Here is a 230,686-nt window from a genome sequence, read left to right on the forward strand (position 1 = left end):
CAGGATTTTACAATGAATTAAAAAATACTGGTTACAACAATTGTTAATACAAGACCATTAGCACCAATTTAAAATCACAAAAAATGAAAGTTACAACTAAAAAAAATGAACAAGTTGCTAATATGGTTTTTGCATCTATTTATCCCCATTACTGGAATAGATTGGAAAAACATGGTAGAACAAAAGAAGAATTTCATCAAGTAATAGAATGGTTTACTGGTTTTGATGAAACTAAATTACAGTCACTTATTGATGAAAAAGCAACGTTTAGAACGTTTTTTGAGGAAGCTAAAATCCATCCTAATGCACACCTAATTAAAGGTGTTGTTTGTGGGTATCGCATTGAAGAAATTGAAGATGAATTCGAATTGTATAAACAATGCAGACAAATGGAAAAGCTTATTGATGAATTGGCAAGAGGTCGTAAAATGGAGAAAATAGTAAGAGAAGCTTAGTCAATTAAAAAATCACTCACAAACCTCAGTAGTGTTAGTAACTTGTAATTTGACATCAGAAGGTGAAACGTAAGGGATTCCTAAGCCTAAACCTCGAAGAATAAATAACAAACCAATAATAACGACAAATACAGGAATTGCTTTTTGAATTTTAGTTCTAAGCGTTCCTTTTAAAAAATTTCCCGTCAATACAGCCGCACTCATCATGGGTACGGTACCCAGTCCGAACAAAGACATATAGATTGCCCCTTCAAATGCTCCTGAAGCGGCAATAGAACCCACCAAAGCCATATAAACCAGTCCACAAGGTAAAAAACCGTTAAAAAAACCAATAGTAAAAAAAGTACTATTGGTACGCTTTTTTAAATAATATCCCAATTTAGATTTTACATAAGATATGCCCTTATATATTGGTTTAGAAAAATTGTGTTTGTTAAAAACATGTACGGGAATCAATACCATAGCAATCATTAACACACCTATTAGGATAGATAAACGTTGCTGAAAACCCGCTAAATACAAACCTCTACCAACCAAACCAAAGACAAGACCAATCAGCGAGTAAGTAAATAATCGTCCAAAATGATAGAGCATGGTCTGGAATACCATTTTAGATTTACTGGTTCTATCCACGGGTAAAGCAAATGCAATTGGCCCGCACATACCTATGCAATGAAAACTACCTAATAAGCCAAGTATAAATGCAGTATAAAGCATATTTAAACCTAATAAAATATATCCTTTTTAAATAAATATTCCTCATCCTCAAATTTCCAATCAATTTTAATATTCCATCTACCGTTAATTAGTTTATCATCTTCAATCAACATCGTATTTTCATTTAAAACAATTTCTCTTTTAAAATCAATTCTTTTATCGGATGGTCTTTGAAAATAAATGGTTCCTTTTATTTTTTCAAGATCCATAGTGTCGGGAAAAGTAACTAACATGCCCCTACCCGCCTTCTCAACTTTTACATTTTGAGAAAGCTTACTGGCATTGTTCATTTTATCAATTTCTTGTTGATAGTATAATTCATCTTTATAATAATCTTCTGAAACCAAATGATGTTCTAATGTATCGTCTGCTAAACTTCTATAGACAAACTGTAATATAAAAATCATAAATGCCGCCATAACGATTACCATTGCCCATCCCCAGTTTATTTTAATTCGCATAATTTCTAATTTATTTTCATTGGTCCCATAAAATTGGTCGATGTAGTCTCAATCAATTCTCCATCTGCATAAATACCTATTTTTAGCTTTTCCTTAGCTGATTCTAAATCTTTTTTATCGATGTCAATGAATAAGGTTCCTTCTGTTAAATCGCCTTTAGGTACATGGCTTGTACCACCGACAATTCTGACTTCTCCAGCATGTGAAATCAGTTTAATCTCAACGTTATCCAGATTTTTCACGGTTTTGTTTATCAACTTAAAAGTGTAAATGTTACTAACCGCTGTTTCAGTACTGGTAAACGTTTGCCCCGGCAACCTCAAAATTGTGGCTTCAATATCTGATCTTAAAAACAGTAATGTTATCAATACTGCAACTAAGATAGTCAAAACGGCAGAATAGGCTTTTATTCTTGCATTGAATTTAAACTTTTCTCCTTGCGTAATGTTATCTTCTGAAGCATAACGAATTAAGCCTGGCTCAAAGCCTGTTTTGGTCATAATCTCATCACAAGCATCAATACATGCCGTGCAGTTTACACATTCTAATTGTGTACCGTTTCTAATATCAATTCCTGTGGGACAAACCACTACACATTGATTACAATCTATGCAATCACCATGACCCATTTCCGTTCTATCTTCATTTTTTCTGAATTTCTTTCTACCATTTTCATTTTCGCCTCTTTTATGGTCATAAGCAACCACTATTGATTTTCTGTCTAATAAAACCCCTTGTAACCTACCATAAGGGCAAACAATAATGCATACCTGCTCTCTAAACCAAGCAAACACAAAGAAAAATACCAAGGTAAAAACCAATAGTTTAATCAACGTTCCAATATGATCCAATGGATTGCCTGTAATATATTCCAGCAGCACATCACTACCTATAAAATAGGCCAAGAAAACATTGGCGATAATAAAAGAAATCAAGAAAAAGATAGTCCATTTAATCGCTTTCTTACGTATTTTCTCAGCTGTCCAAGGTTGTTTGTTTAGTCTTATCTGTTTACCTCTGTCTCCTTCTATCCAATATTCAATTTTACGAAATACCATTTCCATAAAAATAGTTTGTGGGCAAACCCAGCCACAAAATATTCTACCAAAAATTACAGTAAATAAAATAACAAAGACAATACCCACTAACATGGATAGTACTAGTAAATAAAAATCTTGAGGCCAAAAGGGTTGTCCAAATATATTGTATTTACCTTCTAATATGTTAAATAATAAAAACTGATTTCCGTTAATTTTAATAAATGGAGAAATTATCAATACAGCAAGTAAAAACCAACTTAAATAAGTTCTGTAATTAGTAAACTTACCTGATGGCTTTTTAGGAAAAATATAGTTACGCTTACCATCTTTAGTAATTGTGCCTATGGAATCTCTAAAATTTTCTTGTTCTTCTACTGCCATTGAAATAACTATAAAAAATACTTCTATTTAAACTACAAAGTTAAATTTAATAAATGAACATGAACGAAACATTTATCACATAACTATTAGCGTAAATAGAAGTATTAAAGCCGAACTAAAAAGTTCTAAAAAATTGAGTTAGCATTTTTTACTTATCTCCTTCTTTCCAAATTTCTCCTTCTGGATCTTTAGGATTAGCTGGTGTTGTACCTTGCATAGACAAAATATAACTTGCCAGTTGTTGTCTCTCCTCTAAACTAATCGTTGACTCCCAAGCAATCATACCTTTACCGGGTCTACCCCCTTTTGCAAGCGTATTCATAATACCTTGAAAATCGCCATCTAAAATCCAATACTCATCCGTTAAATTTGGACCTATACTACCACCAAGATCATCTAAATGACATGCTGTACATGTTTTTGAAGCAAACAATTCTTTTCCTTTTTGAATACTAGCAGCATCAGTCAATGCCACTAAATTGGCAGCATCATATAATTCGGGATTATCTTTTTTATACTGAGCAACGGCAGCATCACCTTCAGCAACAGCACGTTCAAACTCGGCATGCTGATCATATCTGTCGGTAAAAAATACCATAATATAATAGAATATACCTACTGCAATGGTAATATAAAAACCGGCCAACCACCAAGGTGGCAATACATTATCTAATTCTTTAATACCGTCATAATCATGATCGGTCATAATATCTTCCTCATTTTCAATTGGCCTAGCTCCTGTTAATTTGCTCCAAAAAGATTTTTCTTTATTACTCATAATCGTTTATGTTTTCGTCCTCTTCAAGAGGTAAATTACTAATGTTTTCGATACTCTTTTTTGGAATTCTCATCACATGAATTAACATGGTAATAAAAACCGCAAAAAATAATAGTAATGATATGATGGGATATATTTCCACATCGTTCATTGAATCTAAATGGTGTTTAATATATTTTAACATCTTAATTAGTTTTGAGCGGTTTCACCTTTTTTAATATCCGTACCTAAACGCTGTAAATAAGCAATTAAGGCCACAATCTCTTTATCCTGCATATTACTATCACCATAGTTTTTAACATACTCAGGGTCTTGTCTTAAGTTCTTTTCAACTTGTTCTGCCTGATTTCTCAATAAAAACAATCCTTTATCCACTTCAGATTGTGTATACGGCACACCTAATTTAACCATAGCTTCCATTTTACCTTGAGTATTTGAAGTATTCAAGTCATTTGTAAATAACCAAGTATATTTAGGCATAATTGAACCCGGAGATGTTGAACTAGGATCTAACATATGATTGAAATGCCAGTTATCATTATACTTACCTCCTATTCTATGCACATCAGGACCCGTTCTACGTGAACCCCAAAGGAATGGAAAGTCATAAACAAACTCACCCGCCTTAGAATATTCTCCATAACGTTCTACTTCTGAACGAAATGGCCTAATCATCTGCGAATGACAGTTATTACAACCTTCTCTAATATAAATATCTCTACCTTCCAACTCTAATGGAGTATAAGGTTTGACACTCGTAATTTTTGGGATATTTGAGTCTACAGTTAATAAAGGTACTATCTCTACAGCTCCACCAATAACAATAGCTACTGTTGTTAACACTGTAAATAAAATTGTTTTTCTTTCTAACCAAGAATGTACTTTTTCACCAGCCATTCTTCTACCAGTTATTTTTTTCAATGGTACTGCTTCGGCTAATTCATCTTCTACTTTAGAGCCTGCTTTAGCCGTTTTTATAATGTTATATGCTAACAAAATAAAACCAACTAAATACAATGTACCTCCAAAAGCACGCATGGCATACATTGGCAAAATCTGTGTTACAGTCTCTAAGAAGTTACCATAAACCAACGTTCCATCGGGGTTAAATTGTTTCCACATAGAGGCTTGCGTAAACCCTGCTACGTATAAAGGTATGGCATAAAACAAAATACCTAAGGTTCCAATCCAAAAATGGATGTTAGCCAGTTTTTTTGAGTAGAGTTCAGTTTTCCACAAACGTCCAGCCAACCAATAAATAATACCAGCAGCCATAAATCCGTTCCAAGCTAATGCACCAACGTGTACGTGAGCTACAATCCAATCCGTATAATGCCCAATGGCGTTTAAGTTTTTAAAGGATAACAATGGTCCTTCAAAAGTAGCCATACCATAACCTGTAATTGCAACAACAAAAAACTTCAACACTGGACTTTCTCTAACTTTATCCCAAGCACCGCGTAAGGTTAATAAACCGTTTATCATACCACCCCATGATGGGAAAATTAGCATAACAGAAAACACAGTACCTAAATTTTGAGCCCAACCAGGTAATGCTGTATACAATAAATGGTGAGGGCCTGCCCAGATATAGATAAAAATTAATGACCAAAAGTGAACTATAGATAGTCTGTAAGAATAGACAGGTCTATTTGCCGCCTTAGGCACAAAATAATACATAAGACCCAATACTGGTGTTGTTAAGAAGAAGGCAACCGCATTATGTCCATACCACCATTGTACTAATGCATCTTGCACTCCTGCATAAATCGAATAGCTCTTAAAAGCACTTACCGGTAATTCTAAGTTATTAAAAATATGCAACACGGCAATTGTAACCAAAGATGCTAAATAGAACCAAATGGCAACATAGATATGGCGTTGGCGTCTTTTGAGAATGGTACCAATCATATTAATACCCATTATTACCCAAACAATAGTTATGGCAATATCTATAGGCCATTCTAACTCAGCATATTCTTTTGAAGAAGTTATACCTAATGGCAAGGTAATGGCGGCAGCGACGATTATTAATTGCCATCCCCAAAAATGTATTTTGCTTAATGCATCGCTGAACATACGTGTTTTTAACAAACGCTGCATAGAATAATACATACCCATAAAAATACTATTTCCCACAAAAGCAAAAATCACGGCGTTTGTGTGTAACGGTCTTAAACGACCAAAACTAAGCCATGAAATGCCTTCCATATAATTTGGGAAGATAAAAAGAAGAGCAACCAGCAAACCTACCAGCATACCCACAATTCCCCAAAGTACTGTTGCGATGAGGAACATCTTTACAATTTTGTTGTCGTAATAAAATTGTTCTTTTTCCATTGTTACTTATTGATTTTGATTAATTGATTTTGATTTTTTAGTTTTTGAAGCTTTGTCTACAAATTCATCTTCAAACAACATTCTAACTGAAGGTGTATATACATCGTCATACTGTCCTGATTTAACGGATTTAATAAAAAGTATAAAAAAAACTACAGCGATAACAATACTAACTGCAATCATTAAAAAGATAATATCCATAGAAAAAAATTACACACAAAGAAAGTGAGATTTGTAAATTAAAAATATGACATTTATCATATTTGTAATAAAAAGTAAAGTTATAAAATTATCTTTTACTTGACAATAAATTTGTGCTAATTGTAACAAAAATAACTATACTAATTGAGCTTAAAGGCATTAAAATAGCAGCTACTATAGGCGATAAATTGCCTGAAACAGCAAATAACATCCCAATAAAATTGTAGAGTATTGAAATTACAAAGCTCATTTTTATTACCTTAAGTGTTTGTTTAGATAGCTTTAAAAGTTTAGGCAGAAAGTTAAATTTTGAAGCATCAAGAATACCATCAGAAGCTGGTGAAAAAACATTAATATCTTCAGCTACAACCAAACCAACATTACTCTGTGCTAAAGCCCCTGCATCATTTAAACCGTCGCCAATCATTAAAACATTTTTGCCTGAATCTTGTAAGTGTTTTATGTATTCTAATTTATCTGCTGGTTTTTTATTGAATATTAAGTCCGTATTTTTTGGAAGCATTGTTTCTAATTGCATTTTTTCGCCATCATTGTCTCCAGATAAAATTCCCAGCTGATAGTCGTTTTTTAATTCATCAAAAATAGTAGTCAGTCCGCTTCGATACGAATTTTCAAAGATATATTTTCCTTTAACTGCTTCGTTTATATTGATGTAAGACTGTGTTTGTAAAATATGTTCAGTCTTGGCATTTACAAATTGAGCCGAACCGATTTTAATAATTAAATCATTAACTTTTCCTTCAATTCCTTTTCCCAACACTTCTTTAAAGTCCGATACTTCTAAAATGTTTTCTTCATCAATTTTATCATATAACATTCTGCTTAATGGATGATTTGAAGCTCTTAATACACTTTTAATAGCAATAGTTTCATCAACCAAAAGTGGCGTACCTTGATAAGAAATTTTGGATTTGTTATTGGTAATTGTTCCTGTTTTATCAAAAATTAGGGTATCTACTTTAGAGAGATTCTCAATAACATCCGTATTTTTTAAGTACACTTTCTTTCTTCCTAAAATTCGTAGCATATTTCCCAAAGCAAATGGTGCAGATAGTGCCAATGCACACGGACAAGCAACTATTAATACCGCTGTAACTACATTAGCAACCATTTTTACATCTACAAAATACCAATACAAGCCTGCTAAAAAGGCAATCATTAGAACAATGATAGTAAATCGTTTGCTTATAGAATCTGTTACATTTTTTATACCACTGATTTTGGTATTGTTAAACACATCATTGCTCCAAAGCTGAGTCAAATAACTTTGTGAAACCGTTTGTAAAATTTCCATTTCAATAGCCCCTGAAAGTTGTTTGCCACCAGCAAAAAGTTTATCACCTGATTTTTTTGTGACGGGCAAAGACTCACCAGTAACAAAACTATAGTCAATTTGAGCATTACCAGCAATTAAAATCCCATCAGCGGGTATTAATTCTTTATCTCTAATCAATAGCCTATCCCCTTTTTTAACATCGTAAATAGCAATATTTTTTTCAGTTTTATCATTGTTTATTTTTGTAACCGCTACAGGAAAATACGATTTGTAATCACGTTCAAAAGATAAAAAACTATACGTTTGTTGTTGAAATATTTTACCGAGCAGCAGAAAGAAAACAAATCCAGCCAAGCTATCAAAATAGCCTTGACCCAAATTAAAAAATATTTCATAAGAACTACGTAAAAACAGCACAATAATACCTAAAACAATAGGTACATCTATATTCAGGATTTTGTGCTTTAGCCCTTTGTAGGCTGAAATAAAATATTCTGTGGCTGAATAAAATACCACAGGCAAAATCATTATAAAAATTAACAATCTGAAAAGTGGTTTGTAACGCTCTAGCCAATACTCATCAGATTGAAAGTACTCTGGAAAGGATAATAACATGATATTACCAAAAGCAAAACCGGTAACGCCTAATTTGTAGATTAACGAGCGGTCAATTTTACGTTTACTCACTGTTGCATCTTCAAGGCTAATCAATGGTTCATAACCAATAGAACTTAATAATTCTACTATTTGTCTCAAAGAGGTAGTTGAATTATTAAAAGTAATTCTAACTTCTTTTTTAGGAAAATTAACCTGTGAAGAATTAATTGATGGAAGCAACTTATTCAAATTTTCTAATATCCAAATACAAGAACTACAATGTACATGTGGTATATAAAAGGTTATGACACTTGTTTCACCATCTTTAAAATCATACAATTTTTCTATAATGTTGTCATCATCCAGATAATTGTATTTACCTTTTATATCTTCAGGTATTTTACCTGGTGCGTTTTCTAGATCGTAATAGCAGGTTAAATCATTATCGCTAAAAATCTCGTAAACTGTTTTACATCCGTTACAGCAAAAACTCTTAGCATCGTAAACTACTGGTTTAGAGCCATTATCATTACCACAGTGAAAACACTTTTCTTTTGGCATTTCTAATTCTGTTAACTTACAAATATCAAGTGCAAACTTAGACAAGTCTATGATAAATGTCACAAAATTTCGGTATATTTGTTTTCAAATTCTACTATATCTAAATGAGTAAGTGCCAACAATGTCTTATTAGAGAATTTAACTCACTAAAGTCGTTATCTGCAGATGAGCTGAAAACAATGTCTGAAGAAAAGGACGTTTTAGCTTTTAAAAAAGGTGATGTTATTTTTGAAGAAGGCAATACTATAAATGGTGTGTATTGTGTAAAACATGGTATTTGTAAGTTATCTAAATTAAATGCTAACGGGAAAGAACAAATAGTCAGATTTATAAAGGGTGGCGATATGCTGGGCTACCGTTCGGTTTTAAGTGAAGAGCCTGTAACCCTAACAGTTACCGCATTAAAAGATATGGAAGCTTGTTTTATACCTAAAAGAGAGATATTAGATGCCATCAAAGAAAATCCAAAATTTTCATTAGACATGATGAAAACAGTTTGTCACGACTTACGTGATGCAAATATGTCTCTTTCTAATATGGCTCAAAAAAACGTAAAGGAACGATTGGCGGATATGCTTATTTTCTTAAAAGAAACTTTTGATGAGGACGAAGATGGTTATTTGGATATTATATTGACTAGAGAAGAAATATCAAGTGTTATAGGTACTGCAACAGAATCTGCCATCAGATTACTCTCCGAATTTAAAAAGAAAGGATTTATCGCTTTAGATGGTAAAAAAGTAAAAATTTTAGATGAAGTCGGATTGTTAAGATTGTCTCAGGGGTTTTAATTAGTGGTTAGTGGAAAATAAATATTTTCAACTTTTAATGGATTCGATTAACAGAAAATTAAAATTATGAATGAGGTAAGGTTTACATTTGAAGAATGATGATCAGACTTAAAAAATAGTTGTTGTAAAAACCAATCACTAAACTCTACCCTCTAATTACTCATTTTCCACCTCTCAATAATTTCCTCCACATGATTAATTGTCTTTTTTGTCCAATCCAATCTTTTTTCATCTTTTTCTTCTTCCGATAATTGCCAATCTATTTCAGACACTCTTAATCGTTGTGTTATTGATTGTAGTATAATGGCAGCAGCCACCGAAATATTAAGGCTTTCCGTAAAACCGTACATTGGAATTTTTAAATAGCCATCAGCTTCATCTAAAATATAATCTGAAACTCCCTCTTTTTCTACCCCAAAAACAAAAGCAGATTTTTTAGAAATATCAAAATCGGGCAATAGGCAGTCCCGATAGCCATCCAGATCGCTATGCGGTGTTGTTGCAATAATCTGATAACCATTTTTTCGCAGTGTTTTTATACAGTTTTCCGTATTGTTTTCCTGTTGATTATACTCATGAAAATCTATCCATTTTTGAGCTCCTTTTGCCACTTGGTTAGATACATAACTGTTGTATTTATTTTCAATAATATGGATATCTTGAATACCAAAAATATCACAACTACGCACAACGGCACTTGTATTATGCTTTTGGTAAATATCTTCTAAAACCACTGTAAAATGACGGGTTCTATCTTTTAAAATTTTCTCAAAGAGGGTTTTTCGGTTATCCGTAATCAAGTCTTGTAAATAAGCTAACAATTGTTTATCAACCATATTTTTTTGTTCTTGTAAATAAGTTTTAAATTTAAGGCAAATTATCAAAATAGTATAAAAGCAGAACATAAATAAATCTGGAGGTAGCGATTAAAAAATTCCTCGTACCTCAGAATGACAATTTTAAAAATGAAGAAAATAGTTGTGTTGACCGGAGCGGGAATGAGTGCTGAAAGTGGAATTAATACTTTTAGGGATGCAGATGGTCTTTGGGAAGGACATGATGTTATAGAAGTGGCATCTCCTGAAGGTTTTAGAAAAAATCCTGAATTGGTATTGGATTTTTACAACCAACGAAGACGGCAACTGTTTACGGTAAAACCTAACGCTGCACACAATGCTTTGGCTGATTTAGAACAGCAATATAATGTTACCATTATAACTCAAAATGTGGATGATTTACATGAGCGTGCAGGTAGTACTGATATAATTCATTTACATGGAGAATTACTAAAAGCTAGAAGTATAGAAAATGACACTATAGTTTATGACTGTACGGATGATATTTACATTGGTGATTTATGTCCAAAAGGCACACAGTTAAGACCCCATATTGTTTGGTTTGGCGAAGCTGTACCTATGTTAGAAAAAGCTGCGGAAATTACTATACTAGCCGATGTTTTAATTATTATTGGCACTTCCATGCAGGTATATCCCGCAGCGAGTTTAATTAATTATGCAAAGCCAGGAATTCCAATCTATTTTATTGACCCAAAACCTGCTGTAAATGCTAATGATTTTGAGAACCTAACAGTTATTGCAAAAAAAGCTACCGTGGGCGTTCAACACCTTATTGAAAATTATTTGTAAATGAACCTATCTACTTTCACATCTGTTCTAGAAAACGACAAAGAAAGATTAAAGTATCGTGATGAACTTGTATTGGCTACGTTAAATAATCCACAATATATTGAAGTTCTTTTAACAAACATGGAAGCTATTGAAGATGAAAATTCGAATTTTTCGTCACGCACTTTAGAATTGGCTTGTAAAGAAAAATTAGGGCTTATTATTCCTTATTTGGATAAATTCTGTGAATTATTGCCCAAGGTAAAGCAAGGTGCGGTAATTAGAGCTTGTGCTAAAATATGTGAATTATTAATTGTTAATTATTTTAATAATCATCCCACCGTATTGAAGGAAAACCATCTCGAAAAAATTATAGAAGCAGGTTTTGATTGGATGATTACCAATCAAAAAACAGCTGTAAAAGCATATACAATGCAGATCCTCTATTTATTAGGCACAAAATACGATTGGATTCACCCAGAGTTGGTATTGAATATAGAAAAGGATATTCCCACAGCAACAATTGGTTACGTAAACCGAGGTAGAAAAGTGATTAAAGCCATTGAGACCAAAACAAAATTGAAACTATGATTGCTAGGATATCAATTTATATAGCCCATCATATAATTTACCATCTGCAATTACACTTCCTTTTTGTATTAAATCAAAAATTTCGGCATTTCTATCCTTCTCATACTTTTTTACCCCTTTATAAAAAGTAATTGATCCGTCTCTGGTATTATCGATAAACCATTTATAATCATCATCATTAAAAAAACTAAAATCCGTTTTATTTATTTGAACCACAATTCTAGAAATCTCTTTTTCCTCACACCTAAATAAATTGATACTTTTTTCAGAAAAGTGCTCTAAATAATTCGTTTTGTTCAAAACATCGTCCCAAACCATATCACTAAACAAATTCAATTCTTGTTCGGCAACTTTAGGTTTATCTTTTTTTATGGCATTCCATTCTTTTACATCAATCTGCTGACTTGCTAAAAACTGAGCAAATTCTTTATGCAATGCTTCAAATTGTTCTCTTGTTAATTGTTTGTACTTCATTCTTAATCATTATTCAATCTAACTAACCTACAAAATTAAAAAAACCGCTCATAAAAATGAGCGGTTTTAACTTTAAGTTGAGTTTGTATTATTTTGCTTCCGCAACTACGTCAAAAGGAAAATCTACAATTACCTCTCTATGTAAACGAATTTTAGCATTATAAGTACCTAATCTTTTTACTAAACCACCAAGTACAGTAATGTATTTTCTATCTATTTCTACACCAGCTTTGTTAATTGCATCAGCAACATCAGCATTACTTACAGAACCAAAAAGCTTATCGCCAGCACCTACTTTTGCAGGTATCTTAATTTCCAGTTCTTGTAATTTTTTAGCTGAAGACTCAGCATCTTTTATAACACTAGCTTCTTTGTAAGCTCTTTGTTTTAATGTTTCAGCTAATACTTTCTTAGCAGAAGGCGTAGCTAACATTGCATATCCTTGTGGAATTAAAAAATTGCGACCATAACCGTTCTTTACAGTTACCACATCGTCTGTAAATCCTAAATTAGCTACGTCTTGTTTTAATATAAGTTCCATAATAGTTCTTAATTTAGATTATTTTAACATATCACCTACATAAGGCAATAATGCCAAATGACGTGCTCTTTTAATTGCTTGCGATACTTTACGTTGGTATTTTAACGAAGTACCTGTTAAACGACGTGGTAAAATTTTACCTTGTTCATTTACCAAATACATTAAAAAATCTGCATCCTTATAATCTATATATTTAATACCGTTTTTCTTAAAACGACAATATTTTACCTTCTGTTTCGTATCAATATCTAACGGTGTTAAATATCTGATTTCGGCTTTGTTTCCGCCTTTTGCTTGTTGTTCTATTGTTGATGACATAACTTAGTTTTTAGCAGCTTTATTACGTTCTTTTCTTTTTACAGCCCATTCAGCAGCATGCTTATCTAACTTAACGGTTAAATAACGCATAATACTATCGTCTCTTCTAAACTCTAGTTCAAAAGGGCTAATAATCTCCCCGGCAACCTTATACTCAAATAAGTGATAAAATCCGGTTTTTTTCTTTTGGATTGGGTATGCTAATTTCTTTAAGCCCCAATCTTCTTTGTGGATCATTTCGGCACCTTTAGAAACCAAGTAGTCGTCAAACTTCTTTACTGTTTCCTTTACCTGAACATCAGATAAAACGGGATTCAAAATGAAAACAGTTTCGTAATGATTCATAATTAATTGTTTTGTGTTTATTTTTAAGCGTGCAAATATACGTATTTTCATTAGAATCAAAAGCTTAAAACAATTAAAAATTAAATAATTTAATTACTTTTGAGAATGACATTTGTACAATCTATGGAAATTCCAGAAATACCCAACTTAATCCATTACGCTATTCCGTTTTTTGCAATTACCTTGTTTATAGAAGTTATTGTTGATGCTCGTGAAAAATCAAATAGCTATGAAACTAAAGATGCCATCACTTCCATTACTATGGGATTGGGAAATGTTTTTTTAGGACTGTTCAGTAAAGTGTTAGTTTTTGCTGCCTTTATATTTATTTACAACAATTTTAGATTATTTACCATTCCGTTTACATGGTGGGCGTGGGTATTAATTTTATTTACCGAGGATTTTTCCTATTATTGGATGCACCGTGTAAGTCATACCAATCGTTTCTTTTGGGCAAGCCACGTGATACACCATTCCTCTCAACGCTATAATTTAAGTACAGCACTAAGACAATCTTGGACAGGCGGATTTATGACCTTTGTTTTTTGGATGTGGTTACCCTTACTCGGGTTTCATCCCGTGATGATCTTAGCTCAAATGTCTATTAGCCTAATTTATCAATATTGGATACATACCGAACTCATTAAAAAAATGCCCAATTGGTTTGAGGCTGTTTTTAATACACCTTCGCACCATAGGGTACACCATGCTACCAATCCACAATATTTGGATAGAAACCATGCTGGAATTTTTATTATTTGGGATAAATTATTTGGTACTTACGAGCCCGAAATTGAAAAACCAATTTACGGATTGGTAAAAAATATCAGCTCCTTTAACCCATTATATGTAGCATTTCACGAATGGATCAGTCTATTTAAAGATGTGTTTACTTCTAAGACTTCGTTAAGAAAGCGAATTAATTACTTAATAAAGCCACCAGGATGGAGGCATGATGATGAAGGTGTTATTTCATCTGATTTGAGGAAGGAGTGGGAAAAATCAAATTCTAAAAGTTAAAATTTGACTTTCTCGATAAAAAAGATAACCTTTGAGTGGATGGTTACACTATCAAACATTATTTATCTTGTAACAAGATAAAATTAGTAAAACAAAAATCATTTATACATGGAAAGAAGACAGTTTATCGGAGTAATAGGTAGCTCAAGCCTATTCATCCTAGCTGGAGGAGTAACTTCGTGCAATACTACAAAAACAGAAGAGTTTGTTTTTTTAGAAGCTGAACAGTTTGCTGAACATGGCGGATGGGATTTAGACCAACAAGTAATGGATCAAATGGGCTCTCCTTATTTACTTGCACATGGCTTGGGTATTCCTGTTAAAGATGCAAAAACTGAAGTAGAATTTCCTTCACCTGGAAAGTATCGTGTTTGGGTTCGCACACGTGATTGGGTAGCTCCGTGGAAAGCTCCTGGTGCACCTGGAAAATTTCAAGTCCTAATAAATGATAAACCCTTAAATGAAACATTTGGCACCAAAGGAGCTGAATGGCATTGGCATAAAGGTGATGTAATTGAAGTGGATAAACAGACAAGTGTTGCCTTGCACGATTTAACCGGATTTGAGGGAAGATGTGATTCCATCCTCTTTTGTAAAGACTTAGATTTTGAACCCACAAATGATATTGAAGCTTTAACTAAATTCAGAAGGAATTTATTAGGGTTAAATGAAGAACCCAAAGATGGGGGTAGTTTTGACTTTGCAGTTATAGGTGGTGGTTTTGCAGGTACATGTGCGGCATTATCGGCTGCACGAAATGGATTAAATGTTGTATTAATACAAGACCGACCTGTATTGGGAGGTAATGGCAGTTCTGAGGTTCGTGTTTGGCCAGAAGGGAAAACAAAACAAGAGCCTTTCCCTCATATAGGAGATATTGTTGAAGAAATAGCTCCCAAATTCGCAGAACCAAAATACGGATCAAGAAATGCAATAAATGGAGCATCATACAACGATGCTTTAAAACTAAAAATAGTAAATGAAGAACCCCGAATAACGTTGTTATTAGAAGAACGTAGCATAAAAACAGAACATGATAATGGAAAAATTAACGCGGTAATCATTCAGAATACTAGAACAGGAATACGAAAACGTATAAAAGCAAATTACTTTGCAGATTGTACTGGAGATGCTGTGATAGGTCATTTAGCTGGTGCTGATTATGAAATTGCCAGTTCAGGAATTATGGGAATGTCTAATTTGTGGAACGTTCTTGATGCTTCAGATAAAGAAGAAGTGCTTAAATGTGAGTGTAAAGACAAGGCGGCTCTTACACTGTCTTGTGAAATTGGAGAAGTTGAACAACCATTTCCTCGCTGTCCTTGGGCAATTGATTTAAGTGATAAACCATTCCCTGGTAGAAAAAATTATAAAGGGCAATGGGGTTCAGAAGATCCTTTAGGTAATTTAGGCGGATGGTTTTGGGAAAGTGGTTTTGATAAAAATCCAATTACCGATATAGAAAAAATAAGAGACCTTAACTTTAGAGCAATGTATGGTGCATGGGACGCATTAAAAAATGTGGACAAACTTTATCCAAATCACCGATTGGGTTGGTGTGCTTTTATTGCAGGGAAACGAGAATCACGAAGACTTTTAGGTGATGTTATACTTGATGCCGACGACTTTAGAGAGCAGAAAGAATATGATGACCCAGCATTTCCTTGTTCTTGGCATATCGACATTCACAATCCACATGAAAGTTTTGATGATGATTTGAAAGGACAAGAATTTATTTCTAAAGCAACTACTGGAAAAGAATATATATATGAAGGTACGTATTGGGCTCCATATAGAACCTTATATAGTAGAAATATAAGCAACTTGTTTATGGCTGGTAGAGATATTAGCGTCACAAAGGAAGGTCTAGGGCCTATCCGTGTAATGCGTACCTGTGGCATGATGGGTGAGGTAGTAGGTAAAGCTGCTTCAATATGTGTTAAACACAAAGCTTCTCCAAGAGAGGTTTATGATAAACATCTCGACAAATTAAAAACACTGATGCATAAACCGGGTAGGGAACGTGTATGAATTGATAACTATTAAATTAAAACTTGATTTTATCAATAAAAAAGATAACCTTGCAATTACTTTTTTTAAAAATCAAAGTGCTATAAATAAAGTTGGAAACCAAATTAGAATGACCAAAAAAAGCACATATAAAGAATTAAAACCTTCATCTGAATTGCAGGAATTTGTTCATTCCTTCTGGATGCACAAAAATAACTCTGATAAATATGTACCTGCAACTATATCTCCTGATAGTTTTTTTAAGATAATTTTTATTGTTAGCAATTCCGAAATTATAAATTATTTTATGACGGGGCTTTGGACAGAACAAAAAGATTTTTCCTTTCCTCCAAATGCAACCGTGTACGGATGTAGATTGAAGCTGTTAGCTCCTGAATTTTTATTGGGAAATGAGATTGCATCTATCCGAAATAAGTTGAAACAACTTAATTTGTCTTACCTAAATATTGAAAATTTTAATCTTTCAGAATTCGAAACCGCAGTAAAACAATGGGAGGTTGAACTACTAAAAACAAAACCTGAAAAAGCGATTCCGGGAAATAAAATAAGGTTGTCTCAATTACTTTACAAAGTAAATGGTGGCATTTCCGTATCTGAAGTTTCCGAACAAATATATTGGGCAAGTCGTCAAATAAACAGGTATCTTAACAAGTACCTTGGGGTATCATTAAAAACTTACCTTAGTATACAAAGGTGTTATGATTCTTACATTCATATAAGAGAGGGAAGGCTTTACCCCGAAAAAAATTATTATGATCAAGCACATTTTATCAGAGAGGTGAAAAAACATACTGGAAAAACTCCTAGAGTTCTAAACGAACTTCAAAACGACCAATTTATACAATTAAAAAATATACAGAAGAAATAGTTTTGTCAAAAAATTATTTCTAATGAAACAATCAATACTTTATTTAGCATTATGTTTTCTTATCATAAGTTGTGGGAAAGAAACCAAAAAAGAACAAACTGAAGAAAAATCTAAATCAGAAACAACCTCAATTAAATCTTCTGAATTTGGTAAAACCAATTATGCCATTGTTTGGAATTGGGCAACAAAAGATACTCAATTGGTGTCTGATAATTCGGTTCAGATATCAAGTGAACTTACAGATTTATGGAAAAAAGACGTAGTAGAAAATATCTATTACAATAGTGAAGGAACTTCTGACAAACTAGCCAATTTCCCTAATATTTCATTCCTCTTAAATGCACAATCCGAACAAGAAGCCAAAACAATTTTAAACAAATTGACGGTAGTGGAAAAAGGGATTGCCAAATATACTGTTCATAAAGTTGGCACCAAATGGTTAGGTAGAAACAAAGAAGCCATAGACAAAAATGGATTAAAAAAATCATGGGCGGCGGTTTGGTCAACACGTGTTGATCATAATTCTGAATCTAGTAAAGAAGAAGTAAGACAAAATGCAAAAGAGCAATCAGATGCGGTTATAAGTCTGTGGAATAAGGGATTGGTAGAGAATGTATATTTTGATATAACCGGCATAGAAAAAAGAAACGATATTACAGATTTTGTGCTTTACGTTAATGCGGACACCGAGCGAGAAGCCCAAGAAATCCTTAACAACCTACCCTTCTCTAAGAAAAATATTGCACACTACCAACTATTTCCTGTTGGTATATTTTGGATGGGTAATGCTACTGAAAATTAATCTATAAATAATCCAACCTTATGAGAATTTTAAAGCAGGAAATCTACTTTCCTATTATTATTTTAATACACTTTCTTTTCTGGGGTATAGACTTATACTTTTATAAAGGTTCATTTATGGAGGTTTCTTCTGATACTTTATTATTTGGAGAAATGAACAACCAATCATGGAAAAACGTTCATCGCATTTTAGGTGAAGTATTTTCGTCCTGGGTTGTCACCGTTTTTGCTTTTAATTTTTTAATGGCAACACGGGCCAAATGGGTTGAAAAAATATTTGGTGGTTTAGATAAAATGTACCTTATCCATAGAAGATCAGGAGTAATCGCTGTAGTATTACTTCTACTCCATTTTATTGTTGTGCCAAGAGATTTAGTTGAATTTAACCCGGGAAAACCATTAGGTTTTTATGCCTTAGTACTTATTTTATTGGGTGTTATTATTTCAGCAGCACCGCCATTAAAAAAGAAAATTCCATATCACAAATGGATAAACATTCATAAACTTATGGGTATTTTCTATGTAATGGCTGTACTTCATGGTTTAATGGTAAAAAGTTTAATAAAAGAATTGCCCATTACACGAATATACGTATTTGGAATGGCATTTTTAGGCGTTGCAGCTTGGTTCTACAGAGCTTTTTTATTCAGGTTTTTTAATAAAAAATTAGAATATGAAATTACCGAAGTAAAAGATAAAAATTTCGGAATTACAGAAATCAGCATGAAACCAATCTCTAAAAGTTTAAATTATTTAGCAGGTCAATTCGCGTTTTTCAATTTTCCTAATATAAGTAAAAAGGAACAACATCCTTTCACGCTAAGCAGTCATCCGTACAGTAAAAATTTGCGAATTACCGTCAAAGGTTTAGGAGATCATACAAACAACCTAAACACAAAACTAAATGTTGGTGAAACTGCATTTGTTGAAGGTCCTTATGGGCATTTTTCATCAAGTTATATCAAAGAAAAAGAACAAATTTGGATTGCCGGTGGAATAGGAATAACGCCATTTCTTTCACTGGCTAAAGATATGTACGCAAATAAAGTAAATTTATTTTGGTGTGTAAATGATACTCATGAAGCGGTTTATGCTGATGAATTACATTCCTTATCAAATGACAATCCCAATTTTAATGTCACTATCTGGCCATCGAAAAAAATGGGACACTTAACCATTGAACAATTAGGGATTTCTGACTTTAAAGACAAAGGCTACCTGATATGTGGACCAAGCAACCTAAAGAAAAGTATGATAAAACAATTAAACAAAAAAGGAGTGGGCAACGAAGCCATTTATGATGAAGAATTTGCATTCAGATAAACAATAACTTTAAAACAAATAAAAAATGACAACATTTAATCCAAAACTACAAGCAGTTATTTCAATCAGAAATTTAGTAAAAGGAATCTCCAGCGAATGGATCCAATTGACAAAAGCCGGTGCTGAAGTTGATAGTTTGGTAGATAACACATTAGAAATAATTTCAACAGTTAATAACGAAGAACTAGCGAATAAATGGGAATTAGAATTAGATCGATATTCCAGAAATGTTAACTCTTTACAAGGCATTATGTCTAAAGTACGCAATAAAATAAAGGCCAAAGACCCTAGTGCATTAACAGAAATATGGAATGACCATAAACAATATGCCACTGCCTTACAAAATAATTTAAACACACTCTATAACCTTGGAATAAAATTTTTACCCGAAACAAAAATATCAGAATGGAATACTGTTTGGGACGACATATTCTCACAGTTCAATGGTGTAAGAGATGTTGCAGGGGGTTGCAGTTTACAATTAGAAATGATCGAAAACTATGCTCCAGATGAGATAGATGAATTAACCGATACTATACTTAAACATATACCAACTAAGTATTCAAGTGAAGAAGCAGCACAATATGAAAAAGAGTACGTGGAAGCCTATGAGCAGTTAAAAAAAGAAGCATCCCAAAAGAAAAATTTATGGGATAAGTTTCTGGATATTTTAGCTGGTGGAAATCAACAAACACCAGCTCAAATGGTCATGATGCAAAGGTGGGTAAATGGTGAAAAAGGAGATTAATAATATTAATTAAAAACGAAAAATAATGAATAAATCAATCAACTTAACTCTGAGTGGAATCTGCTTACTAATAGCAGGGGTATTAATAATAGCTTCTAAAAGTATAGGCGTATCACTAACAAAAATATTAGTTCCACTTTCCTTTATAGCCTGTGGGGTATTTTCATATTTGTTTTCGCAAGCAAATAAACAACATAAAATAGCCTACTCTTATCATTTAATGCAAAGTATTGGTTTAGTACTTTTTGGTCTTTTAATTGCTTTTTCACCAAATTCTTTACAAAGTTTTTTAATGTACATATGCTTTTTTCTTATGCTCTATGGTCTTCTTGAAATATTATTTGGTTTTTCAGCACTTAATACTCGTTTCAAAATAAATTGGAGTATGCTTATCACGAGGTTTATAACAGGTTTTTTAAGTATGATAGGTAGTGTTTATCTTCTTTTAACCATGATGGATGATGAAATAAAAGGGGTGAAAATTGCTGGAGTTTTGACCATTCTAGGAGGCTTATCATTCGTTTGGTTTGCTCAAAAAGTAAAAAATTTACAACAGGAATCTTAAAGCTCTAAATGATGAATGACCTAACCAAAAAATTCAGTACAGGAACAATTATCATCCACTGGCTGACTGCCATATTAATTCTATTATTATTCCCACTCGGCAAATATATGGCAGGACTTAACCCTTCTGAAAAAATGGGAATGATAAAAGTCCATGCTGTCCTTGGGATTGTAGTGTTTGTTCTTACAATAATTAGAAGCTATTTATTCTTTAAATCTCCTCGTCCAAAAGATTTAAAAACAGGATCAAAATTTAATGATAAATTAGCTGTTTGGATACACAATGCCTTTTATTTTTTATTATTTGGAATCGCTATATCAGGAATCGCCACTATGATTTTAGGAGGGTATGGAGAAGCCCTGAGTCAAGGGAATAGTGATTTGATAAAAACACTTGAAGAAATCCCTCCTCTAAAAGGACATGGAGTAATGGCTTTAGTAATGATGATTTTATTGGTTTTACATGTAATTGGTGTGTTAAAACATTACATTTTAACTAAAGAGAATACATTAAAAAGAATCTTTTAGCTTTTTAAATTTTTAAAACTAGATTAAAACAATGTCTACGAAGAAAATACTAGGTTTTGTTCAAGAAGTAGGTACTATTATGTATGTGGGTGGTATACTCTCACATATTGTTATTGGCATATTGTTTACTGAATCAAGCCCAGAAACTACCTATACCGTTTATCAATACAAAGAGCAAAGTGCTTACATATTGATTTTACCCGGACTGGCATTAAAGATTATTTCCGATATCATTTTATACTTCACAAATAAGGTGAAACCCAATTGGCTAAAATGGAAATTTTTAATGATGCTTATTTTATCTATAAATGCATTTGTTTTTTTGGTTCCAATGATGCCAGATTTGGTAAAATTAGCACAAGAGTCTATTTCTAATGGAGTTTTAAGTCAAGAATTTATTGATAAAGAACATACCGAACAACTAGTTGGCCAATCAAATATCATACCCTTACTCGCCGAAATATTCTTAGGTTCCTTTAAACCAAAATTGGGTAAAGAAAGAAGAAGCTAGCCAACCTAATATTACTAATAAAGCAATTAGTGTACTATTCTTCCAATTTATGAAAAAAATAGGCAAATAAATTCCCAAAAAGTAAAATTTGACTTTCTTATAAATTTTAACGACCTTGGGCTAGGTATAAGTTTTCTTATCATACATCACCAAAATTAAACACTATATACCCAATAACATATGTACACTAAAAAAGTTTTTAAAGCTACAGACATGCTTAAATGGACTCGTTATGAGACCATTTTATTTTTTATTATTATTACCGTTATAGTAGGATTATACTATTTTTTTGAGTTAAATTGGTTAAAATTTCCGTGGACACCTTTGGCGTTAATTGGTACCGCTGTTGCTTTTGTAATCGGATTTCAAAATAATTCGGCTTATGGCCGAATTTGGGAAGCAAGAAAAATTTGGGGAGGTATTGTCAATACTTCTAGAACATTCGGTATGTTTTTGCAAGACATGGTAACTAATGAATATGCTTCTGTAAAATTGACAAAGGAAGAATTACATCACGAAATTAAAACATTAACCTATAGGCATATTGCATGGATGACCGCATTACGCCATTCCATGAGAGTTTCACAACCTTGGGAAACAGTAATGCACGAAAAAACCAATAAAGAATGGAGCAAAATGATACATCCTCCGGAATGGGATACAACAATTGAAGAAGATTTAAAACCCTATCTTTCAGAACAAGATATGGAGTACGTTTTAGATAAAAATAATAAGCAAACTGCTTTATTGTATTTGCAATCTCATCATCTTAAGAGGTTAAAAGAGAGTGGAGTTGTTTGGGAATTTTCCTTTTTGCAACTAGAAGGTGTGTTGGAAGAATTATTTACGCTACAAGGTAAATCAGAACGAATTAAAAACTTTCCTTACCCTCGAAGTTTTGCTACTCTTAACCACTATTTTATGTGGATATTTATTTTGCTTTTACCATTGGCAATTGTTCCTCAATTTGCCGAAATTGGTAAAGAAATAGTACAAAACCACCCAATAACTGGAGGTTTATTTGTTTGGCTGTCTATTCCTTTTTATATGGCAGTAGCATGGATTTTTCATACAATGGAAAGAATTGGCAGGACAGGCGAAAATCCATTTGAAGGTTCTGCAAACGATGTTCCAATTTCAACTATTGCAAGGGGAATTGAGATTGATTTACGACAAAATTTAGGTGAATTAAAAGATGAAATCCCCGAACAGTTTCCTGTTATCTATGATACTCAGATGTAAAATTAAACCCTTCAAGAAAAAAGATAATGGTTAAAAGAAATTTTAGTTACGTACTTGTTTTAATACTGAGCACTATAACTTTTTTATCTTGCGAGTCCAGTTCTAATTTAACAAAATCAACAATAACTAGAAATTCAAAAGCTTCCCTAGAGAAACCGTATGTAATATTAATCTCACTTGATGGTTTCCGTTGGGATTATGTTAGCAACTACAAGCCTCCGCACCTCAATAATTTTATAGAAAATGGCGTACAAGCTGCATCGTTAATTTCAGCGTTTCCCTCTAAAACATTTCCAAATCATTATACCATTGCCACAGGAATGTATCCTGATAAGCACGGCATAATTGGCAATTCCTTTTATAGTCACAAAAAGGACAAAATCTATAAATTAGGAAATCGTGAAACGGTTGAAGATGGCTCTTTTTATGGAGGAAATCCCATTTGGATTCAAGCAGACAAAGCTAGCATGGTATCGGCCAGTTATTTCTTTGTGGGTTCAGAAGCCAACATTCAAGGCTTATATCCAACATATTATCATAGATATGATGGAAGCGTTAAAAATGAGGTTCGTGTTGCCGAAGCCCTTAAATGGCTAGATTTACCTGAAAAAGAAAGACCACATATAATTACCATGTATTTTTCCGATATGGATGATGTCGGACATCGTTACGGTCCAAATAACGATACCGAATTAAAAAAAGTATTGTTCGATTTAGACAAAAATCTAGGAACGTTGTTTAAAGGTGTGGCTGCAACAGCATTGCCCGTAAACATTATAATCGTCTCAGATCATGGCATGACAGAACTATCAACCAAAAATTATATTCCTATTGAAGACATTCGAAATGACGACTTATTTACGGCAATAGATAATGGTGCAATTATAAACTTACACCCTAAAGAAGGTGTTAAAACAGAAACTATACTAGAATACTTAAAACCTAAAGAAGATAATTTTAAAGTTTATAAAACCGAAAATACACCAGGTTTTGAATATACTCCCCAAAACCAAGATTGGGGTGCTGTCCAAATACTGCCAGATTATGGATATTATTTTTCGTCGCGTCAACGCATAGACAATATATTAAACAGTCCTGTTAAAACCGTTGGTGTACATGGCTATAACCCTAAACATAAAGACATGGATGGTATATTTTATGCAAACGGCCCCGCTTTCAAGAAAGGGTATGTTACGGCATCCTTAAAAAATATTCATATTTATCCTTTAATCTGTACTATTTTAGGTCTTGAAATCCCCAATAATATTGATGGAGATTTAAATAAAATAAAAAGTGTGCTAAAAACTAATAATTAACAATTACTTGAAACTATTTACGCACATGCAAAAAAGATTGATTCTAGTTCTAACAGTACTTTTTTTTAATCAATATATCTCTTTTGGACAAAGTGAAGAAAAATTGATTGACAAAATAAATACCATTTTGCAAAATGAGATTGACCAAGGTCATATTCCTGGAGCGGTAATCTTTATAAAACAAGGCGACAATGAGCTATACAAAAATGCCTTTGGTTATGCCCATCTGTACAAGTACGGAAACCAACGATTGCAAAAACCTGAAAAAACTACGGTAAATTATTTGTACGATATTGCCTCGTTAACCAAAGTTATTGGTACCACAACCGCAATAATGCTTTTGGTGGACAAGGGTTTAATAACTGCAGATGATAAGGTATCCAACTACATCAAAGCATTTGATACTCCAGAAAAAAAAGACATTACCATCAGGCATTTACTAACACATACTTCAGGACTTTACGAATGGTATCCGTTCTATTATTATTCCGACAATAGAGAAGACACCTATAAAATTATAGGGAAACTTCCTTTAAAATATGTTATTGGTAGTGGCAGACATTATAGTGATTTGGGTTTTATGCTCTTGGGGCAAATTATTGAAACGGTATCCGAACATCCGTTGGATGAATTTATGCAACAGCATATTTTTAAACAGTTGGAAATGGAACATACCCTATTTAATCCGTTGGAAAAGAAAAAAGATTATAAAATTGCCGCTACCTCTCACGGAAATCCCTTTGAAACGCGAATGGTAACCGATGCTTCGCTTGGGTTTAAACCGGACAGTCTTAATCCGACCCAATGGAATGGCTGGCGGCACTATACCCTAAAAGGCGAGGTAAACGACGGAAATACATGGTATGCCAATGAAGGTGTTTCAGGTCATGCAGGTCTGTTTTCTAGCGTTGGCGATTTACAAAAACTTATTGATGTGTTAAAACACAATGGAAAAACACAGTATGGACAATTTATAACCAAAAAAACCATAAACCAATTTTTAACCCAAGATGAATTCAAAAACGGATTGGGTTGGGTAATGAATAACAACAGTGCCATACTAAAAAGTGCACCCAAAGGCAGTTTCGGACATACAGGCTTTACTGGAACTAGCATTGCGGTAGTGCCTAAATACAATATTTCCGTAATTTTATTGATTAATAGGCAGAATATGGGATTGTTAAAAACCAAAAGCTATTATAATTTGAATCCAGTAAGAGAAAAGGTTTTTAGGGCGGTGATGAAGTATTGTGAAACTGAACATTTGGATAAAAGAATCACTAAGTTTGAAGAGGTTCTAGGTAAAACAAATAGTAAAACTCTAACCTTTTTAGTGCGTGATTTTGAGAATAATTATTTGAAAAGCAATTACCCAAATTCTTCAATCCAAGAAGCATATAAAGAATACCTGTCCGATATTAAACAAGGAAACTCAAATTATGCTCACAACACCACTAAAGAGGCTCAAGTAAAATTCAAAAATAGTCAATTAAGAAAAGACCTTTATTATGTCCCAGATTCTATATGGATTGAAGGAGATGTAGTAAAAGAAAAAGTTTTGTTTTGGAATAATGTAGACAAACCCTATTACAGTGTTAACGAAAGTTATATTATGAAAACAAGAATGCATTTAACAAATGATTCCATTATAAAATATCGACTTAAAAATTTAAATAGATTTAGAATATATGGAAAATATATGAATGCACTAAGGGCTATCAAAAATAAAGACCAAATGGTTAAACATTATGTGCAAGATAAAGAAGCGTTTGGTTTTATTTCCCATAAAATATTGGCAGAATGGTTTTTAGAATTAAAACTTGATTATAATGATTATATATATAAACGGATCATTATTTTGGAATTTGCTTATTAGATTTCATTTGATTTTAACATTGCTTATCAATTACGATATCCAATGTTAAGTTCTAAATAGCTTATTCAAATTAAACCATATTGTTCAAAACCAATTCATAATACAAGCGAAGAAGATAATGCTAAAATCTAAGGCTATAAAGATAAAATATTGTAATTTTCCTATCGATACACCAAGACTTCAATTTGATACAACTTCTTTTGATAAAATCTGAACTAACTTCTTTTAGCGTGCCTTACATACCAATTGTTTACAGAAATAAAATAGGAGTCAAAATGTTTGTTATTAATATAGTGCTGTTCTTATTTTTGAGTATACAAGGACTAATAGCTCAAGATACTTGGGCTAAAGTTTTACCTGGTATCGGTTCGTTTTCTTCACCCAGAATTACCGATTTGAATAACGACAAGGTTGGTGACATTATTCTTGGTGCGGGTCGTAAAGAATTTCAAGCCTGTGATTCTGCCGTGGTTGCTCTTGATGGCAAAACAGGCGAACTGTTATGGAAAGTTACTGCAAAAGATCAAATTTTTGGGTCAGCTGCACTTCACGATATTACCAACGATGGAGTTTTAGATGTATTAATAAATGGGCGTTCCGCGGAACTGATTGCCATTAATGGACAAACAGGAAAGGTAATATGGCGGTTTGTTAAACCCAAAGGTGAAGAAAAAAAATGGTTCAATTTTTACAATCCACAATTTATTGCAGATCAAAATAACGACGGACAAAAAGATATTTTGATTTCCAACGGAGGCGATGTACTTGCCGAACCAAACGACCCCAACAGACCGACTGGACATTTGGTAATTTTAAATAGTAAAACAGGAGCGGTTATCAGTAAGGCACCAATGCCCGATGGTGGCGAAACCTATATGTCTGTTTCTGTGCTTCCACACAAATCTGAAACCTTTAAAAATGTAATATTTGGAACTGGAGGCGAAACCATCGGAGGAAACCTTTATGTAGCCTCAATAGCTGAAATTAAATCTGGTGATCTATCTAAATCCGTTAAACTAGCAACTAGTGAAAAGAAAGGGTTTGTTGGTCCTGGTGCTTGGGTAGATATTAATGAAGATGGCCATCACGACATTGTTGCCAATTCGGTAAATGGGCGATTATTAGCATTTGACGGTATTACACATGAATCCATTTGGACGGTTACCGTAACTGATACAGAAGCCTATGGATCTGTTGCCATAGGTTATTTTAATGGAGATAACATTCCCGATTTTTTTGTTTCGTATGCTCAAGGCGTTTGGCCAGAACTGGGGTGGTCTAAACAGATAATGGTAAACGGTAAAAATGGAAAAATAGAGTTTGAAGATACCTTGGGTTTTTATCAAATGAGCTCTCCAGTAGCTATAGATTTAACTGGAGATGGAAAAGATGAAGCCCTATTGCCAATGAACTATCAAGTGAAAAACGAATATCATATGAAATTTTTTCATAATAATATTATGGCAATAGAATTTACCGAAAAAGTAACCGCCCCACTAGATTTGCAATACGAAGGCAATAACCTATCGTCAACTCCTTGGATTGGTGACTTAGACGGTAACGGTTTTCTAGATATTGTTTACCTACACGGTACTAACGTAAAAAAGACCTATACCTTCGATGGCATACGAATAAACAGGATTGACACCAAATTTCCAGTAACAGGAAAAATTCGATGGGGTTCTTATATGGGTAGTGATTATAATGGGGTGTTTACGAAGTAAATAAAACTTGACTTTCTTAATTTTTTTAACGACCTTCGATTAACATTATATATAAATCATTAAAACGAATTCATATACATTCGTTAGTGCCAATAATAGATAAAATTCAAAATCAGAGATAATGACACAACAATCAGAGATTACTCTTAACCAAAGAATATAAGAACTTCCAATCTTTGTAAGAAATTAATCTATTAAAATAAACAGAAATCATGAGTAAAATAGTATTTATCACAGGAGCAAGCTCGGGAATTGGTTATGCCACAGCAGCGTATTTATTAGGCAAAGGCTTTAAAGTGTATGCGGGAGCCAGAAGAGTAGAAAAAATGAAGCCCTTAGAAGAAAAAGGTGCAACCATTTTTGAATTGGACGTGAGAAAACAAGAAAGTATTGACCAAGCATTTAATACCATTATGGAGAATGAAGGGCACATTGATGTCGTTTTTGCCAATGCAGGTTATGGTGTGCAAGGCTGTTTCGAAACAGTGGATATTGAAGATGCTAAAGCAGAATTTGAAACCAACGTATTTGGGCTAGCACGTACTTTTAAAACCGTATTACCACAGATGCGAAAGCAAAAATCTGGTAAACTAATCGCCTGTTCTTCTATTGTGGGTACGGTCTCTGTACCAGGAATGCCATGGTATCCTGCATCAAAACATGCCGTAGAAGGTTTGTGCGATGGTTTAAGAATGGAGGTAAAAGATTTTGGAATTGATGTGGTAAAAATTCAACCTGGGTATATCAAAACAGAATTTGCTGATATTGCTTTTACCTATTTAGATAAAGCCATTGCCTCTGACCCAGATGGTGCTTATCACGAAAATATGGAGAATTTTAAGTATAATTTTGACAAAGCATTAAATGAATCTGGAGCAGACCCAATAACGATTGCCAAAGCGGTTTATGATGCCATTGAAAGCAAAAAACCAAAAAGAGCTTATCGAGTAAATAGCGATGCCAAGCAAACTCACCTCTTGCATTCTACTTTTGGAGATGCAGCTATTGATAAAATTATGCCGATGATGTTTTTCAAAAAACATTAAACCTTTGACTATGATTAGTGCATTTGAAACTTATATATCAGCCCAAAAAACAGTAGGACTACATTTTATTTTGTTAGGAATTAGCTTGCTTCTTACAGCAATTATTGCGCAAATTATTGGAAGTTCTGCACTTGCAAATGGAATAAAAACAGGTACATTGATTTGTGGTTTTATGATGATTGCTTCTGGTATTGGGTATCGGATAACGGAAAGTAAATTACTTGAAAAACAGACCCAGTTATTTCAAAAAGAAGAAGTTAGTTTTCAGAAAATAGAAACCGAAAGAATGGCAAAAGTCATCAAGGAATATCCTATTTACCAAATGGTTTCTATAGCTTTTATTATTGCTACATTACTATTTATTTATTTCATCAAAAATCCATATTGGCAAGGCATTTCCTATGCCATCATTATTATGTTTGTTGGTTTTATGATTATAGAAGCCTTCTCTCAGCATTCCATTAATGCTTATTTTGAAAACTTGAAGAATTAGTATGATGACAGCTGGAAATATCTTATCGATTGATGACATTAGCCAATTAAACAGCATACTTAATCAAGGAAAACCAAAACACCCTTTGATAAGTGTGGTTGATTTTTCTAAAGTAGATTTTCATCAACCAGACATACCTGAAAAGATAAAATGTAAAACTGCATTTTACTGCATTTTATCCAAAACACTTAAAGCAGATAGCCTGCAATATGGCAGGCAACATTATGATTTTCACGAAGGAAGTTTGTTTTTCATTGCACCCAATCAGATTACAAGCCTTGAAAAAGCAGATTATGCATTGGGCTGGGGATTGTATTTTCATCCTGACTTGATTAAAGGAACCTCTCTTGACCAGCGGATAAAAAATTATACATACTTTAAATATGATCTAAATGAAGCGTTGCATATATCCGAAGAAGAAAAAACAACCCTTACTCGAGTTGTCCATGAAATCGAATCAGAAATCAACCGACCTGTTGACAAGCACAGCAAGCCGGTAATTGTTTCCGGAATAGAACTTATGCTTAACCATTGTATGCGTTTTTACGACCGACAGTTCATTACCCGATCAGCAGCTAGCAAAGATGCCATAGCTGCAGTAGAGGACTTTTTATTGTCTTACATTGATTCTGACCAATGTCGCGAAAATGGATTGCCAACTGTTGTACAATGTGCCGAAGTTGCTAACCTTTCTAAAAATTATCTTTCCGATTTATTAAAAAAAGAAACAGGAAAAAGTACACAGGATCATATCCATTATTTTTTAATAGAACAAGCCAAATCAAAGTTATTGGGTTGCAATCACTCAGTTAGTGAAATAGCTTATGAATTGGGCTTTGAATATCCTCAGTATTTCAGCAAACTGTTTAAGAGGAAAGTAGGTATGAGTCCATTAGAGTATAGAGATTTGAATTAAGTAAAAATACTGGCACTAACAATGTTTATGAAAAAATAGGCGAAACAGCAATAAAATCAAAGACTTTAGTTCGTGTCAAACTTTGTGCTTAACTGAAAGTCAAGACATCAAAATCGCCTACTTTTCATATACTAAGCGTTAATCGAATTCTCTAATAACAATCCACATCCACATTAAAACGTATCGATCTAAAATCCGCTATGGACTGAAAGCTGTTTTTAATTTTTTGAATGACCGCTTTTGATAAGTTTATGGATTTATCTTGTGGCAATTTTATTAAAATGGTTTTGATATGCTGGTTTCGGATTCTTGAAACTGCGGGACTTGTAGGTCCTAAAATATTGGTTCCAAAAGTATTGTATAGTGATTTATACAACCAATCTGCACCTGAATTTACTTTTATATAATCTTTGTGCTTTAAGGTTATTTTTATCATTCGCAACAACGGTGGATAGTTGTATTGATGGCGTTCGTACAACTGTTCTTTATACATTGTTGCATAATCATTGGTCGTAACTTGTTGCAATATCTGATGGTACGGATTAAAGGTTTGTATGGCTACTTTCCCTCTTTTTTTGGCACGCCCAGCCCTACCTGATACTTGTACCAATAATTGAAAACTTTTTTCATGTGCTCTAAAATCAGGAAAGTTGAGCAAATTATCTGCATTTAGTACACCAACTAATGATACGTTATCGAAATCTAAACCTTTGGATAACATTTGCGTACCGACCAAAATATCAATTTCACGAGACTGGAAAGCATCGATAATTTTATGATAACCGTATTTGCCACGTGTGGTGTCCAAATCCATTCTGCCTATTGTATGATTTGGAAATAGTTCTTGTAATTCCAATTCAATCTGCTCAGTACCAAACCCTTTAGTATCTAAAGTTGGACTACCACAAGCCTGGCAGGTGCTAGGCATATTTCGATTATAACCACAGTAGTGGCATTGTAATTCGCCCTTAAATTTGTGATAGGTTAAACTCACATCACAATTAGGGCATTGTGGCGAGACACCGCAGGTTTTACATTCCACTATGGGTGAATAGCCACGTCGATTTTGGAAAAGAATGACTTGTTCTTTTTCGTCTAAGGCTTCATTGATCAATAGCATGAGTTGCTCTGAAAAATGACCCGTCATTCGCTTTTTACGGTAGCCTTCTTTGATGTCAACCAACTCAATTTCGGGCAAGAGGACATTACCAAAACGTCTATCAAGCGTTACCAATCCGTACTTTTTTTGTTGGGCGTTATAATAACTCTCTAAAGACGGCGTGGCACTTCCTAACAATACTTTTGAATTGTGCAAATTTGCCAATACAATAGCGGCATCTCTTGCATGGTAACGTGGTGCGGGGTCAAATTGTTTGTACGAGGTTTCGTGTTCTTCATCAACAATAATTAATTCTAACTCAGAAAACGGCAAAAAAACTGATGATCTGGCTCCTAAAATCAGTTGTGCTTTATTGGAATTGTTTAAAATATTGTTCCACACCTCTACCCTTTCGTTTAAGGAATATTTGGAATGAAACACCGCAATCTTGTTCCCAAAATATTTTTGAAGTCGGCTGATGAGTTGTGTAGTCAATGCAATTTCAGGAACCAAATACAGTACTTGTTTCCCTTTTTTCAGCACCTCATCAATTAGCTTTACATAGATTTCCGTTTTGCCGCTAGACGTGATACCATGTAATAACACTACATCATTTATCTTGAAATTAGCAGTTAAGTCATTGTACGCATCTTCTTGAAAATCAGATAGTCTTTTAAATTTTTCGGTAGCTTCCTTAAAATTGACCCGATCCGTTTGAATAGTATAAATTTCAAAAATATTCTTCTCAACTAACCCTTTTATAACTGCTGATGATACATTGCTAACTTCTTTGAGTTGTTTCTGTTTTATTGGCTTTTTGGTAGCACCATATAACGAAAAATAAGCCATTACCGCATTACGTTGTTGCTTGGCACGGCTTAATTCCTCCAATAATTTACTTAGTTCTTCCTGATTGTTAAACCGTTCATTTAAACGAATGTATTTTATTAGTTTTGGTTTATACTGTTCAATTATTTCCTCACGCAAAACAATAGCATTCTTCTTTAATAAATCGTTTAAAATGGGTAAAACTCGCTTTTTATCTAAAATTGAACTGATTTTCTGAATAGGCAATACCTTTTGATGCTCTAGGGCTTCAAGAATTAAAAACTCATCATCTGATAAAAGTTCGTTTTCAATAAATTTTTTATTTTTTAGAACCTGTGTTTCACTTTCCAATAAAAATGTAGAAGGTATTGCCGAACGCAATACTTCGCCCAATGAGCACATATAATAATTGGCCAGCCATTGCCAATGCTTTAACTGTATTTTAGTGATAATTGGCCTCTCATCCAAAATTTGAAATATATCCTTGGCTTCATAAGCGGTCGGCGTAACTTGATGAATTTCAGCCACAATAGCAGTATATATTTTGGACTTCCCGAAAGGTACTGCAACACGCATACCCTCTTGTAAAAAATTTTTTTCAGCTTCTGTAATTCGATACGTGAATAATTGCTGTAAAGGAATGGGTAATATAACGTTGATAAAATAGTTCAAATGTTTTTACTGTAAAGTTTAAAAAATATTATGCTTCTTAAGCCCTTATTTTAAAGGAGTTTCGAAGGAATACACAAATATATAAAATTAGTAATTCGGTTTTTGGCACGTCGTTTGTAAAAGTAACAATAATAGTGTTAACCAAAACCTATTTATTAATAACCTTTAACACTTTTAATTATGAAAAAAATAGCATTAGTACTCGTAACCATCATCTCACTCGGCCTTAGTCCGCAACTTTTTGCCAATGTTGATAATCATCAACCGGTAAAAAAATATAGATATGACAATAATAAAACATTCACTTTTGTTGAAGACGGTATTACATTTTCTATATTTAAAAACGGAGAATTTGATTTTTATATCAATCCCAGACGTGGCATGCACGTTGGTGTTGATTTAGATGAGGTAAGTATTAGCTATAATTCAGGTTATAATTATGACCCATATGTACAGTATGACGATTATGGTGCTATCATTCAAATTGAAAACACGCCCATCTATTACGATTCTTATGGAAGAATAATCAGAGCCGGTGATGTTAAAATAAGATACCGTTCTAATAGAGTAAACCGTATTGGAAGTTTAAACATTTATTATAACAATTACGGTCATTATTCATACCATAGAGGTTATGTAAACATTTATAACAGACACCATGTGTTTCACCCATACCATAACTTTTTTGTACTACCTATTTTTAACAGATGTATAGTAAGTTATAGACCTTACAGAAATAGATATAGACCAACACGTTACAACTATTATTATGGAAAAAAATTCCACAAAAGGAATTCCCGTAGAAACTATGCTAAAAAAAGGAGCTTTAAAAGCATTGATAAAAGGGTAAGAACGCGTAGTAGTGTTGCTAGATCAAATAAAGGAGTTAGCAGAAGAAACACAAGTGCAAACAATACAAGAAGAAAAGCAATTCAACGTAATACTTCTGCAAGAAATAATAGAAATATTACAAGTACAAAAAGAGTAGTTGGTAAAACACCTAAGAGAACAGTACAAAGAAGAACGGTTTCTACAAACTCTCGTATAAAGCAACCTAGAAAAGTTGTTAAAAGAAGAACTGTAAAGTCGCCTTCAAATAAAGTTATAAAAACGAGAACAAGAAGTACTGTGCAAAATAGAGTTGACAGAAAGCCGGTACAACGTACCGTACGAACTCAAACAAGAAAAACACCTCAAAGAAGTGTTTCTAAAAGAACTGTTTCAACAAGAAATAGGTCTTCAGTACAACGAACAGAAAGAAAACCTGTGCAAAGAACTGTAAGAACACAGACTAGAAAAGCTCCTAAAAGAAGCGTTTCAAACAGAAGTTCATCAGTTAGAAGCAGAAGTACTGTTCAGAGAAGTTCAAGAAACAGCTCTGTAAAAAGAACTCCTTCTAAAAGAAGAGCACAGTAAAATACAAAAAGGGAAAGTAGATGAAGAAAAAAGGCTCACCATTGTGGTGAGCCTTTTTTATATTACTCTAGTAAAATTTTTATCAATTGTCCAAATCTTCTGAGGAAATATCATCAATTGGTTCATCACCAACGTTTAAATCCAAACCTTCATCACCAATACCAGCGTCATTAATTATATCGTTTTCCTCATCATCACTTGTATCAATGTGATTTTCCATAGATTGTTCTAATCGAACACTAACTTTAACCAAATAGATTGTATCTTCGGTTCTTACCTCAACAGCTTCAACGGTTTCGCCAGCAGCATTTTGAAATACCACTATGTCTGAATCATTATAACCATCAGGAAATTTCTCAACTAACATGTTTAAAATGTCATCCGTTAGTTTTTTAAAATTTACAATTACTCTTTTCATTTGATAATTTAATTATTTTATAAATTAAAATTGCAAAAAACAGAACTCATATCATACATGATACATAACAAATGTAGAAAAAAAATGAAATAGCAAATACAAAAAATAAAATTTTTAGAATTATTTATTTATTAGCTTGTTTTTAAAAACGAACATTAAAATAATGGGTATGGCAAGAATAATCGTCATCGTTTTATTGTGTACAAAAACCTGAGGATATAGAGCCAAGGTCAGTACAAAACCACCGATGGCTCCACCCAAGTGAGCACTGTGACCAATATTGCCCAATTGTTTTTTCATACCGTACATGGAATACAGTAAATATCCCACACCAAAAACATAACCTGGAATATCGAAAAACGGAAAGAAAATAAAAGTTAGCTTCATACCGGGATTTAACATGATACCCGCATAGATAATACCCATAACCGCTCCAGATGCACCTACGGCACTGTAATAAGGATCTTTTTTGTGAAAACTCAATGCCAGAGTACTTCCAGCTAAGAGGCTCCCCAAATAAATAATTACAAATTTAAAAATACCTAAATGGGCTATTACCGGATCGGCAAAAAGATATAATGCAAACATATTAAAAAACAGATGAGCATGATCTACATGCAAAAAACCTGACGTAAACATTCGGATTTGCTCACCGTTTAAAATGGGCCCAATTTGAAATTTATAACGCTCAAAAAATAGCCTGTCAGAAAAACCTTTTAAAGAAACTAAAACATTTATAACTATTAATGCAACTACCGCATGATTCATTTGTAATCAATATTTGTCCAAAGATAAAATTATATGCCGATATTTGCCACAGGTTAATCTTAATATTTTACCGTGCAATTTTTAAGTTATATCATTGTATATCCTTTTATATGGCTATTGTCTATATTGCCATTTAGAATTTTACATTTTATTTCAGATGGCTTTTACTATTTGCTTTACTATGTAGTAGGTTATCGAAAAAAAGTGGTTTTTAACAATATAAAGTTGGCATTTCCCGAAAAATCGGATAAAGAAATTTCGCATATTGCTAAAAAGTCTTATAGACATTTTATTGATGTGTTCGTAGAGATTATAAAACTGTTTACCATTTCAAAAAAACAGTTGGTAAAAAGGTACAAAATTGGCAATATAGATATTCTTAAAAACCTTGAAAATCAAAGCAGAAGCAGTATATTAATGGGTGGGCATTATGCCAATTGGGAATGGATATTTCTATTAAACACCAAATTAAAATATAATGGATATGCCATTTATAAAAAGATAAAGAACAAGTACTTTGATAAAAAAATAAGGGAAACCAGAGGGCGTTTTAATACAAACTTGGTCAGTACAAAAAATACTTTTTCCGTAATCACTAAAAATAAAAAGGAAAACATTCTATCGCTTTATGGGTTTTTGGGCGATCAATCACCACGTGTAGGAAAAACGCATTATTGGTCACATTTTTTGGGTGTTGATAATTTACCTATCCATACAGGTGCAGAATTGTTGGCAAAAAAGCATGATTTGCCTGTAGTTTTTTTTAAAACAAAAAGAATAAAACGTGGGTATTATGAAGTCAATTTTGAATTGATTACCGACAACCCAAAATCATTTAAAGATTATGACATCACTGATATTTATCTGCGAAAAGTAGAAGAACAAGTAAAAGAAGCCCCAGAGTTTTATTTTTGGACACATAATCGATTTAAGCATCAGGGGAAGAATTTGGGAAAGTAAGTCTGCAGTGGGCAGAAACAAAAAAACGAGACTTGTATTAAACCTCAAACCATTTTTCCACCAACTGTTTTTCAAATTGGTCATTGCCAATAAATTCAAATTCGTTGGATATGGCATTGTATTTATAATCGTTTTTCCATTCCTTAAAATTCTGACAAAGTTCTTTTATGCTTTTACAAACATAATCAACCTCTTTATCAGTAATAGTTGGGTGTATGGACATTCTGATCCACCCTGGGCGGTCAATTAAACAACCTTCATCAACAATTTTATGTCTATATTCTTCAGAAGTTAATAAATCAATATTGAGTAAAATATGTCCGTAAGTACCTGCACAAGAACAGCCTCCTCTAGTCTGGATTCCAAACCTATCGTTCAATAGTTTAACACCCAAATTATAATGTAACTCGTCAATATAAAAGGAGAAAATCCCTAACCTATCTTCATGTTCCTCCGCCAATAAATGTAAATTTTCAATATTTTTTAATTCTGCAAAAACTATTTCATTGATTTCATGTTCACGAGCCAGAATTTTTTCAGAACTCATCTGCTCTTTTAATTGAATTGCCAGAGCAATTTTTATAGTTTGCAAAAAACCAGGAGTACCGCCATCTTCACGTAGCTCTATATCTTCGATATACCTATGGTCTCCCCACGGATTAGTATAGGTAACCGTTCCCCCACCGGGATTGTCGGGTACGGTATTTTTATACAATTCATCACAAAAAATTAATACCCCAGATGTGCCTGGGCCACCTAAAAATTTATGCGGAGAAAACAAAACAGCATCCAACTTCTCTTCTGGGTCTTCTGGATGCATATTGATAGGGACATAAGGAGCAGAACAGGCAAAATCGACAAAACAATAACCGTTATAAGCATGGATAATCTTAGCCATTTTATGGTAATCCGTTCTGATACCCGTAACATTAGAGCATGCAGTAATGGATGCAATTTTTGTCTTTCTATCTTTATATTGCTCTAATAACTTTTTAAAACTGTCAAAACATACCAATCCTGTTTCTTGACAAGGAATTACTTCCACATCAGCAATGGTTTCTAACCACGAAGTATGGTTAGAATGATGTTCCATGTGGGTGATAAAAACAATGGGTTTCAAATCCTCAGGAACGTTAGTAAAGTCCCGCATACTCTCTGGAATACGCAATCCTAAAATACGCTGGAATTTATTGATAACACCTGTCATCCCTGTACCCGAAGTAATCAAACAATCACTGTCTTTAGCGTTAACATGTTTTTTGATGATTTCCCTAGCTTTATGGTACGCATGGGTCATTGCAGAGCCGGTAATTGAAGTTTCCGTATGGGTATTGGCCACGTAAGGACCAAAATCGTTCATTAATTTTTCTTCTATAGGTCTATATAATCTTCCACTTGCTGTCCAGTCGGTATAAATAACTTTTTTTTTGCCGTAAGGGGATTCGAAATACTGATCAACACCAATAATGTTTTCTCTGAATTGTTGAAAGTAAAACTCTAAAGAAGATTTGTTTTCCATTGTAAATTAAATTCCTGCAATAGCAGCTATTTCATCCATTATTTTTTTTGCCAGTGCATCTGCACCGACCTGAGAACCACTTTCCGTATAAATTCTTATGATCGGTTCAGTATTTGACTTTCTAAGGTGTACCCATTCTTCTGTAAAATCTATTTTTACGCCATCGATTGTATTTACCTCTTCTTTTTTGTAGTTGTCCGCCATTTGAGCTAAAATTGCATCAACATCTAATTGAGGCGTAAGCTGTATTTTATTTTTACTCATAAAGTAGCTAGGATAGCTTTCTCGCAAGGCCTTACAACTCATGTCTAATTTTGCCAAATGCGATAAAAACAAAGCCACACCTACCAAAGAATCCCTTCCATAATGCGATGCAGGATAAATAATTCCGCCATTACCTTCACCACCTATAACGGCGTTCGTTTTTTTCATTAATTCCACTACGTTTACCTCGCCCACAGCACTTGCTTTATACATTCCTCCGTGTTTTTCGGTAACATCTCGTAAGGCTCTTGAAGATGATAAATTGGATACCGTATTTCCTTTTTGCTGTGCCAATACATAATCTGCACAGGCTACCAGAGTATATTCTTCTCCAAACATAGAACCATCTTCGCAAACCAAAGCTAATCTATCTACATCTGGATCGACAACAATGCCCAGATCCGCCTTTTCTTTGACAACTAATTCGGAAATATCAGTTAAATGTTCCGCCAAAGGTTCAGGATTGTGTGGAAAGTGTCCGTTAGGTTCACAATACAATTTTATACATTCTACCCCAAGTTTTTCCAATAAATTGGGAATAACGATTCCACCAGTAGAATTTACAGCATCAACAACCACTTTAAAATTGGCATTTTTTATCGCTTCTACATCAACAAAATCCAATTTTAGAACTTCTTCAATGTGCTTATCCATATAACCGGGTAATTTGGTGTAAGAACCTAAATCATCTACTTCGGCAAAGGTATAATCGTCTGATTCTGCAATCTCTAAAATCTCGGCACCATCAGCTCCATTTAAAAACTCGCCTTTCTCGTTTAATAATTTTAAAGCATTCCATTGTTTTGGATTGTGGGAAGCCGTTAAAATAATACCTCCATTTGCTTTTTCAAGTGGAACAGCAATTTCAACGGTTGGCGTTGTAGATAAACCCAAGTCAATTACGTTGATTCCCATTCCTACTAAGGTATTAGCTACTAAACTACTTACCATTTTGCCAGAAATACGGGCATCTCTGCCGACAACTACCGTTAAATTTTTTGAATTATTATTTCTTTTAATTAGCCAACTACCGTAAGATGCCGCAAACTTTACAGCATCAACTGGGGTTAAATTATCATTTACATTACCACCAATAGTTCCTCTAATTCCTGAAATTGATTTTATTAAACTCACAAGCTATTTTTTTGATTTTGACAAAGATAAAGAAAAAGGTACGAGGTTGGAAATACGAGGTACAAAGTTTTTTAAAAGGGTTGAAACCTGAACTATAAATTTATTTTCGATTTAGTTTAATAACACCATTTAAAACCACGGTAACCAATATTAACAATGCTCCGTAATAGAAATTTGTAGTCATTATTTCTTTTTCTTTAAAAATAATGATGGCTAAAATAATTCCGTAAATAGGTTCTAAATTAATGGTAAGCATCATGGTAAAAGGGCTTACACTTTTTAACACTTGATTGGATGCTGCAAAGGCATAGGCAGTACAAACAGATGCCAATAAAATCAAATAGAACCAATCCATTTTTGACAACACAAAGAAGTCAACAGTAAAAGTGCCGTTAAAGAGCATGACAACACCAATAAAAAGCGAAGCAAAAAGTAGTTCATAAAAAGAAATGACCGTAGCCGAACTGTTTTTTATCAGATTCGCATTTAAAATAGAAAAACAAGCAGATAAAAACGCTGAAATCAAAGCTACCACTATACCTATAAAATGCTGTCCTTCAGCATTAAAAATAATTACCAAACCAACTATTGCCAATAATGAAAACAACAGCTCATAAGGAATTAATTTTTTTCGAAATACTGTCCATTGTATTAAAGTAACAAACAAAGCACCCGTTGACATTGCAGCAAGAGCAATGGAAATGGTTGAAATTTTAATGGCATAAAAAAATGTAATCCAGTGTACAGCAATAAAAACACCACCTAAAATATACCTCAATAGAACATTAAACGGTACGTTTACTTTAACTCTCCTAATCAGAATAAAAGTATATAAAAAAAGTGTAGCTAATGTAACTCTGTACCATACCAAAGGAATAGCATCAATACTTATTAATGCACCAAGTATAGCGGTAAAACCCCAAATAAAAATAATAAAGTGGAGGTGAAAATAGTTTTTGGTTCTAGCATTCATTACTGCTTAGCCTTAAAGTAAAGATATACGGCAATAATTCCGAATAAGACATTGGGTATCCAAACCATATATATTGGATTATATGCCGCAGAGGCACCCAATACTTCGGTTACTTTCATAAAAAACACATACAAAAACATTAAACTAACACCAACTGCAAGGTTAATACCAATACCACCTCTTCTTTTTCTAGAAGCCAAGGAAACAGCGATAACGGTCAATATTAACGAAGAAACGGGCAACGTTGTTCTCGAGTATAGCTCTACTTTATATTTGTTCAAATTTTTAACACCCCTATTTTCTGATTCTTTTATATGTCGATACAATTCGGGCGAATCCATTTCAATTGCCAAATAATCTACATATAGCAAATCTTTAGGTAAAAAATTAAAAACCGTGTCCAGTTTTCTACCAGATTCTATACGATCATTTTTTTCTCCCACCCAACGTTTAGTATAGTCAGAAAGAGTATAAACACTATCTTTTTTATTCCAACTGATTCTTTTTCCAGTCAAGATATATTTTAGGTCTAATCCATCAAAATGCTGATATGAAAAACCAAAACCTGTATTTCTAGTTAAACCAAAATTCTTAAAATATACTATATCATTTTCTGTTAATTGCAAATTCACTTCATTTACATAGGTCTTTGTCTTTTTCACTCTACGTAAATAGGCTTCATCAAAAGCTTCTAGGGTTTTATTAGACTTATTCAACAAAAAATGATTGGCTGTTAACGATAGTAAACCTAGCAACAACGCACCTAACAAATATGGCTTTAAAAAACGCTTATACGGAATTCCGGCACTATGTATAGCAACAATTTCTGTATTGGAAGCTAATTTTGAAGTAAATAATATTGTTGAAATAAATAATGCCAATGGCATAAAAGTATTGCCATAATTGAAAATAAAGGGGATGTAATAATTACTAACTATTTCTCCTACGCCTAAATTGGCATGGTCAGAAAACTTACTATACTTTTCTGAAATATCAATAGCTACGGTAATAGGAATCAATATTAACAGCGTAAAAATAAAAGTAGTAAAGTACTTTTTTAATATGTATTTATCAAGGATTTTCAATACCTATAGTCTTTTGTCCATTTGTTTTACCATAGTGTTTTTCCAACTGGTAAAATCTCCTGCTAAGATATGCTTTCTAGCTTCACGAACCAACCACATATAAAATCCTAAATTGTGAATGGTGGCAATTTGCTTTGCCAAATATTCTTTGGCCACAAACAAATGACGTAAATAGGCTTTTGAATATTGCGTATCTACGTAAGTTATATTCATTTCATCAATGGGAGAAAAATCATCTTCCCATTTTTTATTTTTGATGTTGATAGTGCCATGGGCAGTGAATAACATACCGTTTCTGGCGTTTCTGGTTGGCATAACACAATCGAACATGTCAACACCCAACGCAATATTTTCCAAAATGTTAATTGGAGTACCCACACCCATTAAATAGCGAGGTTTATCTTCAGGTAATACACTACAAACAATATCTGTCATCTCATACATTTCTTCAGCTGGCTCACCAACCGAAAGCCCACCAATAGCATTACCTTCCGCTCCTACCGAGGCAATATACTCTGCCGATTGCTTACGTAAGTCTTTATAGGTGCTCCCTTGAACAATGGGAAAAAACGTTTGTTTAAAATCATAGATTTCAGGTGTTTTTTCTAAATGATTTATACATCGTTTTAACCAACGATGTGTCATGTGCATGGAATTTTTAGCATAAGTATATTCGCATGGATAAGGTGTACATTCATCAAAAGCCATAATAATATCGGCACCTATACTCCGCTGGATATCCATAGAAGATTCTGGTGAAAAAAAGTGGGTAGAACCATCTATATGCGATTTGAACTTTACCCCTTCTTCATTAATTTTATTATTACCAGAAAGTGAATACACTTGGTACCCTCCGCTGTCTGTCAAAATTGGACGGTCCCAATTCATAAATTTATGAAGACCGCCTACTTTTTCTAAAATTTCTGTTTTGGGGCGTAAATACAAGTGATAGGTATTTCCAAGAATAATATCTGCATTAATATCATTTTTTAATTCTTGTTGATGAACACCTTTAACAGATGCCACAGTGCCCACCGGCATAAAAATTGGGGTTTCAATTTTACCATGATCGGTAGTAATTGTTCCTGTTCTGGCTTTACTGGTTGCATCTTTGGTGTGCAGTTCAAAATTCATGAGCTCTTATACGTTAAATCTGAAGTGCATTACATCACCATCTTGAACAATATAGTCTTTTCCTTCTACTGATAACTTACCTGCTTCTTTTACTTTTGCCTCACTACCATAGTTAACAAAATCGTCATATTTCATAACTTCTGCACGGATGAATCCTTTTTCAAAATCGGTATGGATTACACCTGCTGCTTGTGGAGCTGTACTGCCTATTAAAATTGTCCACGCTCTAACTTCTTTTACGCCTGCGGTAAAATAAGTCTCTAAATTCAACAATTTATAGGCGGCTCTAATTAATTTTGACGCTCCAGCTTCATCTAAACCTAAATCATCTAAAAATAGTTGTCGCTCTTCATAAGTATCTAATTCGGTAATGTCAGCTTCTGTGGCAACTGCCAAAATTATTACTTCTGCATCCTCATTTGTAATTGCCTTTTTTACAGTATCTACATATGCATTACCATCCTTAGCAGATGCTTCATCTACGTTACATACATACAAAATGGGTTTATCGGTCAATAATTGTAATGGTTTTATAAACTCCTCGCGTTCGTCTTTTGTCAATTCAATGGCACGAACAGAAATAGCACTTTCCAACCCTTGTTTTACTTTGTTTAAGGCTACTTCTTCCTTTTGTGCTTCTTTATTTCCAGTTTTTGCAGTACGCTTTACTTTTTCAAGTTTCTTATCAACCGTTTCAAGATCTTTTAATTGTAATTCTAAATCAATTGTTTCTTTATCTCGTATAGGATCTACTGTAGTATCTACGTGAACTATATTATCATTATCGAAACAACGCAACACGTGAATAATAGCATCAGTTTCTCTGATATTTCCTAAGAATTGATTACCTAATCCTTCGCCTTTGCTAGCTCCTCTAACCAATCCCGCAATATCAACAATTTCAACAGTTGCAGGTATTACACGCTCAGGATTTACGAGTTCTTCTAGTTTCCCCAAGCGTTGATCTGGAACGTTTACCACACCAATATTAGGTTCTATAGTACAAAACGGAAAGTTTGCACTCTGTGCTTTAGCATTTGATAAACAATTAAACAAAGTGGATTTACCAACATTAGGAAGCCCTACAATACCTGCCTTCATATTAAATTAATTTTTTATTTGCGAATGCAAATGTAGTTAATTAGAAATTTAGAATAATAAAGGTTTTGATAAAATGATGAATCATTATTTTCTAATGATTTCTGAGATTAAATGCCCTTGATTTGAAAACCCTTGAATAGAAAATAAATAACCTTCTAGTTTTTTATTTTGTAAAATTTTAAATCCTATTTCACCAAAAGCGTTTGGAATTAGATTCGTTTTCCAGTCAACTTCTATCCAATTTAAAGTCTTATCGGTAGTTTCATAATCATATCTTGGAGTGTAGTACCTTTTTTCTTTATCATACCCTTCTTTAAAAACATATTCGTCATACAGTAGTACAATATTTTTTTTGTAATTATCTGTAGTAAAAACTTGGTACGATCGATAACCTCGTCGCGACGAAACAAAAATACTTTCAACATCGTCCATTTCTATTAAAACGCCAGGAAGTTCTTCAGAACTAATGCGTTCGCCATCAATAGACAAAGAGGCCTCTTTAGTTCCACTAACTTGCAAGTAGTTTTCTACACCTCGCCAATTTACTAAGCTTACCCCCTCATTCATTCTTAAATAAGACATAAGGTCACTGTTATATTTTGTATAGTGGTTAGGTAGTTCTAAATCATAATATTGACCGATGCCAAAAACTACAGATTTGTATTTTTTAATTAGCTTTTGTCTTTTATAATAACGATCACTTCTCCTTTTTCCTACAACTGTAACCTCATCTAATTGTGTTGAATTTGAATAAAATAACTCTTTCCAAGAACTATTATTTTGAACTTCTTTTTCTTGTTTAGTACTAAAATGTTTGGGTATAAAATCAACTGGTGTATTGAGTTTGATAGTATCGAACTTAAGTTTTTTAGGCTTAATTATATTATTTATGGTATCAATAAAAGAAACCTTAACAGAGTCTCCCTTATAAACAAGAAGTTTTTTAAAACTAAAGTCATTTTTCTTGTTTAAAGAAATTTTATCAATTAACAAATCATCTTTAGTAATTAAAGCTAATTCATCCGAGAGTAATGGTGAAACTGTACCATTTAGTTCAAACCCAAGCTCAAAGTCATATTTATAGCTTGGAATAAAATTTTCTATCATTTCATCTAAAGAATATGTTGTCCAGCCCTGTGTTAACAACAATAAATCTAAATGAGTTGCCCTTTCCGTATTGTTTTTGTTAAAATAGTAAGCGGGATTTTCAACATATCCCTTTACATATGGAGTTAACAAAAAAGCACTTTTAATATTGGTTGTTTGGTTATGACTCAAAGAATTTATAGGTAATACCGATATACTAATATTTGATTCTATAGGTTTACTAGAATTAGTATCAGAAATTTTTAAACTATATTTTATTGAATCCTTTTCAACACCACTTTCTTTTAAAGAAAAAGAAACATTATTATCTTCCCTTTCAATATAAAATTTTCGTTCAATAATTGGTTCACTATTTTCAAATAAAGTAACTGTATTAACTCCATTTAAAAAAAACTTCTTATTAATTTTTATGTTAACATTTGTGGAATCTATTCTAGAAATTTGTAAATTATCTATAATTCTATTTCTTTGATGAAATAACAAATTATAATTGCGTTTGTGCAATTCCTTAATAGAATTATGATTTGTTTTTAAGGAAAAATTGACAAAGTCTTCCTCCTTTTTGGTAACATTTAAATGCAACCCCTCACGCTTAGGTAAAGGAACATCAACCTTTATTAGCGTATCATTTATGTTAATCAGTGCTTTGTATTTCTCTTTTGGCTTATAAAAAAAACTACATTTTGTCATGCCTAAATGCTCGCTTTTAAAATTAACTACTTCTTCATTTTTAGAGTTAATTATAGTGCCAGAATATTCAAACCCTTTTCCGTTAATTAATGATTTTATGCCTATCACATTTTCAACATCTTCTAATAGGTAGCCTCCTTCGGGTAAAATTTGAATATCGTAGTTATTTTTAGTTTCAATCTCTCTGTCAGGAATATCGCTTAAAATATTTATTTCTTTAACAAACATATTATCGTCTCCAAAATTCCGCATATAATTGGTATAGGCTTGGATGTAATATTTACCTGAATTTAGCGTGTCATTTAATTTAAACTGCCCTTTACCAGTGCCTCTATAAATAAGGACATCTTTATTTTGAACAACTTTCCCATTGGAATCCAATAAGTTTACATAAAGACGTGTTGTTTTAAATGATGGTTTATTATCTAGACCTCCTACATAGGCTTTAAACCAAATATAATCATTAGTAAAATAGGAAGTTTTATTAGTATCAATAAATACTTTTTCAAAAAATAATTGATTTTTTTGCAATGGGGCAATTACTTTATCCGCAAATTTATCTTGAGCAGAAGCAGACAGAATTGCCAAATAAATTGAGATTTGAATAACTATTTTCACTTTTTAATCTAAAAATCGGTATTCAAAATTAAAGCAAAAAAAAATCTTAAGCTAAAAAACTTAAGATTCAATTATTTTATATCTTTATTTAATTAATTTTATTCTGGGTGCATAAAACGTTGCTTTTCTAGCAGAGTTTCTTCACTCTCTACATGATCCTCATCGGGAACACAGCAGTCAACCGGACATACGGCAGCACATTGAGGCTCATCATGAAACCCCTTACACTCGGTACATTTGTCAGGTACAATAAAATATATCTCGTCACTTACAGGTTCTTGGTCCTCTTCGGCATTTACTTTTTTCCCGTTAGGTAAAACCACCTCTCCATTAAGTAAAGTACCATCTTTATAACGCCAGTCTTCGGCACCTTCGTAAATTGCAGTATTTGGGCACTCGGGCTCACATGCTCCACAATTTATACATTCATCAGTTATTATAATCGCCATTTGTTTTTTTCCTTTAAATTTGCCGTGCAAATATATGAAATTCTAAAACGATAAAAAACTGTTGATGGTATTAGAAAAAAGGATAAATGCTTTTGCGGAATTAGGAAAATTTCTAGGTCAATTTTGTGAATCTGCTATTGAAAAGAAAGATAATGTACTACTGAACGATTTATTCTATGATGCAGTTAAGCTACAAATAAATCGTGCTTCGGAATTTAACAGTTGGTTTACTAAGGAAAATGTGCTTTTTGCCATTGAAAGCTGGACTAAATTACTGAATAAGAAAACGTTGACCGAGTGGACTTCTTCTTATAATTTAGAGAATAACAACCCTAAAACTGTAGCTGTGATTATGGCTGGTAACATTCCACTAGTTGGTTTTCATGATTTTTTATCGGTATTGATTTCTGGTAATAACATTCTTATCAAACAATCTTCTAACGATAAGCATCTTTTACCATTACTTGCAAAATACTTAGAATATGTTGAACCCGAATTTAAAGGAAAAATAGATTTTACCGAGGGGAAATTAACCAATTTTGATGCGACCATCGCTACTGGAAGCAACAATACAGCAAGGTATTTTGAATACTATTTCGGCAACAAACCTCATATTATCAGAAATAATAGAAATAGCGTTGCGGTTCTCACGGGAAATGAAAATCCTGAGGACTTAAAAGGTATTGGTGAAGATATTTTCAGGTATTTTGGATTGGGATGCCGAAGTGTGTCAAAGTTATTTGTGCCAAAAGGTTATAACTTCGACCTCTTTTTTAATGCTATTTACGATTATCATGACATTATAAACTACAAGAAGTACGAAAACAATTACGATTACAACAAAGCCGTCTATTTAATGAGCGAGTTTGACATCTTAGAAAACGGTTTTTTTATGATAAAGGAAGATGCCAGTTACTCCTCACCTATTGCCACCGCTTTTTATGAATATTATGATGATTTGGATTCTTTAAACTCAAAATTCAATGTAGATAAAGAGTATATACAATGTGTGGTGAGCAACGCCTTAGAAAACACCGTTAATTTTGGTGAAACGCAGCAGCCCAATTTATCCGATTATGCAGATGGGGTGGATACGTTGAAGTTTTTAACCGACTTATAATATAAAATATGGATTTTCAAGAATTATCAACTTCAATTAAGGCAACACTTTACGACAGAGCTTCTAAACCCTTTACCGGGACTTTAATCTTATCTTGGTTCTATTTTAATTGGGAGATTATTGCAACTCTCTTCTGGGTAAGTGAAAAATCTTTAGGAGAGCAAAATAGAATAAAATATATACAAGAAAACTATATTAATTTAAGTGAAAATATTCTATTCCCTTTTCTATTAACTATTGCTTTAATTATTGTAATGCCTCTTTTTAACTTAGGAGCATTAAAGGTAAAGAACTTTTTTAAAAAAGTTGAATTTGAAAGAATAACTAAAATTACGCCTGTTAACGCTAAAAAGCATGCAGATTTATTAGACCGACTAAGTAAACAAGAGTTAGGTTTCAACAATCAATTGACCTCTTTAAATGATACAATAGACGACCTGACCGAATCACTAAAAAATTCCAATGAAAATTACACATCTACTAATCAAAGACTTTCGACTACATCAAAACATTTAAATATAACTAGGTTAGAGTTAGAAAAATTAAAAGTCACTAACGACAAAATATTGGTTGAGAAAGGGAAAATTGAGTACGCCTTTAAAGACCTTATTGCGATAGCTGAATTATATAAAAAGGATTTTGGTCTGTTGAGAAAAAATGAGACAGAATTAAAACAAATTGCTAGAGATTTTTATACCGGAGAATTGGACATTAAAAAAATATCGATTGACTTATATGAAAGATACGTTGAGTAATTGGTATTTATTTCCCTTCCCTTCGGGAAGGATAGGATGGCTTCCTACTCAAAATCCGTTTCCAACTTTATATAGTCCAAAAACTCGCGTTTTGTAGCTTCTTCCTTAAATTTCCCACCAAATTCAGAAGTAACCGTGCTACTGTCTATATCTCTTATGCCACGAGAGTTTACACATAAATGTTTGGCGTCTATAACGCAGGCAACATCTTCAGTGTCCAGAGCTTTTTGTAGTTCTTGTACTATTTGCATGGTCAAGCGTTCCTGTACTTGTGGACGTTTAGCAAAATAATCGACAATACGATTCATCTTCGATAAGCCAATTACATTTCCACTTGAAATATAAGCAATATGAGCCTTACCAACTATCGGTAATAAGTGATGTTCGCAGGTAGAATACACAGTAATATTTTTTTCCACCAACATTTCACCATATTTATAATTATTATCGAAAGTAGAAGGTTTAGGTTTGTTATTGGGATTCAATCCACCAAAAATTTCTTGTACAAACATTTTGGCTACACGGCGTGGTGTACCTTTTAAACTGTCGTCTGTCAAATCCATACCCAATGTATGTAAAATATGAGCCATGTCCTCTTCAATGGCCAATATTTTATCAGCATCTGAAAGTTCAAAAGCATCTTTACGCAAAGGTGTTTTTGCCGATGATGACATGTGATTATCACCTATTTCCTCTCCCATAGTTTCGGGATTTATTTTTCCATTTTTTCCTTCAAACATGTTCTTATTTTTATGCAAAATTACGAATTGTTTACCGTTTTGAGCAAGGTTTCAAAATTACAAGAAACCTGATCTCCGGTTTTCATATTTTTTAATGTAAACGTTTTCTCCTTCAATTCAGATTCACCTGCCAACACTACATAGTCTATATCTCGTTTATTGGCATAGTTCATTTGCTTTTTTAGTTTTGAATCATCAGGATATAATTCTGACTTTACCCCATTTTCTCGTAACTTTTTAATTGCTTCTAAACAATAAAAAGCCTCTTTTTCTCCAAAATTAATAAACAACACCTTTGGTTTTGGCAATTCCACTTTTTGGAACAAGCCCAATTCCTCCAATACCAAGTAAATTCTATCCAAACCGAACGAAATACCGATTCCGCTTACGTCTTTTAATCCAAAAATTCCAGTAAGGTCGTCATATCTACCTCCACCTCCAATAGAACCCATTTTTACTTTATCGGCTTCTACCTCAAAAATAGCTCCAGTATAATAATTTAATCCACGTGCTAAGGTTACATCTAATGTTAAGCTACTTGCGTTTAATCCAAGTTTCTTAACATTATCAATTACAAATTCCAACTCTTTAACACCTTGCAATCCTTGGTCGGAATCTTTTAAAATAACTTTCAATTCTTTTACCATAGAATCTTTATCTCCTTCCAATTCCAACAATGGTTCTACTTTTTGAATAGCTTCTTCTGCAATTCCTTTATCTAACATTTCTTTTACAACACCTTCTTTTCCAATTTTATCTAACTTATCTAAGGCGACCGTAAAATCTATCAATTTATCAGAAGCACCAATAACTTCGGCAATACCTGAAAGTATTTTTCTGTTGTTGATTTTTATGGAGGTGTTTTTTAATCCGAGTTTGGTAAAAATGTCATCATACAATTGGACAAATTCCACTTCTTGCCATAAAGATTTACTACCTACTACATCCGCATCACATTGATAAAACTCTCTAAACCTACCTTTTTGTGGCCTATCCGCACGCCAAACAGGTTGCATTTGGTAGCGTTTAAACGGAAATTCAATTTCGTTTTGGTGTTGCACCACGTAACGTGCAAAAGGTACAGTAAGATCGTAACGGAGTGCTTTTTCAGAGATATACTTTGTAATTCTATTAGAATTATTACCTAATGACCAAATACCAAAAGCCTCCAACCCTTTCTTTAAAGTAAACTCTGCTAAATCATTTATATAATCTAAATCTTTTAAATCACAATTATTTTTGAATTTTGAAAAATCAGAAAAATTATTTTCCATAGTAATTATTGCAGATTTGAAAAATCTTCCATCAATTACATCAAGATTATTTATATCTCTTGCAAAACTATCGCTAACCTCATTTAAAATTTGTTCTCGGAAACTTTCATTTTTATTATAAAAAGTTTCAACTAAATCTTCTGATTTAATTGTTGCGTTAGTAATAAATTCAAAGAAAAAATTTGAAAAAGACTTACCTACCTCATGACTAAATTTTCCAAAATAGTCTCCTGAATCTAATATTTTAAAAATCAATCGGTCACCTTCTTCGCCATATTTTCCCATTAAGGTAGATGAATTTTCAAAACTCGGAGTTTCAATAGGTTGAAATCCGTAATTTTCAAATGCTTCTTTTATCACATTGAAAATATAGTTGCGTTGTGCAACTTCAGTTGGTGAAAAATCTCTTGTTCCTTTGGGTATGCTTGGTTTTTGTGCCATTAAATCTGCTAATAAGCTGCAAATATCTGAAATTAATAAACTTTACAACCTATCTAACTCAGATTTTTCCTCAAAAGTCAATTTTACCTCTTCCTTAAATTTTTCTTTTTTTGGAAATTTTAAATACATTACCACAATCAATAGCATTGCAATCAATAAAAAAGTAATGTTATTGGTAAGATAAGTTGCCACAACAGCTAATAATGCAGGGCCTTCTAAACACGCTCCTTTTGCCAATGTAGCCGTTTGATATTGAGTTAATTTTGAGTTCAGGGAGTCGTTTGGTGAGATTTTATTGGTAAAAGATTGGTATAAAAAATTACTCAAAAAAACACCTCCAACTGCCGCTATGGGAACAATTATCGTAAAAATATCCTCAAAATTTAAAGCATAATTTGGATTCTCTACCATAACAAATACAACAATAGTAAATACAGTTATTCCAAGTATTAATGCTCCGTAAATAATTTGTATGGTTTTAAAAATACCTTGTTGGTTTGTGTTGTTATCCATCTATTTGTTTTCTAGGTTTAAACCACTTAAATACTTTAAATAGTAGCCATAGTATTATTATTACAAAAATAATAGCCAATACTGGAGCGACAAATGCCAAAATTGCCATTATTATAGAAGTGCCTGATTCAACAGTAGAAACAATGGGGTTTGCCACACCGCCTGTTGTTGCCGTTGATGTTAATCTTGCTGTACTTGTAGATGTTTTTATAGCCGTTGCGGTACCTCCGCCAGCAATAATGGCCAATGACCACGTTATTATTGGGTCTAAATCTGCTGCAGTTGACAACATTACCGCGGTACCAGCAATGGCTGCTAAAGGCACTGCTATGGTATCTAATAAATTATCTAACCAAGGGATTAAATACGCACCTATTTCAACAATGGTTGCAATACCAAGGGTAATCATGGCTGCAGAACTACCTATCCATTCCCAATTGTCATTTAAGGGAATAATCTGATAATAGGAAGCCAAGCTCAATGCGAAGAGTGGGACAAATATTCGAAACCCTACGGATGCGGCTAGGCCAATACCTAATAAAATACTAAAAACTGTTTCGGGCATTTATATTAAAATTTAATGATTACAAAGATACTTACAATTTTTTTGCCAAAATTGCAACGGGGATTTTTCCCCTTTTTGCATTAGGATTTTTCCCCAATCTAAGTAATATCCTTTTCTGTTCGTAAGCATTGACTTATTTTTGAGTACAAACAAATTGCTATGATACGTTCACGCCACAACTTCAACAAAAAAGAAGATTCAAAACCTTTTGGTCCACAATTTTGGGATAAAGTTGTAAAAACATTATTCATTGCTGGGGTATCATTAATATTGATAATGATTGTATTAAAATGGTTTGAATTTATACCTTAAAAAAAAGGCTTTGCAAATAAGGTTATAATTAGTGTATTTCCCTAAATTGTTTCACAATTTAGGGTTTGCAAAGCCATAATTCTAAAATCATCTTCCCAAACTTCTTATCTTTAATTTTTTAATCCCCTAATATCTCAATAACTTAGCGGTCAAATAACCATAAGTATGAAATGAGCCATGACAATTCTTGATACACACTGAGATGGCTATTGGCAAATTACATCTGACCTAATTAATAACAATAAAAATAACAGATGAAAATATATACAAAAACGGGCGATAAAGGGCAAACTTCACTTTACGGAGGCACAAGAGTACCGAAATATCATTTACGTATTGAAGCTTACGGAACGGTAGATGAACTCAACTCGCATATAGGCTTACTAAAAGATCAAAAAATATCAAACGAAACTGCAAAGACATTACTAAAAGTTCAAAATGAATTATTTACCCTTGGAGCCATGTTAGCGACTCCACCAGAAAAAGAAACCTTAAAAAGTGGAAAAGAGCGATTGAACATTCCCAAAATTTCGGAATCGGAAATTAATTATTTAGAATCTGAAATTGACGTTATGCAACAAACGTTGCCACAGATGACTCATTTTGTATTACCGGGTGGGCATCAAACTGTGTCATTCTGTCATATTGCCCGCTGTATTTGCCGCCGTGCAGAGCGTTTAGCAGTACATTTAAATGATAATGAGCCCATAAATGAGTTGATAATAATCTACCTAAATAGACTATCTGACTACCTTTTTGTATTGGCACGGAAATTGACTTATGACAATCAAGTTGAGGAAATACCTTGGCTTCCGAGTAAAAATTAGTAGTAAAAGACGTTCTTTTTAATAATTTGAAAAATAATACATAAAAAACTTGCTTTTTTGCTTAAAAAAATTACTTTTGCAAAATATTAAAAATTTATATTACCATTATGTATTGGACTTTAGAATTGGCATCTTATTTAAGTGATGCTCCCTGGCCAGCCACCAAAGACGAATTAGTTGATTATGCGATTAGAACTGGTGCACCGCTTGAAGTTGTTGAAAACTTGCAAGCTATTGAAGACGAAGACGATTCGTATGAGTCTATTCAAGAAATTTGGTCGGACTACCCAACGGATGAAGATTTCCTTTGGAACGAAGATGAATATTAACAAATCTAAAGTCTCATTTCGAGGCTTTTTTTTTGGTTTCTAATTTCCTTTTTTTATCTAAAAATTAACGAACCACAAAACACAGATTCTTATATTTGTGTATTGGTAAAACTAAGAGTGAAATCACATTAAATATTGACCTAGATCAATATTAAAATAAAAAATATATGAGTATTTTAAATTCAGTCCTTAAAGTCTTTGTGGGCGATAAAAACAAAAAAGATTTAAAGCAATTACAGCCCATAGTTGATGGTGTAAGAGCTTTTGACAGTCAAATGGAACAACTTTCTATTGACGAATTACGTGGAAAAACAGCAGAATTTAAAGAGAAAATTAAGGAAGCTAGAAAATCTTTTGATGATAAAATAACCGAACTAACAACTGAACTTGAAACGGCTAACATCGATCGTAAAGAAGAAGTCTATAAAGAAATCGATTTACTAAAAGAAGATGCGTATCAAGCATCAGAAAATGTTTTAAAAGAATTACAATCAGAAGCTTTTGCCGTAGTAAAAGAAACCGCAAAACGATTTGTAAACAACACCGAACTTAAAGTAAAAGCCACTCCTTTTGACCGTGAAATCTCTGCAGACAGTGATTATGTAACACTTGAAAATGACCATGCTATTTGGAAAAATTCTTGGGATGCCGCGGGCAAGCCCATTACTTGGGATATGATTCATTATGATGTGCAATTAATTGGTGGTTCAGTATTACATCAAGGTAAAATTGCCGAGATGATGACTGGTGAAGGTAAAACTCTAGTAGCCACATTGCCAATTTATCTTAATGCCTTAACGGGCAATGGTGTTCACGTGGTTACCGTTAATGATTATTTAGCAAAACGTGATGCCGCTTGGATGGGGCCGATTTTTGAATTTCATGGCTTGAGCATTGATTGTATAGATTATCACCAACCGAATTCAGATGCCAGAAGAAAGGCATACAATGCAGATATTACCTATGGAACCAATAACGAATTTGGTTTTGATTATTTGCGTGATAATATGGCACATGCTCCAAAAGATTTGGTTCAACGCCCTCATAATTATGCCATTATAGATGAGGTGGATTCTGTTTTAATTGATGATGCTCGTACACCTTTAATCATTTCGGGTGCCACGCCTCAAGGAGATAGACATGAATTTAACGAGTTAAAACCTAAGGTTAGTGATATCGTAAATAAACAACGTACATTTTTAACGGGTGTGTTGGCTGATGCCAAGAAAATGATTGCTGAAGGTAATGAAAAAGAAGGTGCTTTTCATTTATTAAGAGTTTTTAGAGGGTTACCAAAGAATAAGGCATTAATTAAGTTCTTAAGTCAGGAAGGAATAAAACAGTTATTACAAAAAACTGAAAATTTCTATATGCAAGATAACAATCGAGAAATGCCTAAAATTGATGAGGCATTATGGTTTGTAATTGACGAAAAGAATAATTCTATTGAGTTAACTGATAAAGGTATTGAACACCTATCGGGTACTAAAGATAAAGAGGATAATTTCTTTTTATTACCAGACCTTAGTATAGAAATTGCTAGAATTGAAGAAGAAAATGAAACTCCAGAAGATGTAGCCAAGGGCAAAGAGGAATTATTTCGTGATTTTAGTATAAAAAGTGAGCGTATCCATACTTTAAACCAATTATTGAAAGCGTATACTCTATTTGAAAAAGATGTCGAGTATGTTATTATGGATAACAAAATTAAAATTGTAGATGAGCAAACGGGTCGTGTAATGGATGGCAGACGTTATTCTGACGGATTACACCAAGCACTTGAAGCAAAGGAAAATGTAAAAATTGAAGATGCAACGCAGACTTATGCTACCGTTACCTTACAAAACTATTTTAGAATGTATAACAAGCTTTCGGGTATGACAGGTACTGCCGTTACCGAAGCTGGCGAATTTTGGGAAATCTACAAATTGGATGTGGTTGAAATTCCGACCAATAAGCCTTTACTCCGTAAAGATAAAGAGGATTTAATCTATAAAACCAAACGAGAAAAGTACAATGCCGTAATTGATGAAATAGTACGATTGGTCGAAGAAAAAAGGCCTGTTTTGGTAGGTACAACATCAGTTGAAATTTCTGAATTATTAGGTAGAATGCTGACCATCAGGAAAATACCACACAACGTATTAAATGCAAAACTCCATAAAAAAGAAGCCGATATTGTTGCTGAGGCTGGTAATCCTGGAGTGGTGACCATAGCTACGAATATGGCGGGTCGTGGTACTGATATTAAATTGTCTGACGAAGTAAAAGAGGCAGGTGGTTTGGCTATTGTGGGTACGGAACGTCACGATTCTCGTCGTGTAGATAGACAGTTACGTGGTCGTGCTGGTCGTCAAGGAGATCCAGGGTCTTCACAGTTTTATGTTTCTTTAGAGGATAACCTGATGCGATTATTTGGCTCGGAACGTGTAGCCAAGATGATGGATAGAATGGGTCTAAAAGAAGGCGAAATGATTCAGCATTCAATGATTTCTAAATCTATTGAAAGAGCTCAGAAAAAAGTAGAAGAAAATAACTTTGGGATAAGAAAAAGATTGTTAGAGTATGATGATATTATGAACTCGCAACGTGAAGTGGTTTATAAACGTCGTCGTCATGCCCTTTACGGGGAACGTTTACAAGTGGATATTGTAAATATGGTTTATGATACGTGTGAGGCTATTGTGATGGACAACAAACCAAGCAACGATTATTCTAATTTTGAATTTGAATTGATTCGTTTCTCATCAAGCTCATCCCCATTTACAAAAGAAGAATTTGAAAATAAATCTGAACAAGATCTAATAGACGAACTGTTTAGAATTGTATATAAAAATTATCAAAATAAAATAGAACGTAATGCCGAAGCTGTTTTTCCTGTAATTAAAGATGTTTACGAAAAACAAGGTAATCAATATGAGCGTATAGCTGTTCCATTTACCGACGGCGTAAAAACGCTAAATGTGGTAACTAACCTTAAAGACGCCTACGAGTCTCAAGGTAAAGGTCTGGTGGCCGATTTTGAAAAAAATATTTCATTGGCTATTATTGACGAAACTTGGAAAGATCACTTACGTCAAATGGACGAGTTAAAACAGTCAGTTCAGAATGCTACTTATGAGCAGAAAGATCCATTATTGATTTATAAGTTTGAAGCTTTTGAGTTGTTCAAAAAAATGTTGACCAAAGTAAATAAGGAAGTATTATCCTTCTTATTTAAAGGAGAGTTACCAAATCAAAATGCTCAGCAAATATCTCAGGCCAGAGAACAAAAAAGAGAAAAAGTTCAGGTTAGCAAAGCTGATTTTAATAGTCCTACGCAAGAAACTAGTACCAATCAAACGCAAGAGCAACAAGTTACTGAAACTATTGTGCGTACCGAACGTAAAATTGGTAGAAACGAACGTGTTACTATTAAACATGTAATGAATGGCGAAAGTAAAGAAGTAAAGTACAAACAAGCTATTCCGTTAATCGAAAAAGGCGAATGGGTATTGGTAGAAAGTTAGAAAATTAGAAAATTAATAAGGCTTTTTATTAAGTTGGCTTTTATTTGTACTATATTAGCTTACTCGAAATTGACCCCATTGTTTTATGAAAAGTGCTAAAATTTTCTGTAGTATATTTATTTTTATTGTTGGTAGCAATACAATTCTTTTAGCACAAAACAATCTTGAAGAAAAAAATTACTACAAATGGTTTGATAAAAGTATAGGCCAAGAGAATACTGCTCTGTTTAATGGAGAACTTTATACAAAATCTTACAGAACTCAAGATAAAAATCATAACTTTCTTCTAACTAACGACTTTGTTACAGGAACGGTTGAGTTTGACAATCAAAAATATTATGACATCTTACTCAAATATGATATTTTCAATGATGAACTAGTTGCTAAACTAAAAAGCTCATTTAACAGTAACAGCAATATTCAGTTAAATAAAGCTTTTGTTGAAGGCTTTACTATCCACAACAAAAAATTTAAATTTATAAATAGTGTAACGGAAGCGGTTATACTAAAAGGGTTCTACGAAGTTGCGTATAGTAGCAGTATGTTATCGTTATATACTAAACATCACAAGTTAAAAGCAAATTATATAATAGATGATCTTATTTACAGTAAATTTTCAAAACGCGACAAAAATATTCTTTTATATAAAAATAGTTTTTATGAAATTAAAAACAAAAAAGAGTTGAGAAAAATATTTCCTAATCTAAACAGAGAAATCAATACTATTTATAAAAATAATAAACGCTTAAAAAAAATAGACAATAACGCCTTTATAAAAACAGTAATACAAAAAATTGAACAACATCTTTAAAAATAATCAATGAAAAAAATTGTATCTATTGTTTTAATTTTAAGTCTACACTTTGTTTCTGCACAAAATGCTACTGAAAAAATTACTATTGACTACGGTAATACCAGCATTAAAGATGTGTTAAAGAGAATTGAAGAAAAAACCAATTACAAATTTTATTATATTGACAATTGGTTTAATGATAACTATAGAATTTCTGGACAATACAACGAAACTAAACTCTCTACCATTTTAGATGATATTTTTGAACAAACATTAATAAACTATTATATAACAAAAGATAATAGAATAATTCTTACTCAAAACAATGTTATATATGACAAGCTTCCAAGTGTCTTTTTTGAAAAAGACAAAAATGAAGTTTTAGAGGAAATCGAAAATAAAAAACCGGTTTTTATTACTCAAAATAAAGCTCAAGCTAGAAGGCAAATAAAAACGATTAGAATTGGTAAAGAAAATAAGAATTCAGGTCTGAAAAAATTTACGCTCAGGGGTAAAGTTGTACATGCAGAGTCTAAACAACCTATACCAAACTTGGTCTTAAGCGTGCCAAGTAAAAAAATAAATTCGTTAACGGATATCGATGGAAACTATACTATAGAACTGCCAATGGGTGTCAATAATTTAGTATTAAAATCATTAGGAATGCTTGATATTAATGCTAAGGTAATTATATACAATAATGGAGTTTACAACTTTAGTATGGCTGACAATCCTGAAATGTTGAATGAAATAATTATTGACGTAAATAGAGATAAAAATATAAAGGAATCGATTACAGGTATTACAAAGATTCAAATTGAGAATGTAAAAACCGTTCCCTTGGTTCTTGGTGAGAGAGATGTTTTGAAAATAGCAACAACACTACCTGGAATTTCAACTGCTGGTGAAGCTGCAGCTGGTTATAATGTAAGAGGTGGTAGAACCGATCAAAATCTAATTCTTTTAGATGATGGTGTAATTTATAACCCTACTCATTTTTTTGGTATTTTTTCTGCTCTAAACCCTTATACAACGGGTGATTTAGAAATATATAAAGGAAATATTCCCGCTAAATTTGGGGGCAGATTATCTTCAGTTTTTGACATATCAACAAAAAAAGGGAGTACTGAAAAATTTAAGGGCGAAGGTTCAATTGGGCCCGTTACTGGTAATTTAACCTTTGAAATTCCAATTGTAAAAGATAAATCATCACTAATTGTAGGTGCAAGAGCCACTTATTCTGATTGGCTATTAAAAGCAACCAATGAAAAAAAACTGGAAAACAGCAAAGCTTCATTTTATGATGCAATTCTAAAATACACACATCAGTTCAATGAGAATAATGATTTTTCTGCAACTGCATATTACAGTGACGATAAATTCAGTATTGCATCAGACTCTCTTTACGGCTATAACAATACTTTAGTATCTATGCGGTGGAATCATAGATTTAATGATAAAAATAAAGCAAGTCTTATTTTGGCACATAGTAATTATGATTTTGATATTAATTATGACAATAATAACGGTAATAGCAATTTTAATTTTGCTTATAATGTCAAAGAAACTGAGCTAAAGCTATTACTATCATATAAACCAAATAATAAGCACACCTTAGACTATGGAATCTCTGGTAAACTTTACAACAACAGTCCTGGTAAAAAAACACCAAGAGGAAATAGCTCTATTGTTGAGACTACTTCCGTAGACAAAGAGCGTGCCCTTGAGTCGGCATTATTCATTTCCGATAATTTTGAAATTAGTGAAAATTTATCTCTAAACGCTGGTTTAAGATATTCTTATTATGCTTTTTTGGGAGAAGCAAATCAAACAGTTTATGCTGATAATTTACCAATAAACGAAGAAACAGCAATTAACACCTTAAGCTTTGGTAAAAATGAAGTAGTAAAAAATTATGGAGGTCCTGAAATCAGACTTTCGGCAAGATATTCTTTAAATCCTAGTTTTTCAGTAAAGGCGAGTTATAATAATAATTATCAATTTATCCACACATTGTCTAACAATACAACTGCCTCTCCAACTGATACTTGGAAACTTTCTGACTATAACATTAAGCCTCAAAAAGCTCAACAATTTGCCTTAGGACTATATAAAAACATTGACGGAAACACTTATGAATTAAGTTTGGAATCTTATTATAAAAAACTAAAAAACACATTAGATTATAAGGTTGGAGCAGAATTGCTATTAAACAATTCCATAGAAACGGAAATATTGCAAGGGGATGGAAAAGCTTATGGTTTAGAGTTTTTAGTCAAAAAAAACAAAGGAAAATTAAATGGATGGATTGGTTATACGTATTCAAAATCACAAGTAAAATTAGATAGCGAGTTTAGTGAAAATCGTGTAAACAATGGTATGTATTTTGACTCAAACTATGATAAACCACATGATTTTAGCCTTGTCGCAAATTATAAACTAACAAAGCGTTTTAGTTTTTCTGCAAATTTTGTTTATCAAACCGGAAGACCTGTTACCTACCCAATAGGTAAATACGAGTATGAAGGTGAACAATATGTGTTTTACAGTGAAAGAAACAAATTTAGAGTGCCAGATTACTACCGATTAGATTTAGGTATTAACATAGAAGGTAATCATAAAATAAAAAAACTGGCACACAGCTTTTGGAACATTTCCGTTTATAATGTCTTGGGTAGAAACAATCCTTTTTCTGTGTTTTTTGTTACGGATAATGGAAATGTCAAAGGGTATAAAAGTTCAATTTTTTCTGTTCCAGTTCCTACAATTACTTATAATTTTAAATTTTAAGATGCGATACTATTAGATGAAAAAGATAAAAATACATATCATAGTATTACTTTTAACTCTAGGGTTTTTAACTAATTCGTGTATAGAATCATTTGATGTACAAACACTAGGGTTTGAAGATGCACTTGTTGTTGAAGCTTTGATTACCAATGAATTTAAAACGCATCAAATTAAACTTTCCAATTCTTTTAAATTTGAAGAGTTTACACCACCCCCAGAAACCAATGCAGTTATATACATAGCTGATGACATAGGTGGTAGAATAGATTTTACAGAAACTTTTGAGGCAGGTGTATATAGTTCTGATATTCCTTTTGCGGCTGAAGCTGGAAAAGAATATCAATTGTTCATAACAACATCTGATAATAAATCATATGAGTCAAAAGCGGTAACGTTAACCAATATAACGCAAATTGACAAAGTATATGCCGAACGAGATACAAATAATTTAAACGAAGATGGTGTGTCAATTTTTGTAGATAGCTATGATGCCACTGGTAATTCTAGGTACTATAGGTATGAATACGAAGAAACTTATAAAATTGTGGCACCCAGATGGTCACCTGTCGATTTAGTTATTGTAACTGGACCTCCATACGAATATCCGGTTTCATTTGATTATGTTAGTAAAACTACTGAGCAAAAAACATGTTATAATACAAAATTTTCAAATGGAATTGTAATTACTGAAACTACTGATTTGGCTGAGGACAAAGTAGAAAAGTTTAATGTACGATTTCTTAAAAGTATCAATCCAGTTATTTCACATCGTTACAGTATATTGGTAAAACAATATGTACAATCAATCGATGCTTACACTTATTATCAAACGCTTAAAAAACTGTCTTCTTCTCAAAATGGTATAACTCAAAACCAACCAGGGTTTATAGAAGGTAATATACGTTCTTCAACTGGGTCTGATGAAAAAGTTATAGGAATTTTTGAAGTTTCTTCCGTTTCTGAAAAAAGAATGTTTTTTAATTATAAAGACTTATTTGAGGGAGAAGCATTGCCCCCTTATTTCACATTGTGCGAAATAACCACGCCTTCAATTGAACCTGATGAGAATGTAGGACCTCAATTACCTGGGCTTCTTTATGGTGGAGAAGTAAAATATTATGATTTGAATGGTAGTTATCCTGAACAAGATGATGTGTCTATTGGTCCATTTAATATGGTACCCACCTCCTGTGGAGATTGTACAAGACTAGGAACAAATGTTAAACCAGATTTTTGGTATGAATAAATATATTTACATAATTTTATTTTTTTTGTGCGTATGCTCTAACAAATTAATTGCTCAAAATAGCACTGACTCTACAATACCTCAAGAAAATGTTTTTATACATTTTAACACTAGCTTTTTAGTTACTGGTGAGAGTATTTATTATAAGCTATACTGCTTAAATACTAAAACTGAAAAATTAAGTACGCTAAGCAAAATAGCCTATGTTGAGCTAATAGACAAAGATTTAAAATCCGTTTTTAAACATAAAATCAGATTGAAGAATGGTACTGGTTTTGGAGATTTTTTTATCCCAACTTCCATTTCATCAGGTAACTATAAACTGATAGCATATACGCAATGGATGCGTAATTGGACTGATAATTATTTTCAAAATGACATTAGTATTGTCAATCCATTTGAAGAAAACCAATCGGATATCCTTGTTAAAAATGATTCAACTTATATACCAAAGAGTAAAATAATCAATCCAATAAAGACCGTTGCAAAACAAAAAGTTGCAGCTAATGGTTTATCATTATCCATTGAAAAAAAGAACTTTGGTAAAAGGGAAAAAGTTGTACTGAATATTCTAAACTCTGATTTGGAAAATTCTTCTGGAGATTATTCTATTTCGGTAAACAAGCTCGACTCCATCACAATCCCTGAGATGGCTTCCTCAATCAATTATAAGAAACTATTTGAACAGACAAAGCTTAAAAGTACAACATTTTTACCCGAATTAAGAGGTGAATTAATTAGCGGAAAGGTTCTGGATTCTAATAAAAAACCTATACAAAATAGTAAAGTGGCAATATCTATCCCAGGAAAAAACTTTTTATTCAAAGTTGCCACAACTAATAATAAAGGCTCTTTTTATACCTATCTTAATGATTCTTATGAAAATGATAATGCAATCTTTCAAGTTTTAGATAATAGAACAAATGAAAATCAACATATACTTGTGGATAGCATTACAAATATGGATTTAAAAAATTTGCATTTTACAGATTTTAGTATTTCACAAGATATGCAAAGCATAATACTTAACCGTAGTATTCAGAGTCAAATTGAAAATTCATACGCTACCATTAAATTAAATGTTGAAGACAGTATTTTACCTATAAAACCATTCTACGAATCTAAAATTTTCAAAACTTATACTTTGGACGATTACACTCGATTTCCTACAGTAAAAGAAACAGTAGTAGAGATTATGCCTGAAGTATTTACAAAAACGCGTAAAAATAAAAGTACATTACATGTATTGGTTTACTTAGATCAAGTAAATTCCGAAACACTACCTATGATAATTATTGATGGTGTATTAGTGCAAAATCATGAAGAATTATTAGCATACAATGCCAATAGTATTGACAAAATACATGTTGTTAAATCTCAATACTTATATGGAACTCAAATATACGAGGGCATTATTGCTATTGAAACAAAAAGTGGGAATTATACTACTTCTGCACAGGGCAATTTTATTAAATACGTAAATCTATTTAAACCCCTACCCAAAAAAACGTATTATAAACAAGTTTATGAAAACGATTTAAAATTTGACAGAATACCAGATTACAGAAATTTATTACTTTGGCGTCCAAATTTAACTTTATATGAAAAAGATAATGAATTATCCTTTTACTCCTCTGATGTGCCAGGGTATTATCAAATAAGGTTAGAAGGATTTAATAAAAAGGGGCTGCCTGTTAGTTTGCAGGAAATTATAAAAGTCAACTAATCTTTATTAATTTTATTACATCAAGCTCAACAAATTTTGGATAGCTGACTATTAATTACTAAGTCTAGGGTTAATTTAGAAGGTTATCATAAAGTGATGATGAAATTTATTAAATGAAAAAATTAAAAATACATATAATTATATTGTTTTTTACCCTAGGGTTTTCAACTAATTCATGCATAGACCCATTTGATGTACAGACTTTAGGATTTGAAGATGCCCTTGTTGTAGAGGCTTTGATTACTAACGAATTTAAAACGCATCAAATTAAGCTTTCTAACTCTTTTAAGTTTGAAGATTTTGTGCCGCCGCCAGAAAGCAATGCCGTTGTATATATCACTGATGACAAAGGTGGTAGAATAGATTTTACTGAAACTTTTGAGGCTGGTGTATATAGTTCTGATATTCCATTTGCAGCTGAATTAGGAAAGATGTATCAATTGTTTATAACCACCTCTAATAATAAATCTTACGAGTCTAAAGCCATACCGATGACCAACATAGGTAAAATCGAAAAGGTATATGCAGAACGTGGAACTAATAATTTAAACGAAGATGGTGTGGCTATTTTTGTAGATAGCTACGACGAAACGGGAAATTCTAGGTACTATAGGTATGAATATGAAGAAACATATAAAATTATAGCACCCTTCTGGACTTTTCAAGATTTAATTATAGAATCTGCCGTGCCGCCTTATGAATTAAGGCTTGAAAATAAAACAACTGAACAAAGAATCTGTTATAAAACTGAATTTTCAAATGGAATCAATTTAACTGAAACCACTGATTTATTAGAAGATAGAGTAGAAAAATTTGAAATAAGATTTATTAAAGGTATTAACCCTATTATATCACGTCGTTACAGTATATTGGTAAAACAATATGTACAATCAATCGATGCTTATACCTATTATAAAACACTTAAAAAATTATCTTCTTCGCAAAATGGTTTAGCTCAAAACCAACCAGGGTTTATCGAAGGTAACATACGTCCCTCGTTTAATACTGATGAAAAAGTTATTGGAATTTTTGAAGTCTCTTCTGTTTCTGAAAAAAGAATGTTCTTTAATTATAAAGACTTGTATCCAGATGAAGCTTTACCTCCGTATTTTTCATTATGTGAACAAAACTCACCTGCCCTTCGTGATCCAGATGGTGGACCGTCAGATTTGATTACTGACCTCCAAAACGGTTTTAAGTATTATACTGACAATAATCCTCTTAGTAATAATCCATATGTACTTGTCCCTCCGGCTTGTGGAGATTGCACGAGGCTAGGATCAAACATTAAACCAGATTTTTGGTATGAATAAATCTATTTAATATTCCGAGTATTGTTTACAATAAATGAATTTATCAAAATTTCATTGATTTTAATGTAGCTCTTCTATTGATTTTTTTAGTATCAGTGTCAATGAATTTCTCAACAGTGTAAACTTCTCTAGGTATTTCAAATTTTTTTATAAAAGGTAAACTTAAAATTTGAGTCTTTAAATATTCTGTTTTGTTATCCCCTTCAATAATTAACACTAATTTTTCTCCAAGCAATTCATCAGGAATTCCAGCCACAAAAAATCGACTATCGATAATTTTGGATAATTTCTCTTCAATTTGTTCTGTAATCAATTTTACACCAGCAGAATTTATGACATTATCTACTCGCCCTAACCACTCAAATTCAGTATCAGAAATAATTTTAACCAAGTCGTTAGTAATTACCTTTTCATCGGAAATGTTTGGGGCATTAATGATCAAACAACCTCTTGAATCCGTTGAAATCTGAATGTTCGGGAGGGTTTTATAATGAGGTACTGAAACAAGTTCAGCATGACGAAAACTGTTCAAAGGTTTAACAGCTATATGCGTAATGGTTTCTGTCATTCCGTAAGTAGCGAATATTTCTGTTTTTTCTGATTGTATTTTTTTCAAAAGACTTTTATCAACTGCTCCACCACCAATAATTAGCTTTTTTATTTTGTGTAATTTTTCCAAAGAATTTTGTACCTGCATTGGCACCATAGCACAAAAATCATAATCTTTATCAATACTAAATAACGGATTTGAACTAACCTCTACAATGTCTAAATGCCAACCCAGGGTCAGAGCCCTTACCAGCATCATTTTTCCAGCAATATAACCTACTGAAAGACATAATAATGCTGTTGTCTTTTCAGGCAAAATAAAAAAAGTACCAGTGGCTTTGGCACTATTTATCATATACTCTTTTCTAAGTTTAATGATTTTTGGTCTCCCAGTTGATCCTGAAGTTTGAACATCAATTGTCAACTCTTTACTAAACCATACCTCTAAAAAAGAATATATAGAAGATGAAGTAGTCTTGGAATAGTCAATGAGTTCTTGCTCTGAAACAAACGAATTTCCGTTTAGCTTAAAGTTTTTGTTAAAATTATTAGTGTTCATCGGCAATTAAAGTAGGTTCTTCAACCCTTCCCATCAATTTTTCTTTCCAATTTTTCCAGCCATATTTTTTTGAAAAAATGAATGTTAGAATAGGAAAAAATATAAATACTGGAATAATAATATCAAATCCCGCAGATGGTTCGGAGACATCTCTTAAAATGGAATCTGTCTGAAAGGCTGTCCAATCTGTGGTAACTAAAAGTGCTGTAACCAAATTATTTGAAGCATGGAAGCCCAATGCTAGCTCTAAACCTTCATCCATAAGTGTAATAATTCCCAAAAACAAACCTGTACCAATATAATATACCATCAATATTAATCCTAATTTTTCTACCTCAGGGTTAGCCATATGCATTAAACCAAAAGTAACAGAGGTAAATATTAAAGGAAACCATCTATTTTTAACCAATACACCTAATCCTTGCATTAAATATCCGCGAAAAAAATACTCTTCAAAACTGGTTTGAATTGGAATTAGCACAATAGATAACAATGCAAGAATGATAAATTTATTAAGATTAAAATTCCAAATAAAATCCTCTGGAACAGTAAAATAAGCATATACAACAACAACAATAGTTATGATTGCCCATAAAGAGAATGCAAAAAAAATACGTTTTATATCAACCTTATCTCTTGAAGTTGTTAAAGATTTTATTGGTTGTCTATGCACGAATCTTACCCAAAAAAACAATCCTGCAAGAAATATTACGAATATAATTAAACTTTCAAAAAAAACTCTATTTGATCCTTTGGCTAATATTTCCTGACGCATCATCTCTCCCATATCTAAATCTAAAATAGCAATTGCTATACTATTCAAAGCAAAAATTCCAAAAAGCCCCAAAGTAGGTAATAAATACTTCCAAAAGTTGGGCTGACCTTTATAAGCTTGTTGAATAAAGTTCATCTTATATATTTAAATTCAAAAATAAGTTTTAAAAACCAAACTGCCATTTTAATTTTGGATTATAATGTAGCTTGCCATTTTTAACATCTAAAGGTGAATCAAAATTATTGGTAAACAAACCACCCGTACCCAAACCTTGTGGCATTATATTTTTTAAACTATAGGTAAATTGAGCAATGGCATTTAACCCAATATTACTTTCTAGAGCAGAAGTAACCCACCATAGTACATTGTGTTGTTTTGCTATTTCAATCCATTGGTTGCTACCTTGAATTCCACCTATTAAACTTGGTTTTAGAATAATATATTGGGGCTTAATAGTGTCTATCAGTTTTTGTTTTTCTTCTTTTTTGAAGACACCTATTAATTCTTCATCAAGAGCAATGGGCAAGGGTGTTTTTTCGCACAACAAAGCCATTTCTTGCCATTGCCCCGCCTTAATGGGCTGTTCAATAGAATGCAAATTGTAATCTGATAATCGTTTTAGTTTTTCTAAAACATTCTTTGGAGTAAACGCTCCGTTGGCATCCACACGGATTTCTATTTCATTTGAAGAAAATTCTTTTCGAATGGATTTTAAGATTTCAATTTCAGCTTCAAAATCAATAGCCCCAATTTTTAGCTTTAAAGTGGTGAATCCTGATGCCAATTTTTCTTTAATCTGCTGTTTCATAAAATCAGCCGTGCCCATCCATATCAATCCATTTATAGGTATGGCATCTTTACCTTCAGTAAAAATAGAGGGAAACAGTATAAATTTATCTTTGCTCTTTAAGGATAATAAGGCTTGTTCCAATCCAAATTGGATTGAGGGAAATTCTGATAACTCATTTAATAAAAAATCTGTTTCTAGGTTGATACTATCACAAAGCCATTGTAGCTTTTTTTCATAATCTGGTCTGTCATCAGCACTTAAGCCTTTAAAAAGTCCACACTCTCCTACTCCGCTGTTTCCATTTTCAGAAAGCATTAAAAAATACGTTTCTTTAGTGCGTAACACACCACGTGAAGTTCCTCCGGGTTGTTTAAAATTAAGACTATACTTTTTATACGTTGCTTTCATTTACCTATCAGAAAACAACAAATATATACTATTTTTGCAAGGCAATTGCCCTCGTAGTTCAACGGATAGAATAGAAGTTTCCTAAACTTTAGATCCAAGTTCGATTCTTGGCGAGGGTACTATTTTTGTGAATGCAACGCCACTCTATTGCCTTCCGTGTCTAAAAACAATCCCATATAACCATGTTCTTCAGAAATTTGGGTTTTAGCTTGTAAAACCGTACCTCCTGCATTTTCAATTCTGCCCAGTTCATTAGCTAAATCATCACAATTGAGATATACCAATGTGCCATCTGTTGATGGTTTATAATTTTCTTCACTTTGTATTAAAGACCCTGGGGCTCCGTTTGCATCAGGAGAAAATGGAAACCAACCCATTTCTATGCCACCGAAATTTTGTTTGGCTATTTCTACTTGAAATACCGCATTATAAAACGTAATGGCTCTATCCATATTAGAAACCGGAATTTCGAACCAACCTGCTGTAACTGTTTTCATAAATTATTTATTTTCTAAAGTTGTTTTTAATTTGGCTAATCCATGTTCAAAATCTCCCCCAATTGCTTTCTCCATGTTCATAAATAACATCATTATGCTCATTGGGAATTTGTTATTTCCTGAAAAGCCCCAAGTCACCTCTGTTCCTCCATCTGCATCAGCGACTCTCATGTAAGCATCAGATTGCGACTTAAAAGGTTTTAAAAAACGTAATTGTGTTCTCATCTCCTTATTCTCATCAATACCGGTTATTTCTTGTTCGCCACTACCCACTTGTTTATGGTCGCTTTCCCATGCTGATATAAAACCCACTTCACCATCAGTCCCTGAAAATGTTTTTTTCATATTTGGATCTCTTTCTGCCCAAGGTGACCAATCTTCTTGGTTTTTTAAAAATTTTAAATAGTTAAAAACTTCTGAAAGCGATTTACTAATCACAATACTTCTGTTAACTTCATAAGTTTTAGGGGCAATCATTCCTAAAATAATTATTAGTAGAACAATACCCAATAGAATATACAATAAAGTACTCATAGTTAATTAGTTTTAAGTTAGTTGGGTAAAGTTATAAAAAAATAATTAATAGTGGTAAACCCCTATAATTTAATACTCTTACCTATATCCAAAAGAATGAGTTCTTTACTGCGACTTGAAAACTTTTTTATGGCTTCTTTATGATTGATTTTTATATAGCCAAAAGTATCAAAATGACAACCTAAAACTTTATCACATTCCACAAAGTCAGAAGCTATTATTGCACTTTCAATACCCATGGTAAAATTATCACCTACAGGTAAAACAGCTAAATCCAACTCACCTATAACCATCGGAATGAGTTTCATATCATACGTTAATGCCGTATCACCAGCAATATAAACTTTATGGTGAGATGTTTCCAATACAAACCCTGCAGGATTACCACCGTAGCTACCATCGGGAAAAGAACTGGTATGTATAGCGTTGACCATATGCAGTTTGCCAAATTCAAATTGCCATGTACCGCCATGATTCATAGGGTGGCCTTTAATGCCTTTAGCTTCAAAATGGTTTACTATTTCAAAATTTGAAACGATACTAGCACCCGTATTTTTTGCAATAGCTTCAACATCCAAAATATGATCGCCATGAGCATGAGTCAATAAAATGTAATCAGCTTCCAACTTGTTTATTTCTATATGCTTCGCTAATTCATTACCTGTAATAAATGGATCTACTATTATTACTTTTCCATGAGCTTCAATTTGCAAAGAAGCATGACCGAGATAGGTTATTTTCATTATAAAAAGGTTTTAAGGTATTATTTGCAATTTACAAAAACTTAGATATTAATTACAAAACATAGGATACATTCAGAAATACGTTTCTTCCCATTCTTGGTATATTTTTCCAATCCGTATAAGTAGAATAATTACGGTCAAATAAATTTTGTACACCTGCTTTTACATACAAAGTCTGTCCTCCAAAATAAAAATTATAGGATGCATTTGCATTGAATATTGTATATGCAGATGTGCTATCTTCTCCGTAATAAGCACTAAAATTATGTTGCTTGTCAGCTCCGTTCATGCTTATTTCTGTTTGAAATGTATTCTTTTTATAAGTTATTGAAGTGCCATACGTAATCGGACTTATTAAAGGCAAGTTATCTCCATTATTATCCCTACCTAAATTATAGCCCAAAGAACCATCCATTTTTATAGCGTTGGTAAAACGATATACCATACTTAAATTACTATTGAAAATTGTAGCATTTTCAATATTTTCATAAATTCTGACACCATCTGCACCAATAGTCATTTTATCAATGTCTGGAGCAATTCTCCCTATGATATAATCTGTTAGGTAAAAAAATGAGATGTCGGTTCCAATTTTAAATTGGTTGATTTTAGATTCAGCCCCTAAATTTAATTCTATAGATTTTTCATTTTTTAAATAAGGGTTTCCTATATAATCATAATTGTCAAAACTGTTATATAGATAAAAACCGTATGCCTCGGTAACCGAAGGTGCTCTTTGGCCATAACCAGCACCAATGGAAACTTCTAACTTTTTAAATTTTAAATTGTATTCCGATGAAAAGTTCATCAAAAACCGCGACTTATTGTCTTTTAGATCAGGATAAAAAATCCGCAAACTATTCAATCCAAAATCATCGGAAATAGAAGCATTTTGAAATCCCGCTCTGGCGGATACTTTTACATTACGGTTCTCATTTAAGATGATTTTATCTTCGCCATAAATACCAGAATACAACGTTCTTACATCTGGCCATGTGAGCATAAACATTACATTCTCAGTGGGATCGTTAGGATACATAGTCATTTCTGCCAATGATTTGTTATAATATCCATTTACATTAAAAAGCAAATTGTGTTTCGATTTTGCAGCTTTAATCTTTGAATAAAACCCATACGTATCGCTCCATCCCGGCATGTCCATATGAATAGGAACATCTGGTCTTTTGGTATCGTCCATTACGTGCGTTATCGTATTATAGTATAACTTTGTTTCCCATTTATTTACAATAGAACTTATATTTTTTTGCTCAAAGCTCACCGATGCAATCAAAGCTTTTGCTAAAGAAACATCCATGGTTAACGCTGGATAACCCACATCATTTGCTTTATCAAAAATAAAACTTCCTGTAATGGCACTATTTTTACCTAATTTAACTCCTGCAACCGTTGAAACATTAAATTTTTCGTACTGTGAAAAAGGCACCTCGTCTCCACCACCAGCTACATAATTCTCAGCCTTTCTATAAATAGCATCTACGTTAAACATTAATTTCTCATCTGCATAATTAAATTCCGAACTGATTATCTGGGCATTAGAATTCGATTCTGAACCTAAATCTATACCCACGTTCAACTCTTCTTTTTCAAAACTGCTTTTCTGTAATTTTAGGTCAATACCACCGCCAATAGTCGCTCCATTTTCAGTTCCTGATTGGCCAGAGTTTACATGCACTTCTGATAAGTTGGAAATATCTACATAAGAAGTGATCGGATCCATTTTATCAGTACAAGCTCCAAAGATTTGCATGCCGTCTATAGTTACCGACAAACGATCAGAAACCATGTTGTTCATTGCAGGTTCCCAAGCATAATTTCCTCTTTTTATCATTGATATTCTATTCGATTTTTCTAAATAATTATCAATACTGGAAAGTGGTTTTTCTTGTTTTCTATTGTTCAATCCTAGTTTTCCTATTACAATTACTTCGTCAAGCTTAACAGGTAAAATGGAATCTACTTCTGTTTTTTGTGCAGTTAATTGTAATACACTGCAAACTAAAAAACTTACTATTACTACTATATTTTTCATCTACTTTGATTTAATAACTAGCAATAATTGTCAAACCGACCTGACTAATCGGTTTGACAATCTAAATATGCTATTTTTAAAATTCTAGCTCCAAAAACAAACTACTGCTTTCGTTTTCATCGGTAACTTCTTCACCTTTAAGCATTTCACTATTATTATTAACCAACATTAAATTGAGTTTCCAATAGCCTGTCATGGTCAGAGACAATTTCCCTTTATACATTTTTGAAGCAGCATCATAGGTTAAATCTTCATTATTTGGTGAAGAATGATTGCCCATACTTGGCATACGTGGGTCTAGCATTAATTTATAATTGGTAACTTCAGGAAAAGTCATCATATTTTCCATCTTATAAATACCAGCAACAATATCATTTACTTTTACTTCTGGATTTTTTGGTGCTACTAAAGCCACAACATACCTTGCACCATCAGTACCCATAAATGATGCTACTACTTTTTTCTCTGTCGCTGGAACTGTGATACCCGCTTTTGCTTCATATTCTGAACCATCAATAGTATAATTAAAGGTCAGATCCCATTTCTCATCAGCATTTTCAGCCATTTGGAAAATGATGAACCCATTGTAAAGCGTTTCTTTATCAGCCATTTTAGTTATTGATGACTTAGGACAAGAGTGCATCATACTCGTCATGTGCATCATCGGTTTCCAATTAATACTCGCATTTTGTATGTACGCTTTACTGTTTTTATTCATAATTCTTAACGTTATATCGTTATAACCTTGCATTAATTTTCCGCTTTCCGTAAAAAGCTCAATAGTATGTATATTGTTTGAGATTTCTTGCACTTTTGTCAATCCTTCAATTTCATTTATCGGTTCTATAGGATCATCATCACTAGTACAAGAAATGGTAACTACTAATAGTATTGGTATTATATATTTTAAGAGTTGCATTTTATTTATTTTTTAGTTTTAAGAATACGGATTTTGCCCTGCCGAAAAAACAACAAGCAAGCGTAATGGTATTCAATCTTTTTTTGAAATAGTTTATGAGTATTGCAAATACATTAATGCAATAAAAGCGGGAATATTTAAACTAAAAAATCGGGAGGTTGAAAAACAGAGGTGATATAATCTTTTGTTTTGCCTATCTTATTTAAAAAAGAATTCAAGTTTTTTGGATATTCATAAAGCTTGAATTTTTGGTTATCGATTTTAAGATAAGTAATCGGAAATTTGTCAAAATCTATAACAGGTAAAGCGGGTTGCTCATCTTTTGAGTCAATTGGAATAGTTTTTTTGATTTCTTTGGCAAGTTGACATTTTCCATTACATTGCAGCTCAGGTTCTTCCTTATTGACACATAGCACTTTGGCTATATAATCATAGTTCAGATTATATTCAATTACTGGTACAATTGGCCTTAACAAAGCTCCAACATACAAAAAGATAAAAAGATATGTGTATATTATTTTCACCTATTTCTTTTAACACCACAAAATTAAGCAGGTTGAAAAAGGGATAAAATGACTTTTATCATAAAATTTGTCCCAAGCCAAAAAGGATAGCAAACAAAAAAGTACTCAAGGCGAGTTTTTTAAGTTCAGGGTCTAATTTAGCAGTATCTGTATTCTTGTAAACCGTATTCAGGTGAATAAAAATAGGTATAAAGGCAATAATAAATAAAAATTGTTTTGGAGAATTATAATGAAATGAAGTATATAACAGTGCGAGTAAAAATGCTGCAATCAATAAATAATAGTGATAATATTTTGCAAACTCCTCTCCTATCTTAACCACGAGTGTTCGTTTGTTTGCTTTTTCATCTGATACTCTATCACGAAGGTTATTTAAATTCAATACACCAACGCTTAACAAGCCAATAGAAGTTGCTGGGAGAAAAACAGTCCAAGTGAATTGCTTTGTATATAAAAAATAACTACCTGCTACACTTAGCCAGCCAAAAAATAGAAAAACAAAAACATCTCCAAATCCACTATAACCATAGGCTTTTTTACCCATAGTATATTTAATGGCTGCAGCTATACTTGCCAAACCCAATAGTAGAAATAGCAAAAAATAGTTAAGATTTTCTTTTCCGAATGCTAAATAAAGTAAAATTACTGCTACCAAAAAAGTAATGACTCCAGTAAATTTTATAGCGTTAAGCATTTCATTTGGTGAAATTACACCACTCTGCAATGCTCTTTCTGGACCGATTCTATCTAAATTATCAGTGCCTTTTACACCATCTCCATAATCATTAGCAAAATTAGATAATACTTGAAACCCAATTGTAGTTAATAGTGCCAGAATACAAATTACCCAATTAAAACACCCACTAGAATATGCCAAAAAACTACCTAGCAATATTCCAGATACAGACAAAGGTAAGGTACGCAAACGAGCGGCTTTTATAAAAGCTTTAGTTTTAGTTTTAGAAATCAAGGTTTTAGATTTTCTTTTTGTAGTTTTCAATAATAAAAAACAAAATTTTGTTCTCTACTTATTTTAGATACTGAGTTTCTTCACTTAATTCCAAAGCTTCTCTGATATTGACAGGATCACCATAAGACTGAGCTATAATAAAACAATCGGCAAAACCTAATCTTCTTAAATCTTCTTTTAGGACCAAAGCTTCTGCATAGGTAACAAAATTACCAATGGCATATTTGTTTAAGCCACCCTCTTCGAACTCTTTCATATGAGCTAAATCATCCGAAAACAACTTTGCTTTGAAATTGGTAAACGCACCAATTTGTATACTGTAAACTATAGTTTCCCCCACTATACCTTGGGCATTTCTTTTTACCTCAATTGCCACTTTTTTAGCCTCCCTCAATTGATGTAATGTATCATTGTTAATTATAGATAAATTGTTTTTTATTAAATATTTATTATCGATTTTATCGGATTTAGGTAAAAATGACCACAAGAATAGTATTAACGTCAAAAGACCAAAAATGCCTAAAATAATTCTGTGTTTTCTTAAAATAGAGTTATTTTCTTCCTCCTCTTTGAGTAGTTTATTTAATTTATTTATGGTTTGGTTGGCCTTATCTACCTCCTCATAAATATTAACTAAATTTTTATCTTTAATATATGGCATACTATGGTATATTTTTAATTATAGATCTTGGGCATTTGCAATAAGTTCTACAATATCCAATACTTTTATATCGTTTTCTTTCTCTTTATTTTTAACTCCATCGGTCATCATGGTATTACAAAAAGGGCATCCAGTTGCAATAATATCTGGTTTTATTTCCAACGCTTCTTCTGTTCGTTCAACATTAATGTCTTTATTTCCTTTTTCGGGTTCTTTAAACATTTGAGCTCCACCAGCTCCACAACACAAACCATTACGCTTGCATCGTTTCATCTCAACCAATTCAACTTCTAACTTTTTAATAAGTTCTCTTGGGGCTTCATAAACATCATTTGCCCTACCCAAATAACACGGATCATGAAAAGTAATACGTTTTCCTTTATATGAACCACCTTCTATTGTGAGCTTACCTTCGTTTAATAACGATTTTAAAAATTGAGTATGGTGCATTACTTCGTAATTGCCACCCAATTGAGGATATTCATTTTTAATGGTATTAAAGCAATGCGGACACGCGGTTACTACCTTTTTGATTTCATAAGCGTTCATAACCTCAATATTGGTCATGGCTTGCATCTGGAAAAGAAACTCGTTTCCTGCACGTTTAGCAGGATCACCAGTACAACCTTCTTCAGTACCTAGCACAGCAAAATTAACTTCAGCCTTGTTTAATATTTTAACAAAAGCTTTGGTTATTTTTTTTGCTTTATCATCAAAACTACCAGCACAACCTACCCAAAATAAAACTTCGGGTTGTTTGCCTTGAGCTGTCAGTTCAGCCATGGTAGGTACATTCATAATTATGAATTTAGAGTTACTTAAATTATTCTTTTAATACTACAAGGTTACTTAATGTTTACCGTCGTCAAATACTTGAATGGTAACTTCTTTTTCTATTAAGTCTGTAAATTTACCTCTATATCGTGTTGCTTTAACCAAATGATTATCAATCCAATGGTAATTACCACCTCTTGGTTTGCCCATTAATAAACTATGGTATTTAAAACCATTAGCAGCTAACCATCTTTCCGTGTAATCTCTATGCTCTTCTGTTCTTGATGTGAAAAAACAGATAATATGACCCTCGTCATACCATCTATTCAATGTGTCTAACGCATCAGGATATACCTCGGCAGTAAGCATACGTTCAGGTTCTTCATTCGGTATGTCATCACAAACAGTCCCATCTATATCAATAAGGTAATTTTTAACTCCCTTTGGTAATTCAGGGCTTAACAAATTGCCTTCTTTGTCTCTTAATTCGTGTAGTTCTTTGTCAAATTTACTCTTCATTTTTCCAGTTTAATCTATCTAATTGGTTATACTGCCATGGTGCAGCGTTATTTTCTATATTGGTCATCATCATATTCAATTCTTGAGGTGCAGCTGATTTTTCCATTACTAAAAATCGTCGCATATCCATAATTATGGATAAAGGATCTATATTTACAGGGCATTCCTCTACACATGCATTACAACTAGTACATGCCCACAATTCTTCATTAGAAATTGTAGTAAATAAATTCTTATCGTCTGATTTAAACTCACCATTTACATCAATATTTTTCCCTACTTCTTCTGCTCTATCTCTCGTTTTCATCATAATCGCTCTTGGCGATAACTCTTTCCCTGTAATATTAGCAGGACAAACAGATGTACATCTACCACATTCAGTACACGTATAAGCATTCATTAATTGTACCCAATTCAAATCAAAAACATCTTCAGCTCCGAATTTTTCTGGCATACTATCGGTATCACTTTCGGCAGGAGCAGCATAAGGATCTGCACTCGGATCTAACATCATTTTAACCTCGTCTGTAACCGATTGTAAGTTATCAAATTTTCCTAAAGGATTCAAATTTGCGTAGTACGTATTTGGAAAAGCCAATAGAATATGTAAATGCTTAGAATAATATAGATAATTTAAGAACACCAAAATACCCGCTATATGCAACCACCAAGCAGTTCGCTCAATAATATGAAGCGTTTCTGGATTGATGCCGCTAAACCAAGGTGCTATAAATTGACTAATTGTATTACCCGAATTGGCTTGTTGAAAAGTTGTATCTGTAGCATTCATGATTAAAAACAGAACCATTAATACCATTTCGAAATACAAAATGTACAAGGCATCGTTTTTAGGGAAGCCTTTCATTTCTTTATTCCAGAATCTGGGAATACGAAGTACCATTCTGCGAATCCAAAAAATAATAACCGAAATCAAAACCAGAACAGCTAAAACCTCAAAACTTCCAATTAAAAAACCATAAAAACCGCCTAAAAAGGACAACACTCTGTGCGTACCGAAAAGTCCATCAATAATAATTTCTAATACTTCTATATTGATGATGATAAAACCAACATAAACTATAACATGAAGTAAACCCGATATAGGGCGTCTGACCATTTTAGATTGCCCTAAGGCAATATTTATCATATTCTTTAGGCGTAAACTTGGATTATCTGTCCTATCAACAGCTTTACCTAATTTAATATTACGAATTAGTTTCTTTATGTTTTTAGTAAAAAAACCAATCCCAATAATTAATAAAATGGCAAATAATATGTTAGGGATGTATTGCACTTAGGTGGTAATGTTGTTTTATATAATTCAGTTTTTTGGTTAAAATGTCAAAAAAACAAGTGCAAAAGTTCAATAACATTGGTATCTTAAAACACCAAATTTTAAGATTAATGTACTGAATATCAATATTTTAAATATTGATTGCTCATGTATTCAACACAAAGTAAAACTAACGAATAATATTTATGATATTTGGTTTACAACCAATTAGTTATTAACCATACGTTAATAACTTTTGAGATAAAAAAATTGAAGTATCTATTAAGTAAAAAAATGGACAAGCTTTTTTAATCGAAAAAAATAGAAGTAAAACTTATTGCTCTTTAATTTCCTCTTCTTCCGGTTTGTATGCCTTCGCTTTTTTTCCAAATAATGAAAAATGAACAAATCGTTTTGGGTTTACTTTTAATTCGTATAGCAATTCTTCCATTTCTTTTGAAGCTGCTTCAAGGTTGTCATATAACCCTTCGTCTTTTAACAATTTACCGATAGTTCCATCTCCTTCTTCAATAGTGGCTAAGATGCCATTAAATTTGTCAATTGTACCTTGTAATCTTTGAACGGTTTGTTTTATTTGGGATTGATTCAACGAATCTGTCAAACTAACCAAGTTGTGCGAAGCCGTTGTAGCATTTGTCAAAATAGAATCAACTTTCCCATTTTCCGCCAGCATACTATTTAATGACTTCGAAGCTGATTTAAAGGTAGATAATGTGGTATTTAATGAAGCAATAGCTTCTCTTAAATTACCTTGTGTTTTTTGATCAAATATTGCATTAAAGCCAACCAACAATGTGTCTGTATTGGTTAAAAAACTGGTAACTTTAGATTGTAATGGTGCAATTTGATCGTTAATTGCTCCTAAAATACCCATTTCAATCTTTCCGTTTAAGGTATCACCAGAAACTGCATTATTACCATCAAAAGCTGGAAGAATTTTTATAGACTTGCCGCTTATAAAATCTGGACTATAAATTTCGGCAATACTATTTTTAGTAAATTTAAAATCGTTCTCCAGAGAAAAATTTACAACAAGTACACCTACTTTTTTAGGGTGAAAAAAAATTTTGTTAACCACACCCACTTTTAAACCATTAATGGTTACGGGTGCTGACACAGAAAGTCCTTGAACGTTTTCATATTCTACATAAAAATTTCTACCCGACTCAAAAAGGTTAGATCCTTTTATAAAATTAAAACCCCAAATAAAAACTGCAATGGTTAGTACTGCAATAATTCCCGTTTTTAATTCTCTAGAGATTTTTGCCATAAGTTATTTAATAAGTAGCAATATTACTAATTATTTCCGTGAGTAGAAAGTTAAGTTTTAAATCTGTTAATTACTTTGAAGTTAGTGCATCTTTTACCGAAATCTTTTTTTCGTTTTTAAAGGCTACAACAAAAGCCCCTTTATATCCTTTAGATTTTGCTTCTTTTTGAAATTCTTTTACCTTATTGTAATCAGAAGTTTTACCATAGTAGTATTTATGGTGGGCACCTACCCTAACACGTTCAATTCCTTTTAAGCCTTTAAAGTTATACGACGCAGTTTTTAATTTTTTTGTACTTGACGCAATTTGTACTTTAAAGTCTACACCTTTAACAATTCTGGTTTTTGGTTTAATGTCCTTTTTTGGTTTCTCTTTGGGTTTAACATCAACTACCACATTTGCATCATACTGTTTTTTATACGTTTTAATGGCTTTGTATATTGACTTTGCCATTTCTTGCTGTCCTTTTTTAGAGTTCAGGTAAGCTCCTTCCGTTTTATTGGTTAAAAAACCTGTTTCAACTAAAACGCTTGGCATAAATGTATTTCTAAGTACCAAAAAACCCGCTTGCTTTACCAATCTATCTTTTCGTTTTAAATCACTAACCATATTAGACTGAATTAAACTTGCTAAAGCCAAACTCTGATCTAAATATTCTTCTTGCATTAACGTTAATCCGATAACAGATTCTGGTGAATTAGGGTCAAAACCGCCATAATTTTCCTTGTAATTGTCTTCCAATAAAATTACGGAGTTCTCTTTTTTTGCTATTTCAAAATTCCTGTCATTTTCGTGCAGACCCAATACAAATGTACCAGCACCATGAACACTTGATTTGCCAAAAGCATCACAATGTATGGAAACAAACAAATCTGCTTTTGATTTTTGTGCTATTGCTCCTCTTTCGTGCAATTCAATAAAAGTATCATCATCACGTGTATATATTACTTCAATACTTTTATCGGCTTCCAATAATTTACCGACCTCTAACGCAATTTTTAATACAATATCCTTTTCAAAATAGCCGTTTCCTAAATTTCCTGGGTCAGTTCCACCATGTCCAGCATCAATAACCACTTTAAATTTCTCTTGAGCAAAGCCCGTGTAGGATTGAAAACTTATAACTAGGACAACTAATAAAAAAATATACTTTTTTAGTATTATTTTAAACAACATAGCACTTTTAAAATATTAATTATTAACTATTCTTTAGCAAAAAGGGCTTAAAAAATATATGTAAGTTTGTAGTTTCAAAAACTAAGCCAAATTTAACGTTTACAAAAATACTATTTATAGCATTGCAATCAAATTTTAAGTATATAGTTTTTGTTTTCCTTTTTTTAGGAATAGGTTGCCTATCTATAAATGCACAAAACACTAATCAAAAAAGAGATTCGCTTGAACCGGTCAAAAATAAAATTATCGGTTTAAAAGGTTTTTCTTTTAGTGATACCATTCAACTTCCTGATGCTGCTTCGCTAAAGCCGATTGATACTACAAGAATAGATTCTTTTAAATCTAAAGAATATTTAGATGATAAAATTCTAAAAAAGGCTACAGATTATATTAAAAACGATTTTGTAAATAAAAAGGCCATTTTATACAACGAAGCCGAAATTTTTTATCAGGATATTGAATTAAAAGCAGGTAAAATTACTATTGATTATGAAAAAAATCTGGCTTATGCCAAAGGGATTATTGATAGTACTGGTGCATATATTCAAAAACCGCAATTTAGACAAGCTGATCAAGAAAGTGAACAAGACTCTTTGGTTTATAATTTTAAGAATGAAAAAGCCATAATCTACAACACCAAAACGGTTCAAGAAGGTGTAATAGTAAGGGGCGAAATTACCAAACGCGAAAACGATTCCGTATTTTATTTAGATAGAGCCCATTTTACCACTTCTACTAAAGAAAAACCAGATTACGAAATTGTTACCCGAAATATTAAACTAGTTCCCGGTAAAAAGATTGTAGGTGGGCTATCACAACTGAAATTAGCAGATGTACCTACACCAGCCGTTTTACCCTTCTTTTATGTACCTTTGAATAAAGAAAAATCAGTATCAGGTTTTTTAATTCCAACATGGGGCGAGAACAACAATCAAGGTTTCTTTTTGCAAAATGGTGGTTATTATTTTGCCATTAACGATTATGTAGATTTAGCCGTATTAGGAGATGTTTATACCAATGGTAGTTGGGGAATGCGATTTGAGTCTAATTATGCTGTCCGATATCGATTTTCGGGAAATTTTAGCTTGCGTTTTGAAAATTTAATTACCGGACAACGCGGATTTAGTAATTTTAATAAACGGAATAATTTTTATTTAAGATGGGCACATAGCCCAGCACAGCAAGCCTCTCCTAATTCTCGTTTTTCCGTTTCTGTTAATTTAGGTAGTAGTCAATATTTTAGGGAGTCTTTAAACGAATTTAATATAGGACAAAGTGTAACCAATACCTTTAACTCCTCTATAAATTATTATAAAAAGTTTGTAGGCACACCATTCAACATGAACATTGGCTTAAGCCATAGCCAAAATACCAATACTGAAAAAATTGAAATGACCTTGCCTTCTTTACAGATAGGTATGGACAGAATTTATCCTTTTGCTCCTAAGTCTGGAGCTAAAAAGAATCCCATTCAAAGCATTGGTTTAAGCTATAATTTTGATGCTCAAAATAGAATTTCAACTGACGATGATAAATTTTTGAAACCAGGTATGTTTAAAGATGCCCGTTCTGGTGCAAAACACACTATTTCTGCCAGTACTAATATGAAAGCGTTAAAATACATAACGTTATCTCCTTCTGTAAACTACAACGAAGTTTGGTATTTAAAAACGGTTGAACAGCGTTATAATGAAGGTCTTGATGTAATTGAGCGGGACACCATAAACAAGTTTGATTCTTTTCGTACCTATTCTGGTGGCGTTTCGGCTTCTACAACACTTTATGGAATGTTCAATTTTAAAAAGGGAAGGCTACAAGCTATTCGTCATGTAATGCGTCCTTCGGTTTCTTTTAATTACCGACCTGATTTTAGTTATTTCTATGATGAAGTACAACAGAGTGAAGATCCTGACGATTTAAGAGAGTACAGCCGTTTTGAAGGCGGCATCTATGGTTCGCCCTCAAGGGGATTATCCAGCAGCATCGGCCTAAGCCTTAACAATACTTTTGAAGCAAAAGTAATGTCAAAAGATTCCACAGCAACAGAACCTGAAAAGATTAAATTATTGAATAATTTGAATTTCTCCACAAGTTATAATATTGCTGCCGATTCTTTAAATTGGAGCCCAGTTAGAATGAGTGCAGGAACCACAATATTAGATAATAAACTAAGTTTAAATGCAAGTGCGACATTAGACCCTTACGCACTAAGTGCAAGCGGTAGAAGAATCAATACCTATAATGTAGACAACGGCGGCAGTTTGTTTAGGCTTACGCAAGCCAATATGTCTGCGAGTTATTCTATATCAAGTGATATTTTTGCAAAAAAGGACCCTGATGCTGAGAAAAACAACAATTCTGGTCGTCAAGAAGGAGATGAGGATAGTCTTTTTGGCAGTGATTTAACTACCCGAAATACACGAGACGATCAAGAAGAGAGCAAAACAAAAGTAGCCAAACTTTACGGAGCAACTTTACCTTGGAAATTAAGTTTACGTTATAACGTAGGCTATTCTAATTCACGTAGGCAGAATGATATTTCAAGTAATTCACTTCAATTTTCAGGCAATATAGAGTTAACACCCAAATGGAGTGTTGGACTTTCTTCTGGTTACGACTTTAAAAATAAAGGAATCACCTTTACTAACCTCAGCTTTGAACGTGATTTGGACAGTTGGCGTATGAGCTTTAATTGGGTCCCTTTTGGCAATAGCACAACCTACTATTTCTTTATTGGTATAAAATCTTCTGTGCTTAGTGATATTAAATACGACAAACGTAAAGTGCCAGACAGGAGGTTGTTTTGATTTGTTTCAAAACCAACACTCAAAATTTGGTTTTCATAAAAAATTTAGCGAACTTAGACGGATTACTCTGCAAACTATAGTAAGTTAAAAAACAGAACCATGCAAAAAGTAATTTTTTACCAATTTTCTATTAAACCAAATGTACTTTCTAATTTTTTACTAGTATTCTTTTTTATCATATTTTCTTCCTTTTCGAAACAGAATAGCAACAACTATCCAAAAGAAAAAATATACATTCAATTTGATAAACCCAACTATTATGTAGGTGAAGATATCTGGTTTAAAACATATCTAATTAATGCTGAAACACATACTCCTCAAACGTTAAGTAATGTAGTTTATGTAGAGTTAATAAATCCAAGTAATGAGATATTAGAAACTAAAACTATTAAAATTACAGATGGTGGTGGCCGTGGGAATTTTGAATTATCACCCAACTTAATAACTGGTGAATATACTGTTAGGGCCTATACTAACTTTATGCGGAATTTCAATTCTGCCTATTTTTTTAGAAAAAAAATATACATAAAAGCACTAAATCCTGATGGAACAATCAATAAAGTGCCAGGTACTAATGTGGTAGATATGTCAAAACCCGATATACAATTTTTTCCTGAAGGGGGTGATTTAGTAAATGGCTTTTTAAATAGAGTAGGATTTAAAGCCATTGACATAAATGGAGAAGGTATTGATATTGAAGGAACGATTACAGATAATACTGGGAAGAGAATATTGAAATTAAATTCGGCTAAGTTCGGAATGGGTATGTTTGAATTTGTACCTAAACAAGATAATTCCTATAAACTAAACATTGTCCACCAAGGGACTGAACTAGTTTACAACCTTCCCAATGCTATAAACCATGGTGTAGTCATGCAAATAACCGAACATGAAAACGACTTTAGAGTTACGTTGCAGTCTTCGTTAAATTATGGATTAAATAATTTTAGTTTTATAGGCACGCAAAGAAATGGAGTTGTTTTTAGGGCTGAATTGGCAGGTAGTAAAAACAATGCGGCCATTAAAGTGCCTAAAAGCAGTCTAGAACAGGGGATAGTTCAATTTACACTATTTGATAATAAGAAACCATTATGTGAACGGTTGTCGTTTTATGAAACGGACAAGGCCAATGTTGCTATAAATGTTAAACCTTCTAAGCAAGAATATGGAAAACGAGAATTAGTGGAATTAGAAATCTATTTAGACTCTATACAACAACCCAAAACGCTAACCAACATGTCAATAGCGGTTACAGATATGTCGGCCGTAGAAACAAATCCGTACGGATTAGACATAAAATCACAGCTTTTGCTTAGCTCAGAGCTTAAAGGTAACATTGAACAACCTGGTTATTATTTTTATTCGGATGACCTCAAAAGGAAAAAAAATCTAGATATATTGATGATGACTCAAGGGTGGAGAAAATTTATAATTAATGATACGTTAAGCAAACCGTCAAAACCAACCTTTCTCGCTGAAACTGGTATTAATTTAAGTGGACAAGTCAAAAAGTTTTTCAATCATAAAAAATCAGCTACTGCTGAAGTTTCACTTACGTACAAGAATAGTGAAGAATTTGTACATGAAACAGTGGTGACCGACCTCAATGGAAAGTTTGTTTTTAGTAACTTAAATTTTTTAGATTCAACTGCTATTATTATACAAGCAAAAAAAATACAAAATACAAAACAAACAAAAAGAGCCAAAAGTCCAGCTATGAATTTTCACATAGAAATGGATTCGTTTATGGCTCCAAAAATTACTTTAAAACAAAAACAGCATATAGAAGGTTTTTCAAAAAAAGCGGAGAAAATAACTAACAAAATTATAGCTACAGAGTATCTTGAAGCATTATATAAAATGCAAAAAGACAGAGTTAAATTAGATGAAGTAGTTCTTGAAGCAGAGGTCTTTGATAGAAATAGCTACTTTAATAAGAAACGAACAGAATTATTAAAAAACCCATCATATACTGTAGATGTAAAGGATATAAAAGGAGTGCCACCCAATAATTGGCTTACAGCACTTATCGGTAGAGTGCCTGGATATAGATCGGATGGCACCTTAAGAGGATCCAGTTCACTGGCAAATAATAAGCCTCTGTACCTTTTAGATGGCTATCCTGTGGATGATATTGAAAATTTTGCTTTTTCTGATATTGATTTTATTGATATATTAGTTGGTCCTAGAACTGTAATATTTGGGTTACGAGGAGGCAATGGCGTAATAGCCGTGTATACTAAAGATGGTTCCGAACCATCAAATACTAATGAAAGCTATAAAAAAAGGGGTATTGTTAGTTTTGAGAACCCAGGGTATACTTCAAAAAAATTCTATGAACCAGTTTATAAAACCCAACAAAAGGAAGATGCTAAATTTGATTATCGGCCAACTATATATTGGAATCCTACAATTAGATTAGACGAACACAATAAAACTAGTATTTCTTTTTATACCTCAGATGCAATATCACCATATCGGGTAGTGTTAGAAGGAATTTCAATGGATGGTAAATTAATAAAAGTTGAAAGTACTTTAAATTTACCAGCAAATTGAGTTAACTTACAACTCTATTCATAATTTATGATTGGGGTTAAACAGGCAAATATTTAGTTTTAAATTGTAAGCATTACCATCTAAATCGCTTAAGAAGCGTATTTACAAAAGCCTATCTCTTATCACTTATTATATAAACTTTTCTACTAAGAATAGATTTGAGCTGAAGCTATTCTCCACGCTGTGTTTTGAAAGCAGTAATGGTTGGACAAATTAACTTGGTTAGAATAATCGTGGTTATTATAACCACAATATTCGATTCAATTTTGAATACACGTTTTAATAAAAACCAAATTAAAGTAAAAACAATTAGAGAAAGTATAACATTCAATAAAACCGCTATTATTTGTTTATTCATTGTTTTTTCTTGTTACATCTAAAATCTATTTAACAACACCCTTCCTTAACCGTTCTGTAAACGTCTTCGTATTGAGGCAATATTTTATCAATGGTAAAACGTTTTGCAAATTGATACGCATTGTTTTTAAATTCACCTAACCGCTTATCATCTTCTAAAAGGTAAATGGCATTTTTAGCCATAGCTTCAGTATCACCAACATTATTTAAAAAACCTGTCTTGCCATCTATATTTACTTCTGGTAACCCTCCAGAATTTGAAGAAATTACTGGTGTTTTAGCTGCCATAGCCTCTAATGCCGCTAAACCAAAACTCTCTGTTTGAGATGGTAATAAAAATAAATCCGTCAGGCACAATATTTTTGCTAACTCTACACTGTTACCCAAAAATTTAACATGATCAGCAATACCTAACTCCATTACTTTTTTTTCAGCACTATCCCGTTCAGGACCATCACCAACCATTAATAATTGTGATTTAACTTTTTGCTGCGTTTTGTAAAAAACTTCAATAACATCTTGTATCCTTTTTACAGGTCTAAAATTACTGATATGGGTAATAATACGTTCGTCCTCATTTGCTAGGTTACCTCTTAAACAAGGTTCTTTTTCCAAGGCATCGTATTTTTCAAAATCAATAAAATTATAAATTACCTTAATGTCCTTCTTAATATTGAATAATCGTAAGGTATCCTTTTTTAAACTCTCAGAAACCACAGTTACTGCATCAGAATTATTAATACTAAATTCAACCGCTTTTTTATAATTAGGATGACTTCCGACAAGAGTGATATCCGTTCCGTGAAGGGTGGTTACAAAAGGAATATCAATGCCGTCAGCTTTTAACATTTGTTTTGCCATATAGGCGGCATACGCATGTGGTATGGCATAGTGTACGTGCAATAATTCAATACCATGTAGCTTTACCATAGCTACCAATTTGCTGGACAAAGCCAATTCGTAAGGTTGATAATGAAACAGCGGATATTCTTCTACAAACACTTCGTGAAAATGAATATTACTAGACAATGCATTTAACCGAACAGGTTGATTATAAGTAATAAAATGGACTTCATGTCCCTTTTTAGCCAATGCTATACCTAACTCGGTTGCCACTACTCCACTACCTCCGTAGGTAGGGTAACACACTATGCCTATTTTCATAAAATCTATTTATTTCTTAAGTCGAAGACGTTTTCGAATTCTTTCAGAATAATTAATTGTAATTTTGAATTAATTTCTTTGTAAAACTAAAAATTTTAATGGACTTCAACTCCTTTTTAACACAAATAAATAAACTACAGAAAATGCCTTTAGGTGGACAGGAATCACAATTTAAAATGGCTCCTGAATTAAGAAAACAATTCTCGTTAAAAGACATTAAAGATAAAAACCCAAGAGAATCAGCAGTATTAGCTTTATTCTATCCTGATAGTAATTATAGCACTAGAGTTTTAATGACAGAAAGATCGAATTATAAAGGGGTACATTCCGCTCAAATCAGTTTTCCAGGAGGTAAGAAAGATAAAAATGATAGGGGTTTAATCTACACTGCCTTAAGAGAAACCGAAGAAGAAGTTGGTGTTGATAAAGATAACGTTACGGTTATAAGAGAATTATCAAAAACCTATATACCTCCAAGCAATTTTTGGGTATATCCTTTTGTAGGTTATACAGACAAAACTCCCTATTTTATAAAAAATTACGAAGTAGAATCTATAATTGAGGTTTTAGTAAGCGACTTAATTGATGACAACTCTTTAAGTACAAAAAATTTGACTACATCTTATATGAAAAATATAGACGTACCTTGCTTTAAACTAAATGGTTACATAGTTTGGGGAGCAACCGCGATGATTTTGAGCGAGATTAAAGATTTGGTTAAATGTATTAATTCGTAATTTCTTTTGTAAATTTGATTTTCAACAGCCTATGGAATCTTAATGAAATACAATAGTCAAAATTTTGATTACAAAAGAAATGTTAATAATTGTATTCCATCTGTCCTTTAAAAAATAATAACAATTAACAGATGAAATTATACAAACAAGATCCTTTTGGTAATGCTTTATTTCTAAAAAAGTTCTTGATACGAATACTTGGATTAATATCTCACGGACGTTATCAGGGTTTCAATAAACTAGAAATTGAAGGTTCAGAAATTCTTCGAAATTTACCCGATAAAAATGTTTTATTTGTTTCCAACCATCAAACTTATTTTGCAGATGTAGCGGCTATGCTACATGTTTTCAATGCCTCGCTAAGCGGCAGAGATGACTCCATTAAAAATGTCGGATATATTTGGCAACCCAAATTAAACATCTATTATGTTGCCGCATTAGAGACCATGAAGTCTGGTATCTTACCAAAAATATTTGCTTATACAGGTTCAATTTCCATAGAACGTACATGGAGAAGTAAAGGAAAAGATGTTAAACGACAGGTAAAAATGTCGGACATTAGCAATATTGAAAAAGCCCTTAACGATGGTTGGGTAATTACGTTTCCACAAGGCACCACAACGCCTTTTAAACCGATAAGACGGGGCACAGCTTTTATCATAAAAGAAGCCAAACCTATTGTTATACCTATTGTTATTGACGGATTTAGAAGAGCTTATGACAAAACGGGCTTACAACTTAAAAAACGAAACATTTTACAATCTATGGTGATAAAGCCACCAATGGAAATTAATTACGAAAACGATACTATTGCAGAAATTGTTGAAAAATTAGAGTATGCTATTGAGCAACATCCTTCGTTTTTAAAAGTACTGACACCAGAGGAATACGCCAAACAAGAAGCCGAACTCGATAAAAAAAGAAAATTTTGGAAATCATCTTAATGCACTTTACAAAATAAAAAGTTTCGGATTTACTAAAAACCCGAAACTTCAATTGTAAATCTAGTAAAATCTTATAGATTTTACTATTTTAATTTAACGCTGCATACAGCTACTGAAGACTGAATTATCCCAACCAAGCCTTAAACATCCAAACCGTTTTTTCTTGTTCGGAGATAAAGTCGCTCATCATAGCGTTGGTACCCTCATCGTCGGCCTCGGCGGATTTATCTAAAATAGCACGCTCAATAGCAATTAACTCTTTTAGAGATTTTACTGTCAGCTTAACCGCTTCGGTATCGTTGGAAATATCTTTCCCAACCGGTACATTGGCGGTATTTGAATAATCTTCAAAAGTGTGTAAGGGTGTACCCTCCAAAGTTAAAATACGTTCGGCAATTTCGTCGATCTTAACTTGCGAATCGTTGTACAATTCTTCAAATTTTTCGTGCAATTGAAAGAAGTTCTTCCCTTTAATGTTCCAATGCAATCCTCTCAAGTTTTGATAATATACTTGGTAATTGGCAAGTAACTCATTTAAATCGGTTGTCAATTTGTTTATTTTCGTTTCGTTTAATCCTAATACCGTTGTTTCCATAACTATATGTTTCAAATTTATTTATAATCCAATTTTAAGAAGCTAACTATTAACTACTTAACTCAATACAAATTTATCTTAACTTAATTACTATTTACTATAATTATGATTGATAGTTTTTATATTTTTATAGCCAAAATTTATACATATTATAAAGTAATTAGAAATGACTATTACTCAACTTACCTACGTGCTTGCCGTGGCGGAATATAAAAATTTTACTTTGGCTTCTGAAAAATGTTTTGTTACTCAACCGACATTAAGTATGCAAATACAAAAATTGGAAGAGGAACTTGACGTAACTATTTTCAATCGTAAAAAGAAACCCATTGCATTAACCCCTATTGGCGAAAAAATAATTGAACAGGCCAAAGTTATTGTTAATGAGAGTAATAGAATAAATGATATAGTAGATCAACAAAAAGGGTTTATTGGAGGTGAGTTTAAATTGGGAATAATACCAACGGTAATGCCTTCACTATTACCTCTATTTTTAAAAACATTCATAAAAAAATATCCTAAAATTAATTTAATAATCGAAGAGTTAACCACTGAAGATATTATTAAAAAGTTAGTTGACGGTCATTTAGACGCTGGTATTGCGGCCACCCCTTTGGAAATTAATGTTATAAAGGAACGTCCGTTATATTATGAACCTTTTGTGGGTTTTTTGAATGATAATCATAGGCTTTTTAATGCAGATGAATTATCCGTAGAAGATTTAGAAATTGATGATATTTTGTTATTAGAAGATGGTCATTGCTTTAAGGATAACATTCTTAATTTGTGCAATAGTTTAAAAAAAGAGGACCCACATCATTTTAGGTTAGAAAGTGGTAGTTTCGATACCTTAATAAAATTGACCAAAGAAGGTATGGGTATGACACTACTGCCCTATTTACAAACACATGATTTAAAAGAAAAAGATAAAAAACTAGTAAGGTCATTTAAAAACCCAACGCCTTCAAGAGAAATAAGTATCATTTACCATAAGTCACAACTAAAAATTCAATTAATTGATGCCTTAAAAGAAGTAATTGATGGTATAATTAGGGGTGTAATAGCCTTTAGCGATGTTAAAATAATTAGTCCGCTTAAAAAATAAAGAGAAATTTACACTACTCTTTTGGGTTGACTATTTTAACATACTCATAAAGTTCAGGCCTGTTAAGCGTAAACTCTTGAAGCCAAATTTTTAATTCATTAATCTCGTAAGGCAATAATCTGTTTAACGCTTTTTCCAATTCTTTACAAAATAACTCAACATTAAAACTTACTTTTTTTAAGACCGTTTTAGTGTATTCGAATATTGCTCTAGCCATGTTGGTAATGGGTTTAAATTGGTCGACGTACCTTAAGGGTAGATCGTTAAATTTTCAACGCTAAAGTTAAAGAATTATTCTATACAATACTGTTAAAATTTTTCTTAAAAATTTTAACTTACTGAATAACAGAGCTTATAATTTACCAATTTTGGCTAAAAGTGATTCTCCTCTAGTCTGTAGTTCAGTTTTCACTGCTTTAAAATGTGCCTTTTTATTCTCTACATCTTTAGTGTTTATTTTTACAATAAGTTCATCAAAAGTAGCGATAGCTTCATCTATAATTTTTTCAGCTTTATCAGCTTTTTTTGCATCATCTTGTTGCAATTGCCAAACATAACACTCTTCAATAATATCCGATAAAACGTAATTTACATCTTTCTTTAAATTCTTTACACTTGCCATTTTTTATTTTTTTATAGTCCACAAATTTAAGCTAAAAACCAATAACAATTACCTTAAAACTTATTTAATAAATACTTCAAGAAGTTCAGCCTTTTGTTCAGATTTTAATACAAAATTAGTTAAACAAGCGGGCATCAAAATGGTTTGTCCTTTATTTAGCAGCACTTCTTCACCATCATTATAGACAACAGTAGCCATACCATCTACAGCCATATAAATTACAAAAGAATCTTTATCTGAATTATCAACAGTTAAAGTTCCATCCAAATCAATAATATTAGTAGTAAAATACTGACAATCAACTACATTTACACTTTTATTAAGCTCAGATTTATAATCTGTTGTATAATTATCAATCGCTTTATAATCAATGGCATCTAAGGCTAGCTCGGTATGTAGTTCCCTTCCGTTACCTTGGTCATCCTTTCTGTCCCAATCATAAATGCGGTAGGTAACATCACTGGTTTGTTGGATTTCAGCCAATAAAACACCTGCACCAATTGCATGTATTCTTCCTGTAGGAATAAAATACACATCACCTTTTTTAACTTTATCAACATTTAAAATCTCTAACAATGATTTATTTTTCAAATATTTCAAATATTCTTCTTTGTTAGAATCTTTTTTAAAGCCTACAATTAAATTTGAACCTTCATCTGCTTGCATCACATACCACATTTCGGTTTTCCCGAACGAATCATGGCGTTTTTTGGCCAAATCGTCATGTGGATGCAACTGAATACTCAATGCTTCTTTAGCATCAATGAATTTTATTAATAACGGAAACTTTTTTCCAAACCTATCATATACTTTCTTTCCAAGTAACGAGCCTCTATATTCATCAATCAGAAACTCTAACGATTTACCCTTATATTTTCCATTGGCAATTACCGAAACGTCACCTTTTACATCAGAGAGTTCCCAGCTTTCACCTATATTATCTTTTTGAGTATTTTTATTTAAAACGGTACTCAATTTATTACCTCCCCAAATTCTTTCTTTTAAAATCGGTTCAAATTTTAATGGATAATTTATGCTCATTTTACTGTTCCTTTAGTTTTGTTAATGTTTCCGTAATATGCTTTTCAGCCCCGAACTGGCTGTTAAAAGTATGGATTACTGTTCCCTCTTTATTAATTACATAGGTAACACGCCCGGGAATCAGTCCTAACATACTTTGGGGTACTCCGAATAGTTTTCTGACCTTATTTTCGGTGTCTGCCAATAGTGTAAAAGGCAAGTTATACTTTTTGGCAAAGTTTTTATGAGATGCTACATCATCTGCACTGATACCAATAACTTTAACATCTAAATCGGTAAACGCTTCAAATTCATCACGGAATTTACAGGCTTGCTTTGTGCAGCCCGGGGTATCGTCTTTAGGATAAAAATAAATAACCATTGCATTTTTTCCGATAAAATCGGTACTGTTGACTAGCTGATTATCTTGGTCTTTTAAAGAAAATTTAGGAACGGAATCACCTATTTTTAGCTTCATTTTTTGAGGATATATATATTGAATCACAAACAAGAGCAATACTATAAAAACAATGCCTGCAATTATCTTTTTTAACATACCACAAATATCGTTATTTTAAGCTAAAACATAAAATTTGTTTATTTTTGATTATGAAAAATTTTATAAGAAATCTACCAAAAGCGGAACTCCATTTACATATTGAAGGTACTTTAGAGCCTGAGTTGCTATTCTCTTTAGCAGAAAGAAATAATATTAAATTAAAATACGATTCCATCGAACAGTTAAAATCCGCTTATGAATTTGATTGCTTACAAGATTTTTTAGATATATATTATCAAGGAGCTTCAGTTTTAACTACTGAACAAGATTTTTATGATCTCACGTACAGCTATCTTCAAAAATGTGCTGAACAAAACATCAGGCATACCGAGATTATGTTCGATCCGCAGACACACACCGAACGTGGCATTGCTTTTGAAACGGTAGTCAATGGTATTTCTAGAGCCTGCAATGATGCTAAAGAAAATTTAAACATATCTTCTCTATTGATTATGAGCTATTTGCGACATTTATCAGAAGAAGAAGCATTTACAACCTTGAAAAAATCGTTACCTTTTAAGCATCTTATCATTGCCGTGGGATTGGACTCTTCTGAAAAAGGAAATCCGCCTTCAAAATTTAAACGTGTGTTCGAAGCTTCCATAAAGGAAGGCTATATTCCCCTTGCCCATGCAGGAGAAGAAGGTCCTCCAGAATATATTTGGGAAGCTCTAGATATCTTAAAAATTAAACGGATAGATCATGGTAATAATTGTTTGGAAGATGAACTGTTGATTAAAGAAATCATTAAACGTGATTTAGTTCTAACCGTTTGCCCTCTTTCCAACACAGCATTACAAGTAGTTGATGATTTGAAAAACCATCCACTTAAAAAAATGATGGATTTGGGATTAAAAGTAACCGTTAATTCTGACGATCCAGCCTATTTTGGTGGACAGCTCAACCAAAATTTTATTGAAATCCAAAAAGCACTTAATTTGAACAAAGCCGATCTTTATGAATTGGCAAAAAATTCTTTTCAATATTCTTTATTGGACAATGAAACCAAACAAAAACACATTAACGAATTAGACAATTACTATGCAGATTAACGATAAATCAGGAATTACAGAATACATGGCATCATCAAAACGGTATGATGCTATGCAGTACAATAGATGTGGGAAAAGTGGATTGTTATTACCTGCTATTTCTTTGGGTTTGTGGCATAATTTCGGTGGCATTGACAGTATGTTCAATGCTCGAAACATATTACGCACCGCTTTCGATTTAGGAATTACTCATTTTGATTTAGCCAATAATTATGGGCCACCATTTGGGTCAGCAGAAGAAACTTTTGGGCAAATTTTAAAGAAAGACTTCAATCAATACAGAGACGAACTCATTATCAGTACCAAAGCAGGTTATGATATGTGGCCTGGACCTTACGGAGATTTAGGTTCAAGAAAGTATTTAATTGCCAGTCTAGATCAAAGTCTAAAAAGAATGGGCTTAGATTATGTTGATATTTTTTACCATCATAGACCTGACGCAGACACTCCGTTGGAAGAGACCATGATTGCCTTGTCGGATATTGTCCGCCAAGGAAAAGCATTATATGTAAGTATTTCAAATTATGAACCTAAAGAAACGGCTGAGGCTGCAAAAATCCTAAAAGAATTAAAAGTTCCTTTTGTGTTACACCAAGCCAGATATTCACTATTTGACAGATGGGTCGAAAACGGTTTGTTAGATACATTGGAAAATATTGGAGTGGGTTGTATTGCTTTTTCGCCTTTAGCTCAAGGTATGTTAACTGATAAATACTTAAATGGTATCCCGAAAGATTCAAGAGCAGGAAAAAGTCAAACGTATTTAGATGCTAATCAGGTCGCATCAAATTTGAATAAAATTCAAGAATTAAATAAAATAGCTGAAAAACGTGGACAAAAACTATCGCAAATGGCTATTGCGTGGCTACTGGCTCAACAAAATATTACTTCAGTTTTGGTCGGTGCAAGTTCATCGAATCAGTTAAAAGAAAATGTTAAAGCACTTGATAATATAACATTTTCTAATGAAGAACTAAAGTCAATTGACGATGTTTTGCAATCTTAGTCGGTACTAATTCCCTTCCCATTGGGAAGGGTTAGGGATGGGCTTTTATTCATGATGGTAAGGCTCATTTTTTAAAATGGTAAACGCCCTGTATAGTTGTTCTACCATAAACAATCGAATCATTTGATGCGAAAATGTCATTTTTGACAAGGCAATTTTACCTTGTGCTTTTTGATATACGGCATCTGAAAATCCATAGGGGCCACCAATAACAAAGACCAATTGTTTAATACCAGAATTCATTTTCTTTTGCAAAAACGTTGAAAACTGAATGGATCTAAATTCTTGTCCTTTTTCGTCTAACAGAACAAGTTGATCCACTGGAGATATACGCTGTAAAATCAATTCTCCTTCCTTTTCTTTTTGCTGATTTTCAGTCAGGTTTTTTGTTTTTTTTAAATCAGGGATAATTTCTAACTCAAAATTAATATAATACTTTAACCGCTTTTGGTAAATCGCAATCAATGAAATTAAATTTTTATCATCCGTTTTTCCAATGGCTAACAGTTTTATTTTCATGAAGTAAATATAAAACTTATTTTTGCTATAAATTCCAACACATGATAAGCAAACAACAATTTGAGAAGGAACTTGAACTAATAATAAAAAATGCCATTAGAGAAGATGTAGGCGATGGCGACCATAGCTCATTGGCCTGTATTCCGGAGACTGCTAAAGGAAGGGCAAAACTGTTGGTAAAAGATGAGGGTATAATTGCTGGGGTTGAATTTGCTAAACTAGTTTTTAAATACGTTGATGCTAATTTAAAAGTTGAAACGTTAATTGAAGATGGAAGCCTGGTCAAATATGGAGATATTGTCTTTTATGTTGAAGGTTCTTCGCAATCCATTTTAAAAGCAGAACGTTTGGTATTAAATGCCATGCAACGGATGAGTGCTATTGCTACAAAAACAAAATCCTTTGCCGATTTGTTAGAAGGCACAAAAACAAAAATTTTAGATACCCGAAAAACCACTCCGGGCATTAGAGCCCTTGAAAAATGGGCAGTAAAAATTGGTGGTGGCGAAAATCACCGTTTTGCTTTGTATGATATGATAATGCTTAAAGATAACCATATTGATTTTGCCGGAGGACTTACCAAAGCTATTGATAAAACTGTACAGTATTTAAAAGACACGAATCGTGATTTAAAAATTATAGTTGAAGCCAGAAATCTACAAGAAATTGAAGAAATTTTACAGTCAGATGGCGTGTACAGAATTTTAATTGACAATTTTAATTATGAAGACACCCGAAAAGCTGTAGAACTAATTGGCGATAAGTGTCTGACTGAATCTTCTGGTGGTATTAATGAAAACACCTTACGTAACTATGCAGAATGTGGTGTTGATTATATTTCATCGGGTGCATTAACACACTCTGTTTATAATATGGATTTGAGTTTAAAGGCGGTTTAAAAGATGTTAGACTTTGTAAATATATGATACAACGAATATAACAAATGTTAAAAACAGAAAATCATACTAAATCACTAAAAAATTATAAGTTTATAGACTTATTTGCTGGGATTGGCGGTTTTCATTATGCTTTAAAATCTTTTGAGGCTCAATGTATTTTTGCTTCTGAAATTGATAGTAAAGCAGCAGAAGTATATTATCAAAATCACCATTTAAAGCCAAAAGGGGATATTACAAAAATTGACGAAAAAGAAATTCCTAAACATGATATTTTATGTGCTGGTTTTCCTTGTCAAGCATTTTCAATATCGGGCAAGCAAAAAGGGTTTGAAGATACCAGGGGTACTTTGTTTTTTGAAATAGCCAGAATTATTGATTTTCGCAAACCAAAAATACTATTGCTTGAGAATGTCAAAAATTTTGTAAGACATGACAACGGACAAACATTAAAAACAGTGGTAAATACTTTAGAAAATTTAAACTATAAGGTTTTTTATAAAGTTTTAAATACCAGTAATTTCGGGTTACCACAAAACCGAGAAAGGGTATATATCGTCGGATTCAACAATAGTCATTTTCAACATTTAAAATTCGATTTTCCTAACGGAAAAATAACTTCTGCCTTAGAAGACATCTTGGAAAAAAACCCCAAAGATGGAAAAGTTATTGAACGTGATGATATTTCTTTTTACAAAGAATATAGTCCCGTAGAGAATATTTTTGGAACAATTGAAATCCCAAACAGGCCTATGCAAATCGGCAAAGTAAACAAAGGCGGTCAGGGAGAGAGAATTTATGACCCGAGAGGTCATGCTATTACACTTTCTGCACAAGGTGGTGGCGTTGGATCTAAAACAGGGTTGTATAAAATAGAAAATGAAATTAGGAAATTATCTCCTAGAGAATGTGCAAGATTACAAGGGTTTCCAGAACATTTTATACTACCAAATAGTATTCCTGAAGCCCAAAAACAATTTGGAAATAGTGTATCTATCAATGTATTGCAATTTATTTTAAAAGAAATAACTAAAACCATATCAAAAAATGACGGAAGACCAACAATTGGGCTCACAAACGGCAAAAAACGGATTCAAGAACGAGAAAGATATAGTTCAGAAATTCAACAATTGGCAAAGTGATGTTGAAGCAAAAAAATGGTTGGCACTAATGGAATACAAGGTTGAGGAAATTGAGTATGTAAAAGCAATAATTTTGTCTAGATACAAAGCAGATATTCAAATACAAATAACTATTAAGTTAAAAGAAGCAATTGCTGCCGAAAACATCCAAGTAAAGTTGGTTAGCAACTTGAAAGGTTTTAATCAAATTGATAAAAGATGGGTTGATAAGTATATTGAAATGTGGGAAATGCCAAATGACGTTTCAGAATTACTTAAACAATACACTGGTGAAATTTCACCTCTTATTAATAATCCTAAAGACACTAGAAGAACTTTTGCGAACGAATTCAGCAAAGAAAATCAGAAAATAATATTGGATTGGTTAAACAACAATAAATCTTTAATTGTGAGTGATATACTTAAAGGAAGAGGCAAGTTTTCTGCAGAATGGATGTTGGTTGCACAAAAAATAGACAATTCTGCCAGATGGATTTTAAAGCCAATGAATTATTGTCTAAACTTTTTTGGTAATGGTGAAGTAGAAATAACACAAAGAGGAAACTTTAAAATTGGGAGAATTACAATGCAAAGAAAAGGTGGCGACGGCGGAAGAAAAACAGCACAAATGTTACAATTCAAAATAAATCCTGCTGAATTGTTCAATAATTAGAATTAGATTTTCTGAAAACTGTCACTCTGCCAACTGAACACTACCAACTTACTTAGCATTCTCCTTTAACATCGGTACAAACCTAAACTCACCAAACTCATGTTTTTCAAATTCTTTTTCGCCTTTTCGTATAAATAGCGTCATAACTTGTACTTCATCACCAACTGGAATGACCAACCTACCTCCTATTTTTAGTTGACTTAATAAAGGTTTTGGTACAAAAGGAGCCCCAGCGGTAACAATAATTTTATCAAAAGGAGCATACTCTGGCCAGCCTTTATAACCGTCGCCATAATTAAGTTTTTTGGCAACATAACCTACTTTTGGTAAGAATTTTTTTGTTTTTTCAAACAATTCTTTTTGACGTTCAATACTATATACTTCAGCTTTCAATTTTACTAAAACTGCCGTTTGGTAACCTGAACCTGTACCAATTTCTAACACTTTATCATTAGGTTCAATTTCTAGTAACTCCGTTTGAAAGGCAACAGTATAAGGCTGAGAAATGGTTTGGTCTGCAGCAATAGGGAATGCTTTATCTTGGTAGGCAAAATCGATGAAACCAGAGTCCATAAACAAATGTCTAGGGATTTCGGAAATAGCATCAAGCACTTTTCTATCTTTAATCCCTTTGCTCTTTATCGTCTTAACCAGTTGGTTACGAAGACCTTTATGCTTATTATTATCTTGCCTCATAATTTTACCAAAGTAAATAAATATTCTTGTAAAAAAACAATTAAAAAAGTGTTATTTACTACCTTTGTTTAAAATCTTAATTTATGCTTAAAGTTGGTGTATTGGGTGCGGGACATCTAGGGAAAATTCATTTAAAATTGTTGCAGCAATCTCAAAAATACGAATTGGTTGGGTTTTACGATGCGGATAAAGAAAATGCAAAAATAGTTTCAGATGAATTTGGGTACAAATATTTTCCAACCGTTACTGAATTAATTGACGCCGTAGAAGTTGTAAATATAGTAACACCTACACTTTCCCATTTTAATTGTGCAGAAGAAGCCATCACTAAAGGAAAACATATTTTTATAGAGAAACCTATAACACATTCGGTTACCGAGGCTGAAGCCATTAGAACCTTAGCGAGTAAATATCATGTAAAAGGTCAAGTGGGACATGTAGAGCGTTTTAATCCTGCTTTTACAGCTGTAAAGGAGAGTATTAATAACCCAATGTTCATTGAAGCACATCGCTTGGCTGAATTTAACCCACGAGGAACAGATGTGCCCGTAGTTTTAGATTTAATGATACATGATATTGACATCATATTAAGTGTAATAGATTCGGAGGTAAAAGATGTACATGCTAGCGGAGTTGCTGTAATTAGTGACACCCCAGATATTGCCAATGCCCGTATAGAATTTGAAAATGGTTGTGTTGCCAACTTAACTGCGAGTAGAATTTCTTTAAAGAATATGCGTAAATCACGATTTTTTCAAAAGGATGCCTATATCTCTGTTGACTTTTTAGAAAAGAAAAGTGAAGTCGTAAAAATGAAAGATGTTCCTGAAAATCCAGACGAATTTGCCATGATATTGCAGAATGCCGAGGGTGTAAAAAAACAAATCTATTTTGAAAACCCTGACGTTGAACCAAATAACGCCATTTTAGATGAACTGGAAACTTTTGCAGATGCTATAGAAAATGACACGAGACCAGTTGTAAGTTTAGGACAAGGTGCAAAAGCACTAAGAGTGGCACAACAAATAATAGATTGTTTTAAATAATATTTTCAGAAAAATACAAACATGAAAAACATTGCAGTTATAGGTGCCGGAACTATGGGTAACGGCATTGCACATACTTTTGCACAATTTGGTTATCAAGTCAATTTGATTGATGTATCTCAAATATCTCTTGATAAAGGCGTAGCCACTATTACAAGAAATTTGGATAGAATGGTCGCTAAAGAGAAAATTAGTCAAAATGATAAGCAACAGACATTAAAAAATATTAAAACTTTTACTTTGTTAAAAGATGGTGTAGAAAACTGTGATTTAGTCATTGAAGCTGCCACTGAAAATGTAGATTTAAAACTTAATATTTTTAAAGAACTAGATGAAAACTGTGGTGCTAAAGCTATTTTAGCAACCAACACTTCGTCAATTTCCATTACCAAAATTGCTGCAGCAACCCAAAGACCAGACAATGTTATTGGAATGCACTTTATGAATCCTGTGCCTATTATGAAATTGGTAGAGGTCATTCGAGGGTATTCCACTTCAGATGAAGTGACAGATGCTATAATGCAACTTTCAGAAAAATTAAATAAAGTTCCAGTTGAAGTTAATGACTATCCAGGGTTTATAGCCAATCGTATTTTAATGCCAATGCTGAATGAGGCGATCTATTCATTATATGAAGGTGTAGCAGGTGTTTATGAAATTGATACCGTAATGAAATTGGGTATGGCTCATCCAATGGGACCTTTACAATTAGCAGATTTTATAGGTTTAGATGTGTGTTTATCAATTCTAAAAGTACTTCACAACGGGTTTGGAAATCCGAAATATGCACCTTGCCCTCTTCTGGTAAATATGGTTACTGCAGGTAAATTAGGGGTAAAATCTGGTGAAGGTTTTTACGATTATGCTGAAAGCAGAAAAGCTGAACAAATTGCTAAATGTTTTAAATAATGTCTTTATTATTTTTATAATTCAATTTTTTTTCCTAATCTTGGTAAGTCTTAACTTACTAAGACCTGTTAAAGCTAAGCACAACCAATGGTGTAAATACATGCTTTTGAACTTCACTTAGAGGTTTTAATACTTCTTCGATACTTTTTACATATTTACTTAACCTTTTCTAACAAACTAAATTTAAAAAAATGAAAAAATTACATCGTACATACTCGCTATTATCAGTGATTATGTTTTTTACTGTTATTGCAAATGTTTATGCTCAAAGAGTCTCTGACTTAGATCAAATACAGAAAAAAGAAAACTCTGACTTCTTTCTTGAAGCTTCTTTAAATATTGTTGACTCAGAGAATTACACCAAAAGGCTAACCCCATTTGCTACTAAAGCTTTTTATTCTAAAAAAGACAAAAATAAAGTTTTAATCTTTAAATTGGATGAAACAGGAACGAAGATAGCCTCAATTGAAGACCCAAACAATCATTTTTCTGAAGACTTTTTGAATAAATTAATATCCACAACTAACAGTATGGCCGCTGGATGTGGTTGTGCTTTTTGGGATTTATGGTGTCTCGCAGAATGTGCTTTATGTAAAGCATTATCTCCTGTAGGAGAAGAAGATTTTTGCTAACATTCGACATTCAATAATATTCCTATTTTCAGGTTCAAAAAAACTACTTTCAATTATAAGAAAGCCCAATCTTAAAAGATTGGGCTTTTTGTTAACTAAAACCATTTGAGTTAGCGTTTAGTTATTTTCATTTTCATCTAGTTTTTTAGAGACTTTGTTCCAAACCTTGATATCATCATCCTTTGTAATTCCACTTAATATCTCAACATTAATTCCATCGGAAATACCAATTTCAATATCTTTTCTTTCATAAGTATCTTCACCTGTTTTTATTTCCACAAAAGGTTTTTCGGTCTTTCTGTCAAATTGCAATAACGCTTCTTTTATAGACAATACACTATCTTTTTTCTCTAAAACTATATCGGCATTTGCACTATAACCGGCCCTTACAAAATAATCGTCATCTAAGGATACATCTGCTTTAATTTTAAATTGAACCGCACCATTCTCTTCAGTACCTTTAGGTGCTATAAAAGTTAATTTTGCTGGAAATTTCTTTTTATCTATTGCTCCCAAAACCACATTGATATCTGTATCTTCCTTAAGTTTACCTACCTGAGCTTCGTCCACTTGACCTTCAAAAATCATTTTATTCATATCTGCTATAAAAGCAATGGTAGTACCCGCATTAAAATTATTACTTTCAATTACTTGATAGCCTTCTTTTACTGGAATTTCTAATATCATACCTGAAGTGGTAGCCCTAATATTTGTATTGGCAGCACCACCGGAACCTGCAAAACCTTTTCTTATAATTTGATAGTCATTTTGGGCATTTTGCAAATCTTGCTTAGCTTGGTTATACGCCAATTCAATAGTTTCAAATTCAGACCTTGAAATCACACCTTTATCATATAATTCTTTATTTCTGTCATACGAAATTTTTGAATTGTTCAATTGAATCTGAATACTGCTAATTCTACCTCGGGCATTACTTAATGATTGTTCATTAGGTACAACTCTTACCTTAGCGATAAGATCTCCCTTTTTAATTTTAGCTCCTTCTTCGACAAAAATTTTGTCTATAATACCCGAAATTTGAGGTTTTATTTCTACTTCTTCCAAAGGAACAACTTTACCAGTGGCAACAGCCTTTTTCTCTATGTTGGCTTTAAAAGGTTTTTCGGTTTCATAATCGGTAGTTGGTTTACTGTTCATCTTACCGAACCATATTAACACCGCTACAAATGCTAAAGCAATTACACCAAATATTATTTTTTTCTTCATTTTAAATTTATTTTCAGTTGATTGATTTTATTTTTTATAATATTATCTTATTCTTCTCTTAAGGCTTCAATTGGTCTTATACTTACTGCTCTTTGGGCAGGTATTAATCCTATTAATGTCCCCAAGATTATCAATGTAGAAACAGCAATTAAAATAACGGGAATATCTACCGTTGGATTAACCAACGTTGCATCATCACCTTGACCAAAAGCGGCATTTATTACCATTAAAATAAGTCCCCCAAAAATAATCCCTAATGCACCTGCAATCGTAGTTAAAAAAACAGATTCTAAAACAATTTGCCTTCTAATTTCAGCAGGTTTAGCTCCTAATGCCCTTCTAATTCCTATTTCATTAGTACGCTCTTTAACTGTAATTAATAAAATATTACCTATAGCGAAAACTCCAGCAATTAAGGTGGCAATACCTACAAACCATGTCAAGAATTGCATACCCGTTAAAAATCCAGTAACTTTTGCTATCTGATCTCCCAAATTAAAGCTCCCGAATGCTCTGACATCATTAGGGTGGATATCGTGTAAATTTCTTAACATTAATTTAATATCTTCTTCCATTTGCCTAATTTCATATCCTTCATTAGCCGTTACCATTAACCACCCAATATTATCAGCTTGATTGTATATTTGTTGAAAAGTTGTAAATGGAATATGAATACCTCCTTGAGGTCCACCCATTTGGATCTTATTTTTATATAAACCTACAATTTGATAGCTAATTTCATTGATTATAATATATTCACCAATCGGATTTACACCTTTATCAAATAATTGTTTATAAGTATCATTTTCAATTACACATACTTTTTTATTATTTTCAATATCATTATCATTAATAAATCTACCAAAAACCATATGCTTTTTTTGTAATAAATCTAATAAGGGATAATCGCCAAAAACTCCAGAGTTTAGTGTTTTTGTACCATTAACAATTAAAGCTTGTGTAATGTTTCTGGGTAAAATATATTCAATTCCTTTTACTTCAGACTTGATTTTATCTACATCTGCACGTTTTAATTGTACTCTTTTACCCTCTTGAAACCCTTTAAAAGGTATGCTAGTGCTTTGCCCCCAAATAAATACGCTGTTGGTAGCAAAATTTCCAAATAATTTATCAAAATTATTACCCATACCTCTAGCTGCACCCAACAAAACTACCAATAGGAAAATACCCCACATTACGCCAATGATGGTAATTCCAGTACGTAATTTATTCTTACGAATACTACCGTAAATTTCTTGCCATGTATCTCTGTCAAATAAAAACTTCATTATCAATTATCGTTTAATGCTTCTATTGGTTTTATCCTTGCTGCCCTTTTTGCGGGTAAATATCCTGCAATGGTACCAGCAATAACCAACATTATTGTGGCACCAATTACCACACCTATATTTACACTTGGGTCTTTGATAAAGTATTCTTCAAGGCTAGTACCCAATGCTCTCAAAACACCAGTTCCTATCAATAACCCAACATATCCTGCCAAAGCGGTAATAAAAACAGACTCTAACATTATCATACCAATAATAGAACTTGGAGTTGCACCTAAGGCTTTTCTAATCCCTAATTCTTTTGTACGCTCTTTTACAATATATACCATTATATTACTAATACCTATAATACCTGCTATAAGTGTCCCTATCCCAATAAAAAGTATTATTAAATTTAAAACTAACATAAAATTAGATGTATTCTTATTACCTTCTGCATAATTAAATACTCTAATTGCTCTCTGATCATCAGGTGCTACGTCATGCCTGTCTTTCAAAGCTTTAGTTAGACTATAACCAAAAGAAATAGCCTGATCAACATTTAATTTCGGGTTATATGTTAACCCAATATCACCTATTTCATCAGTATTTCCGTACAATCTTTGTACAGTTGTAAAAGGGGCATAAATATATCTTTCATCATTAGACCCGCCAGCGTCAGAAAAAGTACCAATAACTTTATAAGAAATACCTCCTAAATTAATCTCTTTACCTAAAGCACTTAATTGCCCAAACAAATCTTTTTCAACTAACCTGCCTATGGCTATAACTTTTTTTCGCTGCTGTAAGTCCAACATAGTTAAAAATCTACCGCTTTCAACTACTGCAGATTCCAACTGTTGATAACTTGGATAGATTGCTCTTAAAGAGTAACTGTTTTGTTCTCCTTTATAAACTGCTTGCACTTGGCGTTGAATTCTTGGGCTAATTGTATTGACTTTATCTTCAAACTTATCTAAAATAAAATCTATATCATTATTTTCTAACTGAATTTGCCTACCACTTTGTAGTCCTTTATGAGGTTTAGTAGTTCTATTTGCCCAAATGTATATAGATTGCATGGAATCACCTGCAAATTGCTCTTCAAAAGTGTTCTTTAAACCGTTACCTATTCCAAATAGTATGGTAAATAACAATATTGCAAAAGCAATAGTAAAGCCCGAAAGGACTGTCCTCAGTTTATTTTTACCAATAGATTGAAATATTTCTCGCCAACGATCTAAGTCAAACATAATTAAGCTTTTACTTTTTTGTTAACTTTTTCGTCACTTATAATTATACCATCTTTTAGTCTAACTATACGTTTTGTCTGTTCGGCTACTTCTTCTTCGTGTGTAATTACAAAAACAGTCATACCTTCATCGTTAATGTCTTTTAATAAATCCATTACTGAGTCTGTTGTAGTAGAATCTAAAGCTCCTGTTGGCTCATCAGCAAGAATCACCTTAGGTTTTGTAACTAGAGCTCTAGCTATAGCAACCCTTTGCTTTTGCCCACCAGATAGTTCACTCGGTAAATGATTAGCCCATGCACCCAGTTCAACTTTTTCTAGATATTCCATTGCTGTTTTCTGACGTTCTTTTCTGCCTACCCCTGCATAATATAAAGGCATAGAAACATTTTCTAAGGCTGTCTTATAGTTAATTAAATTAAAAGATTGAAACACAAAACCTAAAAATTTATTACGTAGTACAGCCGCCTTCTTTTCATTCAACTTTTCTATCAATTCTCCATTTAGAAAATACTCTCCTTCATCATGAGTGTCTAGTAAACCAACTATGTTCAATAATGTTGATTTTCCCGAACCTGAAGAGCCCATTATCGAAACAAACTCTCCTTCTTTTATAGTTAAATCCAATCCTTTTAAAACATGAAGAGATTCTTTACCCATTGGGTAAGATTTGTGAAGATTTTTAATTTCAATCATTTGGTTAATTTTATTACTAAATTAAGAATTGGGCTGTTGAGACTATCCTAATATTATGTTAAAAGACGAATCAGAATTCATTTTGTAACTTTACTTGATGATAAATTTAGAAAATAAATCAATTATTTTATTTGACGGCGTCTGCAACCTTTGTAACGGGGCAGTTCAATTTATCATTAAACGCGACAAAAGTAAGCATTTTTTATTCGCTTCTTTACAATCTGACGCCGCCCAAGATATTTTGTTACACTTTAATCAAAAAAATTCTGATTTTGATTCGATTATTTTAATAGACAAAGGTGAAATTTATAAAAAATCGACCGCTATTCTAAAGATTACTAGGCACTTAAATGGATTTTGGAAATATAACTATGCACTAATCATAATCCCGAAATTTATTAGGGATTTTTTCTATTCAATTATCGCTCAGAACAGGTATAATTGGTTTGGTAAAAAGGAGAGTTGTATTCTACCTACAAAAGATCTAAAAATGAGATTTTTAGATTAGTTTAGATTTAGTGCGTTCTATTTTTCAACGGGTAACTCGTGTAAACTCCCCCACTCTGTCCATGAACCATCATAAACAGATATACTTTTAAATCCCGCTACTTCTGCACCTAAGGCCAAAATACAAGCGGTTATGCCCGAACCACAAGAAAACACAAGCTCTGATTCTTCTGAAATAAGTGTATTGAATTTTTGAGACAAAACTGGTTCAGACACCATTTTTCCCTTTTCAAGAAGTTCGGTGTAAGGTAAATTCTTAGAATTAGGAATGTGACCACTTCTTAAGCCTTCTCGTGGTTCTGGTCTTTCACCTTTAAATCTATCTGCAGAACGAGCATCCAATATGAGTTTATCTTTATCAGAAATAGCATCTAAAACGTTATCGTAATTATAAATAGATTTCGACTGATAATTGACCTTGAAATTACCTAATTCACCATTAAATTTATTAATTTTTTCGGTGGGATAATTATTGCTTTTCCATTCAGGCAATCCGCCATCCAATACTGCAACGTTAACATGACCCATGGTTTTAAATAACCACCAAGCACGTGGACTGGAATAAATGCCGTGCCTATCATAGACTACAATGGCAGAGTCTATATTTACACCTAATTTTTGGACTTCTTTTTGAAAAATTTCTGGACTTACCAAGGTATTCGGAAACTGAGCCTCTTTGTATGAAAAGACATTCTTAATATCAAAAAATCGGGAGTTCTTTATACCAAATTCTTGATTCAAATCTACCGTAGTTTGTCCAACTTTTGGGATAGTAGCATCTAAAACAATAAGATTTGGTGCATTGCGGTTTTCAAAAAGCCACTGAGAAGAAACAAGAGGCCTTGTTATTCTTAATTTGTTCATAATTTAAAAGGTATTATGGACACAAATATTTTGATCAATCTCTATTTCTTAGGATAGTCATCATCCCATTCTTTTACTTTAGGATCACCCAATTTGTCTACAGATTTTGCCACCACCATAGAAACTGTTGCATCACCGGTAACATTTACAATAGTTCTGCACATATCTAATGGTCGGTCAACCGCAAAAATTAATGCCAGTCCAGCTTCTGGAATTCCAGCTTGAGCCAAAACAATAACCAACATTACCATACCTGCTCCTGGCACAGCTGCACTCCCAATAGAGGCTAAAGTAGCGGTAGCTACAATACCTAATTGCGTAGCAAAATCTAGATCCATACCAAATGCTTGAGCAATAAAAACTGCTGCTACTGCTTGATATAAACTAGTACCATCCATATTTATAGTGGCTCCAATTGGTAGCACAAAACTAGCAACCTCTTCTTCAACACCAATATGTTCGGTAACACGCTCCATGGTAACCGGTAATGTAGCAGCACTAGAACTTGTAGAAAATGCTAATAATTGGGCTGGTGCCATATTTTCCATAAAAGATTTCGGACTTCTTTTAGTGTAGGAAAACATTATAAGATTGTAAACAATTATCATCAATGTTAAACCTATTAAAACAGTAATTGCATACCACCCCAATGCCTTAAACAGATCTAAACTAGGCGATTCTACCACCAGAGCCGCTAACAATGCAAACACCCCATAAGGTGCTGCAAGCATAATAATATCAATCATTTTTAGAATAACTTCATTGAAGCCATCAAAGAATTTTTTAACTGGGTCCGCTGTGGCTTCAGGTATTAAAATCAGTCCTATACCAAAAAAGATAGCAAAAAAGATAACCTGTAACATACTGCCATTGTCAGTAGCCGCTTTAAAAATATTAGAAGGTATTAAATCTTCAAGAGCTTGTAAAGGACCGCTTTCTCTTTGCTTTTGAGCGTTTTCTTGTACCTTAGCAGCATCACCGCTATAATTTTCAACCATTTCAACTCGGGTTTCTTCGGTAATAGAACTTCCCGGTTTTATTACATTAACCAAAAGTAATCCGATAGAAACCGCAATAACAGTCGTTACCAAATAAATAGCTATAGTTCTACCTCCCATTTTTGAAAGTTTGGAGATATCTTTAAGGTCAGATACACCTTTAATTAAAGAACCCAATATTAATGGCACTGCAATTAATTTTAAGGAATTAATAAACATGGTACCAAAAGGTTTTATCCAATCTTGTACAATTTCTTTACCTCCATCAAAATTTGACATTAACCATCCAAAAAGTACACCAACAAACATTCCTATCAATATCTGCCAATGTAAGGCTACTTTTTTCATAAGTTTTGGGTTTAAAATTTTCTGAAAGATATAAAAAAGATATTAAATTAAGTACAAACCTAAAATTAGCATTTCGAAGCAGATCATTTGGATGAAACAAATTGACTTTATGGCATGAAATATGATTATAAATTGTATATTGTAAAACAATTTATTTTAATAACCAATTAAACAGAGAAATGGCAAATTTATTAGATTTATTAAACAGTGATTTGGGTAAAACTTTAATCAATGGTACAAGTCAGCAAATTGGTGCTGATAAAAACACAACAGCTTCCGCATTGAGTGCTGCATTACCTTTAATCTTAGGAGCAATGAAAAACAATGCTAAAACTCCTGAAGGAGCATCAGGATTATTAAATGCTCTAGGAAATGAAAAACACAGTGGTGGTATCTTAGACAATCTAGGTAGTATTTTAGGTGGTGGTGGAATTGATGATGATGTCTTGAGTGATGGTGCTGGAATTTTAGGTCACGTTTTTGGAGGAAAAGAACAAAACGTAGCTGGTGCCGTTAGTAAGTCTAGCGGTTTAGATATGGGTTCTGCAATGCAAATTTTAAAAGTTGCTGCTCCTTTTATAATGGGTGCACTTGGTAAACAAAAACGTCAACAAGGTGTTACTAGCACAAGCGGCTTAGGAGATTTGCTTGGAGGAATGCTTGGAGGTGATGGACAAAACGAACAAAGCATGGTTGAGCGTTTATTAGATTCAGACGGTGACGGAAGTATTATTGACGATGTTGCTGGAATGATTTTGGGAAGTGGGAATAAAAAAAGTGGTGGAATAGGCAGCATATTAGGGGGATTATTTAAATAAACACTTCTTCTAAATATAATCAAAAGCTGAGTTAAAACTCAGCTTTTTTTATATGTTAAATTTATCCTTTTATGAATTTTTAACCATTAAATTTGCAAAAATGTTTGATGCAAATTTAATCAATGTTTAAAAAATTAAAAAAGCGTTGGGGTATCACTTCCAATTTACAAGTGATAATAATTCTTATTGTATTTTCAATAACAGGTTTTACTTCGTTATTTGTTGCTAAACCTATTTTAGAGTTGGTAGGGTTACCTCAAGAAACTACAAACCCTTGGATTTACAGACCCTTAAGAATTTTACTAATCTTCCCTTTTTATCAAATTTTGATTTTAATTTATGGGTGGCTATTTGGTCAGTTTGATTTCTTTTACAATTTTGTAAAGAAATTTTTGAGTAGAATAGGATTCAAATGGCTATTTAGGTAATAAAAAAAGGCCTTCAAAACTGAAGACCTTAACCATTTTTGTTTAATTATCTTAGCTCAATTCTTTTTGAACCATATAATAAAAAGCAGCTCTGTTTTTTTGTCTAATACTAGACATTTGATCAGCTACTTTGTTTATAGCAGCCATAGCTTTATCTTTATCATCCACACCTAACTTTTTTACAACAAAATTATTTCTTACTGTTTCTAATTCAGAAGGATCAGTACCTGATACTAAAATAGCATCTTTGTTGTCAACAATTAATTTCATTCTCCCTACCAAATCATCAAGAAGTCCATGATCTATATTAGATACTCCAGATTCGTTTAGTTGAGATACTGCTTGGTTTTTTAGTTTAGCTAATTTTTCTGCTAATTCACTCATGATAAATGTTTTTGGTTATTAAATAGTTTTTTGTTTAAACAAACAAAATTAATTACATTATGTAATTAGTTGCCTAAGTTAAAAAAAATAATGTTAACGAAATAATAAAATTTTAAACATTTCCTTTTTTAATTACATATTTATAAACCCATGTTAATGTAAATGTGGGTATAAAATCTAATCCAGGTATAAGTTCTTCTAAAAAAGAAACCATTCCACCAATTTTCCCTTCAGTACCTTTAAACATTTTAAAAACTAATATTGCTGAAATTGGTGCCCAAATAATATCACTAAATTCTCCAATTCCTGGAATAACAAATGATAACATTCCAATAGCATCAAATAAAATACTTAATGCTAAAAGTCCAAATTTACTTGTTTGGCTTTTATTTTGGCTTTTTGGTTCTATAATTTCTGGTTCTATAGTATTCATATTTTATATTTATTTAACCAAATACAGCAATAAAAATGCCAAAATTAAGACAGTTTAGAACTTATTAATTTTAAAAACTCATTTCTGGTTTCCATATTTTTAAATGTACCTCTAAAAGCTGAAGTTGTAGTTACGGAATTTTGTTTTTGCACACCACGCATCATCATACACATATGTGAAGCCTCAATTACCACCGCCACGCCTTGAGGCCTAAGCACGTTATTAATTGTGTTTACAATTTGATCGGTTAAACGTTCTTGAACCTGCAAACGTCTTGCAAAAATATCAACTACACGCGGCAGTTTGCTCAGTCCAACAATTTTCCCATTGGGTATATAGGCAATATGGGCTTTACCAAAAAAAGGTAAGATATGGTGTTCACATAAAGAGTACAACTCAATATCTTTTACAATTACCATTTCAGAATAATCTTCATCGAACAAGGCCGATTTTAACACTTCTTCGGCATCCATTTCATAGCCAGAAGTTAAAAATTGCATTGCTTTTGATGCTCTTTCGGGTGTTTTAAGTAACCCTTCTCTGTCTACATCTTCTCCAATACTTTCAATAATAGATTGGTATTTTTTCTTAATATCACCAGTCACTTCAATATTATATTCTTCAAATTTTTTATAAGGCATGAATTTTTATTTTTAAGAGTGGAATATATGAATTATTAAATGATTGGAAAAATTAAAGGCTATCCGATAGCAATCTTGACGACCAGTAAGTTTTGGTTTGCTTCGTTCAAAAACTAGCGTCTCACAAAAAAGAAAGATTTGCCAGAAACGAGTTCCAACAAATCTTTCAAACCAAAAATCAACCAAATTTTTATCCTTTTTTAAGCTTGTCTTTATATTGCTTTTTAAATTTTTCCAATTTAGGATTAATTACCGCACGGCAATATCCTTGATTTTTATTATTATTATAATAATCTTGATGATAATTTTCAGCAACAGAATAGTTATTTATCGCTGTGATTTCAGTTACAATAGGATTTTCAAAAACATTTTCTTTCTCTAAAGCAGCAATCATATTTTCAGCAGCTTTTTTCTGTTCCTCATTATGGTAAAAAATAGCAGAGCGGTATTGCGTACCTACATCGGCACCTTGTCTGTTTAATGTTGTTGGATCGTGTGTACTAAAAAATACCTCCAACAGTTCGGTATAAGTAATTACCTTAGGATCAAAACGCAACCTTATTACCTCAGCATGACCCGTATTACCAGTACTCACTTCCTTGTAGGTAGGATTTTTCACTTCACCACCTGCATAACCAGACTCAACTTTATATACACCTTCCAGTTGTTCAAAAATTGCTTCGGTACACCAAAAACAGCCGTTGCCAAAAGTTGCTAATTCTTTTCCTTCCATAGTTACTTTATTCGTAGTTAATTTCGGATTTTCTTTTTCCTGTTCTGCTTTTAAATTGCAAGAAAAAAGACTCAACATTAAAATTAAAAAAATGCTCCTATTTATCATGGTGTAAATTTAATAAGTAAGACGACGCTCAGGACAAAATATTACAGACTTAAGAAAACTTTAACACTGACCGTCCAATTCTGAAAACGCTTAAATCATTATGACCTTACAGTTTTGGGTTTTAACGTAGTTAAATCTTCAATTTTTATAGGCTTTCCTTGCTCAATACTACGTCTGGCACCAATACCTATGAGTATAGACATTGCTCCATCTCGGAGACCAGCGGTTCTACCAAATTCATCTTTAACTCCATTATCCTTAAAAATTTTATTTTGTAAACGTTTATCTCCACCACCATGCCCACTTCTCTCCATACCGACTTCAACTGTCTTATGCTTTTCCCAAAGCTTATGAACAATAACGGGTTCAAAATACTTTTCATCATCATTAGTTTGTTGCATCTCCTTGGCATGTTTTTCAGCTTCGCTCAAGGTTTTATTTTCATAATAAGGAATATCTTGCCAAGCTTCAATCCGACCTTTTGTACCATTAAATGACACACGCCATCCTTCAAAAGGAGAATAAGTGGTCAAAGAATAATTTAATATTGTATTGTCCATGTATTTAACCTGAGCGGACATTTTATCGTAAATATCAATTTCTTCACGGAATAAACAGTTGTCCCGGATGTAACCATCTTCATGCTCATGATCTACATACAATTTTTTTGAAAACTGGTCTTTATTAATATCCCAATAAAAATCACAATCTGTTTTATGCTCACAACTTCTACAATTCTTTCCTCTAAAAGGTCCGTTCTTACCATAAAATTCTAAATCGCCATAAGCAAATACCTCTTTGGGTTCGGAATTTATCCACCAATTGAGCAAATCAAAATGATGCGTAGCTTTATGCACCCAAAGTGACCCTCCACTATTCATCTGTCCGTGCCACCTTCTAAAATAAGAAGCACCGTGATACGTGTTTAAATACCAATGAAAATCAACGGAAACTAATTTTCCGATAGAATTACCAGACAATAATTCTTTAATTTTAGTCGCATAAGGGCTCCATCTATAATTAAAGCCAACAATTAAATTTTTATTAGATTTTTTCTCTGCATCAATAATAGATTGGCATTTAAATTCATCAATCGTTAAAGGCTTTTCCGTTAACACGTCGCAACCCATTTTCAAACCTTTTACAATAAATTCATCGTGAGTAGAATCTTTGGTAGTTACAATAACCAAATCTGGTTTTGTAGTTTTTACCATTTTTTCAAAATTGGTAAAAGTAGGGCAATTAGTACCAATGTATTTTCTACCATATTCTAAACGACTTGGATTAATATCACAAAGTCCAACAAATTCTAAGATATCAGAGTATTCATCAACCAATCGTTTGCCCCAAAAAGTAATTCCTCTAATACCCGTTCCTATTAGCACTATTTTCAATTTTTTTGAGCCAAATTTAAAAGCATGTAAAGGAACGGCACTACTAACTGCTAATAAACTTATAGATGCTAAAAATTTACGTCTTGAAGTCTTCATAATAGGGTTTTAATGGCTTACATAGTTTGTACAGTCTTATTTCTAAGGTATTAATCTCTACCAATCAACTTATTGGGGAATTGCACCAAACTTTCGGCACCGTTTTTTCCGACACTTGCCACGCCAAACAAATAGTTATCGATAACGATATTTTTTAAGGTATAGTCGTTTGTTTTTCCCACAAAACGGCTATATTGCCATTGTGGAGATGTAGTATCTCGCCAATATACTTTATAGCCTTGCAAATTGTCATCTTCAACGGCATCCCATTGCAATCGGGTTGAGGGCTTTACGGCTCCACCAATTTTTACGTTTTTTGGAGCTAAAGGTGCAGATGCTAGTGAAGCCAAGGTCAATGCGTTTACCGCCGTAAGCTTGGCGGCATAATCAAAGTTAACAGATTCTATTACATCACCATATTTAATACCATTCTCTGTACGGATATCTTGGTGTTGCTCATTGTAATTTTCGTGAGTTTCCATAATACGAACACCAGTAAATCCAGCATCGTTAAAAGGTCTATGATGCCCACCTCTACCAAATCTATCTAATCTGTAAATCATAATAGCATCCAAATTGGTCATATAATCATCGGTAAGTTTATCAATGTACCGTGCCAACTGTCGTGATGGACCATCAACTTCTCCCCCATAATAACGCATGGCAGCTCTTTGTCTATCCGTTGTCTCCATAGAAATTGCCTCCGAAAAAACCCGAAACGTACTGTTATCAATTACGCCATCAATTCCCTTTATATTTCCAATCATATCGTTATTAATAACCCCAATAATATCCCAACCTTTTTCTTTAGCAACTTTTGCCATGTGCTGCCCACCATACAGACCTTGCTCCTCACCGGAAAGTCCTGCATAAATAATAGAAATCGGAAATTTATAGTTGCTCAATACCCTTGCGGCTTCAATGGTTCCGGCCATACCCGAAGCATTATCATTAGCTCCAGGGCTATCAGAAGTAAAATTATTGGCATCAGAAACGCGGGAATCTATATCTCCCGACATAATTACATAACTATTTGGGTATTTTGTACCACGTTGTACCGCAAGGACATTTACGATTTCCACGTCTTTAACGATTCTACGATTGTTTTTCGGTACTAAATTCCGTTGATAGCTGACCTCCAAACAGTTATTACAATTTTTAGAAATGACATCAAACTCCGATTTTATCCAACGTCGTGCCGCTCCAATACCACGGGTTTTGGAAACGGTATCAGACAAAGTGTGGCGGGTACCAAAATTGACTAGCGTTTTAATGTCTTTTTCAATACGTTCAGCAGAAGTTGCTGTGGCTATTTCAGCAAGTTTTTTTGAAATGTCGGATTGGGCGGAAACTGTGAATGTAATAAATAGTAGAATAAAAAAGGAAATTGCTTTCATAACTAGTTGATAGATTATTAATTATTTCGTTATTTTCGTAAAAATAATCAAAATATGAAGAAATTAACAATCCTCCTTTTGGTATTCACTTCTACATTCTTGTACTCACAAAATACGGATAAACCTAAATTTTGGGAAAAAGTACAGTTTGGCGGTGGTTTGGGCTTAAGCATCAGCAATAATTTTACCACAATTTCCATTGCACCCAGTGCTATTTATAACTTTAACCAATATGTTGCCGTTGGTCCGGGATTGAGTTATTTATACTCAAAGAGCGGTACTTTTAAAGCAAATGTATTTGGAACGGGGCTGATTACTCTATTTAATCCTGTACAGAATTTGCAACTCTCTGCCGAGTATGAGCATTTATTTGTTAATCAAAAAAATGGTTTTGAAAAATCAAGTTTTGATTACCCTGCTTTATATGTTGGTGGAGCCTATCGAATGGGAAATTTTTCTGCAGGGTTACGCTATGATGTGTTGTATAATGCGAATAAAACAATTTATGCCTCAGCATTTTCTCCGATTATAAGGTTTTATTTTTAATTAAGCTCTTTTCTTTACAAAATGTTTTAATTGTTAAGGCTATTATAAAAATGAATACAAATACCATTTCATAATTAAATTCCACAATCTCACTCCAGAAAAAACCAGCTATAAAAACCAAATCCAAAATTATATTAAAAAGACTTGGAAGCTTAAATTCTAAATTACTTTTAAAAAGGTCATAACAAAGTAGCACAGCAAATACAATTGATACAGTAAAAAACAAATACTTAGTAATACTAACTTCCAAAAAGAATGTTGAGCAAATCCATAACAATAAACCTACAAAAACATAAATATATTTTGTGAACTTCATTGCTATGCTAAAACTTCAAACGAATTAATTTATCTATAACTACATCAGTCATTTGAGTAGAAATGTCTAGATGAAAAACCATTCGTAATTTACCCTCTCCCATTCCCGTAATTGATATATTTTCTGATGCCAATTTATTCACAAAATTATCATCGTTTATACCATCATTTGTATAAAAAATAATAATATTGGTTTCTACGGGTTCTACTTCTTTTATATAGTGTGCATTTTTTAAAACCTTAGCAACGCGTTTGGCGTTGTTATGGTCTTCCACCAGACGTTCAATATTATTATCCAAGGCATAAATTCCCGCCGCTGCCAAATAACCGACCTGTCGCATACCACCGCCCATAGTTTTTCTATAGCGTAAGGCTTTTTGAATGTATTCTTTAGAACCCAACAACAAAGAACCCACTGGACAGCCCAATCCTTTGGAAAGACAAATTGAAATGGTATCGAAAAGCTCTCCGTACTGTTTTGCTTGTTCGTTTTTGGCTACCAAGGCATTGAACAATCTTGCTCCGTCCAAATGATAGGACAAGTCATTTTCTTTACAGATTTGTTTTATTTTTTTAAGTTCCTCAATATCCCAACACGCTCCACCTGCTTTATTTGCTGTATTTTCAACCGTAACCAGTGTTGTCATTGCTTGATGGATGTCATGTCTATTACTCAGGTTTTCAAGTACTTGTTTAGCAGTAAACATACCTCTATCACCATCAATTAATTTACATGAAACACCCGAATTAAATGAGGCACCTCCTCCTTCATAGTTATACACATGACTCCATTTATCACAAATTAGTTGCTCTCCAGGCTGGGTGTGGATTTTAATAGCGACTTGGTTCGCCATTGTTCCCGAAGGAAAAAACAGAGCAGATTCCATACCGAATAATGTTGCAATCTTTTCTTGCAATTGAATTACTGTAGGATCTGCATTAAAAACATCGTCACCTACCTCGGCATTGAACATGGCTTCTAGCATACCTTTTGTTGGTTTGGTAACGGTATCCGATAAAAGATTTATTTGCATTTAAAAAAATTGATTTAATTAATATAAATACTAATCATTTCCGATAGGAGAACCATCAGGAATTTTTGGAGCTTTTGTTCTTTTATAATTTGAAGGATTTTTCTTGAATTTTTGAATATTCCTAACAAACTGTGCATTTACCATTTTTTGAAGTTCGGTCGATTTTGCCGTTTTCAACCAACTTTCAATTTCATTGAGTTTCCCGTTTACAATTGCGGTAACCTGAGGATAATTATCGGCATCGGCCGCCAAGCCAAACAATTGGTTCAAAACCTGGGCATTGATAATGTTCTGCAACTCTCGATGATAGCTGTTTTTATGCTGTTTTTTAAACGAGGTATTGATAACTTTGTTAATGACCTCAACCAGCCCTAATTGACTTTCATCTAAGCTTTTATGCTGTACCAAACGAGAGGCTCTTTCTGGATGGAATAAAAAACTTAAGGTCATTTCAGAAGCCGTTTCAACAGCTCCATAAGGATCAAATGCTACACCGTTTTTACTTTTAAAAGATTCACGACTTCTTCCATAACCCATTGCTCTGGGCGGAAATAGATTTAACAGCCTTTCTGGAATGGCAATAGATTCCACTTCTATCGTATTTAATACACTTTGTAATGCTCGACGTTCAGTTTTACCATCAATTCTTTCGACAATAGGTTGAGAACCGCCACCATTAGGGAGGCCATAACTATAATCCATACCGCCTATCATTTTAACTGCCGCTTCGGTTTGATAACGATGAAAAAAATACAATGGTACAAATACATCTTCTAACACTGAATAGGGCTGATTAGATTTTATATTATCCTTTGAAAAATTATCGATTGCCTTTTTTCGGATAGCCAAAACATCATCCAATTCATAAGCAGGATTAGCACCATTGTCCCATAAGTGGGCATAAGCATGTGCACTTCCAGCTGGGCGAGCATCTTGGTCAGAAATATAGCGTAACCCATTCATAAACGCATTGTTTAAAATTTGAGGGAGCATTTCATCTTCGTTTTGGCTTTTGGGAAAATCCTGATACGAATATGCAACCGTAACTTTGTCCCAATCACCAATACCAACGGCATACGCGTCCGAAAAATCGATTTTACCGTCCTTTAGTCTGAATTGCGGATGCGGATAATCCATTACGGAAGCCCTATTATTAACACTTGCCGCAAAATTATGAGCAAAACCGATGGTGTGACCCACTTCATGAGCGGAAAGCTGTCGGATTCTCGCCAATGCCATTTCTAAAGCAAATTTATCATTAACCGTATTGTTTGCATATGGTGCTTGCAAGGCTTGTGCAATTAAAAAATCCTGTCGAATACGCAAAGAGCCCAAACTAACATGACCTTTTAAAATCTCTCCCGTTCTTGGGTCAGAAATACTTCCTCCATAACTCCAACCCCTTGTGGAACGATGCACCCATTGAATTACGTTATATCGCAAGTCCAACGGATCTGCACCTTCAGGTAATAGTTTAACCTGAAATGCATCTTTATATCCAATAGCTTCAAAAGCTTGATTCCACCACCTAGCTCCATCCAATAAGGCAGAACGAACGGGTTCTGGTGCACCTCTGTCTAAATAATAAATAATAGGTTCCTTGGCTTCGCTTACTTGTGCTGTCGGATCTTTTTTCTCTAAACGATGGCGGTAAATAAAACGCTTTACAATCGGTTCGTTGACAGGGGTTGCATAATCCATGTAGCTCATTGGATAAGATCCGGAACGCGGATCATACTTTCTAGGCTTATAGTTATCATCTGGCAATTCTACAAAAGAGTGATGTTGACCTATAGTAACAGATGAGGCATCGGGCGTTACACTTCTGATATTATAGCCTTTAGGACTTCCTTTGAAAGTCAGCCATACATCAAACTCTACGTTTTTTGGAAAGGCTTTAGTACGCCCTAAATTAAATGCACTTCTACTTTTGTCTAAACTGTAATTGCCTTGGTTATTGCCTTGTAACCTATTAGCAACCCCATGAGCGTCACGTATTAAAAAATCTGTGGCATCTACCAAATAGCTATTATTTTTTTGCTCTTTAATCACAAAGCCATGTAAAACTGACTTCGCAAAAGCCTCTTCGATGGATTTACGTTCATCTTCATTATCGGTAATTGCTCTATACCGTAAGTTGGGCTGTAGCAACAAAATCTTGTTACCCGCTTTTTTGAACTTTACCACTACTCCGTCACCTAATTGCCCTCTATCCAAACCAATATCGTTAGATCCAACACCTTCCGACAAGGCATTTACGTACAACAACTCCGTATCTAACTTGTCAATTTCAAGATAGATTCTATCTTCGCTTTCGTCATAGTAGAAATCGATATATCCCTCGTGTTTGGTTACGTTTTTATTGTCTTTAAAAAATTGGGAATGACCTAATTGAAAGATTAATAAAAATAAGCAGGCAAGTTTTAGTTTTTTCATTTGTAATATATTTTGGATAAAGCTACTAATTTAAAAACACAAATTCAACCTAGTTAAATTATCTAGTTTCATTTTTTAGTTTAATTTTGTTTTACTTATGATTACACAAGACACCCTAAAAGATATTGACGAGCGAATTAGCAAGCTAAAAGACTACCTACATATCGATCAAAAACTCATTGAAATAAGCAATGAAGAGGAAAATGCGTCGAATCCCGATTTCTGGAACAATCCACGGAAAGCCGAAGTATTAATGAAGTCTTTACGTGAGAAAAAGAAGTGGGTAGAGGATTATAATACACTGAAAATCAATAATGAAGAACTCCAAATATTATATGATTTTCTAAAAGACGGCGAAGCAACAGAGCAGGAAATTATGAACAGTTACCACAAAACCAATACCTTATTGGAAAAATTGGAGTTTAAAAACATGCTTTCCGATGAAGGAGATAACCTAAGTGCCGTTTTGCAAATTACTGCTGGTGCTGGTGGTACCGAGAGTTGCGATTGGGCAGCCATGCTGATGCGGATGTATTTGATGTGGAGCGAAAAACAAGGCTTTAAAGTAAAGGAACTCAACTTACAAGATGGCGATGTAGCAGGAATCAAAACGGTTACGCTGGAAATTGACGGCGACTTTGCTTTTGGTTATCTAAAAGGCGAAAATGGAGTTCACAGATTGGTCAGAATATCACCTTTTGATAGTAATGCTAAACGGCATACTTCATTTGCCTCGGTATATGTATATCCATTAGCAGATGACAGTATTGAAATCGATATCAATCCCGCAGATATTTCGTGGGATTTTGCCAGATCTAGCGGTGCGGGTGGTCAAAACGTAAACAAGGTAGAAACCAAAGCGATACTGACGCACCACCCTACAGGAATTGTAATTCACAATTCAGAAACACGTTCGCAATTGGAAAACCGCGAAAAAGCTATGGTAATGTTAAAATCACAACTCTACGAACTGGAACTACAAAAACAACGTGAAAAGCGTGATGAAATAGAATCGAATAAAATGAAAATAGACTTTGGTTCACAAATTCGAAATTATGTGATGCACCCGTATAAATTAGTTAAAGATGTTCGTACAAGTCACGAAACAGGGAATGTTGATGCTGTAATGGATGGAGACATAGATGGGTTTATCAAAGCATTTTTAATGGCTGCTGGGCAAAATGACAACTCAAAAGAAATATGAGTAAAATTGACACCATTATCTTCGATTTAGGAGGAGTTTTGATTGATTGGAACCCAAAATATGTTTATCGTGAAGTCTTTGATGGCGACGAAGAAAAAGTAGATTGGTTTTTAAGCGAAATCTGTACCATGGAATGGAATGTTGAACACGATGCTGGACGTTTACTTAAGGACGGAACGGAGCTTTTAATCAAGCAATACCCACAATACGAAGCTTGGATACGCATTTACTACGACAGATGGACAGATATGTTAAGTGTGAACCAATTGAAGGTACTCTAAATCTCTTAAATAAGCTCAAAAAGGACAATACTTATAAATTACATGCCCTAACCAATTGGAGTGCAGAACTATTTCCTGTAGCCTTAGAGCGTTACGATTTCTTACAGCATTTTGAAGGTATTGTAGTTTCTGGTGCAGAAAAGACCAGAAAACCTTTTGCTAAAATCTACGAAATTATCTTAGATCGTTATGCCATAACTCCTGAAAAGGCGGTATTTATTGATGATAACCTCAATAATATTGAAGCTGCTAAAAAATTAGGAATACATGGTATTCATTTCAAATCAGCCAGCCAACTACAAAACGCACTTACCAATCTAGGTGTTCGAATCTAAATTGAATTTTATCTCCGGTTGATTTTTGTGCTAATCTGTTAATAGCTTGTTCGCTCAGTTGCAATACTCGGGGGTAACCGCCCGTGACTTGGCAATCTCGCATTAAAACAATTAGTTTTCCAGAAGGCGTAAGCTGCACCGTTCCTGGTAAAACTGCGGAAGTAAGCATAAAGGGCAACTCATTCTCAATTAGGCCCTCTAGACGATAACCCATTCTACTGTTATCATTTGAAATTGTAAAAACAAGCTTTTTTAATTGGTTTTTTTGTTCATGCTTTAGCAAATCGTATTCAGGCCCTGGGTATACCAACAAGTTCATATCGGTAAAATGACTTTCGTCAAATTTTACAGAAGCATTTTTTATGCTTTTATCACCCTTTAATTCCAGAAAAGGCAAACAATCGTTCTTTTTAATTCTAAATTGCTCGGTAATACTTTGATAAAAACTCCTACTCCCAAATACTTTTGGGGTTTGGATTCCACCCTTAACGGCGAGGTAAGCACGTACACCCAAAACGGGCTTACCAAAAGATAAAATGTCTTTTTCGGCTACCTGAATCGGTTTGTTTAATTCAACTATATTATCGTTAATTTTGGCAGATAAATTTGCTCCAGAAATACATATAATAATTTGTTTTTCAAACTTTAAAACACATTTGCTTAAAGTAATTTCTAATAATGAATCATTTTTATTATTTCCAATAATTTGGTTTGCTAATTGAGCTGAATGACTATCTAAAACACCAGAACAGGGAACGCCCATATCCCCATAACCAAAGCGACCTAAATCTTGAACTGAAGTATAAAATCCTGGTGATATTACTTTGATCATATCTCAGATTTTTTCAATTCATAAAAACCTTTTGCAACTTGAGATTCGATTTGAAAATGTTCATCCAAATCAATCGGTATGAATTGAATTTCATCTCCCGATTTTGCAAAACAAGGGTCTTTAAATTCAATATCAAAGAATGAAATGGGCGAATTTCCGATTATATGCCATCCACTAGCACTCATTGACGGGTAAATACCCGTTTGGCTTCCCCCAATAGCCACCGAACCTCTTTCAATACGCAATCTAGGATTCGCTTTTCTTGGAATGTGTAGTTTTTTGTCCAACCCGCCCAAATATAAAAATCCTGGTAAAAAACCGATAAAGTAAACCGTGTAAATTTGGGATGAATGTAAACTGATTATTTCACGTAAAGTCAAATTATTTTTCAACCCCAATTCGCCCAAGTCCAAACCAAATTTATAGTCGTAGCAAACTGGAATTTCCCATCTGTAATTTTTTACCTTTTTTTGAGAAATTTCTTGCCCGTAAAGTGATTTTAAGTCTAAAATGTTGTCATAGACAATATTTATAGTGTTATTATAAATAATTGTTAATGAGTTGTATGTATTAATTACATCAACTATTTGTTTAGTATAATTTTGAATGACTTTATTTTTAAAAAAAATGACATCATCCAATATATTTTTGTCGATTTTCTTTGGCCATTCTATTAAAATTGCATTTTTTCCATAGCGTTTATAGGTCAATTTGAAGGTACCCATTTAAGCAATTTTAATACCGTAATTAGGTAGTTTTTTAGAGAGGTAATTCAGTATTCTTAAAACATTAGGGTTATCACCATGAACACAAAAAGTTTTGGCTTTTATATCCACTTTTTCTCCATCAATGGTTTTTACCTTGTGCTTAGTTATCATTCTCAATAAATGTTTTAATACTTTTTTAGGATCAGTAATAACGGCTTTGGGTTCCGATCGGGAAACCAGTGTCAGATCAGTATTGTAGTTCCTATCTATAAATGCCTCAAAATACACTCTCAAGTCTTGTTTAAGTGCCATTTCTGCCAAAACCGACCCATAAGGTGCGTATAACCATATATCTTTTGTAGTATTTTTAACGGCATTGATAAGACATTGGGCTGTATTTGCATCGACTGCAGCTTTATTATACAATGCTCCGTGAGCTTTAACGTGATTTAAAGTAGCCACTGACTTTCTCAATTCGTATTGAACGGTGTTGATTTGTTTTTCAAGGCTCAGTTGCAGTTCATCAAACGGTAATGCCATCTCTTTTCTCCCAAAATTTTCCTTATCGGGATAAGAAGGGTGTGCCCCTATATGTACACGGTGTAATAACGCTAGTTTTATAGTTTCCGTAATCGTATCAACATCTCCAGCGTGACCACCACAAGCAATACTGCACGAACTTATCTTTGACATAAGCATTAATTCATTGCCTATCCCTTCACACACATCGCAATTTATGTCTATGGTAAATAAGTTCATTACATCATTTCAAACACCTTAAAAATACTTTTTAATCCTAAAAAGATGGTTACCGCTAAGATAATAAATCCAATGCTATTTTGAAGTTTTGTATTTCTAAAATTGCCCAATACTGATTTTTTGTTCATAATCCACAATAAAAATCCAGCGATTACGGGCAATAACATCCCATTTGCCGCTTGGGCAAACTTGATAATTTCTATGGGTTTTACACCTAACGAAGAAAACAATACACCCAAAAATAGGATAAACATCCATACCACTCTAAATTTGGTGGATTTTAAATTTGTTTTCCAACCTAAGCATCCAGAGGCTACATATGCAGCCGCTAATGCAGCTGTTATTGTACTTGTTATTCCCGCTGCAAACAACCCTAAGGCTAAAAAGTATTTTGCGTAACTCCCAAATAAAGGCTCTAAGCCCATTGCCAAATCCGCCGCACTATTTACTTCTTGGTTTTGAATAGCTGCTGCGGAAATTATAATACACATAGAGACCAATCCGCCTAGCACTACTGCAATAATAGCATCTTTTTTAGCGTATTTTAAATCGCTATGCTTGCTCCATTTCTCTTTAACCAAGCTAGCATGCAAAAACAGATTGTAAGGCACTACGGTAGTTCCTATTAAGCCTATAATGGTTAAAATACTTTCTTTTGGTGTGGTGGGAATAAAAATTCCTTTAAAAATTTCTGATAAACTGGGTTTAGTGAGAATAGCTGTAATTAAAAAAGCAATACTCATTAAAATCACCAAGGTTACTAATACTTTTTCTAACACTTTATAATTGCCCAAATACAATAGAATAAAGGCTACAAGCCCTATAATTGCACTCAAAACATTTAAACTTACACTCCCAATTTGAACAGTATAATTTTTAAAAATAGTCTCCAATCCTAAAACACTACCACTAATATTCCCTGCTTCGTAAGCCGCATTGCCGATAACAATTGCCGATAATACGAGAACAATAATCAATTTTCTAAAAATAGGATGTTTTATTTCTGTCCTGATGATTTCTGACAATCCTTTTTGGGTGATGATACCCAATCTGGCGGACATTTCTTGAAGCGTAATTGTTGCAATTATGGATAATGCCATGGCCCAAAGCAAGGAATAACCAAAGTTAACACCAGCAATAGTGCATAAGGTCACTGTGCCCGGGCCAATAAAAGCTGCAGCAACTAATGGTCCTGGGCCAATATTTTTAAACCAGTTTTTAATCACTAAGTGTAGAATTTAAGGCATAGATTGCGAAACTACCTAACCAATGTCCGCCCTCGTAGCTATCACCAACTATGTTTGGTAACGAATTATTAATGTGTTGATTGGCAATATTTTGCAGATGACTATATTCGGGTAAACCTTCTGCAATCTTATTCAGACTCCAAGCTCTAGAAAAGTTAACACCATCCAGGTGTACTAACTTTCCATCGGTACGGTCGGATACTTCGCCAACGGCCAAGGTAAAGTTTTTGTCGGATAATTGTGGGAGAAACTTGATGATCCAACTTTTAAATTCAGGTGCTGACAAAACACGTTTCATCAAAGCGGCCTCTTCCAAACAGGGTGATAAGAAGTCGAATCCGCTGGGTTCCCAAGATATGGGGCAATCGGCATCGTTCAGATAAAAATCCCTGGCACGTTTTTCAATCAAGGTTTTTAATTCGGTATGATTTACCGTTTTGGCATAATCGTAGGCAAAGGAAAGTCCGAAAGCAGTATTGGTATGCTCTCCTACACGGATGGGATACTTTAATTTTGGTAAAAACTCTAAGTATTTCTTAACAATTAAATTCGTTAAGGGCTGTAAGTTGTTTTCTAAGGTTCTTGCGGTTTCATCATCCCATGTATGGAGTTCTTCAGCCAATTTTAACAGCCACGCCCAGCCATAGGTGCGTTCGTAAGATTTATTATGCTCCCCATCAAAATAAGCAACTTCAGTTAAAATATTTTGTTTAGAGATGTTTTTTAAGAGCCTTTCTTTGGTTTCAGCACTATTTTCTAGCTTAGGGAATTGCTTTAGTAAACTCACCAAACTCCAATGCCCATGTACTGATGAGTCCCAGTCAAAACAACCGTAAAAAGCTGGGTGCAATGCTTTTGGTGTCTGCAAATCATCTTCACTACCAATGGTTTGGTTTAGCTTATTGGGATATTCAACCTCAATACAACCTAAAGGCAATGTAGCTAAACGATTAGCTTCTACTAAATTTAGTTGTGGAATGGGTGCAGTTTTTACCTCAACAGCTAAAGGTACTTTCTCTTTTTTATTTTCTGCTTTTTCACAACTTAATAGCAGTAAAACGAAAGCAAGCACATATAGATACCTCATTGTATAAAATTTAGAGGTAAATGTACAATTTAATATTAAAAAATTTTATTGAGAAACCCTATACAAATCTAACGTAGATTTTTCAAAATTATGAGCCTCATCCGTTTTCTTTAATTCTGCTTTTTTATCTATGTTCAATAAAAAGTCAGAAAGCTTATCTAAAACTGGATGTTGGTCGTTTGTATTAATTTCGATATTATCGCCATCAAAAGTGGTAACAATATAGGTATATCTAGGTGTATCGTTACGCTTAGATTTTTGTTCCCAATCTTTATCAATTGCATATAGCTGACTTCTATTGAGAATCTTTTTTAATTCGTAAATGTCTTGTTTAGAGAGTTTACCAGAATAATTACCCTGTGTTTCGGTATAATTTTTACCACGATAAAATACAGTACCGTCTACGTTAATTTGAATAGACATTGAAGGACAAGTACCGAAACACGTAGAGGAATGAAAAGTCAAGGTTTTAAAATTAACTTTATCTAACAACTTACCTCTATTATAAAAAATGTACTGTTTTTCTTTGGCAAGTGCACCTGCTTCCAATTTATTAAAATTAGCTTGTTCCTTTTCTATAACAGGTACAATTACTAACCTGTTCCTATTAATTTCTTTAATTCTAAACTTAAATTCTTCTGTTTTAAAATCTCCAGCTAATCTATAATTTACTTTAAAAGATAAATTTTTATTATCTAAGTCAAATAAAACTTCTTGTTTTGTATTATCAAAATTATAAACTACTGCTTCATCATCAAATCGTATATAATCTAAGTCTTTATTAATCCATTCCGTTTCAGTCAACAAATTTTTACTCGCCTTAGATTGGGCGTTTATTGAAATTACTACTGATAACATCAAAAATAAGCATAAATTTTTCATTGTAGTAGGGGTTCTATGAGTTCCAAATGTAATAAAATTATCCTAACCATCCTTCTCTATCCAAACTTCTGTACTGGATAGCTTCAGAGATATGGTCGGGTTTAATAGCCTCAGAATTGTCTAAATCAGCAACTGTTCTGGCTACTTTTAGGATTCTGTCATATGCTCGGGCAGAGAGATTCAAACTCTCCATTGCCGCTTTTAACAAAGACGTTGAAGCTTCATCTAACTTACAAAAGTTTCTAATTTGCTTCACATTCATCTGTGCATTATAATGCACATTAGCATTGTCTTTGAACCTTTTAGTTTGCAAATGTCGTGCCATGGTGACACGTTCTCTAATGATTTTACTAGATTCGCCTTTTCGCTCTTCAGAGAGCTTTTCGAAAGGTACGGGCTGTACCTCAATATGAATGTCAATTCGATCCAATAAGGGACCTGATACTTTACTTAAGTAACGTTGCATTTCTGTTGGTGAGGAAGTTACGTGTCCGGGAGTATCGTTAAAATAACCGCTCGGACTAGGGTTCATACTTGCCACTAACATAAAACTACTCGGATAGGTTACCGTGAATTTTGCTCTAGAAATGGTTACTTCCCTATCCTCTAAGGGTTGACGCATTACTTCTAATACCGTACGCTTAAATTCAGGCAATTCATCTAAAAACAATACACCATTGTGCGATAATGATATTTCTCCCGGTTGTGGATACGCTCCACCACCAACTAGAGCCACATCACTAATAGTATGATGTGGTGAACGAAAAGGGCGTTGCCCCATTAATCCAGAATTTACTCTAATCCGTCCAACAACAGAATGTATTTTGGTTGTTTCCAAAGCCTCGTGCAAGGTCATAGGTGGTAAAATACTCGGTAATCTTTTAGCCAACATGGTTTTACCAGAACCCGGTGGACCGATCAAAATAATATTATGACCGCCCGCTGCAGCAATTTCCATACATCTTTTGATGGATTCCTGTCCTTTAACATCGGAAAAATCAAATTCAGGATGTTCCAAATTATCGTAAAATTCTTTTCTGGTATCAACAACAGTAGGTTCTAGGGTAGAATTTCCTTCAAAAAAATCAATAACTTCCTTTATGTTTTCGACACCATAAACTTCTAAGCCATCTACAATTGCTGCTTCTTTAGCATTTTGCTTTGGTAAGATAAATCCTTTAAAGCCTTCTTCCTTTGCCTTAATAGCTATAGGCAATACACCCTTAATAGGTTGTAAACTTCCATCCAACGAAAGTTCGCCCATAATCAAATATTCTGAAATGGTATCTCCTTGAATTTGCGAAGAAGCCTTTAAAATACCAACAGCTAAGGTTAAATCATAAGCAGACCCTTCTTTACGCATATCGGCAGGAGCCATATTTATCGTAATCTTTTTACCGGGAATAGTATATCCATTATTTTGTAAAGCCGCTGCAATTCTGAAATTACTTTCCTTTACTGCATTATCAGGAAGGCCTACCAAATGATAGCCAATACCTTTAACAATATTAACCTCAACAGTAATTGTAGTAGCTTCTACCCCAAAAACTGCACTACCATAAACTTTAGTCAACATGTCCTTGTTTGTTTAAAACTGGATTCGCATACAGTTGTAGCAATCGCTCTTGAATATCAGCATCCTCATTTTGCTCTTGTATGTAATTTTTAAAATCGATTAGATTTTCAGGGGTGTAAAAATCTACGAACAAATTAGTTTTATGTAGTATATCATAAGCCATATAATTGGTTTTAAACAACTTATAGTTTTTATAGACCAACCTGTCCATTTCAGCCGCAATAGCTTTAACTGTTGACTTTAAATCTCCTGAAAAATCAATGGCATCTACATTTAACTTCTCAAAATGTAAACTTACATCACCTTTTGGCTCTTCAATACCCTTGATAATACTGTTTATGTTTTCGAATTTAGACTTTTTATATACTCCCAGCTCCTCTTTGGTCTGCAACTCAACCGCTTTTTCTACAGCACAAGGTTCATACTCATAAGAAACTGAAGATATCACTATTTGTAAGTCCTTTAGTGATTGTTTTAAATTCTCCGTACCACTCATCAACAACATCCTCACCAAGCCTGGAAAAGTTTTATCACTACCATCTTTAGTGCGTCCATTACCTTGAGCTATCCAAGAAGACACTTTTTTATGGGTTATAGAATACCGCAAATATGCTGATAAGTTTTTAGCATTCTGTAATAGCTCTAAACGAGTACCCGATCTAAACACGGTAAACATATTGTTGAGTTTGGCTACACGTTCCATTACGGGATTCACAATAAGATTATCACCCAACGAAATTTCGGTAAACGGATACCCTCTGTGATATAAGGTATATTGCAACAGACCAGAATCTAAAAAAATATCACGATGATTGGAAATGTATAGATTATTACCTTCTTTTGCTACATCTTCCAAGCCAGTTATGTACAAATTTTCAATAGAATTTTCAATCAACGAACGGATCATTGGCTCAATAAAATTGACTTGAAAATCAGCACAATTACCGCACTTGTTTAGTTTGTAGACAATTTCATCATCAGACCAATCTGGGTAAATGTATTGTACCCTTTTTTTAAATTGAGTATTAGTAGTTAACCATTGTAAAGCTGCATCAATCTGTTGTTGATTGTACGGGGCAATGGTTTCAAATATATTAGCAATTTCTTTAGTTATTGTCATATTTTAAATGTACTGTATCTTACAAGAATACGCAAAATTATCTTTTATCAATAAACAAAATGGGCTTTCTGCTCATTTTTGGGAATTTCAACTGGTTAATCGCTTCAATATCATGTATTTCTAAAGTAGGCAAAACTCTTAACTTGGCACGGCAGTGATCTTTAATGCGATCCAATAGTTCTTCGGAAGGCGACATTGTTCCAATTTTTATCAAAATTTCATCTGTACCAATGGCATTATGAGATATTTCTATGATGTAATTTTCAATGGCATCAAAATCATTTAGCAAATCGTATAAAGCGGGTGGGTATAAGGTAGTGCCTTTGTATTTTACCATTTGTTTTTTTCTGCCAATTACAGGGCTTAACCGCAAGGTATTTCTACCACAAGTACATTTTTCGGTATGTTTTCTGACAATATCTCCGGTTTTAAAACGCAACAAGGGCATGGCTTCAACGCCTAAGGTGGTGATAGTCAATTCGCCATACTCACCTTCTTTTACGGGATGATTGTCATCATCTAAGATTTCAACAATAATCAGTTCCGGATGATGATGGCCGCCTTGTTTGGCTTCACATTCGGTAAACGCTGTACTCATTTCGGTAGACGCATAGGTAGAAAACAGATCTATTTTCCATTGTGAAGTAATTTTATTAGCCAGCAGATTTAACGAAAAATCCTCATTACGTAAAGATTCTCCAATACAAATAACACCCTTTACGCTAGAAGCATTGTAATCTATACCATTAGCTTCGGCATAAGCAATCAGTTTTAATAAAAACGAAGGTACGGCAATTAAATAGGTAGGGTTGAATTTTAAAATAGAATCCCATTGCAATTCAGGAATCCCCGCTCCTACTCTAATAATACTTGCCCCTAGTTTTCTTACACCTAAAAAATATGCCAAGCCAGCCACAAAACGTCTGTCCATTGTGGTCATGAGCTGAACGGTATCATCTTTGGTTACTCCTGCACAGGCAAATGAAATAGCTTCATTATAAGCTAACCTATCTAAATCGGCATCGGTTAAGGCAAAAGTAACGGGATTACCCATAGTACCGGAAGTAGTTACATAATCTACAATCTCGTTTTTAGCCACACACAAAAAATCATCGTTATGGACTTGTAAATCGTCTTTGGTAGTAACGGGCAATTGTGTTAAGTCTGCTAGGGTTTTTATATTGAAAATGTCAACATTCTGACTTGCAAACACTTTCTGGTAGTAGTCGGAATGCTCTTGAAGATAGGCTAACAATAGCTGTAGCTTTTCCTCTTGAAAACGTTGTATTTCTGTTGTAGGTTTTGTTTCTAGATCTGGAATCATGTACTTAATTAAGTAAGAGGGCTAAAGTAAGAGAAAAATATTGAAGCGTAAAAATTTGGAGTAGGAAAAGTAAGGAATTGAATATGTTAACTATTCACTAAAAAAGAAAATTTATATTTGTTACAAATACAATAGGTAATTTTTGGAAAAGACACAGTTATTCCAAATTTTTAGTACAACATTTAACAAGACATACCAATGCAAAAGCAAATATCATTAATTTTATTACTTATTGGATTTTTAGTTAGTTCTTGTTCAAAAGAAGAACGTACACTGCCAAACATTGTAATTATTTATGCAGATGATATGGGTTATGGCGATCTAAACATCCAAAACCCAACATCTAAAATACCAACACCAAACCTTGATAATCTTGCTTCAGAAGGTATGCGTTTTACAGATGCCCACAGCTCATCAGGTATCTGTTCTCCAAGTCGGTTTGCACTGCTTACCGGAACTTACCATTGGCGAAGGCAACACGGAATTGTAGGGGCTTTTGGCAAACCTTTTTTTAAGGATTCAGATATTACCCTACCACAACTATTAAAAACTAAGGGTTACACCACCGCTTGTATAGGCAAGTGGCATTTAGGTTGGGATTGGGAATTTAAAAATGAACCTTCATTAGAAGTAAAACAATGGGGGCAAATGAGAAAATTTTACGCTCCGGATGATGTAGATTGGAGCAAACCCATATCCGGCGGACCGTTAGATAGAGGTTTTGATTATTACTTTGGTGATGGCACCATCAACTTCCCGCCTTATGCTTGGGTAGAAAATGACAGACTTATTCAAATTCCAACGGAAACAATGGACATTAATAATGTAGGTTACACCACTAAAGAAGGTTCTTGGGAGTTTAGACCGGGACCTAAAGTAGAAAACTGGAATCCCTATGATGTGTTACCTACGCTTACAAAAAAAACAGTAGAATGGATACATAACCGTACTGATAAAGAACCCTTTTTTCTTTATTTTCCGCTACCATCGCCTCATGCACCGATAATTCCAAATGATGAATTTGATGGAAAATCACGGGCTGGCGGTTATGGCGATTTTATGGTACAAACCGATTGGGTTGTTGGGCAAGTACTTAAGGCATTGAAAGAAAAGGGGCTAGATGACAATACACTCGTTATTTTTAGCTCAGATAACGGTACGGAATCTTACGCTTGGCAGCGTGCCATAACCTATGACCATTTTAGTATGGGCAATTTTCGCGGTCTTAAACGCGATGTTTGGGAAGGCGGACATCATGTCCCTTTTTTAATTAAATGGCCCGGCCAGATAAAAGCAGGTTCGGTTTCAGATGAAGTAATTTCGCAAGTTGATATTATGGCAACCCTTGCCAGCATAACAGAAATAGTTTTACCTGAAAAAGCTGCACCTGATAGTTATAATTTAGAACCTGTTTTAAAAGAAGAAAAATATGATGCTCCACTAAGGGAAGCGACTGTGCATAATACCTACAACTCTAAATGGGGCGTCAGAAAAGGAGATTGGTTGTTTATAAACGATTCAACCGGTGGGCATAGAAAATTGCCAGAATTCTTTAAAAAATTAACTGGATATACGGATTTTACCACAGAAGGCATTCTTTTTAATATGAAAGACGACTCCGAACAACGCAACAACCTTTATGACCAATATCCTGAAAAAATAATAGTGATGGATAAATTACTCCAAGACTATCGCAACAAAGATTATTCAGTAAAACGTTGATGACGGTAAATTAACTAATTGCCATTTGCAAATTGTATGAACAGCAAATATTTTATAATATGCTAAAATGTTTTCCTACCTTTTAATTTCCGCCATTGTTTTCTTAAATCTGTGTATCAATTCATAAATTTCTTCTTCGTCATAGCTTGCAAAACCAATTCTAATACAATTATGACCGATTTTTGCACTATCATATCGTTGCCAAGCTCCAATTTCTAATTTATGTGTTCTAGCTACTTCGGCAATGGTTGCCCAGGAATAATTTGAATTCAATTGTATCCAAACGGCCATTCCTCCTTTTGGAATTTCAAACTGAAAAAAACTACCTAATTCATCTTTTAATAATTTACAAAACAAATCACGTCGTTGCTTGTAAATTTTCATCACCTTTCTAATATGCCTATCTAAATCACCCGATTTTATAAAATCAGCAAATGTTAACTCTAGTAATGCATCTCCTTGCCTATCTAGATAACCTCTTAATTTAGCCGCCTCATCAACAAATGCTTTCGAAGCAATTAAATAACCAATTCTATACACTGGAGCGACTGTTTTACAAACAGAACCAATGTAAATTACGTTTCCGTTAGTATCATGACTTGCCAATGGTAAAATTGGAGCGTGATTGTAATTAAAATCGTAATCATAATCATCTTCAATAATTGCAAAATCATATTGGTTCGCCAAATTCAACAAATGAATTCTTCTTTCTGCACAGAGTGTTACTGTTGTCGGATGGTGGTGGTGCGATGTAACATAAACCGCTTTTATCTGTTGTCGTTTACATAGCTTTTCGATTTCGTCAGTTACTAGCCCATGTTCATCTACCGAAACACGTTCTATTTTTGCATTTTGATATAGAAAAGTAGCATTTGCAGCACTATAATTGGTGCTTCCAACTACAATGGTGTCATTTTTTTGAAGCAATAATTGTGACGATAACCAAATTCCCATTTGGCTACCACGTGTAATCAAAATATTTTCTTTGCTGATATGTAAACCTCTAGACGCATTCAAATAATCAACCAACACTTCTCTTAAAGCATCATTTCCATACGTAGAACCGTAAGATAAATGTTCGAATGCCCATTTCTTAGAAGAAATTCTTCTGTATGTTCTTGAAATTTCATCAATTGGTGTTAACCTTCCATCAGAAATACCATCATTAAAATACATAAAGCCTTCCTCCTTTTTTACGGATTTTTCAGGAAAAATACTGTTCTTATAAAAAGAAAAACCAGCATTTTTCTTTAAATCTACACCATTAGTATCCTTTAATTTTTGCCGTTGTAGCAAGGGTAAATTGCTTAGTACAAAAGTTCCTTTTTTAGGAATGCTTTCTACCCAGCCTTGTAACAATAACTCTTCATAACAAGCAACAATTGTTTTTCTATGTACATTCAATTGCTCTGCCAACGTTCTGCTACCTGGAAGTTTGGTATTAGGCACTAAGGTCTGATCTTTAATCAATTGTATAATCTGATTTGATAACTGTAGATACAACGCTTGATTGCATTTTCTATCAAATTGGATACTGGTTTTATATGGAAACATCTGGACTATTATTAATTTTTATTCTGGATGGTTGTTGTAGTCCACAAATGTAATAATTTTACCATTCAAAACAATAGCAATGCTGAAACTTGAACCTTTTAAAGAAGAAGACTTTTTGAGATTGATACATTGGATTGACTCTGAAAAACTAATGTATATTTTTAGTGCAGAAACATTTAGTTATCCTTTAACACACCAACAACTAAAAAAATATATAAATGCTAAAGATAGAATTGCCTATAAAGTAATAGATACTACTTCAGGTGAAATTATTGGGCATGCAGATTTTAGTAAAATTAATCACTTAAGCAAAAGTGCTCGAATTTGTAGTGTTGTAATTGGAGATGATAAACATAGAAACAAAGGGTTTGGAACACAAATAATTAACGAACTTGTCAGGGTTGGTTTTAATGAAATGAAATTTCATAGAATTGATTTAGGAGTGTATGACTTTAACTCAGCTGCTATAAAATGTTATGAGAAATGTGGGTTTAAAGTTGAAGGATTATTAAGAGAAAACATAAAATTTAAAACGGAGTATTGGTCTACATATAATATGAGTATCATTAATAACAACTAAAAGAAATGAACAAACTCGATTTAAACACCAACGAATATGATATTTATTATAAAAGATATATTGATAAATTATCTGACAAAACCGAGTTAAGAAAAGGCTTTGAAATTGGAAAAAACAATGCAATTAATTTTTTTAAATCTATCCCTAATGAGAAATTAACGCATCGTTATCAACCAGAAAAATGGAGCATAAAAGAAATAATACAACACTTAATAGATACAGAACGTATTTTTATGTACAGGTGCTTTAGAATTGCAAGGCGAGATACTACTGCCCTAGCAGGATATGATCAAAATATCTATGTTGACCCATCAGATGCCCATACTAAATCAATAGAAAATTTATTGGATGAATATCTAATAAATCGTAAGCATTCCATTTCATTATTGAATAGCTTAACAGATGACGACTTATCTTTTATAGGAAACGCTAACGGAGGACCTATGTCTGCGAGAGCTGCTGCTTTTATCATTTTAGGTCATGATATTTGGCATATGGAAGTAATACAAAACAAGTATTTATGAGCCATTGATAAGTTAACAACAAGCATAATGAAATGATAACGTTTAAACCACATAAAATGGAATTTGCAAAGGAATTTTCGAAACTGAAAAATGTTCCTGAAATACTTGACAATGGATATGATAAAACACCAAATCCCTATACCGAAAAAGACGCTATTGAATTTATAAATCAAGAAATTGGAAAGAAACCATTGGAAAGATTTCTTATTTATTGGAATAACGAAGTGGCCGGAGAAATAGGAATTACATTAAAAGATGATGTTTTTCGGCTAAATGCGGAAATTGGGTATTTTATTTCCAAAAAATTCTGGGGAAAAGGATTGGCTACCCAAGCAGTTCAAAAAATGACAGCATATACATTTGAGAATTTTGATGTTGTAAGAATAGTTGCTGGAGTTTTTGATTTTAATACATCATCAATGAAAGTATTAGAAAAAAATGGGTATTACCTGGAAAGTATTCGAAAAAATGCAGTAATAAAAAATGGAAAAATTATTGACGATTATATATGGGTAAAATTAAAAGAAAATTAATCAAAAAGAAAATTAAAATTATACCATGTTAGAACTAAGACCCAATTGCGAGCACTGTAATAAAGACTTACCAAACACTTCTATGGAAGCAATGATATGTTCTTTTGAATGTACGTATTGCAAAACCTGTGCTCTTGAAATCTTTGAAAATGTATGCCCAAGTTGTTCAGGTAATTTTGTAGAACGCCCCATTAGACCACAAAAAGAGGTGGAGAAATATCCGGCTTCAATAAAACCTGTCTTTAAACCAAAAGACTTAGAAAAAGCCAAACTAAATTCGGATAAATATGCAACCATTCCTCCAGAAAAAAGATAAAAAATGAATGCTTTTTTAATTGATAGTATTGGTTACGGAGCTTTAGTCATCAACTTATATTCAATGTCCACCAAGGGTGAATATAAGCTACGATTAATCTCACTTATCGCTAATCTAGGATATATCCTTTATGGTGTATTAATTAGTGCAGCACCAATAATTGTAGGCTGTACTATTGCCGTATTTCTTCATGGGTATCATATAAGAAGACTACGACTAAATAATAATAACAATGATTAAAATAGAAACCGCTAAGGCAGAAGATACAGCTATTTTAGCCCTTTTGGGGCGACTAACATTCGCTGAATCACATGGTCAATATATAGAAGATAAAAACGATCTATTAAAATACCTAGATGAGAATTTTTCAGTTTCTACCATGAAACAGAAGATAAAAGACCCTAAGAATCGATTCTATATTGTTTATGCAGATGGTTTGCCTGTGGGTTACGCCAAAATAGTCATAAACGCTAAAAACGAATATGTTACCTCAAAAAACAACTGTCGATTGCAACGGATCTTTATCTTAAATGATTTCATTCCGTTGAAAATTGGACAACAATTGCTAACTTTTGTTGAAGAACAAGCCAAAGCATTACAATTAGATACCATGTGGCTTACCGTTTATATAAAAAATAAGAGAGCCATTAGGTTCTATGAAAAAAGTGAATTTAAAAACGTTGGAGAATTAAACTTTATAGTTAGTGGCAAGGCCTATGATAATATAGTATTCTCAAAAAAGATAAATGAGCTCGCTTAACCTATTTTGGTTTAAGCGAAAATTAAAAGAGTTTAAATAAGTTCAAAAAATGAAAGAATATTCAAAATCAAAATTAAACCGAGTAAAACGAGGGCAAAACAGAGCTACTTACGATGTTGATAAAATAAACACCATTTTAGATGCTGGTTTTATAGGCTATGTAAGCTATGTGTACAAAGGCGGAGCTATTACACTGCCCATGGCCTACGGAAGAAAAGACAACAAAATTTATTTACATGGCTCGCAAGCCAACAGAATGTTACTCGCTTTATTAGAAGCTAAAGAAATGAGCATGACAGTGATGCATTTAGATGCATTGGTGTTGGCCCGATCTGGTTTGCACCATTCTGTAAATTATCGTTCAGCTACTTTGTTTGGTTCTGTAAAAAAAATAGAAGACCCAAAGGAGAAAGATGCTGCTCTTTTTTGTTTTATGGAACACATGATGAAAGGTCGTTGGGACGGCATTAGACCCATGCACCCAGAAGAATTAGACAGAACACTCGTTGTGGAAATGACTATTGAAACTGCTTCAGCTAAAATAAGAGATGTTGGTGTTGGTGACGAACCAGAAGATTACAGCCTAGACATTTGGGCAGGTTTAGTTCCTTTAAAGCAAGTTGCTGAATACCCAATTGCTGATAAAGGGTTACCACAGAACATGAAAATACCGAAACACGTTTTAGACTATTATCAAAACAACAAAGAATAAACCTATGGAAATTCAACTACGTGCAATGTCTGCAACCGATTGGGCAAATGTAGTAGAAATTTATAAAGAAGGTATTGCAACAGGTAATGCCACCTTTCAGCAAGAAGTACCCAACTACATGGAATGGGATAACAACCATCTTAAAAATTGTAGAATAGTGGCCATATTTAAAAACAAAATTGTAGGTTGGGCTGCATTATCACCAGTTTCTTCTCGATGCGTTTATGGAGGAGTTGCGGAAGTGAGTGTCTATGTGTTATCAAAATTTTCAGGACAGAAGATAGGAACCAAATTATTAAAAAAATTGATTTCTGAAAGTGAAAAGAATGGGATTTGGACTTTACAAGCTGGTGTTTTTCCTGAAAACAAAGGAAGCATTATAATTCACGAAAGGCTCGGATTTCGAAAAGTAGGCTACCGCGAAAAAATTGGGCAACAAAAGGGGACTTGGAGAGACACAGTGCTATTAGAAAAAAGAAGTGAACTCGTAGGAGTTTAATAATCGTAATACTTTTCGATATTTATGAAATAATAACAAACCGAATAAAAATGAAATTAACACCTGAAATAAAAAAGTCTATACATAAAAGTGTACTGTGTTGGCTTGCAACAGCATCTACAGATAATACACCCAATGTTTCACCAAAAGAAATTTTCAACTATTTTGGAACGGACAAAATAATTATTGCGAATATAGCTTCGCCACAAACTGTAAAGAATATTAAGCAAAATGAAAATGTTTGTGTAAGTTTTATTGATATTTTGATTCAGAAAGGATTTCAGATAAAAGGAAAAGCAAAAATTTGTAAGAAAACCGATGCCAATTTTTTAGCGATGGAAAAAATATTGGTAAAAATGACTGGTGGCAACTTTCCTTTTTCGACGATAACAGAAATTACAGTAAGCCAAGTTAAACCCATTATAGCACCTAAATACATGCTGTATCCCAAAACAACAGAGGCAGCACAAATTGAAAGTGCAAAAAAAGCATATGGAATAACAGATGAATTATAACAACAAAAAATTTAGAGTTTTTGAAAATTCCGAAAACGGGGAAACCTCAACGGAAACCATTTTTGAATACAAACAAAATGGAACTATTCTTACGTCTGAATATAGCGGCGGACAAATTGTTAGTGGGCATTTAATAGGGTTAGTTGACCAAAATGGCAACATTGAAATGCGTTACCATCAGGTGAATACAAAAGGAGAATTAATGACTGGAATTTGTTTTTCAGAACCAGAAGTGACAGCTAATGGAAAAATAAAATTGTATGAAAAATGGGAATGGACTTCAGGAGATAAATCAAAAGGAACTTCAGTTCTGATAGAGATATAATAAAAAATAAACCCAATGAAAATAGAAAATAGCCAATTGGCAGATATGCCCAATATATTTGATTTGTATAGGCTGGCTACAAACTATATGAAATCTAAAAACCAAGTGCATTGGCCTGAATTTCCTGAAGATTTAATTCTAACTGAAATAGAAGAGAATAGACAATGGAAATTAGTAATTGACAATCAAATTGCCTGCATTTGGGCAACCACATTAAATGACGAACTCATTTGGGGAAACAAAAACAACGACCCTTCGCTTTACATACATCGTATTGCTACAGACCCTGATTTTCGTGGGCAAAACTTGGTGAAAAAGTTAATCAGTTGGGCAAATGAATATTGTAAAAAGAGAAATTTGAACTACCTTAGAATGGATACTGTGGGTTTAAATAAACCCTTAATTGCACATTACGAAAAACTAGGTTTCCAGTTCTTGGGAACTAAAGTACTTAAAAACCCTGTTGGATTGCCAGCACATTATAAAGAAGGTGAAGTTTGCTATTTTCAAAAGGAAATTAGTTAGAGATCCCGTTGTGCATTATAAAACAATGGTTTTCAACAGAAAAGACTAAATTTAAGAATTAATATAGAATAACTGTAACTAAAAAACATTGTGCAAACCATTGCAATTCTATACCAAGCCAAACTTCCGCCCATTAGAAATGGGATTCAAAAACCAATGAAACCTGGCGGATATTCCGATAGTGGAGCAGATATTGCTTGCGAATTAAATAAACATGGAATACCCATTGTAACACCAGTAGATCATCCAAAAATTTTAACTGATTTAGATTGGGTTTTTCCAGATACCCGAGAAGGAATTCAAAATGCCTTAGACAAAGGAGCCAATACATTTTGGTTAAATACGGTTTTATACAAAGACCACGAAATAGAAAATTTCTTTGGTCAAAAAATTCAATTTGTTGGACAAATGCCGCATCAAGTAGATGCTTTTGATGACAAATATTTTACGAATGAATTGCTGCGAAAAAACCAAATTTCGATTCCTAAAACGGAACTGATCTCCATTGAAAATTTATCCAATTATTCTTTGAGTATTGATTTTCCAATGGTTGTTAAACCTATAAGAGGTAGAGGCAGTCAAGGCGTTTCTTTGGTCAACAACCCAAAAGAATTGGACAACAAGCTAAACGAACTTTTTTCGAATGCCGCCTATGGAAATACCGTTTACGTTGAGCAATTTTTAAGTGGTCAAGAAATAACGGTTACTGTAATGCCTCCTGGCAGTTATTTGATTGACAATCAGGTAACGCATAATCATAAACCCTGGTGTTTACCTGCTGTTAAAAGAGTTAACCATAAAGAGGGAATAGCACCTTATAGTGGTGTTGTAGCGGTAATGAAAAACAGTTCAGTCCTTGAGGATAGCGAGTTAAAATCAACTAACATTAAAGCGGTTTACCGACAATGTGTAAAAGCAGCCCAATTACTAAATCTTAAGGCACCTATACGTATAGATTGCCGTGCAGATGAAAATGGAAATTATTTTTTGTTCGATTTGAATATGAAACCTAACATGACAGGGCCATCAAGACCGCAACGGCAAAACCAAGATAGTTTGACTTTATTGGCTGCAAGAAAAATAGGTTGGAGTTATTATGACTTATTAAAAAATATACTTAAACAGTCTTGGAAAGCGAAATAAGAATTCCATTTATAATTAACCGTTCCTTAGTTTTTTAAAATTAAAATAACCTTATTTTTCTCCTAACACCACTACCCTATTCCATTGTTAATAAAAACTAGATGTTGCAGCAATAACTATTACTACTAATTTATTAAATTTGTAAACAGTTCGCTGACAAACACTTATTTCCCCTAAGTACTTCACTTTTTAGAAATTTAGATTTTGTTTAGCATAAGTAACTTATAATTATAAAGGATATAAACGTATTACGTTTATATCCTAATTAACCACAAGCTGAACACAAAAGAAAATGACAACAACAGAAATACGAAAAATGATTGTTGAATCTGAAGATCCAAAATGGTTTAATTCTATGAAGGTAACAATTTCGTATTCTAGGATTGGCTTTTATCAAACGATTAAAGGATTTAGTGCTATTCATAGATTTTTAAGTCAACAAATAAAGGGATGGGATAAATATGAAGATATTCCTAATGAATTAAATTCGTCTAAACAGCACTTCACTAATTTGATGAATTTAACTGAGAACTTTATCAATTCATATAAAAATCATAAAGAGCCCCAACTAAATAATGGTTGGAGAAATGTTCAAAATCAGTTACAAAGTGATGGAAACCAATTTACCTACGATTCGCCACAAACTGAGTTTTTAATTGATTTGAAAAAAGAGTTTCCAAATTATGTTTCTGGAGCATATTACTATTTAATTGGTTCTTACAATTTTAGTAATCACAACAATTTCACGGGTGCGATTTTAGCTTATGAATTTGAATTAAAAGACCATACAAACATTACTCAACGTAGAAATAAAGAAAAGTCATCTATTACGAAAATCCGAAACGATTTAAGAGAACAACTTAATGAGTCTGAAACTCAACTAACGGAACATCTTACAAATGCAAATGATGAGTACAAAGAGTACATAGAAAAAATTGAAGATTTTAAAACAGAGAAAGAAGGAATTTTCAATGATTGGTTTGAAGGAAATGAAGAAAATGAAGTTAAAGGTGTAAAAGAAGAGTTTGATGACTTTAAAAGCAATAAAGAGTCGATTTTTACCGATTGGTTTGAGGGATCTGAAGGTGTCTTAGGTGTAAAAAAGAAAGTATCTGATTTAGAACATACTTATGAAGAACTTTTGCGATTAAAAAAGCCTGCGGATTACTGGGATAAGCGAGCCGGAAAATTAAGAACTCAGGGATGGATTTCTTTCGTTGCGTTAATAATATTTGTTGCAATTGTAGTTTGGTCTTTAGGTGAATTGTTATGGAAAACACCTGAACAAATTTATACAAGTTTTTTTGACGGAGATAAAAGTGCTGCCATCCGATGGTCAGTAATATATATAACATTTATTTCATTCATGGCTTTTTGCATAAGGGCAATAACTAAAGTTATGTTTAGTTCATTTCACCTGGCACGCGATAGCGAAGAAAGAAATACTTTGACCTATTTTTATTTATCACTATTGAATGACTCAAATATTGATAAAGAAGACAGACAACTAATAATACAATCACTGTTCAGTAGAGCTGATACCGGGTTACTTAAAGATGATTCTGGACCGACTATGCCAAATGATTTTGGAGGCAAAATGTTTGGGGGAAATTAATAGCAGTGGCTAACAAAGAACTGAGTTAAAAAATAAGTAATTTAAGGTTACCCCTAAATGAAAATAATTAGAGCATTAGCTGAAGAAGAAATTGAATTGACAAAACATTTGTTAAGTTTGATACCTTACTTTAAAAAAGGTTTACCTAAAAAAGCTCGGACAATGTACGATGGCGAAATGGGTTCAATTTCTTTTGATCTTGATGGTAAAGCAGAATTTGGAAAAGTTCTCATAGAGGCTGAGTATAGCGACACGGACGGAGCAAATGTTTTAATTACTTTAACAGAAGATGAAAACGGAAACTTATTTGAACTAGATTATTGGAAAACAGACTTTACTAAATTAGTTGAATATCCTAGTCCAGAAAAGATAAAAATTTTATCTTAATAATTATAAATCAAATATAATTGTAGTACTTAATTTGAGAAATGAACGAAAAAGATAAACAAAAAAAGAAAAGTTCTTTAAGAAAAAGAGCTGATGAAATAAAAGAACATCGATGTAAAAATCTAATTGCAGTTCTCGAAGAACCTAATATGCTCAAAAATATTGGAACGGTAATTCGTAATATTAATGCATTAGGGGTTGAAAAATTATATGTAGTTGACAGTCAAAATAGATTACCTAATGATTGGCAAGAAATGAGAGAAAGAACTTCTTTACTAAAACCTTCAGTTTCTGCAATTAAATGGAGTTTTGTTAAAACTTTTGAAAGTACTCAAGAGTGTATAGACCATCTAAATAAGAACAGATTTACTTCTGTAGTTACTTCTCCTCATATAAAAGGAAAGACGAATGTGATTTTACATGAAGGAAACTACACTCAAAAAAAACTTGCTGTATGGTTTGGAAATGAATCACGGGGAATTAGTCAATTAGCAGTTGAAAATAGTGAAGCTTGTATTCAAATGGAAATGTTCGGAATTATTGAAAGTTTGAATTTAGGAACATCTTCTGGAATTGTCTTATACGAAATTGCTAAACAAAGAAGAGAATATCAAAGTAAAAATAAACGCGGACAAAAGCGAGACCCAAAAGTTAAAACGGAGATCGAGTAGTAATTGGCCTCACAATTTTTGTCATAGTAATTAATTATTAGTGTTTTGTAAATGAAACAAACTATTACCAAAAACGATAAAAATTTAAAAATCTTGAATAAGTTAATTACGAATGGATTTTATAAAGGTTATGTTAAAGCTGAAAAGTTTGAATTGAAAAGAAATTATTTTCCGAACAATTATAGGATACTAGGAATTTTGAACGAAGAAAATAAATATGTGGTAAAATTTGACTTTGATTCTATGATGAGTGTTAATGCAAAAATTCTAATGATTCTTGGAGTTATCGTTTCCATTATAATGTTGATTAAAGGAAATTGGATAATACCATTTGTTTTTATTGTTTCCTGGCTAATAGCGGTAATTGGTTTTAAAATGAAAGGCAAAAAGGAAATGGAATTATTTACAAATAAATTTTTGGAATTTTACAAAAACGAATATAGTTGAAATAGAAATAAGAAAATGAAAAAACTCATACTTATACTTATTGGATTAAACCTCACCTTTTGTCAAAATACCAAAACGGGTATGACTAAGGAAGAATTCGAAACCAAAATCGAGATTATCGAAAAAGAAAATATTGCTAATAAAAGATTGGCAAATGGATGGTACACAACATTATCAAAAGAAAATGAATTTAAACGATTATATAATAAGACATCTGATGAATATTTTATTAACCCAAAACCGATTGTACTACCTGACAATTTCAGTATAAGCGAAGAATATGAAAATAATCAAGGAGTGAAAACAATAGCAGTTTATTTTGATCAATCAGGGACAGATTCCTGGTCAAAGGCAACGGATTATAATATAGGATTACACTTAATCTTTATTTTAGACAATGAAATTTTATCTGCCCCATTGGTAAATTCACAAATAACAAACGGAGCTTCTGCTTTTTGGAAAAATGAATTGACTGAAAAACAGTGGAAAAAAATTAAAGAGATTGTTACACGTAAAACGAAGAACTGAGTTAAAAACAATAGTATATTTATAGTTATAACGAATTTAACTTAATGTGTTAATAAAATTACCTAAACAAGTTGAAAAATATGAAGTTAAAACCAAAAATTGGAATTGATAATCTCAAATTCGGAATGCCTCAAAAAGAGATTTATACGATTTTAGGAATGCCCAATAAAAAAAGAATAGATGAAGATGATGAAAATCAGCTTTTCATGGAATTTAATAAACCAAAATTAAGATTGACTATTTACCAAGATGAAAATAGCAGATTGGGGTATATAAGAACCATAAATCCGGAACTAGAATATAATGGACATAAAATTATAAACTCGACACTTGAATTTGCTCAAACAGAAATATTTGGTGGAATTATTAAGGAATGGGAAATGGATGATTATGATTTTTGGACAAGCTATGGAAATGATGAATTTTGGATAACCCTAAATGTGGAGTATGGAATAGTTATAAGCTTAGAAATGGGAGTTCCATTTAAAAATGATGAAGAATATGATTGGCCAAAATAAAAAAACTAAAACAGCTATGAAAAAAGCAATTTTTATACTTTTTGCAGTACTCCTATTTTCTTGTAATCCACAAAAAACACAACCTTCAGAAGATACAACAGAAGCCCTTAAAGCCGTTGTAGAAGGCGAAACCGAGGCCTATATGGAGAAAGATTATCAGAAATGGGCATCATATTGGGACCATAGCAGCGATGTGTTAAGATTAGATGTAGCCAACGGAAGTTTATCCCAAACCAGAGGTTGGGACAACAATGGTGGCAATTTAGAATCCTTTTTTAAAGAGAATCCTGAGCCTATAACTTCTACTTTTGTAAACTCTAACTATCTTATTTTTCACGATACCAATTTAGCTTGGGTCGCCTTTGACCAAACGTGGACAAGCCAATCAGGAGAAAAAAGTTTGGCAAAAGCAACCATTACCTTAGTTAAAAAAGAGAATGATTGGAAAATAATATCGTATACTGCCATTCAATACGAAGCCGAAGATGAGAATGCAGATACGTTGGGGAGGGAGTAGTTGTAGTTGGTGTTTTTTATAATACTATATTTATAGACATAACGGCCATAAACATAATACGGTTATCGTAATAGTTAACAATAATTGTAAAATGAAGTTTGAAGAAATACATACTGAAAGATTAATTTTAAGAAAGCTTACTCAAGAATGTTTCGATTATATACATTCTGAAATGACTCAAGCTGAGCAATTGGAAGTCCTTGGTCTAAAATCCAATGAAGAGTTATTGAAAGAAAAAGAAAAATACAAGAATGGTCTGTCTACACATAATAAAAAATTTCTTTACTATCAATTAATTGACAAAAGCACGAAAGAGATTGTTGGTTGGTGTGGTTTTCATACTTGGTACACAGATCATAATCGAGCCGAAATTGGATATGAATTGTTTGATGACAACTATAAAGGTATAGGTATAATGTCAGAAGTAATAGCATTAATTGTTAATTATGGATTTAAACACATGGCTTTAGAAAGAATAGAAGCTTTTGTTGGCCCTAATAATACACCCTCTATAAAATTACTAAAAAGGATGAATTTTAAGAAAGAAGGACTTTTAAAACATCACTATTTCCATAAAAATAGAATGGAAGATTCAATAGTTTTTGCGTTATTGGAATCTGAAACACACTAAAAATAAAAATCATGAATAAACAAAAAAGAATGTTAGACAAAACTATCCTATTAGGATTTGTTGCTATAGTAATTTCAATCAACTTTAGTTTTGGACAAACTAAAACTGAAAAGCTTGACAACTTGTTAAATAAATACCATGAATATGGTAAATTTAATGGTTCTGTTTTAATAGCAGATCAAGGTAAAGTTGTTTATAAAAAAGGTTTTGGAATGGCAAATATGGAATGGGACATTCCAAATAAGTCAACTACCAAACACCGACTAGGTTCAATAACCAAGCAATTTACCGCCATGCTAATACTACAGCTTGCAGCAGCAGACAAGCTTGATTTACAGGCACCAATTACCAAATACCTACCAGATTATCCTAAGAAAAGTGGAGACAAAATAACAACACATCATTTACTGACTCACACTTCGGGAATACCCAATTATACTGCCTTTCCAAAGTTTTTTGAAGAGGAAAGTCGCAATCCCTATAAACCAGAAGAGTTTGTTGAAAAATTCGCACACAAAGACTTGGAATTTACTCCTGGAGAAAAATTCAATTATAGTAATTCGGGCTATTTTCTTTTAGGGGTTATTGCAGAAAAACTTTCTGGGAAGACCTATGAGCAAATGCTACTCGATAACATTTTTACCCCTTTAGGCATGAAAAATTCAGGTTACGATAATCATGGAGATATCTTAAAGAATAGAGCAACGGGATATGAAAAAAATGGCAAAGACTTTGTAAATTCTAGGTATCTAGACATGTCTATTCCTTATGCAGCCGGATCTTTATATTCAACCGTAGAAGATTTATATGTTTGGGATCAAGCATTATATACCAATAAGCTACTTTCAAAAAAATATATGGACATGTATTTTAAACCTTACATTCCGGCTTTTGGAAACGGTTTTTATGCCTATGGCTGGGGAATTGGAAAAGATGTAATTGGGAATACTAAAGATAGCATTAATGTCATTTCTCATGGTGGTGGAATTAATGGGTTTAACACTATAATTTCACGAACGCCTTCAGATAAATCTTTAATTGTGCTTTTGAACAATACTGGAGGTGCTCCGCTAAACCAAATGGCCAGAGCTATAAGAGGAATTATGCATGGCAAAACTTATGATAATCCTAAAAAATCTCTTGCTTATGATCTTTTGCAAGTCATCCAAAAAGAAGGGCTTAAAGCTGGAGTTGCACATTTTAATGCTACTAAAAACTCAAATGGTTTCGATCTAAACGAAGGTGAAATGAACCAAATTGGTTACCAACTTATGGGAGAAGGTAAGGTTGAAGAAGCTGTTCAAGTTTTTAAATTAAACGTAGATGCTTTTCCAAATTCTTTCAATGCTTACGACAGTTATGGAGAAGCTTTAATGAGCCTAGGTAAAAATGACCTTGCCATAAAAAATTATAAAAAATCGGTAGAAATGAATCCAGCAAATCAAAATGGAATTGATATGCTTAAAAAATTAGGGGTAGATACTAGTGATCTGGTAAAAGAAGTTGTTGTACCCTCAACTATTTTAAAGAGTTATATAGGTAAATATGAACTTACACCTAACTTTATAATTACCATATCAAAAGAGGGTAATCAAATGAAGGCACAAGCAACTGGACAACCGATAATTGATATTTTTCCTAAATCAAATACTGTTTTTTATCTAAAAGTAGTTAATGCTCAAATCACTTTTAATACAAATAAAACTGGGAAAGTTGAAAGTTTAACTTTGTTACAAGGAGGGCAAGAAATGACAGGAAAAAAACTAGTCGATTAAAAATGATGCATAATAAATCGAAAATAATCAGAACTTGGAAAGGCTGGACTACATTAGAAAACGCCTCTATATATGAAAATATGCTAATTAATGAGGTATTCCCGACCGTAAAAAGAAATGGAGTAACTGGACTGGAAAAAGTTAGTATTTCCACTAGAAATAAAACTGATGAAGTAGAGTTTTTTTTGACATTACAATTCAATTCACTTGATGCTGTAAAGTCATTTGCTGGAGAAGATTATAAACATGCTTATATTCCAGAAAATGCGAAGCAAGTATTAAAAAGATATGATAAGACAGCTGAGCATTACGAATTAAAAGAAGAATTAGTATTGTAAGATGAAAACATTTATAGGAAAAATTAAAGCTTTCTTTAATTTTTCAAGCCCCGAAAACAATAAAGATTTTCTGCTTGAAAAAGGCGAAAAAGTTGAAATAAAAGTTCCTGAAGAATTGCTTAATGGGCAGGTCTGGCAAATAACTTCTTGGCATTGTGAAGTCGGCGATATTATAAAACCAGGAGATTTAATTTGTACTATAGAGTCAAAAGATATAAGCTCCGATTTTGAAGCTTTTTTCCAAGGAAAAGTAAATTATAGAAATACTTCAAAAAGTAGCTTAACAAAAGATGCTGTTATTGTAGAAATTATTGGGGATTAATCAGGTTTATTGCGTTATCGTTTAATCTTCTTGATATATTTTTCAATCCGTTCGCTGTCAAGCAGGTGAGTAGATTCTTTACCCAATACTACTTCAAATTAAAATACTTACTTAAACACAATCAGGTTTGGTGTTTTTACACAAGCATCATCCACCTTTTCCATTGGGTTATTCAAAAATGTTTTCGCCATTTGAAGAAAACAAGCATTCATTGGCACATGACCTTCCGACGGAAAAATGATATGGCTAACATTTTTTAATGATTTGGCTGCTTTTTCACCATTTGATGGTGGTGTTATCGGATCCCATGCTCCACTAACCAAAAGTGTTGGAATATCAGAAACTACAGCATTCATTTCAGTGTTAGCATTACTTTCAGAAGGCCAATCTTTTAAAACCTCTGGATCTGAACCAAATAAACTTACTCCATTGGCTAAACTAGGAAACTTTTTTTCGTCAGCTGCAATCATATTTATATTGTTAAAACTACTTTCATCTTTTACATTTACTGACCAATAAGTAGCAACATTTATTAACCCCAAACGAGCCGCAAAAGCTTGGATTGCTATTAAAACTGGTTTTGTATTTTCGTTTTTAAAAGCCATTATAAATGATGGAACCGCAGCAATGGTTTGTCTATTGTATAGCATTTGTTGTACAAGCAATAAAAAATCATGTTTGTTTATAATAAACTCATCACCGTCTATGGTAAAAGACGCTCCTTTACTATCTAATTGCTTGCAAACGGATTCAAAATTTTCTTTTAGATTTGGATAGTCGGTAGCACAATCTTTATCATTTTCACACGTATCAAATAGTATTTCTAATGATCGGTTTAAATTGGTGTAAATATTTTCATACAGTCTGGTTTCCAACGGAAATAGTCCTGAAAGAATAGATGATCTAATGCTTTTGGGATATAATTCCATATATTTTAAACCCAAACGGGTACCGTAAGAACCTCCAAAAAGATTAATCTGTGTATAGCCTAAATGCTGTCTTAGGGCTTCTAAGTCCATTGCACTTTGCGTAGTGCCAAATGCGGTTTTAAATGTGGGGGACTTTAATGCCGTTATGCAATCAGAACTTACAGTTAAAAGTGTTTCATCTTCTTGATCTAAGGAAATGTCCGCAGCCATAACTTCTAAAAAAGATGCCCCTAAATTTGGACAAATGGCATTAGAAAAGCCAATACCTCTTTGATCGTACAAAATAAAGTCACGATCTGGGTCTAGTGCCAAATTCCTAAATACATTCGCATAGGATAGTACATTACCGCCTGGCCCACCTTGAAGAAAAACAACAGGATCTTTTTTACGATTTTCTGACTTTGATTTAATAACTATATATGCAATTTCTGTATTGCCGTCTTCTTTATTTTCCCAATTATTTGGAACTTCTACATAACCACATTGGTCATGTTCCGCAGTAATTTTTCCTTTAAACGTGCATTGGTGCTGCTCTTGAGATTGGCAGCTGAATACAAGAAAACCAAGTGAATAACAAAGGATGTATTTTAATTTCATTTTGGAGATGTTATTAATTTGAATATCCGTAAGTAGCAATAATATTGTTACGTCATGCTGAACTCGTTTCAGCATCTCATAATTATTTAATATTCAGACATTTGTTAGGTAAGACCTTAAACAATCCCGATAGCCATCGGGACACGGTGACGAACCGATTATGACACATTACGGACAATCAATTATTAATGAATTGCTTTGTAAAGTTAATGAATTTAGATGCTAACAATCAGGTTATTACATAAATTTAACTTTTACTATTAATCCCTTTCAATTTTCTTGATGTGTTTTTCAATCCGCTCCCTATCCGGTACCGTAGTAATTTCTTTGGTTAATGCCATTTTAAATTCTTTAAAGGCACTAGCATCATAACCTTTTTCATAGTAATATTTTCCAATCAAATAGTAGCCCTCCCAATAGTCAGGGTTTGTGGTTTTTAATTCATCTAACAATTCAGGACTTGCTTTGCCTTCGGCATCTATAATTGCCAACAATTCACGTCGTAATACGCGATAGCGTTCGTAATTTTTATAGGCTTGGGTTTGTACAAAATTATCTTGAGGTATGGTTAATTGTTCTTCAGAAATAGTTTCGTTAGCATTTTCAAACTTTTGAAATACAGTATTTAAATCATAACTCACAAATTCACCCAATTGATACGGGTTTGTAGAAACCCATACTTTTAGTTTTTCGGGTTGAAATACAATTCCGTGATGTGCCAACAATTGGTTTAATGCTTTTTCGTTGCCATAGCCAATGTTTTTATCTTCTAGCCCTTTTGTGTTTCTTAATATGGTAACTGCTTTTTTGGGGTCAATTTTTTCGTTTTCAGTGAGCAGTTCTTCCATACGCTCGTAACGGTATGCGGAATGGCTTTCGGCTTTATGTAGGATATTATTTTTATCATCAGCATACGCTTCGCTCTGAAAATGATTGGAACAAACCAGTTGGCTGGAATTCTCCACTCTATACACCCCAAAATTATTGGGCGAAACTTCAATGGTAACTGCTTTTTTATCTTTAGCACTTCCAACTAATATGGCTTCTGAAACGAATACTTCTCGTTTTTTGGCAATGGCAATGGCCTCTTCAATATTGGAAGCGTATTGTAAAATTTCTCGCGTCAATAAGGATATGGGCGTTTTTGCCACCCATGGAATGTCCGATTTCCCGGCATTAATGGTAACCGTAAGGCCTTGATCGTTCATACCAGATACCACACCAATCATTCCGCCCCAGGTCACAGACATAAATTTGTGCCCTTTATCAGGAGCTACAAATGCCACAATTTTTTCTTTGGCAAAGTCGTCCCCTGCATAAAAATCGAAATTACGTGCAATTAATAGTCCACCGTCTGATGACTTATCATCCCAAACGGCAAAAGAAGAACAGCCCACCAGCATTAAATCTTTTAGAGCGTGACCTATATCATGTGCACCGTGCAAATACAAGCTCCGTAAATAATCATCAGCTACATAGTCGTAATCGTCTCCTGCAAAACGAGATACGCCATAGATTTCTGTTTTGTATTCATCATCAATATGTAAAAAGAGCTTACGGTTATACCAAGCCAAAAATTTTCGCAATAGTGTTTGTTTAAACTCAGAAGGAACTATCTCAGTAATTTTTGAGAAAAATATATTTTCTTGCCGTTGTAGTAATTCTTTGGTAAGACTGCCATTAACCAAACCACGTTCTAGTGGATCTCCTTTTATATACAATTCCCAGAGTCCGTGTTGGTTTTTACGCAATTGGTTTTTACCTACTGTAAAAGTAGAATCGTTAAGTTGTATCCTTTTGGGAATTGTATTTGTGTACCCTTCTAGTTTAGGTTGGTGATTGAGCGATTTTTTTACGCCGCAGGAGGTTAATAGGAGCAGTAACCCTATTAGCGTTAGTAGTTGGTGTTTTAAGTTGACCCCTCCGTCCATTGTGTTTATTACTAAATATAATATTTCTAACTGGACACCTCCCCTTAATCAAGGGGAGGAGCTTTGTTTAATGCTCTGATTGCTATTTATTTTTACATCAAAAGCCTTTATCGCTCCTGTCTTTATTCTTACCTCTTGCCGTCCTGACTCTCAATTTTCGTTTGCCTTGACAATCTTATCTATCAAATATTCTCTTCCTACAATTTCAGAGCAGGTTAATACCGCACTGATGGTTACGCCTAAAATACCATGCATGTTTAGACTTTGTCCTGTTAAAAATAGATTTTTTAATCGTGTTTTTGGTGATAAAAATGATTTCATAGGATTATTGGCATCTTTTACATAACCATACATAGAACCTCTATTGACACCAATATAATCTCGATAAGACAATGGTGTTGACGCATAAATAGATTGAATACAATCTCTAATGTTTGGGAATTTTTTTTCCAATTCTACCAACATCAATTCAATTTTATCAGCTTTGAATCCTTCGTATGTTTGACCCCGCTCCCCTTTTTCTGCTACCGTATTAAACGTAGTATCCCATTGCTCAACTTCGTCGTAATTCATATAGGTAATGGCGGTCATATTTTCTGCCCATTCATCTTGGTTTTGTTTTGTACTCATTGACACCATATAGCCTTCTGGCCAGCTTTTTTCGTCATAATCTGCAGCCGTCCATACTTTTTTATAATCTTTAAAATGATAATAATTATAATTAATGTATTTGAATGTTTTTGGCTTAAAAACAATATACACACTAAAGGCAGAAATTACACTTTCTATATTTGAAATACGATTAGTATAGGACTTACGAAGCCTGTTGTCACCCAACATCTTAATAGTATGTTTAGGTTCGATATTGGAAATAAACAAATCACCCCTAATCTCATTTCCTTCTTTGGTAATAACTGAAACCAGTTTTTCATCTTCAAAGCCAAACGAAGTAACTTCACTACGCTTATAAGCTTCACCTCCAAATTCCTTCAATTTTCTGATTAGTAATTTTGCAATCTGACTTCCGCCGTTAATACAACGATAAGAGCTTTGTATATAAGAATTTACCGACAAGGCGTGGACGTAAAAAGGTGTTTTGTCTTTATCACCAGCATATAAGAAATTAGAACCTACCAAAACCGATTTTAGTTTTTCATTTTCAGTAATACTATCTAAAAAATCGCTTATTTTTAGGCTTAACAAAGCGGTGTTGCTATAATATGTGTCTCCGATTTCAATATTATATAAGGGAAAGCTATTGCAGGTTTCTCTGATTTTATCACAATATTTTTGAATAGCTTCGGCTTCATCAGGAAACTTTTTAGTCAATAAGGTTGCAAAATTATCATAACCTTGTGCATGAGGATATTCAATAGTGTCATTATCAAATGTGATGACATCGTATTGATTTTCGTCCATTTTTTTCAATTTTAGGTCATCCATGATTCCTAAATAATTGAAATAGCGATATAGGTTTTGACCTTTGTCCAATCCACCGATATAATGTACGCCCGTATCAAAAACACTTTTATCTCTAGAAAAAATCTGTAAATTTCCGCCGTATTGATTGTTTTTTTCCAACACACAAACACTTAACCCTTCACGAGCCAAAATGTTAGCCGAAACCAATCCGCCCAAACCACTTCCAATAATTACAACATCGTATTTTTCCTTCATTTTGATAATTGGGTAACGGATTCTCCTTGACTTATTACTTGATAACCTTTTTGGATAAACTCTTCCAGTAGATGTTCATTTTTAATCAAAAGAATAGTATTTATCTGTAAAGCTACGATTTTTTTAAGTTGTGATTTATTGCTAAAATCGGCTGAAATAATCAAAAAATCGGCTTTTTCGGTCAAAATTTGCTCAAAATCGTCCAAATATTCCACTTTTTTGTGCATTGTGGTATAACAGTTTTTTGCTATTGTCCTTTTCTCATCATCTTCATTATAAGTTATGATTTTTCTGTCTAAAAATCGTGAAACTAATAAAATATCAAGCTGTCCATAATCGTCTGCAACATGTGCAATGCTAGTTTTGGCAGGTAACCAATCGGATAGCTCTTTATAAATCAATTTGTTAACAGAAAAATCATTCTTTACAATATTAATAAGGTCCGCACCTTTATAACAATAATTATTTAGTAAAATATCCTTGAAATAGTTTTCATTTTCAATAGAGTCCCTAACTTTTTGGAATTCCTGTTTGTAAAATGCTCCTATTTTTTTGGTACGTTCTCGACCCTCAGTACCAAAAGATTCATCATCGTAAGAAATCCGTTTACCGACCACTACGGTTAAGCTACCATCATAAATAATAAAATCGCGTTTGGGCAATACTTCGGCATTGCCGTGCAAATACAAAGGCAAAATATCCAACTTTAATTGTTCGGCCAAAAAGAATGCTCCTTTATGGAAGCGACCAATTTTATTGGTAAACGATCTTCTGGCTTCTGGAAAAACAACCAAGCAATAGCCTTGTCGAATTTTCTCTTCCAAATGCTCTAAACTACCGTCAACACCACTAGAAACAGGATAGAATCCTGCTACTTTGGCTAATAAACCAAAAATAGGCGATTTATACACCCAATCATTCACCAAATAAATCACGTTAGGAGTTGCCATTCCGATAGTCAGTGTATCTAAAAATGAAGAATGGTTGGAAATGATAATTGCTGGTTTTTCAAAAGTTTCATCATGTGGATTCACAACCTCTTTCTTTACAAAGGGGTTACCATATAAAGTAGCCGTTACCATTTTAGCCATGGTGTTGTGCAACCACTTCATCTTTCTCTTTTTGGAAAATGGTAAAATAGGTAAAATAGTGATGCTGAAAAGCGATAACAGCATTCCCCCAAGACCATAAAAAGCAAACAGCAACATAGCATGCAAAAAAGTTCTAATCCGTAAGGGAGCTATACCTTTTTTAGTCCGCCATCCAATAAAAAAATTAAACAACAAAGGTTGAATAGTAAAAGCAATTAAGACCGCCGATAAAATACCAATAATGGAAACAGCAGAAATAGATTTTAACGCTGGGTGCTTTGCCATTATTAAAACGCCAACTCCTAAAATTGTGGTAATTACCGACAGTAAAATTGAAGTTTTATACGTTGGCAATTCGTTGATACCATATTTGTGTTTCTTCAACAAACCATTGGTGATAAAGATGCTGTAATCCACTCCTAACCCAAATATAAAAGTGGATATAATTACATTAAAAATATTGAAGTGAATATTAAACAAGCCCATAACACCAATAGTAATTATCCATGTTAAGGCTATTGGAACGATTGTGATAAGCGTTAGTTCAATGCTTCTATAAAAAATAAATAAAATAAGTACCACCGCCAGCAAAGAGTACCCAATCAGCTTATTAAAATCATCTTTTAGACTTCCTAAAAAAGTTTCATTCATATGCTGTCGGTCAATAACGACAGTTTGAGGCAAGTTATCTAACTTATTAACTACTTTATCTAAGTTTTGATCATCTACTTTTACCATTGAAACTACGGTAGCGAAATTGTTATCAACCGAAATAAACTCCTCTAAAAACAATGAATTTAATTGCTTATAATCTTGTAGCGTTATGGTAGAAAAATCACTTTCTAACTTATCATAAAACTGTTTAAAAGTCGTCGGTTTAAATCCAACCATATTACCACTTGCAATTAGGTTTTCTTTTACAGTTTGTTTTCTATCGACAGTCCAAAATTCGTCCCATTTTTGTATTTTTTTATCTTGTAGTTCATTAGAAAGCACCAAAGAGCCTACTGAACTAAAACTTAAGATACTATCAGATAGCTTTAATTCATTCAGGTTGTTATAAATATTTTCATTACTAAGCAAAGCATCATTCACCGAATTTCCATAAGCCGTTACGTAAATGGATTTAGAAGCCATATTCATTAATCCATCCAACTTTTTTTCTGTATTTTTTAAGGCTTTGGATTGATAATTCATTTTAGAAATATCCTGATCAAAAATCACATTTCGATAGGTAAAAAGACTGATTAGAAAAATAAGTATTAAACTACCAATGAGTATTTTATTATGATGAAAACGATAACCCGCTATTTTATCAATAAACGTATTTTTAGTTTTGGAATTTTCACTTTTAAATCGGTACAATTGCGGAATTAACAACAGGGCAAAAACAGAGGCACTAACCACGCTTACCGAAGCGAAAATCCCTAAATCATTTAATGCTTCTGATTTTAAAAATAACAAACATAAAAACGCAATTGCCGTAGTAATGGAACTCATTAATATGGGTTTGGCTACGTCTTTATACAATTGTTTTTCATTAGTATTATTTTTGTAATGGGTTAGAATGTGCAAGGCGTAATCTAAAGTTATACCCAATAAAACAGATCCGATACCCAAGGAAATAGCAGAAATTTGACCTTTAACCAAATACAATACACTAACCGCTACTAATGCACCAAAAACTGTTGGGAGAAAAAGAATAATCGGAATCAATACTTTTCTATAAAAGAAAATAAGTATCAACACCAAAATAGTCAAAGCTATGCTTATGGTAATCTGTACGTCGCTCTTAATTTGATTGGCATTGGCAACCGCAATGACCGTAGAGCCGTAATATTCACTAGCAACTTTTGATTCGTATTTTTGATTTAGACTTTCTTGAACCCCATATAATTGTTCAACAAATTGGGTGTTATCTGCCGTTTCATTGGCCGCTAATTGTGGCACAATAAATAACAAAAGGTTTTTGTGGTCTTTGCTGACCAAAAAACCATTGTAGATTTCAAAATTATCTTCAACTTTTAATTGTTCTAGTTTTTTTAAACCTAAAAAAGTAAGCCCTAACGGATCTTTTAAAATGGTTTCTTTGGCAATAAGTCCTGTTGGTGAAACCAGTGTTTTATAATTAGATTGGGTAACTTGCTGAATGCTATCTTGTTGCAAACGACTTTCAATATTCTGATAATCAGATTCATCTAAAAACAAGGGCAAGTTTTGATAAATAAAATCTAAGGTTTTATCGATATCATCATCAGCAATTCTTCCTTGAATTTCTTTAATATAATCGCCACTTTGTAGCTGTACGCTATCTATAAATTCACTAGCATAATTAGTTAAGTCGTTAGCATTAGCTTCTTTTTTTGCTTCTAAATACACTATTATTTTATCGGCAAAATTTACGTTTTGGAGTACCTTATTAGTAATATCAGATTTCTCGGAATTAGGAATCAATTTCGTAATATCTTCCTCAAATTGCAATTTAGAAGCTAAAAACCCTAACAAAAACAATAAAAGTAAAAAGAAGGTAGCAAATAAAGCTTTCCGCTTTTGAAATAACTGGTATAGCTGATAAAAGAATTTATCCATGATCTACCAACTTTCTTTTGTTACTAAATAGTTGCAAGTAAATAAAACCTATGAATCCGAAAAGTACAGCCATTACCAACGCCAAAGCAAAACTGCCAACGATGTACTGGACAAGGTAAACGCCAATTTTAAAGTTTTCATCAATTTGGTTGAATTCCAGACTGGTTCTTCCCAAAATAAATCCACCCATTTTTAAACTTCCGTAAAGAATAAAAGGAATAAAAATTGGAAAGCTGATATTGGAAAAAGCAAAACTAATTACTTTGTTCAGTTTAAAAACAGCCGCCAACACTATAGCCAAAATGGAATGAAAACCCCAAAAGGGCGAGATCCCTATAAACGTACCTAAAGCAATGGACATGGATTTTTTTATATCGGAGTCAGCACTACCTATTAAATCTTCTTTAAAAAACTTTTTAAACCCTTTTTCTTTAAATTTTCTATAAAAATCACGTGGCTTTATATAAACTATGGCAATAATAAAAAGCCAAGTATTCATGGCACTAATACGGACAAAATCGATAAACGGTCTGTAATGCGAAACACGTTCATCAGGATCGTACAGTACGCGGATGGGAATATTTTTAACCTCAATACCGTTCCATGAGGCTTTGACAATAACCTCTACTTCAAATTCAAACTTGGTGCTTAGAAACTTTATTCTGTTTATTTCTTTTACAGGATATAATCGAAAACCTGATTGGGTATCCTGAAGGGTAAATCCTGTTTCTGCCCAATACCAAAAATTGGAAAATTTATTGGCAAAGCTATTTTTTCGGGGCATACCTTGTGCATTTAAGTTTCTTGCCCCAATTAATAATATGTTTTTCGACTCAGAAGCTTGTAATTCATTAATAAAGAGTGGAATATCATCAGGATAATGCTGTCCGTCTGAATCAATAGAAATGGCATAATCAAAACCCAATTCTTCCGCTTTTTGAAGTCCTAATTGTAAGGCATTGCCTTTTCCTTTATTCTTTTCTATATGTATTTGGGTTAATTTTGGATATTTAGATAAAATGTGTTTGGTACAATCCGTTGACCCATCATTGACAATGATAATTTTTTTGGTATAAAATAAAACACCTTGAATTACACGGTCAAGCGTAGCTTGGTTGTTGTAAGTTGGAATAAGAATACAACAATTAAAATCAGCAATTTTTTGTGTTATTTCTTCAGTACTTTGCACGAAACTGTATAAACTTCTTTAAAGTTTCGAAATTACAGTTTTTTCTTGGGTTGTAAAAGCCTTGGATTTGGAAACATAACCTTTGATATGATCTTTTAATCCTTTATTTTTTATATGCGGTAATTGATTATAGATAAACATTTTATCCTCATCTATGTTCATTTTATACTTTAAAATTTTTGGAGCGTTTTCTTGAATACTTAAGCGAATGAGTCTTAACTCTATATTATTAGGCTTTTTTTCAATAATATATTCTAATAAAAGTGCACCTTCTTTAAAATATGTTTTTTTGTCCTTGATTTTTTTTTCGTGTTTTGCCTTTACGGTTAATGATGCTGCTTTATACCCAACAAGCGTAGCATCATCGCTTTTTTTAATATTTTCTAGCTTTTGATAAAACTCCTTAGCAACTTCCTTTGAATCAGAAACCTTAGTGTACAATTTGCGTACTTCAGATAGTGAAGGTTTTGATACAATCAACAATAGTGATATATAAAAAATAAGCTTTGTCATATTACAAAATAATTAATCTACAACTCGGTAAACTCCATTAAATTTTAAGGCAACCGTATCACCCATTTTGGTAGTGTTTTTCACTTTAAATGTATCGTCTTCACTTTTTATATCCAAATTTAATACCAAAGTGTTATTTACTTCAGGATTAATCAATGCCATAAATTTAATGTTAGTCGATTTTCCCATAAACAGTTTTTTGTCTAAGGCCTTTTCTGTGAGTTCCTTTATAATTTGAATCATACAAACCCCAGGCATAACAGGATTATTAGGAAAATGACCTTTAAAAATCTCATGATCTTTATTAATAAAAATTTCTGATTCTAATTGCCCTTCGTTATAGTTAAAGGACTGTATTTTGTATAAGTTTCTAAGTAACATCTCGTTGTTTATTAATCATTAGCAAAAATAGAGTTAATTTTTCAAATGATTTCTAGTATTAAAAGGCTTTTAAACCAATCTTTAATTTCATGTTTTCATGCTCAATTAAAACCTTTCTTGCAAGTTTGCCATCATCACTTTTAAAATTAAAAATTACCTTTTCTTTGGTTTTTGAAGTGTTTACCGATTTTTCCAAATTGTTGGTTTCTTTATTTATAAAATAATAGTTAAAACGCTTATCATTACTAGTTTTAAAAATGTTAAACCTATCATTTTGATAAGCCTTTGTTATAACCACATTTTCTTTCAACAAAATTTTGAAATCCTTTTGCAAGGTATTGATGAGTAGTTTCCTATTCAAATCATCTGCAATAAAATGGATGGTAAAATTATCGTTGTTCAGTTCCATGTCTAGCATTTTAGTACCAAATTCAGTAGTAAATACAACTTTATGATGTTGAACGGCTAGCTTTTTAATGATTAAAATACCACTAAATTCATAGCCATAAACTTCAAAATTGGCTTTGTAAACATAGTCTCTAGTAGTATCAGAAAAATAGGGGTTCTTAAATGTGGAAATAGTGACATCCGTCTCTACTAGACCTTTTGTAGTGGAGAGGGTGCAAGAAATAAATAGTGTAACGGCGAAAAAACTAGTTAGAAAAAACCTCATCTTTTATGGTTTGGTTTTCTTTTCTATTTTTAAAAACAATTTGTGTGTAATCATCAGAAGGTTCTACCATTTTAACTTCTATAACCGCATAATTTTGCTTATTAAAATGTAGAACAAATTGTTTGATGTATTTTTTAAGTTCAGCATCTTTAGAATCAAACGTAACTACATAATTGTTAGTAGTTTTAACAAAGTTCATGGTAAATTCGGTATTATCAAACATATCACCGCTAATGCTTTTAACAATAAGTTGATTCAGTTTTTTAAACAATTTATTTGAACCAATATTTACATCGCTTTTTTTGCCTTCGTCATTAATTAGCAATTTGCCTTCTTTAAAAATTACGCTATACAGAAAAGGTTTGGTATATGACCATTTCACCAAATTTGGAACTTTAAACTGCATTTTACCAGAAGTTTTTATGTCATTGGATAAAAATTCCATGTGCTTGTATTGGTCAAAATCGCTACTGATGGTTTTGGTCTTTGCAGCTACACTCTTCACATTTTTTTTAAACTCCACAATTTCTTGTGCTGTCATTGTTTTTTGAGCATGGATTACAGTTATTCCCAAAAACAAAAAAGTAACTATTACTCTAAGCATAAGCTTCAATATCAAATAATTTGTCAACCGTTATGGTTTCAAATTGCTGTTCGCGTAAAAATAACAATAATTGTTCCAAAACTACGACCGTTCTTTTATTAGTATCATGTAATAAAATAACATCACCTGCTTTTAGGTTTTTAGTAATTCTTTTTAAAATTTCTCTGGGTTCTTTTATTTTTGTGTCTAGTGACCTAACATTCCAACCAATAACGTGGTGTCCAGTTTTTTTTATAGCATTTTTAATCGCAGGATTTGTAACGCCAAATGGTGGTCTAAATAAATTACAATTTAAATTTAATGATTTATTTATCAATTTATTAGTTTTATTTACCTCTTTGATGACTTTATTAGACGAAAAGAATCCGAAAGTATTGGAATGGCTATGCGAATGATTACCTATTACATGACCTCCATCAGCAATTTGTTTCAACATTTCTGAGTGTTTTTCAATGTTTTTTCCAATACAAAAAAAGGTAGCCTTGGCATTGTGCTTTTTTAATAGTGCTAATATTTGAGGGGTAAATTCTAGATTTGGCCCATCATCAAACGTAATGGCAATTTGTTTATTACTGATTTTTGGATTGGAACTTAAAGCGTTAAGATGATAGTTCCATCTCATATGAAATGAGCCAATTACAGTAACTGTTAGCCAACTTAAAAAAATAATTAAGTAACTGAATTTTGGAAAACCAAATGTAAAAACCAACAAAACTAATACAAAAAAGAAGCTATTTACACGTCCAAATTTTAGCATGATTGTAAAACTACTAAACTATGATTTTCACCACGATATTGATTATACAACAATACATTTTTATAAGTTTCAGAACCAATATCATTAATTTTTAGAACTTCAGGAATATGTTGGCTTTTTAATATATGAGAAGCCACCCAACACCCAAACGAAGATGCCGTATTAAACTCCCCACATAAATGTTTATAATAGATTTGTTGCGTGTTCTTAAATATTCCTTTTTGTAGATTATCATAATACCTATCAAACTCAACATCACCATTATTTCCCAGTACAACAGCATCAATATCCTGAATGGATAAATTGTTGTTCTCTAAAAAATTAGCAATTCTAGTTTCCAATTCGTCTTGCCCTAAACGGCTAAAAATTTCTAAATCAGTTAATCTTGCGTAACTGTTTTCATTTTTCTTATCAGATAAAGCGAAAAAAACTGCTCCTTCTCCAAAAATAGTACCTTTAGTGGTAGAAGTTATCAAATCTGAACTACCAACTTCATCTTCTTTAATATGCCCAATTAATCGGTGTAATACATTGGTATGTTTTCCGTGTTCGTCAACTCCACCTACCAAAATATTTGATGCTTCATTTTCATTGAATAGCAACTGAGCATCTATAAGGCAAGATTCAAAGGAAACTGCGGCATGTACATAGGTAAAGTTGTAAGCCTTACACTGCAATCCGAGAGCGATTTGAGCCCCAACGGTATTGTGCGTGGATTGTATAAAAGAAGTTGGAGTTAAATATTGTTCATCATTATCGATAACTGCACTAACAAATTTTTCGGAATCTTGTACACAGCCCATTCCAGTTCCCGTAATAATGGCTTCAGGTGTTTCAATTTCCGCTTCTTTTAAGGCCAAACTAGAAGCCACAACACCCATTTTTACCCCCTTTGCCATTCGTCTTGCTGCAGCAGGTGGAATATAGTCTTTGTAATTTGGATTGATGACCGGTAAAATATTGGTATCATAAACTTGAACATCGTCTAAAAAGTGACCTTCAGTCGTACGTTGTGCAGATACACATCCCAAACCATTTATATAGCAAGCCTTCATTTAATTTTTAGAAAATATTACGGTGGAACAATTCCCTCCAAAACCAAAGGAATTGGAAAGTACGTGATTAATGTTCTTTTCTTTTACTTCTGTTATAGGTACAATTCCTGTCTCTTCAATAGCGTTGGTATAATTTAAATTCGGAAAAACAGCATTGTGCTGCATTGCCAAAACAGCGTAAACGGCTTCAATGGCTCCCGCTGCCGCCAGTGTATGTCCAGTAAAGGCCTTGGTGGAACTTAAATCCGGAACATCGCTACCAAAAACACGTTGAATGGCAATACTTTCCGATAAATCGTTGTTCGGTGTCGCTGTGCCATGGGCATTGATATAATCTATCTGCCTAGGTTCTAATCCTGAAGTTTTAAAGGCTTTTTGCATGGCTAATGTCGCTCCTTCTCCATTTTCTGATGAAGCCGTTTGATGAAAGGCATCATTTGCATTTCCATAACCAGAAACATAAGCCAATACTTTTTTATTATGTTTTGCTACAATTTCATCTGATTCCAACACTAAAAAAGCGGCAGCTTCTCCTAAATTCAATCCAGTTCTATCTTTATCAAAAGGTTTGCAATAGGTGTCCGAAAGAATCATCAAAGTTTTAAATCCATTGATGGTAAATTTTGACAAACAATCGGCACCACCTACCACTACTCTATCTAGTTTACCTGCTTTTATCATCCTCACCCCAAGCATTATGGCATTTGCAGAGGAGGAACAGGCCGTACTTATTGTAGTTGCAAAATCGGTAATTCCTAATTGTTCTGCAATTTTTTGAGTGGCATCTCCTCCATTATGCCCTTCAATGTATTTACGATGGGTTTCATCTTCCAAATATTCGTAATAGTATTTTTCAGTCATGTCCATTCCCCCAACACTGGTAGCAGAAATCAGTCCCGTTCTACAATCTCTAATATCGGTAATATGAGCATTTTTAATAGCTTCTTTTGCTGCTATTACACCCAGCATGGCAGTTCTACTGTAATTATTAGATTCTGATAAATTTAATTGCTCCAGCAATTCGTCATTGGTCAGTTTAATCTCACCTACCTTAATTTCGTCTTTATGACGTGTTTTTATATTGGAAATCTTGGAGATACCGTGTTTGCTTTCTAGCAAGGCATTCAGATTTTCTTCAACCGAATTTCCGATTGAAGAAATGATACCCATCCCAGTAATGGCAACTCCTTTAGACATTTACTTCGTTCTATTTTCTGTAATATAAGAAGCCATAACTTCAACAGATTCAAATATTTTCTTCCCTTCTTTAGGGTCGGTTAATTTGATACCATAATCTTTGTCTAGCATTACAATCAGTTCTAAGGCATCAATAGAATCAAGCCCCAATCCGTCACCAAAAAGAGGATCCTTATCGCCAATTTCACTCACCTCAACATCTTCCAAATTGAGCTGTTCTATAATTTTTTCTTTTAATTCTAATTTTAAAGCTTCCATTTATTCCTTTGTTTTATATAGGTTATTTAAATCGTTGGTTGTATGTTTTATTTTTCCTTTTCGGGATACTTGGTACATAAAGCAATCGTAATTATCACCATCATAATCTACCCATCCACAAAGTACACTTTCTGCCTTATTGTTAGTTAGCAAACTATTCGTGTACTTATGTAAAAAGTTTGCATTAAAAGCATCAAATATAAAAAAAGCATTCTCGCTCCTCAACTGATGCTTGATACTTATTTCGCCAATAGCAATATTGGGAAGGGTGTACACAAATATGGCGGGACTAGGATAAAAACTATCTTTATTTTGAATGCTTGCCTGATGCTTTCTGTCCGTATCTAAACTTGATGCTTTGTTTGTTAAAATAATAGCAACATCATCATGCTCCTCCTCACTTTCAGAATTCAAAACACATTCCGCTCCCAAAAATGCTAATTTACTTAAGTTATCCATTTTAAAAAATTTTGAATAACTTAAATTCAACTCTTTGTAGATTTTTTTAGAAAAATCAGAAAAAGTTACATTTTTTTCTTCTATAAAAAATGATGTTCCATTAATTGAAAGCTCATTATTTCTAATATGGCAATAACTTGATATGTAATATTCTAAATTCAAATTAATTTACTTTTTTAAAGATTGCGGCGGTATTACAGCCACCAAATCCCGATGCGGTTTTTAGAAAAGTTGTCAACTGTTGTGATTGTGTCTCTTTGATGACATTTATGGGTTGCGAAACGCCCAATTCGTCAAAACCACTTGAAGCATAAAGTGTATTGTTGTACAATGATTGCATCCCGATGATGGTTTCCAATAAGCCTGAAGCTCCAAGTGTATGCCCATAATATCCTTTTAAACTATTAACAGGTGTTTTTTCTAAACCCATTCTGTTAAAAGCAATGGCTTCCATTTCATCGTTATAGTTTGTAGCGGTACCATGTGCAGAAATATAATCTATAATTTCTGTTTCAATATCAGCTTCCTTAAAAGCAGATTGCATGCTTCTAAACAGCCCTTCTCCAGTTCGAGAAGGACCAGAAATGTGATTTGCATCGTTGCAAGAACCATCACCAAGAATTTGAACGGCATCCTCAGAAAGCATTTTTTTTTCTTTGGTTACCAAAATTGAAGCAGCAGCTTCACCAATATTAATTCCCTTTCTATTTTTAGAAAAGGGTTTACACGAGGCATCACTTATGGCTTGGAAAGATTGAAATCCTGATACTATAAATTCAGAAACAATATCTCCACTCACTATCAACACATTGTCATACAACTCCGATTGAATTAATCGTTTTGCCACGGAAACTGCTAAAACACCAGACACACAAGCATTTGAAAGTGCAATAGCTTCATTTTTAAATCCGAAAAATTGTTGAATTTGTTTACCTAATTCTGCCAAATATGCTCGTTCTTTTGGGAATTTTGATTTGGCATCCAGCACATCAACATTTCCTTTTGTGGTTGAAATGATAAGTCCTGTTTTGTCAGTTAACTCTAACTCTGACTGCTCTAAAACATCATATAATGATAAGAGCATCATTTTTTCTAATCGGGTAAACTTGGTTTTATCGCCAATTTGCTGAAAAGTATTGTTTAGTAGTTCAGTGTCGACCAAAGATGAATAAAACGGTATTTGTGATAGGTTTTTATCATCTACTTTTTTAATGCCCGATATGCCTTTTGAGACACTTTCTATATTCTCAGCAGTAGTAAAACCCAGACTAGAGATAATATTGTTATATGTTAGGTAAATTTTGGACACTAATTTTGTTGATTATAACTGGTTGCAAAAGTACTTAAAAGTATTTTGTTGATGGGCATTCTGCACATGTGAATTTTACTGTTTAAAAAGACAATACAAATGTGGTAATTTCATCTGGAATTGAATGCACAATTAAACTACCGCCATGTAGTTGCATAATTTGTTTTGAAAGGCTTAACCCTATTCCTGTTCCTGAATCTTTGGTTGTAAAAAATGGAACAAAAACCTCTTCAATCAGCTCTGGAGCTATACCAGCACCATTATCAGAGATAGTAATGTATTTTTTGTTTGATTTATTAACCCCTGCAGAAATTTCAATAATACCATTCTTCTTGTTCTTCAAAGACTGCATTGCATTTTTACCTAAATTTATCATAACTTGAGTAATCTGCTTACTATCAATAAATAACTCCAAATTTTCTGGATTAATCTCCAGTTTAATTTCCACATTGTTAGTCCCATCATCTTGTTGAATTAAAACGATAACTTTACTTAATAGTTTTTTAGCATCAATAATTTCCTTATCAGGCTCTGGAACACTCAATAATGTTCTGTAGGATTTTACAAAACTCATCAAATCACTACCCTGTTCCTTAATAACTTCAAGTCCTTTTACTGTATTTTCTATATGCTTCGTTTCGATGGTTTCAGCATTTATCATTTTATCATCATTCTTAAAATACCTTAAAATAGATTCTGAAATGGAGGTTATTGGTGTAATAGTATTCATGATTTCATGAGTTAAAACACGTATCAATTTTATCCAAGAATCTGTTTCTTTTTCATCCAATTCTTTATTAATATCTTGTATTACAACCAACAAAAGCTCTTGCATATCAATATTTATTGATGTAGATTTAATTGCTAATTGTATTTTCTCTCTCTCATTAGTCAGTTGAAATAATTTTTGTTCAAAAGGTTTTAAATCTTCAAATAAAGCGTAAAGCCTCTTATCTACTTGTGCTAATTGTTTAATATGATTCAATGGTTTATAATTCAATAACCTTTCTACAGTCGGGTTAGAAAAAACAATATGCCCTTTAACATTAAAAGCGAGAATTCCAATATTTGCTTGTTTTATAATTTCTTGATAAAACTGTTCTTGTTCTTGCTTTTTTAAATGAATGTCTTGAATTAATGCATTAACCCTGTTAAGGCTATGATTCAATTTTTTAAACGACTTGATTAAATCTTTTTCAGGAAAGTGTAACGTAAAATCTTCGTTTCTTATAGCATCAAAAAAATAGGCTATTTTTCTGTTGATATTATTGATATAGTAAACTAATTGCCATGCTTGTAAGATTAGCAAAGCCAATATAAAAACAGACAAGATATAATATTCATTCTCAAATAAGAACGCTACTCCAAGGGCCGTTAAGGTTATCAGTGACACTCTAAGTATAAGCTGTAAATAAAAGTTTCTACTTGCCATTAGCTCATTTTCTTAACCTTATTATACAACGTTTGCCTAGAAACTCCTAATTGATTTGCTGCTGCACTGTAATTTCCATCATGTTTATTTAGAGCATTGGTAATCATTATTTTTTCCATTTCATCTAACGTGGCTATATCTGTCTCTAAGGTAGATAAAGCATTATTTGTCCAAGAAAAGTCTGATGGTTTCAATACATTTCCATCACATAATATTACAGCTCTTTCTATGGCATGTCTTAATTCACGCACATTTCCTGGCCAGCGATAGTCTCTAAACTTATCCTGAACAGGTGCATTCATCCTCAGGCCTTGTTTTCCATATTTAGAAGCAAATTTGTTTAAATAAAAATCGGCCAATAGTATAACATCGTTATCCCGATCTCGTAAAGGTGGAACTTCTAGATGTATCGTGTTAATTCTGTACAACAAATCCTCTCTAAATATTCCATCTTTTACCATTTGCTCCAGATTGCAATTTGTTGCACATACTAAACGAATATCTACTGAAATTGGTTTGTTTGATCCTACGCGAACAATAATTTTATTTTGGATGGCTGACAATAATTTAGCTTGAGCCTGTAGCGATAGGTTCCCAATTTCGTCTAAAAACAACGTTCCTCCATTGGCAGCTTCAAACTTACCTGCCCTATCTTCTTTGGCATCTGTAAAAGAACCTTTTGTATGTCCAAATAATTCACTTTCAAACAATGATTCAGATATTGAACCCATATCAACATTAATAAAAACTTCATTCTTTCTTGCTGACATTCTATGTAATTCTCTAGCAATCAGCTCCTTTCCTGTACCATTTTCACCGGTTATTAAAACATTAATATCTGTTTTTGCTACTTTTCGAGTAAGGTTTAACACAGCAGTAAGAGCCTTGGAATTTCCTATTATGTAATTTTTATCTTGATTTATAAATTGTTTTAAATTACTCTCCTTTTCTTTTAATTTATGTACTTCTTTTTGAGATTTTCGCAATAAATAAGCCGACTTTATTGTTGTCAATAATTTATCGTTATTCCATGGCTTGAGTATAAAATCTGACGCCCCTTCTTTTAATGCTTTAACAGCTAAATCAATAGCTCCGTAAGCCGTCATCATAATTACAGAAACATTAGGGACTTTCTTTTTAATTTCCTTCAACCAGTACAAACCTTCATTTCCCGAATTAATGCCAGCAGAAAAATTCATATCTAACAAAACAATATCAAATTCAGCGAGGTTTTTAAATGAAGAAATCTGATTTGGGTTAGATAGCATTTCAATACTTTTATACTCAAATTGCAATAATATTTCTAAAGCACTTAATACGCTTTTATTATCATCAACAATTAAAATTTTACCATCAGTCATCGTTATTGATTTAATAGTTGATAAAAGTACTAACAAAGATTCAAGTTTTTAAAGAAGTGTCAAATTATTTGACAAATCTTGTAAAAATATTTTACAAATAAAATTTATTTTTATCGTCATATATCTTTAATTACCTGATTTTTAAACATATAAAAACATGGCACAACATTAGAGTACATTTTGGCACAGTATAAATAATAATAGTTACCAAAACTTGAATTTTATTTTGACTATGACTTTAAAAAAATATATTATTTTATCCCTTTGTCTTCTAATGGTAAAATCCATTACTGCCCAAAAAGCTTGGACTTTGGATGAATGTGTGGCCTATGCTATTGAGCATAACTTAGCATTAAATAATTTTAAATATAATAGTAACGCTAACAAAGAAACTTACAAGCAATCTATTCGTAACTTACTACCTAATCTAAATGGATATGCAGATTATAATATTCGTTATGGACGCTCGGTTAATGATTTTACTAATGACATTATTAATACCGATTTTTTCTCAAATAATTATTCGTTAAGTTCATCGGTTGATATTTTTCAAGGATTTCAGAAGATAAATTCCATAAAGGCTTCAAAACTACTTTACAAAGCGGCAAAAGAAGATGTACTGCAGCAAAAATATTTATTGGCTTTCAGAGTGATGTCGGCTTTTTATGACATTCGGTTTTATGAAGGTCTTTTGATTATTTCGGAAGAACAAGCAGAAATTTCTCAAACAAATTACAATTTAGTGAAGCGACAAGTTGAATTGGGTTTGAAAGCTGGAGCCGACTTGTACGAAGCTGAATCTGTATTGTTAACGGATCAATTAGCAGTTACTCAAAGTAAAAACAGTTTGGAAGCGGCTCAATTGAAGTTAATTCAAGAGATGAATTTAGAAGGAGAGACAACAATTACTATAAATACTGCTTTAAGCGAATTGTCAGAAGCAGAAAACAACAACTTAACTATAGAAACGGATTCAGTTTATAATACTGCGACAAATTTTATACCACTAATTAAAGCGGAAAAACTGAGAACTGAAGCTGCAAAAAAAGAAGTTGCCATTGCAAGAGGAAATTTATATCCTTCAATTTCCCTATTTGCTGGATATGGCACTGGTTATTACGAAACAAACGTTGACGATGCAAACCAAATTATTGCTTTTAATACTCAATTTAAGGACAATGCTTCAAAATATGTAGGTGTTTCTCTGAATATCCCAATTTTTAACCGTTGGGCTAATCGTTCAAATATCAAGCAACAAAAAATAGAACTACAAGGAGCTAACAACAGTTTAGATATACAAAAACAAGAACTTTATAAACTGATTCAACAATTGGTACAGGACCAAAAATCATTCAGTGTAGAAGTTGAGCAAAGCACAAAAAAAATGAAAGCACAAGAATTGTCTTTTTCTATTGCACAAAAAAAATATGAAAAGGGGATGATAAGTTCGATAGAACTCTATCAAGCAAAAAATTTATACACTAAAGCACAAAACGAAAATTTACAAGTAAAATTACAGTTGAAAGTAACAGAAAAAACATTAGATTTTTATAAAGGATTACCAGTTTTTAATTTAACAAGAAATAAGTAAAATGGATATAAAACTTGAAAAGAAAAAAGGACTAAGACCAAAGCATTATGGCTATGTAGCATTAGGTTTACTACTTCTATTTGTGGGGTGGAAGCTAATTTTTAGTAACTCAATGTCCACCTTTAGAACGGAAAAAGATAAATTATCTGTTGCCGAAGTTACTCAAGGAAAATTTGATGACTACATAACAATTAACGGTGCCGTTGCACCCATTTCTACCATCTATATGGATGCATATGAAGGTGGTAGAGTTAGTGAGAAACTAATTGAAGAGGGTACTATGGTCAAAAAAGGAGATATTATTCTAAAGCTAGAAAATATGGGACTGTATGAGCAAATTTTAGCGAGCGAAAGTAATATGGCATTGAAGGAAAATAATTTACGATCTACAAGATTAGAATTTGATTCTAGACAAGTAAGTGGTAAAAAATCTCTTGCTACTGCAGATTACGATCTGACAAAAAACAAACGTAATTTTGAACAGAATGAAGCTTTATATAAGGAAGAGCTTATCTCAAAAGAAGAATATTTACTTTCTAAGGAAAACTATGAACTTTCAAAAAAACAACACGAAATTGTGAAGCTACAAACGGAACAGGATGATAAAATGCGAAAGACCTCATTATCTGGACTAGATACGGATTTACAGCGTATGCGTAAAACTTTATCAATGGTGTATGAACGGTTAGATCATTTAAATGTTCGTGCCCCAGCTGATGGACAATTGGGCTTTTTAGATGCTGAAATTGGCCAAAGTATTGGTCAGGGCGAGCGAATTGGTCAAATAAATGTGCTAACAGATTTTAAAATTGAGGCCACTATTGATGAACATTATATAGATCGTGTAAAACGAGATTTATCAGCTAGTTTAGAGCGTAATGGAAAAGAATTCCCACTACGTCTGAGAAAAGTTTATCCTGAAGTTAGAAATGGAAAATTTAAGGTAGACCTTGTTTTTACCGAAGAAAAACCAGAAACTATTCGTGCGGGTCAAACCTACAATATAAAACTACAATTAGGAGCATCAAACGAAGCACTTTTATTACCAAAAGGAAGTTTTTTTCAGAGTACTGGAGGTCAGTGGATTTTTGTAGTTAATGATAGTGATGAAGCCATTAAACGCTCTATAAGAATTGGAAAACAAAACTCAAGATTTTATGAAGTATTAGAAGGGTTGGAAGCTGGTGAAAAAGTAATCACTTCCAATTATGATAGCTTTGGAGAAGCTGAAAGGATAGTGTTGAAATAAAGAAGAGGCCTCCCCTAGCCCCTCCTAGTGCCTCTGCTAAAGCTATGGCGACATGCAGAAGGAGGGGAACAGATAATAAGTTAATTAAAAAAATATAGCATGGCTAACAAACCTTTTTAGAAAAATTGTCCCCTTGAGGATTAGTGAGAAACAAAATGTATTTTGTTTTGAAGCTACCGAGCGAAGCCCTTAGGGGTGTTTTAGTCTAGTGTTTAATATAAAAAATCGAAAAAATGATAAAAATTGAAAATTTAAAAAAGAGTTTCAGAACCGAAGAAGTTGAAACGTTGGCGTTAAATAATGTCAATTTGAATGTAGCTTCTGGAGAATTTGTAGCCATTATGGGTCCTTCAGGTTGTGGTAAATCCACATTATTAAACATTATCGGAATGCTAGACAACCCAACTGAAGGAAGTTACCAATTCGCCGGTCATGAAGTAGGTGGTTTAAAAGAACGTCAAAGAACAGATCTACGTAAAGGTAATTTAGGTTTTGTATTTCAAAGCTTTAATTTAATTGATGAACTTACGGTTTATGAAAATGTAGAGTTGCCTTTAATTTATTTAAAAATGAATAAAAGCGAACGCAAAGAAAAAGTAAGAGTCGTATTAGAACGTATGAAAATTGCACATCGTGAAAAACATTTTCCACAACAATTATCTGGTGGTCAGCAGCAACGTGTAGCTATTTCAAGAGCGGTAGTGACCAATCCCAAATTAATTTTAGCAGATGAGCCCACAGGTAATTTGGATTCTAAAAATGGAATTGAGGTAATGAATTTATTAACGGAACTGAACCAAGAGGGTACTACTATAGTAATGGTTACACACTCTGACAGAGATTCACACTACGCACACAGAGTTGTCAATCTTTTTGACGGACAAATTGTTACTGAAAGTCAAAATACTCCTTTTGTAGCGAAGATTTAAAAACTAAGTATCATGTTAAAAAACTATCTAAAAATAGCGTGGCGAAATCTAAAAAAGCAACCCTTTTTTACATTCCTTAACACCTTTGGCCTTGCCATAGGTATTGCTGGCGGTTTATTAATTTCTTTATACATCTATCATGAATTTAGCTTTGATAAAATGTTTACAGATTCAGACAGAATACATCGGATTAATGTAGATATTAAATTTGGTGGAGAAGTTAGTAATTTAGGAGAGGTTTCCGCTCCTATGGCAGCTACTATGAAAAAGGATTTTTCTCAAATAGAAAGCACCACACGATTTAGAGACTTAGGAAGTATGCTTCTTAGAAGAAGTGATGTAAAAAAAAATGTAAAAGAGTCTCAAACCACTTATGTTGACCATTCATTCTTTGAAATGTTTGGAATAGAGCTACTATTTGGAGACACCAAAACAGCTCTTACAAAACCAAATACTGTAATATTAACTAAAACAGCCGCCGAAAAACATTTTGGATTGAATGATGCCGTTGGTCAAACACTATTACTAGATAATGATGATATCTATACTGTAGATGGTATTATAGATGACCTTCCTAAAAATTCTTTTCTTAGAGATTACAGTGTTTTTGTTGCTATGGCTGGGTATGACGATGCTCAAGATAATGAATGGACTAGTCACAACTACTATACATTTATCAAGTTAATACCTAGTGCAGATATAAATGATCTTCAAGCTCCATTACAATCAATGTTAGGTACTTATATTATTCCTTTTGCACAAAAATATTTTCCGGGTATTACCGTAGCGGAATTCAAAGCTTCAGGCAACTACCTTAATTTTAGTACGGTACCCTTAACTGACATTCATTTATATTCTAACAGAGAAAATGAAATGAGTGCGAACAATTCTATGCAGAATTTATATATCCTTTCTTTTATAGGATTGTTTTTGATTTTATTGGCCAGTGTCAACTTTATGAATCTCTCTACAGCACATTCTTTAAAACGAGCCAAAGAGGTTGGTATTCGCAAGACTTTGGGCTCCAATAAACGAGATTTGGTACATCAGTTTTTAACAGAATCAGGGTTGGTTTCGTTGCTTTCTCTTCTTTTAGGCATTGGTTTAGCCTATTTGGCCTTACCATTTTTTAATGGACTTTCTGGAAAAGAAATTTCAATTCCCTTTCTCAATCCTATTTTTTGGATCTTATTATTTACAGCCACGGGATTGTTAACATTATTATCTGGAAGTTACCCTGCATTTTTTATGTCTCAGTTTATTCCTGTTAAAGTACTCAAAGGAACCGACACAGGTAAAGTCGGTGGAGGTAATATTAGAAACTCTTTAGTTGTTTTTCAATTTGCAATATCTGTTTTTTTAATTATCAGCACTTTGGTTGTTTTTCAACAATTAGATTATATTCAAAATAAAGATTTAGGCTTTAAAAAAGATCAAGTCTTACTTATTGAAGATGTATATTCGGCAGGAAACCAAGTAAAAGTTTTAAAAGAAGAAATAAAGCAATTAGGTCAGGTAGAAAATGTAACCCTAAGTGGATTTTTACCTATTCCCTCTTCGCGAAATAATACTACTTTCTATAAAGATGGTATTGCAGACCAAGACCACGCAATTAATATGCAAACTTGGAGGGTTGACTTTGATTATATAAACACCTTGAACATGGAAATTTTGGTAGGACGTGATTTTGACGAGCAAATGCGTGCTGATTCAACGGCGATAATCCTGAATGAATCTGCCGTTGCTACTTTTGGTTCAACACCAAAAGAAATTCTTGGTGCGAGGCTGTCACGTGATCTGGAATCAGAAAACCCCACTTTTTATACGGTTATTGGAATTATAAAGAACTTCAATTTTGAAAGTTTAAAGAACGATATTGGTGCATTGAGCTTAACCATAGGGGATTCATATGGTGCAATGGCCATAAAACTAAATTCAGGAGACTTCACAAAAACTTTATCTAATATTGAGGCAAAATGGAACAAAGTTGCTCCTGGCCAGCTATTTAGTTACTATTTTATGGATGATTCTTTCAATGAAACCTATAAAGAGGAAAAACGCTTAGGAAGTATCTTCATTACTTTTACTATTCTATCTCTATTGATTGCTTGCTTAGGCTTATTTGGTCTGGCAGCTTTTAATGCCCAAAAGCGTACAAAGGAAATTGGTGTAAGAAAAGTTTTAGGGGCGAGTGTAAGCCAAATTACCTATAAATTAACAGTCGATTTTCTTAAACTGGTTGGTATTGCAGTTCTTATTTCAATACCATTAGGTTGGTATGCCATGAATAGATGGCTACAAGATTTTGCCTTTCGAATAGAGATTAGTTGGTGGATTTTTGCCTTGGCAGGAATCTTAGCCGTGGCTATTGCAATTTTAACGGTTAGTTATCAAAGTATTAAAGCAGCGATTGTAAATCCCGTAAAAAGTTTAAAAACAGAATAAAGACCCTAAAAGGTTAATGAAACTCAGTAATAAAATTTAACAGATTCCTGCCGGAGTTTATCCAGAGCGAAGACGAAGGGCAGGAGTAACATAAAAAATCATAACAATGAAAAAATTAATCTATTTAATATCAGCCATTATAACTATAAGTACCGTTACTGCCCAATCAGAAACAACAACCGTCAAAAAATTTGACAAAGTAATTGTGAGTCCTCATATCTCAGTAAATTTTGTTCAAGGAGATACCGAAAGTGTACAAATAGAAACATGTTCAGTTGATAAAAATAAACTGAACATTGAAGTAAATGGTAAAACATTGCGAATCTATTTGGAAGGTGCAAAAGAAGTAACTGGAAATGAAAAGTACAATAAAGACGGTAAAAAAAGAAGACGTTCTTTATACAAAGGCACTATTGTAACTGCAACAGTAACTTATAAAAATATTGACGAATTGTCTTTGCGTGGTGAAGAAAAGTTTATTTGTGAAAGTCCAATTGTTCAAGACGATTTTCGATTAAAAATTTATGGCGAATCTAAAATCACAATCAATAAAGTAGATTTAAAAACATTGCGAACCACTATGTACGGAGAGAGTTATATAGTTATTAAGGAAGGAAATATAGGTCATCAAAAATTTACAGGTTATGGCGAAGCAAAAATAAACACGCTCAGTGTAACAAATAAAAGCACAAAAATAACTGCTTATGGTGAAGGTAGTTACAGAGTAAATGTTTCAAAACATCTCAAAATAACAGCTTATGGCGAGGCAACAATTGCTTATAAAGGAAATCCTGATGTGAATAATGGAATTATTATAGGAGAAGCGACAATTCAGAGAATTTCAGAATAAAAAATAAAAATATGTTCAAAAACTATCTAAAAATTGCTTGGCGGAATTTGAAAACCAATCGTATGTTTTCAATCATTAATATTTTAGGGCTAGCAATTGGCTTAGCAATTACTATTTTACTTTTCCTTTCTATTACTTATGAACGTAGTTATAATTCGATGTACAAAAACAAAGAAAATATATACCGCGTATTAGTAAATACTGGTGAAAGTTATGATAGCAAAATCTACTGTACGGCCCCTGCCGCATTAGCACCAGCGATAAAAAATGATATGCCCGAGGTTAAATATGCTGCCAGGATTTTAAAACATGGTTTTGGAGAAACTGCCTTTGTTAAAGTAAATAACACTAATTTTTTAGAAAAAGAATTGTATTGGTGCGACCCTGAGCTTTTTGAAATTTTTAATATTGAATTTTTAAAAGGAAATAAAGCTTCTGCTATTAATAGACCGAATACAGTCACAATTTCTGAAAGTACTGCAAAAAAATATTTTGGAGATTCAAATCCAATGGGAAAGACCATACTCATTGATAATGAAAAACAACTAGAAGTAACAGGAGTTTTTAAAGACTTTCCAGAAAACAGTACGCTTCATTGCAATGCCGTAGCTTCATTTAGTTCAACATTTGCCGCCAAAAATCCAAGTTGGGGTAATTCTAGTTTTGAGACTTACTTACAACTAGATGAAAATGTATTACCATCAAATACTGAAAGTCAACTACAATCATTATTAGATAAAAATGTTGATAAAGAAGGGCAATGGTTTACTTTTTCGCTACAGCCGTTAGAAAAAGTACATTTATATTCTACTGATTACTCAAATTCATATAGTAAAAGAGTTGGAGATATTGATGAAATAAACAATCTCTCTTTTTTAGCTATGCTAATATTACTTATTGCCTGTGTTAACTACATGAATTTGATGACAGCTAAGTCTGAAAAAAGGTCTAAAGATGTTGGTATCAATAAAACCTTGGGAGCATCATTTAAAAGTTTAATAATACGTTTTTATTCAGAAACGGGATTGATAACTTTGATAGCTCTGATAATAGGTCTTTTTATTTCCGCCTTGGCTATTCCGCTTTTTAATAATTTAACTGAACAAAATTTAAGCGTTACGCTATTGTTTACGCCTCAAATCTTAATTGGGTTATTACTGTTTTGGACGTTGACTACACTTATAGCGGGTTCATATCCTGCATTCTATTTGTCAAGTTCTTCACCTAAAGCCGCTTTAACATCGGCAAATAAAAATGGTAAGGGTGTAGTCAATATTAGAAAAGGTTTGGTGGTTTTACAATTTGCAGCATCCGTAATTCTAATTGTAGGGGTAATCGTTATTTATAAGCAATTGCAATTTATGCAAAATCAAAAATTAGGTTTTAATTCTGAAAATGTAGTCGCTATTTCTACTACTGCAGTTCAAGAGAATAATAAAAAAGATGCTTTGGTCCAAGAGTTTAAATCATTAAGTATGGTTTCAGATGTAGCAATGGCTCAAGGTTTTCCGGGTGTTACGGTAAGTGGTCGCATGCTGTTCAAAAATGAAAACGATGAAAATGGTTTTCAAATCCGAACGAACCGTGCAGATTCAGAAATTATTAATCTGTTAAAGTTAAAATTACTAGCTGGAAAAACCTTGCCCTTGGTAAAACAAGAAGGTGATACGTTAACAGAAGTTATACTTAATAAAACGGCTTTAGATTATTTAGGATATACTCCCGAAGAATCGATTGGTAAAAAAGTATTAATAGGAGGTTTTAGAGGCAATGCATATATTACGGGTATTGTAGATGATTTTAACTTCGAATCACTTCACCAACCCATAGGAGCTTATGCTTTTCATAATAGACGAACTGAATCCAAAAATTTTGCATTGGTACGCTTTAAAAGTAATTCCTTAACTGGTACGATGGATCAGTTAGGGTCTGTTTTCAGTAAAGTAATACCAGACTCGGCTTTTGAATATCTCTTTTTAGATAAAAATATAGAACAATTATATGCTCAAGAACGTAAAACTGCAATGTTAGGCTTTATCTTTAGCATTTTGGCCATTTTTGTAGCCTGCTTAGGGCTTTTTGGTCTAGCTGCTTTTACCGCTGAACAGCGAAAAAAGGAAATTGGTATTCGAAAAGTACTAGGAGCAACTATCATAGGAATAACCCAAATGCTATCTATGGACTTTTTAAAGCTTGTTATGGTAGCACTTATCATTGCATTTCCAATTGCCTTTTGGCTTATGAGTGGTTGGCTACAGGGTTTTGCATACAGAATACATATAAGCTGGTACATTTTTGCCTTATCAGGAGTTTTAGCCATAGCCATCGCATTAGTTACAGTAAGTTTTCAGGCAGTAAAAGCTGCTTTATCCAATCCAGTAAAAAGTTTAAGAACCGAATAAGGGCTGAACTATAAAAAAGGTCGTAGATTTTTTTAGTGAAAGAGCCAGCTGGTGAGAGGCGATTTTATGAAATATTTAAAAATATAAACAATCATGTATAAAAATTATCTAAAAATAGCGTGGCGAAATTTGGCCAAAAACAAAGGGTATTCAGCCATTAACATTGGCGGACTGGCTTTGGGTATGGCCGTAACGTTAATCATTGGGTTTTGGGTCCAAAGTGAACTTTCGCACAACAACTATTTTAAAAACAAAGGCAAAATAGCTCAGGTTTATCAATCTCAAACTTTTAATAATAACATAGGCACAGGACCTGCCATTCCCAGACCGTTGGAAAAAGCATTACGAGATGAATATGGAAACAACTTTAAGCATTTAATAATGTCGTCATGGACAAATAAAATTTACCTAAAGTATGGAGAAACCAGTCTTTATAGATCTGGAAATTATATGCAAAGAGGAGCTCCAGACATGCTAAATCTGGAAATTATCAAAGGAGAAAAAGACGGTCTAAGAGAACTGAACTCCATCATGCTTTCGGAATCGGTCGCTAACGCTCTTTTTGGAAAAGAAGACCCAATAGGTAAGGTAGTAAAGGTTAGGAATCAGGACGATTTAATGGTAACTACTGTTTATAAAGACCTTCCTCTAAACACCTCATTTAACGATACCTACTATATTATTCCGTGGGAGCAGTATGTAGCTTCAAGAGAATGGGTAAAAAATTCAGAAGACCAGTGGGGCAACAATTCTTTTCAGCTATTTGTACAAGTGGCAGATAATACTGACATGGACAAAGTATCTACAACTATTAAAGATGTAAAAAAGAAGTTAAATGAAGATACTGCAGAATATAATCCACAATTGTTTTTGTTCCCAATGAAAGATTGGTATTTAAGGGGCAGTTTTAAGAACGGTAAACAAGTAGGAGGACGCATAAAATATGTTTGGCTGTTCAGCATAATAGGTGCTTTTGTGCTGCTTTTGGCCTGTATCAACTTTATGAACCTTAGTACGGCCAGATCCGAAAAGAGGTCGAAGGAAGTGGGTATCCGAAAATCGATCGGCTCCCAAAGAAGTCAGTTGATCAATCAATTTTTGAGCGAATCTTTCTTGGTGGTCGTATTCGCCTTTTTTGTTGCGGTCATTTTTGTTTTATTGTCTTTGGACGGATTTAACAATTTGGCACAAAAAGAAATTGTATTCCCTTGGCTCAACCCTCTTTTTTGGTTCATTTCGTTACTTTTTATTTTAGTTACCGCTTTGCTGGCAGGTAGTTATCCCGCACTTTACCTTTCCTCTTTTAGACCTGTTGATGTATTAAAAGGTACGTTTAAATCCGGTAAATATGCAGGTCTACCAAGAAAAATTTTAGTGGTACTTCAATTTACGGTTTCGGTCGCTTTTATCATAGGAACCGTCATTGTGATGCAACAGATCAATCATGCCAAAAACCGTCCGGTTGGTTATAGCAAAGAAGGATTAATTCAGATACCCACCTATAGCCAAGACTTTGAAGGGAAATATGATTTAATGCGAAGTGAATTTTTAAACTCTGGTGCTGTAACGGAAATGTCGGCATCCAGTAGTCCGACCACCCAAATATGGTCCAACAGAAGTGGTTTTACATGGGAAGGAAAGCCTGAAGGTTTTCAAGAAGACTTAGCATTTACAACGGTTTCATACGATTATGGTAAAACATTGAACTGGAAAATTATCGAGGGTAGGGATTTTTCAAGGGAATTTGCTACAGACTCCAACGCCGTAATACTCAACAAAACCGCTGTAAAATATATGGGACTTAAAAATCCCGTTGGAAAGTTTATAAAAGATGCGAACGAAGAAGATCCCGAAACACCGCTGAAAATTATTGGGATAATAGACGATATGATTACACAATCGCCCTACGAACCCATAAAACAAGGGATGTATGTTTTCGATAAATGGAATGGCGGAAGCTTTTATAACTTAAGGTTAAACCCTGAGCAAAGCAATAGTAAAAACTTAGCTACAGTAGAAAACGTTTTTACAACACATTTTCCAGACATTCCTTTTCAATATGATTTTATAGACCAGGAATATGGCAAAAAATTTGCCTCGGAAGAGCGTATTGGAACGTTATCGGGCATTTTTACAGCCTTGGCTATTTTAATCAGTTGCCTTGGACTTTTCGGATTGACTTCATTTGTAGCCGAGCAACGCACCAAAGAAATAGGTGTAAGAAAAGTGTTGGGAGCTACCATATTCAATGTTTGGAATATGTTGTCAAAAGACTTTTTAAAACTGGTTATCATTTCCTGTTTTATAGCTATTCCCATAGCTTATTACATAATGAACGGATGGCTACAAAACTATCCGTATCGTGTCATTTTAGAATGGTGGATTTTTGCACTTGCTGTCATTGGAGCATTAGCCGTTACCATATTGACCGTAAGCTTTCAAGCCATAAAAGCGGCTAAAGCAAATCCGGTAAAGAGTCTTAGAACAGAATAAAACGAAGACCTGCAAAGTGTTGTCGCGAAAGCGACCTCCTTGTTGGTCTAAAATGAGAAGTCAAAATTAAATCTTAAACCAACAAGATTAAAACAAGGCCTTGCAGGTTTTACAAAACAATAAATCATGTACAAATTATATTTTAAAATTGCCCTTAGATATTTATTTAAGAATAAGCTGTATTCCTTTATCAATATTGCAGGTTTAGCAATTGGCATTACATCATTTATGCTGATTATGTTGTATGTAAGCTATGAAAAGAGCTATGATACATTTGAAGGTTCTGAAAATGTTTATCGTGTATTTATGGATGCTAAAGAAGGAGATACTTTTGAACCCGCAGATGCCCAAACTGCAAACCTTATCGGCCCAACGCTAAAGAGAGAATTCCCTGAAGTAAAAGAGCAAGTTAGGTTGTATCGTTTAGAAAAGACCACTTTTAAAATCAATGAAAAAATATTTGAATCCAAGAAAGGCTCATTGGCGGACGCTACTTATTTCAAAATCTTTAACTACCCTCTATTAAAGGGGTCAAAAGAAACTGCTTTAAAAGCACCTAATACCATTGTGCTAACTGAAAGTTTTTCAAAAAAAATATTTGGCAATGAAGATCCGATGGATAAAACCATATCGGCATTTTATAATGGTGAAGAAGCCATATTAACGGTTACTGGAATTTTAAAAGAAATACCCGATAATACTCATATGAAAACCAATTTTCTAATCTCAATGGAGACATTTGACAATTGGTTTGCCTCCGAAGAGCAGGTAGCATTAAACTGGGGACATTGCAATTTTTACACTTACTTAAATGTAGATGAAAATGCGAACTACGGCTTGTTGAAAAATAAAGTAATTGCTTCTGATTTTGAAGATGACCCTGATGAAAGATATAATATAGAGCGGTTAGAAAGCATTCACTTACATTCTAACAAACCTTATGAAGCAGAAGCTGGAGGTAGTTTAAGCAGGGTTAAATTTTTGACAGCAATTGCATTTATAATTCTAGTCCTTTCATGGCTTAACTATGTTAACCTTTCTACATCAAAGTCTTTAGAAAGAGCAAAAGAAGTAGGCATCCGAAAAGTAGCAGGAGCTCAAAAGGTTCAGTTAATTTTACAGTCGCTATCAGAATCTATTGTATTAAATTTTATAGCCATAGTGATAGCAGTGGTCTTAACGATTTTTATGCTTTCTGTCTACAATAATATTACTGGCAGTCAATTGATGTTACAGACTTCCGTCATGGCACAGCTTTTACCAATTATCGGAATTCTTGTATTGGGTGTGGTGCTGGCAGGTTTGTATCCTGCTCTGTTGCTCAGTGGTTACTCTCCTTCCAAGGCATTGAAAGGAAAAGTGAGAACTTCGGCAAGCGGACTAAATATTCGTAAAGGATTAATCATTCTACAATTTATGGCAACAATCATTTTATTGATTGGAACCATTGTAGTGACAAAACAGATTAATTTTTTACAAAAACAACCTATTGGGGCAAATTTGAATGAAACGATTAGTTTCAATGGCGAATTTCTTTCTCAATTATCGGACTCACTAGTTAGAGATAAATACAAAACGCTTGAAAATGAAGTAAAAAAGTTCCCTTTTGTAACTGCTGTTGCAAGAACCCAAACCTACCCAGGTGGTGGTTTTGACGAATTAAATTCGTTTGTAGGGCTTACCTATCCAAATGGAACCGAAGATAGCCGGAAGGTCTATTATAGCTACACCACACAACCTGATTATTTTGATTTACTAGGAATTAAGTTTCTTGGCGGAAGCACATTTATTCCTAATGCAAAGGGTCAAAGTAGAACTATAATTATAAATGAAGCTGCCATGCGTGAAATGGAAATTACCAACCCAAATGACGCCATTGGTAAGATTGCAAAATTTTTCGGAATAGATTGGACTATATCAGGTGTTGTTGAAAATTATCATCATTTTGGGTTAAAAAGTTCCGTATTGCCAATAATTATGATACATCATAATAGCAGTAACAACCTCTTGGTGAAATTTAACAATAAGGTGTCTTCCAATTTAGGTTATACGGCTGTTATAACTGATATAGAGAATAAATGGAAACAAGTCTTTCCACAAAGTACCTTTAACTATACTTTTTTGGATAAGAAATTTGAAGCACAATATAACGAAGATGAAAAATTTAGTTCCGCATTTCAAATTTTTACCATATTAGCCATACTTATTGCCTCAATGGGACTTTTTGGACTGACTTCTTATACGTGTATTCAACGTAAAAAGGAAATAGGTATCCGTAAAGTAAATGGTGCTACTATTGGTCAAATTCTAAAACTATTAAATCAGGACTTTGTAAAATGGGTCGGGTTGGCATTTATTATGGCTATTCCTATTTCATGGTATGCTATGAGCAAATGGTTGGAAAGTTTTGCGTATAAAACAACCATAAGTTGGTGGATTTTTGCATTAGCGGGTATTGCAGCGTTGGTTATTGCCTTAATAACAGTAAGTTGGCAAAGTTTTAGAGCGGCTGTTGCAAACCCAGTAGAGGCTCTGAAGGATGAATAACAACTTAAATTAAACTTTATAATAATGAGAATAAAATTAATTTTCAGGAACATATGGAATCAACGTCCTTATAGTTTACTCAATTTATTTGGATTAAGTCTTGGCTTAAGTATATCGTTTATTGCATTGTTATATGTATTGGAAGAAACGGGGTATGATAGTTTTAATAGCAAACAAGAACAGATAGTTAGGGTCTTAGAAAAAGATATGGGCACTAATAATGTTGGGGAAATTTTAAATATTAAAAAAACAATCCTCTTTAAAGAAAATATTCCTGAAATAGAAGAAGTAATAAATTTCAGTACAGCATATGGAAATATAAAGGAAAGTACCATAGAAGGGGGATATTATGCTCAAACTGATATTGTAAAAGTTCTTGATTTTAACCTCTTAGAAGGGAGTTTTGATGATTTTGTTCAAAATCCTGACAAGTTGATTATTTCCGAAAAATTCGCCTTAAAACATTTAAAAAGTATTCATGTAGCTGGTCAATCCATAATACTAAATGAAGGTACGGAACAGGAAAAGAGTTATGTGATTGCTGCAGTATACAAGAACTTTCCAAAAAAGTCATCATTAAAACCGAACATGATTATCCCAATTGAGAATTATTGGGGTTATAAGAAACAAGTAGAAGATTTTTCAGTTGCTCGTTTTTCTTGCCTTTTTCTACTAACGAAAGATACTGACCCCATTCTTATATCTGAAAAAATGAAAGCGGTATCCAATGATAATTTTCCCAATGATGATATTGATTTCTTACTACAACCTTTAACAGAAATTCATCTCCATTCTTCTGATTACAACGAAAGTTTAAGTGATTCAGGATCAATTAACAAAGTGATTATTTACGCATCTATTGGCGGCTTAATATTGCTCATATCTTTAGCCAATTTTTTATTACTCAACACGGTTATTACCGAACGTAGATTAAAGGAAATTGCTATTAGAAAAACTAATGGTTTTGGAAAAATAGGTGTAATGAAAATGTTTATTGGTGAAGGGTTAATTCATAGTTTAATTGCCTCTTCTCTGGCATTGTCATTCATGACAGTAATACTGCCTTGGTTTAATGAATTCACTCAGAGCAATTTATCAACCAGCTTTTATACTAATCTTAGATTTATAAGTTTTTCAGCAATACTTTTAGGAGCAACTGGGATTGGATCTGGACTCTATTTTTCAAATTATATTAATAAATTTCAAGTCATTCATGTTTTACAAAATGGTAGAGTTAAGAAAAGTAACAACTTCTTTTTAAAAAATAACGCAGTTTTCATTCAAACAGCGGGTGTTGTGTTCTTGTTGTTTTTCTCAATAAGCATTTATCAACAAATTCAGTTTATGTTGAACTCTGATAAGGGTTATAAGGAAGATAACTTAATCTTACTTCCTTCAATGCGAATTGACATTACTGTATTAAAAGACCAAGTGTCTCAATCAAGTTTTATTGAAAAAGTGACTATGGGTACTATTTTACCATTAGCTGGAGGTAATGCATGGACAGATGTAAATCTAGTGTCTAATAAATCTACTAAAGTTACAATGGAAATGATTTACGGAGATGAAGATTATATTCCAACCTATAAAATTCCTTTAGTTTCAGGCAGAAATTTTTTTGAATTACAGCCGCAAGCTAAAAAAAGAGGAATTATCATTAATCAAACAGCAGTTAAACAATTAAGATTAAAAGATCCTATTGGAGTAGAAACTAATTTAGGGACTATTATTGGAGTTATGAATGATTTTAAATTTGAATCGTTCAAAAAACCTATAAGGCCTTTAGCACTTACATATTCAAAAACAAATGGAGCTAGTTACATTGTACGCTACGTTAATGGACATCGTGATGATGCTTTAGATTTAATAGTAAAAACCGTGGGTGAACATCCTGTCGGTCCAGATTATATTGAAAATTATGCCAATACTGTTCAAGATAAATTATATGGTGATGATTTAAGGTTAAGTAAATCTATTTTTGCACTAACTATCATGGCTATTTTGATAGCCTTAATCGGTATCTTAGGTATGGTTATGAACAAAACGGCTAGAATGACAAAGGAGATTGGGATCCGTAAGGTAAATGGTGCAAAATCTGAGCAAATCGTTTGGATGCTAAATAAATCATTTATGAAATGGATTGTTTTAGCATTTATATTAGCGAGTCCCATGGCCTATTATGTTGTAAGTGTTTGGTTGCAAAATTTTGCATATCAAGTTTCTTTTTCAGTATGGATATTCTTTCTTTTACTAATTATGGTAGTTGGTATTACATCAGCTGTTGTGAGTTTGCAAAGTTTTAGAGTAGCTATGGCTAATCCAGTGGAGGCGTTGAAAGATGAGTAAAAAAAGAATTAATTAAAAATATAGAAATCATGTTAAAACACAACATCTTACTTTTCTTTAGGAATATTAAAAGACAAAAAAGTTCTTTTTTAATCAATATAATTGGCCTATCCAGTGGTTTAGCCTGTGCTTTGTTAATTGCCCTTTGGATAAAAGATGAGTTGAGTGTGGATAAATTCTATGAAAACCATGACCGCATTTATCAAGTAGCCGAGAATGTAGAGTTTAGTGATGGTGTGCAAACAATGATCGAAAGTTCGGCTCCAATGGCGGAGTTTTTAGTAGAAAATATGCCTGAAGTGGAATACGCCGCTACCACTATTCAGCCAGACTGGTTCGGTAAGCACGTCTTATCGGTTGGGGACAAAAATCTAAAAGCACTAGGGCAACTGGTAAGCAAGGACTATTTCAATATATTCTCCTTTAATTTAATCCAAGGGGATAAAAAAGAGGTAATAGCGGATCCGAATTCTATAGTTATTTCCAAGGATTTGGCGTTAAAGTTGTTTGGGACAACTGAGAACGTCATAGGGAGTTCCATAGAATATGAAAAAAAACGACAATTCCAAGTTTCAGGAATTTTCGAAGGTACACCTACCAATTCAACAATGCAATTCGATTTCGTGCTGTCGGATAAGGCCTATAAAGATGAAGCACCTTGGAACTCGATAAATACAGATAGGTGGAACAGTACTGGACCTCAAGTATATGTGATGTTGAAGGAAGGAGCCAATATCGATGCACTAAAAACGAAAGTTGCAAAAATCAGAAAAGAAAGAAATGAAAATGACCCAAGAACATCAATTTTGATTCCATTTTCAGAACATTACTTACACGGAACATACCAGAATGGGAAACAAGTTGGCGGTAGAATTGAATATGTAAAACTATTCACAATTATTGCCATCTTAATATTGATTATTGCTTGTATCAATTTCATGAACCTGTCAACGGCAAGAGCTTCTAAAAGATTAAAAGAAATTGGAGTTAAGAAAGCTGTTGGTGCAAAACGTAAGTCATTTGTATTCCAATTCTTGAGTGAATCAATTTTCATGTCTTTTATCGCTCTAATTATTGCATTGATAATAGTAGCATTTTTTCTTCCGCATTTCAATACGATAATCGGAAAACAATTAACATTGAGTTTTGACCTAAACCTTATTTCCATAACACTTGGTATAACTTTGTTTACAGGTATCATTGCAGGAAGCTATCCTGCAGCTTATCTTTCAGGGTTTAATGCTCTAACTGTTCTAAAAGGGCAGCTGAATCAATCTCTAGGAGAATTATGGACGCGAAAAGGATTGGTAGTGATTCAATTTTCTCTTTCCATTATTTTAATCGTATCAGTTATCGTAGTTTATAAGCAGATTGAATTTGCCCAAAATCAAAATTTAGGATATAATAAGGATAATATTGTCTATTTCAAGGCTGAAGGTAAGATAAAAGAAAAGTTGCCGACATTTTTGGCAGAACTAAAAAAATCAACGGGAATAAAAAATGCATCAAGTACTACACATAGCATGGTTGGTCACAACTGGAGTACTTCTTTGGAGTGGGAAGGGAAGGATCCTGATAATGAGACAAACTTTCAGATTGTAGGGGTAGATTATGATTTTATTGAAACTATGGATATGGAAATAATAGCTGGGCGTGGTTTTAATAGGGCTTTTGGGGACAGCATCGGAATGATATTTAACGAAACGGCAATAAAAGCTATGGGTTTGAAAGACCCCATCGATAAACTTGTTGAAGGTAGAATACCAATAATAGGAGTCGTAAAAGATTTCCATTTTAAATCATTACATGATAGAGTAGAACCTTTGTTCATGGCTATCATGCCCCAAGTAAACAAAGTTATGGTACGTATCGAGGCCGGAAAAGAAAAAGAGGCTATCAACAAAATCCAAGAGGCTTATCAAACCTTTAATCCCGGGTTTCCTTTCGAATACGAATTCTTGGACGAAAACTATAACGCTCTTTATGAATCTGAACAACGTGTGGCTACTTTGTCAAAATATTTTGCGGGTATGGCAATTCTTATCTCCTGTTTGGGCTTATTCGGATTGGCTATTTTTACCGCCGAAAGAAGAAGGAAAGAAATAAGCATTAGAAAAGTATTAGGCCAAACGGCATCGCAAGTTACCGTAATGTTATCTAGCGAGTTTGCGAAATTAGTTTTGATATCAATTGTAATTGCACTACCTATAGCTTACTTATTGGCTAATAATTGGCTTTCAGGTTTTGCTTATAGAATCCCCTTACAAATATGGTATTTTTTAGGTGCGGGCGTCGTGGCTTTATTAGTTGCCATATTAACAGTAGGGAGCCAAGCTATTCGTGCTGCAAATAAAAATCCAGTTGACGCCTTGAGAGAAGGTTAGTATTGACAATAAAACAAACTAAAAAATCACATCTTTCAAATAAACATATAAAATCATTCATCATGAAAAAAACAATTCTTTTATTAATATTCGCACTTTCGTTTTATTTTTCCGTACAATCCCAAAATTTAGACTATTCATTTAAGGAAACTTTTAAAGTCGAAAAACCATTAAATTTAACAATTTCTTCAAATAATAGCGATATTGAGGTAATAGCTAACGAGGGCTACGACGTGATCGTTTTCTACACCGTTACCAAGTTGGACGAGGTCTTAAAGGTAACCAAAAAGGAACTGGAAGTTATGACCAAAGGTCAATGGAAATTAGATATTCTAGACACCTCCAAAAGTTTGGAAATAAAAGTTGTAAGTACAGTTAAAAATGGTTTTACCCGTCCCGAAGATAAAATCGATGTTCATTTTAAAGTATATGTTCCAAGGGAAACAAGCACGGAGTTGACATCAAATGATGGAAACATTAAAGTACAAGGACTGGCTTTGGACCAAAAATGTATCTCTAGTGATGGCAATATTCACTTAACTGATTTAAATGGAAAGGTGTATGCACAAACCTCCGATGGAAACATTATTTTGAATAATGTTACTGGAATTGTGGAAAGTATTACCCATGATGGTAGGGTTATCAACAATGAAAATAAGAAATCTAAATAATATAAAAACTATGCTATTACAATTAAACAACATTTTTAAATGGGTAAATTCAGGTGGACAACGTATTTTTCTGTTAAAAGATATTAATCTAGAAGTTGAAGAAGGAGAGTTTATTTCCGTAATGGGGCCTTCGGGTTCTGGAAAATCAACCTTGCTCAATATTATTGGTATGTTAGATGGCTTTGATGAAGGTGAATATAACTTTATGGACGAGTCAGTCCATACGTTAAAGGAGAAACATCGTGCCAATTTGTATAAACAATATATCGGTTTTGTTTTTCAGGCGTATCATTTAATAGATGAATTGACTGTTTATGAAAACTTAGAAATGCCTTTATTGTATAAAAAAATAAGTGGTTCAGAACGTAAAGCTTTGGTTGCTGATATGTTGGATCATTTTAATATTGTAGGCAAACAAAAATTGTTTCCTACGCAATTAAGCGGTGGTCAACAACAATTGGTCGGGGTTGCCAGAGCCTTAATTGGAAATCCGAAATTAATATTGGCGGATGAACCTACGGGGAATTTGAACTCTAAACAGGGTGAAGAAATAATGGAAATATTTAAGCAATTAAATAAGGAGGGTGTAACTATCATTCAAGTAACACATTCTGAAAAAAATGCGGAATATGGCTCACGAATTATTAATTTGTTGGATGGTAGAATGGTTTAGGTTTCGACTCCGCTCAACCTGACAACCATATGTAAAATTTTTATTTTAGATAAATAGATTCACTTTAAATCAATCCAACCTTACGTTTCCAATCTTCAAAGAATTTGGGTGCTGTCAAAGCCAATTCCCCATCATCATTCGTAAAAACTTGAACGGTTTCTCCTGTGCAAACTATTTTACCTTCGGGATTAAAAATTTTATAGATAAATGTCATTTTCGCAGCAGGTGAATCGATAAAAGTAGTTTCAATAGTGGCTATATCTCCATATTTTAAAGGTAGTTTGTGCTCGCAAGACGATTTTACAATAGGTGTTGCAAAACCGTTTGCTTTTACATCTAAATAGGAAATGCCATGTGCCCTGCCAAAAGCCTCCCTTCCGTCTTCAAAATAGGTAATGTAATTGCCATGCCAAACGATACCCAATGGGTCAGTTTCGTTAAAACGAACACGAATTTCTGATTTAATACTCAACTTATTCATACCATTCTTTTCTTTTTATCATACCAAATAGAAATTGTCACCGTAATTATAAAAAACAACAATAACAATCCTATTTCTGGTACTATTTCGGCAATACCACCATTACGCAATAATACATCATAAAAGGCATTTAAGCCCCAATTCATCGGTGAAATATTAGATAATAGTTGCATAAATTCTGGCATTAAAAATACAGGTACCCAAACACCTCCAATAGCGGCGAGAATTACTACCATTGTTGCTCCTAAAGGGGCCGATTGTTCGGGAGTAGTGGCCAAAGTCCCCAATAAAGTACCAAAACCTACAGCTGCCAAGCCGGAAAACAAGGCAACTACAAATAGGACAAAAAAGTTAGATCCAATTTCAAGAGCATGCAATCCGAGCATTGGCAAAATGTAAACACCTACCATCAACATCAATAAAAATTGAATCAAGCATACTAGTAAATAGGTAATGGTTTTTCCGCCCAAGACAGTCAAATATGAAACGGGATTGGTACGTAACCTAACAAACGTGCCTTGATTTTTTTCTTTTACAATATTAATGGACAATGGAATCACAATAAAAAATATAGCAAACAATGTCCACGCGGGTACGTTGTGCTGTGTTGAATTTGGTAAGGTCACTTCTGCTCCTTCTTTTGGATTGATTTCCTTAAACGAAACAAAATTGTTTTCGGTCAACAATGGATTCTTTCCGTCAGAATCACCATCACTTAATTCTGCTTGAAAGGCTTCGTAAATGGATTTGGATTCGATACGTGAAATCATTTTATCGATACTGTTCATCACCGCATTTTTGAAGGTTTTTTGTACCGCAGGATCAAAATAGAGTTTGATTTCTTTAACAGAAAGAACCTCATATTCCATTTTCGACTCATCCTCAACCCCAAATTCACTTAAAATTTTCGCTACGTTTTGGTTAACTTTTTTATCTAAATCCGCACTTAAATTTTGAGGAATGATAACCGCCATTTGGTACTTTCCTTCTAGTACAGCTGTTCTTGCCGTAGTTTCCGTAAATAACGTATTATCGTCATTGACAATAATTTCAAAAGCATCACTCTCTTTGAGGTTTTCTAAAATGGTTGTGGAAATTGCTCCTTGGTCATTATCAACATATAAAATGGGAATCTTAGCATCGTTTATCGTTCTGTACGAGCTGTCTTGAATTAAGGTAATAGTAATTATCAATACCAAAGGCATAACAAAAAGAATGACCAAACCACCTAAATCTCGTGAGAGCAACAGCATTTCCTTATATGTAGAGTGGATGAGTTTATGCATAATCACGTAAGGCTTCTCCAGTTAACTGAATAAATACATCTTCTAAATTGTGAGCATCATTGGTGTTTTTTACAAGCTCTTCTGGTGTTCCAGAAGTAATAATTTTACCTCTATCAATAATAGAGACCTCAGTACAAAATGTTTCCGCTTCGTTTAAATGGTGTGAGGTATACACAATTGTTGTTCCATTGGCATTCAACATTTTTAAATGCTCAATAATTACATTTTTAGACTGTACATCCACGCCAACAGTAGGTTCGTCTAAAAATAAAATTTCAGGCTTATGCAAAATACCTGCAATCAAATTTACCCTTCGTTTCATTCCTCCCGAAAAGGTTTTAATTTTTTTGTTGTGGAATTTTGCAAGCCCTAAATGCTCGAGACTCTCCATTACTTTCGACTTTAAAGTCTGCCCTGTCAATCCATACATTGCTCCAAAATACATTAAGTTTTCATAAGCCGTTAAGGTAGGATACAATGCATATTCTTGTGGCACCACACCAATCAACTGCTTTATTTTTTGAGTATTTTCGCGTAGCGATAATCCGTTAATGGCAATACCGCCAGAGGTAGGTTTTAGCAATCCGCAGAGCATGGAAATCAATGTGGTTTTTCCAGCACCGTTTGGGCCAAGAAGACCGTAGATTTCGCCCTTCTCAATTTTTAAACTTAATTCTTTAATGGAGAAATCATCAGCTCCTTTATATTTTTTGGAAAGGGTTTCTATATGAATTGCCGATGGGTTCATTTTATATCGCCTTCTTTAATTTTTTAAAGAATACCTCTTCCCTATTAGATATATCAACCAACTGATCCGCTACTTTGTTGTAGGCATCCAATTCCGAGCTTCTATTTTTATAAATTCGCGAAGCGTTAACGGCAAAATCACGCCAAGAATCACCAATATCAGTAATTTCTAAAGACAATTCTTTTAGTTTTGGATTATTTAAAATTACAGCAGCTTCTTGCAAAAATGCTCCATAAATAAAACGAAATCCACCACCGCCTGTACCAATTTCCTCTTGCATTCGTACCAATTGTCCCAAATAGTGATTGGCTACTTTAATACCTTTCTTTTTTGGCCATTTTCGAATCAGCTTTGCAATGGTTCGCATACCTCTTACACCCACATAAGGCACAGGTGCCAACATATCTCTACAGACCGTTTTAATTCCTTTTTTTATAGCACTTTCTAACTTCAGTTCTTCAGGAAATTCAACAGGATAATACATATGCCCTTTTGGAGCCATAGCTCCCTTAGCAAACCGTACCCTATTCAGTTCTTTTTTGGTTAAAATGGTAGTCGTTTCCATTACAGGATCGCTTATTAAATAAGTATCCTCTTCTTTACCATATACCACCAAATTATGTGCATTGAAGTGAAAGCGGTACTCATCGGGAAAATACGTTAAATGATATACGCCAACTTGTAAACCAACAGGGTTTTTACGTTGTAGTTCAGCCTCCAAGGCTTTTTCCGCATTATTTTCATTTCTGAACTTAAATCGTTTAATTTTTATACCTACCCGTTTTGCAAAACGCTTAAAAATAATACCTGGCATTGGTCTAAAACTAACAACGGGAGCATGGTTTACCTTTAAAAACGGGATATAGACAAAAAAAAGTCCCGACCCGATGCCAAAAACCATCGGTTCACTAATTTGATGTCCTTTATGTTTTAATAAATTTGATACTACACCATTTTCACAATGTGCAGATTGATGATGTGTAAAGTCTATCTTCATATTTCTTTGGTAATATCTTGCAATTGCTCAACCGAAACATCAAAGACATTTGCATATTTCTGTAATAAATTTTTGCTTAGTTTTTTAAATACTTTGGGTTTAAAATGCCTTTTTACACGCCATTGCCATAGCCCAACATAACTTGCTAATATGGGTAAATCCATTTTATGGAGTTCCATATAATATTCTATCGGACTAGTTTCGTTATTCAATACCCGTTTCTTTGCTTCAGCTACACGCTCTTTAATTTCTTCAATGGCATTGTTCAAAGCAATAGTCTTAGGATCCCAACCAGAACTATTTTCTGTAATATAATTTCCTTCTTCATCAACGGCATAACAGAGTTCCTTAAAATTGGCAGACTCTAAATTACTTTTATCTTGTGGGACCTCGCTTTTTTTCATCGCTTATTTAATTTCTTGGATAAATAAGTTCATTTCACATTTCGCTAAAACAGAATTTTCGTTTTCTATAATACACATTATAGCACAAATGCTATATCCTTCTGCATCAAATCTTGAAATCAGATTGGCAGTTGTAATAATGACTTCATTTAAAGATGGCAATTTAATGATATTAAACGACTTAACCCCACTAATAAAACCTACAACTTGGTTGTTTTCACCTTTAGTATCTTCCTCGTCAAAAAAACTCTTACCTACTATTGCCGAACACGTCTGAGCAGCATTCTCTATTAACCCAGATTCAGAAAATCTGTTTTCGTCAACGAAAATGCAATCCGGTTTTATCAAAAAATTAGTTTTAACACTTTGGTCATCAATAAATAGTACATTATCCACCATTAACATAGGAGCTCTATGTGGTAAAAAATTTTTAATATTAATATGAGTAGCGTTATTATCCAATTAATTTGCAACTACGGTTTTCATTTCGCCATTAGCAATAGATACACCATCTAAAGTTACGTCAACAGCAACCAAAGTAAAACCCATTATTTCGTGTAAAATAGTAGCTTTTGTGATTAGCCTATCATTTAGCTTTGGCAATTTAAGAATTTCTATACTTTTAATGGAACCTATATAACCTGTTGGTGAAGGTTTATTTTGTAGATAATATTTATAACCCGTATGCAGTGCCACAGTTTGAGCCATATGTTCAATTAAACCTGGTTCAGTAAATGCATTATTTTCAGTAAAAATATTGGTGTCAGAAATGGTTAAACTAGAAGTAACTTCGCTCTCTGTATATTGCAATAGTTTATCAACCATTACAAACGGTGTTTTTTGTGGAATTAGTTCAGTTACGGATATGTTTTTTGAACCATTACTCAACTTAGCAAACGGTTAATAGTGCGTAATTATATGCAAATCTAGCACTTTCAGGAACATGCAATAAAATTTTATCGCCTTTGTTCAATTTACCAGAATTCACAAGCTCCTCCAACATAATGTAAATAGAAGCGGCTCCAACATTTCCGATTCTCTCCAAATTCATGAACCACTTGTCTAACGGTACTACAAAATCTTGTTTCACCATTTCTTCATACAGTTTATCCTTAAAAAAATAAGAAGAAATATGTGGTAAATAATACGTTAAATCTTCCGGCTTTACATTGTGCTTACCTAAAGCTTGCTTTAAACTATCGACGCCTTTTACTAAAATATTTTCGCTCAATAATTTTACATCTTGCTTCATGGCAAACAGAGATTGTTCGCTCCAATCATGTGCAGGAAACTCACTCCAAGGTTTTAATTGCCCATTCTCCAATTTATCTCCGCCTGCATACATGCAGGTTTCTAATTCATGAGCATAAGAATAGCCTTCTATCCATTCAATTTTTAAGGGTTGCTTTCCTTTAGGTTCACTTTCTAGCAAAAAAGCACCAGCTCCATCAGAGAGCATCCAACGCAAAAATTCTTTATCAAAAGCAATAATTGGTCGCTCTTCCAACGTTTTTAAGTGGTTGACTTCTTCTTCAAAAGTATTGGCCATCATCCAAGAAGATGTACGTTCAGAACCAGCACAAACTGCATTATTAACTTGTTGTGCTTTAACGGATAAAAATCCATATTTTAATGCATTCATACCAGAACAACAAGCACCTGAAGGCGAATTTATCTCTAAATTTCTATTTTTAAGAAAACCGTGAACCATGGCCGTATGCGATGGTAAAATCTGATCGGGACTAGAAGTTCCGCAAGATAACAATTCAATATCTTGGGGTGTAAAATCACTATCACAAAGTGATTCAATTGCCTCTTTGGTTAATTGGGCATTATTGTGTGTAATATTTCCATTATCATCAATGGCATAATATCTTGTTTTGATTTTATTATTGCGTAATACTACTCCTTTAGCTTTGGAAGATTTTCCATTTAAAATACCCAATTTTCCTTCCATTTCGTCATTAGAAACCGGGTTATTAGGTAAGAATTTTGCAATTCTGGTTATGTAAACGTCATTCATTCTTTAAAAATACTATTTTTTGAGAAACTTCCTAACTATTTATGCATTAGGTTCTCCCCTTAGTTTAACAGACGCGTAATATTTTTGGTCCTTTTTAATCTTGCCGATCATAGGCAAATAAGTCAGCAAAAATACAATAAAAAGTATAGGACCAAAGCCCCAAATGGCAAATTTAAGGTATTTATCAAAAACCCGAACCCATTTTAATCGTTTGGGTTCTCCAGGATTCCCTTTTTTTATGATAAAATTAGACCATTTATCAAAAATTACATTGGCTCTTTTATCCATTGTAATTAAAAATGGTTTTATCCTTATCGCACCCATTTTCAGCAAATTACCTTGTAAAGAATCATAATTGTTTTGTCTCAAACTTTCCAAGATTGGTGTACCAAATTTTACCGATTCGTCTATATCCTTTTGAGAAACCCCAGGTTTAGGAAAAATGCCCAAATAGTTCTCCTTTTTACCACTAAACATCCATTTTTCGATAGTAATTACACTTATATGATTGATATTCCTATCTACTAAAGCAATATTACCGACTAATTTAGCCTGATTCTCTTGTAGTAAAACCTTCATTTTCTCCTGAGCTTTAATCCACATATTTCTACAGCCTATTAGGGTAACTACTGGAGTGTTTTTCAATATTTTTTTAGCTTCATCTGATTTTAAAAATGAATTGATTGGAATTGAAGGTGTTAAGTACCAAACTTGATATGCCAAGATGACTAGGTCATATTTTTGAGAAATAATTTCAGCCTTAGGTTCTTCTAATTCACATGGAATTTGCAGAAATGATTCTGGAAAAGTATCAAAAAATTTATCGGCCTTCCAAGGGAAACCATATGTTTCAACGGGTTTTATTTGATGATATGTAACATTTACATCTTCTGAACTTTCTAATTTTTGTGCCACATTTTGTGCAATCTCTAATAGCTGCCCTGATTGTGTATAATATATTACGAGTACGTTTTTCATGAATTGTTTGTATCCTCCCAAAAATCAAAATAGTTAAACCATTGCAACGGGTATTGATTTAAAATCCATTCTATACTTTGCGTGTAATTTTGCAATAATCCTTGAGCATCTCTTTGCTTAGCCCTAGCCAAACGTGTAAACAAATGATAGTGTTTGTTGGTTTCTTTCATTACATATACAAAAGCTACTGGCACTTTAAGTCGCGATGCCAACAAAAATGGGCCTGCCGGAAATTTGGCGTTTTCACCCAATAACTCTTCTTCTAAAAATCGTGTTCCTTGAAAATACCGATCACCAGTAAAACAAATCAATTCATTATTGGCCAGTGCAGTATTAATGTCAAATATATGAGATAAATCTTCCTTAATCAAGATTAATTTGACACTTGACTTTTGTGAAACGGATTCTAAATATTCTTTAATATCACTATGTTCTTGATCTGTAGTTACAATATTAATCTGAGCGTTAAAATCAACTTCTTTTAAAAAGAAATCGGCTATTTCAAAATTACCAACATGTGCACTGATTAAAATACCACCTTTCTTATTTGCAATGAGCTCTCTTAACTTGTCAATTCCATCAAAATCGTAGGTAAATTTATTTCTTAATCCTGATCTGATCGCCACTTTATCAATAATTGTTTGCCCAAACTTATAATAACTTTGATAGACACTAAAAACACTTTTTAGCTTTGAGTAAGATAATCTTTTTCTGAAATAATAGTAGGAAGATTTTGTGCCTTCTGGGGAAAATAACAAAAAATAAAAAGCAACAAAATATAAAATAAAATAAGCCGAACCCAAGCCCAACTTTATCATCAAAAAAATAAAAATTTTATAGCCTAAAACGGTACCTCTGGATTTTCCTTCCCATTGTGCCATAATAGATTTTTAACCTAGCTTTCTTTCTATAAGATTATAAAAATCTTGAAGTGTGGTAATATTTACAAAATCTTCACCCACTAATTTTACACCAAAATTTGATTCGACAGCTACAACTAAATCTACAAAATCAAGACTATCCAGTTCCAACGTATCCTTTAAATTAGCATCAGGACTAATAGCATCTTCTTCAACTTCAAACTCATCAATAAGGAAGTCATTAATCTTATCAATGATTTCTTCTTTCTTCATAATCATAGTTATACCTTTTTAATTATCAATGCAGAGTTTGTACCCCCAAACCCAAAAGAATTCGACAAAAATACATCAATTTTTTTATCTATGGTATGCCTTGCAATGTTTAATTTAGCTGAATCTTCGTCAGGTATTTTTAGATTTATGTTTGGTGCTACAAAAGAATGTTGCATCATTAACATAGAATATACAATTTCACTTGCACCTGCCATCCAGCACTCATGACCCGTCATAGATTTTGTAGAACTTACATAAGGCCCATTATCTCCAAAAATATTATAAATAGCCTTAGCTTCATTAGCATCACCAACTGGTGTAGAAGTTGCGTGAGCATTTACATAATCAATAGAAGAAACATCTATTTCAGCTTCATCTATAGCTTTTTGCATAGCTTTTGTTGGACCGTCTGCATTTGGAGTTGAAATGTGGTCACCATTTGATGAAAATCCATAACCAACAATTTCGCCTAAAATAGGTGCTCCTCTTTTTACAGCCGATTCATAACTTTCTAAAATAACAGTAGCAGCACCTCCACTTGGTATTAAACCATCTCTCTCAATATCAAAAGGTTTTGATGCTCCAGCAGGATTATCTTCACCAATAGAAAACACACCTAAGCCATCAAAACTAGCCATTGCTAGTTTGTTAATTTCTTGAGCACCACCACAAATTATAATGTCTTGGAGTCCACTTTTTATCAAATGATACCCTATCCCGATTGCATGAGAGCCACTAGCACAAGCGGCACTAATTGTAAAGTTTACACCTTTTAGTTTAAAAATGGTTGATAAATTCATATTTACGGTAGAGTTCATCGCTTTAAAAATAGCTCCTGAACCGACCAATGTGGTATCATTTTTTTCTCTTACTTTATCAATTGATTCAATAACTGATCTAGCAGTACTGTCATTTCCAAAAAGAATTCCAACTTCATTAGCATCTAAAAAATCTTGAGTAATTCCTGCATTTTTTAATGCCTCGATTGTAGAAACATAAGCGTATTGAGCTTCTTCACCCATGCTAATACGCTGTCTTCTAGATAGTAATTTTTTTAAATCAGGCTCAGCAATCCTACCCGTCAAAGCAGAACGATATCCAAAATCTTTACGTTCAGCATCAAATATAATTCCCGATTTACCTTTGTATAAAGATTCCTTAACCTCCTCTAAATTACTCCCAATACAAGAGTAAATGCCCAATCCTGTGATTACAACCCTGTTCATTTTTTATTCAGCAATTATGAGTAGATACCACCATTAATATTTATTACCTCACCTGTAATGTAAGAAGATTTTTTTGAAGCTAAAAACGAAACCAAGTCAGCAACCTCTTCGGCATCACCAAATCGGTTTACGGGAATCATTCTTTTCAATTCTTTTTCATCCAATTCTGCCGTCATATCGGAATTTATAAAACCTGGAGCAACCGCATTAACTGTTATTTTTCGTTTTGCAACCTCTTGTGCTAAAGCTTTTGTAGCCGCAATAATGGCACCTTTGGCAGCTGAATAGTTGGTTTGACCTGGAGTACCTTTTACCCCAGAAACAGAAACCATATTTATAATTCTACCGTAGCGATTGCTCAACATTTTTTGAATTAAATGGTTTGTAACGTTATAAAAACCACTCAAACTGGTGTTGATTACATTGTGCCAATCTTCGGCGGGCATCCACATAAACAAACCATCTTTTGTAATACCAGCATTGTTTACTAATACTTCAATAATTGAATCTTCATTGTTAGCCATCCAAGTATCCAACTGATTTTTTACGGCATCAGCATCAGCAACATTGAATTGAATAATTTCTCCTGTATTACCTTGCTCTTGAACTTGTTTTAAAGTATCTAATGCGGCTTCTTTGTTTGAGTTATAATTTATTATGATATGATAATCGGAATCTTCTGCTAATTTTCTGCAAATAGCCTTTCCTATTCCTCTTGACCCTCCTGTTACCAATGCACACTTCATGTGATTTTTTGTCATTTAGTATTAGTTAATATCTACAAAGGCTTCTGCATTATCGAACCATGTATCTTTTAAAGGTTTCCCTTGTTCATCAATAAAACCCCATTTCTTATCCAGACTTACCCTTGCGTAACCATCAATAAAACCTTTGGTTTCAGTAGCTGAAAACATAGCAAAAGGGTTAAATCCGGTGATTCTATATTTATCTTTTATAACCAATTCTCCTGATTTATTGATAAAGCCCCAAAGTTTATTCACTTTTACTGGAGCCAATCCGTTACTACTGAATATTTCAGCATCCCTAAATTTTTCAGGAATTACCATTTCCCCTTTAGGGTTAATATAACCCCATAATTTACCATTGGTAGATGCTGGAGCCAATCCATTAACAAAAGCTTTTACCTTTTTAAATTTAGGTTCAATTACCCAATCACCTTTTCTATTAATAAAACCAGCTATTTTTTCTGAATTGTTGGCATACGTAAGTTCTTCACCGTCTCTAAACGGCCAAATTTTCATTGCCCCATCTACTCTTATAAATTCTCCATTTATTAAAAGGCCATTTACATCATTCTTTTTGGCGATAATAATTCCATCAGACCATATCCCTAATCCTTGGTAGATAGGTTCAATTTTCTCTTTTCCGGTTTTATCAATCAAACCCCAACTCTCTCCAACTTGTACTTTAGCGTATCCATTATGAAACCGCTGAATCTCATCATATTTAGGTTCTAAAATAATTTCTCCTTTCGGATTAAGTAAACCCACTTTTTCACCACGTTTTATATATGCTAAACCATCTACAAAATCAAATAATTTTTCAGACGATGGCATATCTACTTCTTTCCCTTCTTTATTAATATAGAACCAACGCTTGTTGTTTTCTACAAGTGCCAAACCACTATCAAATGCCTTAACCCTGTCAAATTGAAGTTCAATGACAACTTCTCCTTTAGCATTTATAAATCCCCATTTTTTATCTTTGTTAACTGGTGCGAGTCCGTTAGAGAATTCGCCTCCTTTATCATAGGTTGGTTCTAGAATCCAATCTCCAGAATGGTTGATATATCCTACCTTTTTATCTTGTGTAATTCTTGCGGCCTTTTGAGCAAATGCAAATTGAAAAATAATACTAAAAACAATTAATAAGGTAAATTTTTTCATCTGTTTAAAATTTTATAGTTTGCTGAAAGTAAAGAAACTAAAAATTTCTACACATTCAGGAATTCGCATAAAAAATTTGATCATCTCAGTTCGAATGTAATGATAAAATTTGTTTATGCTCATTTCATAATATTAGATTTTTAATTCAAATTTAGGAATTAAGTTGAATAATGATGGTTTTAATGTATAACTTGTAAGAAATAGTGTATAATTTGCAAGAGTTAAATTTACTAAAAAATTAATTACTCTTTGTTTCCATTAAATATTTTTTTACTGCACCAACATAAGGATACATAATTAAATCTTCCTTAAACGCTGGTACAAGATTTCGGACGGCATCAAACAATGTTTTGGTTGTCGAAGAAACTTTATCTTGAAATTCCAAATATTCAATCGCTTGGACAATAGTAATCATTTCAATAGCAACAACTTCGTAGGCATTTTCAATCACTTTTTTAGTCATTAGAGCCGCATTGGTACCCATACTTACAATATCTTGATTGTCATTATTATTAGGAATACTATGCACATACATTGGATTAGATAAAGTCTGACTTTCAGCAGTTGTAGAAGTTGCAGTAAATTGAACGCCTTGCATTCCGAAGTTTAATCCCAATTGTCCTAAATTAACGAATGGAGGCAAAATATCGTTCAACTTCGAGTTTAACAAATAATTCAACTGTCGTTCCGCCAACATTGTCATTTTTGTGGTAACAATTTTTAATTTGTCCATTTCTAAAGAAACATAATCACCATGAAAATTACCCCCATGATATACTTGTTGCTTTTTAACATCAACTATTGGATTATCATTGGCAGAATTTACCTCCTCGATCAATATTTTTTGCACACTTTTTAATGTATCTAAAACAGGCCCTAAAATTTGAGGAACGCAACGTAACGAATAATATTCTTGTACTTTTTCCTTAAATACAGTACTACTCCCATTACCGTTATATAAATATTCTTCTCTATTTCGTGTCAAAGAGCTATCCTTTAAGTGCTCTCGCATTTTTTTGGCAATCTCTTGCTGACCCTTATGCTTTTTAGTGTTGTTCAATTCTTCTGACAAATGATCGTCATAAGCCTCTACTACTTCATTGATAGCCGATGAACATTTCAATACCCAATTTAGTAAACGTTTGGTGTAAATTACGTTTACAATACCAATACCTGTCATTACTGAAGTGCCGTTAATCAACCCCAATCCTTCACGTAGCTCAACATGAATTGGTTTTAATCCTTCTATTTTAAAAACTTCAGCAGTTTCTAAACGTTCTCCTTTGTAAAAAACTTCTCCTTCTCCAATTAATACCAATGCTAAATGTGCTAATTGTACTAAATCGCCACTAGCTCCAACACCTCCATGTTCATATATTAAGGGAGTAATATCTCTATTTATGAATTCCTTCATCAATTTAACAACAGAAGGGTGTACTCCAGAGTTTCCTAAACTCAATGTATTTAAACGAGCCAACATAGCTGCTTTTACATACATTTCGGGAATAGGATTTCCTACACCAGAAGCGTGACTGCGAATTAGGTTATATTGTAACTGAATTTGATCTTCATCCTTAATCTTGTATTGAGCCATTGGGCCAAATCCTGTATTTACACCATAAATTACTTTGTTTTCAGAAAATTCTTTGAGAAAATTAAAGCTATTTTCTACTCTATTTAGTAAGGTTTTGTCTAACTCAATACTGCTTTTATTAAAAATTACTTCGTAAAAATCTTTTAAATCTAGTTCTCCTTTAATATTAAGCATTCACTGCAGGGTTTATTGATAAATAATTCACTTTTATGATATATTGAAGCGACAAATTTAATATTTTTACACAGAAATCAGTCAAAAATCAGCAATGAATACGGAAAATGTAGATGTTTTAATTATTGGTGCGGGTCCTTCGGGATGTGTTTCTGCAGCTTATTTATATAAAAAAGGCTTATCGGTTCAAGTTGTGGAAAAATCGAAATTCCCAAGGTTTGTAATAGGTGAAAGTTTATTACCTAAATCGATGGAACATTTTAAAGAGGTTGATCTTTTTGACTGTTTAGATGCTCAAAACTTTGAAAAAAAGCATGGAGCACGTTTTATGAGAGATGATGTTGTATGCCATTTTGATTTTAGTAAAAAATACACTAAAGGCTGGGACTGGACTTGGCAAGTGCCTAGAGCCGATTTTGACAAAGCGTTGGCCGATGAAGTTATAAGAAAAGGAGTAGCTATTGCCTTTGAATGGGAAGTAACTGATGTACAGTTCAGCGGAACTAGTTCGCAAACCACTATTAAAGATAAAAATGGCAATAAAAAAAATATCAATGCCAAGTTTGTAATTGATTCCAGTGGCTATGGAAGGGTTTTGCCCCGATTGTTAGATTTGGAAAAACCTTCAACGCTACCCAAGCATTCTTCAATTTTTACACATGTTAAGGATAGTAACAGACCTGAAGGTACTGAGGGCACTTTAATTACTTTTGATATTGTTAAGGCAAAAGTCTGGCTATGGGTAATTCCATTTTCTAATGGCAATACCAGCATTGGTTTTGTTGGGCCAACAGAATTTATTGAATCTTATCAAGGAGATACATCCAAAATGCTGTCTGAAATGTTAAAACTATCTACATATTATTACGATAGATTTAAAGATGTGGACTATTTGTTCGACCCTATCTGCATTAAAAATTATTCAAAATCGGTTAAACAACTCTATGGCGATGGTTACGCATTAACCGGAAATAGTTCTGAGTTCTTAGATCCTGTTTTTTCGTCGGGTGTGGCTTTTGCTACAGAGTCTTCTTTATTAGCTGCTAAATTGGTAGAGCGACAACTAAACGGAGAAACAGTAGATTGGGAAAATGAATATACTAATTACATTAAAAAAGGGGTAGATGTATTTTCTACCTATGTAAAAGAATGGTACACAGAAAACTTACAAACTTTATTTTTTCATAGACCTGAAAATCCCGAAGTAAAAGAAAAAATTTGTGCGGTGTTAGCTGGCTATGTTTGGGATGAGACAAATCCGTTTGTAAAAAAACATGATAGAGCTGTACGCTCTATGGCTCATCTAATTGACATGAGTAACTAGTAATTTCTCTTCTCTTATTTTACATTCTTGTTTAAATACTTTGCAAATTCTTTGGCTAGTTTTGCATAACATTCAGAAATACGATAACCCGAATTATAATCATTTCCCATAGCTCCGTAGCCTTGTACTCTATTAAATTTAGCCGACCATAAAATATTAGTGGGGTTTTCGGTTTCATAAATTGTCATAAGCACATCAATTTCTGCATTTTTTCTAACAATACCCACATTGTAACCCGCATACATTCTAGTTGTGTGAATTTTAATAGTATGTTGGGCTTCCTCTATATTTTTCCCCACTTTAATCTCTCCGTTTTTAAACCTTTTGTCAAAAGATTCTATAAATTTTGGTTCGTACCTATTCTCGCGATCAGCAAACCAAGATTCCTTGAATTTTTCTCCCGTACCCGCTTCTTTTTCCTCTCTTTTAGCCATTTTATCCTTCAGGAATTCTTCTTCGGAATCATATTTTGGGATTTGCAGGTCGGCATAATCAAATTCCAAATTATAAACGGTAATGCCCTTTAAATTTTTCGCATTGCCCTCCTGTACTTTGGGTTTTTGAGCGTAAATTGTTAAGGTTGTGAATAAAAATACGAATAATAGTGCTTGTCTTTTCATGAGTTAAGATTTTTTGATATTCTCAAATTTATTATTAAAACATTTTTTTTCTAAGAAAAGCTGCTAATCTCCTTCCTAACAATCCATAGGCATTGGCAATTCTATCTCCCAGAAGGTATGTAGCTCTTCCTCTAGCATAATTCTCTTTAGAACGGAATTCGATTTTATCCGGATTTCCCGTTTCGTATATATATATTGTAGCTTTTAGTTTTGATTCTTCTGGCCATAACCCAACGTTATATCCCGAATAAACGAAAACGGTATTCACTAAAATTGTATATTTTGCATCCTTATTTTTTCCCACTTTTATTTTAACTTTACCGGTAAAAAATTTATTAAAAGTTTCAATAAACTTAGGTTCAAATAGACTGTCCCTAAAAGCAAACCAATCTTTTTTAAATTTCTCCCCAGATCCAATTTCTTTGGCCTCCCGTATTGCCATTTTGTCTTTTAAATACTCTTCCTCAGAATCAAAATTAGCAATGGTAATATTAGAATAGTCAAACTCAATATTATATTCGGAAACACCAATTAAATTATCAATACCGCCTTCAGCAATCTTTATTTTACTTTGGGAATTAACATTTATAGCAAATAAAATAAGTGTGATTAGAATCGCTTTCTTATTCATAAGTCTCAAAATAAAATTTCTATAAAATTACCATAAAAAATTAACATTTTACTTTTTGATTAATTTTATATGAGTCTTTCTATCATCTGTTTTTAACTCTAATAAATAAAGGCCTCTAGCAATAAAGGAAAAGTCAACTTCCGCCTTTATTATCTCTTGAGATTTATCCTCTTCAAAAACCAATCGTCCCGTAAAATCGTACAATCGTATTTGAAGTGGTTTATCACCTAAGGGTATATTTTCAATAATAACATAATCCGTAAAGGGGTTGGGGTACACAATGGTTCTCTTAAAATATTCATCATCAACAGACAAAGCATTGCAATTATCAACAAGTTCCTTTACTCCCGTTCTAATAGCTGACAACATATCATATACTTTATGCCCAGGGCAATCGGTAGCATTTGGGCCATCCCTATGTCCGGAAATGGTTTTTAAATTCAATCCCGAAGAAGCATGATAGACAGTTGCTGTAGGATCAATATTTTTTACACAAGCTTTCCAGGCCAATAAACTTTTTAAGGAATCTATCATTACAGTGGTTGGTGTAATGGTATTGTACGTTCCCATCAATGAAATCCCCGAAGTACCACTATTAACTCCTGAAAAATGTGCTCCTTGCGTATCATCGGCTCTACCTTCATAAACGTTTCCATCTTTATCCAATAAAAAATTATAGCCAATATCTGACCAGCCATTCGTATTTACATGGTAATTCCATATAGAACGTACCACAGCAGCCCAATCACTTGAGGTATTTGAACCAGCTGTATGATGGACTATTAAAAACTTAACATCAGTAGTTGTTGGATTAGAATTTGGCGGACAATTATTAGTTGGACACCACGTACTTCTAGTAATTACTGTTGGTGATGCACAATTACACGATGCCAACTTTTTTGTTTCGACTTTTTCAATAGTTGCATTCATTTTTCGTGAGTATTGTTTTAAAAATTGAGTATTGTAAGGATAATAAAAATTAAATTTAATAGTATCTAAAACCGTTGGCGTTTTAAATAATATTTTCACTTGCGTTTGCCTACTTTTACTATTTAAATAAGACAAGGCATGCCAATTGTCATCTTCAACATTGTTTTCATCAATAGGAAACAATTGCCAATCATTATTAACATCTTTAAAAAATACGGAATCAATAGCTCGAGAAATTGAACTTCCTGATAGAAGAATAGAAAAAGCAATAAAAGGATTGTTAGGTACATTTTCAACTTCTAAAACCTCTGAGATATAAGTATGCTGCAACTGCTTTTCAACCTTCAATAAGGTCGTTCTAGATTCTTGTGCAAAAAGAACAGAATGGAATAAGTAAAATAACAATATCAACTTCTTCATAAAACGAAGATATAAAATAATCTACAAAGGATATTTAGCTTATAAATTCTTATTTTTGTTCAAACTTCAAAGTAAATATTTTGTCAGATTTTCAATTAGGATTAGAATATGCTCATGCACAAGATAAAGCAGACGAATTAGCTGCTTATCGAAATCAATTCCACATTCCAAAAGACAAAGCTGGAAATGAGTTAATTTATTTTACTGGAAATTCTTTGGGTTTACAGCCAAAATCAACAAAATCTTATATCGAAAAAGAGTTAAAAGATTGGGCAGAATTAGGAGTTGAAGGACATACTGAAGGTGAAAATCCGTGGTTGCATTACCACGAATTTTTAACCGAAAACATGGCAAAAATAGTAGGTGCGAAACCCATAGAAGTTATCGTTATGAATACCTTAACTGCCAATCTACATTTTATGATGGTGTCGTTTTACAAACCCACCAAAACGCGTTACAAAATACTTATAGAAGCCGATACTTTTCCTTCGGATAAATTTGCTGTGGAATCACAATTACGGCACCACGAATTTGATGATAAAGAAGGGCTGATACTTTGGAAACCCAGAAAAGGTAGTGAACTTGCCAATTACGAAGATCTTGAAGCTATTTTTGAACAACATGGCGATGAAATTGCTCTCACACTAATCGGCGGTGTTAATTATTATACAGGGCAGTATTTTGATTTGAAAAAAATAGCCGCATTGGCCCATTCGCATGGTTCAATGGTAGGATTTGACTGTGCACATGGTGCTGGAAACGTCAAACTAAATTTACATGATTCTGGTGCGGACTTTGCCGTTTGGTGCACCTACAAATACTTGAATTCAGGTCCTGGAAGTCTCGCTGGTTGTTTTGTACATGAACGCCATGCCCATAATAGAGACTTAAACCGTTTTACGGGATGGTGGAGTCATAATAAGGAAACACGATTTAACATGCGTGATGAGTTTGATCAGCTTCCTGGTGCAGAAGGCTGGCAATTGAGCAATCCTCCTATTTTATCTATGGCAGCCATCAGAGCATCATTAGATATTTTTGCCGAAGTGGGTATTAATAAATTGGTTGAAAAATCGAAAAAACTAACAGGTTATTTTGAATTTTTAATTGAGCAATTGAATAATCCCTACATTAAGATTATAACGCCTAAAAACCCTTCCGAGCGTGGATGCCAATTATCCATTCAAGTACTAAATGCAGACAAAACTTTGCACAATAAATTAACCGAAAGTGGTGTAGTGAGCGATTGGCGAGAACCTGATGTAATTCGATGTGCACCCGTTCCATTATACAATTCATTTTTAGATGTTTATACTATGGTAGAGAAATTGAAAGCAATATTAAATGACTAAAAAAGACAACATACTCATCATCGGTGCAGGACTCTGCGGTTCGTTACTCGCTTTACGTTTAGGTCAAAGAGGTTTTAATGTTGGCGTTTATGAAAAACGACCCGATTTACGTAAAGTGGATATTAGTGCTGGACGTTCTATAAATCTTGCTTTTTCGGATAGAGGTATAAAAGCCATGAAACTTGTGGGTCTGGAAGAAAAAGTTAAACCGCTTTGCATCCCAATGAACGGAAGAATGTTACACGATATTGATGGTAATACGGTTTTAGCTCCATATAGCGGACGAGAACATGAATATATAAATTCCATATCCCGAGGTGATTTGAATGCCTTATTACTCGATGAAGCTGAGGCATTGCCCAATGTAACCATACATTTTAACCATAAATGTACACATGTTGATTTTGAGAAAACCGAGGCACATTTTTATCAATACGCATCAAAAACCAATACCTCAATTAAAGTCGATGCGATTTTCGGAACGGATGGAGCGGGTTCGGTGTTGCGAAAAAGTTATTATTTAGGCAAAAAATTCCTATTTAGTTTTAGTCAAGATTACTTAACCCATGGCTACAAAGAATTAAGTATTTTACCCGCTGAAAAGGGCGGATATAAAATCGATAGAAACGCCTTGCACATTTGGGGAAGGGGTGATTTTATGCTCATTGCTCTACCCAATTTAGACGGCAGTTTCACGGTTACCCTGTTTTTAAGTTATACCGATGGTGAATACAACTTTAACAACCTCACAACCAAAGAAAAAGTATTGGAGTTTTTCCAAAAATACTTTAAAGATGCGTTGGACTTGATGCCACATCTGGCCGATGAGTTTTTTGAAAATCCCACCTCACCATTGGGCACGGTAAAATGTTCACCATGGCATTATAAAGGCAATACCCTTTTAATGGGCGATGCCGCTCACGCCATCGTCCCGTTTTACGGACAGGGAATGAATGCTTCCTTTGAGGATGTGGTTGAATTTGACAACTATTTGGATGATGAAAAAAATTGGGAAACAATTTTTAAGGACTTTGAAAAATCCAGAAAAAAAGATACTGATGCCATTGCCGATTTAGCTATTGACAATTTTCACGAAATGAAAGGGCATGTAAATAATGCTATTTTTAGAGAAAAACGCAAATTGGAAATGGCTTTGGAAAAGCATTTTCCAGAGCAGTATTCCTCTAAATATTCGTTGGTTACCTTTAATGAAGATATTGGTTATTATGATGCTATGACTAGAGGAAGAGCTCAAGATAAAGCATTATTAAATATGATTGCAGATCATGACATTTCGATTCATGACGATACAACGAAAGAAGAATTAAAAGAAATTTTAACTAAAGTAAAAGCAGAAACCGAAGAAATATTAGAAGAGGATAAAGTTGCTAGAAATTTAAAACATTAACTAACCCCGAAAGGGTTTGAAACCCTTTCGGGGTTAAAACGAAAAACTATGAGTGACAACAAAGTAACACCAAGAGGAGCCTATCCACACACCAAACGTGTAGGCGATTTTATATTTGTATCAGGCACCAGTTCTCGTCGACCTGACAATACCATTGCTGGAGTTGATATTATTGACGAAATGGGTACAAAACACCTTGACATTGAAGTGCAAACTCGTGAAGTTATCAAAAATATTGAACGCAATTTAGCCAATGAAGGGGCAACCTTAGCCGATGTAGTTGATGTTACTTCATTTCTAGTAAACATGAACGATTTTGCAGGCTACAATAAAGCCTATGCCGAATTTTTTAATGCTGAAACTGGACCTGCTAGAACAACCGTTGCAGTACATCAATTGCCACATCCCGATTTAGTGGTGGAGATTAAGGTGATGGCTTATAAAAAATTTAAAATAAATTGAAAATCCAAAACTACATCGACGGAAAATTCGTAAACCCAACTCATAATGGTTGGTTGGACAATATTAATCCCGCCAATGGTGAAGTTTATGGTCAAATCCCAAATTCTACTGTTGAGGATATTGAAAAAGCATATACAGCTGCCAAATCTGCCTTTGGGCAGTGGTCACAGACTAGTTTAGAGGAACGAAGTCGCATTCTCATAAAAATTTCAGAGCTGTTAGAAAACAATTTAGAGCATTTTGCTAAAGCAGAAAGTAAAGACAACGGTAAACCAGTAAGTCTAGCAAAAGCTGTTGATATCCCTAGAGCTGCAAGCAATTTTCGTTTTTTTGGAAATGCGATAACTCAATTTGCAAGTGAAAGTCACGAAAGTGTTGGGCAGAATGCAATCAATTACACCTTACGTCAACCCATTGGTGTAGTAGGTTGTATTTCTCCTTGGAATCTTCCACTCTATTTGTTCACTTGGAAGATTGCCCCTGCCCTAGCCGCTGGCAACTGTGTTATCGCAAAACCTAGTGAAGTTACCCCAATGACCGCTTATTTATTGGGCGAAATTTGTAATGAAGCGGGCCTTCCAAAAGGTGTATTAAACATTATTCATGGATTAGGAACTGCAACCGGACAAGCCATTGTTGAGCACCCTGAAATCAAGGCCATTTCTTTTACCGGAGGAACAGCGACAGGAGCTGCTATTGCCAAAACTGCCGCACCGCTATTTAAAAAACTATCGTTGGAATTGGGCGGTAAAAATCCGAATATCATCTTTGAAGATTGTGATTATGAGAAAATGTTGGAGACAACCGTCAGATCCTCTTTTGCCAATCAAGGACAAATATGTTTGTGTGGAAGTCGTATTTTTGTTGAGGCATCTATTTACGAAAAATTCAAAGTTGACCTTGTTAAAAAAGTAAAAGCCTTAAAGGTTGGCCATCCGTCAAATTCCGATACCGATATCGGAGCATTGGTGTCTAAACCACATCTTGAAAAAGTGCTAAATTATATAGAAATTGCAAAAAACGAAAACGGTACGGTGCTTTGCGGAGGAAATCAGGTTACGGTAAAAGACTATGAAAATGGTTACTATTTAGAACCAACGGTAATTGAAGTAAAATCAAATGATTGTCGCATCAATCAAGAAGAAGTATTTGGTCCAGTGGTTACCCTAATGCCTTTCAATACAGAAGATGAAGTTTTGCAACTAGCAAATGATGTAAAATATGGATTATCTGCTACACTTTGGACAAATAATTTGTCCAGAACTATGCGAATGACCAAAACATTAGAAGCTGGAATTGTTTGGGTAAATACATGGATGTTACGTGATTTGAGAACACCGTTTGGTGGTGTTAAAGATTCTGGTGTAGGCAGAGAAGGTGGATTTGAAGCCTTACGTTTTTTTACGGAAGCGAAGAATGTGTGTATAAAGTATTAGCCCATCTTCCGTCTTCCCGAAGGGAAGAAACTTGGGCGGTACTGTAAAATAAAATTATTAATTAAAAATAAAACTCCCTCCCTTCGGGAGGGCTGGGGTGGGCTTATGAACATAAAACTAGAAAACAAAAATGCACTCGTTTGCGGAAGCACACAGGGTATTGGCAAAGCCTGTGCCATGGCATTGGCTGAACTAGGTGCAAATATAACCTTGGTGGCCAGAAATGAGGAAAAACTAAAACAGGTATTATCGGAGCTGCCCAATACCTACCAAAATCACTCCTATATTGTGGCGGATTTTCAAAATCCTGTGGAATTAGGACAAAAAGTGGCTCACAAACTAGCTGAAATTGACACCTATCATATTTTAGTCAACAATACGGGAGGACCGGCTGGTGGACCCATTTTTTCAGCAGAGGTATCTGAATTTGAGAGTGCGTTTACGCAGCATTTAAAAGCGAATCATATTTTAGTACAAACAGTTGTTCCAAAAATGAAAGAAGCTGATTTTGGCAGAATTATCAATATTATTTCTACTTCCGTAAAACAACCTCTAAATGGACTAGGTGTTAGCAACACTATTAGAGGTGCGGTGGCTAATTGGAGTAAAACATTAGCCAATGAATTGGGTGAATACGGAATTACCGTTAACAATGTGTTACCAGGTGCAACTGCTACCACTAGGTTAACCGAAATTATTAATGATAAAGCAGAAAAAACTGGAAAATCAACTGAAGAAATTTCTAAAGCCATGAAAAACGGTATTCCCGCCAAACGTTTTGCACAACCTGGAGAAATTGCAAATGCAGTAGCCTTTTTAGCAACTGAAGCCGCCAGTTATATTAACGGAATTAATATCCCTGTAGATGGTGGCAGAACAAAGTCACTCTAAAGAGCCCACCCCTCCCGATAGCCATCGGGACTCAAAAGGGAGTGAGAATTACTATGCCAAATTTGAGTATATTTATACTCGGTTTTATAATCATTAATAACAAAAACTTTTAACCGCCCAGTTAGGAGTTCCTTCCCTTTGGGAAGGCTAGGATGGGCTTCTTACTATGAGCAAATTAGTTTCTCCATTAAATTTTAAAGACTGGATTGAAGAAAACAGACATTTATTAAAGCCACCAGTGGGTAATAAAGTGGTTTGGAAAGATGGTGATTTTATTGTGATGGTTGTAGGCGGGCCAAACAATAGAAAAGATTATCATTATAATGAAACGCCTGAATTTTTCTATCAAGTAGAAGGTGATATTGTTTTAAAAATTATAGATAAAGGCACACCTAAAGATGTTCACATAAAAGAGGGTGATATTTATTTGTTACCTCCAAAAGTACCACATTCGCCACAGCGAGGTGCAAATACCGTTGGTTTGGTAATTGAATACAAACGTCCCGAAGGTATGCGAGATGCCTTGCTTTGGTTCTGTGAAAATTGTACAACAAAATTGTACGAAGAAGACTTTACCGTAAAAAATATTGAAACGGATATGCCCGTAATTTTTGATAAATATTATGGTGATAAAAATAAACGCTCTTGTCCAAATTGTGGAGCCATTATGGAGCCACCGAAGAAAGTGCAAATTGATTAGGGTTATTTGCTAAGGCAATCAAATTATAAATATAAATTGAACTAACATTAAAAAGATTCCCGCCTTCGCGGGAATGACATATGAAACAAAAACGTAAACTACGTATTAACGGACATTCTCATTTATTGCCTTATCCAGAGGAAATACCCCAATACATGAAAGACAAAGGTATTTTTTGGGTGGATAAGGATAGAAAATTTATGCTTCAAAAAGATTGGAGTCGCCCCGTAACGGACTCTAGCTTCTTTTTACATGAAAAATTGGCTTGGATGGAACGTTTCGATATTGACCATGCGGTAGTATTGAACTTGTCTCAATTATATGGTAATGGTTTACGTGTTGAGGAAATGAAACAAGCTTTACGCTTTCAGAATGATTTTAATGCCAAAATACAAAATGAACATCCTAGTAAATTTACTTGTGGTTTTGTAGTACATCCGGGTTTTGTAAAAGGTGCTTGTTGGGAAATTGAACGCTGTGTAGAGCAATTAGGTATGCAATTATTGTGCTTACCAACTCATTATATGGACACTATTGGTACTTGGCGTTGTATTTTTGACGAAGAAAACGAACCTATTTTTGAACTGGCAAGTCAACTGAATTTGGCGGTTGAAATTCATCCTTATGATGGTGAAAAGTTCATTAAATTAGAAAATACATCTTGGCGTTTTCATTTGATTTGGATGTTGGCCCAATGTGCCGATGCTTATCATTTTTTTACCTTAAACGGTTATCAGGAAAAATACCCTAATATGCGGACCTGCTTTGCCCATGGCGGACAGTTGGCTCAAATAAATTTAGGGAGACGTATCCAAGGTTTTGATGGCAGACCCGATTTATTTGAGGGCAAACACCATCCTAGAAAAGCGGTTGGGCATAAGAACATATTCTTTGACACCTTGGTACACGATACGGGTTCTTTAAAGTTATTAATTGAAAACCAAGGAGCAAATCAAGTACTTATAGGATTAGACGACCCTTATCCTTTAGGAGAAATGGAAAGCGAAAAACAGTCTTCCTATCCTGGTAAAATATTGGATTTGGCTATTGACCGAAACATTATCAATGAAACGGAAAAGGATGCTATGTGGGAAGATAATGTGTTGCAATGGTTGTATGGGGATGATCAAGAAACTAAGGATAAGTTAGTTAATAGAATATTATCATAATGGATTTCGACTATTTAAAAATATTAGTATCAGTTACTCTAGCAGTTATTGGTTGGTTAATTGGGCATTATTTTACTGAAAGAAGAAACAAAATAAACAAGAGAAGAGAAATTTCTCTAGATCATTTAATTTCTGCATATAGAATTATTACTCAAGATGTTACTCACAGAGAATGGGATGCTGACAGTAGAATAAAGTTTGAAAAAGTAATCTCTGAAATTCAATTATTTGGGACAAAAAAACAAGTACAAATCAGTATTGATATTATAAATGAGTTTGCTAAAAATCGAACTGTGAATCTAGACATACTGATTAATAGTTTAAGAAATGATCTCAGGAACCAACTTGGTTTAGGGAAAATTAATGGTAACGTATTTCATTTGAGAACACAAGGTAATGAATAAAAAACCTCACAGGTTTTGAAAACCTGTGAGGTCTAAATACTTTTTAAAGCGTTCCTCTATTGGCTTGTTCTCTTTCTATCGCTTCAAACAATGCTTTAAAGTTACCTACTCCAAAAGATTGAGCTCCTTTACGTTGTATTACTTCAAAAAACATGGTAGGTCTGTCCACAACAGGTTTTGTAAAGAGTTGTAACAAATAGCCCTCTTCATCTCTATCGATTAGTATTCCATGTTTTTTTAGTACTTCTACATCTTCATCAATTTTACCAACACGTTCTAATAAATCGTCATAATAAGTTTCAGGAACGTATAAAAATTCCACACCTCTATCTCTCATTGCTCCTACCGTTTTTACAATATCATTGGTAGCAACGGCAATATGCTGTACGCCCGGGCCATTATAAAAATCCAGATATTCCTCAATTTGCGATTTCTTTTTACCTTCAGCGGGTTCATTAATTGGGAACTTTATCCTACCATTGCCATTGGACATTACTTTACTCATCAATGCTGTAAAATCAGTGGAAATATCATCATCAGTAAAGGAAATAATTTGTGCAAAGCCCATCACTTTAGCGTAAAATTCGCACCATTGTTTCATTTCTCCCCAACCAACATTACCTACCATATGGTCGATAAATTTTAACCCTACGGGTTCGGGATTGTAATGCGATTCCCATTTTTTATATCCTGGCAAAAAGATACCTTTATAATTTTTACGTTCCACAAAAATATGAACCGTTTCTCCATAGGTATAAATCCCTGAGCGAATAACAAATCCGTCTTTATCCTCCTCTTTTGTAGGTTTTAAAAAAGGTTTCGCACCTCTTTTGGTAGTTTCTTCAAAGGCTTTTGTGGCATCCTCAACCCATAGGGCAACTACTTTTACACCGTCCCCGTGTTTATTAATATGTTGATTGATGTGTCCTCCTTCTTCTAATGAAGTTGTAAGTACCAATCGTATTTTATCTTGTTTTAATACATAAGAAACACGGTCTTTCATTCCCGTTTCTAAACCTGCATAGGCTTCCGATTGAAAACCAAACGCGGTTTTATAAAAATGTGCGGATTGCTTTGCATTACCTACATATAATTCTACATAGTCTGTACCTAATAAAGGCAAAAAATCTTCGGCATCATCAAATATCTTTTTAATGCCGTATTCTGTATTTTGTAAATCTGTTAAGTTCTTTATATCTGCCATGTTATTTTCTTTAATGATTTTCATCTAACCACGACGTGTGGTAATCTCCAGTATCAATTTTTAACGCTTCTTCGGTAACCATTAATGGTTTAAACGTATCTACCATAACGGCCAATTCCTCCGTTTTTGTTTGACCTATACTTCGTTCCATTGCTCCTGGATGTGGTCCGTGAGGAATTCCTGCTGGATGCAAAGTAACCTGCCCAATTCCAATGTCATTTCTACTCATAAAGTCGCCATCTACATAATATAATACCTCATCAGAATCAATATTACTGTGATTATAAGGAGCAGGAATAGATTGTGGATGGTAATCATATAATCTCGGTACAAAAGAACATATTACAAAGGCACTAGTTTCAAATGTTTGATGAACCGGTGGTGGTTGATGCACACGTCCTGTTATAGGCTCAAAATCGTGAATTGAAAATTTATACGGATAATTATAACCATCCCAACCTACAACACTAAATGGATGATAAGCATATACATATTCGTGTATCATGTCTTGCTTTTTTACTTTTAGGATAAAGTCGCCTTTATCGGTAAAGGTTTCCAATTCACTTGGTGGGTGCATATCACGCTCACAATAAGGTGAATGTTCTAAATGCTGGCCAAACCAATTGCGATAACGTTTGGGTGTATATATTGGGTGCTTAGATTCTACAATAAATAATCGATTATCTTCTGTATCAAAATCTATTTGATAAATCATTCCTCTAGGAATTACCAAATAATCTCCATATTTAAAATCGATATTTCCTAAAAAGGTTCGTAGTTTTCCTGTACCTTTATGAATAAATAAAACCTCATCCGAATCCGTGTTTTTATAAAAATAATCTCTTAACGATTTTTGAGGAGCAGCCAAGGCAATATAACAGTCGTTATTTGCCAAAATTATTTTTCTACTATCCAAATAATCCGCTGTAGCACCAATATTAAAACCATTTAAGCTTAATGATTTCATATTTTTTTCTACTGCTATTTTTGGAGATACGTCATACGATTTCAACACTTCTTTGACCTGAGTAGGCCTGTGCGTATGATATAATAATGATGACATTCCGTCAAAACCAATTGTACCAAAGAGTTCTTCGTAATAGAAACTCCCTGAATCACTCTTAAAAATGGTGTGTCTTTTAGGAGGAATTTTACCTAATTTATGATATCTAGGCATAATAGTTATGTTTTAAGTTGTGAATAAAAAGTTTACTAACTAGAAAGTAAACCTCATTCAGGATTTCGTTTCATCAGAAACTTAAGAAGTACTAATAATTCTGTAAAAGAAGTATGCATAGTATAAACTATTGTTCAAACTCAAAGGTAAGGAATATTTTTTAATAGTCTAAGGGCTAATATTAATTAACACCAATAACCTCTTTAATCTGCGGAGCATATCTTTTGACGGTAGCCTCTACACCATTTTTCAGTGTCATTTGATTTACTGAACAGCCAGTACAAGCACCTAACAATTGTACTTTAACTATATCATCATCAATAGAGATCAAGGAAATATCACCACCATCAGACTCTAAAAAAGGTCTGATTTCTGCTAAGGCTTTTTCTACCTCGTTTTTTAAACTTTCTGCTGTCATACTATTAATTTTTAATTGCACTACAACCCGCCATTGTTGTTATTTTAACCACTTCCGTTGGTGGTAAATCATCATTCCGTTTTACTAATTGCGTAACCATATTCTTTGTCAGATTTATAAATACATCTTCCAAAGGTGTATCGTTTTGCAATGCTACTGGATGCCCAGCATCACCTGCCTCTCTGATACTTTGTACTAAAGGAACTTCTCCCAAAAAAGTTGTATCTAAATCTTCTGCCAAATTTCTCGCACCATCCTTACCAAAAATATAATATTTATTATCAGGTAATTCTGCTGGTGTAAAGTAACTCATATTTTCAACAATTCCTAATACAGGTACACTGATGTTTTTTTGTTCAAACATGGCTACACCCTTTTTGGCATCTGCCAAAGCGATATTTTGAGGCGTGCTTACTATTACTGCTCCGGTAATTGGAACGGCCTGTACAATAGACAAATGAATATCACCTGTACCAGGTGGCAAGTCAATTAGCATGAAATCCAGTTCGCCCCAATCGGCATCAAAAATCAGTTGATTTAAAGCTTTTGAAGCCATTGGCCCTCTCCATATAACTGCTTGATTGGGTTGAGTAAAAAATCCTAAAGACAGTAGCTTTACACCGTAATTTTCGATAGGCTTCATTTTTGAACGCCCATCTACATTCACAGCAACTGGTTTTTCATCAGCAACATCAAACATTATGGGCATTGAGGGTCCGTAAACATCGGCATCCAACACACCTACCTTAAATCCCATTTTAGATAATGTAATTGCCAAATTGGCCGTAATAGTAGATTTACCCACACCTCCTTTACCAGAGGCAACAGCAATTATATTTTGTATTCCTTCAATCTTCTTACCTTTTATAAGATTCGTAGGTTTTTTCTCAGGAGAAGGTGCATTCACTTTGACATTAACTTTAACATCAATTTTTTGAAAAACACGATCGTGAATGGCTTTCATTATTTCAACTTCTACTTTCTTTTTAGCCTGTAAGGTAGGATTGCTAATAACTACATCTACAACAACTTCATTACCAAAAATTACTACATTTCCAATGGATTTACTCTCCACCAAACTTTTGCCTTCGCCAGGTGCCGTTATGGTATCAAGAGCATTATATATATCTTCTTTGTTGAATTTCATTAATCAGTCTTCTTTATATTCATTCTAAATTACAAAGATAGGGTATAGACTTTAATTAATAAAGAATTTTAGAAAAGAAACAAGGCCTGTGGAGTCAAGAGTCAAGACAGTTAGACTAAAGCAAAATATTTATTCCAAAATAAACGTTTCAGGCATTTCCCAATTCGCTCTTACTTCGTTTGTGAATTCAAGATAAATTACCTTTTCAGGTTGTTTTTTAAGCAGAAAGTTACCTGTATCCCATTTCTTATTTTTATTTTCATCAAAAATAATTCTTAACAAATATTTACCTGGTAACAAATTTATAAAATCGAATTTTTGTGGTTCGGTAGCGTAAATTTCCTCAACTATTTTATCTTTATCATTAAGTAATTGCACTATAATAGGATAATTTTTAACACCCTGTAAAGTCACAAATAGTTTTCCGTAGTCTTCTTCTGTCTTTGTATTTATTCTATAATTTAGAGTGTCGTTGGTTTGTTCAAAGAAATTAGTGATTGCATTCGGTAAGATTTCAATCATATATTTTTGGTTGTACTTTTTTTCAAAATCAAAAATAAGTTCTGATTTATTTTCAGAAATAATAGCTTTATACGTAACTGGAACAGAATCATTATCAATAAAATTGATTTTTGTGGAATCTATCTTTTCAATTGGTAGATTGCTAACCAGTTTAAAAGGGTTTTTAAACGATAAGTCATTATCTCTCGCCTTTTTCAAATTTAATGAGTCTGTTTTTTTGGTACGTAATCTAACCGTTACCGTATCTATAAAATTTTCATTGGTAACTTTAAATTGTATTGAATCACTTTCAATTCCTGTATAAAAATAATTCAACGTATCTTTTTCTTTTTCAAAATTAGATACATTTTTAAAATCAGAGTTTACGTTTAAAGGTTCAATATTTAGGCTATCGCCAACACCTTCATAACCAAATTGAATATGACCTTTACTAATTTCAGAGGGTCTAGTGAGTCGATACGGTAATATTTCTTTAAATAAATTAATTGTGTAAGAAGTATCCGTGGGAATAGTAATATTTTTTTGGACAAAACCGATTTTATCTTCCTTAGGATTAAATGTGTAATTTCTAGATTTATCTCTCAATGCTATTAACAAATATTCCCCTGCTTTGATATTAGTGATTTCCCATACAGTAGAATCTAAAGTATTACCCACATAATAGGGCTTCTCTTTATAGATAATGGAATCGGTATAGGTGTCATTAATTTCGTATAGCATTACGGTAATATTTTCATCTGCTTCCTTTTTAAAAGCATCTGTAATAGCACCTGAAACTTTAAGAGAATCTATAACTGGTCCCGTTGAAAAAACGAATTTAAAATTATTAAAAACATTGCCTTCATTATTATCGGTAACGCTTTGCCCAAAATTGAACGAATACGTTGTGTTTTCCTTTAAAGTGTCTAACAACTTAATGGTAATAGTTTTACTAGCGGTACCAATGGGAGTAATAAGAGGATTATTTTTTAAAGGAGGAGATACAATCAATTGCGAGTTTAAATCTTTTAGCTTTACATACTCGTCAAAGACCAATTTTATTTCTTTTCCTTTAAAGTTTGTTGAATAATTTTGAGGACTTGATTTTTCCAACAACGGAGCGTCTTCATCTTTTTCTCCGCCTGTGGGTCTTCCTCTTTTTGCACAATCTGTTAAAAAAAGTACCAAAAGCAAAAACCCGAAAAATACAGAAAGTTGTTTCCTCATAGTTTTAATTTGTTGCAAAAGTAAATAAATATTCTATTCGGTATAGGCCATTGTGACAATACTTATTTTTACGTTATTTGATTTTAATATCTGTTTAGCACAGGCTTCTAAAGTTGCTCCCGTTGTAATAACGTCATCAATTAATAGTACATGCTTATTGTTAAAAAAATTAGGATCATTTACATAGAATATTTCTTGAACGTTTTTCCAACGTTCAAAACGTTGTTTTAAGGTTTGTGTTTCTGTTACAGACTTCCGTATTAAAACATCTTCGACATAAGTTGCTTCAATAATTTCAGAAATACTCAAACCGAAAGTTGTCAATTGATTATATCCTCTTTTTTTAAGTCTTTTTTCGTGTAATGGGACAGGTACAACACAATCGATTTTCGGAAACCTTTTAGAATCTTTTAACTCTTTACCCATCCAATTCCCTAAAAAAGTACCTATATCTTGCTGTCCTTTATATTTTAGCTGATAGATGAGTTGTTGAGATATCCCTTTGGTTTTATAGTAAAATAGAGATGAACCAAAATGTATTGGTAAACGTCCAAAGTATGTTTTTTCAACTTTATTGTCGTTTTCATCAGTAAAATCAGTTAACGGTAGTTCAAATCTACAGTTTAAACATAATGTTAATTCATTTTGCAACAATTGTTCTTTACAGCAAACACAAACTTTGGGGAAGAATAAATGATAAATATCTCTAAAAAATTGCATCTTTGACAAATATTTTGTGAAATTAAGTGTTATTTTATTAAAGATAAAACATTGCGAACCAAAAAAGCATTTATTAAAGAAGCGATTAAAAACATTAAGACCTCTGGTACAGTTGCACCTAGTTCCAAATATTTAATCCAAAAAATGCTAAAGGAAGTAGATTTTACAAAAACTAATGTTATTGTTGAATATGGCCCAGGCAATGGCAACTTTACCAAAGAAATACTAAAAAAATTAAATAAGGATAGCCAATTGATTTGTTTTGAGATTAATGAAAAATTTTTTAATCACCTAAACACATTTAACGATTCTAGGTTAACTATTTTAAACGAATCTTGTGAAAATATAAAAGCTGTTTGCAAAGATTTGAACATTTCAAACATAGACTATTTCATTTCCAGTTTACCTTTAACAAATATTCCTGATAGTATTACAAAAAAAATACTCTCCGAAAGCTACGCCCAACTTGATAAAACCGGTTGTTTTTTACAATATCAATATAGTTTAACCTACTATAAGAAATTAAAAAAAATATATAACAACGTTGATTTGGATTTTGAAATAAGAAATATACCTCCTGCCTTTATCTACAAATGCAAAAAAATATAACGCTATATACAATATTTTCCTAATTTTGCGTTTTTAAATAAGTATTTAACAAACTCTAAATTAAAACTTTAATTATTTTCATTATGGAAGAACAAAAATCATCTTCAAACAAAAAAATCATAATAGGTATATTATTAGCATTGCTTGTTGGGTTAGGTGTTTATACCATGCGTACCAATTCTAAGTTTAAAGCCTCTGAGGAATTCTTAAAACAAGAAAAGGAGCAAATCTTAGGTAACTTAACCGCTATGGAAGAGAAATACGACACCGCAATTGCTCAAAACAATTCAATGTCAGAAGAACTAACCATAGAAAGAGATAGAATTATTGCATTTAAAGATTCTGTGCAAAATTTAAAAAATACTAACTGGTCATTAATAAGACGTTACCGAGGTAAAATTTCAGAATTAGAAAAAACCAATGAAAGATTAATGAGCGTTGCTGATTCTTTATTTTTAGTTAATAATGATTTAACCATACAAAGAGATAGTATAACTGGTAAATTAATTGAGCAAACCAATGCCAATGATACATTATTAGCTCAAAACATGGATTTATCTGAAAAAGTTAAAATTGGTGGTGCATTAAGAGCAAATTCAATTAGTGCAACGGCAATGAGATTAAGAGGTAACGGTAAATATGCCGAAACTAATAAAGCTCAAAAAGCTGAGGCTATTAGAGTAACTTTTAGAATAGAAGGTAATGAAATTGCTACACCTGGAGACAAAGAAGCATATATTGTAATTCAAAACCCAAGTGGTAAAGTGTTAAGTGAAAAAGGAACTTTTCCAACTAATGACGGTAAAAGTTTACCATATACTGACCAAACTACTGTGGATTATAAGAACGTAGATAAGGATGTAGTAATGTTTGTAGATAAAATACCTCAAAAATTTGTAAAAGGTGACTATACTGTTAAGGTATATGTTGAAGGAAACATTGTTGGTGCTTCAAAACTTGAATTAAAAGATGCTTTTTTAGGTTTGTAAGAACTTAAATTTTTTCATAAGAAACTAAAGTGCAAATAGGTAAAACTATTTGCACTTTTTTATTTTAACAATATATATAATTATCTATTTTTGCAAGATGATAAAACCTGAAGATCAATTTAAAAAAGTTATCTCACATGCTAAAGAATATGGTTATGTATTTCAGAGCAGTGAAATATATGATGGCCTTAGTGCTGTTTACGATTATGCCCAGAATGGTGTTGAACTGAAAAAGAACATACGCGACTATTGGTGGAAAGCAATGGTACAATTGCATGATAATATTGTAGGTTTGGATGCTGCAATATTTATGCACCCCACTACTTGGAAAGCTTCTGGGCATGTAGATGCGTTTAACGATCCTCTAATAGACAATAAAGATTCCAAAAAGCGGTACAGAGCAGATGTTTTAATTGAAGACTATTGTGCTAAAATTGAAAATAAAATTAATAAAGAAGTAACCAAAGCCGCAAAACGTTTTGGTGATGCTTTTAATAAAGTAGAGTTTATTACTACTAACCAACGTGTTGTTGGTTATCAAGAGAAAATTAATAGTATTCTTTCAAGGATGGGTAAATCTTTAGAAAAAGAAGATTTGGCGGATGTAAAAGCTCTAATCGAAGAGTTAGAAATTGCCGACCCATTAACAGGTTCTAGAAATTGGACGGATGTAAAGCAATTCAATTTAATGTTTGGTACTAAGCTAGGTGCTTCTACCGACTCGGCAATGGATCTGTATTTAAGACCAGAAACAGCCCAAGGTATTTTTGTCAATTTTTTAAACGTTCAAAAAACGGGACGAATGAAAATTCCTTTCGGAATTGCTCAAACCGGAAAAGCATTTAGAAATGAGATAGTTGCACGTCAGTTTATTTTTAGAATGCGTGAGTTTGAACAGATGGAAATGCAGTTTTTTATCAAACCAGGCACACAACAAGAATGGTATGAGAAATGGAAAGAAACCCGTTTAAAATGGCATTTGTCATTAGGAATGGGCGAAGAGAATTATCGTTTTCACGATCATGAAAAATTAGCTCATTATGCCGATGCTGCAGCCGATATAGAATTCAAATTCCCATTTGGTTTTAAAGAATTAGAAGGTATTCACTCGCGTACCGATTTTGATTTGAGTCAACATGAGGAGTTTTCAGGAAAAAAATTACAATATTTTGACCATGAGGAGAATAAAAGTTACGTGCCTTATGTCGTTGAAACTTCAATTGGGTTGGACAGAATGTTCTTAGCTGTTTTTTCAAACTCTTTAGTTGAAGAAGAATTAGGCAATAATACAACAAGAACTGTTTTAAAATTACCAGCTGTTTTGGCCCCAAATAAAGCGGCAATCCTACCTTTGGTTAAAAAAGACGGGTTACCAGATATTGCAAAAAGAATTGTTGAAGATTTAAAATGGGATTTTAATGTAGTTTATGACGAAAAAGATGCTGTTGGAAGACGCTATAGAAGACAAGATGCCAATGGTACCCCTTTTTGTATTACTGTGGATCATGATACCTTAGAAGATAATTCTGTTACCATTCGTCATAGAGACACAATGGAACAAAGCCGTGTAAAAATTGAAGATTTACGAGAAATAATCAAAAAAGAGATTGATGTAAAACACTGGTTACAGAAAATATAATTAAAAACATAATCAATATAAGAAACGTAATAAGAATAACTTATTGCGTTTTTTTGTTGATAGTTTCTTCATATCATAATGTTAAATCTAACAGACCATGTACATTTTTTTCTTAAATTGCTAGAATCCTATTAGTTACAAACCTAATTAGGTTAATTCTAATCAAAATTACTTCACATGGCAAAATACAAGTTAAAAGTAAATGAAAAATCTTACGACATAGATGTTAGCGATGATACTCCAATTTTATGGGTTCTGCGAGATCATCTTAACCTATTAGGTACAAAATTTGGATGTGGTATCGGACAATGTGGAGCATGTACTATTCATATAGATGGAGAACCTTCCAGAAGTTGTTCTATGCCTATTTCTTCAGTGGCTGAAAAAGAAATAACCACTATAGAAGGTATTTCTAAAGACGGAGACCATCCTGTGCAATTAGCTTGGAAAGAAATTGACGTCCCTCAATGTGGATATTGTCAAGCTGGGCAAATTATGACGGCTACGGCTTTTTTGGAAAAAAAACCGAATCCTAACAATGAAGAAATCAGAGAAGCAATGCACGGTAATATTTGCAGGTGTGCATCTTATAACCGAATTGAAAAAGCTGTTGCAAAAGCAGCAACTGCTAACAGTTAAATCCTCATTATATGAAATCACAAAATAACAATATAGATAGAAGATCTTTCTTAAGAACATCAGCACTGGCAGGTGGTGGGATGATTATCGGATTCAACTTATTTAACGCTTGTAAACCTAAGGTTAAACCAGCTATTGACATTTCCAAACTAAATTTTAATGATTTTAACGGCTTCATTAAAATAGCTAACAATGGTATGGTCACCATTTTTGCACCTAATCCTGAAATTGGGCAAGGCGTAAAAACTTCTATGCCAATGCTTATTGCCGAGGAATTAGATGTGGCATGGGAAAATGTACATGTGGTGCAAGGCGATTTAGAAATGGATGTATTTGAAAGACAAGTTGCTGGCGGAAGTCAATCAATAAGAAGTGGTTGGCAACCTTTAAGGCAAACAGGAGCAACAGCTAAACAAATGTTAGTTAATGCCGCTGCTGCCAAATGGGGAGTTTCGGCTTCTGAATGTACTGCAGAAAACGGTGTAATTACTAACGCTAAAGGAGAAAAATTAGGCTACGTAGATGTTGTGGTTGAAGCGGCTAAGTTAGAGGTGCCCAAAGACGTAAAGCTCAAAGAACCCAAAGACTTTAAGATTATAGGCCAAGAAGTACAGAATGTTGATGTTGATGAAATCATAACCGGCAAACCTTTATTTGGTATCGATTATAAAGAAGAAGGAATGCTTTATGCATCGGTTTTAAGACCACCAGCTTTTGGGCAGACGTTAGCATCTTTTGATGATACTGAAGCTAAAGCCATGCCTGGTGTAGTAGATGTTATCACTATTGGAGAAAAAGCAAGAAATTTTATAAATAGTGAAAATAGAAATTGGACTGTACGATTAGGTTCAAGTGACAAAGTGGTTGTGTTGGCAAAAACTACTTGGGAAGCAATTAAAGGAAAAAAGGCCATTAAAGCCGTTTGGAAAAATGATTCGAATGCTGAGAACACTGAATTACATGATAAAAAATTATTAGCTCTGTTGGATGGTAATGAATTCAGAACCTTAAGAAAAGATGGAGATATTAAAAAGGCTTTTAATGAAGCCGATAGTGTATTAGAACGCACTTACGAATCGCCATTTTTGCCACATAATTGTTTAGAACCTATGAACTTTTTCGCCAATGTAACAGATGATAAAGTGCATTTGGTAGGGCCAATTCAAACTCCAAAAGACGCAGCTACGGTGGTTTCAAATTTATTAGACCGCAATATTGAGGACGTTCATTTAGAATTGACAAGAATGGGTGGTGGTTTTGGAAGAAGGTTGTATGGAGATTTTGTTTTTGAAGCTGCCGAAATCTCTGATGTAATTAGAAAACCCATAAAAATGATTTCTACAAGAGAAGATGATATGGCTACAGGTGTTTACCGCCCAGCCATTAAATACAGAATAAAAGCTGCAATAAAAGATAATAAAGTCACTGGATATCATTTAAAAGAAGCTGCCATAAGTGGAAATATGTGGGGTGCAATCTCTGATTTTTTTCCAGCTGGAGCTATTAAAAACTATCAAGTAGATGTTGCAAATTATAAAAGTAATATTACTACTGGAGCTTGGCGTGCACCTTACACCAATTTCTTAGCCTTTGCAGAACAAAGTTTTTTTGACGAGCTGGCAGAAACTATGGATATAGACAAAATTCAATTACGTTTAGACTTGTTACAAAATGTAAAAGGCACAACGGATAAACGTATTCAGTATTCACCAGAGCGTATGGAAGAGGTGATTAAATTAGTAAGAGAAAAATCAAATTGGGGAAATGTAGATAAAAATATCTATCAAGGGTTTTCTGCATATTACAGCCATAATACGCACGTAGCTCAAGTAGCTGATGTAGTACTAGAGTCGGGTGTTCCTGTTGTTAAAAAAGTTTATTGTGTTTTAGATTGTGGTATCGTTGTAAACCCGTTGGGAGCTAAAAACCAAGTGGAAGGTGGTGTAATTGATGGTATAGGTCATGCCATGTATGGTAATTTAGAATTTGAAAATGGAGTACCGCAATCTACAAACTTTCACAACTATAGATTGGTAAGAATGAAAGAAACGCCTAAGGTTGAAGCTCATTTTGTAGAGAATAACCTTGCTCCTACAGGGTTAGGAGAACCTTCTTTGCCACCAGCTGGAGCTGCCGTGGCAAATGCGATTAAAGCCGCAACTGGAATAAGAATTACAAAACAACCTTTTATTAATAGTACTGAAAAAGTTTTTGGCTAATAGTTCTAATATTAGTATGACGCACGAATTTAAAAAAATAATAAAAGGCTATCAAGAGGCTGAAGAAAAAGGTTTGCAGTCCATTGTGGCTACTGTTGTGGCGTTAGACGGTTCGTCATACAGAAAACCTGGGGTAAGGATGCTAATTACCGAAAACGGACAAATGATTGGTGCTGTAAGTGGTGGTTGTGTAGAAAAAGAAATTTTAAAACAGACCTATTCTGTTTTTAAGACGGGCATCTCTAAAGTAATGACTTATGATGGCCGATATCGATTGGGTTGTGAAGGCGTTTTATATATTTTACTAGAGCTATTTCATCCTGAAGCTGCTTTCATCAACACTTTTAAAAATTGCCTAGAACATCACAATAACTTTTCAATTCATAGCTTTTATTCAAAAGATATTGGCTCTGACGAAAATTATGGTTCTTCAATTTCATTTGATGACGAACAGTTGTTTTCATTTAACCAAAACTCTAAAGTGAATAGGAATGCTTCTCTTCAAATTTTTAGTCAAATACTAAAACCGTGTTTTAGATTGGTTATTATCGGAGCAGAACATGATGCCGTTGAACTTTGTTCTTTTGCGGCTGCCTTAGGTTGGGATGTTTTTGTTATTGCTTCACTATCTGATTCTAAGACAATTACTGATTTTAGAGGAGCACAAAAAGTGTTACATGAATCTCCAGAATCAATAGATGCTTCAATCGTTAAGGAAGAAACTGCTATAGTTTTAATGACCCATAGTTATGCAAAAGATTTGCAATATTTAATCACTTTAAAAGATAAAGCTCCAGAGTATATTGGTATTTTAGGATCGGTAAACCGACGGGAAAAATTATTAAATGAAATTATGGAGCTGTGCCCTTTAATCAATGACGAATTCTTTGAAAAAATTCACAGTCCAGCAGGGCTAAATATAGGAGCCATAACACCACAAGAAATTGCCTTATCCATTTGTGCAGAAATACTTGCAGTGACCCGCAAAAAAGACCCTGGATCTTTACGGAATACTATGGGTAGTATTCATTCTGATAATTATTTAGCATAAGTTGGAATCTCATCAAAAAATTGCCATGGTTATTTTGGCCGCTGGAGCTTCAATTAGAATGAAAGCTATAAAGCAATTATTACCATGGAAAAAAACTTCATTACTCGGACATAGCATTGAACAAAGTTTATCGTCAAAAGTTGATTCTGTTTTTGTGGTTTTGGGAGCCAATAAAGAAAAAATTGCTCCAACACTTAAAGATTATAATATCCAAATTATTGAAAATGAGGATTGGCGATTAGGCTTAGGAAAATCTATTGCTTGTGCTATACAATTTTTAGACAACTCCCCTACTCAATTTAATGGTGTTTTAATTGCTTTGGCAGATCAACCTCTATTAACTGCTTCTTATTATAACAAGTTGATTGTTGAATTTAAAGAAAGTAAATCTGGAATAGTATCGACGCAACAAAATTCAACCATTGGAGTTCCTGCCGTTTTTAATGAAAATTATTATGAACGATTATCATTTTTATATGAAGATAGAGGGGCGAAAGCTCTAATTAAGCAAAATTTGGATGATGTCCGTTTTGTTAATCCAGATGGTATTGCTTTAGATGTTGATACTATCGATAGTTATCAAGAATTGTTTAAGAAATACGGAAGTTGATTAATAAATAAAAACACTTGGCTTTCTTAATAATTTTAACGACCTTCGATTAATTCTGCTGAACTAGTTTCATAAACAGTAGGTTGAAATCTTTTAAATATAAACAGTAAATACAATTTTAAAAAATAATAATATGAAGCTCTTTAACTATTTAGCAATTAATCTAATCTTTTTAATCCTTTTTGTTTCTTGCACAAAAAATCAAGAAAAAGTTTCCGAAACTAAAGAATTTAAAGTTGAATTTGAAAAATTTACGCTAGATAATGGTCTACAAGTAATTTTTCATATAGATCGCTCAGATCCTGTTGTGGCAGTTGCTTTAACAAGTCATGTTGGTTCTGCCAGAGAGATTGAAGGTCGTACTGGATTTGCCCATTTATTTGAACATTTACTGTTCTTAGAATCTGAGAATTTAGGTAAAGGTGGACTCGACAAAATGAGTGCTCGCATAGGTGGTTCTGGAGCAAACGGATCTACAAGTAGAGACAGAACAAACTACTTTCAAACGGTACCAAAAGATGCACTAGAAAAAATGATTTGGGCCGAAGCTGACAAATTAGGTTTCTTTATTAATACGGTAACTGACCAAGTATTAGCCAAAGAAAAGCAAGTTGTAAAAAACGAAAAACGTCAGGGTGTAGATAATCGTCCATATGGTCATAATTTTTACGTTATTCATAAGAATTTGTATCCTGAAGGTCATCCTTACAGCTGGGAAGTTATTGGCTCTTTAGAAGATTTACAAAATGCAACGCTACAAGATGTAAAAGATTTTTATAACCGATGGTATGTGCCAAATAATGTAACACTTACAATTGCTGGTGATTTTGATGTAGTACAAGCAAAAAAATGGGTTGACAAATACTTCAGCGAAATAAAGCGAGGTAAAGATATTCCAAAAATGGAAAAGCAACCCGCAACACTGAGTGAAACGAAAAAACTATACTATGAAGACAACTTTGCAAGAGTACCTCGTCTCACCTTAACATGGCCTGGCGTTTATGAATACCATAATGATTCTTATGCCCTAGAAGTATTAGCTACTTATTTATCGCAAGGAAAAAAAGCACCATTATATAAAGTACTCGTTGAAGATAAAAAACTAACGGATGGTGTTGATGCATTTCAGTATAACTCAGAAATTGCCGGTCAGTTCATGATTCAAGTCACCGCTTTCTCTGATGTTAATCTTGAAGATGTCTTGAACGGTATTAACGAAGGTTTTGCAAATTTTGAAAAAGAAGGAATCTCTCAAGCCGATTTAGACCGTATAAAAGCGGGACAAGAAACTAGTTTTTACAATAGTTTATCTAGTGTTTTAGGCAAAGGATTTCAATTAGCACAATATGAAATATTTGCAGGTGACCCTGGATTTGTAAATCAAGACGTTAAGAACATTCTAAATGTCACTGCTGAGGATGTAACACGCGTATACAATCAATATGTAAAGGGCAAAAATTTTGTTGCCACCAGTTTTGTCCCCAAAGAGCAAAAAGCATTAGCTCTAGCCGATTCAAAATTGGCAGATGTTGTTGAAGAACCTATTATTGAAGGTGCAGAAGAATCTTTTGACGCTAGCATAGCTGCAGACTATGAAAAAACACTTTCAAGTTTTGATAGGAGTATTGAGCCTCCATATGGCGATAGTCCAGATATTATTGTTCCGGAGGTATGGAAAGACGAACTTTCATCGGGTATAAAACTTTTTGGAATAGAGAATAATGAAGTGCCATTAGTACAATTTCAGATACAGATAAAAGGTGGTATGTTATTAGAAAACCAGGATAAAATTGGTGTATCTAATCTGTTAGCAGAATTAATGACCAAAGGTACAGCAACCAAGACACCTGAAGAACTTGAAAATGAAATTGAAAAACTAGGTGCCTCAATTAACACATATGCTACCAATGAAAATATTACTATCTCTGGAAACACACTGGCCAAAAATTATGCAAAAACAATGGCATTAGTTGAGGAAATTATTTTACAACCGCGTTGGGACATAAAAGAGTTTAATCTTTTAAAGCAAAGTATATTAAGTCAAATTGAACGTCAAAAAGCTGAACCAAATAGTATTGCTTCCAATCAATTCAATAAACTTATATACGGAGAAAATCATATTTTATCCAATGACAATTTAGGTGATGAAACTTCTGTAAATGCCATTACAATTGATGATTTAAAAGTCTATTACGAAGCATCTATTTCGCCAAATATCACTAAAATTCATGTGGCGGGAGCAATTTCAAAAGATGAAGTCTCAAAATCTATTACAACATTAAATAATAATTGGAAACCAAAAATGGTTCAGTTTCCTGAAATTATTAATCCTACAACGCCAGGTGCATCAAAAATATATTTTTATGACGTGCCAGGTGCTAAACAATCTATATTACGATTTGGTTATCCAGCATTAGCAGCGACTGATGTTGATTATTATCCTGCCACATTACTTAATTATCGTTTAGGTGGTGGAGGTTTTGCCTCTCAATTAACACAACAGCTTCGTGAAGGAAAAGGTTACACTTATGGTATTGGTTCTGGTTTTAATGGGTCTACTATTAAAGGCACATTCTCAATTTCTAGTGGTGTACGTTCTAATGTTACCTATGAATCATCAAGTTTAATAAAAGAAATTTTAGAAAACTATGGTAAAAATTATAATGATAATGATTTAGAAATTACCAAAGGATATATGATAAAAAGTAATGCAAGGGCTTTCGAAACGTTACGAAGTAAATTAAATATGCTTACAAATATTAGCAATTATGGATATGCAGATGATTATGCCAAACAACGTGAGGATATTGTTAAAGCAATGACCGTTAAAGATATTAAAGCTTTAGCAGAAAAATACATAAACCCAGATAAAATGATTTATCTAATAGTTGGTGATGCTGCTACACAACTCGAAAAAATGGAGAAATTAGAATATGGAAAACCCATTCTTTTAAACAAGTAATTCACAAAATATTTGGTATAAATAATAATTAAAAACAGAAAAGTAAAGACTAAAATAAAATAGTTGTAGATTAAATTACGCTACTTTTAAACTTGACTTTCTTAAATTTTTTAACGACCTTCGATTAACATTAGATATAAAACATTAAAACGATTTGATATCAAGACGTTGTAAAGCATTAAGGTTAACGAAATGAATAACGAAATCTGGAATGAATGGATAAGCAGAATTGAGTGGATTCTCAGAATAGCCAAGAAACGAAACTGGGACTATTCTGACTTGACAATCAAAAAACCAATTTCAGAAAAGGCATTTGACATCCTTGAAAAAGAACTGAATTTAAAATACCCTGAGGACTTTAAAGAAGTTTTAACTAAATATTCATCTGGAGTTTTAATGGACTGGCAAATTGAAGGTGAAGAAACTGAGGGAGAATTTCGTGAAATATTTTGTGGTGCAGGAAGGGGTTATTTATGGGATTTCGACACATTAAGAGATGACTATAAAAACATCAGAGGATGGA

General features: G+C 33.2%; 224 protein-coding genes and 1 tRNA gene (2 of these 225 running past the window's edge). 108 read left to right on the top strand and 117 right to left on the bottom strand.

Features of this window, described 5'->3' with window-relative positions; genetic code table 11:
* Together U5A88_RS08245 and U5A88_RS08250 are read left to right on the top strand one after the other, a co-directional pair.
* Positions 1-21 carry the 3' portion of a hypothetical protein gene (locus tag U5A88_RS08245; protein ID WP_354205446.1) on the top strand. The gene continues 474 nt to the left of window position 1, outside the view, so 21 of the gene's 495 nt are visible here — the last part of the coding sequence; the start codon falls outside the window, past its left edge; its stop codon occupies positions 19-21.
* A gap of 62 nt (positions 22-83) precedes the next feature.
* Entirely contained in the window at positions 84-455 is a 372-nt protein-coding gene (locus U5A88_RS08250; RefSeq protein ID WP_354205447.1) for a DUF2200 domain-containing protein, read from the top strand.
* 12 nt (positions 456-467) lie between these two features.
* On the opposite strand, the gene U5A88_RS08255 is transcribed toward U5A88_RS08250, so the two are convergent.
* The 8 genes from U5A88_RS08255 to U5A88_RS08290 all read right to left on the bottom strand — a co-directional run bounded on the left by U5A88_RS08255 (position 468) and on the right by U5A88_RS08290 (position 8,828).
* Positions 468-1,172 (bottom strand): sulfite exporter TauE/SafE family protein, encoded by a 705-nt coding sequence (locus U5A88_RS08255; protein ID WP_354205449.1) that lies wholly within the window; start codon positions 1,170-1,172, stop codon positions 468-470.
* An 8-nt stretch (positions 1,173-1,180) separates the two neighbouring features.
* On the bottom strand, positions 1,181-1,633 hold the full coding sequence (locus U5A88_RS08260) for a FixH family protein (protein WP_354205451.1): 453 nt from the start codon (positions 1,631-1,633) through the stop codon (positions 1,181-1,183).
* A gap of 5 nt (positions 1,634-1,638) precedes the next feature.
* A complete protein-coding gene (ccoG, locus tag U5A88_RS08265) occupies positions 1,639-3,054 on the bottom strand; it encodes a cytochrome c oxidase accessory protein CcoG (protein ID WP_354205452.1) in 1,416 nt (471 codons plus the stop codon).
* 148 nt (positions 3,055-3,202) lie between these two features.
* Entirely contained in the window at positions 3,203-3,832 is a 630-nt protein-coding gene (locus U5A88_RS08270) for a cbb3-type cytochrome c oxidase N-terminal domain-containing protein (RefSeq protein WP_354205454.1), read from the bottom strand.
* On the bottom strand, positions 3,825-4,016 hold the full coding sequence (locus U5A88_RS08275; RefSeq protein WP_354205456.1) for a CcoQ/FixQ family Cbb3-type cytochrome c oxidase assembly chaperone: 192 nt from the start codon (positions 4,014-4,016) through the stop codon (positions 3,825-3,827). The genes U5A88_RS08270 and U5A88_RS08275 overlap by 8 nt, the downstream gene beginning before the upstream one ends.
* A gap of 5 nt (positions 4,017-4,021) precedes the next feature.
* Positions 4,022-6,172: a cytochrome-c oxidase, cbb3-type subunit I gene (ccoN, locus tag U5A88_RS08280; protein WP_354205458.1), complete on the bottom strand. Its 2,151-nt coding sequence runs from the start codon at positions 6,170-6,172 to the stop codon at positions 4,022-4,024.
* Between the two features lie 6 nt (positions 6,173-6,178).
* Entirely contained in the window at positions 6,179-6,373 is a 195-nt protein-coding gene (gene ccoS, locus U5A88_RS08285; protein WP_354205460.1) for a cbb3-type cytochrome oxidase assembly protein CcoS, read from the bottom strand.
* Positions 6,374-6,461: 88 nt separating this feature from the next.
* Complete coding sequence (locus U5A88_RS08290) at positions 6,462-8,828, bottom strand: heavy metal translocating P-type ATPase (RefSeq protein ID WP_354205462.1); 2,367 nt, start codon at positions 8,826-8,828, stop codon at positions 6,462-6,464.
* Positions 8,829-8,932: 104 nt separating this feature from the next.
* Between U5A88_RS08290 and U5A88_RS08295 the strand changes: the two genes are divergently transcribed.
* Complete coding sequence (locus U5A88_RS08295) at positions 8,933-9,619, top strand: Crp/Fnr family transcriptional regulator (RefSeq protein WP_354205463.1); 687 nt, start codon at positions 8,933-8,935, stop codon at positions 9,617-9,619.
* 152 nt (positions 9,620-9,771) lie between these two features.
* Here U5A88_RS08295 and U5A88_RS08300 read toward each other — a convergent pair whose 3' ends face one another.
* Positions 9,772-10,455, bottom strand: a complete 684-nt coding sequence (locus U5A88_RS08300) for a TrmH family RNA methyltransferase (protein ID WP_354205465.1) — start codon at positions 10,453-10,455, stop codon at positions 9,772-9,774.
* Positions 10,456-10,584: 129 nt separating this feature from the next.
* On the opposite strand from U5A88_RS08300, the gene U5A88_RS08305 reads away from it, so the two are divergent.
* Positions 10,585-11,265, top strand: coding sequence for an SIR2 family NAD-dependent protein deacylase (locus tag U5A88_RS08305; protein WP_354205467.1), 681 nt, complete (start codon positions 10,585-10,587; stop codon positions 11,263-11,265).
* Positions 11,266-11,835: an adenylosuccinate lyase gene (locus U5A88_RS08310; protein WP_354205469.1), complete on the top strand. Its 570-nt coding sequence runs from the start codon at positions 11,266-11,268 to the stop codon at positions 11,833-11,835.
* A gap of 3 nt (positions 11,836-11,838) precedes the next feature.
* On the opposite strand, the gene U5A88_RS08315 is transcribed toward U5A88_RS08310, so the two are convergent.
* The 4 genes from U5A88_RS08315 to rpsF all read right to left on the bottom strand — a co-directional run bounded on the left by U5A88_RS08315 (position 11,839) and on the right by rpsF (position 13,513).
* Complete coding sequence (locus U5A88_RS08315) at positions 11,839-12,309, bottom strand: DUF6495 family protein (RefSeq protein WP_354205470.1); 471 nt, start codon at positions 12,307-12,309, stop codon at positions 11,839-11,841.
* A gap of 88 nt (positions 12,310-12,397) precedes the next feature.
* Entirely contained in the window at positions 12,398-12,850 is a 453-nt protein-coding gene (rplI, locus tag U5A88_RS08320; protein ID WP_354205472.1) for a 50S ribosomal protein L9, read from the bottom strand.
* A gap of 18 nt (positions 12,851-12,868) precedes the next feature.
* The gene (rpsR, locus tag U5A88_RS08325) at positions 12,869-13,168 is read right to left on the bottom strand and encodes a 30S ribosomal protein S18 (protein WP_354205473.1); all 300 of its coding nucleotides are present in this window, start codon (positions 13,166-13,168) and stop codon (positions 12,869-12,871) included.
* 3 nt (positions 13,169-13,171) lie between these two features.
* A complete protein-coding gene (gene rpsF / locus U5A88_RS08330; protein WP_354205475.1) occupies positions 13,172-13,513 on the bottom strand; it encodes a 30S ribosomal protein S6 in 342 nt (113 codons plus the stop codon).
* 105 nt (positions 13,514-13,618) lie between these two features.
* Here rpsF and U5A88_RS08335 point away from each other — a divergent pair, with 105 nt between their 5' ends.
* The 16 genes from U5A88_RS08335 to U5A88_RS08410 all read left to right on the top strand — a co-directional run bounded on the left by U5A88_RS08335 (position 13,619) and on the right by U5A88_RS08410 (position 30,520).
* Positions 13,619-14,533 (top strand): sterol desaturase family protein, encoded by a 915-nt coding sequence (locus U5A88_RS08335; protein WP_354205477.1) that lies wholly within the window; start codon positions 13,619-13,621, stop codon positions 14,531-14,533.
* A 108-nt stretch (positions 14,534-14,641) separates the two neighbouring features.
* A complete protein-coding gene (locus U5A88_RS08340; protein ID WP_354205478.1) occupies positions 14,642-16,564 on the top strand; it encodes an FAD-dependent oxidoreductase in 1,923 nt (640 codons plus the stop codon).
* A gap of 109 nt (positions 16,565-16,673) precedes the next feature.
* Positions 16,674-17,432, top strand: coding sequence for an AraC family transcriptional regulator (locus tag U5A88_RS08345; protein ID WP_354205480.1), 759 nt, complete (start codon positions 16,674-16,676; stop codon positions 17,430-17,432).
* 22 nt (positions 17,433-17,454) lie between these two features.
* Entirely contained in the window at positions 17,455-18,234 is a 780-nt protein-coding gene (locus tag U5A88_RS08350) for a hypothetical protein (protein ID WP_354205481.1), read from the top strand.
* Between the two features lie 20 nt (positions 18,235-18,254).
* A complete protein-coding gene (locus tag U5A88_RS08355) occupies positions 18,255-19,556 on the top strand; it encodes a ferredoxin reductase family protein (RefSeq protein ID WP_354205483.1) in 1,302 nt (433 codons plus the stop codon).
* A gap of 25 nt (positions 19,557-19,581) precedes the next feature.
* Positions 19,582-20,304: a hypothetical protein gene (locus U5A88_RS08360; protein WP_354205484.1), complete on the top strand. Its 723-nt coding sequence runs from the start codon at positions 19,582-19,584 to the stop codon at positions 20,302-20,304.
* A 25-nt stretch (positions 20,305-20,329) separates the two neighbouring features.
* Positions 20,330-20,869, top strand: a complete 540-nt coding sequence (locus tag U5A88_RS08365) for a hypothetical protein (protein WP_354205486.1) — start codon at positions 20,330-20,332, stop codon at positions 20,867-20,869.
* A gap of 8 nt (positions 20,870-20,877) precedes the next feature.
* On the top strand, positions 20,878-21,396 hold the full coding sequence (locus tag U5A88_RS08370) for a cytochrome b (RefSeq protein WP_354205488.1): 519 nt from the start codon (positions 20,878-20,880) through the stop codon (positions 21,394-21,396).
* Positions 21,397-21,427: 31 nt separating this feature from the next.
* The gene (locus U5A88_RS08375) at positions 21,428-21,907 is read left to right on the top strand and encodes an enoyl-CoA hydratase (RefSeq protein WP_354205490.1); all 480 of its coding nucleotides are present in this window, start codon (positions 21,428-21,430) and stop codon (positions 21,905-21,907) included.
* A gap of 180 nt (positions 21,908-22,087) precedes the next feature.
* Positions 22,088-23,149, top strand: a complete 1,062-nt coding sequence (locus tag U5A88_RS08380) for a bestrophin family protein (protein WP_354205491.1) — start codon at positions 22,088-22,090, stop codon at positions 23,147-23,149.
* Positions 23,150-23,175: 26 nt separating this feature from the next.
* On the top strand, positions 23,176-24,465 hold the full coding sequence (locus U5A88_RS08385) for an alkaline phosphatase family protein (RefSeq protein ID WP_354205493.1): 1,290 nt from the start codon (positions 23,176-23,178) through the stop codon (positions 24,463-24,465).
* Positions 24,466-24,490: 25 nt separating this feature from the next.
* Positions 24,491-26,341, top strand: a complete 1,851-nt coding sequence (locus U5A88_RS08390) for a serine hydrolase domain-containing protein (RefSeq protein ID WP_354205494.1) — start codon at positions 24,491-24,493, stop codon at positions 26,339-26,341.
* 275 nt (positions 26,342-26,616) lie between these two features.
* Positions 26,617-28,065, top strand: a complete 1,449-nt coding sequence (locus U5A88_RS08395; RefSeq protein ID WP_354205496.1) for an outer membrane protein assembly factor BamB family protein — start codon at positions 26,617-26,619, stop codon at positions 28,063-28,065.
* A gap of 212 nt (positions 28,066-28,277) precedes the next feature.
* The gene (locus U5A88_RS08400; protein ID WP_354205498.1) at positions 28,278-29,111 is read left to right on the top strand and encodes an SDR family NAD(P)-dependent oxidoreductase; all 834 of its coding nucleotides are present in this window, start codon (positions 28,278-28,280) and stop codon (positions 29,109-29,111) included.
* Between the two features lie 10 nt (positions 29,112-29,121).
* Entirely contained in the window at positions 29,122-29,604 is a 483-nt protein-coding gene (locus U5A88_RS08405; protein WP_354205500.1) for a hypothetical protein, read from the top strand.
* A gap of 1 nt (position 29,605) precedes the next feature.
* Entirely contained in the window at positions 29,606-30,520 is a 915-nt protein-coding gene (locus tag U5A88_RS08410) for an AraC family transcriptional regulator (protein ID WP_354205502.1), read from the top strand.
* Positions 30,521-30,671: 151 nt separating this feature from the next.
* On the opposite strand, the gene priA is transcribed toward U5A88_RS08410, so the two are convergent.
* Positions 30,672-33,119, bottom strand: a complete 2,448-nt coding sequence (gene priA, locus U5A88_RS08415; RefSeq protein ID WP_354205503.1) for a replication restart helicase PriA — start codon at positions 33,117-33,119, stop codon at positions 30,672-30,674.
* A gap of 180 nt (positions 33,120-33,299) precedes the next feature.
* Between priA and U5A88_RS08420 the strand changes: the two genes are divergently transcribed.
* Complete coding sequence (locus U5A88_RS08420) at positions 33,300-34,535, top strand: hypothetical protein (RefSeq protein ID WP_354205505.1); 1,236 nt, start codon at positions 33,300-33,302, stop codon at positions 34,533-34,535.
* Between the two features lie 82 nt (positions 34,536-34,617).
* Here U5A88_RS08420 and U5A88_RS08425 read toward each other — a convergent pair whose 3' ends face one another.
* Both U5A88_RS08425 and U5A88_RS08430 read right to left on the bottom strand, forming a co-directional pair.
* Complete coding sequence (locus tag U5A88_RS08425; protein ID WP_354205506.1) at positions 34,618-34,953, bottom strand: hypothetical protein; 336 nt, start codon at positions 34,951-34,953, stop codon at positions 34,618-34,620.
* A 120-nt stretch (positions 34,954-35,073) separates the two neighbouring features.
* Positions 35,074-35,721: a rhomboid family intramembrane serine protease gene (locus U5A88_RS08430; protein WP_354205508.1), complete on the bottom strand. Its 648-nt coding sequence runs from the start codon at positions 35,719-35,721 to the stop codon at positions 35,074-35,076.
* Between the two features lie 72 nt (positions 35,722-35,793).
* On the opposite strand from U5A88_RS08430, the gene U5A88_RS08435 reads away from it, so the two are divergent.
* On the top strand, positions 35,794-36,681 hold the full coding sequence (locus U5A88_RS08435) for a lysophospholipid acyltransferase family protein (RefSeq protein ID WP_354205510.1): 888 nt from the start codon (positions 35,794-35,796) through the stop codon (positions 36,679-36,681).
* Between the two features lie 37 nt (positions 36,682-36,718).
* On the opposite strand, the gene U5A88_RS08440 is transcribed toward U5A88_RS08435, so the two are convergent.
* From U5A88_RS08440 to U5A88_RS08475, 8 genes are all read right to left on the bottom strand, one after another.
* Positions 36,719-38,200 (bottom strand): aminotransferase class V-fold PLP-dependent enzyme, encoded by a 1,482-nt coding sequence (locus tag U5A88_RS08440; protein WP_354205512.1) that lies wholly within the window; start codon positions 38,198-38,200, stop codon positions 36,719-36,721.
* Between the two features lie 6 nt (positions 38,201-38,206).
* Positions 38,207-39,598: a phosphoglucosamine mutase gene (glmM, locus tag U5A88_RS08445; RefSeq protein ID WP_354205514.1), complete on the bottom strand. Its 1,392-nt coding sequence runs from the start codon at positions 39,596-39,598 to the stop codon at positions 38,207-38,209.
* Positions 39,599-39,698: 100 nt separating this feature from the next.
* Positions 39,699-40,571, bottom strand: a complete 873-nt coding sequence (locus tag U5A88_RS08450; RefSeq protein WP_354205515.1) for a DMT family transporter — start codon at positions 40,569-40,571, stop codon at positions 39,699-39,701.
* Positions 40,571-41,656 carry an LptF/LptG family permease gene (locus U5A88_RS08455; protein WP_354205517.1) on the bottom strand — a complete coding sequence of 362 codons (1,086 nt, stop codon included), beginning with the start codon at positions 41,654-41,656 and terminating at the stop codon, positions 40,571-40,573. Before U5A88_RS08455 ends, U5A88_RS08450 begins: the two co-directional genes overlap by 1 nt.
* Positions 41,657-41,659: 3 nt before the next feature.
* Entirely contained in the window at positions 41,660-42,790 is a 1,131-nt protein-coding gene (gene tgt, locus U5A88_RS08460) for a tRNA guanosine(34) transglycosylase Tgt (protein ID WP_354205519.1), read from the bottom strand.
* A 6-nt stretch (positions 42,791-42,796) separates the two neighbouring features.
* Complete coding sequence (ychF, locus tag U5A88_RS08465; protein ID WP_354205521.1) at positions 42,797-43,891, bottom strand: redox-regulated ATPase YchF; 1,095 nt, start codon at positions 43,889-43,891, stop codon at positions 42,797-42,799.
* Between the two features lie 84 nt (positions 43,892-43,975).
* The gene (locus U5A88_RS08470) at positions 43,976-46,306 is read right to left on the bottom strand and encodes a hypothetical protein (protein WP_354205523.1); all 2,331 of its coding nucleotides are present in this window, start codon (positions 46,304-46,306) and stop codon (positions 43,976-43,978) included.
* Positions 46,307-46,404: 98 nt separating this feature from the next.
* A complete protein-coding gene (locus U5A88_RS08475) occupies positions 46,405-46,755 on the bottom strand; it encodes a 4Fe-4S dicluster domain-containing protein (protein WP_354205524.1) in 351 nt (116 codons plus the stop codon).
* 64 nt (positions 46,756-46,819) lie between these two features.
* Between U5A88_RS08475 and U5A88_RS08480 the strand changes: the two genes are divergently transcribed.
* Both U5A88_RS08480 and U5A88_RS08485 read left to right on the top strand, forming a co-directional pair.
* Positions 46,820-47,875, top strand: coding sequence for an acyl-CoA reductase (locus U5A88_RS08480; RefSeq protein ID WP_354205526.1), 1,056 nt, complete (start codon positions 46,820-46,822; stop codon positions 47,873-47,875).
* Between the two features lie 8 nt (positions 47,876-47,883).
* The gene (locus tag U5A88_RS08485) at positions 47,884-48,630 is read left to right on the top strand and encodes a hypothetical protein (protein WP_354205528.1); all 747 of its coding nucleotides are present in this window, start codon (positions 47,884-47,886) and stop codon (positions 48,628-48,630) included.
* A 44-nt stretch (positions 48,631-48,674) separates the two neighbouring features.
* On the opposite strand, the gene folE (U5A88_RS08490) is transcribed toward U5A88_RS08485, so the two are convergent.
* Genes folE (U5A88_RS08490) through U5A88_RS08505 form a run of 4 tightly spaced genes read right to left on the bottom strand, consistent with a single transcriptional unit; the run spans position 48,675 to position 52,163 of the window.
* Positions 48,675-49,370, bottom strand: coding sequence for a GTP cyclohydrolase I FolE (folE, locus tag U5A88_RS08490; protein WP_354205529.1), 696 nt, complete (start codon positions 49,368-49,370; stop codon positions 48,675-48,677).
* A 20-nt stretch (positions 49,371-49,390) separates the two neighbouring features.
* On the bottom strand, positions 49,391-51,085 hold the full coding sequence (gene hisS, locus U5A88_RS08495; RefSeq protein WP_354205530.1) for a histidine--tRNA ligase: 1,695 nt from the start codon (positions 51,083-51,085) through the stop codon (positions 49,391-49,393).
* A 42-nt stretch (positions 51,086-51,127) separates the two neighbouring features.
* Positions 51,128-51,598, bottom strand: coding sequence for a hypothetical protein (locus U5A88_RS08500; protein WP_354205531.1), 471 nt, complete (start codon positions 51,596-51,598; stop codon positions 51,128-51,130).
* A complete protein-coding gene (locus tag U5A88_RS08505) occupies positions 51,591-52,163 on the bottom strand; it encodes a DUF4126 domain-containing protein (protein ID WP_354205532.1) in 573 nt (190 codons plus the stop codon). Before U5A88_RS08505 ends, U5A88_RS08500 begins: the two co-directional genes overlap by 8 nt.
* A 159-nt stretch (positions 52,164-52,322) precedes the next feature.
* Between U5A88_RS08505 and U5A88_RS08510 the strand changes: the two genes are divergently transcribed.
* The 9 genes from U5A88_RS08510 (at position 52,323) to U5A88_RS08550 (ending at position 65,008) form a co-directional block, all read left to right on the top strand.
* Positions 52,323-52,475, top strand: coding sequence for a hypothetical protein (locus tag U5A88_RS08510; RefSeq protein WP_354205533.1), 153 nt, complete (start codon positions 52,323-52,325; stop codon positions 52,473-52,475).
* A gap of 254 nt (positions 52,476-52,729) precedes the next feature.
* Positions 52,730-53,302 carry a cob(I)yrinic acid a,c-diamide adenosyltransferase gene (locus tag U5A88_RS08515; RefSeq protein WP_354205534.1) on the top strand — a complete coding sequence of 191 codons (573 nt, stop codon included), beginning with the start codon at positions 52,730-52,732 and terminating at the stop codon, positions 53,300-53,302.
* A 107-nt stretch (positions 53,303-53,409) separates the two neighbouring features.
* Positions 53,410-53,631, top strand: coding sequence for a DUF2795 domain-containing protein (locus U5A88_RS08520; protein ID WP_117883287.1), 222 nt, complete (start codon positions 53,410-53,412; stop codon positions 53,629-53,631).
* A 167-nt stretch (positions 53,632-53,798) separates the two neighbouring features.
* The gene (gene secA, locus U5A88_RS08525) at positions 53,799-57,140 is read left to right on the top strand and encodes a preprotein translocase subunit SecA (RefSeq protein ID WP_354205535.1); all 3,342 of its coding nucleotides are present in this window, start codon (positions 53,799-53,801) and stop codon (positions 57,138-57,140) included.
* 85 nt (positions 57,141-57,225) lie between these two features.
* Entirely contained in the window at positions 57,226-57,951 is a 726-nt protein-coding gene (locus U5A88_RS08530) for a hypothetical protein (RefSeq protein WP_354205536.1), read from the top strand.
* A gap of 9 nt (positions 57,952-57,960) precedes the next feature.
* Positions 57,961-60,723, top strand: coding sequence for a TonB-dependent receptor (locus U5A88_RS08535; protein WP_354205537.1), 2,763 nt, complete (start codon positions 57,961-57,963; stop codon positions 60,721-60,723).
* Between the two features lie 16 nt (positions 60,724-60,739).
* On the top strand, positions 60,740-61,969 hold the full coding sequence (locus U5A88_RS08540; RefSeq protein WP_354205538.1) for a DUF4249 domain-containing protein: 1,230 nt from the start codon (positions 60,740-60,742) through the stop codon (positions 61,967-61,969).
* Complete coding sequence (locus U5A88_RS08545; protein ID WP_354205539.1) at positions 61,962-63,695, top strand: hypothetical protein; 1,734 nt, start codon at positions 61,962-61,964, stop codon at positions 63,693-63,695. The genes U5A88_RS08540 and U5A88_RS08545 overlap by 8 nt, the downstream gene beginning before the upstream one ends.
* Before the next feature lie 113 nt (positions 63,696-63,808).
* Complete coding sequence (locus U5A88_RS08550) at positions 63,809-65,008, top strand: DUF4249 domain-containing protein (RefSeq protein ID WP_354205540.1); 1,200 nt, start codon at positions 63,809-63,811, stop codon at positions 65,006-65,008.
* A gap of 43 nt (positions 65,009-65,051) precedes the next feature.
* Here the strand turns inward: U5A88_RS08550 and U5A88_RS08555 are convergent, their stop codons facing one another.
* Genes U5A88_RS08555 through U5A88_RS08565 form a run of 3 tightly spaced genes read right to left on the bottom strand, consistent with a single transcriptional unit; the run spans position 65,052 to position 68,089 of the window.
* Positions 65,052-66,116, bottom strand: a complete 1,065-nt coding sequence (locus U5A88_RS08555; RefSeq protein WP_354205541.1) for an AMP-binding protein — start codon at positions 66,114-66,116, stop codon at positions 65,052-65,054.
* Entirely contained in the window at positions 66,106-67,026 is a 921-nt protein-coding gene (locus U5A88_RS08560) for a CPBP family intramembrane glutamic endopeptidase (protein WP_354205542.1), read from the bottom strand. The genes U5A88_RS08555 and U5A88_RS08560 overlap by 11 nt, the downstream gene beginning before the upstream one ends.
* 28 nt (positions 67,027-67,054) lie before the next feature.
* Positions 67,055-68,089, bottom strand: a complete 1,035-nt coding sequence (locus tag U5A88_RS08565) for an o-succinylbenzoate synthase (protein ID WP_354205544.1) — start codon at positions 68,087-68,089, stop codon at positions 67,055-67,057.
* A 47-nt stretch (positions 68,090-68,136) separates the two neighbouring features.
* On the opposite strand from U5A88_RS08565, the gene U5A88_RS08570 reads away from it, so the two are divergent.
* A tRNA-Arg gene (locus tag U5A88_RS08570) sits at positions 68,137-68,208 on the top strand.
* Here U5A88_RS08570 and U5A88_RS08575 read toward each other — a convergent pair.
* From U5A88_RS08575 to U5A88_RS08635, 13 genes are all read right to left on the bottom strand, one after another.
* The gene (locus tag U5A88_RS08575) at positions 68,209-68,586 is read right to left on the bottom strand and encodes a VOC family protein (RefSeq protein WP_354205546.1); all 378 of its coding nucleotides are present in this window, start codon (positions 68,584-68,586) and stop codon (positions 68,209-68,211) included.
* A 3-nt stretch (positions 68,587-68,589) separates the two neighbouring features.
* Complete coding sequence (locus U5A88_RS08580; RefSeq protein WP_354205548.1) at positions 68,590-69,120, bottom strand: SRPBCC family protein; 531 nt, start codon at positions 69,118-69,120, stop codon at positions 68,590-68,592.
* A gap of 62 nt (positions 69,121-69,182) precedes the next feature.
* Complete coding sequence (locus U5A88_RS08585) at positions 69,183-69,863, bottom strand: metal-dependent hydrolase (protein ID WP_354205550.1); 681 nt, start codon at positions 69,861-69,863, stop codon at positions 69,183-69,185.
* A gap of 52 nt (positions 69,864-69,915) precedes the next feature.
* Positions 69,916-71,913, bottom strand: coding sequence for a TonB-copper family protein (locus U5A88_RS08590; RefSeq protein WP_354205552.1), 1,998 nt, complete (start codon positions 71,911-71,913; stop codon positions 69,916-69,918).
* Positions 71,914-71,989: 76 nt separating this feature from the next.
* Positions 71,990-72,832 carry a hypothetical protein gene (locus U5A88_RS08595; RefSeq protein ID WP_354205554.1) on the bottom strand — a complete coding sequence of 281 codons (843 nt, stop codon included), beginning with the start codon at positions 72,830-72,832 and terminating at the stop codon, positions 71,990-71,992.
* Between the two features lie 137 nt (positions 72,833-72,969).
* Entirely contained in the window at positions 72,970-73,356 is a 387-nt protein-coding gene (locus U5A88_RS08600; RefSeq protein WP_354205556.1) for a hypothetical protein, read from the bottom strand.
* A gap of 58 nt (positions 73,357-73,414) precedes the next feature.
* Positions 73,415-74,356, bottom strand: coding sequence for a 1,4-dihydroxy-2-naphthoate polyprenyltransferase (locus U5A88_RS08605; RefSeq protein ID WP_354205558.1), 942 nt, complete (start codon positions 74,354-74,356; stop codon positions 73,415-73,417).
* 28 nt (positions 74,357-74,384) lie between these two features.
* Complete coding sequence (locus U5A88_RS08610) at positions 74,385-74,987, bottom strand: SPOR domain-containing protein (RefSeq protein ID WP_354205560.1); 603 nt, start codon at positions 74,985-74,987, stop codon at positions 74,385-74,387.
* Positions 74,988-75,005: 18 nt separating this feature from the next.
* Positions 75,006-75,785 (bottom strand): (Fe-S)-binding protein, encoded by a 780-nt coding sequence (locus U5A88_RS08615; RefSeq protein WP_354205562.1) that lies wholly within the window; start codon positions 75,783-75,785, stop codon positions 75,006-75,008.
* Between the two features lie 51 nt (positions 75,786-75,836).
* Entirely contained in the window at positions 75,837-76,280 is a 444-nt protein-coding gene (locus U5A88_RS08620) for an LNS2 domain-containing protein (protein WP_354205564.1), read from the bottom strand.
* Positions 76,270-77,574, bottom strand: a complete 1,305-nt coding sequence (locus tag U5A88_RS08625) for a (Fe-S)-binding protein (RefSeq protein WP_354205566.1) — start codon at positions 77,572-77,574, stop codon at positions 76,270-76,272. Before U5A88_RS08625 ends, U5A88_RS08620 begins: the two co-directional genes overlap by 11 nt.
* Before the next feature lie 313 nt (positions 77,575-77,887).
* On the bottom strand, positions 77,888-78,844 hold the full coding sequence (locus U5A88_RS08630) for an MlaD family protein (protein ID WP_354205568.1): 957 nt from the start codon (positions 78,842-78,844) through the stop codon (positions 77,888-77,890).
* A gap of 70 nt (positions 78,845-78,914) precedes the next feature.
* Positions 78,915-80,021, bottom strand: coding sequence for an N-acetylmuramoyl-L-alanine amidase family protein (locus U5A88_RS08635; protein ID WP_354205570.1), 1,107 nt, complete (start codon positions 80,019-80,021; stop codon positions 78,915-78,917).
* A gap of 122 nt (positions 80,022-80,143) precedes the next feature.
* Here U5A88_RS08635 and U5A88_RS08640 point away from each other — a divergent pair, with 122 nt between their 5' ends.
* Both U5A88_RS08640 and U5A88_RS08645 read left to right on the top strand, forming a co-directional pair.
* A complete protein-coding gene (locus U5A88_RS08640; protein ID WP_354205572.1) occupies positions 80,144-82,828 on the top strand; it encodes a putative LPS assembly protein LptD in 2,685 nt (894 codons plus the stop codon).
* A gap of 99 nt (positions 82,829-82,927) precedes the next feature.
* Positions 82,928-85,384, top strand: a complete 2,457-nt coding sequence (locus U5A88_RS08645; RefSeq protein ID WP_354205574.1) for a hypothetical protein — start codon at positions 82,928-82,930, stop codon at positions 85,382-85,384.
* A 387-nt stretch (positions 85,385-85,771) separates the two neighbouring features.
* Here U5A88_RS08645 and bshA read toward each other — a convergent pair whose 3' ends face one another.
* Positions 85,772-86,905 (bottom strand): N-acetyl-alpha-D-glucosaminyl L-malate synthase BshA, encoded by a 1,134-nt coding sequence (gene bshA / locus U5A88_RS08650; protein WP_354205576.1) that lies wholly within the window; start codon positions 86,903-86,905, stop codon positions 85,772-85,774.
* A gap of 98 nt (positions 86,906-87,003) precedes the next feature.
* On the opposite strand from bshA, the gene U5A88_RS08655 reads away from it, so the two are divergent.
* Together U5A88_RS08655 and U5A88_RS08660 are read left to right on the top strand one after the other, a co-directional pair.
* Complete coding sequence (locus U5A88_RS08655; protein ID WP_354205577.1) at positions 87,004-87,642, top strand: NUDIX hydrolase; 639 nt, start codon at positions 87,004-87,006, stop codon at positions 87,640-87,642.
* Between the two features lie 131 nt (positions 87,643-87,773).
* A complete protein-coding gene (locus tag U5A88_RS08660; protein ID WP_354205579.1) occupies positions 87,774-88,586 on the top strand; it encodes a lysophospholipid acyltransferase family protein in 813 nt (270 codons plus the stop codon).
* A gap of 124 nt (positions 88,587-88,710) precedes the next feature.
* Here the strand turns inward: U5A88_RS08660 and U5A88_RS08665 are convergent, their stop codons facing one another.
* Positions 88,711-89,181: a Dps family protein gene (locus tag U5A88_RS08665; protein WP_354205580.1), complete on the bottom strand. Its 471-nt coding sequence runs from the start codon at positions 89,179-89,181 to the stop codon at positions 88,711-88,713.
* Positions 89,182-89,347: 166 nt separating this feature from the next.
* Between U5A88_RS08665 and U5A88_RS08670 the strand changes: the two genes are divergently transcribed.
* A complete protein-coding gene (locus U5A88_RS08670) occupies positions 89,348-90,286 on the top strand; it encodes a hydrogen peroxide-inducible genes activator (RefSeq protein WP_354205582.1) in 939 nt (312 codons plus the stop codon).
* Positions 90,287-90,299: 13 nt separating this feature from the next.
* On the opposite strand, the gene U5A88_RS08675 is transcribed toward U5A88_RS08670, so the two are convergent.
* The 4 genes from U5A88_RS08675 to U5A88_RS08690 form a co-directional block, all read right to left on the bottom strand.
* Positions 90,300-90,503, bottom strand: coding sequence for a hypothetical protein (locus U5A88_RS08675; protein WP_354205583.1), 204 nt, complete (start codon positions 90,501-90,503; stop codon positions 90,300-90,302).
* 135 nt (positions 90,504-90,638) lie between these two features.
* A complete protein-coding gene (locus U5A88_RS08680) occupies positions 90,639-90,908 on the bottom strand; it encodes a hypothetical protein (protein WP_354205584.1) in 270 nt (89 codons plus the stop codon).
* Positions 90,909-90,968: 60 nt separating this feature from the next.
* Positions 90,969-91,949 carry a type I phosphomannose isomerase catalytic subunit gene (locus tag U5A88_RS08685; protein ID WP_354205586.1) on the bottom strand — a complete coding sequence of 327 codons (981 nt, stop codon included), beginning with the start codon at positions 91,947-91,949 and terminating at the stop codon, positions 90,969-90,971.
* Between the two features lies 1 nt (position 91,950).
* Positions 91,951-92,406 (bottom strand): peroxiredoxin, encoded by a 456-nt coding sequence (locus U5A88_RS08690; protein WP_354205588.1) that lies wholly within the window; start codon positions 92,404-92,406, stop codon positions 91,951-91,953.
* 131 nt (positions 92,407-92,537) lie between these two features.
* On the opposite strand from U5A88_RS08690, the gene U5A88_RS08695 reads away from it, so the two are divergent.
* A complete protein-coding gene (locus tag U5A88_RS08695; RefSeq protein WP_354205590.1) occupies positions 92,538-93,539 on the top strand; it encodes an adenosine deaminase in 1,002 nt (333 codons plus the stop codon).
* Positions 93,529-94,545 carry an L-glyceraldehyde 3-phosphate reductase gene (gene mgrA, locus U5A88_RS08700; protein ID WP_354205591.1) on the top strand — a complete coding sequence of 339 codons (1,017 nt, stop codon included), beginning with the start codon at positions 93,529-93,531 and terminating at the stop codon, positions 94,543-94,545. The genes U5A88_RS08695 and mgrA overlap by 11 nt, the downstream gene beginning before the upstream one ends.
* A gap of 45 nt (positions 94,546-94,590) precedes the next feature.
* On the opposite strand, the gene rlmH is transcribed toward mgrA, so the two are convergent.
* Positions 94,591-95,064, bottom strand: a complete 474-nt coding sequence (gene rlmH, locus U5A88_RS08705; RefSeq protein WP_354205593.1) for a 23S rRNA (pseudouridine(1915)-N(3))-methyltransferase RlmH — start codon at positions 95,062-95,064, stop codon at positions 94,591-94,593.
* Positions 95,065-95,105: 41 nt separating this feature from the next.
* Here rlmH and nadC point away from each other — a divergent pair, with 41 nt between their 5' ends.
* The 3 genes from nadC to U5A88_RS08720 are packed head-to-tail and all read left to right on the top strand — an operon-like array spanning position 95,106 to position 97,754.
* Entirely contained in the window at positions 95,106-95,963 is an 858-nt protein-coding gene (gene nadC / locus U5A88_RS08710) for a carboxylating nicotinate-nucleotide diphosphorylase (protein WP_354205595.1), read from the top strand.
* A 44-nt stretch (positions 95,964-96,007) separates the two neighbouring features.
* Complete coding sequence (locus tag U5A88_RS08715; protein WP_354205597.1) at positions 96,008-97,102, top strand: DNA cytosine methyltransferase; 1,095 nt, start codon at positions 96,008-96,010, stop codon at positions 97,100-97,102.
* Positions 97,008-97,754 (top strand): PDDEXK family nuclease, encoded by a 747-nt coding sequence (locus U5A88_RS08720; RefSeq protein ID WP_354205599.1) that lies wholly within the window; start codon positions 97,008-97,010, stop codon positions 97,752-97,754. Before U5A88_RS08715 ends, U5A88_RS08720 begins: the two co-directional genes overlap by 95 nt.
* A 48-nt stretch (positions 97,755-97,802) precedes the next feature.
* Here the strand turns inward: U5A88_RS08720 and U5A88_RS08725 are convergent, their stop codons facing one another.
* The gene (locus tag U5A88_RS08725) at positions 97,803-98,450 is read right to left on the bottom strand and encodes a protein-L-isoaspartate(D-aspartate) O-methyltransferase (protein WP_354205601.1); all 648 of its coding nucleotides are present in this window, start codon (positions 98,448-98,450) and stop codon (positions 97,803-97,805) included.
* An 83-nt stretch (positions 98,451-98,533) separates the two neighbouring features.
* On the opposite strand from U5A88_RS08725, the gene U5A88_RS08730 reads away from it, so the two are divergent.
* The 3 genes from U5A88_RS08730 (at position 98,534) to U5A88_RS08740 (ending at position 101,037) form a co-directional block, all read left to right on the top strand.
* Positions 98,534-99,496 (top strand): Gfo/Idh/MocA family protein, encoded by a 963-nt coding sequence (locus tag U5A88_RS08730; RefSeq protein WP_354205603.1) that lies wholly within the window; start codon positions 98,534-98,536, stop codon positions 99,494-99,496.
* 21 nt (positions 99,497-99,517) lie between these two features.
* A complete protein-coding gene (locus U5A88_RS08735; protein WP_354205604.1) occupies positions 99,518-100,405 on the top strand; it encodes a 3-hydroxyacyl-CoA dehydrogenase family protein in 888 nt (295 codons plus the stop codon).
* 191 nt (positions 100,406-100,596) lie between these two features.
* Positions 100,597-101,037: a hypothetical protein gene (locus U5A88_RS08740; protein WP_354205606.1), complete on the top strand. Its 441-nt coding sequence runs from the start codon at positions 100,597-100,599 to the stop codon at positions 101,035-101,037.
* 117 nt (positions 101,038-101,154) lie between these two features.
* On the opposite strand, the gene U5A88_RS08745 is transcribed toward U5A88_RS08740, so the two are convergent.
* From U5A88_RS08745 to U5A88_RS08760, 4 genes are read right to left on the bottom strand one after another with little or no spacing between them, the layout of a single operon-like run.
* Positions 101,155-102,264: an efflux RND transporter periplasmic adaptor subunit gene (locus tag U5A88_RS08745; RefSeq protein ID WP_354205608.1), complete on the bottom strand. Its 1,110-nt coding sequence runs from the start codon at positions 102,262-102,264 to the stop codon at positions 101,155-101,157.
* 47 nt (positions 102,265-102,311) lie between these two features.
* A complete protein-coding gene (locus U5A88_RS08750) occupies positions 102,312-103,553 on the bottom strand; it encodes an ABC transporter permease (protein WP_354205610.1) in 1,242 nt (413 codons plus the stop codon).
* 2 nt (positions 103,554-103,555) lie between these two features.
* Positions 103,556-104,785 carry an ABC transporter permease gene (locus U5A88_RS08755; protein ID WP_354205612.1) on the bottom strand — a complete coding sequence of 410 codons (1,230 nt, stop codon included), beginning with the start codon at positions 104,783-104,785 and terminating at the stop codon, positions 103,556-103,558.
* 2 nt (positions 104,786-104,787) lie between these two features.
* Positions 104,788-105,480 carry an ABC transporter ATP-binding protein gene (locus U5A88_RS08760; protein WP_354205614.1) on the bottom strand — a complete coding sequence of 231 codons (693 nt, stop codon included), beginning with the start codon at positions 105,478-105,480 and terminating at the stop codon, positions 104,788-104,790.
* A 97-nt stretch (positions 105,481-105,577) separates the two neighbouring features.
* Here U5A88_RS08760 and U5A88_RS08765 point away from each other — a divergent pair, with 97 nt between their 5' ends.
* Positions 105,578-105,988: a thiol-disulfide oxidoreductase DCC family protein gene (locus U5A88_RS08765; protein WP_354205616.1), complete on the top strand. Its 411-nt coding sequence runs from the start codon at positions 105,578-105,580 to the stop codon at positions 105,986-105,988.
* A 17-nt stretch (positions 105,989-106,005) separates the two neighbouring features.
* On the opposite strand, the gene U5A88_RS08770 is transcribed toward U5A88_RS08765, so the two are convergent.
* Positions 106,006-106,851: a sulfurtransferase gene (locus U5A88_RS08770; RefSeq protein ID WP_354205618.1), complete on the bottom strand. Its 846-nt coding sequence runs from the start codon at positions 106,849-106,851 to the stop codon at positions 106,006-106,008.
* A gap of 41 nt (positions 106,852-106,892) precedes the next feature.
* Positions 106,893-108,197 carry a dicarboxylate/amino acid:cation symporter gene (locus tag U5A88_RS08775; RefSeq protein ID WP_354205619.1) on the bottom strand — a complete coding sequence of 435 codons (1,305 nt, stop codon included), beginning with the start codon at positions 108,195-108,197 and terminating at the stop codon, positions 106,893-106,895.
* A 179-nt stretch (positions 108,198-108,376) separates the two neighbouring features.
* On the opposite strand from U5A88_RS08775, the gene U5A88_RS08780 reads away from it, so the two are divergent.
* Together U5A88_RS08780 and U5A88_RS08785 are read left to right on the top strand one after the other, a co-directional pair.
* Positions 108,377-109,015, top strand: a complete 639-nt coding sequence (locus U5A88_RS08780; protein ID WP_354205620.1) for a DUF937 domain-containing protein — start codon at positions 108,377-108,379, stop codon at positions 109,013-109,015.
* 122 nt (positions 109,016-109,137) lie between these two features.
* Positions 109,138-109,443 carry a DUF6787 family protein gene (locus U5A88_RS08785; RefSeq protein ID WP_354205622.1) on the top strand — a complete coding sequence of 102 codons (306 nt, stop codon included), beginning with the start codon at positions 109,138-109,140 and terminating at the stop codon, positions 109,441-109,443.
* Positions 109,444-109,494: 51 nt separating this feature from the next.
* On the opposite strand, the gene U5A88_RS08790 is transcribed toward U5A88_RS08785, so the two are convergent.
* The 6 genes from U5A88_RS08790 to U5A88_RS08815 form a co-directional block, all read right to left on the bottom strand.
* Positions 109,495-109,827, bottom strand: a complete 333-nt coding sequence (locus U5A88_RS08790) for a DUF2853 family protein (protein ID WP_354205624.1) — start codon at positions 109,825-109,827, stop codon at positions 109,495-109,497.
* 112 nt (positions 109,828-109,939) lie between these two features.
* Positions 109,940-110,260 carry a hypothetical protein gene (locus tag U5A88_RS08795; RefSeq protein WP_354205626.1) on the bottom strand — a complete coding sequence of 107 codons (321 nt, stop codon included), beginning with the start codon at positions 110,258-110,260 and terminating at the stop codon, positions 109,940-109,942.
* Between the two features lie 44 nt (positions 110,261-110,304).
* Positions 110,305-110,901, bottom strand: a complete 597-nt coding sequence (folE, locus tag U5A88_RS08800; RefSeq protein ID WP_354205628.1) for a GTP cyclohydrolase I FolE — start codon at positions 110,899-110,901, stop codon at positions 110,305-110,307.
* 190 nt (positions 110,902-111,091) lie between these two features.
* A complete protein-coding gene (gene msrA / locus U5A88_RS08805) occupies positions 111,092-111,742 on the bottom strand; it encodes a peptide-methionine (S)-S-oxide reductase MsrA (protein ID WP_354205630.1) in 651 nt (216 codons plus the stop codon).
* Positions 111,743-111,840: 98 nt separating this feature from the next.
* Entirely contained in the window at positions 111,841-113,232 is a 1,392-nt protein-coding gene (locus U5A88_RS08810) for a Gfo/Idh/MocA family oxidoreductase (RefSeq protein WP_354205632.1), read from the bottom strand.
* 50 nt (positions 113,233-113,282) lie between these two features.
* Complete coding sequence (locus U5A88_RS08815) at positions 113,283-114,629, bottom strand: M28 family metallopeptidase (RefSeq protein ID WP_354205634.1); 1,347 nt, start codon at positions 114,627-114,629, stop codon at positions 113,283-113,285.
* A 54-nt stretch (positions 114,630-114,683) separates the two neighbouring features.
* Between U5A88_RS08815 and U5A88_RS08820 the strand changes: the two genes are divergently transcribed.
* Positions 114,684-115,175 (top strand): hypothetical protein, encoded by a 492-nt coding sequence (locus U5A88_RS08820; RefSeq protein ID WP_354205636.1) that lies wholly within the window; start codon positions 114,684-114,686, stop codon positions 115,173-115,175.
* Positions 115,176-115,498: 323 nt separating this feature from the next.
* Here U5A88_RS08820 and U5A88_RS08825 read toward each other — a convergent pair whose 3' ends face one another.
* Both U5A88_RS08825 and U5A88_RS08830 read right to left on the bottom strand, forming a co-directional pair.
* Positions 115,499-116,524 carry a threonine aldolase family protein gene (locus tag U5A88_RS08825; protein ID WP_354205638.1) on the bottom strand — a complete coding sequence of 342 codons (1,026 nt, stop codon included), beginning with the start codon at positions 116,522-116,524 and terminating at the stop codon, positions 115,499-115,501.
* 30 nt (positions 116,525-116,554) lie between these two features.
* A complete protein-coding gene (locus U5A88_RS08830; RefSeq protein WP_354205640.1) occupies positions 116,555-118,960 on the bottom strand; it encodes a zinc-dependent metalloprotease in 2,406 nt (801 codons plus the stop codon).
* A gap of 97 nt (positions 118,961-119,057) precedes the next feature.
* On the opposite strand from U5A88_RS08830, the gene prfB reads away from it, so the two are divergent.
* Genes prfB through U5A88_RS08845 form a run of 3 tightly spaced genes read left to right on the top strand, consistent with a single transcriptional unit; the run spans position 119,058 to position 120,780 of the window.
* Positions 119,058-120,164: a peptide chain release factor 2 gene (prfB, locus tag U5A88_RS08835; RefSeq protein ID WP_354205642.1), complete on the top strand. Its 1,107-nt coding sequence runs from the start codon at positions 119,058-119,060 to the stop codon at positions 120,162-120,164.
* Positions 120,161-120,445 carry an HAD family hydrolase gene (locus tag U5A88_RS08840; protein WP_354205644.1) on the top strand — a complete coding sequence of 95 codons (285 nt, stop codon included), beginning with the start codon at positions 120,161-120,163 and terminating at the stop codon, positions 120,443-120,445. Before prfB ends, U5A88_RS08840 begins: the two co-directional genes overlap by 4 nt.
* Complete coding sequence (locus U5A88_RS08845; RefSeq protein ID WP_354205646.1) at positions 120,403-120,780, top strand: HAD family hydrolase; 378 nt, start codon at positions 120,403-120,405, stop codon at positions 120,778-120,780. The genes U5A88_RS08840 and U5A88_RS08845 overlap by 43 nt, the downstream gene beginning before the upstream one ends.
* On the opposite strand, the gene U5A88_RS08850 is transcribed toward U5A88_RS08845, so the two are convergent.
* From U5A88_RS08850 to U5A88_RS08890, 9 genes are read right to left on the bottom strand one after another with little or no spacing between them, the layout of a single operon-like run.
* Positions 120,755-121,612: a 5-oxoprolinase subunit C family protein gene (locus tag U5A88_RS08850; RefSeq protein ID WP_354205648.1), complete on the bottom strand. Its 858-nt coding sequence runs from the start codon at positions 121,610-121,612 to the stop codon at positions 120,755-120,757. The genes U5A88_RS08845 and U5A88_RS08850 overlap by 26 nt on opposite strands.
* Positions 121,609-122,337 (bottom strand): 5-oxoprolinase subunit PxpB, encoded by a 729-nt coding sequence (gene pxpB, locus U5A88_RS08855; RefSeq protein ID WP_354205650.1) that lies wholly within the window; start codon positions 122,335-122,337, stop codon positions 121,609-121,611. Before pxpB ends, U5A88_RS08850 begins: the two co-directional genes overlap by 4 nt.
* Positions 122,338-123,078 carry a 5-oxoprolinase subunit PxpA gene (gene pxpA, locus U5A88_RS08860; RefSeq protein WP_354205652.1) on the bottom strand — a complete coding sequence of 247 codons (741 nt, stop codon included), beginning with the start codon at positions 123,076-123,078 and terminating at the stop codon, positions 122,338-122,340. It lies immediately after the preceding gene.
* Entirely contained in the window at positions 123,078-124,304 is a 1,227-nt protein-coding gene (locus tag U5A88_RS08865) for an Nramp family divalent metal transporter (protein ID WP_354205654.1), read from the bottom strand. Before U5A88_RS08865 ends, pxpA begins: the two co-directional genes overlap by 1 nt.
* Complete coding sequence (locus tag U5A88_RS08870) at positions 124,297-125,412, bottom strand: DUF2891 domain-containing protein (protein ID WP_354205656.1); 1,116 nt, start codon at positions 125,410-125,412, stop codon at positions 124,297-124,299. The genes U5A88_RS08865 and U5A88_RS08870 overlap by 8 nt, the downstream gene beginning before the upstream one ends.
* Positions 125,413-125,457: 45 nt before the next feature.
* Positions 125,458-126,294: a DUF6438 domain-containing protein gene (locus U5A88_RS08875; protein WP_354205658.1), complete on the bottom strand. Its 837-nt coding sequence runs from the start codon at positions 126,292-126,294 to the stop codon at positions 125,458-125,460.
* A gap of 37 nt (positions 126,295-126,331) precedes the next feature.
* Entirely contained in the window at positions 126,332-127,870 is a 1,539-nt protein-coding gene (locus U5A88_RS08880; RefSeq protein WP_354205659.1) for a YifB family Mg chelatase-like AAA ATPase, read from the bottom strand.
* Complete coding sequence (locus U5A88_RS08885; RefSeq protein WP_354205661.1) at positions 127,860-128,990, bottom strand: 1-acyl-sn-glycerol-3-phosphate acyltransferase; 1,131 nt, start codon at positions 128,988-128,990, stop codon at positions 127,860-127,862. Before U5A88_RS08885 ends, U5A88_RS08880 begins: the two co-directional genes overlap by 11 nt.
* A 37-nt stretch (positions 128,991-129,027) precedes the next feature.
* Positions 129,028-130,314 (bottom strand): phenylacetate--CoA ligase family protein, encoded by a 1,287-nt coding sequence (locus U5A88_RS08890; protein WP_354205663.1) that lies wholly within the window; start codon positions 130,312-130,314, stop codon positions 129,028-129,030.
* A 198-nt stretch (positions 130,315-130,512) separates the two neighbouring features.
* On the opposite strand from U5A88_RS08890, the gene U5A88_RS08895 reads away from it, so the two are divergent.
* Positions 130,513-132,036: a sulfatase family protein gene (locus U5A88_RS08895; RefSeq protein WP_354205665.1), complete on the top strand. Its 1,524-nt coding sequence runs from the start codon at positions 130,513-130,515 to the stop codon at positions 132,034-132,036.
* Between the two features lie 75 nt (positions 132,037-132,111).
* Here U5A88_RS08895 and pdxR read toward each other — a convergent pair whose 3' ends face one another.
* Entirely contained in the window at positions 132,112-133,590 is a 1,479-nt protein-coding gene (gene pdxR / locus U5A88_RS08900) for a MocR-like pyridoxine biosynthesis transcription factor PdxR (RefSeq protein WP_354205667.1), read from the bottom strand.
* Positions 133,591-133,669: 79 nt separating this feature from the next.
* Here pdxR and U5A88_RS08905 point away from each other — a divergent pair, with 79 nt between their 5' ends.
* The 22 genes from U5A88_RS08905 to U5A88_RS09010 all read left to right on the top strand — a co-directional run bounded on the left by U5A88_RS08905 (position 133,670) and on the right by U5A88_RS09010 (position 147,771).
* Positions 133,670-134,170, top strand: a complete 501-nt coding sequence (locus U5A88_RS08905) for a GNAT family N-acetyltransferase (protein WP_354205668.1) — start codon at positions 133,670-133,672, stop codon at positions 134,168-134,170.
* Between the two features lie 5 nt (positions 134,171-134,175).
* Positions 134,176-134,694 (top strand): DinB family protein, encoded by a 519-nt coding sequence (locus U5A88_RS08910; RefSeq protein ID WP_354205670.1) that lies wholly within the window; start codon positions 134,176-134,178, stop codon positions 134,692-134,694.
* 32 nt (positions 134,695-134,726) lie between these two features.
* Entirely contained in the window at positions 134,727-135,227 is a 501-nt protein-coding gene (locus U5A88_RS08915) for a GNAT family N-acetyltransferase (RefSeq protein ID WP_354205672.1), read from the top strand.
* A 25-nt stretch (positions 135,228-135,252) separates the two neighbouring features.
* Entirely contained in the window at positions 135,253-135,543 is a 291-nt protein-coding gene (locus U5A88_RS08920; protein WP_354205674.1) for a DUF1272 domain-containing protein, read from the top strand.
* A 232-nt stretch (positions 135,544-135,775) separates the two neighbouring features.
* Positions 135,776-136,303 carry a GNAT family N-acetyltransferase gene (locus U5A88_RS08925; RefSeq protein ID WP_354205676.1) on the top strand — a complete coding sequence of 176 codons (528 nt, stop codon included), beginning with the start codon at positions 135,776-135,778 and terminating at the stop codon, positions 136,301-136,303.
* A gap of 49 nt (positions 136,304-136,352) precedes the next feature.
* The gene (locus U5A88_RS08930; RefSeq protein WP_354205678.1) at positions 136,353-137,015 is read left to right on the top strand and encodes a pyridoxamine 5'-phosphate oxidase family protein; all 663 of its coding nucleotides are present in this window, start codon (positions 136,353-136,355) and stop codon (positions 137,013-137,015) included.
* A gap of 4 nt (positions 137,016-137,019) precedes the next feature.
* Positions 137,020-137,514: a GNAT family N-acetyltransferase gene (locus U5A88_RS08935; RefSeq protein ID WP_354205680.1), complete on the top strand. Its 495-nt coding sequence runs from the start codon at positions 137,020-137,022 to the stop codon at positions 137,512-137,514.
* 50 nt (positions 137,515-137,564) lie between these two features.
* Positions 137,565-138,029, top strand: coding sequence for a pyridoxamine 5'-phosphate oxidase family protein (locus tag U5A88_RS08940; protein WP_354205682.1), 465 nt, complete (start codon positions 137,565-137,567; stop codon positions 138,027-138,029).
* On the top strand, positions 138,019-138,354 hold the full coding sequence (locus U5A88_RS08945) for a n-acetylglutamate synthase (protein WP_354205684.1): 336 nt from the start codon (positions 138,019-138,021) through the stop codon (positions 138,352-138,354). Before U5A88_RS08940 ends, U5A88_RS08945 begins: the two co-directional genes overlap by 11 nt.
* A 15-nt stretch (positions 138,355-138,369) precedes the next feature.
* Positions 138,370-138,879, top strand: coding sequence for a GNAT family N-acetyltransferase (locus U5A88_RS08950; RefSeq protein ID WP_354205686.1), 510 nt, complete (start codon positions 138,370-138,372; stop codon positions 138,877-138,879).
* Between the two features lie 90 nt (positions 138,880-138,969).
* Positions 138,970-140,022, top strand: a complete 1,053-nt coding sequence (locus U5A88_RS08955) for an ATP-grasp domain-containing protein (RefSeq protein WP_354205688.1) — start codon at positions 138,970-138,972, stop codon at positions 140,020-140,022.
* 292 nt (positions 140,023-140,314) lie between these two features.
* Positions 140,315-141,637, top strand: coding sequence for a DUF6161 domain-containing protein (locus U5A88_RS08960; protein WP_354205689.1), 1,323 nt, complete (start codon positions 140,315-140,317; stop codon positions 141,635-141,637).
* Positions 141,638-141,694: 57 nt separating this feature from the next.
* Positions 141,695-142,024, top strand: a complete 330-nt coding sequence (locus U5A88_RS08965) for a DUF6984 family protein (RefSeq protein ID WP_354205691.1) — start codon at positions 141,695-141,697, stop codon at positions 142,022-142,024.
* Between the two features lie 41 nt (positions 142,025-142,065).
* Entirely contained in the window at positions 142,066-142,695 is a 630-nt protein-coding gene (locus U5A88_RS08970) for a TrmH family RNA methyltransferase (protein WP_354205692.1), read from the top strand.
* Positions 142,696-142,746: 51 nt separating this feature from the next.
* The gene (locus U5A88_RS08975) at positions 142,747-143,142 is read left to right on the top strand and encodes a hypothetical protein (RefSeq protein ID WP_354205694.1); all 396 of its coding nucleotides are present in this window, start codon (positions 142,747-142,749) and stop codon (positions 143,140-143,142) included.
* 15 nt (positions 143,143-143,157) lie between these two features.
* Entirely contained in the window at positions 143,158-143,670 is a 513-nt protein-coding gene (locus U5A88_RS08980) for a SecDF P1 head subdomain-containing protein (RefSeq protein WP_354205696.1), read from the top strand.
* Positions 143,671-143,750: 80 nt separating this feature from the next.
* Positions 143,751-144,188: a hypothetical protein gene (locus U5A88_RS08985; protein WP_354205697.1), complete on the top strand. Its 438-nt coding sequence runs from the start codon at positions 143,751-143,753 to the stop codon at positions 144,186-144,188.
* Positions 144,189-144,204: 16 nt separating this feature from the next.
* The gene (locus U5A88_RS08990; protein ID WP_354205698.1) at positions 144,205-144,705 is read left to right on the top strand and encodes a Cif family virulence factor; all 501 of its coding nucleotides are present in this window, start codon (positions 144,205-144,207) and stop codon (positions 144,703-144,705) included.
* A gap of 91 nt (positions 144,706-144,796) precedes the next feature.
* Positions 144,797-145,336, top strand: a complete 540-nt coding sequence (locus U5A88_RS08995; protein WP_354205700.1) for a GNAT family N-acetyltransferase — start codon at positions 144,797-144,799, stop codon at positions 145,334-145,336.
* 11 nt (positions 145,337-145,347) lie between these two features.
* Positions 145,348-147,111 carry a serine hydrolase gene (locus tag U5A88_RS09000; RefSeq protein WP_354205702.1) on the top strand — a complete coding sequence of 588 codons (1,764 nt, stop codon included), beginning with the start codon at positions 145,348-145,350 and terminating at the stop codon, positions 147,109-147,111.
* A gap of 2 nt (positions 147,112-147,113) precedes the next feature.
* Entirely contained in the window at positions 147,114-147,449 is a 336-nt protein-coding gene (locus tag U5A88_RS09005; RefSeq protein ID WP_354205704.1) for an antibiotic biosynthesis monooxygenase, read from the top strand.
* Between the two features lies 1 nt (position 147,450).
* The gene (locus U5A88_RS09010) at positions 147,451-147,771 is read left to right on the top strand and encodes a lipoyl domain-containing protein (RefSeq protein WP_354205706.1); all 321 of its coding nucleotides are present in this window, start codon (positions 147,451-147,453) and stop codon (positions 147,769-147,771) included.
* 107 nt (positions 147,772-147,878) lie between these two features.
* On the opposite strand, the gene U5A88_RS09015 is transcribed toward U5A88_RS09010, so the two are convergent.
* The 17 genes from U5A88_RS09015 to U5A88_RS09095 form a co-directional block, all read right to left on the bottom strand.
* Complete coding sequence (locus U5A88_RS09015) at positions 147,879-149,372, bottom strand: alpha/beta fold hydrolase (protein WP_354205708.1); 1,494 nt, start codon at positions 149,370-149,372, stop codon at positions 147,879-147,881.
* Positions 149,373-149,557: 185 nt separating this feature from the next.
* On the bottom strand, positions 149,558-151,228 hold the full coding sequence (locus U5A88_RS09020) for a C45 family peptidase (protein WP_354205710.1): 1,671 nt from the start codon (positions 151,226-151,228) through the stop codon (positions 149,558-149,560).
* Positions 151,229-151,378: 150 nt separating this feature from the next.
* Complete coding sequence (locus U5A88_RS09025; protein ID WP_354205712.1) at positions 151,379-152,905, bottom strand: phytoene desaturase family protein; 1,527 nt, start codon at positions 152,903-152,905, stop codon at positions 151,379-151,381.
* The gene (locus tag U5A88_RS09030; protein ID WP_354205714.1) at positions 152,902-156,585 is read right to left on the bottom strand and encodes an efflux RND transporter permease subunit; all 3,684 of its coding nucleotides are present in this window, start codon (positions 156,583-156,585) and stop codon (positions 152,902-152,904) included. Before U5A88_RS09030 ends, U5A88_RS09025 begins: the two co-directional genes overlap by 4 nt.
* Positions 156,578-157,774 (bottom strand): DUF2062 domain-containing protein, encoded by a 1,197-nt coding sequence (locus U5A88_RS09035; RefSeq protein ID WP_354205715.1) that lies wholly within the window; start codon positions 157,772-157,774, stop codon positions 156,578-156,580. Before U5A88_RS09035 ends, U5A88_RS09030 begins: the two co-directional genes overlap by 8 nt.
* Positions 157,775-157,792: 18 nt before the next feature.
* Entirely contained in the window at positions 157,793-158,287 is a 495-nt protein-coding gene (locus U5A88_RS09040) for a hypothetical protein (protein WP_354205717.1), read from the bottom strand.
* A gap of 12 nt (positions 158,288-158,299) precedes the next feature.
* A complete protein-coding gene (locus tag U5A88_RS09045) occupies positions 158,300-158,668 on the bottom strand; it encodes a 3-hydroxyacyl-ACP dehydratase (RefSeq protein WP_354205719.1) in 369 nt (122 codons plus the stop codon).
* A gap of 58 nt (positions 158,669-158,726) precedes the next feature.
* A complete protein-coding gene (locus U5A88_RS09050) occupies positions 158,727-159,341 on the bottom strand; it encodes a hypothetical protein (protein WP_354205721.1) in 615 nt (204 codons plus the stop codon).
* Positions 159,322-159,945, bottom strand: coding sequence for an outer membrane lipoprotein carrier protein LolA (locus tag U5A88_RS09055; protein WP_354205723.1), 624 nt, complete (start codon positions 159,943-159,945; stop codon positions 159,322-159,324). The genes U5A88_RS09050 and U5A88_RS09055 overlap by 20 nt, the downstream gene beginning before the upstream one ends.
* The gene (locus U5A88_RS09060) at positions 159,938-160,702 is read right to left on the bottom strand and encodes a polysaccharide deacetylase family protein (protein WP_354205725.1); all 765 of its coding nucleotides are present in this window, start codon (positions 160,700-160,702) and stop codon (positions 159,938-159,940) included. The genes U5A88_RS09055 and U5A88_RS09060 overlap by 8 nt, the downstream gene beginning before the upstream one ends.
* On the bottom strand, positions 160,696-161,757 hold the full coding sequence (locus U5A88_RS09065) for a beta-ketoacyl synthase N-terminal-like domain-containing protein (RefSeq protein WP_354205726.1): 1,062 nt from the start codon (positions 161,755-161,757) through the stop codon (positions 160,696-160,698). Before U5A88_RS09065 ends, U5A88_RS09060 begins: the two co-directional genes overlap by 7 nt.
* Positions 161,758-162,954, bottom strand: coding sequence for a beta-ketoacyl-[acyl-carrier-protein] synthase family protein (locus tag U5A88_RS09070; RefSeq protein ID WP_354205728.1), 1,197 nt, complete (start codon positions 162,952-162,954; stop codon positions 161,758-161,760).
* A complete protein-coding gene (locus tag U5A88_RS09075; RefSeq protein ID WP_354205730.1) occupies positions 162,955-163,212 on the bottom strand; it encodes a phosphopantetheine-binding protein in 258 nt (85 codons plus the stop codon).
* Positions 163,213-163,833, bottom strand: coding sequence for a 3-oxoacyl-ACP synthase (locus tag U5A88_RS09080; protein WP_354205731.1), 621 nt, complete (start codon positions 163,831-163,833; stop codon positions 163,213-163,215).
* A gap of 1 nt (position 163,834) precedes the next feature.
* On the bottom strand, positions 163,835-164,980 hold the full coding sequence (locus U5A88_RS09085; protein WP_354205733.1) for a beta-ketoacyl synthase N-terminal-like domain-containing protein: 1,146 nt from the start codon (positions 164,978-164,980) through the stop codon (positions 163,835-163,837).
* An 82-nt stretch (positions 164,981-165,062) separates the two neighbouring features.
* Positions 165,063-166,412 (bottom strand): sensor histidine kinase, encoded by a 1,350-nt coding sequence (locus U5A88_RS09090; RefSeq protein WP_354205735.1) that lies wholly within the window; start codon positions 166,410-166,412, stop codon positions 165,063-165,065.
* The gene (locus U5A88_RS09095) at positions 166,412-167,773 is read right to left on the bottom strand and encodes a sigma-54-dependent transcriptional regulator (RefSeq protein WP_451963474.1); all 1,362 of its coding nucleotides are present in this window, start codon (positions 167,771-167,773) and stop codon (positions 166,412-166,414) included. The genes U5A88_RS09090 and U5A88_RS09095 overlap by 1 nt, the downstream gene beginning before the upstream one ends.
* 274 nt (positions 167,774-168,047) lie before the next feature.
* Between U5A88_RS09095 and U5A88_RS09100 the strand changes: the two genes are divergently transcribed.
* From U5A88_RS09100 to U5A88_RS09155, 12 genes are all read left to right on the top strand, one after another.
* A complete protein-coding gene (locus U5A88_RS09100; RefSeq protein WP_354205738.1) occupies positions 168,048-169,364 on the top strand; it encodes a TolC family protein in 1,317 nt (438 codons plus the stop codon).
* Position 169,365: 1 nt separating this feature from the next.
* Positions 169,366-170,613 (top strand): efflux RND transporter periplasmic adaptor subunit, encoded by a 1,248-nt coding sequence (locus U5A88_RS09105; RefSeq protein ID WP_354205740.1) that lies wholly within the window; start codon positions 169,366-169,368, stop codon positions 170,611-170,613.
* Positions 170,614-170,846: 233 nt separating this feature from the next.
* A complete protein-coding gene (locus U5A88_RS09110) occupies positions 170,847-171,542 on the top strand; it encodes an ABC transporter ATP-binding protein (RefSeq protein ID WP_354205742.1) in 696 nt (231 codons plus the stop codon).
* A gap of 12 nt (positions 171,543-171,554) precedes the next feature.
* Positions 171,555-173,987 carry an ABC transporter permease gene (locus U5A88_RS09115; protein ID WP_354205743.1) on the top strand — a complete coding sequence of 811 codons (2,433 nt, stop codon included), beginning with the start codon at positions 171,555-171,557 and terminating at the stop codon, positions 173,985-173,987.
* Positions 173,988-174,093: 106 nt separating this feature from the next.
* Positions 174,094-174,837 carry a head GIN domain-containing protein gene (locus U5A88_RS09120; protein ID WP_354205745.1) on the top strand — a complete coding sequence of 248 codons (744 nt, stop codon included), beginning with the start codon at positions 174,094-174,096 and terminating at the stop codon, positions 174,835-174,837.
* An 11-nt stretch (positions 174,838-174,848) separates the two neighbouring features.
* Positions 174,849-177,239: an ABC transporter permease gene (locus U5A88_RS09125; RefSeq protein WP_354205747.1), complete on the top strand. Its 2,391-nt coding sequence runs from the start codon at positions 174,849-174,851 to the stop codon at positions 177,237-177,239.
* Positions 177,240-177,332: 93 nt separating this feature from the next.
* Positions 177,333-179,732, top strand: coding sequence for an ABC transporter permease (locus U5A88_RS09130; RefSeq protein ID WP_354205749.1), 2,400 nt, complete (start codon positions 177,333-177,335; stop codon positions 179,730-179,732).
* A gap of 126 nt (positions 179,733-179,858) precedes the next feature.
* Complete coding sequence (locus U5A88_RS09135; RefSeq protein ID WP_354205751.1) at positions 179,859-182,279, top strand: ABC transporter permease; 2,421 nt, start codon at positions 179,859-179,861, stop codon at positions 182,277-182,279.
* 24 nt (positions 182,280-182,303) lie between these two features.
* Entirely contained in the window at positions 182,304-184,625 is a 2,322-nt protein-coding gene (locus tag U5A88_RS09140) for an ABC transporter permease (protein ID WP_354205753.1), read from the top strand.
* A 29-nt stretch (positions 184,626-184,654) separates the two neighbouring features.
* Complete coding sequence (locus tag U5A88_RS09145; RefSeq protein ID WP_354205754.1) at positions 184,655-187,009, top strand: ABC transporter permease; 2,355 nt, start codon at positions 184,655-184,657, stop codon at positions 187,007-187,009.
* Positions 187,010-187,071: 62 nt separating this feature from the next.
* Positions 187,072-187,680, top strand: coding sequence for a DUF4097 family beta strand repeat-containing protein (locus tag U5A88_RS09150; protein WP_354205756.1), 609 nt, complete (start codon positions 187,072-187,074; stop codon positions 187,678-187,680).
* A 10-nt stretch (positions 187,681-187,690) separates the two neighbouring features.
* The gene (locus U5A88_RS09155; protein ID WP_354208163.1) at positions 187,691-188,353 is read left to right on the top strand and encodes an ABC transporter ATP-binding protein; all 663 of its coding nucleotides are present in this window, start codon (positions 187,691-187,693) and stop codon (positions 188,351-188,353) included.
* A gap of 64 nt (positions 188,354-188,417) precedes the next feature.
* Here the strand turns inward: U5A88_RS09155 and U5A88_RS09160 are convergent, their stop codons facing one another.
* The 15 genes from U5A88_RS09160 to U5A88_RS09230 all read right to left on the bottom strand — a co-directional run bounded on the left by U5A88_RS09160 (position 188,418) and on the right by U5A88_RS09230 (position 201,304).
* Complete coding sequence (locus U5A88_RS09160) at positions 188,418-188,834, bottom strand: acyl-CoA thioesterase (RefSeq protein WP_354205758.1); 417 nt, start codon at positions 188,832-188,834, stop codon at positions 188,418-188,420.
* Positions 188,831-190,120, bottom strand: a complete 1,290-nt coding sequence (locus U5A88_RS09165) for an ABC transporter permease (RefSeq protein ID WP_354205760.1) — start codon at positions 190,118-190,120, stop codon at positions 188,831-188,833. Before U5A88_RS09165 ends, U5A88_RS09160 begins: the two co-directional genes overlap by 4 nt.
* Positions 190,113-190,868, bottom strand: a complete 756-nt coding sequence (locus U5A88_RS09170; RefSeq protein WP_354205762.1) for an ABC transporter ATP-binding protein — start codon at positions 190,866-190,868, stop codon at positions 190,113-190,115. The genes U5A88_RS09165 and U5A88_RS09170 overlap by 8 nt, the downstream gene beginning before the upstream one ends.
* A gap of 1 nt (position 190,869) precedes the next feature.
* The gene (locus U5A88_RS09175) at positions 190,870-191,865 is read right to left on the bottom strand and encodes a BtrH N-terminal domain-containing protein (protein WP_354205764.1); all 996 of its coding nucleotides are present in this window, start codon (positions 191,863-191,865) and stop codon (positions 190,870-190,872) included.
* Positions 191,862-192,269 (bottom strand): hypothetical protein, encoded by a 408-nt coding sequence (locus U5A88_RS09180; RefSeq protein WP_354205765.1) that lies wholly within the window; start codon positions 192,267-192,269, stop codon positions 191,862-191,864. Before U5A88_RS09180 ends, U5A88_RS09175 begins: the two co-directional genes overlap by 4 nt.
* A gap of 3 nt (positions 192,270-192,272) precedes the next feature.
* Positions 192,273-192,731: an ABC transporter permease gene (locus tag U5A88_RS09185; RefSeq protein WP_354205767.1), complete on the bottom strand. Its 459-nt coding sequence runs from the start codon at positions 192,729-192,731 to the stop codon at positions 192,273-192,275.
* Positions 192,732-193,157, bottom strand: coding sequence for a hypothetical protein (locus tag U5A88_RS09190; RefSeq protein ID WP_354205769.1), 426 nt, complete (start codon positions 193,155-193,157; stop codon positions 192,732-192,734). It abuts the gene before it with no gap.
* Between the two features lies 1 nt (position 193,158).
* Complete coding sequence (locus U5A88_RS09195; protein ID WP_354205771.1) at positions 193,159-194,292, bottom strand: beta-ketoacyl-ACP synthase III; 1,134 nt, start codon at positions 194,290-194,292, stop codon at positions 193,159-193,161.
* Positions 194,293-194,331: 39 nt separating this feature from the next.
* Positions 194,332-195,270 carry a flavodoxin family protein gene (locus tag U5A88_RS09200; RefSeq protein ID WP_354205773.1) on the bottom strand — a complete coding sequence of 313 codons (939 nt, stop codon included), beginning with the start codon at positions 195,268-195,270 and terminating at the stop codon, positions 194,332-194,334.
* Positions 195,267-196,151 carry an LpxL/LpxP family acyltransferase gene (locus U5A88_RS09205; protein WP_354205775.1) on the bottom strand — a complete coding sequence of 295 codons (885 nt, stop codon included), beginning with the start codon at positions 196,149-196,151 and terminating at the stop codon, positions 195,267-195,269. The genes U5A88_RS09200 and U5A88_RS09205 overlap by 4 nt, the downstream gene beginning before the upstream one ends.
* Positions 196,152-196,160: 9 nt before the next feature.
* Positions 196,161-196,403: an acyl carrier protein gene (locus U5A88_RS09210; protein ID WP_354205777.1), complete on the bottom strand. Its 243-nt coding sequence runs from the start codon at positions 196,401-196,403 to the stop codon at positions 196,161-196,163.
* Positions 196,404-196,411: 8 nt separating this feature from the next.
* The gene (locus U5A88_RS09215; protein ID WP_354205779.1) at positions 196,412-197,629 is read right to left on the bottom strand and encodes a beta-ketoacyl-[acyl-carrier-protein] synthase family protein; all 1,218 of its coding nucleotides are present in this window, start codon (positions 197,627-197,629) and stop codon (positions 196,412-196,414) included.
* A gap of 14 nt (positions 197,630-197,643) precedes the next feature.
* Positions 197,644-198,375 (bottom strand): 3-oxoacyl-ACP reductase FabG, encoded by a 732-nt coding sequence (gene fabG, locus U5A88_RS09220; RefSeq protein WP_354208165.1) that lies wholly within the window; start codon positions 198,373-198,375, stop codon positions 197,644-197,646.
* Positions 198,376-198,396: 21 nt separating this feature from the next.
* Entirely contained in the window at positions 198,397-199,536 is a 1,140-nt protein-coding gene (locus tag U5A88_RS09225) for a WG repeat-containing protein (RefSeq protein WP_354205781.1), read from the bottom strand.
* A gap of 238 nt (positions 199,537-199,774) precedes the next feature.
* Complete coding sequence (locus tag U5A88_RS09230) at positions 199,775-201,304, bottom strand: HAL/PAL/TAL family ammonia-lyase (RefSeq protein ID WP_354205783.1); 1,530 nt, start codon at positions 201,302-201,304, stop codon at positions 199,775-199,777.
* A gap of 94 nt (positions 201,305-201,398) precedes the next feature.
* On the opposite strand from U5A88_RS09230, the gene U5A88_RS09235 reads away from it, so the two are divergent.
* Complete coding sequence (locus U5A88_RS09235; RefSeq protein ID WP_354205785.1) at positions 201,399-202,628, top strand: NAD(P)/FAD-dependent oxidoreductase; 1,230 nt, start codon at positions 201,399-201,401, stop codon at positions 202,626-202,628.
* Between the two features lie 14 nt (positions 202,629-202,642).
* Here U5A88_RS09235 and U5A88_RS09240 read toward each other — a convergent pair whose 3' ends face one another.
* The 3 genes from U5A88_RS09240 to U5A88_RS09250 are packed head-to-tail and all read right to left on the bottom strand — an operon-like array spanning position 202,643 to position 205,229.
* The gene (locus U5A88_RS09240) at positions 202,643-203,248 is read right to left on the bottom strand and encodes a hypothetical protein (protein WP_354205787.1); all 606 of its coding nucleotides are present in this window, start codon (positions 203,246-203,248) and stop codon (positions 202,643-202,645) included.
* A 34-nt stretch (positions 203,249-203,282) separates the two neighbouring features.
* Entirely contained in the window at positions 203,283-203,879 is a 597-nt protein-coding gene (locus U5A88_RS09245) for a hypothetical protein (RefSeq protein WP_354205788.1), read from the bottom strand.
* A 48-nt stretch (positions 203,880-203,927) separates the two neighbouring features.
* Positions 203,928-205,229 (bottom strand): N-acetylmuramoyl-L-alanine amidase, encoded by a 1,302-nt coding sequence (locus tag U5A88_RS09250; RefSeq protein WP_354205789.1) that lies wholly within the window; start codon positions 205,227-205,229, stop codon positions 203,928-203,930.
* Positions 205,230-205,309: 80 nt separating this feature from the next.
* Here U5A88_RS09250 and kynU point away from each other — a divergent pair, with 80 nt between their 5' ends.
* The 8 genes from kynU to U5A88_RS09290 all read left to right on the top strand — a co-directional run bounded on the left by kynU (position 205,310) and on the right by U5A88_RS09290 (position 213,051).
* Positions 205,310-206,581: a kynureninase gene (gene kynU / locus U5A88_RS09255; RefSeq protein WP_354205791.1), complete on the top strand. Its 1,272-nt coding sequence runs from the start codon at positions 205,310-205,312 to the stop codon at positions 206,579-206,581.
* Positions 206,574-207,989, top strand: a complete 1,416-nt coding sequence (locus U5A88_RS09260; RefSeq protein WP_354205793.1) for an FAD-dependent oxidoreductase — start codon at positions 206,574-206,576, stop codon at positions 207,987-207,989. The genes kynU and U5A88_RS09260 overlap by 8 nt, the downstream gene beginning before the upstream one ends.
* Before the next feature lie 48 nt (positions 207,990-208,037).
* Positions 208,038-208,451, top strand: coding sequence for a RidA family protein (locus U5A88_RS09265; protein ID WP_354205795.1), 414 nt, complete (start codon positions 208,038-208,040; stop codon positions 208,449-208,451).
* Complete coding sequence (locus U5A88_RS09270) at positions 208,448-209,887, top strand: aldehyde dehydrogenase (RefSeq protein WP_354205796.1); 1,440 nt, start codon at positions 208,448-208,450, stop codon at positions 209,885-209,887. Before U5A88_RS09265 ends, U5A88_RS09270 begins: the two co-directional genes overlap by 4 nt.
* A 105-nt stretch (positions 209,888-209,992) precedes the next feature.
* Complete coding sequence (locus U5A88_RS09275; RefSeq protein ID WP_354205798.1) at positions 209,993-210,778, top strand: SDR family oxidoreductase; 786 nt, start codon at positions 209,993-209,995, stop codon at positions 210,776-210,778.
* 166 nt (positions 210,779-210,944) lie between these two features.
* A complete protein-coding gene (locus U5A88_RS09280) occupies positions 210,945-211,478 on the top strand; it encodes a 3-hydroxyanthranilate 3,4-dioxygenase (protein WP_354205799.1) in 534 nt (177 codons plus the stop codon).
* 80 nt (positions 211,479-211,558) lie between these two features.
* A complete protein-coding gene (locus tag U5A88_RS09285; RefSeq protein ID WP_354205801.1) occupies positions 211,559-212,647 on the top strand; it encodes an amidohydrolase family protein in 1,089 nt (362 codons plus the stop codon).
* Complete coding sequence (locus U5A88_RS09290) at positions 212,647-213,051, top strand: hypothetical protein (RefSeq protein ID WP_354205803.1); 405 nt, start codon at positions 212,647-212,649, stop codon at positions 213,049-213,051. Before U5A88_RS09285 ends, U5A88_RS09290 begins: the two co-directional genes overlap by 1 nt.
* 43 nt (positions 213,052-213,094) lie before the next feature.
* Here U5A88_RS09290 and hppD read toward each other — a convergent pair whose 3' ends face one another.
* The 6 genes from hppD to U5A88_RS09320 form a co-directional block, all read right to left on the bottom strand.
* Positions 213,095-214,279, bottom strand: a complete 1,185-nt coding sequence (gene hppD / locus U5A88_RS09295; RefSeq protein WP_451963144.1) for a 4-hydroxyphenylpyruvate dioxygenase — start codon at positions 214,277-214,279, stop codon at positions 213,095-213,097.
* Entirely contained in the window at positions 214,266-215,432 is a 1,167-nt protein-coding gene (locus U5A88_RS09300) for a homogentisate 1,2-dioxygenase (RefSeq protein WP_354205805.1), read from the bottom strand. Before U5A88_RS09300 ends, hppD begins: the two co-directional genes overlap by 14 nt.
* A gap of 181 nt (positions 215,433-215,613) precedes the next feature.
* Positions 215,614-215,850 carry a NifU family protein gene (locus tag U5A88_RS09305; RefSeq protein WP_354205806.1) on the bottom strand — a complete coding sequence of 79 codons (237 nt, stop codon included), beginning with the start codon at positions 215,848-215,850 and terminating at the stop codon, positions 215,614-215,616.
* A 4-nt stretch (positions 215,851-215,854) separates the two neighbouring features.
* Positions 215,855-216,997, bottom strand: coding sequence for an Mrp/NBP35 family ATP-binding protein (locus U5A88_RS09310; RefSeq protein WP_354205808.1), 1,143 nt, complete (start codon positions 216,995-216,997; stop codon positions 215,855-215,857).
* Between the two features lie 129 nt (positions 216,998-217,126).
* Positions 217,127-218,725 carry an Ig-like domain-containing protein gene (locus U5A88_RS09315; protein WP_354205810.1) on the bottom strand — a complete coding sequence of 533 codons (1,599 nt, stop codon included), beginning with the start codon at positions 218,723-218,725 and terminating at the stop codon, positions 217,127-217,129.
* Between the two features lie 33 nt (positions 218,726-218,758).
* Positions 218,759-219,445, bottom strand: a complete 687-nt coding sequence (locus U5A88_RS09320) for a ComF family protein (protein ID WP_354205811.1) — start codon at positions 219,443-219,445, stop codon at positions 218,759-218,761.
* A gap of 51 nt (positions 219,446-219,496) precedes the next feature.
* On the opposite strand from U5A88_RS09320, the gene U5A88_RS09325 reads away from it, so the two are divergent.
* The 9 genes from U5A88_RS09325 to U5A88_RS09365 all read left to right on the top strand — a co-directional run.
* Positions 219,497-220,054 (top strand): class I SAM-dependent methyltransferase, encoded by a 558-nt coding sequence (locus U5A88_RS09325; protein ID WP_354205812.1) that lies wholly within the window; start codon positions 219,497-219,499, stop codon positions 220,052-220,054.
* Between the two features lie 83 nt (positions 220,055-220,137).
* Complete coding sequence (locus tag U5A88_RS09330; protein ID WP_354205814.1) at positions 220,138-221,043, top strand: hypothetical protein; 906 nt, start codon at positions 220,138-220,140, stop codon at positions 221,041-221,043.
* A gap of 97 nt (positions 221,044-221,140) precedes the next feature.
* Entirely contained in the window at positions 221,141-222,682 is a 1,542-nt protein-coding gene (locus U5A88_RS09335; RefSeq protein ID WP_354205815.1) for a glycine--tRNA ligase, read from the top strand.
* A 177-nt stretch (positions 222,683-222,859) separates the two neighbouring features.
* Positions 222,860-223,321, top strand: coding sequence for a (2Fe-2S)-binding protein (locus U5A88_RS09340; RefSeq protein ID WP_354205817.1), 462 nt, complete (start codon positions 222,860-222,862; stop codon positions 223,319-223,321).
* A gap of 11 nt (positions 223,322-223,332) precedes the next feature.
* Positions 223,333-225,540, top strand: a complete 2,208-nt coding sequence (locus U5A88_RS09345) for a xanthine dehydrogenase family protein molybdopterin-binding subunit (protein ID WP_354205819.1) — start codon at positions 223,333-223,335, stop codon at positions 225,538-225,540.
* A gap of 16 nt (positions 225,541-225,556) precedes the next feature.
* Positions 225,557-226,591, top strand: a complete 1,035-nt coding sequence (locus U5A88_RS09350) for an XdhC family protein (protein WP_354205821.1) — start codon at positions 225,557-225,559, stop codon at positions 226,589-226,591.
* Between the two features lies 1 nt (position 226,592).
* The gene (locus tag U5A88_RS09355; RefSeq protein ID WP_354205823.1) at positions 226,593-227,201 is read left to right on the top strand and encodes a nucleotidyltransferase family protein; all 609 of its coding nucleotides are present in this window, start codon (positions 226,593-226,595) and stop codon (positions 227,199-227,201) included.
* 133 nt (positions 227,202-227,334) lie between these two features.
* Positions 227,335-230,163 carry a M16 family metallopeptidase gene (locus tag U5A88_RS09360; RefSeq protein ID WP_354205824.1) on the top strand — a complete coding sequence of 943 codons (2,829 nt, stop codon included), beginning with the start codon at positions 227,335-227,337 and terminating at the stop codon, positions 230,161-230,163.
* A 192-nt stretch (positions 230,164-230,355) separates the two neighbouring features.
* Positions 230,356-230,686, top strand: partial view of an SMI1/KNR4 family protein gene (locus tag U5A88_RS09365; protein WP_354205826.1) — the 5' portion only. 329 nt of this gene lie beyond the right edge of the window; only the first 331 of its 660 coding nucleotides appear in the window; it begins with the start codon at positions 230,356-230,358; the stop codon falls past the right edge of the window.

The sequence above is a fragment of the Aureibaculum sp. 2308TA14-22 genome, from assembly GCF_040538665.1.
Taxonomy (GTDB): Bacteria; Bacteroidota; Bacteroidia; order Flavobacteriales; family Flavobacteriaceae; genus Aureibaculum.

What these genes read in the sequence shown, in the direction of transcription:
- U5A88_RS08250 (WP_354205447.1), top strand. Translation starts at nt 84, where the DNA reads ATGAAAGTTACAACTAAAAAAAATGAACAAGTTGCTAATATGGTTTTT.
- U5A88_RS08255 (WP_354205449.1), bottom strand. Translation starts at nt 1,172, where the DNA reads ATGCTTTATACTGCATTTATACTTGGCTTATTAGGTAGTTTTCATTGC.
- U5A88_RS08260 (WP_354205451.1), bottom strand. Translation starts at nt 1,633, where the DNA reads ATGCGAATTAAAATAAACTGGGGATGGGCAATGGTAATCGTTATGGCG.
- ccoG (WP_354205452.1), bottom strand. Translation starts at nt 3,054, where the DNA reads ATGGCAGTAGAAGAACAAGAAAATTTTAGAGATTCCATAGGCACAATT.
- U5A88_RS08270 (WP_354205454.1), bottom strand. Translation starts at nt 3,832, where the DNA reads ATGAGTAATAAAGAAAAATCTTTTTGGAGCAAATTAACAGGAGCTAGG.
- U5A88_RS08275 (WP_354205456.1), bottom strand. Translation starts at nt 4,016, where the DNA reads ATGTTAAAATATATTAAACACCATTTAGATTCAATGAACGATGTGGAA.
- ccoN (WP_354205458.1), bottom strand. Translation starts at nt 6,172, where the DNA reads ATGGAAAAAGAACAATTTTATTACGACAACAAAATTGTAAAGATGTTC.
- ccoS (WP_354205460.1), bottom strand. Translation starts at nt 6,373, where the DNA reads ATGGATATTATCTTTTTAATGATTGCAGTTAGTATTGTTATCGCTGTA.
- U5A88_RS08290 (WP_354205462.1), bottom strand. Translation starts at nt 8,828, where the DNA reads ATGCCAAAAGAAAAGTGTTTTCACTGTGGTAATGATAATGGCTCTAAA.
- U5A88_RS08295 (WP_354205463.1), top strand. Translation starts at nt 8,933, where the DNA reads ATGAGTAAGTGCCAACAATGTCTTATTAGAGAATTTAACTCACTAAAG.
- U5A88_RS08300 (WP_354205465.1), bottom strand. Translation starts at nt 10,455, where the DNA reads ATGGTTGATAAACAATTGTTAGCTTATTTACAAGACTTGATTACGGAT.
- U5A88_RS08305 (WP_354205467.1), top strand. Translation starts at nt 10,585, where the DNA reads ATGAAGAAAATAGTTGTGTTGACCGGAGCGGGAATGAGTGCTGAAAGT.
- U5A88_RS08310 (WP_354205469.1), top strand. Translation starts at nt 11,266, where the DNA reads ATGAACCTATCTACTTTCACATCTGTTCTAGAAAACGACAAAGAAAGA.
- U5A88_RS08315 (WP_354205470.1), bottom strand. Translation starts at nt 12,309, where the DNA reads ATGAAGTACAAACAATTAACAAGAGAACAATTTGAAGCATTGCATAAA.
- rplI (WP_354205472.1), bottom strand. Translation starts at nt 12,850, where the DNA reads ATGGAACTTATATTAAAACAAGACGTAGCTAATTTAGGATTTACAGAC.
- rpsR (WP_354205473.1), bottom strand. Translation starts at nt 13,168, where the DNA reads ATGTCATCAACAATAGAACAACAAGCAAAAGGCGGAAACAAAGCCGAA.
- rpsF (WP_354205475.1), bottom strand. Translation starts at nt 13,513, where the DNA reads ATGAATCATTACGAAACTGTTTTCATTTTGAATCCCGTTTTATCTGAT.
- U5A88_RS08335 (WP_354205477.1), top strand. Translation starts at nt 13,619, where the DNA reads ATGACATTTGTACAATCTATGGAAATTCCAGAAATACCCAACTTAATC.
- U5A88_RS08340 (WP_354205478.1), top strand. Translation starts at nt 14,642, where the DNA reads ATGGAAAGAAGACAGTTTATCGGAGTAATAGGTAGCTCAAGCCTATTC.
- U5A88_RS08345 (WP_354205480.1), top strand. Translation starts at nt 16,674, where the DNA reads ATGACCAAAAAAAGCACATATAAAGAATTAAAACCTTCATCTGAATTG.
- U5A88_RS08350 (WP_354205481.1), top strand. Translation starts at nt 17,455, where the DNA reads ATGAAACAATCAATACTTTATTTAGCATTATGTTTTCTTATCATAAGT.
- U5A88_RS08355 (WP_354205483.1), top strand. Translation starts at nt 18,255, where the DNA reads ATGAGAATTTTAAAGCAGGAAATCTACTTTCCTATTATTATTTTAATA.
- U5A88_RS08360 (WP_354205484.1), top strand. Translation starts at nt 19,582, where the DNA reads ATGACAACATTTAATCCAAAACTACAAGCAGTTATTTCAATCAGAAAT.
- U5A88_RS08365 (WP_354205486.1), top strand. Translation starts at nt 20,330, where the DNA reads ATGAATAAATCAATCAACTTAACTCTGAGTGGAATCTGCTTACTAATA.
- U5A88_RS08370 (WP_354205488.1), top strand. Translation starts at nt 20,878, where the DNA reads ATGATGAATGACCTAACCAAAAAATTCAGTACAGGAACAATTATCATC.
- U5A88_RS08375 (WP_354205490.1), top strand. Translation starts at nt 21,428, where the DNA reads ATGTCTACGAAGAAAATACTAGGTTTTGTTCAAGAAGTAGGTACTATT.
- U5A88_RS08380 (WP_354205491.1), top strand. Translation starts at nt 22,088, where the DNA reads ATGTACACTAAAAAAGTTTTTAAAGCTACAGACATGCTTAAATGGACT.
- U5A88_RS08385 (WP_354205493.1), top strand. Translation starts at nt 23,176, where the DNA reads ATGGTTAAAAGAAATTTTAGTTACGTACTTGTTTTAATACTGAGCACT.
- U5A88_RS08390 (WP_354205494.1), top strand. Translation starts at nt 24,491, where the DNA reads ATGCAAAAAAGATTGATTCTAGTTCTAACAGTACTTTTTTTTAATCAA.
- U5A88_RS08395 (WP_354205496.1), top strand. Translation starts at nt 26,617, where the DNA reads ATGTTTGTTATTAATATAGTGCTGTTCTTATTTTTGAGTATACAAGGA.
- U5A88_RS08400 (WP_354205498.1), top strand. Translation starts at nt 28,278, where the DNA reads ATGAGTAAAATAGTATTTATCACAGGAGCAAGCTCGGGAATTGGTTAT.
- U5A88_RS08405 (WP_354205500.1), top strand. Translation starts at nt 29,122, where the DNA reads ATGATTAGTGCATTTGAAACTTATATATCAGCCCAAAAAACAGTAGGA.
- U5A88_RS08410 (WP_354205502.1), top strand. Translation starts at nt 29,606, where the DNA reads ATGATGACAGCTGGAAATATCTTATCGATTGATGACATTAGCCAATTA.
- U5A88_RS08420 (WP_354205505.1), top strand. Translation starts at nt 33,300, where the DNA reads ATGAAAAAAATAGCATTAGTACTCGTAACCATCATCTCACTCGGCCTT.
- U5A88_RS08425 (WP_354205506.1), bottom strand. Translation starts at nt 34,953, where the DNA reads ATGAAAAGAGTAATTGTAAATTTTAAAAAACTAACGGATGACATTTTA.
- U5A88_RS08430 (WP_354205508.1), bottom strand. Translation starts at nt 35,721, where the DNA reads ATGAATCATGCGGTAGTTGCATTAATAGTTATAAATGTTTTAGTTTCT.
- U5A88_RS08440 (WP_354205512.1), bottom strand. Translation starts at nt 38,200, where the DNA reads ATGGAAAACAAATCTTCTTTAGAGTTTTACTTTCAACAATTCAGAGAA.
- U5A88_RS08450 (WP_354205515.1), bottom strand. Translation starts at nt 40,571, where the DNA reads ATGAATGCTAGAACCAAAAACTATTTTCACCTCCACTTTATTATTTTT.
- tgt (WP_354205519.1), bottom strand. Translation starts at nt 42,790, where the DNA reads ATGAATTTTGAACTGCACACCAAAGATGCAACCAGTAAAGCCAGAACA.
- ychF (WP_354205521.1), bottom strand. Translation starts at nt 43,891, where the DNA reads ATGAAGGCAGGTATTGTAGGGCTTCCTAATGTTGGTAAATCCACTTTG.
- U5A88_RS08475 (WP_354205524.1), bottom strand. Translation starts at nt 46,755, where the DNA reads ATGGCGATTATAATAACTGATGAATGTATAAATTGTGGAGCATGTGAG.
- U5A88_RS08480 (WP_354205526.1), top strand. Translation starts at nt 46,820, where the DNA reads ATGGTATTAGAAAAAAGGATAAATGCTTTTGCGGAATTAGGAAAATTT.
- U5A88_RS08485 (WP_354205528.1), top strand. Translation starts at nt 47,884, where the DNA reads ATGGATTTTCAAGAATTATCAACTTCAATTAAGGCAACACTTTACGAC.
- folE (WP_354205529.1), bottom strand. Translation starts at nt 49,370, where the DNA reads ATGTTTGAAGGAAAAAATGGAAAAATAAATCCCGAAACTATGGGAGAG.
- hisS (WP_354205530.1), bottom strand. Translation starts at nt 51,085, where the DNA reads ATGGCACAAAAACCAAGCATACCCAAAGGAACAAGAGATTTTTCACCA.
- U5A88_RS08500 (WP_354205531.1), bottom strand. Translation starts at nt 51,598, where the DNA reads ATGGATAACAACACAAACCAACAAGGTATTTTTAAAACCATACAAATT.
- U5A88_RS08505 (WP_354205532.1), bottom strand. Translation starts at nt 52,163, where the DNA reads ATGCCCGAAACAGTTTTTAGTATTTTATTAGGTATTGGCCTAGCCGCA.
- U5A88_RS08510 (WP_354205533.1), top strand. Translation starts at nt 52,323, where the DNA reads ATGATACGTTCACGCCACAACTTCAACAAAAAAGAAGATTCAAAACCT.
- U5A88_RS08515 (WP_354205534.1), top strand. Translation starts at nt 52,730, where the DNA reads ATGAAAATATATACAAAAACGGGCGATAAAGGGCAAACTTCACTTTAC.
- U5A88_RS08520 (WP_117883287.1), top strand. Translation starts at nt 53,410, where the DNA reads ATGTATTGGACTTTAGAATTGGCATCTTATTTAAGTGATGCTCCCTGG.
- secA (WP_354205535.1), top strand. Translation starts at nt 53,799, where the DNA reads ATGAGTATTTTAAATTCAGTCCTTAAAGTCTTTGTGGGCGATAAAAAC.
- U5A88_RS08530 (WP_354205536.1), top strand. Translation starts at nt 57,226, where the DNA reads ATGAAAAGTGCTAAAATTTTCTGTAGTATATTTATTTTTATTGTTGGT.
- U5A88_RS08535 (WP_354205537.1), top strand. Translation starts at nt 57,961, where the DNA reads ATGAAAAAAATTGTATCTATTGTTTTAATTTTAAGTCTACACTTTGTT.
- U5A88_RS08540 (WP_354205538.1), top strand. Translation starts at nt 60,740, where the DNA reads ATGAAAAAGATAAAAATACATATCATAGTATTACTTTTAACTCTAGGG.
- U5A88_RS08545 (WP_354205539.1), top strand. Translation starts at nt 61,962, where the DNA reads ATGAATAAATATATTTACATAATTTTATTTTTTTTGTGCGTATGCTCT.
- U5A88_RS08550 (WP_354205540.1), top strand. Translation starts at nt 63,809, where the DNA reads ATGAAAAAATTAAAAATACATATAATTATATTGTTTTTTACCCTAGGG.
- U5A88_RS08555 (WP_354205541.1), bottom strand. Translation starts at nt 66,116, where the DNA reads ATGAACACTAATAATTTTAACAAAAACTTTAAGCTAAACGGAAATTCG.
- U5A88_RS08560 (WP_354205542.1), bottom strand. Translation starts at nt 67,026, where the DNA reads ATGAACTTTATTCAACAAGCTTATAAAGGTCAGCCCAACTTTTGGAAG.
- U5A88_RS08565 (WP_354205544.1), bottom strand. Translation starts at nt 68,089, where the DNA reads ATGAAAGCAACGTATAAAAAGTATAGTCTTAATTTTAAACAACCCGGA.
- U5A88_RS08575 (WP_354205546.1), bottom strand. Translation starts at nt 68,586, where the DNA reads ATGAAAACAGTTACAGCAGGTTGGTTCGAAATTCCGGTTTCTAATATG.
- U5A88_RS08580 (WP_354205548.1), bottom strand. Translation starts at nt 69,120, where the DNA reads ATGAGTACTTTATTGTATATTCTATTGGGTATTGTTCTACTAATAATT.
- U5A88_RS08585 (WP_354205550.1), bottom strand. Translation starts at nt 69,863, where the DNA reads ATGAAAATAACCTATCTCGGTCATGCTTCTTTGCAAATTGAAGCTCAT.
- U5A88_RS08590 (WP_354205552.1), bottom strand. Translation starts at nt 71,913, where the DNA reads ATGAAAAATATAGTAGTAATAGTAAGTTTTTTAGTTTGCAGTGTATTA.
- U5A88_RS08595 (WP_354205554.1), bottom strand. Translation starts at nt 72,832, where the DNA reads ATGCAACTCTTAAAATATATAATACCAATACTATTAGTAGTTACCATT.
- U5A88_RS08610 (WP_354205560.1), bottom strand. Translation starts at nt 74,987, where the DNA reads ATGCCATATATTAAAGATAAAAATTTAGTTAATATTTATGAGGAGGTA.
- U5A88_RS08615 (WP_354205562.1), bottom strand. Translation starts at nt 75,785, where the DNA reads ATGAATGTACCTACCATGGCTGAACTGACAGCTCAAGGCAAACAACCC.
- U5A88_RS08620 (WP_354205564.1), bottom strand. Translation starts at nt 76,280, where the DNA reads ATGAAGAGTAAATTTGACAAAGAACTACACGAATTAAGAGACAAAGAA.
- U5A88_RS08630 (WP_354205568.1), bottom strand. Translation starts at nt 78,844, where the DNA reads ATGGCAAAAATCTCTAGAGAATTAAAAACGGGAATTATTGCAGTACTA.
- U5A88_RS08635 (WP_354205570.1), bottom strand. Translation starts at nt 80,021, where the DNA reads ATGTTGTTTAAAATAATACTAAAAAAGTATATTTTTTTATTAGTTGTC.
- U5A88_RS08645 (WP_354205574.1), top strand. Translation starts at nt 82,928, where the DNA reads ATGCAAAAAGTAATTTTTTACCAATTTTCTATTAAACCAAATGTACTT.
- bshA (WP_354205576.1), bottom strand. Translation starts at nt 86,905, where the DNA reads ATGAAAATAGGCATAGTGTGTTACCCTACCTACGGAGGTAGTGGAGTA.
- U5A88_RS08655 (WP_354205577.1), top strand. Translation starts at nt 87,004, where the DNA reads ATGGACTTCAACTCCTTTTTAACACAAATAAATAAACTACAGAAAATG.
- U5A88_RS08660 (WP_354205579.1), top strand. Translation starts at nt 87,774, where the DNA reads ATGAAATTATACAAACAAGATCCTTTTGGTAATGCTTTATTTCTAAAA.
- U5A88_RS08665 (WP_354205580.1), bottom strand. Translation starts at nt 89,181, where the DNA reads ATGGAAACAACGGTATTAGGATTAAACGAAACGAAAATAAACAAATTG.
- U5A88_RS08670 (WP_354205582.1), top strand. Translation starts at nt 89,348, where the DNA reads ATGACTATTACTCAACTTACCTACGTGCTTGCCGTGGCGGAATATAAA.
- U5A88_RS08675 (WP_354205583.1), bottom strand. Translation starts at nt 90,503, where the DNA reads ATGGCTAGAGCAATATTCGAATACACTAAAACGGTCTTAAAAAAAGTA.
- U5A88_RS08680 (WP_354205584.1), bottom strand. Translation starts at nt 90,908, where the DNA reads ATGGCAAGTGTAAAGAATTTAAAGAAAGATGTAAATTACGTTTTATCG.
- U5A88_RS08685 (WP_354205586.1), bottom strand. Translation starts at nt 91,949, where the DNA reads ATGAGCATAAATTATCCATTAAAATTTGAACCGATTTTAAAAGAAAGA.
- U5A88_RS08690 (WP_354205588.1), bottom strand. Translation starts at nt 92,406, where the DNA reads ATGAAGCTAAAAATAGGTGATTCCGTTCCTAAATTTTCTTTAAAAGAC.
- U5A88_RS08695 (WP_354205590.1), top strand. Translation starts at nt 92,538, where the DNA reads ATGAAAAATTTTATAAGAAATCTACCAAAAGCGGAACTCCATTTACAT.
- mgrA (WP_354205591.1), top strand. Translation starts at nt 93,529, where the DNA reads ATGCAGATTAACGATAAATCAGGAATTACAGAATACATGGCATCATCA.
- rlmH (WP_354205593.1), bottom strand. Translation starts at nt 95,064, where the DNA reads ATGAAAATAAAACTGTTAGCCATTGGAAAAACGGATGATAAAAATTTA.
- nadC (WP_354205595.1), top strand. Translation starts at nt 95,106, where the DNA reads ATGATAAGCAAACAACAATTTGAGAAGGAACTTGAACTAATAATAAAA.
- U5A88_RS08715 (WP_354205597.1), top strand. Translation starts at nt 96,008, where the DNA reads ATGTTAAAAACAGAAAATCATACTAAATCACTAAAAAATTATAAGTTT.
- U5A88_RS08720 (WP_354205599.1), top strand. Translation starts at nt 97,008, where the DNA reads ATGACGGAAGACCAACAATTGGGCTCACAAACGGCAAAAAACGGATTC.
- U5A88_RS08725 (WP_354205601.1), bottom strand. Translation starts at nt 98,450, where the DNA reads ATGAGGCAAGATAATAATAAGCATAAAGGTCTTCGTAACCAACTGGTT.
- U5A88_RS08730 (WP_354205603.1), top strand. Translation starts at nt 98,534, where the DNA reads ATGCTTAAAGTTGGTGTATTGGGTGCGGGACATCTAGGGAAAATTCAT.
- U5A88_RS08735 (WP_354205604.1), top strand. Translation starts at nt 99,518, where the DNA reads ATGAAAAACATTGCAGTTATAGGTGCCGGAACTATGGGTAACGGCATT.
- U5A88_RS08740 (WP_354205606.1), top strand. Translation starts at nt 100,597, where the DNA reads ATGAAAAAATTACATCGTACATACTCGCTATTATCAGTGATTATGTTT.
- U5A88_RS08745 (WP_354205608.1), bottom strand. Translation starts at nt 102,264, where the DNA reads ATGAAGAAAAAAATAATATTTGGTGTAATTGCTTTAGCATTTGTAGCG.
- U5A88_RS08750 (WP_354205610.1), bottom strand. Translation starts at nt 103,553, where the DNA reads ATGAAGTTTTTATTTGACAGAGATACATGGCAAGAAATTTACGGTAGT.
- U5A88_RS08755 (WP_354205612.1), bottom strand. Translation starts at nt 104,785, where the DNA reads ATGTTTGACTTAGATCGTTGGCGAGAAATATTTCAATCTATTGGTAAA.
- U5A88_RS08760 (WP_354205614.1), bottom strand. Translation starts at nt 105,480, where the DNA reads ATGATTGAAATTAAAAATCTTCACAAATCTTACCCAATGGGTAAAGAA.
- U5A88_RS08765 (WP_354205616.1), top strand. Translation starts at nt 105,578, where the DNA reads ATGATAAATTTAGAAAATAAATCAATTATTTTATTTGACGGCGTCTGC.
- U5A88_RS08770 (WP_354205618.1), bottom strand. Translation starts at nt 106,851, where the DNA reads ATGAACAAATTAAGAATAACAAGGCCTCTTGTTTCTTCTCAGTGGCTT.
- U5A88_RS08775 (WP_354205619.1), bottom strand. Translation starts at nt 108,197, where the DNA reads ATGAAAAAAGTAGCCTTACATTGGCAGATATTGATAGGAATGTTTGTT.
- U5A88_RS08780 (WP_354205620.1), top strand. Translation starts at nt 108,377, where the DNA reads ATGGCAAATTTATTAGATTTATTAAACAGTGATTTGGGTAAAACTTTA.
- U5A88_RS08785 (WP_354205622.1), top strand. Translation starts at nt 109,138, where the DNA reads ATGTTTAAAAAATTAAAAAAGCGTTGGGGTATCACTTCCAATTTACAA.
- U5A88_RS08790 (WP_354205624.1), bottom strand. Translation starts at nt 109,827, where the DNA reads ATGAGTGAATTAGCAGAAAAATTAGCTAAACTAAAAAACCAAGCAGTA.
- U5A88_RS08795 (WP_354205626.1), bottom strand. Translation starts at nt 110,260, where the DNA reads ATGAATACTATAGAACCAGAAATTATAGAACCAAAAAGCCAAAATAAA.
- folE (WP_354205628.1), bottom strand. Translation starts at nt 110,901, where the DNA reads ATGCCTTATAAAAAATTTGAAGAATATAATATTGAAGTGACTGGTGAT.
- msrA (WP_354205630.1), bottom strand. Translation starts at nt 111,742, where the DNA reads ATGATAAATAGGAGCATTTTTTTAATTTTAATGTTGAGTCTTTTTTCT.
- U5A88_RS08810 (WP_354205632.1), bottom strand. Translation starts at nt 113,232, where the DNA reads ATGAAGACTTCAAGACGTAAATTTTTAGCATCTATAAGTTTATTAGCA.
- U5A88_RS08815 (WP_354205634.1), bottom strand. Translation starts at nt 114,629, where the DNA reads ATGAAAGCAATTTCCTTTTTTATTCTACTATTTATTACATTCACAGTT.
- U5A88_RS08820 (WP_354205636.1), top strand. Translation starts at nt 114,684, where the DNA reads ATGAAGAAATTAACAATCCTCCTTTTGGTATTCACTTCTACATTCTTG.
- U5A88_RS08825 (WP_354205638.1), bottom strand. Translation starts at nt 116,524, where the DNA reads ATGCAAATAAATCTTTTATCGGATACCGTTACCAAACCAACAAAAGGT.
- U5A88_RS08830 (WP_354205640.1), bottom strand. Translation starts at nt 118,960, where the DNA reads ATGAAAAAACTAAAACTTGCCTGCTTATTTTTATTAATCTTTCAATTA.
- prfB (WP_354205642.1), top strand. Translation starts at nt 119,058, where the DNA reads ATGATTACACAAGACACCCTAAAAGATATTGACGAGCGAATTAGCAAG.
- U5A88_RS08840 (WP_354205644.1), top strand. Translation starts at nt 120,161, where the DNA reads ATGAGTAAAATTGACACCATTATCTTCGATTTAGGAGGAGTTTTGATT.
- U5A88_RS08845 (WP_354205646.1), top strand. Translation starts at nt 120,403, where the DNA reads ATGGACAGATATGTTAAGTGTGAACCAATTGAAGGTACTCTAAATCTC.
- U5A88_RS08850 (WP_354205648.1), bottom strand. Translation starts at nt 121,612, where the DNA reads ATGATCAAAGTAATATCACCAGGATTTTATACTTCAGTTCAAGATTTA.
- pxpB (WP_354205650.1), bottom strand. Translation starts at nt 122,337, where the DNA reads ATGGGTACCTTCAAATTGACCTATAAACGCTATGGAAAAAATGCAATT.
- pxpA (WP_354205652.1), bottom strand. Translation starts at nt 123,078, where the DNA reads ATGAACTTATTTACCATAGACATAAATTGCGATGTGTGTGAAGGGATA.
- U5A88_RS08870 (WP_354205656.1), bottom strand. Translation starts at nt 125,412, where the DNA reads ATGAGGTATCTATATGTGCTTGCTTTCGTTTTACTGCTATTAAGTTGT.
- U5A88_RS08875 (WP_354205658.1), bottom strand. Translation starts at nt 126,294, where the DNA reads ATGAAAAATTTATGCTTATTTTTGATGTTATCAGTAGTAATTTCAATA.
- U5A88_RS08880 (WP_354205659.1), bottom strand. Translation starts at nt 127,870, where the DNA reads ATGTTGACTAAAGTTTATGGTAGTGCAGTTTTTGGGGTAGAAGCTACT.
- U5A88_RS08885 (WP_354205661.1), bottom strand. Translation starts at nt 128,990, where the DNA reads ATGACAATAACTAAAGAAATTGCTAATATATTTGAAACCATTGCCCCG.
- U5A88_RS08890 (WP_354205663.1), bottom strand. Translation starts at nt 130,314, where the DNA reads ATGATTCCAGATCTAGAAACAAAACCTACAACAGAAATACAACGTTTT.
- U5A88_RS08895 (WP_354205665.1), top strand. Translation starts at nt 130,513, where the DNA reads ATGCAAAAGCAAATATCATTAATTTTATTACTTATTGGATTTTTAGTT.
- pdxR (WP_354205667.1), bottom strand. Translation starts at nt 133,590, where the DNA reads ATGTTTCCATATAAAACCAGTATCCAATTTGATAGAAAATGCAATCAA.
- U5A88_RS08905 (WP_354205668.1), top strand. Translation starts at nt 133,670, where the DNA reads ATGCTGAAACTTGAACCTTTTAAAGAAGAAGACTTTTTGAGATTGATA.
- U5A88_RS08910 (WP_354205670.1), top strand. Translation starts at nt 134,176, where the DNA reads ATGAACAAACTCGATTTAAACACCAACGAATATGATATTTATTATAAA.
- U5A88_RS08915 (WP_354205672.1), top strand. Translation starts at nt 134,727, where the DNA reads ATGATAACGTTTAAACCACATAAAATGGAATTTGCAAAGGAATTTTCG.
- U5A88_RS08920 (WP_354205674.1), top strand. Translation starts at nt 135,253, where the DNA reads ATGTTAGAACTAAGACCCAATTGCGAGCACTGTAATAAAGACTTACCA.
- U5A88_RS08925 (WP_354205676.1), top strand. Translation starts at nt 135,776, where the DNA reads ATGATTAAAATAGAAACCGCTAAGGCAGAAGATACAGCTATTTTAGCC.
- U5A88_RS08930 (WP_354205678.1), top strand. Translation starts at nt 136,353, where the DNA reads ATGAAAGAATATTCAAAATCAAAATTAAACCGAGTAAAACGAGGGCAA.
- U5A88_RS08935 (WP_354205680.1), top strand. Translation starts at nt 137,020, where the DNA reads ATGGAAATTCAACTACGTGCAATGTCTGCAACCGATTGGGCAAATGTA.
- U5A88_RS08940 (WP_354205682.1), top strand. Translation starts at nt 137,565, where the DNA reads ATGAAATTAACACCTGAAATAAAAAAGTCTATACATAAAAGTGTACTG.
- U5A88_RS08945 (WP_354205684.1), top strand. Translation starts at nt 138,019, where the DNA reads ATGAATTATAACAACAAAAAATTTAGAGTTTTTGAAAATTCCGAAAAC.
- U5A88_RS08950 (WP_354205686.1), top strand. Translation starts at nt 138,370, where the DNA reads ATGAAAATAGAAAATAGCCAATTGGCAGATATGCCCAATATATTTGAT.
- U5A88_RS08960 (WP_354205689.1), top strand. Translation starts at nt 140,315, where the DNA reads ATGACAACAACAGAAATACGAAAAATGATTGTTGAATCTGAAGATCCA.
- U5A88_RS08965 (WP_354205691.1), top strand. Translation starts at nt 141,695, where the DNA reads ATGAAAATAATTAGAGCATTAGCTGAAGAAGAAATTGAATTGACAAAA.
- U5A88_RS08970 (WP_354205692.1), top strand. Translation starts at nt 142,066, where the DNA reads ATGAACGAAAAAGATAAACAAAAAAAGAAAAGTTCTTTAAGAAAAAGA.
- U5A88_RS08975 (WP_354205694.1), top strand. Translation starts at nt 142,747, where the DNA reads ATGAAACAAACTATTACCAAAAACGATAAAAATTTAAAAATCTTGAAT.
- U5A88_RS08980 (WP_354205696.1), top strand. Translation starts at nt 143,158, where the DNA reads ATGAAAAAACTCATACTTATACTTATTGGATTAAACCTCACCTTTTGT.
- U5A88_RS08985 (WP_354205697.1), top strand. Translation starts at nt 143,751, where the DNA reads ATGAAGTTAAAACCAAAAATTGGAATTGATAATCTCAAATTCGGAATG.
- U5A88_RS08990 (WP_354205698.1), top strand. Translation starts at nt 144,205, where the DNA reads ATGAAAAAAGCAATTTTTATACTTTTTGCAGTACTCCTATTTTCTTGT.
- U5A88_RS08995 (WP_354205700.1), top strand. Translation starts at nt 144,797, where the DNA reads ATGAAGTTTGAAGAAATACATACTGAAAGATTAATTTTAAGAAAGCTT.
- U5A88_RS09000 (WP_354205702.1), top strand. Translation starts at nt 145,348, where the DNA reads ATGAATAAACAAAAAAGAATGTTAGACAAAACTATCCTATTAGGATTT.
- U5A88_RS09005 (WP_354205704.1), top strand. Translation starts at nt 147,114, where the DNA reads ATGATGCATAATAAATCGAAAATAATCAGAACTTGGAAAGGCTGGACT.
- U5A88_RS09010 (WP_354205706.1), top strand. Translation starts at nt 147,451, where the DNA reads ATGAAAACATTTATAGGAAAAATTAAAGCTTTCTTTAATTTTTCAAGC.
- U5A88_RS09015 (WP_354205708.1), bottom strand. Translation starts at nt 149,372, where the DNA reads ATGCTGAAACGAGTTCAGCATGACGTAACAATATTATTGCTACTTACG.
- U5A88_RS09020 (WP_354205710.1), bottom strand. Translation starts at nt 151,228, where the DNA reads ATGGACGGAGGGGTCAACTTAAAACACCAACTACTAACGCTAATAGGG.
- U5A88_RS09025 (WP_354205712.1), bottom strand. Translation starts at nt 152,905, where the DNA reads ATGAAGGAAAAATACGATGTTGTAATTATTGGAAGTGGTTTGGGCGGA.
- U5A88_RS09030 (WP_354205714.1), bottom strand. Translation starts at nt 156,585, where the DNA reads ATGGATAAATTCTTTTATCAGCTATACCAGTTATTTCAAAAGCGGAAA.
- U5A88_RS09040 (WP_354205717.1), bottom strand. Translation starts at nt 158,287, where the DNA reads ATGACAAAGCTTATTTTTTATATATCACTATTGTTGATTGTATCAAAA.
- U5A88_RS09045 (WP_354205719.1), bottom strand. Translation starts at nt 158,668, where the DNA reads ATGTTACTTAGAAACTTATACAAAATACAGTCCTTTAACTATAACGAA.
- U5A88_RS09050 (WP_354205721.1), bottom strand. Translation starts at nt 159,341, where the DNA reads ATGAGGTTTTTTCTAACTAGTTTTTTCGCCGTTACACTATTTATTTCT.
- U5A88_RS09055 (WP_354205723.1), bottom strand. Translation starts at nt 159,945, where the DNA reads ATGCTTAGAGTAATAGTTACTTTTTTGTTTTTGGGAATAACTGTAATC.
- U5A88_RS09060 (WP_354205725.1), bottom strand. Translation starts at nt 160,702, where the DNA reads ATGCTAAAATTTGGACGTGTAAATAGCTTCTTTTTTGTATTAGTTTTG.
- U5A88_RS09065 (WP_354205726.1), bottom strand. Translation starts at nt 161,757, where the DNA reads ATGAAGGCTTGCTATATAAATGGTTTGGGATGTGTATCTGCACAACGT.
- U5A88_RS09070 (WP_354205728.1), bottom strand. Translation starts at nt 162,954, where the DNA reads ATGTCTAAAGGAGTTGCCATTACTGGGATGGGTATCATTTCTTCAATC.
- U5A88_RS09075 (WP_354205730.1), bottom strand. Translation starts at nt 163,212, where the DNA reads ATGGAAGCTTTAAAATTAGAATTAAAAGAAAAAATTATAGAACAGCTC.
- U5A88_RS09090 (WP_354205735.1), bottom strand. Translation starts at nt 166,412, where the DNA reads ATGGCAAGTAGAAACTTTTATTTACAGCTTATACTTAGAGTGTCACTG.
- U5A88_RS09095 (WP_451963474.1), bottom strand. Translation starts at nt 167,773, where the DNA reads ATGACTGATGGTAAAATTTTAATTGTTGATGATAATAAAAGCGTATTA.
- U5A88_RS09100 (WP_354205738.1), top strand. Translation starts at nt 168,048, where the DNA reads ATGGTAAAATCCATTACTGCCCAAAAAGCTTGGACTTTGGATGAATGT.
- U5A88_RS09105 (WP_354205740.1), top strand. Translation starts at nt 169,366, where the DNA reads ATGGATATAAAACTTGAAAAGAAAAAAGGACTAAGACCAAAGCATTAT.
- U5A88_RS09110 (WP_354205742.1), top strand. Translation starts at nt 170,847, where the DNA reads ATGATAAAAATTGAAAATTTAAAAAAGAGTTTCAGAACCGAAGAAGTT.
- U5A88_RS09115 (WP_354205743.1), top strand. Translation starts at nt 171,555, where the DNA reads ATGTTAAAAAACTATCTAAAAATAGCGTGGCGAAATCTAAAAAAGCAA.
- U5A88_RS09120 (WP_354205745.1), top strand. Translation starts at nt 174,094, where the DNA reads ATGAAAAAATTAATCTATTTAATATCAGCCATTATAACTATAAGTACC.
- U5A88_RS09125 (WP_354205747.1), top strand. Translation starts at nt 174,849, where the DNA reads ATGTTCAAAAACTATCTAAAAATTGCTTGGCGGAATTTGAAAACCAAT.
- U5A88_RS09130 (WP_354205749.1), top strand. Translation starts at nt 177,333, where the DNA reads ATGTATAAAAATTATCTAAAAATAGCGTGGCGAAATTTGGCCAAAAAC.
- U5A88_RS09135 (WP_354205751.1), top strand. Translation starts at nt 179,859, where the DNA reads ATGTACAAATTATATTTTAAAATTGCCCTTAGATATTTATTTAAGAAT.
- U5A88_RS09140 (WP_354205753.1), top strand. Translation starts at nt 182,304, where the DNA reads ATGAGAATAAAATTAATTTTCAGGAACATATGGAATCAACGTCCTTAT.
- U5A88_RS09145 (WP_354205754.1), top strand. Translation starts at nt 184,655, where the DNA reads ATGTTAAAACACAACATCTTACTTTTCTTTAGGAATATTAAAAGACAA.
- U5A88_RS09150 (WP_354205756.1), top strand. Translation starts at nt 187,072, where the DNA reads ATGAAAAAAACAATTCTTTTATTAATATTCGCACTTTCGTTTTATTTT.
- U5A88_RS09155 (WP_354208163.1), top strand. Translation starts at nt 187,691, where the DNA reads ATGCTATTACAATTAAACAACATTTTTAAATGGGTAAATTCAGGTGGA.
- U5A88_RS09160 (WP_354205758.1), bottom strand. Translation starts at nt 188,834, where the DNA reads ATGAATAAGTTGAGTATTAAATCAGAAATTCGTGTTCGTTTTAACGAA.
- U5A88_RS09165 (WP_354205760.1), bottom strand. Translation starts at nt 190,120, where the DNA reads ATGCATAAACTCATCCACTCTACATATAAGGAAATGCTGTTGCTCTCA.
- U5A88_RS09170 (WP_354205762.1), bottom strand. Translation starts at nt 190,868, where the DNA reads ATGAACCCATCGGCAATTCATATAGAAACCCTTTCCAAAAAATATAAA.
- U5A88_RS09175 (WP_354205764.1), bottom strand. Translation starts at nt 191,865, where the DNA reads ATGAAGATAGACTTTACACATCATCAATCTGCACATTGTGAAAATGGT.
- U5A88_RS09180 (WP_354205765.1), bottom strand. Translation starts at nt 192,269, where the DNA reads ATGAAAAAAAGCGAGGTCCCACAAGATAAAAGTAATTTAGAGTCTGCC.
- U5A88_RS09195 (WP_354205771.1), bottom strand. Translation starts at nt 194,292, where the DNA reads ATGAATGACGTTTACATAACCAGAATTGCAAAATTCTTACCTAATAAC.
- U5A88_RS09200 (WP_354205773.1), bottom strand. Translation starts at nt 195,270, where the DNA reads ATGAAAAACGTACTCGTAATATATTATACACAATCAGGGCAGCTATTA.
- U5A88_RS09205 (WP_354205775.1), bottom strand. Translation starts at nt 196,151, where the DNA reads ATGGCACAATGGGAAGGAAAATCCAGAGGTACCGTTTTAGGCTATAAA.
- U5A88_RS09210 (WP_354205777.1), bottom strand. Translation starts at nt 196,403, where the DNA reads ATGAAGAAAGAAGAAATCATTGATAAGATTAATGACTTCCTTATTGAT.
- U5A88_RS09215 (WP_354205779.1), bottom strand. Translation starts at nt 197,629, where the DNA reads ATGAACAGGGTTGTAATCACAGGATTGGGCATTTACTCTTGTATTGGG.
- fabG (WP_354208165.1), bottom strand. Translation starts at nt 198,375, where the DNA reads ATGAAGTGTGCATTGGTAACAGGAGGGTCAAGAGGAATAGGAAAGGCT.
- U5A88_RS09225 (WP_354205781.1), bottom strand. Translation starts at nt 199,536, where the DNA reads ATGAAAAAATTTACCTTATTAATTGTTTTTAGTATTATTTTTCAATTT.
- U5A88_RS09230 (WP_354205783.1), bottom strand. Translation starts at nt 201,304, where the DNA reads ATGCTTAATATTAAAGGAGAACTAGATTTAAAAGATTTTTACGAAGTA.
- U5A88_RS09235 (WP_354205785.1), top strand. Translation starts at nt 201,399, where the DNA reads ATGAATACGGAAAATGTAGATGTTTTAATTATTGGTGCGGGTCCTTCG.
- U5A88_RS09240 (WP_354205787.1), bottom strand. Translation starts at nt 203,248, where the DNA reads ATGAAAAGACAAGCACTATTATTCGTATTTTTATTCACAACCTTAACA.
- U5A88_RS09245 (WP_354205788.1), bottom strand. Translation starts at nt 203,879, where the DNA reads ATGAATAAGAAAGCGATTCTAATCACACTTATTTTATTTGCTATAAAT.
- U5A88_RS09250 (WP_354205789.1), bottom strand. Translation starts at nt 205,229, where the DNA reads ATGAAGAAGTTGATATTGTTATTTTACTTATTCCATTCTGTTCTTTTT.
- U5A88_RS09260 (WP_354205793.1), top strand. Translation starts at nt 206,574, where the DNA reads ATGACTAAAAAAGACAACATACTCATCATCGGTGCAGGACTCTGCGGT.
- U5A88_RS09265 (WP_354205795.1), top strand. Translation starts at nt 208,038, where the DNA reads ATGAGTGACAACAAAGTAACACCAAGAGGAGCCTATCCACACACCAAA.
- U5A88_RS09275 (WP_354205798.1), top strand. Translation starts at nt 209,993, where the DNA reads ATGAACATAAAACTAGAAAACAAAAATGCACTCGTTTGCGGAAGCACA.
- U5A88_RS09280 (WP_354205799.1), top strand. Translation starts at nt 210,945, where the DNA reads ATGAGCAAATTAGTTTCTCCATTAAATTTTAAAGACTGGATTGAAGAA.
- U5A88_RS09285 (WP_354205801.1), top strand. Translation starts at nt 211,559, where the DNA reads ATGAAACAAAAACGTAAACTACGTATTAACGGACATTCTCATTTATTG.
- U5A88_RS09290 (WP_354205803.1), top strand. Translation starts at nt 212,647, where the DNA reads ATGGATTTCGACTATTTAAAAATATTAGTATCAGTTACTCTAGCAGTT.
- hppD (WP_451963144.1), bottom strand. Translation starts at nt 214,279, where the DNA reads ATGAAAATCATTAAAGAAAATAACATGGCAGATATAAAGAACTTAACA.
- U5A88_RS09300 (WP_354205805.1), bottom strand. Translation starts at nt 215,432, where the DNA reads ATGCCTAGATATCATAAATTAGGTAAAATTCCTCCTAAAAGACACACC.
- U5A88_RS09305 (WP_354205806.1), bottom strand. Translation starts at nt 215,850, where the DNA reads ATGACAGCAGAAAGTTTAAAAAACGAGGTAGAAAAAGCCTTAGCAGAA.
- U5A88_RS09310 (WP_354205808.1), bottom strand. Translation starts at nt 216,997, where the DNA reads ATGAAATTCAACAAAGAAGATATATATAATGCTCTTGATACCATAACG.
- U5A88_RS09315 (WP_354205810.1), bottom strand. Translation starts at nt 218,725, where the DNA reads ATGAGGAAACAACTTTCTGTATTTTTCGGGTTTTTGCTTTTGGTACTT.
- U5A88_RS09320 (WP_354205811.1), bottom strand. Translation starts at nt 219,445, where the DNA reads ATGCAATTTTTTAGAGATATTTATCATTTATTCTTCCCCAAAGTTTGT.
- U5A88_RS09330 (WP_354205814.1), top strand. Translation starts at nt 220,138, where the DNA reads ATGGAAGAACAAAAATCATCTTCAAACAAAAAAATCATAATAGGTATA.
- U5A88_RS09335 (WP_354205815.1), top strand. Translation starts at nt 221,141, where the DNA reads ATGATAAAACCTGAAGATCAATTTAAAAAAGTTATCTCACATGCTAAA.
- U5A88_RS09340 (WP_354205817.1), top strand. Translation starts at nt 222,860, where the DNA reads ATGGCAAAATACAAGTTAAAAGTAAATGAAAAATCTTACGACATAGAT.
- U5A88_RS09345 (WP_354205819.1), top strand. Translation starts at nt 223,333, where the DNA reads ATGAAATCACAAAATAACAATATAGATAGAAGATCTTTCTTAAGAACA.
- U5A88_RS09350 (WP_354205821.1), top strand. Translation starts at nt 225,557, where the DNA reads ATGACGCACGAATTTAAAAAAATAATAAAAGGCTATCAAGAGGCTGAA.
- U5A88_RS09360 (WP_354205824.1), top strand. Translation starts at nt 227,335, where the DNA reads ATGAAGCTCTTTAACTATTTAGCAATTAATCTAATCTTTTTAATCCTT.